The organism is Achromobacter marplatensis (assembly GCF_002209535.1).
GTDB classification, from domain to species: Bacteria; Pseudomonadota; Gammaproteobacteria; order Burkholderiales; family Burkholderiaceae_B; genus Achromobacter; species Achromobacter marplatensis.
The window spans coordinates 1-203,301 of record NZ_NJIG01000009.1 but is presented as its reverse complement, the minus strand read 5'-3'; the positions used below and the strand labels follow the sequence as shown (position 1 = coordinate 203,301).

Here is a 203,301-nt window from a genome sequence, read left to right as displayed (position 1 = left end):
GCTTTTTCCCCTTGGGGCGGCCCGGCGGGGAAAAGGCGCCCCCACGCTGCGCATGCTTCGCACGCTTGCTGCCCCCCGAGGGGGCTTTTTCCCCTTGGGGCGGCCCGGCGGGGAAAAGGGCCGCCGCGCAGCGCGCGCGCTTAGTCTTCGTCGCTGTCGCCCACGATGCGGCGGATGACGTCGTGGGCGAATCCGCGGCTGGCCAGGAAGCGGGCTTGTTTGGCGTAGGCCGCGCGGTCGGCGGGCTTTGCGTCGAAACGCTTCTTCCAGACTTCCAGCGCCCGGTCGTATTCGGTGGCGCGCAACTGGTCGCGCAATTCAGCCACCTGGTTGGCGTCCACGCCATGCTGGCGCAGTTCCTGCACAATGCGGGCCGCGCCCTGGCGCGACGCGCGCCGGTGCACCAGGCTTTGCGCAAAACGCTCGGTGGATAGCCAGCCTTCTTTTTCCAGCGCATCCAGCACCGCTTCGACCTCAGCCGCGTCTTCGGCGTAAGCCAACAGTTTGCGGGCCAATTCTTCGCGCGCATGCTCGCGCCGCGACAAATACCCCACCGCGCGCATCTTCAGCGATGGCCCTTTGCGTTCGGGCTTGCCGTCTTCCGCGCCGGCTTGGTCTTCGGCGCGGGCTGCGCGGTGGCCGCGGGGGGCCGGTCGCTGCTCGGAACTGCGCTGCCATTCACCCGGATCGGCGGCGGGCGCCGCAGATTCCTGTTCACGGCGCGCATCGGAACTCCGCCGCAAGCCCTGGGGCTTGGCGACGGTTTCAAACTCGTCATCCAGCTTGGCGCGAAGACGGTTGGCTGACGCGGGGGTCGATTTCCAGCTCATGCGCTTCCTGCTTGCTATGCAAAAACGGCAGGCCCGTCATGGCGCCTGCCGCATCTCGCCGGGCCCGGGGCAACGGCGCAAACAATGTGCAACGCGCCTGCGGAGATCCGCAGGCGCCCGCAAGATTGCTTATTCGGCAGTGTCTTCCGCCGTGGGGACGAACTCGGCCGCACGGCTGACGATGCCCTGGTTCTCACGAACGCGGTTCTCGATCTCGATGGCGATTTCCTTGTGCTCTTTCAGGTATTCGCGGACATTGTCCTTGCCCTGGCCGATGCGATTGCCGTTGTAGCTGTACCACGCACCGGACTTGTCCACCACGCTGGCGGCCACGCCCAAGTCGATGATTTCGCCTTCGCGCGAAATGCCGGCACCGTACATGATGTCGAATTCGGCCTGCTTGAACGGCGGCGCCACCTTGTTCTTCACCACCTTGACGCGGGTTTCGTTGCCGACGACCTCGTCGCCCTTCTTGATGGAACCGATGCGGCGGATGTCCAGGCGCACGGAGGCGTAGAACTTCAACGCGTTGCCGCCGGTGGTGGTTTCGGGGTTGCCGAACATCACGCCGATCTTCATGCGGATCTGGTTGATGAAGATGACCATGCAGTTGGTGCGCTTGATCGTGGCGGTCAGCTTGCGCAGCGCCTGGCTCATCAGGCGGGCTTGCAGGCCAGGCAGCGAATCGCCCATTTCGCCTTCGATTTCAGCCTTGGGCACCAGGGCGGCCACCGAGTCGATGACGATCAGGTCGACCGAGCCCGAACGCACCAGCGCATCGGTGATTTCCAACGCCTGTTCGCCCGTGTCCGGCTGCGAGATCAGCAGATCGGTCAGGTTCACGCCCAGCTTGTTGGCGTACTGCACGTCCAGCGCGTGTTCCGCGTCGACGAAGGCGCAGGTGCCGCCGATCTTCTGCATTTCAGCGATGACCTGCAGCGTAAGCGTGGTCTTGCCCGACGATTCCGGACCGTAGATTTCGACCACGCGGCCACGCGGCAAGCCACCGACGCCCAGCGCAATGTCCAGCCCCAGGGAACCCGTGGAGACGACCTGGATATCGTGCGAGACCTCGTTGTCGCCGTAGCGCATGATCGAGCCCTTGCCGAACTGCTTTTCGATCTGCGAGAGCGCGGCGGCAAGCGCCTTGGCCTTTTCCGATGCGGCGGCCTTGGTGGTTTTGTCGTCCATGTAGAGTCCTGTCTGTAACGTATCTGGTGTCGAAGGGTGCCGGAGAAGTCGCCGGTCAGGCTGGGGTCTGGCTGTAGATATGGCTAATGCGTCAGCTTATGCGTCAGTTGCGCTCAAGGTTGCTTCGCGCTTTTGATTCATGTGCAGATTATGGCATCGGATTGTACTGTACAAAAAACCAGTGTGCCAGAGTTTTGCACGTATACCCTGAGTGGGCAAGCCCCCCGCCATATGACAGAATCGAAGGAGAACCCGGCGTTTCGTCCCTTTTCCGCCGCCGGGCCGCCCACAAGGCGGATAGCCTCCCATAGAGGGGCAGCAAGCGCGCAAAGCGCTGGCGGCACAGGGACCCCTTCATTAGCAGCCCATGCGTATCCTGATCGCCGAAGACGACAGCATTCTGGCCGACGGCCTGTCCCGGTCCTTGCGCCACAACGGCTATGCCGTGGACGCCGTACGCGACGGGCTGGCCGCCGATTCGGCGCTGGCGGCCCAGGCCTTCGACCTGCTCATCCTTGACCTGGGCCTGCCGCAGTTGGCCGGCCTGGAAGTGCTGCGCCGCCTGCGCGCCCGCAATTCCGCCTTGCCCGTCCTGATCCTGACCGCCGCCGACAGCATCGAGCAGCGCGTCAAGGGCCTGGACCTGGGCGCCGACGACTACATGGCCAAACCCTTTGCGCTGTCCGAACTGGAAGCGCGCGTGCGGGCATTGACCCGCCGCGGCGCCGGCGGCGGCGCCACGATGATCAAGCACGGCCGGCTGTTGTTCGACCAGACCGGCCGCGTCGCCATCGTGGACGACCAGACGCTGGACCTGTCCGCGCGCGAAGTCAGCCTTCTGGAGATCCTGTTGACCCGCAGCGGCCGCATGGTCAGCAAGACGCAACTGGTGGACCACCTGTGCGAATGGGGCGAAGAAGTCAGCACCAACGCCATCGAAGTCTATGTGCACCGGCTGCGCAAGAAGCTCGAGCCCAGCGGCGTGAAGATCGTGACGGTGCGCGGCCTGGGCTACTGTCTGGAGCGGGACCAGGGTGCCGCGTATCTCGCCAGCTGAGCCTGCGCGGCCAGAACCGCTGAATCAGGAAGCGCTGGATATCATGCAAGCCGGGTCCAAGGGCCCGAGCTTCGCACCGCCCCAACGCTCGCTGCTGGGCGAGATCCTGGACTGGATGCTCGCGCCGCTGTTCCTGCTGTGGCCCATGAGCGTGGCGATCACCTACGTCGTCGCGCAGAACATCGCCAACGTGCCGTACGACCGGGCGCTGGCCAATAACCTCCACGTGCTGACGCGCCAGGTCCACGCGCAGGACGGCCGCGCGGTGCTGAAAATGACCGACCCGGCGCGCGACGTGCTGCGCGCCGACGAGACCGACAGTGTGTTCTGGCTGGCGCTGGGCAGCCGCGGCGAATACCTGGGGGGCGACCGCGCCCTGCCGCTGCCGGCCTCCGTGGGCCAGCCGCGTCCCGGCGAGGTCCAGTACGAAGACGACACCATGCGCGGCTTCGGCATCCGGCTTGCGTTCACGTGGGTCGACCTGAACCTGCCCAACACCCAGCCTGCGTTGCTGATCGTGGCCGAAACCGTGGAAAAGCGCACGCAGTTGGCCAACGACATCATCAAGGGCGTGATCATTCCCCAGTTCGTGGTGCTGCCGATCGCCGTGCTGCTGGTCTGGTTCGGGCTGTCGCGTGGCGTGGCGCCGTTGAACGCCTTGCAGCAACGCCTGCGTGCCCGGCGTCCCGACGACCTCTCCCCCATCGATGAACGTGCGGCGCCGTCCGAGATCGCCCCGCTGGTGGCGGCCATGAACGACCTGCTGGACCGCCTGTCCGCCAACGTCCAGGCGCAACGCCGCTTCGTAGCCGATGCCGCCCATCAGCTGAAGACGCCGCTGGCGGGCCTGCGCACGCAGGCCGAGCTGGCGTTGCGCGACGCCAGCCCAGAGGAAATGCAGTCCAGCCTGCGCCAGTTGGTGACCGGGTCGGAGCGCGCCACCCGGCTGGTCAATCAGTTACTGCTGCTGGCGCGCGCCGAAAACCCCAGCGCCATCGGCCTGACGCGCACCGACTTGAACGCCATCGCTTACGAGCAAGCCATGCATTGGGTGCCTCAGGCCCTGTCGCTCAGCACCGACCTGGGCTTCGAGGGGTCGGACGATCCCGTCGAAATCAGCGGCAACCCCTTGCTGCTGGCGGAACTGCTGAACAACCTGGTCGACAACGCGCTGCGCTACACGCCGCGCGGCGGCCACATCACGGTGCGCGTGCAGCGCGTGGGCGACGAAGCGGTGCTGGAAGTCGAGGATTCCGGCCCGGGCATTCCCCCCGAAGAACGCGAGCGCGTGTTCGACCGCTTCTACCGGGTGCTGGGCACGGCGTCGGACGGCAGCGGGCTGGGCCTGGCGATCGTGCGTGAAATCGCCCAGAAGCATCAAGCCACCGTGGTGGTGAGCGACCACCCCAACACGCACTCGGACCTGCCGGGCACGCGCATTCGCGTGGTATTCCCGATGTACGCCGAGCACCCTGACCTGCCTGAGACTTGATGCGCGCGGTCCCCCGGCGCGGCTAAGGACTATCCCTAGCTCCGCACGCAGTGATTACATAATGTTTCAATTTTAAGATTCGGGTAAGGGTTACGTCAGAACCTCGTCAGCCTCGCGCCTCAATGTTGCGTATAGCTCGATGTCGGCTCGCCGGCGGAGGGTCAAGCACGGCGGAAAACCGCCGGCCTAAAACGAGGAGACATCATGAGCACAACAACCATGGCAGGCCGCGGTCCCTCCGCGGAACCGCGCCCGATGACCAAGGATGAACGCCGCGTCATCTTCGCGTCGTCCCTGGGCACGGTTTTCGAGTGGTACGACTTTTATCTTTACGGCTCGCTCGCGGCCATCATCGCGCAGCACTTTTTCTCGGGCGTGAACCCCACTGCGGGGTTCATCTTCGCGCTGCTGGCGTTTGCAGCGGGCTTTGCCGTGCGGCCGTTCGGCGCGCTGGTGTTCGGCCGCCTGGGTGATCTGGTCGGACGCAAATACACCTTCCTGGTCACGATCGTGATCATGGGCCTGTCGACATTCCTCGTGGGCGTGCTGCCCAGCTACGCCAGCATCGGTTTGGCCGCACCGGCCATCCTGATCGTGCTGCGCCTGCTGCAAGGCCTGGCGCTGGGCGGCGAATACGGCGGCGCGGCAACTTACGTCGCCGAACACGCCCCGCATGGCCGCCGCGGCTTCTACACGTCGTGGATCCAGACCACCGCAACGCTGGGCCTGTTCCTGTCGCTGCTGGTCATCCTGGGCATCCGCACGGTCATGGGCGAAGACGACTTCAAAGCCTGGGGCTGGCGCATTCCGTTCCTGATCTCGGTCGTGCTGCTGGGCATCTCGGTGTGGATCCGCCTGCAACTGAGCGAATCGCCCACCTTCAAGCGCATGAAGGAAGAAGGCAAGGGTTCAAAGGCGCCGATCGCTGAATCGTTCGGCCAGTGGAAGAACCTGAAGGTCGTGATCCTGGCGCTGCTGGGCCTGACCGCCGGCCAGGCCGTGGTCTGGTACACGGGCCAGTTCTACGCCTTGTTCTTCCTGACGCAAACGTTGAAGGTCGATGCCAACACCGCCAACATCATGATCGCGATCGCGCTCCTGATCGGCACCCCGTTCTTCGTGGTCTTCGGCGCGCTGTCGGACAAGATCGGCCGCAAGCCCATCATCATGGCAGGCTGCCTGATCGCGGCTGCGACCTACTTCCCGATCTTCCAGGGCATCACCCACTTCGCCAACCCGGCGCTGGAAAAGGCCCAGGCGACAGCCCCGGTCACGGTCATCGCCGACCCGAGCACTTGCTCGTTCCAGTTCAACCCGGTGGGCACGTCCGCGTTCACCAGCTCTTGCGACGTCGTGAAATCCTTCATGGCCCGCAACTCGGTGAACTACAAGAACGAAACCGCGCCGGCTGGCTCGGTCGCCAAGGTCAAGATCGGCAACGACGAGTTCGCCTCGTTCGACGGCAAGGCCATGGCCCCCGCCGACTTCAAGGCCAAGGCCGCCGAACTGGACAAGGCGCTGACCACCGCGATCCGCAGCCACGGCTACCCCGCCAAGGCTGACCCGGCGCAAAGCAACAACGTCATGGTCGTGGTGCTGCTGGCGATCCTGGTGCTTTACGTGACCATGGTCTACGGCCCCATCGCCGCGATGCTGGTGGAAATGTTCCCGACGCGCATCCGCTACACCTCGATGAGCTTGCCGTACCACATCGGCAACGGCTGGTTCGGCGGCTTCCTGCCCCCGGTCGCCTTCGCCGTGGTTGCTGCCACCGGCAACATCTACGACGGCCTGTGGTACCCGATCATCATCGCAGTCATGACCCTGGTCATCGGCACGCTGTTCGTGCGCGAATCCAAGGACAACGACATCAACGCATAAACGACCATCCCCCGCCGGGCGGGACTGCTGCGCCTGCCCGGCCTTTAAAAGCTCCTTATGGAGCTTTTTTTTTATGTGGCCCTACCCCACGCATGCTTCAGCGGGAAAAGGCTATTTTTGCGAAGGTCATAAGGCTAGGGACGGTCATCGTCCTGAAACGGCGACTTTGCGGGTGTCGCCCAAAATCTCTTGCCCACTTTCAGGACGCTGTCAGACCCTCCCGCTTAGACTGGCGCCTCAGATTACGGCCTTGCGCCAGATCGGCTGACGATTGATCCCCCTGTCAGACGATTGCAGGGCTAGTGTTCTGACACCGATACCGCGTTCCCCGCGAGCCTTTTATGACGCGGTATTGTGTGCTCCCGTACCGGCCCGGCCTTTATTGAGCCGGGCCGCTTTTTTTTTGCGCCGAGCAAATAAAAAATGGCGGCCGCTAAGCGGCCGCCATGATCACGCTGGGGACCGGCCGGGCCGGCCACCTGTCAACGGCGCATGCCGACGCCGATCGCCAACACGCCAGCCACGATGGCCGCGATGCCGGCCCAGGTCGGGATGGGGACCGACTTCTCGGTTTCGGCCGTGGCCTTCACCGAACCGATCTGCAAGACGGTTTCTTCGGACTTGTAGTTGAAGCCCTTGTAGGCCAGGGCCGCGATGCCCAGGACGATCAGGATGGCGCCAATGATTTTCATGTATTCCTCTCCGATTCCATGTTCGGTGCGCGGAAGTTAACGCATAGGCCCGCGCGTGTCAGTGACAGAACGTGTCGCCTGTCGCAACCGTATTGCAGCACTTCGGCAAACCGGCCGCGTCGTATAGAATCAACCCTTTTGGCCGACGCTCATGTGGTTCAAAAACCTCAAGATTTACCGCCTCTCCTCGCCGTGGACTCTCGTTGGCGATCAGCTTGAAGAAACGCTTGCGCGCCACGCCTACCAAGCGGGCAACAACCTCGAAATGCAAAGCCTGGGCTGGGTCCCGCCGCGCGAAAACGGCGGGCTCGCCCATGTCGTGAATGGCCAGATCCTGCTGTCGCTGCGCGCCGAGAAGAAGCTTCTGCCCGGCACCGTCGTGAACCAGGTCGCCAAAGCGCGCGCCCAGGAGATCGAAGAGCAGCAAGGCTACAAGCCGGGCCGCAAGCAGATGAAGGAAATCAAGGAACGCGTCACGGACGAGCTCCTGCCGCGCGCCTTCAGCGTGTACCGTGACACCCGCGTCTGGATCGACCCGCAGAACCATTGGCTGGTCATCGACGCCGCCGCGTCCGCGAAGGCCGACGAAGTCATCGGCCTGTTGGCCAAGTGCGTCGACCCGTTCCCGCTGGAAAACCTGTACGTGGCGCAATCGCCCGCCTCCGCGATGACGGGCTGGCTGGCGGAAGACGAGGCCCCCTCCAACTTCACCATCGACCAGGACACCGAACTGCGTTCGTCGGGTGAAAGCGGCGCGGCCATCCGCTACGTGAAGCACTCCATCGACGCCGACGACGTGCGCCGCCACATCCAGTCGGGCAAGCAGTGCACGCGCCTGGCCATGACGTGGGCCGACCGTATTTCCTTCGTCCTGACCGAAGGCCTGGACGTCAAGCGCGTGTCGCCGCTGGACGTGCTGAAGGAAGGCAACGAAGGCGTCGCCGCAAACGACGACGAGAAGTTCGATTCCGACATGATGCTGATGACGGGCGAACTGGCCAAGATGATGGCCGAGCTGGTCGAGGCGTTGGGCGGCGAAAAGAAGATCTAAGCCGTACGCGCGAAAGACCCACGCGTCGCAAAAGGCCGCTCTTGAATAGAGCGGCCTTTTTTATTTTCGGTTCCAGCCCGCTATTTCCCGCACGCCCTGTTCAGGCCGCCACGCTGCGGTCCCGCCCCTCCTGCTTGGCGCGGTACAGGGCCTTGTCAGCGCGGTCGATCAGATACGCATAGTCCGGGTGGCCGTCGAACGTGGCCACGCCGATGCTTGCCGTAATGCCCAAGGCGCCCGCTTCGGGAATCGCGAACTTGTGCCGGCGGATTTCGGCGCCCAGCTTCTCGGCCGCCGCCAACGCGGCCTCTTGCCCCGTATCCACCAGCACCACCAGGAACTCTTCACCGCCGTAACGGAACACGAAGTCGCTGGACCGGCACGCCTGATGCACCACTTCGGCAAACTGCCGCAACACGTGATCGCCGCCGGAATGCCCATGCGCGTCGTTGATCGCCTTGAAGTGGTCGATGTCCAGCAGCAGCACTGAAAAGCGGCTGCCCTGACGCGTGGAAATGGCGATTTCGCGCCCCACCACCGACGGCAGAAAGCGCCGGTTCAGCACGTTGGTAAGCGGGTCGCTGCCGCTCTCGATCTCGGCCACCATGTCGAACAGGCCATTGAGCAGATGCTTGATGCGCGCCACCAGCTCCTGCAGCTCGCGCACCTGGTCGGGCATCGACACCTGCTGCTGCGCGTCCGCCAGCATCAACCGCGGCAGCACCACGTCGTCCAACCGCGTCACGGCTTCGGTGATCTGGCGCAACGCGGGTGCGCTTTCGAACAGCACGCCGCCCTTGTGCTGCAGCCACAACCCGAACTCCGAAGCCGCCAACCGCGGCAACGCCTGCTCCGGCGCGCGGTAATGCAGGCCGATCAGCACGGCCTGGCTCCATTCCAGCAGCGCGGCGCGTTGGCGCTCGCGTTCGGTCGAGATGTTCTGCCCCAGCGCGAACAAGCGATACGCTTCGTCATTGCGCGCACCGCGGTTGATATCGCGCATGAAGGCGCGGCTCATCTGCTCGATCGCCAGGTCGAAAAGATTACAGACGTACTGCGTGGCAATGGAGGCCGCCGTCCCGTCCAGATCGCTTGCGCGCAGGCGTTCGGCGATTTCATTCTTCAGGATGCGGGCGCCGGCCATCACCAGATGGATCGGGATATGAACGCGGGCATGCACTTCGCCCACTTTCTTCTGGGTCGCCATCAACGCGACGATATCGCCCTGGTCGCGCACGCAGAGCAGGCCCTTCAACCAGAGCTTCATGCCGCTGTGCAGGCGGGTCGCGACGATCTCGTGGGACAGGCGGGGCCCCGCCTCGGCATCCGCCAGCAAGGTGGAATAGAAGGCGTCCACCAGTTCTTTGGCGCTATCGCCCACCACCGCCGCGACCTGGCCGCGCGTATAGGCGTCGACCGATTGATAGACCGCTTCCCAGGCTTGCGCGTTGGACGCGCTCAGGTAGCACGCCTGGCCCGCGCCGCCCGTCCACGCCGGAACCGCGCTATTGCTCGAAGACATAGAATCATCCGCCCCAAAATTTTCCACGCGTGTCTCGGAGCGACACGCGACAGAAAGACAGCGCGGATTATCCTTCAAATCTCAATGACTGCCCCGCCGTGGCGCAGCCAGGCGGCGGGGGCTGAAGGCCGCCGCGCTTATTCCAGGCCGTGGAAGACGGAGTCGTCGGGGCCCACGTGCGACGGGTGCTGCCAGGTCACATCGCGCAGCGAGTGCTGCACCAGGCCTTCCACGCCCAGCAGCACCGCGAAGATCGCCATGCGGATGGGGATGCCGTTGTCAGTCTGGCGGAAGATGGCCAGGCGCGGATCGTGGTTCAGATCCACGCTCAGGTCGTTGGCGCCCGGACGGCTGTCGCGCGGCAACGGGTGCATCACGATCGTCTCGGGGCTGCAATACGCGTCGATGATGGCGCGGTTGATCTGGAAGTCCGGCGTGTAGCCTTCATTCTCTTCGTTGGCGAAGCGTTCTTTCTGCACGCGCGTCGCGTAGATCACGTCGGCGCCGGACAGGCCTTCGGCCAGCGACGTCTTCTGTTCGATCACGTTGCCGTTGCGGCTGGCCTGCTCGATGATGTAGCTGGGCATTTCCAGGCCTTTAGGCGACACCAGCGAGAACTTCACGTTCTTGTACAGCGCCATCAGCTTGATCAGCGAATGCACGGTGCGGCCGTACTTCAAGTCGCCGACCATGGCGATGTGGGCGCCGTCCAGCAACTTGCCCAGGCGCGAGAACTCGGTCAGGATCGTGTACAGGTCCAGCAGGGCCTGGCTGGGGTGTTCGCCCGGGCCGTCGCCACCGTTGACCACCGGGATGTTGGTGGCACGCGCGAATTCCGCGACCGAACCCTGGTCCGGATGGCGGATCACCATGGCGTCCACGTAGCCGCTCATGACGCGGCTGGTGTCATAGATGGATTCGCCCTTGGCCATCGACGAAAACGTAAAGCCCGTCGTGTCGCAGACGGAGCCGCCCAGGCGGCAGAACGCCGAACCGAAGCTGACGCGGGTACGCGTGCTGGCTTCGAAGAACAGGTTGCCCAGCACGGCGCCTTCCAGCACGCGCGACACTTTCTGGCGGCGCGCGATGGGCTGCATCATGTCAGCCACGCGGAACAGGTCTTCGACCGATTCGCGCGTGAACTGGTCCACCGACAGCAGCTGATGCTTGCCTTCCACGGCGATACGCTCGCGCAAGGGGCCATCTTGTACGCTTTGCGTATACTTTTCCAGCAACACGCCGTTCTGCACGATTTCGCTGACGAAACGCTGCACCACTTCCGGCATGGCGCGAAATTCCTGCGAACCTTCGGGCAGCAACCAGGTATCCAACGCCCGGCGTTTCACGCCGATCCGGGTCGCGAACACGTCGCGCGTGAGGTTCAAGCGGCGCATGGCGTCGCGCAGGAAGGCTTGCTGGGAGATGGTCATGACGGGCCCCGAGAAAGAGGATTTATATACGCACCGCGCATATTATTCTCAACGCAAGTGCAAGTCCAACACTTTTGCGTACACGGGTTTACCCTTGGATTCTAACGGCTGGCGTAGGACGTCATTTGTTGGGCGTCCGCCGCCCCCTGCCCCAGAGAGAACCAGCACGCCGCGCAGAACGCCAGCGCGCCAAGCAGATAGCAAATCATCGCCAACAACTGGGCCGGCCAATGGCCGCGCGTCAGGTGCCCCGTGTAGCCCTGACGCAACAGGCTGACCTGCGCCAGGTAGGCGAACAGCAGCCCCAGGCACGACACGAGCAGTCCGGCCAGGAACAGGGCCAGCGGCAACTGGAGGTCCGGCGCGGCGATGTCGCCGCCCACGATCCCCAGTGAAAAGGCCACCAGGGCCAGTGCTGCGCCCCCGTTCAACCAGCCTAGAAAGCGGAACGCCCCCGCCAACAGCGAGAACGCGATGCCCGTGGATCGGATCTGCTGCGCGCGGGGATCCATGCGTCAGCCGCCGTTGCCTGAGCGGCAAACGGGCGTCGCGCTCTGGATCGAGGCGCGGGCAGCTGCGATTTCGGCCGCATCCCAACGCCCTTCGCCCAGCACGGTCACCGTCACCCTGGATTTGGCGGGGCCGTCAGCTTCCGCCGAAATCAGTTCCAGCACGGTGGCGGGTTCGCCCACCTTGTACAGCTGGATTTCGTCGGGCGCGCCCTTTTCGCCCAGGGAGTGGCGCCATGCGTAAGCGATGCCATAAGGATGCTGCACGTTCACGTGGCAGGCGCGGACATATTCACCACCACGGCGGAAGGCGGCCTGGTAATTGGTGTCGACGCTGAAGGTTTCTTTCTTCACGGTGTCGGCCTCGTAGACGCCCTTGCTTGCGCAACCGGCCAACAGTGCCGCCAACGTTACACCTACCCATACTGACTTGCGCATGATTCTTCCCGCGTTGAAATTCGGACTCCCGCGATTATGCCAGCGGCCGCAAAAAGGCCACGCGGGAAATGTCTGGGCATTTCTGGCGTGGCCTTGAGCCGGCTATGCGGCAGCGGGAGGGCAACTTACTTCGCTGCACCCTCGATCTTCTCCCCGCCTCGCTGGATGTCCTTGCCAGCGCCCGCAACGGTATTGCAGCCGGCCGTAAGGGCGGCGATCGAAAGCAGCATGACGAGAACGACTCTGTTCTTCATAAACCTCTCCTGTCTGGGCGTGGAAACCGAAGCCAGCATACCCCAAAGGCCCTCATCTGCGCATCATCCGGATACGGCGGCGGGACGGTTGCGATCCGGCCACGCAAGCGATTTCTCGAACACGCCGGCAGCTTGCCCTCTGTCACGTTAGAAAATCTCTTCTCTTAGGCCAGAAACGATCGTTTTACGGGGTTCGACATGGAATACAGAATGGGATCAAGCCTGTAGCCCAGGAAATAGCCAGACTCCTTTCCATGTCCATGACCGTCCCAACCTTGCATCTCTACACGGACAGCTCGCCCAACGGCTTCAAGATCACTATCGCGCTGGAGGAATTGGCGCTGCCCTACACCCTCCACCACGTGCGCATCGACCAGGGCGAGCACCGCCATCCCGCTTTCCTGGCGCTGAATCCCCATGGCCGCATTCCCGTGCTGCATGACGCCGCCACGGGCATCACCGTGTTCGAGTCGGCCGCCATCCTGCTGTACCTGGCCGACAAGACCGGACGCCTGCTCCCCGGCGACACCAAGGGGCGATGGGAAGCCATCACCTGGCTGATGTTCCATAGCGCCAGCATGGGCCCCCTTCTGGGCCAGCGCGTGCATGCCGAGTGCTTTGCGGCCGAGCGCCATGACGCGGCCATCCAGCGCTTTCGCCGCCTGAGTGAAGACACCTTCGCCGTCCTCGACGCGCGCCTGGCGCAGCGCCCGTGGCTGGCCGGCGACGACTTTTCCATCGCCGATATCGCCACCTTCGGCTGGATGCACATCGCGCAGATCGTCGAATTCAACTTCAGCCAGCATGAACACCTGAGCGCATGGCATCAGCGAGCCAGCCAGCGCCCGGCCGTGCAACGCGGCATCACCCTGCCCCAACCGGCCGTCGGCCCCTGACTTCCTGACCTCCTGCCCCCCGATTCCATGACTGACTCTCCGACTGTCCCTTCGACACCTGCCGGCGTCTCGGCGCCCGCCTTCGCCATGCACCCGGGCTACCGGCGCATGTTCGCTCCCAACCAACTGACGATAGGCATTTTCCTGCCCTTACGCTTCTACCAAGGCGACATGGCGGTGCTGCAAGGGCAGGCCGACCTGGTCGCCGACCTGGACCGCCGGGGATTCGCCGCCGTGTGGGTCCGCGACGTGCCCTTGTTCGACCCGAACTTTGGCGACGCGGGCCAGGTCTTCGACCCCTTTTCCTATCTAGCCTATTTGGCGGCCCGCACCGAGCGCATCGGGCTTGCCACCGGCAGCGCCGTCTTTCCCTTGCGGCACCCGATCGACCTGGCCAAGGCGGCCGCCACGCTTGACCGCCTGTCTGGGGGCAGGCTCGTCATGGGCATCGCCTCGGGCGACCGCCCCGTCGAGTTCCCCGCGTATGGACTGGATCCTGCGCAACGCGGCGAGCGTTTCGCGCAAACCGTGTCTTACTTCCGCCAACTGATGCATGCCCCCCACGGTGCCATCGATTCCCCGCTGGGCCGCCTGGCTGGCCCTCAGCTTCTGCCCAAACCGGCGGTGGGGCGCGTCCCGCTGCTGATCACGGGTTCCTGCCAGCAAACGCCGCAATGGGTAGCCGAACACGCGGATGGCTGGCTGACCTACCCCGATAGCACGCACGACGACGCGGGTCCGCAACGGCTGGCGCAGAAGATCCGCGCCTGGCGCGCACGGATTCCCGACGCCGGATTCCGCCCGCACGCCACCAACGAATGGCTGGACCTGAGCGCCGACCCGGACTATCCGCGTACGCCCATGCAAGGCGGCTACGTCCTGCGCACGGGAAGGCGGGGCCTGCTCGATCTGCTGGCGCGCTGGCAGGAGGCGGGCGTCAACCACGCGGCGCTGGGCATCCAATTCTCAGCGCGCCCCGCTGCCGAGGTCATCCAGGAACTGGCCGAGGAAGTCCTGCCCCACTTTCCGACGCATGAGGGGCCACCGCCCGCCCCCGCCCGCTGGTAAGCCCCTCCGACCTACAATGCGGCCCCGGCCGCGGCTGTCGCGTATTTGCCGGCAATGGATTAGGATTCGAAAATGAACAAAAAACCTGTACCGCAGAACGCTGGCGCAGCCCCCCAGGGCTGGGGCTGGGAACAGCCTCAATGCCGTGGACAAGCGGCATTGGCGCTGTTCATCGACGATCTGCACCGAATCCTGCAAGCCCATGCCGCCGGCAAGCTCGCGGACAGCAGCACGCTGGCTGACGCGCAAGAACACGTTGACGAACTGCTTGCCCGCTACAACGAAATCAACGCCGCGCCGGAAATCTTCCTTGGGCAATCGGTCGAACTGAAGGAAGGCGTCGACCGGAACGGCGTTTCTCATACGGTACCGATTTTTTCAGCCCGACTGAAAAAATCGCTGGTGTCGATGCTGGGACAGGGCCCAGGCTGAAACGCCCCTTTTAACCGGTCGGCCGTCGGCCGCCGGCATGAACCAGAGCAGCTACAGGAGACCCCCACAATGAATTCGGACAATGTCGTAGAGTTTCTCCGCCTGCTGTCGCTGGACGTCTCACTGGGCGCCGCCGCCCAACACGCCGCGGGCCAGCCGGATGCGCCGTTGGCCCTGGCCCGTTTGGCCACTGCGCACGGATTGCCGTGCAGCGCGTCTGACTGGTCCTTCTTTGCCCGCAGCTGCCTGGACACCTCGGCGGAAACGCAAGAGGATGCCGATCCTGCCAGCGCCACCATTTGGCAACTGGTGCAGGATCCCGCCCATGGCACCGATATTCCCGCCAGCGCCATCACGCGCGTCATCGGCATCATCACGCAACCTGAAGGCGGCCCGCCCGTCGTCGGCCATGTCGTAGGCGACCTTGCGCCACGCACACCGCTGGGCATGGCGCCCTACCCCACGGGTTCCTGATAGGCGAAGGCCGCAGCCTTAAGGCTTGCCAGCCAGATAGTCCGCCGCGCCCGCCGCCGCAACCCGTCCACTGGCCATGCAGGCCGTCAGCAGATAGCCGCCGGTCGGTGCTTCCCAATCCAGCATTTCTCCGGCCACGAACACGCCCGGCGCCGATCGCAGCATCAGGCTGGCGTCGACGGCATCGAACGTCACCCCGCCCGCGGTGCTGATGGCCTCATCGATGGGGCGTGCACGCACAAGCGCCAACGGCAGCGCCTTGATCCGCAGCGCCAGTTGCTCGGGATCCTTGAAATCGTCGGCCGACGCGCATTCGCGCAGCAACCCCGCCTTCACGCCTGTCAGTCCCATGCGGCTTTGCAGATGGCTGGACATCGAACGCGCCCCCCGCGGGTGGGTGACCGCCGCGGTGACTTTTTCTTGCGTCCAGTCGGGCGCCAGGTCCAGCATGGCGACGGCGTGGCCCTGCTTGTCGATCCGGTCGCGCAATGGGGCCGACAGCGCATAGACGAGGCTGCCCTCGATGCCCGTTTCCGACACCACGAATTCGCCCTGTCGGGCCAGCACGCCGCCCGATGGCAGCGCGCACGACATGGCAACGGATTTGACGGGTTGGCCCGCATACCGCTCGCGGAAGTGCTCCGTCCACGCGACGTCGAACCCGCAATTGGCGGGGCGCAGCGGCGCCACATCGACGCCATGCGCCTGCAGGCCGGCGACCCAGGCGCCATCGGAACCCAGCTTGGCCCAACTGCCTCCGCCTAAGGCCAGAACCACGGCATCGGCCGCCAGCATCCGCGCGCCCTCGGGCGTGTCGAACCGCAACCCATCTGCCGAAGGCGCGTCGCTTGTGGCCCACCCCAGCCAACGATGCCGCATATGGAAGCGCACGCCAGAGGCGCGCAACCGGGCAAGCCAAGCCCGCAGCAACGGTGCGGCTTTCATTTCTTCAGGGAAGACGCGGCCCGACGAACCCACGAAGGTCTGGATGCCCAGTTCATGCGCCCAGTCGCGCAACGCAGTGGCGTCCATGACGGAAAGCCAGGGCGCCACCTGCGCGGCGCGCTCGCCGTAACGTGCGAGGAAGGGGCCCGCCGCTTCACTATGCGTCAAGTTCAATCCGCCCCGCCCCGCCATCAGGAACTTGCGGCCCACCGAAGGCATGGCATCGAACACGTCCACCTGCAGGCCCTGGCCGGCAAGCCCCTCGGCCGCCATCAGGCCGGCCGGACCGCCGCCAATCACGGCGACGCGTTTGGAAGCACTCGGGGTCATGGCGCCGGCGCCGTCAAGACGGGAGCGGACAGGAGCATAGGACTCGGCATGGAGGCAATATCGAAGGGGTCAACACGGGGATACGCGGCGCAGGCCGCGAGGGGGAGGATTGTCGCATGACGCCCCGGCCGCCTTCGGACTTGCCCGCTTTGGGACAGGCCCGACAATAAAAAGGCCCGGCGCCGGCCACTTATTGACCGCAGGCGCCAAGCCCTTGTTATGACTGGACAATTCGGACATGCGCAAAGGCTATCCCAAGGCTTGTCCACAGTCGCTGTGGGTAACTTCCCGCGTCAGGCGTTACCCGCCGCCTGCATCGGACCCGACCACGGTTCCGCGTCCAGCTGGAAACGCAGCTCCTGATACTCGCCATCCACGGCGACGGAGCGCAGCAAGCCGGCGTCCATGGCCTGGCCCAGGGCACGGCGGCACAGGGTTTCGGGATCGTCCGGCAGCGATTGGAAGACGCCATCGGGAATGCGCAGGCGCAAGAGCGCCTGGGGATCACCGCGTTCCGCAGGCCGGCCGATATGGATATGGGCGGGATAACCGTGCGGGCACCAGATGCCCACGTGGTACTTGCCTTCAGCGCCGGTGTCGGCGACGTAACCAGGATGATCGTATTTTGCGGTACCCATGGACCCTCCTCGAGTGCGGCGAACTAGCGCGCGTGACCCATGGTAGCTCAGCGTCGCCGCGCTGTGCGGCTGGCAACACTCGGGAAACTCCGGGCTGGAACAAAGGATTGACCCAGGGCAAGTCCTGGTCGAAAAAAAGACGAAAAAAAGCCGCGATGGGAATCGCGGCTTGTTCTCTTGAAACTGGTTGCGGGGGCAGGATTTGAACCTACGACCTTCGGGTTATGAGCCCGACGAGCTGCCAGACTGCTCCACCCCGCGTCTGATGTGTGAATCATACCTCATTTTGAAATCTTGTGCAGCGCACCCAGGCGATTATTCGTGTTTTTTGCCCCATTCGTGCGAAAAATATTCGCCGCGAGGCGGAAAAACCGGTCCAAGGGCCCAGGAACGTCCAGACAAATCACTTCGGCCGAGCGAATTGCCGTTACCTGCACCACCCCGCCATAGCCCACCCCATGCGCCTCGCCCGCGTTGACCCGGGCGGACACCGGTAAACCCAGGCCACCCGCGGCTTGGGCGCCAGTCGAGGTCTCCTGCACGTGCATGCTGCCGGCCACGCATACCAGGGTGGCCCCGGCTCGCAGCGCCAGTTGCCGGCTCGCGCCGGCGGCGATTTCCAGGCGACGGGCCAGGGGTTGGGCATAAAGTTCGGCATTCATGATGATCTCCAGTCGGACCATCACAGGCTACGCGTGCCCTGCTTTGCGCAACAGCCACACTCCGAACCTTTCTGTACCGATGCAGATGCTCGATTTTGGCGCTGTTATGGTGTACTTTTCATCAATCTGTGCCTACCCTCATTCCAACCTCGGGGAGCATGATCGGCGCATGGACCCACAACCGCTGTACCTACGCCTGGCGAACCATTACCGGCGCGCCATCCAGACGGGCGTGCTGGCTCCGGCCCAGCGCATGCCCTCGGTGCGCACGCTGGTGCGCACCCATCACGTCAGCCTGTCCACCGCGCTGCAAGCCTGCCGCCAGCTGGAAGACGACGGGCTGATCGAAGCCCGGCCCCGTTCGGGCTATTTCGTCCTGCACCCTCGGCGCAACAGCATTCCCCCAGTCAACGAGCCCGACATCCGGCAGACGCTAGGGGCGGCGCAATACGTAGGTATTCATGACCGCGTCTCGGACTTCATCGCCAAATGCGAAGCCCACCCCGTCAGCGCCAATTTCGCGCTGGCCGCGGCGGTGCCCGAGGCCTATCCGATGGAAGAGCTCAAGCAGGCGATGACGCGCGCCCTGCGCATGACGCCGCAGGTGCTGGTCAGCCCCGTTCCGCCACAGGGCCACCCGGAGCTGCGCACGGTACTGGCGCGCCGGGCGCTGGCCAACGGCATCAATGCCACGCCCGACGACGTCATCGTCACGCACGGCTGCATCGAGGCCCTGAACCTGGCGCTGCGCGCGGTCGCCCGGCCCGGCGACACCATCGCCGTCGAATCGCCGACCTACTTTGGCCTGCTGCAGATCCTGGAAAGTCTGGGCATGCGGGCGCTTGAGATTCCCACCAGTCCGCAGAACGGCCTGTCCATCGAGGCGCTGGACCTGGCGTTCCAGACGCACGGAAACATCCGCGCGGTCGTGGTGGTACCCAATTTCCAGAACCCGCTGGGCTGCGTGATGCCCGATGCCGAAAAGGCCCGGCTGGTGGCGCTGTGCGAACGCCAGCAAGTGCCGCTGATCGAAGACGACACCTATGGCGCGCTGACCGACGACGACACGCCGCTGGCCGCGGCCAAATCCTGGGACGCGACCGGCAACGTCATCTATTGCTCTTCCATGCACAAGACCTTGGCACCGGGCATGCGCCTGGGCTGGTTGCTGGGGGGCCGCTGGAAGGCCCGCATCGCCATGCTGAAGTTTGCGCAAAGCCGCCCCAACGAACCCTTGGCGCAGATCGCCGTGGCCGAATTCATGGGGTCGCGCGCCTATGACCGGCATTTGGCGCGGCTGCGCCGGCAATTGAAGGTCCAGCGCGATCAGACGGCCGAAGCCATCGCCGCGCACTTCCCTCGCGGCACCCGCCTGAGCATGCCGCAAGGCGGCATGCTGCTGTGGGTAGAGATGCCCGGCGGCCGCTCGGGCATGGAGGTCTTCGAGGCCGCGTTGCAAGAGGGCATTCGAGTCGCGCCCGGCGCGATGTTCTCTAACGGCACGCGCTACAACCACTTCCTGCGGATCAGCTGCGGCCAGCGCACCACACCCGAAATCTCTCGCGCGTTGCAGACCTTGGCACGCATCGTCGGCGAGCGCGGGGGATGAATCCGGCACTGCACCAGTTCATCGTCGACTACGGCTTATGGGCTGTACTCGGCGGCACGTTCCTCGAAGGCGAAAGCGTGGTGGTGTTCGCCGGTTTCCTGGCGCACCAGCATCTGCTGCATCTGCCCTACGTGATGCTGTGCGCCTTCGCTGGATCCTTCGTAGCCGACCAGTTGCTGTTCTTTCTGGGCCGCCGCTATCGCGACCACCGGCTGGTGCGGCGCATCCGCGAAAAGCCCGCCTTCGAGCGCGCCCTGGCCTTGGTCGACCGCTACCCGCACGGCTTCATCCTGAGCCTGCGCTTCCTGTATGGCCTGCGTACCGTCGGCCCGGTGGCATTGGGCATGTCGCGCGTACCGCCGCTGCGCTTTTTGGTGCTGAACGCAATTGCAGCGGTGATCTGGGCGGTGTGTTTCAGCCTGCTGGGCTACGCCTTCGGGCAAACCATCGAATCCCTGCTGGGACGCCTGCACGGCGTGGAAACCAAGCTGGCGGTGGCCGCCGTGATCGGCGTGGTGATCGGGCTGGCGTATCACCTGATCGCCAGGCGGCGACGCTAAGCCGCCGTCAACAGACGACGCGGCCGCTCGCGTGCAGCACGTGCCGCCGCCGAGCCTTGCGGTACCAGCCGCCGATCAGCGGCAGCAGCGCCAGGCGGCGCAGGATGGGATGGCGCTGGTCAAAGTCGTGCCAGGCCTTGAAGCCATGCCCCATGCGCTCCCAGCTCTGGCGCGCTTCGGGAGTGAGTTTGCCGGGGTCGAACGCCGCCAGCTTTGCCGCTTCCGAGACACGGGCCAACATGGCCGGGCCCCGGGGTTCCAATCGATACTGATTCCGCATGGGGCCGCATATTACCCGGCTTGCGGCGTCCCGCGTAGGACATTGAAACAGGCGCCCGAAAAGCGCAAAAGGAGCCACCTTTGACCGCCCCTTCCAAGCCCTTGTAATTAAAGGAAATTGCGGATCTATGCGCGCACTATCCCAAGGCTTGTCCACAGAAGCTGTGGGTAACTTCCTGCTTGCGACGCCCTACTTCAATGCGGTCGCGATCATATCGCGCACGCTTTCGAAACCCGCCACGTACTGCGGATTCTCGGAGCGGGCCAGCAGGCTGGAATAGTTCTGCTCCAGCTGCGCCTCGATCGCTTCGCGCAGCCCCGGCGAGGCCTTGACCAGATGCAGCATCGACAGCAAGGTCGAATTCAGCGCATCGATGCGGCCGCCCTGATGCGAAATGGTGTGCACGATGACGGCGATTTGTTCCTGGATGTCCATGTGTAGCCTCCTGGCATTGATAATCGGCGCAAATCCTAGCATGGCGCCCGCTCGGCCAGCCGAGCCAGCGCTAGGCAAGCGCCACGCGCCGCGCTAGCATCAAGCGTAGCCGCAAGGGCATCGCGGCGCACGCCCCCGGCCCTATCCACGGCGCCCCGGGCCACCGGAGCGCGCTCATGAAGACGATCCAGCATTACGCCCCCCCGGACCCCCAGTCCCTGCAACGGCTGCAGGACCGCCTGGGCTACAGCGACGCACGCATGGCGGAACTGGCCGGACTGGACGCGGCCACCCCGTGGCCCAGCTATGCCGGCGGCCCCGAGCCCCGCCAACTGGGCCGGCAGCGTCTGTTCTATATGATGGCCCGCCTGACGCTGGACGAGCAGGACTGGCAGAAGGTGCTGGCCGCCATGCGCGAGGCCGGCGCCCATTTCGACTACGAAGACCCGCTGGCCGGCGAGGTGCCGCCCGCGCCGGAGCCGGAGCCCGACGAGGAGCGCAAATTCGGCATGCTGCTCGTCAGCCGCAACGGCGCCTTCCACGAAATGGAACAGCTGCGCGAGTTCGCGCATTTCGCCCACGAGTCCGACGTCAGCCGCTTCGTGCACACCGTGTTCTACGACAGCGACATCGACCTGTGCCGCTTCCGCTTTGCCGATCACGACGGGCTGGACGCCGCCAGCCGCGACCGCATCTTCGACGCCGCGCACAAAACAATCACCCGCTTCGAGTTCGACGGCCGCATCTATCATGGTGGGATACCGCCGGAATCCGACGGCTAGGCCGCACGTCCCGCCCTGGCGCCTGTCCACGCGCATTGACGCGGGCATGCCGGCGCCTGTACCGTCGGCACTCTCCTTCCCGCCCTGTGCCCACCGCATGAACGAACGACTCGACGCCATCGACCGGCAACTGCTCAGCCTGCTTTCCGCCAACGCGCGGGAACCCGCTGCCATCCTGGCGCGCAAGCTGGGGCTGGCCCGCACCACGGTGGTGGCTCGCATCGCCCGGCTGGAACGCGAGCACATCGTCTCGGGCTATGGCGTGCGCCTGGGCCGCCTCTTGGAAGAGGCAGCCGTGCGCGCGTACTGCTTCATCAGCGTGTTGCCCAAGACGCCCGCCGCCGTCATCCGCGAGCTGGAGCGCATGCCGGAAGTGGAGGAAGTGTCTTCCGTCAGCGGCCCGTACGACTATCTGATCTTCCTGCGTTGCGAAACCCATGAACAACTGGACGAACTGCTGGACCGCATCGGCCTGATCGATGGCGTCAAGCAGACGCAGACGTCGATCGTCCTGAGCCGTAAAGTGGACCGACGCAGCGCGGTCGCCGCGCCCTGACGCGCCGGCCTCGTGCCCCCGCCTTTTCTCGCGGCCCGACATGGTGTTGTAATGGCGGATAACGAGATTCCTGGACGACCCATGCTTGCACGCCTTGCCCCCGCCGCCGCCCTGCTGACCTTGCTTGCTGCCTGCTCCAGCATGAGCGAGGTCACGTCCGTCGACAAGAACACGTACAGCGTCACGTACAGTTCGGGCACGCAGCTGCTGACCTGGGTTGAACTGAAGAACCAGACGCTGCAACGTGCCGACCAGTATTGCCAATCCATCGGCCGCAAGCTGCAGAAGCCGAAGGTGACGTCCAACCATGCGACGGGCCTGGGCTCCAAGCGCGCGACGGTCACGTTCGAATGCGGCGTCATCGATCCTCCTAAAGACAAAGCATCGTGAACGCTCTCCTGCCCGTGGGAATCACCATGGGCGATGCCGCCGGCATCGGCCCCGAAATCGTCGTCAAAGCCTATGCGCAAGGCCTGAACGCGCCTTGCGTCGTGTATGGCGACACCGGTGCGTTGCGCCGCGCCGCAGCCCAACTGGGCGCGCGCCTGGACATCGTTGAAGTGCCCGACGTGGGCGAGGCCCGGTTGGATGCCGGCCGCATCAACGTCATCGCCTGTAGCCCGGCGCTGCCTGCCGACCTGCCCGCCGGGCAGATCAGCGCCGCCGCCGGACGGGGCGCCTATGACTACGTGTGCGCCGCCATCGACGATGCGCAGGCCGGCCGTATCCGGGCGATCGTCACGGCGCCGCTGAACAAGAAGTCCATGCACGAAGCGGGCATCGACTACCCAGGCCATACCGAGATCCTGGCCGAGCGTTCGGCCACGCAGGACTTCGCCATGATGTTGGCCAACGACGAACTGCGCGTGCTGCTGGTCACCATCCACGTGGCGCTGGCGGACGTCATCGCCCGCATCACGCCCGACGCTGAACTGACCGCCATGCGGCTGGCCGACCGCGCCTGCCGGCAGATGGGCATCGAAAAGCCCCGGGTGGCGGTGGCAGGCCTGAACCCGCATGCCGGCGAAGGCGGCAAGTTCGGCCGTGAAGACATCGACATCATCGAACCCGCCATCGCCCGCGCGCGCGCCGAAGGCATCGACGCCAGCGGCCCGTGGCCCGGCGACACCATCTTCATGCGCGCCCGCCGGGGCGAATTCGACATCGTCGTGGCGCAATACCACGACCAGGGCCTGATCCCGGTCAAGTACCTGGGGCTGGACCATGGCGTGAACGTCACGGTGGGCCTGCCTTTCGTGCGCACCAGCGTCGACCACGGCACCGCTTTCGACATTGCCGGCCGCGGCGTGGCCGACCAGGCTTCGCTGGTCGCCGCTTTCGATCTGGCGCTGGCCATGACGCCCCAGGACCCGGGCTAGGCACCGCTCAATGGCAACGGCCCCTAGGGCCTGACCGGACACGGGACTACAATACGCCCCGTTTCCAGCGCCCCTTCGCGCGCCGCCGCTTTTCCGACTTGCCCTTTACCCCTCCATGTCACGCCTTGCCCGCCTTCTGCCCGACCGCTTCACCCTCTACCTGATCTGCACCGTCATCATCGCCAGCATCGTGCCCGCGCACGGGCAAGGCGTCGTGATATTCGGCTGGATCACCAACATCGCCGTCGGCCTCCTGTTCTTCCTGCACGGGGCGCGCCTGTCCCGCGAGGCCATCATCGCGGGCCTGACGCACTGGAAGCTGCACCTGACGATCTTCTCGGCCACGTTCCTGATGTTTCCGCTGCTGGGCCTGGCCCTCAAGCCGGTGCTGGAACCGCTGGTGACGCCCGAGCTGTACCTGGGCATCCTGTTCCTGTGCTGCCTGCCGGCCACGGTGCAGTCCGCCATCGCGTTCACGTCCATGGCGCGCGGCAACGTGCCTGCCGCCGTGTGCAGCGCGTCGGCCTCCAGCCTGCTGGGCATCTTCCTGACCCCGCTGCTGGTGGGCACGGTCGTGGCCAACGCCGGCAGCGCACCGATCTCGTTCGACGCGGTCGGCAAGATCATGCTGCAACTGCTGCTGCCCTTCGTGCTGGGCCAGTTCGCCCGCCGCTGGATCGGCGCCTGGGTGCACAAGCGCAAGGCGATGCTGAAGTTCGTCGACCAGGGCTCGATCCTGCTGGTCGTCTACACGGCGTTCTCCGAGGCCATCAATGAAGGCCTGTGGAGCACCACGCCCATCCCCGCGCTCGTCGGCCTGGTGGTGTGCTGCGCCGTGATCCTGGCGCTGGCGCTGGGCCTGTCGGCAGTGGCCGGCAAGCTGCTGGGCTTCAATGTGGAAGACCGCATTACCCTGCTCTTCTGCGGTTCGAAAAAGAGCCTGGCCAGCGGCATCCCGATGGCGCAGGTGCTGTTCGCCGGCCATGCGGTCGGCGCCATCGTGCTGCCCCTGATGCTGTTCCACCAGATCCAGTTGATGGTGTGCGGCGTCCTGGCCGCCCGCTACGGCAAGCGCCCGGAAGCCGACGGCTGAAGCCTTGCCCAGCATAAAAAAACCGCGCCGTAGCGCGGTTTTTTTTGGGGCGCCGTCGGCGCGTCAGTACATGTCGCGCGGTTGCGCGCCCGAGAAGTTCAAGAAGCGCGTGCTGGAGCCCTGGAACGTCAGTCGCACCGTACCGATCGGCCCGTTACGCTGTTTGCCGATGATGATCTCGGCCGTGCCCTTGTCCGGCGAATCGGGGTTGTAGACCTCGTCGCGGTAGATGAACAGGATCACGTCCGCGTCCTGTTCGATAGCGCCGGATTCGCGCAGATCGCTCATCACGGGGCGCTTGTTGGGGCGCTGTTCCAGGCTTCGGTTCAGCTGCGACAACGCGATCAGCGGGCAGTTCAGTTCCTTGGCCAGGCCCTTGAGCGAGCGGCTGATTTCCGACACTTCGGTCGCCCGGTTTTCACCGGAGCCGTTGCCCGACATCAGTTGCAGGTAGTCGATGATGATCAGGCCCAGCTGGCCGCATTGGCGGGCCAGACGGCGCGTGCGCGCGCGCACTTCCATCGGGCTCAACGCAGGCGTCTCGTCGATGTAGACCTGCGCGTCCTGCATAAGCTGCACCGCGTGCGTCACGCGGGGCCAGTCGTCGGCGATGAGCTTGCCGGTACGCATGCGGTGCTGGTCCAGCAGGCCGACCGACCCCAGCATACGCATCGCCAACTGCACCGCGCCCATTTCCATCGAGAACACGGCAACGGGCAGGCCCTGCTCGATGGCCACGTGTTCACCGATGTTCATTGAGAACGAGGTCTTGCCCATGGACGGGCGGCCGGCCACGATGATGAGGTCTCCGCCCTGCATGCCGGACGTCATCTTGTCCAGGTCGGTGAAGCCCGTGGGCACGCCAGTGACGTCCGAACTGCCTTCGCGGTGGTAGAGCTCGTCGATACGCTCGACGACCTGCGTCAGCAGCGGCTGGATCTCCTGGAAGCCCGCAGCGCCGCGCGAGCCTTCCTGGGCGATCTTGAACACCTTGGATTCCGCTTCGTCCAGCAGCTGGCGCGCTTCCTTGCCCTGCGGATTCAACGCTGCCGAAGAGATCTCGTCGGCGATCGACACCAGCTTACGCAACATGGCGCGCTCGCGCACGATTTCCGCGTAGCGGCGGATGTTCGCGGCCGACGGCGTGTTGTGCGCCAGCGCGTTCAGATACGCCAGGCCGCCGGAATCCTCGGCCTTGCCGGCGCTGATCAGCGATTCATTGACCGTGATGACGTCTGCGGGGCGCGCCAGCCCGATGAGCCGCGCAATGTGGTGCCAGATCAGCCGGTGGTCATGGCGGTAGAAGTCTTCTTCGACCAGCACGTCGGCGATGCGGTCCCACGCAGTGTTGTCCAGCAGCAGGCCGCCCAGAACCGACTGCTCCGCCTCAATGGAATGGGGAGGAACGCGCAGGTATTCAAGCTGGGGATCGGCAGGTGTGTTCATAACTTCAATAGTAACGGCTGCAAGATATCGGCAGCGCGGAAAAAGCCTTGGATGTCGCGCGACGGCAAACGGCGCAACAGGGGCCGCAAGGGCGTCGCCACGCCGCACAGGACGCGCGCCAGGCGCGTCAGGCGGGCTTTGACCTCGGGGTCGGGGTTGCTCTCGAGGTAGACGTCAAGCGCCAGTTTACCCAGGGCCAGGGCCACATCGTCGGGCAACTTACGCAAAGACACCAGCGAGGCCAGCATCTGGAACAGATCGTACGCCTGGGCCAGCGGCCGGGACAACGTAGACCCGATGTTCTCTTCGAAATCGATACGCCACAGCTCGCCATCGCGCAGCGTGACGTTGCGGATCTGCGCGCCGCCATGCCACATGCCGCGGGCGTGGAACGCCGCCAGGTCGGTGGCAGCCGCACGGGTGAGCCACAGCTGCGAGGTGGAATCCTCGTTGCGGATCAGGTCGGCCAGGTCTTCGCCCACGTACTCCAGGACCAGCAGGCCCTGCTCTTGCCACCACACTTCGGGCACCCGGCAACCGGCCTGCAACAGCATCGCCAGGCGCTGGGCCTCGTGCGTCAGGCCGTTGCGCAGCAGCACGCCGGGGCGCGGAAATTCGCCCAGGAACAGCTTGCAGCCCACGCCCAGCAGAAAGGCCCGGACGTAGCGCAGCGCATAGGCGACGCCGCGGCCAAAGCTCGGGCGGCGGCGCTTGATGATGCAGCGTACGCCATCGATCGTCACGTCCCGCACGGAGGGTTCACGCGAGGCATCCACGCTGTCGAGCCAGGCGCGCAGGCCGGGCGGCGCGTTGTGATGAACGGGCGGCTGAGTCAAAGGGTCCTCGGTACAAAACAATGACGCGCTTCTTGCGCAATGCCCGAAAGGCTACACGCAATGACGGCGGGGCAAAAAGAAAAAAAGCCGGCGCGCGGGCCGGCTTCTTTGTACTGCGGGTACCGGCTTAGGACAGTTCGCCTTCAACCAGGACCGTGACGTCGACGAGAACGTCAGCGTGCAGGGCGACCTGGATCGGGAACTCGCCGATCGACTTCAGCTGGCCATTGGGCAGACGCACTTGCGCCTTTTCAATGCCTTCGAAACCGGCCTTCTTCAACGCGTCGGCGATGTCGGCATTGGTGACCGAACCGAACAGGCGGCCGTCAACACCAGCCTTCTGAGCGATCTTCAGCTGGAAGCCGGAGACGCGCTCGCCCAGAGCTTGGGCGGCGGCCAGCTTTTCAGCCTGGACCTTTTCCAGCTCGGCGCGGCGAGCTTCGAATTCCTTCAGCGCGGCGTCGGTAGCACGACGAGCCTTGCGCTGGGGAATCAGGAAGTTGCGGGCGTAACCATCACGCACGCGAACGACTTCACCCAGGTTGCCCAGGTTGACGACTTTTTCGAGCAGAATAACTTGCATTTCAGTGCCCCGGATTAGTTGTGGTTGTCGGTGTAAGGCAACAGGGCCAGGAAGCGCGCGCGCTTGATGGCGGTGTCCAGCTGACGCTGGTAGATTGCCTTGGTGCCGGTCAGACGAGCCGGGATGATCTTGCCGTTTTCTTGCACGAAGTCGCGCAGGGTGTCCAGATCCTTGTAGTCGATCTCTTCGACGCCGGCTGCGGTGAAGCGGCAGAACTTACGACGCTTGAAGAGCGGGTTCTGCTGCGTGAATTTGCGTTTTTCTTTGCGTTTTCCGAAGAAAGCCATGATATGTGCCTCTATGTTTGAGGGGGCTTGGGGGTTATCGATAACCGGGCCAAACTTCCCATAACCTATCCGTATTCAGAAGGCGCTCTCGCACCTCTTGCTCATTCCCTTCAAGCCACCTGCGGATCGCGTCCTGCGCTGCCGCTGATCTTGCGTGCCTGCTGCAAATGCAGCTTGATCTTCACCGAGTCCTTGCGGGCGGGAGCCAAAAACCCCTGCACCAGCAATTCGGACCCTAACGCGGTGTTCTTCAACAGCATCGCCAGATCGCCCAGTGCCACGGCGGTAATCGTCAATTCAACGCGGCGCGGAAGGCCGGCTTCAATGACTTCCGATTCGTGTGCCAGCAGCATTTCCAGCGCTGGCAATCCGGCGGGAGTGTGGCGCAAAGGCTCGCATTCAAGAACGCGGGCGCTGAGTTCCAGCTTATTCATCCTGCCAGGCACCGAGGGGACTTCACGAGTGAGCTCTGCGTGAGCCCTGCTTACTCGGCCTGAGCCGGCGCTGCTTCAGCCGAAGCCTTACGGGCTTCTTCGCGCTCAACCGACTTCATCATGATCGAGGGCGTGGACTGAGCCTTCTTGGTCTTGATGACCAGGTGGCGCAGAACGGCGTCGTTGTAGCGGAACGAGTGTTCCAGCTCATCCAGCGTGGCTTGGCCGCACTCGATGTTCAGGCAAACGTAGTGAGCCTTGACGAGCTTCTGGATCGGGTAGGCCAGTTGACGGCGACCCCAGTCTTCCAGGCGGTGAACCGAGCCGCCTTGGCCCGTGACCAGCGCTTGGTAACGTTCGACCATGGCGGGCACTTGCTCGCTTTGGTCGGGGTGAACGATAAACACTACTTCGTAGTGACGCATGAGTAAAACTCCTTGAGGATGTCTCGCTGGCCAACCGTCCCGCACCCGCGCTTTCCATCATGGGTGTCGCGCCGTACCACCGCCACGGATCACGCCGTTTCAGGGTTTCAACACGTTAAGACGTCGGCCCGCAAGGGGCAGCCCGCTACCCAAAAACCATGGGCGGTCGAGCAAGAAAGCTCTCGATTATCACCGATCGGGCAGCCTGACGCAAGCCAGAGGAAGATCAGGAAATAAGGGACGGGCTATTTTCGGCGCCCTTGCCTGCCGGTTGCGGCAGATCGGCAACACCGATTTCCTGCGGCCGGTTGACCATGCTGACCATCACATAGCTGATGATCATCAAGAGGAACCACGAGCCCAGCTTGGCGATCGACACCCATTGCCAGACGTGCGACTGGTTCGGGTAACGCCAGGCGTTGGCGAAGGTGCCGATGTTTTCGGCGAACCAGATGAACAAGGCCACCAGCACGAAACCCAGCAGCAGCGGCATGCGGCGATAGACCCGCCAGATCCGGAAATACACCCAGGTCCGCGCGAACAATATGGCCGTGCCCGCGAACAGCGCCCATCGGAAATCGAAGATGAAGTGGTGCGCGAAGAAATTCACGTAGATCAGTACCGACAGCGCCACGGTGGCCGCCAACGGGGGATGGGCGCGGAAACGGAAATCGAACAGGCGCCACACCCGGGCCAGGTAGCTGCCGACCGCCGCATACATGAAGCCCGTGAATAGCGGCACGCCGCCGATGCGCAGCACGCTGGCCTCGGGGTAGATCCAGGATCCCGCCGCCGTCTTGAAGAGTTCCATGCCGGTGCCCACCACATGGAACATCAGGATCACGCGGGCCTCGCTCCAGGTTTCCATGCGCAGCGCCAGCAACAGGGCCTGGATGCCCAGCGCGGCCAAGGTCAGGAAATCGTAGCGGGCCAGAGCGGCATCCTTGGGATACCACCAGTGCGTGCCCAGCAGCAGCGCGCACATCAAGCCGCCGAACAGGCACGCCCAGGCCTGTTTCACGCCAAAGCGGAAGAACTCGTAGAGCGCGACGCCAAAACGACCGCGGCCGGCCAGATGATTGGCCAGCCGCGATTCCCATTCTTGCAGCCCCGCGATAAGCGGCCAGTCGCTGGCCGCCGGATGGCTCACGGAACGCTCAACCTTCCACGACGGCGTAGGCCGAGTGGTTGTGGATCGATTCGAAGTTCTCGGCTTCGACGCGATAACGCGCGATACCGGGGTGCGCGTTCAAGCGGGCAGCTACGTCGCGCACCAGGTCTTCGACGAACTTCGGGTTGTCGTAGGCGCGTTCGGTCACGTACTTTTCGTCCGGGCGCTTGAGCAGGCCCCAGAGTTCGCACGAACCTTCTTCTTCGATCAAGCGGATGACGCCGTCCATGCTGATGTCGTCGCTCAGGATGGCCGAGACGGTGACATGCGAGCGCTGGTTGTGCGCACCGTATTCCGAGATGGCCTTCGAACACGGACAGAGGCTGGTGACGGGCACCTGCACGACGAGTTCGAATTCCACGCCGTCGCCCTCGGCGCGGGCGATCCACTGGACTTCGTAGTCCAGCAGGCTTTGCACGCCGGAGATCGGGGCCGACTTGTTGATGAAGTACGGGAACGCGGCGGTAATGTCACCGCGTTCGGCATGCAGCAGCGGCAGCATGTCGGCAGCCATGGCGCGAAACAGCGTCGGCGTCATGGGGGTGCTGCGGTACTTTTCCAGCAGCGCCACGAAGCGGGACATGTGCGTCCCCTTTTCTTCGGGCGGCAGCGCCACGGTCAGCGTCCAGTTGGCAACGGTGCCTTGGGCCGAGCCATCACCGCTTTCAATCAGCATGGGGTGGCGCACGCCACGGATGCCCACGCGTTGAATCGGAATGTGCCGGGTATCCGCCGAACTCTGGACGTCGGGCATCACGATGGCGGGGTCGATCGGAGAATTCATTTCAGCTTACCTGTCTAGGCAATCAGTCGCTCGCGCACGGCCTAGGAAACTTTGAGAGAGGGCCATTATCGCCCAAACCCTGGCAACCGCCAGGGAAAACCCTTCTATCCGTAGGTTAGCGGGGCCAGAACAGTGTGTTTCATATTCCGGGCAAAAGCGACGCCTTTGCCCGGCGCCCCGCAACCAATCAAGCAAGCAGGTCGGCGTAGCGGGCACGGATCGACCGCTCGATGCCGGCGGCATCCAGGCCGATGCCGGCCAACAAGGCCGACTGGTCGCCATGGTCGATGAAGGCGTCTGGCAGCCCCAGTTGCAGCACGGGAATCTGCGCCCCGGCGGCGCTCAGCGTTTCCAGCACGGCGCTGCCCGCGCCACCCATGATGGACGCGTCTTCCAACGTGACCAGCGCATCGTGCCGGGCCGCCAGATCCAGGATCAGTTCACGATCGATCGGCTTGACGAAGCGCATGTCAGCCACGGTGGCGTCCAGCTTGTCGGCGGCGGCCAGCGCGGCCGGCACCAGGGTGCCGAACCCCAGGATGGCGATCTTCTTGCCTTCGCGGCGAACCACGCCGCGGCCCACTTCGACGGTATCCAGGCCAGCACCTTCCGCGGCGCCGCAACCCGCGCCGCGCGGATAGCGCACGGATGCCGGGCCCGGGTACTGATAACAGGTGGACAGCAACAGGCGCGTTTCGCTTTCGTCGGACGGCGTGGCCACCACCATGTTCGGCACGCAGCGCAGGAAGGCGGTGTCGTAGTTGCCGGCATGGGTGGCGCCGTCGGCGCCCACGATGCCTGCACGGTCCAGCGCGAAGGTCACGTCCAGATTCTGCAGGGCCACGTCATGAATGAACTGGTCGTAGCCGCGCTGCATGAAGGTCGAATAGATGGCGACGACGGGCTTTTGCCCTTCGCAGGCGATGCCGGCGGCGAACGTCACGGCATGCTGTTCGGCGATGCCCACGTCAAAATACCGCAGCGGGAAGCGCTTTTCGAATTCCACCAGCCCGCTGCCTTCGCGCATGGCGGGGGTGACCGCGACCAGGCGCGAATCCTGCTCGGCCATGTCGCACAGCCAATGACCGAACACCTGGGTGAAGGTGCGCTTGCCCGGCGCCTTGGATTGCTGGATGCCCACGGCGGGGTCGAACTTGCCCGGGCCGTGATAGAGCACCGGATCGGCCTCGGCCAGCTTGTAGCCCTGCCCCTTCTTGGTCACCACGTGCAGGAACTGCAGGCCTTGCAGGGCCTTCAGGTTCTGCAGGGTGGGCACCAGGGCGTCCAGGTCGTGGCCGTCGATGGGGCCGACGTAGTTGAAGCCGAACTCCTCGAACAGCGTGGCCGGCGTGACCATGCCTTTGGCATGCTCTTCGAAACGACGCGCCAGCTCAAGCACCGGCGGCACGTGCTGCAGGACGGCGCGGCCGACGTTCTTGGCCGCAGCGTAGAAGCGGCCCGACATCAGGCGCGCCAGGTAGCGGTTCAACGCCCCCACCGGCGGCGAGATCGACATGTCGTTGTCGTTCAGGATCACCAGCAGGTTGATGTTGGGCGTGACGCCCGCATTGTTCATGGCCTCGAACGCCATGCCGGCCGACATGGCGCCGTCGCCGATGACAGCGATGTGCTGGCGCTGCACGCCGGCGTTGCGCGAGGCCACCGCCATGCCCAGCGCGGCCGAGATTGACGTCGAGGAATGTGCGGTGCCGAAGGCGTCGTATTCGGATTCGCTGCGTTTGGGAAAGCCCGAGATCCCGCCTTCTTGACGCAGCCGCGCCATGCCGGCGCGGCGTCCTGTCAGGATCTTGTGCGGGTAGGACTGGTGGCCCACGTCCCAGACGATCCGGTCATGCGGCGTGTCGAACACCTGATGCAGCGCCAGCGTGAGCTCCACCGTGCCCAGATTGGACGACAAGTGCCCGCCCGTTTTGGATACCGACTCCAGCACGAAGCCGCGCAGTTCGTCCGCAAGCTTCTTCAGCTCGCGACGATCCAGGCGCTTGAGGTCTGCCGGGGATTGAATGCGGTCCAACAAATCAGTCGTCATGCTTTTATGGGGTTCGTTGACCCGGCGTGGATTCAAGCCGGGCTAGTCACGGATCAGCGGTCTCGAAGGACGATGAAGTCGGCCAGTTGCGCCAAGCGTCCGCCGGCATCGCCCAGCGGTGCCAGCGCCGCCAGCGCTGCTTCACGCAATTCGTCGGCGAACGCGCGCGCCTCGGACAGGCCCAGGAGCGACACGTACGTCGGCTTGTTCTCCGCCGCGTCCTTGCCAGGGGTCTTGCCCAGGCTGGCCGTGTCGGCGGTCACGTCAAGGATGTCGTCCACGACCTGGAATGCCAGGCCCATTGCTTGCGCGTAGGCGTCCAGCGCCTGGCGCGACGCCGAACTGGCACCCGCGACGATGCCGCCCAGCGCAACGCTGCAGGCCAGCATGGCGCCGGTCTTCATGCTGTGCATGGTCTGGAGGTCGTCGCGCGACAGCGAACGGCCGACGCTGAGCAGGTCGATGGCCTGGCCGCCCGCCATGCCCTGGCTGCCGGCGGCGCGCGCCAGCGACTGCGTGGCCTGCACGATCAGCGCAGGCGCAATCGGCATCGAGGCCAGCAGATCGAAGGCCAGCGGCTGCAAGGCGTCGCCCGCCAGCATGGCAGTGGCTTCGTCGAACTTCACGTGCGTCGTGGGCTGGCCGCGGCGCAGCGTATCGTCGTCCATGCAAGGCAGGTCGTCATGCACCAGCGAATACGCGTGGATCAATTCCACCGCCGCGGCGGCGCGGTCCAGCGACGCTTCGATGGCCAGCACGCTGCCGCTGACCGGGCACGCTTGCCCGGCGGCGTAGACCATCGCGGCGCGCACGCGCTTGCCACCGCCCAGGACGGCGTAGCGCATGGCTTCGTGGAGACGGACAGGCAGCACATCCGCGGGGGGCATCAGGTCGTCGAGGACGTCTTCGACGTGCCGCACACGGCCCTGCAGCCACTCCGGGAAAGCGAGTTGAGTTTGCTTCATCGGGTTCTTATTCGTCATCCAGCGCCGCCGGATCCAGCGGACGCAGCAAGTCGCCTTCCAGGACCTTGACCTGCTGTTCGGCCTGCGCCAAGCGGTCCTGGCAGACCCGGGTGAGCGCGACGCCGCGCCGGTAGGCGGCCAGCGATTGCTCAAGCGGCAACGAGCCGTCTTCCATGGCCGCAACCAATGACTCCAATTCGGCCAGGGCCGTTTCGAAATCCTGGGGCAAGGGACGGTCGTCGATCTGCGGATCGGCTGGTGTGGGTTTGGCCAAACGGGTCTCCGAGGGCGCTAGGGGTGGATCAATCTCCGAATTGTACGAGATAGCCACGCCGGACCCGCGTGTGCCCGGACGATCAGGCCGACGCCCCGGCAAGACCCGCGATCGCCGCGCGCAGTGCGGGGCCCACGCGCGTACGCAAGTCCGGTTCCGGCAACAGGCTGGCGGGGCCGCCGCAGCTCATCACGAAGACGCCTTCGCCCGTGATGGACGTGAACGGCACGGCGACGGCGTTGATGCCAGATTGCCACTCGCCAATGGCGAAGCAACAGCCCGATTCCTGCAGCTCCAGACGGGCGCGGGCAATGGCGTCGACAGGCGGCGCGGCCGGCCCCAGGCGCGCCAGCACCTCGTCACAGGCGCTGGCAGGCAGGCTGGCCAGATACGCTCGGCCCATCGCGCTGTCCAGGCTGGCGCGATAGCCGACGGGCAGCCGCAAGTACAGCGCGGAGGACCCGTGGATGGCTTCGACATAGGTCATGGCGTCGCCATCGAAGGCGCCGAGCGCAACCGCGCCGCCGGTGTCACGGGCCAATTCGGTCATCGAGGCCTTGGCCAGTTCGCGTACCTCCAGCCCTGCCAGCAGGCCAAAGCCCAGCGCCAGCACGCCATAGCCGGGCGAATACTTGCCGGTGTCGGGGTGATAGCGCAGGTAACCCAGCTCGGTCAGCGTGTAGCTGATGCGGCTGATCGTGGGCTTGGGCAGGCCGGTCAGGCGCGCCAGGTCCAGGTTGCCCAGCGCGGTCACGCCGTGGCGAAAACACCGCAGCACGTCCAGCCCCCGCGCCAGCGCGGTGATGAAGTCGGGCGAATTGGCGCCTTCGCCTACGCCAGCGGTGCGTTTGCGCCGCGCCGGCTGGCTGAGCTCCAGCGTCTCGTCGGGTTTGGTGGCGGCGTGGATGACGCGCTTGGTGTCAGAAAAAGATTGCATTTCTATTCGCTTCGTTTTTATAGTTTATTTCGAATAACAAAACTAAATTCCATATAACGGAATTTAAATGATCCAAGGAGACTTGGCAAGCCCCCGCAATGCTTCCCGCAGCGCGGTTCGGTCAAGCCAAGCCCGGCGATCCACTCACGCACGCGATTCCAAGGGGAAAACATGATTCGCACGAGCATCAAACTGCTGGCCACCGTATTGCTTAGCGCCGCCGCACTGGGCGCGCAGGCCGACACGTATCCGGCCCGGCCGATCAAGGTCGTCTCGCCCTTCCCGGCCGGCGGCGCCACCGATGTGCTGACCCGCATCCTGGCCGAACGCATGGCCAAGACGCTGGGCCAGCCCATGATCGTGGAGAACAAGGCGGGCGCCGGCACGTCCATCGGGGCGGCGTTCGTCTCGCGGGAACAGCCCGACGGCTACACCATCCTGATGGCCACGAACTCCACGCTGGTGACGAACCGCTATCTGTACAAGGAACTGCCTTACGACCCGGACAGTTTCTCGCCAATCGGCATGGTGGGCGTCGGCCCGCTGGTGCTGCTGTCCAGCCCCAAGCGGCCCTTCAACAGCACGCAGGACGTCGTGGCCTACGCCAAGCAGAACCCGGGCAAGCTGACGTTCGCGACCTTCGGGCCCGGCACGTCGTCGCACCTGGCCGGCGAACTGTTCAAGGAACGCGCCGGCATCGACATCCTGCACGTGCCCTTCAAGGGCGCGACCCAGGCCCTGCCCGCCCTGATCAGCGGCGACGTCGACCTGTTCTTCGACATGGTCGCCACCGGCATGCCGCAGGCGGACGCCGGCAAGGTCAAGGTTTTCGCCATCACCAGCCCGTCGCGGCTGGCGACGCTGCCGAAACTGCAGACGCTGGCCGAAGAGGGCTACCCCGCCTTCGACATGACCGCCTGGTTCAGCTTCGTGGCGCCCAAGGGCACCCCGGCTCCGGTCCTGGCGAAGCTGCAGGCCGCGCTGACCGACACCCTGCAGGACGAGGCCGTGAAGAAGCGCATGCTGGACATGGGCATCGACCCGCGTTCGGGCACGGCGGCCGAATTGGACAAGCAGATCAAGACAGAACAGCCGATCGTGTCGCAACTGATCAAGCAGGCCAACATCGTCCTGCAATAAGCGAGCGCGGCTCCGCGCCAACGGTTTAGTGACAAATCGTTCGCGGTCTTGCCGACCCGCGAAACGGCGGCAGGCCACTCGGCCCGTCGCCCTTTCCCCGACAGCGCCCACCTGGGTCCTGTCGGTTTTTTACGCCTTGCCTAACCGCTGGATACAGAAACCGGGCGCTTGCCGCTGCTAAGGTGAAGAAGATTCACCAGCGGGAGCACGGATGCCTGATACCGAAGACCGATACGCCCGCCTGGACGCCGCCCGCTGGCTGGCGGCCGTGGCAGTCGTCCTGCTGCACAGCGCGGCGCTGATCGTCAGCGACCCGGCCGCCTACGGCGGCGGTGCGTGGCTGGCCGCCAACCTGTATGACTCGGCGGCGCGCTGGTGCGTGCCTGTCTTTGTCATGGTCAGCGGCGCATTGCTGCTGGATCCCGGCAAGCCCCAGGACGCCCTCAAGTTCTACAGCCGTCGCATGGCGCGCATCTGCGCGCCGCTGGTGTTCTGGACTCTGTTCTACCTGACGTGGCGCACGGGGCTGGACTGGTGGGACGACGGGCGCGTCGACTTTTCCTTCTGGCCGCGCAAGGTCGTCCAGGGCGAACCGTATTACCACCTCTGGTACCTGTACATGATCGTGGGGCTGTACCTCTTCGCCCCGCTGGCCCGCATGCTGTATGCGCGGAGCACGCCCCGCGGCCGCTCGCTCTGGGTGGTGGGCATCCTGGGCGTGGCGATCCTGGACGCGCTGTATCGCCGTGCGCTGGGCGCGCCGCACGGTTTCTTCCTGACCTGGTTCCTGCCCTATCTGGGCTACTTCGTGGCCGGCCGCCTGATCTTCGACGGCGAAATGCGCATACCCCGGCCGGGCCTGATGCTGGCGGCCAGCGTCGCCGCCACCGCGCTGGGCGTGACGGCCATGTCCAACGGCCACACGCTGGACACCTACTTCTACGACTACTTCAGCCTGACCGTGCCGTTCATGTCGCTGGCCGCATTCCAGTGGATCGTGTCCTCGCCCCGGTTGCCGCGGCTGGCCGCGCTGGCACCGCTGACGTTCGGCGTGTATCTGATCCACCCGGTGTTCCTGGACGTGGCGCGCCGCGCCGGCGCATTCACGGGCGGCGATCGCGATGCCTGGACGGTGCCGCTGCTGACGCTTGCTGTCTTCGGCCTGTCGGCGGCCAGCAGCTGGCCGCTCAGGCGCCATCCGGCGACCCGCCGACTCGTCTGAAAGACCTACGCCGTGAAGGGTTAATCGGGTTTTGCACCCGGCCAAACACCCCCCTCCATAACTTCACCAAGCTTCACGGATCTTCACGGGCGTAGGGGAATCCCTTGGGGTACAATTCACGGCTTATTTGATCGGCCAGACACCGATTTTTCTTCGCGCCAGCACGGATTTAGCCAAGCTCGACAGTTGAGCTCAAGCGTTTGCACGAGCAGTTCGCAAAATCGCTGGGCTTGAAACAAAAGCGCTTGGCAGAGCTCAAACCGTCCTGGCTTTTTTATCCGAGCGGAGGGAATCATGACCGACATCGGTCGGATGGCACATGTCGTGCCAGCTCGCACCCAGCTACCCGTCAGTGCTTATTTTGACGAAGCCCTCTTTGCCCGCGAGCAAGAACTCATTTTCAAGCAATCCTCGCAATACGTCGGCCACCAGAAATTGGTGCCCGAGATCGGGGATTGGCGTACGTTGGTTCAGGAAAACGCAGGACGCGTGCTGGTTCGCAACCAGCAAGGCGTTGAACTCATCTCAAATGTCTGCCGTCACCGCCAGGCGTTGATGCTGGGCGGCGAGGCCGGCAATGTGGCCGGCAACTGCAATTCCCAGGGCAATCTGAAAGCCACTGGCGGCAACATCGTTTGTCCGTTGCACCGCTGGACGTACAACAACCAGGGCGAGTTGTTGGGCGCGCCGCAGTTCGAGACCACGCCCTGCATGAACTTGCAGAAGTTCCGGCTGCGCGATTGCCACGGCCTGCTGTTCGAAGGCCCGCGCGATCCGGCCTCCGACATGGCTCCGCTGTTCTCGCGTCCCGAGTTCAACTTCGGCGACTACGTGCTCGACCATGTCGAAGTGCATCAGTGCAACTACAACTGGAAGACCTTCATCGAGGTCTATCTTGAGGATTACCACGTCGGTCCGTTCCACCCCGGCTTGGGCCGTTTCGTCACCTGCGACGACCTGACCTGGGAATTCAACGACTGGTACAGCCTGCAGAAGGTCGGCGTGCACAACGCGCTGGCGCAACCCGGTTCGGACGTCTACAAGCAGTGGCACGACCGCCTGCTGTCGTTCCGCGACGGCGACGCGCCGGATTTCGGTGCGGTGTGGGTCACGTATTTCCCGACCCACATGATCGAGCTCTATCCGCACGTGCTGGTGCTGTCCACGCTGTATCCGAAGAGCCCGCAGGAAACCGTCAACGTCGTCGAGTTCTACTACCCCGAGGAAATCTCGGCGTTCGAACGCGAATTCGTCGAGGCGCAGCGCGCCGCCTACATGGAAACGGCCATCGAAGACGATGAGATCGCCGAACGCATGGATGCGGGCCGCAAGGCCCTGATGCTGCGCGGCGTGAATGAGGCCGGCCCCTACCAGTCGCCGATGGAAGACGGCATGCAGCACTTCCACGAGTGGTACCGGCGGATCATGCAGGACGTGTAAGCGCAGGTTCTGTCTACGCAGGGCTTGCCGCAGTCGGAACAAGGGCCTCGCACATCGCGAGGCCCTTTTCATTGCGCGCGGCGCGAAGCGCCCCCTACCCGATCGCGCCTGCCACCGTGCGTTCGCCGATCGCCAGCCCCACCGTCATGCCGACGCCGGAGTGCATGACCGCCACGGTCGTGGCCGCGTCCACCGGCATCACCGAGAACGGCGCCGGACCGTGGGCGCCATACACCCCCTGCCAGCGCTCCACCACGCGCAAACGCGCGCCCAGGGCCTGCGACGCCAGGTCCAGCATGGCGTTGTCGACCGCCTCGTCATTGAACGGGAACGCATCCTGGCCATAGCGGTGCGAATCTCCGATGATCAGTTCGCCATAAGGCGTGGGGCTGATCAGCAGGTGGATGCCATTTTCCAGCAGCATCGGCGTGCGCGCCTGGATCACGTCGCGCAGGGCTTGCGCTGACGGCAGATCCGAAAAAGCGCCGTAGTGCACGCAGGACAAGCCCGTCAGCAACGGTCGGTCCAGCGCGATGGGGTTCGTCTCGAACGCCGCGCGCAGCATCTGCAGCCGGGTGATTTCCAGGTTCAGCGGCGCGAAGCGTTCGGGCAACAGGGTCAGGTAGTCGTGGCCGGGACACACGAACACATGCTTGCCCTCGAAGTCGCCGGCGGTCGTGCCGACCAGGCCGTTTTCCACGGCGCGCGCGAGCGTGCCGGTGATGAAGGTCACGCCCAGGGCTTCAGCCAGATAGCGCGTGATCGCCGGCAAGGCCTCGCGGGAGTAAATCTGCAAATCATCGTGGCCGCGCAGCCCCATGCAGTGGTGCGCCAATTGGCCGTCGTACAGGCCGGCCACGTCGCGGGCGGACAGCAGGTCGGCACGATAGCCTTCCTGCTTCAGTCGGGTGTCCGCGAACTCCTCGAGCACGGTGGCCTCATCGGCATTGCGGGCCAGCACCAGGGCGCCGTTGGCGCGCACATGGAAGCCAGCCTTGGAGGCCAGATCCAGCCACAGCTCGCGGGCCTGCTGCGCGTGCGACAGCATCATGCCGGGCGGCTGGCCGGTCACGATGACCTGGCCGAAGTTGCGGATCGTGGCGCCGTGCGCCTGGCGGCTGCGTTCGATCACGGCCACCGACAAGCCGCGCTTGGCGGCAGCCCAGGCGTGCGCGATGCCGAGCATCCCTGCGCCCACCACGATTACGTCGTAAGTTTTCATCTCGGGAACATTGCTGGAGGAATAGCGAGGGAAGCTGCCGCACTGCGGCGCTTCCCGGCGGGCGGCGGCGCGGGGCAAGCCGCGCGGCCGCATTGGCGGATGCTTACTTCTTCTTCGGCTCGGACTTGCCGTCGTAACGCTTGGTCCATTCGGCGATGATGCGTTCGCGGTTCGTGGCGGCCCACACGAAGTCGTTCTTGATCATGCGCTTGGTCAGGTCAGCCGGCAGGTTGGGGTTGACCGTGGCGATGGACGGGATCGCCAGCACCGCGAAGTTGGCCTTGTACAGTTCGTTGGCTTCGCGGCTGGCCGAGAAGTCGGCCAGCTTGCGGGCGGCTTCCAGGTTCTTCGTGCCCTTCATGATGGCGGTGGCTTCGACTTCCCAGCCCAGGCCTTCCGACGGGAACACGGCTTCGACGGGCGCGCCGTCGGCCTTCAGCTTGGCCGCGCGGTAGTCGAACGACACGCCGATCGGGAACTCGCCCGCGGCCGCCATGTTGCAAGGCTTCGAACCGGAGTGCGTGTACGAACCGATATTCTTGTGCAGGGCGTCCATGTAGGCCCAGCCCTTCTCTTCACCGAAGATCTGCAGCCAGGCGCTGACGTCCAGAAAGCCCGTGCCCGAGGAGGCCGGGTTCGGCATGACGATCTTGCCGGCATAGACCGGCTTGGTCAGGTCCTCCCACGACGTGGGCTTGGGCAGCTTCTGCTTTTCGGCTTCGATGGTGTTGAAGCAGATGGCGGCGGCGTAGCCGTCCATGCCGACCCACGACGGCTCGGCCTTGGCGTCGCGCATGTTGGCGGCGATCTGGTCCAGGCCCTTGGGGGCGTAGGGTTGCAGCATGCCTTCCTTGTCCATCAGGCCCAGCGCCGTGCCAGCCAAGCCCCAGATGACGTCGGCCTTGGGGTTGCTCTTTTCGGCCAGCAGCTTGGCGGCGATGATGCCGGTGGAGTCACGGACCCACTGGATCTTGATGTCGGGATTCGCGCGTTCGAACGCGGCCTGGTAGACCTTGATCTGGTCGGCTTCGAGCGCGGTGTAGACCGTCAGCGTGGTCTCGGCGGAGGCGGCGCCCATCACGCCCGTCAGGGCGGCGGCCAGTGCAAGCAGCTTGTAGCGATTCATGAGGAACTCCGTGGATGAGCGGAAAAAGGGTGAGAGTCGCCCCCGCTGCCGGCGGTTGCCGGCTGCGGTACGCGGTGTGAAAGAGAGGAATGTGGCCGGCGGCGCCGGCCGGTCAGGATCTAGCTCAGGGCCGTTCGCCTCGTGCCAGACGGGCTTCGATATCGGTCACGACGGCCGGCAGGTCGGCCACCGTATCGATCAGGTAATGCGGCGCGGCGGTCGAGAGTTCGCGGGTCGCCTCGGCGCGCGCCTTGTCGCGCCCCGCTTCGTCCAGGCTCAGGTATTCGTCCAGCGTCAGGCCGGCGGCATTGCCGGACAACAGCAGCCCCACCGTCCACATGCCGGCGCGGCGGCCTTCTTCGATGCCGGGCGAGGTGTCGTCAACCTTGATGCAGCCGGCAACGTCCGACAGGCCCAGTTCCACGACGTTCTTCAGCGCCATCGCCGGCGCCGGACGTGCGCGCGGCACGTCGTCGCTGGCCACGATGCAATCGGGCTCCAGGCCTTCGGCGGCGGCGCGCTCTACGACGCGGCGCATGACGCTGCCCGGATAGCCCGAGCAGGATCCGATCTTCAGGCCGTGCTGGCGCAGCGCACGCAACAGTTCGGCCGCACCGGGAATGGCCGCCGAATACTGCGCGACCTTTTCCAGCTGCATCGGCAAAAAGCGTTCGTAGATGGCGGTCACGTCGTCATCGGTCGGCAGGCGGCCGAACTGGGCCTGGTACTGGCTGGCGATGGCGGGCTGGTCGCACAGGGCGCGGATGTGGTCCCACTTGCCCATGCCCATCGGGCCGCGGGCCTCTTTCAACGACACGTCCATGCCGAACTGCGAGAACGCATCCACGAACACCTTGGTGGGCGCGAACGATCCGAAGTCGACCAGCGTGCCGGCCCAGTCGAAGATCACGGCTTCCAGTTGGACGGGCAAAGGGGAAACAGCAGTCATGAGGGTCATCCTAGAAATAAGCGTTCAAGAGGCCACGGGGCGGCGCCAGGCCTGGCTGCGCGCCACCAATGCACGGCTGGCCAAGTGGAGCACCAGGGCCGCGACGGCGGAACTGGCCATGATCACGGTGCACATGGCGGCGGCCGGACCGATGAAGCCGGCGTCGTCCATGTTCAGCACGGCGACGGCGGCCAGCACCGTGGACGGGCTGTACAGGAACACCACGGCCGACACGGTCGTCATGGCGGAAACGAACAGGTAGCGGGCAACGTCCAGCGCCGCCGGCAGGCACATCGGCAAGGTCACCCGCAGGAACGTCGTCATGCGCGGCACTTTCAGCGACGCCGACGCGGCTTCGAATTCCGGGTCCAGCGCATTGAGCGCGGTCGCCGCCGTCAGGTGCGCGCTGGTGTAGAAGTGGACGACCGTGCACAGGATCAGCAGCGGCATCGTGCCGTACAACACGTTCAGCGGATTCATCAGGCTGTTGAAGAAGAAGATGTAGCCCAGGCCCAACACCAGTCCCGGCACCGCCATCGGCATCAACGCCAGCATGCTCACCGCGCCGCGCAGGCCGCGCGCCACGCCGCCGCGCGCCGGCACCTTCTCCATCATCCAGGCGCCGACGAACACGACCGCCGTACCGATCACGGCCGTGCAGAACGCCAGCTGCAAGCTGTTGCACCAAGCCAGCCAGCCGCCACCGTCCATATTGTCGAAATCGTAGGAACGCAGCGACATGGACAGGTTGTACGGCCACATCTTCACGAACGACGCCCAGACCGCCACGCCGATGATCGCCAGCAGGAAGGCGGCCATTACGCCGGCAAGCGCCAGGAAGGCGGCATCGCGCCGGACGTTCACGCCCGAGACATAAGGCTGGGCCCGGCCGCTCATCTGGGCGCCTTGGCGGGCGCGCAGCCGGCGGTCCAGCACGAAGGTCAGCAAGGCGGGCAGCAGCAGCAGGATGCCGATGGCCGCGCCCTTGGGGAAGTTCTGCTGGCCGACCACAGCCTTATAGGCTTCCATGGCCAGCACGTTGTAATCCCCGCCCACCACCTTGGGCACGCCGAAATCGGTCACGGTCAGCGTGAACACCACGCAGCAGGCCGAGAACACGGCATAGCGCGTGCCGGGCAGGGTCACGGTCAGGAACGTGCGCCATGCACCGGCGCCCATCGCCCGCGCGGCGTCATACAGGCGGCCATCGGCCAGCGTCAGGCCGGTCAGCAGGATCATCAGCGCATGCGGGAAGGTGTAGAAGGCCTCGCCCACCACGATGCCCCAGAAGCCGTAGATGGTGGCGCCCCCCGTCAGGCTCTTGAGCAGGCCCTGGTTGCCCAGCAGATAGACGAGCGCAATGCCGGGCAGCAGCGACGGGGCCAGCAGCGGCAGCAGCGCAATGGTGCGCAGCAGGCCCTTGCCCGGCAGGCGCGTGCGGGTCAGGCCATAGGCGAATCCATAAGCGCAAGGCACCACCAGCAGCATCGTGACGATGCCGACCATCAGGCTGCGCCCGACCATGGAAAGAAATCCGTCCGCGCCGATGATGCCGGTCACGACCGACAGGCCGGCCCAGGCGCCGTCACTATCGGTGACGGATTTGAGCAGGATCGCGGCCAGCGGCAACGCCAGGAACAGCACCAGAAACAACACCAGCGCGCCCTGCCCCGCCGTCAGCCCCAGCGCGCCGATCCAGGCGGGCAAGGGGCGGCGGCCCAGGACGACCGCGGGTGCGGGTGCGGCCGGGGCCGCAGGCACGGGGGTGGAGGCGGCCGTTTCGGCGGCGGTAGATCCGGTCATGGCGGAATCAAGCGTAGGCGCGAATCGCATGGCGCGGCAGCTCCACCCAGCAGCGGCTGGCAGCGTGAGGGCCCAGCAGGGCGTCTCCGATTTCGGGGGACACGATGGAATGCACGGTGGAACCGGGCACGCCTTCCAGGCGCAGCGCCAGGCGATAGCCGCGGCCCAGGAACACACCGTCCAGCACGTCAGCCAGCATCGAATTGGGTTCTTCCGGGCGCGCCATGCTGACGCGCACCGCTTCGGGGCGTACGAAGAGCTTGCCCGACTGCCCGTCCAGCGCCGCGTCCACAGCCAATTCCTGGCGGCCGACGCGGGCACGGTGGGCATCGATGCGTTCGAACGGCAGCCAGTTCGCCTCGCCCACGAAGTCGGCAATGAAGGCCGATTCCGGCTGGCGGTAGAGTTCGCGCGGCGTCCCGTACTGTTCGATGACCCCGCCGTTCATGACGGCGATGCGGTCGGCCATCACCATGGCCTCTTCCTGGTCATGCGTCACCATCAAAGTCGTGATGGACAGGCGCTTCTGCAAGGCGCGCAGCTCGATGCGCAGGTGCTCGCGCACCCGGGCGTCCAGGGCGGACATGGGTTCGTCCAGCAGCAGCAGCGACGGCGACGGCGCCAGCGCGCGCGCCAAGGCCACGCGCTGCTGCTGGCCGCCGGAGATCTGTCCCGGATATTTTTCCGCAGCACCGGCCAGGCCCACCAAGGTCAACATTTCCTCGACCCGGTTGGCGACGTGCTTGCGGTGGGCGCGCTTGCCGCTCAGGCCGTACGCCACGTTCTGGGCCACGGTCAGGTTGGGAAACAGCGCATAGGACTGGAACAGGATGCCGTAGTCGCGCTCTTGCGGCTCGGCATGGGAAATATCCCGGCCGGACAGCACGATGGTGCCGCTGTCCTGGCGCTCCAGGCCGGCAATGGCCCGCAGCAGGGTCGTCTTGCCGCAACCGGACGGGCCCAGCAGGCACACCAGCTCGCCTGCCCGGATATCCAGCGAAACATCGGCCAGCGCCGTATGGCTGCCGAACCGTTTCACGAGATTTCGGACAGTGAGAAAGCCCCCACGCTTCGCCCCATGCTGGGGCTCTCTGCCCCCCGGGGGGGCTTTTTCCCCTTGGGGCGGCCCGGCGGGGAAAAGGTCGTTATTGGGTTGGGGCATGGTGCCTCCGGTTTGGGAACGAAGGCAGTATGGAAGCCGCGTATTGAGTGTTTATGACACTTCGCGCAAATGCAGTAATAAAAACATCAAATTATTTTGGTGTACTGGCGGTCTTGCGCATTGCGTCCCTTTACCGCCCCCACCATCGTGCTTGTCGCCGAACTCAAATCCTTCTACGCCGTGGCTCGCTGCGGCACCGTCACCAAGGCCGCCGCCCAGCTGGGTGTCAGCCAACCCACGGTGACGGGGCAACTGCGCCAGCTGGAGTCACGTTACGGCGTTGAGCTCTTTCATCGGCAGGGCCGCGGCATGCGCCTGTCGGACGCGGGCCACAACCTGATGCCCATGGTGGAAAAGCTGGTGCAGCAGGAAACCGAGATCGATTTCCGGCTGCGCGACGCCAGCGACCTGCGCGAGGGCAATCTGCGCATCGGCGCGACCGGCCCCTTCTACATCATGGATACGGTGCGCCGGTACAACCAGCGCTACCCCGGCATCGACCTGACCGTCACGATCGGCAATTCGCAGTCGATGCTGCAGGCATTGCACGACTACCGCATCGAGATTGCCACGTCATCTTTTCTGATGGATGACAAGCACCTGTACCGACGGATGATCGCCGCCGACCCGATCCGCGTGGTGACGCACCGCGACCACCCGCTGGCCCGCCTGACCCGCGTCCGGCTGGCCGATCTGGCCGACCATGCGGTGCTGTTGCGCGAACCCGGCTCCATGACGCGCCAACTGACCGAGGACGCCCTGGCGGCAGCCGGCGTCACCGTGCGGCGCACGCTGGAGATCGGCAGCCGGGAGTCGATCCGGCAAGCCATCCTGTGCGATCTGGGCATCAGCCTTATCCCATCGCGTGAAATCCCCTCGCATCCCGATCTGGCGGCGCTGGACATCGAAGGCGCCGACATCGTGATGAACGAATACCTGTACTGCCTGCGCGAGCGCCAACCGGTGCAATTGATCGCGCGCTTTCTGGAGATGGCGCCGGCAGCCGGCTGACCGCGAAGGTCACTGCCCGCCTCTCCCCCTTGCGGCCACTCAGGAGACAACCATGGCCTTGACCTTGCAAGACATCGAGCAGATTTTCCTGGAGCGCGGACACCGCTCCTATCATGGCGAGTCCGTCAGCCATTTGCGGCATGCGCTGCAGACGGCGGCGCTCGCCGAGCGCAATGGCGCCAACGCGCAACTGATCACCGCCTGCCTGCTGCACGACTTGGGCCACCTGATCGCCGACCGGCCCGGCACGCCCACGCTGCGCGGCATCGACGACAAGCACCAGTATTTCGTGCTGCCGTTCCTGCGCGGGCTGTTCAGCTCGGCCGTGCTGGATCCCATCCGGCTCCATGTGGAAGCCAAACGCTACCTCTGCTACGTGGAGCCGCAATATGAAGCGTCGCTCTCGGAAGACTCCAAGCGCAGCCTGGCATTGCAGGGGGGCAGCTTCGATGCGGGCCAGGCGGTGGATTTCGCCAGCATGCCGGGCGCGCCGGATGCGATTCGTCTAAGGCGGTGGGACGACATGGCCAAGGTCCCCGGGCTGGCCACGCCGCCTTTGGACCACTTCCTGGAAATCGCCGAAAGCGTCTCGGGACGGGTCAAGCTGGCCGCGATCTGGTAGCGGCTGCCAGCAAAACACGCGCGCCAAAGCAAAAAGCCAGGGCAATCGCCCTGGCTTACGGATGGGGTTACGGATGGGGGCCGCCTCAGGCGCCCTTGGCCACCGGACGCGACGGGTCGCTGCACCACTCGCTCCACGAGCCCGGATACAGGCGCGATCCCGCCAGGCCCGCGATCTCCATGGACAGCAGGTTGTGGCAGGCAGTGATGCCCGAGCCGCATTGGTGCACGATGGATGCCGGGTCGCGGCCATCCAGCAAGCTTGCGAATTCGGCGCGCAGTTGTTCGGCGCTCTTGAAGCGGCCGTCGGCTTGCAGGTTTTCGCCGTTGGGGCGGTTCAACGCGCCCGGGATGTGCCCGGCCACCGGGTCCATCGGTTCGACCTCGCCGCGGTAGCGATTGGCGGCGCGCGCGTCGATCACGGTGAAGGACGGTTGGGCGATGTTGGCCAGCACGGCGTTGGCGTCCACGGCACCCGCCAGCGACGCGCCCGGCTCCACGGGTTTTCCGGCCTGCACGGGCGCTGCGGCCTCGGTCGACGTGGGCAGTCCGGCGGCCACCCAGGCCTGCCAGCCGCCGTCCAGCACGGCCACACGGTCATGGCCCAGCCAGCGCAGCATCCACCACAGGTGCGCGCCGTACATGCCGCCGCTGGCGTCGTAGGCGACGACCAGCGTCTGCGGCGTCACGCCGTGCGCGGCCATCAGCGCGCCGAATTCCGCGCGCGAAGGCAAGGGATGACGGCCGTTCTTGCCGGTGCGCGGCGCGGCCAGTTCGGTCTCGTGGTCCAGGTGACGGGCGCCGGGGATATGGCCGGCGTCATAGGCCTGGCGGCCCGCCGCGTGGTTGGTCAGGTCATGGCGCACATCGAACACGCGCAGGTCGGGCGTATCGAGGCGCGCGGCCAGATCGGCGGCGGAAATCAGTGTCATCGTCATTCGGTGTGCTCCTGGTCTAAGGGGGGCGCGGGTCAGGCCGGCTTGGGGTCGCGCATCGTGCGCCACACTGACAGCAGCCCCGCGGAAATGATCAAGCCCATGCCGGCCCAGGCCACGCCGTCCAGGTGGTCGCCCCAGAAGCCCATGCCCAGCAAGGCCGCGAAGATGATGGTGCTGTATTGCAGCGCGGCGGTCAGCAGCGCCGACCCCATGCCGAAGGCCCGGGTCATGGCAAGCTGGCCGAACATGCCGGCCACGCCCACGCCGAAGAGCGATGCGTAGCCCTGCCAGTCGGCCTGGCCCCAGCCTTCGAACCACAGGCCGGCCACGCTGGACACGCAGACCGCCACGGAAAAGAACAGCACCGTGCGCCATTCGGGTTCGCCGATCCGGCCCAGTTGGCGGATCTGCATCATGGCGATCGCCGACATGGCCCCGGCGCCCATGCCCATGACCGCGGCCACCCATTGGTCGTCGTTGATGCTGGGTCGCAGGACGGCGATCACGCCCAGAAAGCCCAGCGCCACCGCCACGATGCGCACGGGGTCGCGCTGCGCGCCGCCCCAGCCCAGCATCCAGCAGGCGATGAAAAGCGGCGCGGTGTAGTTCAGGCTGGTGGCGGTGGCCAACGGCAGGTGCGAGATGGCGAAAAAGCCCAGCCACATCGACGTGACGCCGGACAGGTTGCGCCACAGGTGCAGCTTCCAGCTGGTCGGGATGATGGATTGCCGGCCGGCGCGCGCCCACAGCAGCAGCAGGATCACCGAAGGCAGCCCGCGGAACAGCACGATCTGCGGGAGGGAGGCGCCGTGCTCGGTACCGAGCTTCACGAACGACCCCATGATGGCGAACATGGCGGACGCCAGCAACATCCAGAGAGCCTGCATTGGGGGTCTGCGCTAAGGGAAAAGTGGGGAGGAATAGGGGAAAGCGATACTATACTCTCCGTCACCGGGAGCGGTGCCGGAGAGTCGGGGAACTGGCAGGCCGCCGCGATGTCGAACCCGGGTATTTCCCGCTCGCAGAGGAACACAAAAAACATGAAACGCATTGTCTTGTTCGTCATCACCAACCTGGCCGTCATGCTCGTGCTGTCGGCCACGCTGCGCATCCTGGGCGTAGACCGCTACATCACCGCCAACGGCCTGAACCTCAACGCCCTCCTGATCTTCTCGGTCGTCGTGGGCTTCACGGGCGCGATCATCTCGCTGCTGATCAGCAAGCCGATGGCCAAATGGAGCACCGGCGCGCAGGTGTTGGATCCGAACGCCCCGCGCAACCAGCGCGAAGCCTGGCTGGTCGACACCGTGCACCAGCTGGCCGACCGCGCCGGCATCGGCCGCCCGGAAGTCGCCATCTATGACGGCGCCCCCAACGCGTTCGCCACCGGCGCGTTCAAGAACGACTCGCTGGTCGCTGTGTCGACGGGCCTTCTGGAAAGCATGAGCGAAGAGGAAGTCGCGGCCGTGCTGGCGCACGAAGTGGCCCACATCGCCAACGGCGACATGGTCACGCTGACGCTCATCCAGGGCGTGGTAAACACGTTCGTCGTATTCCTGGCCCGCGTGGTCGGCTACTTCATCGACCGCGTCGTGTTCAAGAACGAACGCGGCATCGGCCCGGGCTACTACATCACCGTGCTGGTCTGTGAGATCATTTTCGGCGTGCTGGCCTCGATCATCGTGGCCTGGTTCTCGCGTCAGCGCGAATACCGCGCCGACGCCGGTTCGGCCCACCTGATGGGCGCACGCGAACCCATGATCCGCGCCCTGGCCCGCCTGGGCGGCCTGGAACCGGGCGACCTGCCCAAGTCCTTCGAGGCCTCGGGCATCACCGGCCGTGGCGGCATCTCGGCCATGTTCGCCTCCCACCCGCCGATCCCGGCGCGCATCGCAGCGCTGCAAAACGCGCGGGTCATCTAAGCCGGCCCTGGCCTGCTTCCCCGCCCAAGCAGCAAAAAGCCCCTCTTCGGAGGGGCTTTTTCATGGGCGGCATCCGCCGCGCATCAGCACTCGACGATGTTCACCGCCAGACCGCCGCGCGCCGTTTCCTTGTATTTCGTCTTCATGTCGGCGCCGGTTTCGCGCATCGTCTTGATCACCGAATCCAGCGACACATAGTGCTGCCCGTCGCCGCGCAGCGCCATCCGGGCGGCGTTCACCGCCTTGATGGAGGCCATGGCGTTGCGCTCGATACAGGGAATCTGCACCAGGCCGCCCACCGGGTCGCACGTCAGGCCCAGGTTGTGTTCCATGCCGATCTCGGCGGCGTTCTCAACCTGCTCCACCGTGCCGCCCAGCGCGGCGGCCAAGCCGCCGGCTGCCATCGAACACGCTACGCCCACTTCGCCCTGACAGCCGACTTCGGCGCCCGACAGCGATGCGTTGTACTTGTACAGCAGCCCCACCGCGGCGGCGGTCAGCAGGAATTCCCGCACGCCCTCGCGGTTGGAACCCGGCACGAAACGGTCGTAATAGTGCAGCACGGCCGGGATGATGCCCGCTGCGCCGTTGGTCGGCGCCGTCACGACACGGCCGCCCGCAGCGTTCTCTTCGTTGACCGCCATGGCGTACAAGTTGACCCAGTCCATCACCGACAAGGGGTCGGACAAGGTGCGCTCGGCGCGCTGCGTCAGATTGCGGTAGAGCTCGGGCGCGCGCCGGCGCACCCGCAACGGGCCGGGCAATTCGCCGTCGGCTTCCGGATAGTTGATGCCGCAACCGCGCGACACGCAGTCCTGCATGACTTGCCAGATGCGGTCCAGGCCGCTGCTGGTTTCCGCGGCTTCGCGCCAGGTCAGCTCGTTCTGCATCATCAGCTGGGCCACCGACAGGCCGCTCTCGCGGCACATGGTCAGCAGTTCGCGGCCGGAGCGAAACGGGTAAGGCAATTGGTTGTGGGCCGCGATGACCTGGCTGTTGGAAGCGCCCGCAGTCACCACGAAGCCGCCGCCCACCGACAGGTAGCGCGCCTCGCGCAGCGACTCTCCATTGGCGTCGAGTGCATGGAATTTCATGCCGTTGGGGTGCTCGGCCATCGCCTCGCGGCGGTAGAACACCATGTGCTCTTTTTCCACGAAGGGAACCGGGTAGCGGCCCAGCAGCGGCAATTGGCGGCTGGCGCGCACCGAGGCGACCATGCCGACGATGGCGGCCGGGTCGACGGTATCGGGGGCTTCGCCCATCAGGCCCAGCAGCACGCCCTTGTCGGTGCCGTGGCCCTTGCCCGTGGCGCCCAGCGATCCGTAGAGTTCGGCCCGGACATTGGCCACGCGCGGCATCAGGCCGTCGCGTTCCAGGCCTTGCGCGAACAGCAAGGCGGCCCGCATCGGGCCCACCGTATGGGAGCTAGACGGGCCAATGCCTATCTTGAACAGATCGAATACGGAAACGGCCACGCGAAACTCCAGTACATCAAAGAATAGTCAGGCAATGATACGCGTAGCCACAGCCGCGCGCAGCAAAGCCCCGCCGGGCGTATGCTGTATCACGGCTACGGGTTTCCCCGTCCGGTCAGGCATGCGATCATTACAGAATTATTTCTTGTCATAAAAAGAACGGGAACACCCCTGGATGTCTGGACTTATTACCCTGCTTGACTTCGCCGGATATGTCGCACTGCTTCTATGGGGCGTGCACATGGTCCAAACCGGCGTCCAGCGCGCCTTCGGGGCCGCCTTGGGCGCGGCGCTGGGCAAGGCGCTGGGCACCCGCTTGCGCGCCTTCGCCGCCGGCCTGGGCATCACGGCCGCCCTGCAGAGCAGCACCGCCACCGGCCTGATGATCACCGGTTTTGCCGCCGGCGGGGTCGTCGGCCTGGTGCCGGCCCTGGCCGCCATGCTGGGGGCCAACGTCGGCACCACGCTGATCGTCCAGCTGCTGTCCTTCGACCTGACCTCGCTCGCCCCGATCCTGATCCTGGCGGGCGTGTGGATGTTCCGCCGCTATCCGCCCGGCCGCACCCGCGACCTGGGCCGGGTGTTCATCGGCCTGGGGCTGCTGCTGCTGTCGCTGCATCAGCTGGTTGAACTGTTCGAGCCCTTCCAGACCGCCCCCATGCTGGGCATGATCCTGGACGCCCTGGCCACCCAGCCGGTCGCTGCGGTGCTGCTGTCGGCCGCCTTCACCTGGGCCGCGCACTCCAGCGTGGCCGTAGTCGTGCTGGTGATGTCGCTTGCCAGCCACCACATGGTCGCCCCCCACGTGGCCTTTGCGCTGGTGCTGGGCGCCAACCTGGGCACCGCCATCAATCCGATGATCGAAGGCGTGACGGGCGACGACCCCGCCGCCCGCCGCCTGCCGCTGGGCAACCTGCTGACCCGAGTGCTGGGCGTGCTGGCCGGCCTGCTGCTGCTGCCGGTGCTGCAGCCGCTGATGAGCGAAATGGCCAGCGACCCAGCCCGCGCCGTCGCCAACTTCCACACGCTGTTCAACGCGGTGATCGCCCTGGTGTTCCTGCCGCTCTTGACCCCATACGCTGCGCTGCTGACTCGCTGGCTGCCCAAGCGGGCGGACCCGAACGACCCATCCCGTCCCCAATATCTTGATGAATGGGCGCACGACGTGCCGGCCGTGGCGCTGGGCAATGCGGCCCGCGAGGCCCTGCGCATGGCCGACATGGTGCAGACGCTGCTGCTTTATGCCCGCGCCGGCTTCAAGCGCGACAACCGTCACCGCATGGTGCAGGCGCGCCAGTTGGACGCCGCGCTGGACAAGCTGGAAAACGCCATCACGACGTATCTGGCCACGCTGGACCAGGAAAACATGACCCGCGACGACGTGCAGCGCATGGACGACATCCTGGCCTTCACCAGCAATATCGGCCACGCGGGCGACATCGCCCACCACGGCCTGCTCAGCCACGTGGCCAAGTTGCGCAAGCAGGGCTGGACTTTCTCGCCCGAGCAGCGCGCCAGCCTGGACGACACCCTGGGCCAGCTGATCGCCAATGAACGCCAGGCCGCCGCGCTCTTCGTCAACGACGACCTGCGCCAGGCCCGCGCGCTGGCCGGTGAAAAAGCCCGCTTCCGCACGATCGAAACCCAGGCGTCGGACACGCACCTGCAAAAGATCAAGGCTGGCCAGGTGGATGCCGCCGAAGTCGGCGCGCTGTATCTGGACATCCTGCGCGACATGAAGGGGATCAACTCCCACCTGGTGGGTGCCGCGGCCTATCCCCTGCTGGCCCGCCACGGCGAACTGCTTCCCAGCCGCCTGAGGGAAGCCGGGAACTAATGGCGAGGCAGCGGCACGCCTGACGGAAGGCCGTAGGATGGGTGGAGCGCGGGAGTTCTTAAGCAAGAACCCGAATATCCAGCGCGCGAAACCCATCAAGCGGCGGTGAATTCTTCGCCACGTCGGCGCCAGCGCATCCGCTGCTTGATGGGTTGCGCGCTTGGCGGCTGAGCTTTTGCCGCCGCCGCCCCGCGCTCCACCCATCCTACCGTCGCCCTCCTACAGGTACCGCTGGAACCACTCCACCATCCGCTTCCAGCCGTCTTTCGCGGCGTCGGGCTTGTAGCTGGCGCGGTAGTCGGCCATGAAGGCGTGGTCGGCGTCCGGGTACACCACGAATTCCGACTGCTTGGCGGCGGCGTTGCCGTTGGCCAGCTTGGTCTTCATGGTCTCGATGTCTGCCACCGGGATGCTGGCGTCCTTGGCGCCGTACAGCCCCAGCACCGGGCCATGCAGCTCGTTGACCACGTCATAGGCGAAGCGCTTGATCAGCGGGCCGTGGCCGACGCTGAGCTTGCCGTACCAGGCGACGGCGGCGCGTACGTTGGGGTTGTGCGCCGCGTACATCCACGTCAGGCGCCCGCCCCAGCAAAAGCCCGTCACCGCCACGCGGCGGGCGTCGCCGCCGTGCTGCGCGGCCCAGGCCACGCTGGCGTCCAGGTCGGCGAACACCTGCTCGTCAGGCACCTTGCTGACCAGTTCGGCGATGAGCTTGGGGATGTCGGTATAGACCGAGGCATCGCCCTGACGTTCGTAGAGGTTGGCGGCCACCGCCAGGTAGCCGGCCTTGGCGACCCGGCGGCAAATGTCCTTGATGTGCTCGTGCACGCCGAAGATCTCTTGCACGACCAGCACGATGGGCAGGTCGCGGCGGCCTTCAGGCGCGGCGTAATAGGCGGCGATGGAGCCATCGGCCACGGGTAGTTGGAAATCCCCGTAGACCAGGCCCTGGGTGTCCGTATGGATGACGGTGGGAGCGACGTTGCCGGCGGCGGCGGAAAAACTCATGGAGTACTCCTGTGTAGGGATCAACGACACCGGGCCTCCCGTTTCCGTGCGCGTCCCTAGTGCGGGTGGGAATGCTCCGCATGGGGCGCGCCGCGAGCGGCGTCGGTTCCATGCTCATGCCCGTGCATCAGCGTCGTCACGCTATAGATCAGCGCCACGCCCACGCCCACCAGCAGCAATTGCGGGACGGCGTCCGAAAGGGACACCCGTTCGTGCATCTGCGGCATAAGGTCGGCCACCGAGATGTAAAGGAAGCTGCTGGCGGCGATCACCAGCACATAGGGCACCCAGCCCTGTGCCTGCTGAAGCACGAAGTACCCTATTATGCCGCCCACGGCTGAACACAAGCTGGTGAACAGGATCAGCGAAAAGGCACGGCGGCGCGCCAGCCCCGCATTGAGCAGCACGACGAAGTCGCTCAGCTTATGCGGCACTTCGTGCACGATGATCGAGGCGGCCGTCAGCACGCCCAGCAGCGGATCGGTCAGGAACGCGGCCGCCACCAGCACGCCGTCGCACAGGTTATGCAGCGAACTGCCGATCAGGATCAGCACCCCGCCACGCCCCGCTTCATGGTGGTCGTGGCCCTTGTGGTGATGGTGGCCGTCGCCCTCGTGGTGATGGCTGTGGCGCAGCAAGGCGATCTTCTCCAGCACGAAGAAGCCGATCAACGACGCCAGCATCAAGCCGAACAGCGCATGGGCGTCGCCCACCGCCCCCTCAAAAGCTTCGGGCAGCAAGTGCAACAGCGCCACCGACAGCAGCACGCCCACCGACAGGCTGACCATGTGATGCAGGTATTGGGCAAACACCTTGTAGGCCAGCCAGCTGGCGACAAGGACGGCGATAAGGCCACCGGTGACGGTGGCAAGCAGGACCCAGAGCAGCAACATTTGGGGGACGCAATATAGGCGGGGGAAGCGCAACATTATATTGTTGCAATCCCAAAATCGGAAATGGGCCGCCCGAAGGCGGCCCACCGGTCCTGCGGGCGACCAGACGCGGGCTTAGTGCGCCTGTTCCCAGTTCTTGCCCATGCCCACCTCGGCAACCAGCGGCACGCGCAGTTCGGCCACGCTGCACATCAGGCGCGGCAGCGCTTCCTTGACCAGCTCGATCTCGGCGTCCGGCGCTTCCAGCACCAGTTCATCGTGTACCTGCATGATCATGCGGGTTTGCAGCTTTTCGGCTTCCAGCCAGTCCTGCACGGCCACCATGGCCATCTTGATCAGGTCGGCGGCGGTGCCCTGCATGGGCGCATTGATGGCCGCCCGTTCCGCCCCCTGCCGGCGCGGACCCGAGGCTCCGCGGATTTCCGGCAGTTGCAGGCGGCGCCCGAACACGGTTTCCACGTAGCCTTGCTCGCGCGCCAGCCGGCGGGTATTTTCCATGTACATCGCCACGCCGGGATAGCGGGCGAAATAGCGGTCGATATACGCCTGCGCCGCATCGCGCGTGATGCCCAGGTTGGACGCCAGGCCGAACACGCCCATGCCGTAGATCAGGCCGAAGTTGATGGCCTTGGCTGCGCGGCGCTGCTCGCTTGACACGTCCGCCAGCGGCACGCCAAACACTTCCGACGCCGTGGCGCGGTGAATGTCCTCGCCTGCGGCGAAGGCGCGCTGCAGGTTGGCGTCATCGGAGACGTGCGCCATGATGCGCAGCTCGATCTGCGAATAGTCGGCCGACAGCAGCAGGCCCTGCTCGGCAATGAAGGCTTCGCGCACGCGGCGGCCGGCCTCGGTGCGCACCGGGATGTTCTGCAGGTTGGGATCGGACGACGCCAGGCGGCCCGTGATCACCGCGGCCTGCGCGTAGCGCGTATGCACGCGCCCCGTGTCCGGGTTGATCATGCGGGGCAGCTTGTCGGTATAGGTCGACTTCAGCTTGGACAGGCCGCGGTATTCCAGCAGCACTTGCGGCAGCGGATAGTCCTGCGCCAGCTTGGTCAGCACGTCTTCGTCCGTGGACGGCGCGCCGCCCGCGGTCTTGCGCACCACCGGCAGCTGCATGCGGTCGAACAGGATCTCGCCCAACTGCTTGGGGGAATTCAGGTTGAAAGGCTGGCCGGCCAGTTCATAGGCCTTTTGCTCCAGCCGCAGCATTTCCTGGCCCAGCTTGTGGCTTTGGCGGCCAAGCTCGGCGGCATCCACCTTCACGCCGTTGCGCTCGATCGTGGTCAGCACCGCCGACACCTGGATCTCAAGCTGATAAACGCGGTTCAGCCCTTCGTCGGCCGCCACCATCGGGCGCAGCACCTGATGCAGCTGCAAGGTGAAATCCGCGTCTTCGGCGGCGTAGTGGCCGGCCTTGTCGACGGCCACTTCATCAAAGCCGATCTGCTTGGCGCCCTTGCCGCAGAGGTCCTCGTAAGACACGCCGCTGCGGCCCAGATAGCGCTGGGCCAGGTCGTTCAAGCCCACGCCACGATGGGACTCCAGCACATACGCTTCGAGCATCGTGTCTTCGGCGATGCCTGCCAGCTTGATGCCTTCGTTGGCGAACACATGCGCGTCGTACTTGGCGTGATGCAGCAGCTTGGCGCGCGAGGCGTCTTCAAGCCAAGGCTTCAAGCGCGCCAGCACCTCGGCCTTGGGCAATTGCGTCGCGCCGTCGGGGCCGCGATGCGCCACGGGGATGTAGCAGGCCACGCCCGGCTCCACCGCCAGAGACAAGCCGACAAGCTTGGCCTGCATCTGGTCCAGCGACGTGGTTTCAGTGTCCAGCGCCACCAGGGACGCGTTCTGCAACTTGTCGAACCAGGCGTCGAATTCGGCCCAGTCGGAGATGATGCGGTAGTCCAATTCGGTGGGCGCCGCGGGCACCTCCGCCGCAATGCGCGCATCACCCGTGGGCACGCGCTCGGCGTCGCCCGTCAGGTCGCGCAGCCAGGTGCGAAAACCGTAGCGTTCGTACAGTTCGGTCAGCGTGGCCTCGTCGCGTTCACGCGGCGTCAGGTCGTCCACGCTTTCGACGTGGCCGGTCAGGTCGCAGTCATACTTCACCGTCAGCAACTGGCGCGTCAACGGGAAATTCGGAATGGCTTCGCGCAGGTTGCTGCCGGCCACGCCCTTGATCCCGTCGGCGCCTTCGACCAGTTTGTCGATGGAACCGAACTCCGTCAGCCACTTGACCGCGGTCTTGGGGCCGACTTTGGTCACGCCCGGCACGTTGTCCACCGTGTCGCCCACCAGCATCAGGTAGTCGACGATGCGGTCGGGCGGCACGCCGAACTTGTTGACCACGCCGGGCTCGTCCAGCACTTCGCCGGTCATGGTGTTGACGAGCGTGACGTGGCTGTTGACCAGTTGCGCCAGGTCCTTGTCGCCGGTGGAGACGATGGTGTGCACGTCGTGCTCGGCCGCGCGCTTGGCCAGCGTGCCGATCACGTCGTCCGCTTCCACGCCCTCGATGGCCAGCACCGGCCAACCCAGCGCACGCACCGCGCGGTGGATGGGTTCGATCTGCGCGGCCAGGTCCTCCGGCATGGGAGGACGGTGCGACTTGTACTCGGGATACAAATCGTCCCGGAAGGTCTTGCCGCGTGCATCGAAAATACATGCGGCATACTCTGCCTTGTGGTCAGATACAAGCTTGCGCAACATGTTCACCACGCCGTAGAGCGCACCCGTAGGTTCGCCTTGCGCATTGCGCAAATCAGGCATAGCGTGGAAAGCGCGGTACAAGTAACTTGAACCGTCGACCAGTAATAAGGTTTTTTTCATGGTTACAAAGGCAGATATGGCAATAACTGCGGAAACACCCGCCAACAAACAAATTCCGCTGATTATGTCAGAGATACGGACGGCGGCAGACAAGCTCGCAAACATCGGGCCCGCAGTCAGCGTCTTCGGCAGTGCACGAGTCAGTCGCAATTCCCCCCACTATGAAACCACCGTCGCCATCTCGGCCGCCCTCGCCGGCGCCGGGTTCGCGGTCATCGCCGGGGGCGGACCCGGCATCATGGAGGCAGCCAACAAAGGTGCATTCGAGGCGGGCGGCACCAGCATCGGGCTGAACATCAGCCTGCCGCACGAAGCGCACAACAACGAATACCAGACCATCAGCCTGTCGTTCGAATATTTCTTTTCGCGCAAGGCCACGTTCTTCATGCACAGCTTCGCCTACGTGGCGATGCCTGGCGGCTTCGGCACCCTGGATGAGCTCTTCGAAGCGTTGACGCTGATCCAGACGGGCAAGGTCCCGCCCGCGCCCATCGTCCTGGTGGGCAGCGAATATTGGTCAGGCCTGGTCGAATGGCTGGGCGGCCAGGTGCTGGCCAATGGCATGATCGGCGCACACGACCTGGACCTCTTCATCATCGAAGACGATCCCGTCAAGGTGGTGCGCCGGGTGGTCGAGTTCCACGAAAAGGTCAACTCGGACGCGCAATACGCACCGTCCCTGCCGGCCTGAACGTTCTTCGCCACCCCCATGAAAGATGCCCCGAGGGGGCATCTTTCACTTCCGCATGAACGCCGGCACGACCTCGGCCGGGATGGGACACACGTATGGCTGGCCACGGCGCGCGTCCAGCAGTTCTTCCTTGGCCCGGGCCAGCGCCTCGGGCTGCGTGTACAGATCGGCGGCGGTAGCCGCAATGATCTTGGCCGCGTGCACCATGCCTTTGTGCGCCATGGACAGCTTGCCCTGCGCCACCATCTGCCAGGAATGGAAAGGCGTGCCATAGGCGTAGCAGGCGCCCCAGCACTGCGCCGTGGGCGCCACCCAGCTGACATCGCCGACGTCCGTGGAACCGTAGGTGATCTCGGTCTTGGCGGGATCAAACGGCGCCACGCCGGAGAACAGCGGTGTGGGATTGCGCAGCACCGCACCCAGATTCTTGCCCGCGTTGTCGATGTCGTCTTCCGTGATGGAATCCCACATGCGGCGTGCAGTCTGCTCTTCGCCCGGCGTGTAGGCCGGCCCTTGCAGCGCCTGCATGTTGGCGTACATCACCTCGTTGAGCACGCGGTTCGGCATGTAGTTCGAACACGCCTTGTCGAACACGATGTCCAGCTCGCAACCCGTCATCAAGGCCGCGCCGCGCGCCACGTTCTTCACGCGTTCATACAGCTCGGACGCTTGCGAATTGACCGGCGCGCGCACCAGGTACAGGACTTCGGCGCGGGCCTGCACCACGTTCGGCGAAATGCCGCCGCTATTGGTCACGGCGTAATGCACGCGCGCATCCGGCACCATGTGTTCGCGCAGATAGTTCACGCCCACATTCATCAGTTCCACCGCGTCCAGCGCGCTGCGGCCCAGATGCGGCGAATTCGCGGCATGCGCGGCAATCCCGCGGAAGCGGAAATAGGCCTGGATATTGGCCAGCGACGACTGGTGGAATATCCCCGTATGCGAGGCCGGGTGCCAGGTCAGGGCTGCATCGACGTCGTCGAACAGGCCCGCGCGCGCCATGAAGGTCTTGCCCGATCCGCCCTCTTCGGCCGGACAGCCGTAGAAGCGGATCGTGCCCGGCAACTGGTTGGCTTCCAGGAATTCCTTGACCGCCACCGCGGCAAAATGCGCGGCCGTGCCCAGCAGGTGATGGCCGCAACCGTGGCCGTTGCCGTTGGGCGTCTCGGGCGACGGCTGGCAGGCGAATGCGCCGCTTTCCTGGCTCAGGCCGGACAGCGCGTCGTACTCGCCCAGAATGCCGATGACGGGGCCGCCCTGGCCCGCTTCGGCCACGAACGCGGTTGGGATGTCGGCGGCGTCCCGCGTAATGCGAAAGCCCGCCTCCTCCAGCATCGCGATGTGCAGCTCGGCCGATTTGTGCTCGGCGTAACGCAGTTCGGCCAGGCTCCAGATGCGGTCGCTCAGGTCGGCGTAACGGTCGCTGCGCGCGTCGATGAACGGCGCAAGTTTGTCGATGGCACCCATTGCTTCTCCAGTGAAAGGGCTGATCCTGTCTCTTTGAAAAAAGCCTGTCATTCGTCGAGCTTGATCCCGGCAGTTTCAATGATTTTCCGGTTCGCGGCCAGCGTCTGCGAAATGCGCTGCGCGAACGCTTGCGGCGTGCCGCTGTCCGGCTGCGCGCCCAGCGACGCCAGCCGTTGCACCAGCGCGGGATCGGCCAGCGCACGGCTCACGGCCTGGTTCAACGTCTGCACCACGGCGTCCGGCGTACCGGTGGGCGCGACCAGGCCGAACCAGGTCTGGCCCAGCGCATTCAACTGCGGGTAGCCCAATTCCGCCAGCGTCGGCAATTCCGGCATGCCCGCCAACCGGCCAGGCGCCGACACCGCGATGGCGCGCAACTTGCCCGCCTTGATCAGCGATTGCGCCGACGCATACTGGTCCTGCTGCACCTGCACCTCGCCCCCGACGGCGGCGGTCAGCGCCGGCCCCATGCCGCGGTACGGCACATGCAGCACGTCGACCTTCAGGTCTGCGTTCATCGCGGCCAGATTCAGATGGCCCAGCGAACCGACGCCGGGCGACCCGAAGGAATACTTGCCGGGGTGCGCACGCAGCTCAGCCAGGAACTGCGGAAAATCCTGGGCGGGAAAAGCCGGGTTGACCATCCACACCACCGGCACCGTCGCCACCGAGGCCACGGGCGCCAGTTGCCGGGCGGGGTCCACCCGCTGCGTGCCATACAGCAAGGGGTTGACGGCCATGGTGCTGACCGTCGCCATGCCCAGGGTGTAGCCGTCCGGTTCGGCGCGCGCCACGGCCTCGGTGCCGATCAGCCCGCCCGCCCCGGCGCGGTTCTCCACGACCACGCTCTGGCCCAATTCCTTGCGCAGGCCGTCGGCCACGGCACGCGCCAGCACGTCCGTGGATCCGCCGGGCGCGAAGGGCACGATCAGCCGCACCGGCTGTGAGGGATACGCGCCCTGGGCGGTGGCCAAGACAGGCGCGCTGAGGGCAACAGCGCAAACTACGGCATGCAGCAGACGGGACTTCATGAACCAGCCACTCCTAGGGACGCAAGCGAAGAACGGAATCGCTGCATTGTGGCCAGGGCATATCCTTATTTCAAATACATTAATGCGTTGATATATTCGTATTTTGAATATCTGAACGAGTCATGGACGTCGCGCCCGCCACCCTGCTTTCCCGCCTGCTTGCCAAGGGCCGGCTGCGCCATCTGCAATTGCTGGCCAGCATCGCTGACCTGGGCAGCATCCAGCAGGCCGCCAGCCACATCGGCTTGAGCCAGCCTGCCGCCACCCATGCCCTGGCCGACATCGAAGACCTGCTGGGCGTGCGCCTGTTCGAACGCCACGCCCGCGGCATGCGCACCACCCGCAGCGGTCAGTTGATGGCGGAGTGTGCGCGAGGCATGCTGACGACCCTGCGCGCCTCCACCGACTCGGTAGCCGCGTTGCGCGAGGGGGCCGCTGGCAGTCTGCGCCTGGGGGCGATTCCGGCTGCCAGCGGCGGCCTGCTGGCCGAGCGCCTGCCCGCCTTCATGACGGCACATCCTGACCTGCATGTGGAAGTGGTGGAAGGCAGCCGGGAACAACTGCTGCCGCTTGCCGCCGGCGGCAGCCTCGACATGCTGTTGTGCCGGCGGCCGGATGCCGTGCCGGCCGGACTGGATTTCGTGCCCCTGCAGCAGGATGCCGCGGTGATCGTCGCCACGGCCGGGCACCCTTTGCTGTCGCCCGGATCCGTTCCCACGTTGGAACAGGTCGCGGCGCAGCTATGGATCGAGCCCCGCCCCGAACTGGCCATCCATGCCGTGTTCACGGCGTTCTTCGAGCGTGCCGGAGTCGTCCCCCGCCGTTGCCGGCTGGCCAGCGCCGCGCCGCCCATGCCCTTGCTGATCGCCGTCATGCACGCGCAGCAGGCGCTGGCGATGGTGCCGCTGACGCTGGCCAACTGGTATGTGCAGCACGGCCATTTTCAGCGCGTGGCGATCGAATCGCCGGGCTCGTTCGCGCCCATCGGCGCCATCGTCCGCGCGCTAGGCCCGGGCCGCGATTTCCTGGAATGGCTGCGCCGCTGACGCGGGCATCAGCTCATCGTCTTGATGATGGCCTCGCGCGCCAGTCCCATAAATTCGCTTTCGCCGGCCCGAGCGGGCAACAGCCTGAATTCCACGGCCGGTAGCGCCGGCAGTCCGGGAGCGTGCAGGCGCGCAATGCCCGGCGCCAGCGCGGATTCGTTCAGGCAGGCGACCCCCAGGCCGGCCGAAATCGCCAGCTGCAAACCCGCCACGCCAGAGGCCACGTGCGCCACCGCATAGGGCACGCCCCGGCGCGACAACAGCCGTTCGACGTACTGGCGCAAGGCGCACGTCTCCGGCAACACCAGCAGCGGCAAGGGCTCGCCCGCTTGTGGGCCCGCCCCTTCCGCAGCCATCCATAGCAACGGTTCGCGGCGCAGCAAGGCGCCCTGCGCCCGCGCCCGCGGCGCGCCGCGCTCCTGGATCGACATCGATATGCCGACGTCGATCTCGCCCCGCTCATAGGCGGCCTCGATGGCGCCGCTTTTCATGATCGTGACGTGCAGGCGCACCTGCGGATACTGCTCGTTCAGGCGTCGCAGCATCCGCGCCACGTCGCCGGGACGGAAATAGTCCGTGATGCACAGGCGCAATTCGCCCCGCAACGCCACGCCTCGCAAATCGCGATAGGCCTCGTCGCTCAGCGCCAGGATGGCGCGCGCATGCGCCAACAGGCGTTCGCCGGCGGGCGTCGCCGCCACGCCCGCCTTGCCTCGCACCAGCAAAGGCTGCCCCGCGCGGTCTTCCAGCTTGCGCATCTGCTCACTGACGGACGATTGGGACAGGAACACCTTCGGCGCCGCCGCCGTCAGGCTGCCGGAATCCAGCACGGCGACCAGCGTGCGCAACTGGTCCAGATCAAATCCCGACATGGCTCATCCAACGGAATACACGATGGATAAAATCGTAAATTCCCGCTTTTCCGATGGCAACAGGGTTCCTACACTGGCTTCACACTTCCCAAATCAGGAGCCTCTCATGCCTCACATCGTCGTCCATCTCTCTGGCCAATCCGATCTCGCCGTGAACCGTCGCGTCGTGGATTCCGTGGCCGGCCTGACCCAGTCCGTACTGGGCAAGAAGCTGTCCGTGATCGCCATTACGCTGCAGCACATCCCGCATGACCTGTGGTTCATCGGCGGCCGCCCGTTGTCCGAGCTGGGCAAGAACGCCTTCCACCTGGACATCAGCGTCACCGACGAGACCAATACCAAGGCCGAGAAGGCGCGCTTCATCAAAGAGATCTATGCGTCGTTCCAGGAGATCCTGGGCGAACTGCACGAATGCTCTTATGTGCACGTGATCGATGCGCGGGCGGCGGCCTACGGCTACGGCGGCGCAACACAGGAATACCGGCATCAGCAAAACGGCGTCTAGGCGGCCGGCAATGAAAAAGCCGCACACCCCAAGGTGTGCGGCTTTTTCGCGTACTACCGAAACGCGAAGGGGGCTTGCCCCCCCGCTCCGCTTAGACGGCTGCGTCGCGCGCAGCGCGCTTGCGTTCGTTTTCCAGCAGGTAGCGCTTGCGCAGACGGATCGACTTCGGCGTGATTTCCACGAGTTCGTCGTCATCGATGAATTCCACGGCGTATTCCAGCGACATCTGGATCGGCGGAACCAGGCGCACGGCTTCGTCGGTGCCCGACGCGCGCACGTTGGTCAGCTGCTTGCCCTTGATCGGGTTCACGACCAGGTCGTTGTCGCGGCTGTGGATGCCGATGATCATGCCTTCGTACAGCGCATCGCCCGGGCTCACGAACATGCGGCCGCGATCCTGCAGCTTCCACAGGGCGTAGGCCACGGCGTCGCCGTTGTCCTGGCTGATCAGCACGCCGTTGCGGCGCTCACCGATCGATCCTTCCTTGACCGGAGCGTATTCATGGAAGATGTGGCTCATCAAGCCCGTGCCGCGCGTCAGCGTCAGGAACTCGTTCTGGAAGCCGATCAGGCCACGGGCCGGGATCAGGTATTCCAGGCGGGTACGGCCACGGCCGTCCGGCTGCATGTCCTGCAGGTCGCCCTTGCGGCGGCCCAGTTCTTCCATCACGCCGCCCTGGTGGGCGTCTTCGACGTCAACCGTCAGCGATTCGAACGGCTCGCACTTCACGCCGTCGATGTCCTTGAACACCACGCGCGGGCGCGACACGGCCAGCTCGTAGCCTTCGCGGCGCATCGTTTCCAGCAGAATCGTCAGGTGCAGTTCACCGCGGCCCGACACTTCGAACACCGTATCGTCGCCCGTGTCGCGCACACGCAGCGCCACGTTGGACTTCAGTTCGCGGTCCAGGCGGTCGCGCACTTGGCGGCTGGTCACGAACTTGCCTTCGCGGCCGGCCAGCGGCGACGTGTTCACCATGAAGTTCATGGTCAGCGTCGGTTCGTCGATGCGCAGCATCGGCAGAGCTTCCTGCGTGGCCGCGTCGGTGACGGTGCAGCCGATACCCAGTTCTTCGATACCGTTGATCAGCACGATGTCGCCGGCTTCGGCTTCATCCACCACGATGCGTTCCAGGCCATGGAACTTCAGCACCTGGTTGATGCGGCCGCGGCCGCCCTGGCCTTCCGGACCGAACTTGTAAGCCACTTCCATGCCGGGGCGCATACGGCCACGGTTGATGCGGCCCACGCCGATCTTGCCGACGTAGCTGTTGTAGTCCAGCGAGATGATCTGCATCTGCAGCGGACCGTTGGGGTCGTCGTCGCGCTGCGGCACGTGCTGCAGGATGGCTTCGAACAGGGGACGCATGTTGCCTTCGCGCACGTCCGGCGTCAGGCCGGCGTAGCCTGACAGACCCGAGGCGTACACCACCGGGAAGTCCAGCTGCTCTTCGGTCGCGCCCAGCTTGTCGAACAGGTCGAACGTGGCGTTGATGACGAAGTCGGTACGGGCGCCCGGACGGTCGACCTTGTTGACCACGACGATCGGCTTCAGGCCCAGGGCCAGCGCCTTGCGGGTCACGAAAATGGTCTGCGGCATCGGGCCTTCAACGGCGTCCACCAGCAGCAGCACGCCGTCAACCATGGACAGCACGCGTTCGACTTCGCCACCGAAGTCCGCGTGTCCCGGGGTGTCGACGATGTTGATGTGCGTGCCTTCGTATTCAACGGCACAGTTCTTGGCCAGAATCGTGATGCCGCGTTCTTTTTCCAGATCGTTCGAGTCCATGACCCGTTCGGTCAGCGCCTGGTTTTCGCGGAAGGTGCCGGATTGGCGCAGCAGCTGGTCGACCAGGGTTGTTTTACCGTGGTCCACGTGGGCGATGATGGCGACGTTGCGCAAGGCGCGAGTCATAGCGAGTCCTTTAAGGTCAGGGTGGAGGGCAGCAAGCCCTCCGGCAATTCGTTCAGTGCAAGCAATGCCTGCTTGGGGTCTGGCATGGCCTGCAAGGCTTCCAGCTCAACGGCGCGTTCCAGAGAAAATGGCCCGACATGCGTGCGCCGCAGCGCCGTCAGGTGGGCGTAACAGCCCAGCACGCGCCCGATGTCCTGGGCCAGTGTCCGGATGTATGTGCCTTTACTGCAAGCCACATCGATCTCTGCCTGCGTCCCCGACAAGGACAGCAGCTCGATGCGGTGAATCGTGATCTGGCGCGGCGCGCGTTCCAGCTCGATGCCAGCGCGCGCGTACTCGTACAACGGCTTGCCGTCGCGCTTGAGCGCGGAGTACATCGGCGGAATCTGCTCGATCGTGCCCGAGAAACGTGACAGCGCGTCGCGCAGTGCCTGTTCCTCTACGACAAACCCCGGTTCGGCGGTCGACACGACATTGCCGGTCAGGTCGCCAGAATCGGTTTCACTGCCAAATTGCAGCGTAGCGCGATATGCCTTGTCGGCGTTAAGCATCGCGCCGGAAATCTTGGTCGCGCGTCCCATGCAGCACACCAGCAAGCCGGTGGCAAAGGGGTCCAGCGTGCCCGTATGGCCGGCTTTCGCCGCGTCCATGGCACGCTTGGCGCGTTGTAAAGCGTGGTTGCTCGACAACCCTACGGGTTTGTCGAGCAACAGCACACCGTCGAGCGCAAGCCCGCGTCGTTTAGCCATCGTCGGAATCCGTGTTTAGAGCAGTGACGACAGCCCGATCAGGACTGGTCTTCAGGTTCGTCGGGCACGCCCGAGTGCGGGCCGGGCCGGTTTGCGCGGTCGATCAGGATCGACATTTCGATACCACGGGCAATCTGCTCGTCGTGGAAGAAACGCAAAGTGGGGACAGTGTGAATGTGCAGCAGCTTGTAGAGCTGCGAGTGCAGCCAACCGGCTTTCTCGTTCAGCAAGGCGGTGGCGGCTTCGGGCTCGGCGCCCAAAACCGTGAACCACACCTTGGCATGCGCGTAGTCGGTCGACAGTTCCACACCAGAGAGCGTGATCAGTCCCGCGCGAGTCATGTCGATCTCGCGCTGGATGATCCCGGCCAGATCCTTCTGGATCTGGTCGGCCAACCGCAAATTGCGGCCGGGGATGGCTTTGGACTTGTGACGGCTCATTAGCAATAATGCCTCGCGGACGCTTTACAGCGTACGCGCGATTTCCTTGATTTCAAAGACTTCCAGCTGGTCGCCCACCTGGATGTCGTTGTTGCCGCGCAGCGTAAGACCGCAATCGAAGCCCGACTTGACTTCCTTGACGTCGTCCTTGAAGCGGCGCAGCGATTCCAGATGCCCCGTCCAGTGAACCACGTTGTTGCGCAGCAGGCGTACCTGGGAGTCGCGACGCACGATGCCGTCAAGCACCATACAACCCGCGATGTTGCCGAGACGCGAGATGCTGTAGACCTCGCGGATCTCGACCAGGCCGATGATTTCTTCTTTCTTCTCGGGCGCCAGCATGCCCGACATGGCTGCCTTCACTTCATCCACGGCGTCATAGATGATGTTGTAGTAGCGCACGTCGATGCCGTTGTTCTCGGCCAGCTTCTTGGCGCTTGCTTCCGCACGCACGTTGAAGCCGATAACGACCGCGTTCGAGGCGATGGCCAGGTTGATGTCGGTTTCCGAGATGCCGCCCACGGCCGCGTGCACCACTTGCACACGGACTTCGTCGGTCGACAGCTTGACCAGCGACTGCACCAGCGCTTCCTGCGAACCCTGCACGTCGGTCTTGACGATAAGCGTGAGCGTTTGCGTGCCCTCGCCCAGGTTGTCGAACATCGATTCCAGCTTGGCGGCCTGTTGGCGGGCCAGCTTGACGTCGCGGAACTTGCCTTGGCGGAACAGCGCGATTTCGCGCGCCTTGCGCTCGTCGGACAGCGCCATCAGCTCGTCGCCGGCGGCGGGCACTTCGGTCAGGCCCTGAATTTCCACCGGGATCGACGGGCCGGCCGATTGGATCGGCTTGCCGTTCTCGTCCAGCATGGCGCGGACGCGGCCGAAGCTTGCGCCGGCCAGCACCACGTCGCCGCGCTTGAGCGTACCGCTCTGCACCAGGATCGTCGCGACCGGGCCACGGCCCTTGTCCAGACGGGCTTCGATGACCAGGCCCTTTGCGGCGGCTTCGACCGGTGCCTTCAATTCCAGCACTTCGGCTTGCAGCAGCACGTTTTCGAGCAGATCGTCGATGCCTTCGCCGGTCTTGGCGGACACGCCCACGAACGGCACGTCGCCACCGTATTCTTCCGGCACGACCTGTTCGGCAACCAGTTCCTGCTTGACGCGTTCCGGGTTGGCCGACGGCTTGTCGATCTTGGTCACGGCCACGACCATGGGCACGCCCGCAGCCTTGGCATGGTGGATGGCTTCACGCGTTTGCGGCATCACGCCGTCGTCGGAAGCGACCACCAGGATCACGATGTCGGTCGCCTTGGCGCCGCGGGCACGCATGGCGGTGAACGCCTCGTGGCCCGGGGTGTCAAGGAAGGTCACCATGCCGCGCTCGGTCTGAACGTGGTAGGCGCCGATGTGCTGCGTAATGCCGCCGGCTTCGCCCGCGGCAACCTTGGCGCGGCGGATGTAGTCCAGCAGCGAGGTCTTGCCGTGGTCGACGTGGCCCATGACGGTCACGACCGGTGCGCGCGGCAGTTGCTCGGCTTCGGAAACCGTGGCGGTTTCGTCCAGGAACGCTTCCGGGTCATCCAGCTTGGCGGCGATCGCCACGTGGCCCAGTTCCTCGACCACAATCATGGCCGTTTCCTGGTCCAGCACCTGGTTGATGGTGACCATCTGGCCCAGCTTCATCAATTGCTTGATGACCTCAGCGGCCTTGACGGACATCTTGTGGGCCAGGTCGGCCACGCTGATGGTTTCCGGCACGTGGACTTCACGTGCGATGAATTCTGCGGGTGCCGGCTCGTTGCGGCGGTCGTTCTGCTGGTTGCGGCCACCACGGCCGCCGCCCTTGCCACCACCCTTGCCGCCTGCGCGCCAGCCATCACGGCTGGCCGGGGCTGCCGGCTTGTCAGCGGGCTTCTTGCGCGATGCGTCATCCGACCAGGTCGAAGCGACTTCGGCGGTCTTGATGGTCTTCTTCGCGCCGGGAGCGGCGGGCTTGGCGTCCTTCTTGGCGCCAGGCGTGGCGCCCGGCTTGCCGGCCGGCTTGTGCAGCGTGCCCGAAATCGGCGCAGCCGCGGGAGCGGCAGGCGCTTCCGGTTCGGGAGCGCGCAACACCTTGCGGGGACGGTTCAGCATTTCACGCAGCGCGGCGGCTTCGGCCTCGGCGGCACGGCGGGCCTCATCGCGGCCTGCCGACGTGGCGGAGGCAGCAAGCGGCGGGCCGGCGCGGCGGTTGTCGGCACGGTTGCCTACCCGGGCAGCAGGAGCTGCGGGCGTAGGCGCGGCCGGCGCGGGCGCGGCGGATTTGACGGGTTCGGACTTCGCAGCAGGCTGAGCCTGGGCGACAGGCGCGTTGGCCTGGGAGGAAGATGTTTCTGACTTATTAGCTAGCACAACGGGTTCCGGCTTGGCTTCTTCAGCCAGGGGCTCGGTGGATTCAGTCTTAACTTCGGGCTTGGCCTCTTCGGCCACGGGCTCGGCAGGAGCAGGCGCCGGCGTCGGTTCGGGTTCAGGCTGGGCCTGGACTTCGGGGGCTTGCGCCTCGACGGGGGCGGGCACTTCGGCCGCGACGGATTCAACAGGCGCGGGCGCTTCAACCGGCGCGGGCGCTTCTACAGCAACGGGCTCTTCCGCCTGGACGGGGGCCGGGGCCTCCGCCTGGACGGGAGTGGCCTCGCGGGGCTCGACCACGGCAGGAGCCTCGGGTGCAGCCGGCGCGGACACCTGCTGCTCGTCTTCGACGGAGGCTTCATCTTCGGCACGCGCGGACGCGGCCTGTTCCAGGGCGATTTCGGAGGGATCACGCTTGACGAACACGCGCTTCTTGCGCACTTCGACCTGAATCGTGCGCGAACGGCCGGTGGCGTCAGCCTGCCGGATTTCGGACGTTTGGCGGCGCGTCAGGGTGATCTTCTTGCCTTCGGTCGCGCCATGGGCGCGACGCAGCGATTCGAGCAATTTCGCCTTGTCGCTGTCGGTGACGGAATCGTCAACCGATTTGAGGTCAACGCCAGCCGAGCGCAGCTGATCCAGCAGCACATTGGCAGGCATTTTCAGCTCGGTAGCGAACTGGGCGACGGTGTTACTCGACATTAGGCTCTCTCTTCCCTATATGCAGCTATTACAAACAACGTGAACTTGCGGTGGATGAAACCAGCACTACCCACCGCAGACCCGTGTCCTTTTGGTTATTCTTCGTCGAACCAATGGGCGCGGGCACGCATGATGAGGTCGCTGGCTTCCTGCTCGGTCAAGCCGGCGATTTCCGCCAGTTCGTCCGTTGCCAGTTCGGCCAGATCATCACGCGTATGCACTTGACGCTCGGCCAGCTTGCCAGCCAGTTCTTGCGTCATGCCTTCAAGTTCAAGCAAATCCTGTGCGGTCTCAAGGCGCTCTTCCTGGGCAATTGCCTCAGTCAGCAGCGCATTGCGGGCACGGGCGCGCAATTCATTGATGGTGTCTTCGTCAAACGCTTCGATTTCCAGCAGTTCCTGCATGGGCACGTAAGCGATTTCCTCGATACCGGTGAAACCTTCGTCGATCAGGATGTCGGCAACTTCTTCGTCGACGTCCAGCTTGCTCATGAACGTGGCGCGCAGACCCGACCGCTCGACTTCCTGGCGGTTCAGGCTTTCTTCCGGCGTCATGATGTTGATCTGCCAGCCAGTCAGTTCGGACGCCAGGCGCACGTTCTGACCCTTGGCGCCGATGGCCTTGGGCAGGTTTTCTTCGTCGACGACAACGTCCATCGCATGCTTGTCTTCATCAACGACGATCGATTCGACGTTGGCCGGCGCCAGGGCGCCAATGACAAACTGCGCGGGGTCTTCCGACCACAGCACGATATCGACCTGCTCGCCGCCCAGCTCGTTGCGAACCGCGGTCACACGCGAACCGCGCATGCCCACACACGTGCCGATGGGGTCGATACGCTTATCGTAAGCCACCACGGCGATCTTCGCACGCACGCCGGCATCGCGGGCAGCTGCCTTGATCTCCAGCAGGCCCTGTTCGATTTCCGGAACTTCGTTCTCGAACAGCTGGCGGATGAACTCGGGCGAGGTGCGCGACAGTATCACTTGCTGACCACGCGCGGCGTGGTCAACACGCAACACGAAAGCGCGGACGCGGTCGGCAACCCGGAGGTTTTCCTTCGGGATCATTTCGGAACGCGGCAGGCGTGCTTCGATCTTGCCCGTTTCGACAATGGCGTCGCCCTTGTCCATGCGCTTGATCGTACCGGACACGATGGTTTCGCCACGGTCCAGGAAGTCGTTCAGCACCTGTTCGCGTTCGGCGTCACGGATCTTTTGCAGAATGGCCTGCTTGGCCGCCTGCGCGCCGATACGGCCGAATTCGATGGGCTCGAGCGGCTCTTCGATGTATTCGCCTTCCTGGATGCCAGGGACGATTTCCACTGCATCCGACAGCATTTCCTGCTTGTCGGGTTCTTGCAGCCCGGCTTCGTCCGGCACCACCAGCCAGCGGCGGAAGCCTTCGTGATCGCCGGTTTCCCTATCGATGGCGACACGAATGTCCGCATCATCCTTGAAGCGCTTTTTCATGGCCGAGGCCAGCGCACTTTCCAGTGCACCGAACACGACGTCGCGCGTGACGTTCTTTTCACGCGCCAAGGCATCGACCAACAGAAGAATTTCGCGACTCATCGCTTTTTGCCCTTGAAATCCAGAACGGGATCCAGTTTTGCACGTTCGATGTCATCGACCGTGAAATTCAAAACCTGGACTTCGTTCTTTTTTGCCTCAAATTCGAGACCGAACACGGTCTTGTGCATGCCAGCAGCGGCGTCGGAGGCGGCGGCGTCGTCTTCGGGCACGGTCAACGTGCCGGAGAAGACCTTACGTCCGTCTAATGCCTCGCGCAGCTTGATTTCGATGCGCTCGCCAGCGAAACGGCGGAACTCGTTCTCGTTGCGCAACGGGCGGTCAATGCCCGGCGAGCCGACTTCCAGCCGCTTGTAGTCGATGTTCTCGACTTCAAACACCCGCGACAATTGGCGAGACACCTGCTCACAGTCTTCGATGCGCACACCGCCGACCCGATCGATCGTCACGCGCAAAAGGCCCAGGGCGGCACGCTCGACGTCCACGAGTTCGACGTCCATGCCGGCCAAAGCCTCTTCGGTCAATGCGAATAAATCAGCCATATACTCAAAAAAAATGGGCTGCACGCCCAGCCCACCGATATTGCGCAGAGCCCAGCCGCTTCCCTACTGCACGTAAGGAGCAATGCTGGGCAGCGCCCTATATTGCGACCTAATTTGTGGATTGCGCCACGGGTTTCCCCCACACAGTCCCGCCCCCACCCGTCATTCCGGGCCTGACGGCACTTGGCGCAACGCCGATGCCAACTGCTCTTGCCTACCGCCTACTGCGCCCAGCCCACCGGCCCGATATCGGACCCTAACTTACAGCGCACACTCATTGCGGCACAACACTGGCTGCTGCCTGACTACATCGCTGGCTCTATCGCCTGCTTGCAGCCACGCCAAACGCCATTGCCACACAAAAAGCAATGACGCGAAGCCATGAAAACCATTGATTTTACCAGATAAACCGGAAAAACGCCTGATTCGTCACGGGCTTACGTTTATATGGGACACATCGGACCCGGCGGCGCGCCCAGCGCGCCGCCTGACAGCGCTTAGCGGCCCTGACGGCCACGTCCGCCCATCACACCAAGGCGCGATTCGTGGGCCGACGCACCACGCGGCTGCCAGTCGTCGCCACGAGGCGAGGACGAGGCCGAAGCGTTGCGCGGTGCGCGCGGCTTGCCGCCGGCACCGGGACCCTTGTTGCTGCCGGCGCCGCTTCCCGCTGCGCGGGGCGATCCATCGGCCTTGTTGCCGCCACGGCCGGCGCCTGCCGGCTTGCCGCCACGGCTGTTGCCGCCCGCGCCCGCCGGTTTATTGCCGCCAGGCTTACGGCCCGAAGGCTTGCGGCCGCCACCGCCCAGCGGCGCTTCGGCCACATTGCCCACCGGGACGTCAGCCGACGCCACGCCGCCCGACGGGCCATTGGCCGCTGCCGAACGCGGACCACGAGGCTTGCCGCCCGGTTTGCCACCTTGGTTGCCACCCGGCCTGCCGCCCTGCTTTCCACCCGGCCGGCCACCGCCCGCAGGCGCCGCCGAACGGCCGCCGCCAGGCTTGCCGCCCTTGCGATTGCCGCCCGCGCCTTCGGCTGCCAGCGGATGGCCGTTGGCATAGCCGCCCGCGATCATCAGGCCGGTGCCGAACGGATCCGACGGACACGCGGCCGTTTGGCCCGCGCTGCCCAGACGGCCGCCCTGCAGCTTGCCGCGGCGACCGATGCGGGCGCCGTTCATGCCGTTGCGATCCATGGTGCCAAAGCCCGGAGGCAGCGCGCTGTCATGCGATTGCGGCTGCTTCGAGCGGCGACGATTGCCGCCCGATTCGTCGTCTTCACGCAACAGTCCCAGTTGAACCATCAGCGCGGTGACCAGCGAACCATCCAATTCTTCCCAGCGGCCGCGACGCAGCGTACGCGGCAGCACCACGTCGCCGAAACGGGTGCGGATCAGACGGCTGACCGTCACGCCGACCGCTTCAAACATGCGGCGAACTTCCCGGTTGCGGCCTTCTTGCAGGGTCACGCGATACCAACGGTTGCTGCCGTCGCCGCCCAGGTAGTCCAGCGCGCCGAAGGCGGCCAAGCCGTCTTCGAGCTCGATGCCGTCAACCAGCGACTGACGCTGCGCCTCGTCCATTTCACCCAGCACGCGGACCGCATATTCGCGCTCGGTGCCATAACGGGGATGCATGATCCGGTTGGCCATATCGCCCGAGGTCGTGAAAATCAGCAGACCTTCGGTATTCAAGTCCAGGCGGCCCACCGACAGCCACTTGCCCGTACGCAGCTTGGGCAAGCGCGCAAAAACGCTGGCGCGGCCGCCCGGATCGTCGTGGCTGACGATTTCGCCGGCCGGCTTGTGATACAGGATCACGCGCGGCGGCTTCTTCGTATTCACGCGCATGATGGGCTTGCCGTTAACGCGAACCTGGTCGTTCGGCGCCACGCGCTGGCCGATATGGGCCGGCTCGCCGTTGACCGACACACGGCCCGCGACGATCAATTCTTCCATTTCGCGGCGCGAACCGATGCCGGCGTCCGCCAGCACCTTGTGCAGCTTGGGCATGACCGAATCACTGTTCAGGTACTTGCCCAGGCGCTGCTCCATGCGGTCCGCGGAATCGAGGTACGCCAGGGCCTGCTCGGCTTCCTGCTCGCCACTGCGGGAGTCAGGCGACTCGACCGGAGCGGCGGCCGCGGACTGCTGACCCTCGGCAGCCGGCGCTTGCTCGGCCGCGGCGTCGCCGCGACGGCGGCGGAACGGCGTCCTCAGCTTGCGCCCGCGCCCACGGGCGCCGGCCTCACCTTCGGCTGCCGGCTCGCGCGCGGCGGAAGATTCCGGCTGACCGTTGGAAACGGTGTCATCCGAACGGGGATTGTCGTCCTGCATTGCTGTATTCGTTGTCACTGGGACAGCTCCGAATTTCAAACTTGGGTAGGCTTGCCGGGGGCAAGCTCGTCATCATCAGGGGACGCCGACTCGCGGTCGGCGCCAGGCCGCTCCGGATCTGCCTCGTCCGACGCCGCAAAGGCGGCATCGGGGTCGGGCCGAACACGTTCGTCAAGGCCGATGGCGGGCTCGTGCCCGGCGGCGCCAGGCGCTGCGTGATCGGTCTCGTCAATCGGTTCGGTCGGTTCCGCGTGTTTTGCGTTCTCGACACTTTCCTTTGCAGCACCGGCCTCTGTGACGTCGGCGGCTATATCGGAAATGTCGCTGCCGGCCCCTTCGTCGGGAAAACCGGACGGGGTCGGCGTATTGGACAAGCCTTCGGCTTGCTCCCGGACGGTGGGTTCGTCTGCGGGATCCGCGCCTTCTTCTGTGCGCGAAACGACGGATTCTACGCTATCGCCCGGGGCTATGGGTGCATCGTGTTCCGAAACAGACAATTCCGCAACCGGGATATTGTCATTTTCGTCCACTTCGGACGGCACGTCGACGGGGATTTCACCTTGCGCGGGCTCGGTTTCGCCTTCGACAGCCACCGCGGTTTCGTCCTGCGCCGTCTCTTCGGCGGGCGCGGCGCCCTCGCCTGTGAGCTGTTGCACTTCGCCCAGATCCAGCCCGGCCAGCGCCGCGGCGGCTTGCGCCGATTCCAGCGGCGGAAGCTCATCCAGCGCCCGCAAGCCCAGATCATCCAGAAACTGGCGCGTGGTGCCGAACAGGGCCGGACGCCCCGGCGCATCGCGGTGCCCGATGACCTCGATCCACCCGCGGTCCTCCAGCGCCTTCACGATTTGCGATGACACGGTGACGCCACGGATATCCTCGATGTCGCCGCGAGTGACCGGCTGGCGCCAGGCCACGATCGCCAGCGTTTCCATGACGGCGCGCGAATATTTGGGCGGCTTTTCAGGACTCAGCCGCTCCAGGTAGCGCTGCATGTGCGGACGGCTCTGGAAACGCCACCCGCTTGCCAGCTGCACCAGCTCCAGGCCGCCATCGGCCCAATTGCTTTGCAGCGTCTCCAACAGCGCGCGCAGCTTGCTGTTGTCGAATTGTTCATCGTCCCCGAATAGCTTGCGCATATCGGACAGTTGCATCGGCTGCACCGCGCATAGCAGCGCGGTTTCCAGCACGAGTATTGCCTCGCTATCGTTCATCGACATTCAAATTCAAAAAGGGCTAACTTGCGCTAGGTTGAAAATAAGGTTAATATTCTTTTCTCAGACGCGGGGTGGAGCAGTCTGGCAGCTCGTCGGGCTCATAACCCGAAGGTCGTAGGTTCAAATCCTGCCCCCGCAACCAAATTGACGAAGGCCTGGCGAATGCGCCGGGCCTTTTTCATTTGTGCCTGCAAATTCATTTGTGCCTGCGAAATCAGAGTTTGCGAAGATTGCGCTGCAACAAATGCTGCGCGCACTGCTTTGGCGCCTTGCAAACCGAAAGCGCCAGCCAAAGCAGTGGCCGCAAAAGCAGTGGCCGCAAAACCGAAAATGGACATCACGCCCGCACCCGCCGGCAGGGCCACCATGAAAGTGGACCCGCTACAGACGGCATTGGTTTGCGTAATGTTCACAAAATTCCTGTGATGATTGCCATGCATGACGGACTGCGCGGCGGACATGCGCCAAAACAGCCGTACCGATCAAGATAGGGCGATATGCCTGCCGGACTTTCATCGCGGCAGACGCCTTGAGCAATTCTGGAAAAGCTGGCCTCACTCGCCAACAAGCCTGCGGGACCCGCCGGTAACCCAGCGCCATTTTCCCGCAGCGATCAGTATCAAGAACCCGGATCGTCAGGCATCGGATTCGGTATTGCGGCCAGTTGCCGCTCCCTGAACCCCATGCTCCCCCTCGTGCATACGAAGACCGGCTTCGCAATGCGTTGGCCAACCCCAGGCCGGACTTACGATTCTTAGATGTTTTCGACGACTACATGCTAGCGGACAACCGCCCGCCGCAAAATGGTTTGCTGGCAGAAACGCGAGATCAAAGCGACCCGCCCGCCAAAGCAATGTCCAAATTATACCGCCATAACTCCGGGCCTCAAGCCCGAGCGCCCGCAGCCGGGCGCCTCAAGACGACAAGATGGGCGGCACCGCAGACGCTGCGGCGGGCTTGTCCCAGGGTGCAGAACCCAGCCGTTCCACCAGAAAATCCAGCATCGAACGCAGGATCAGCGGCATCTGGCGGCGCGAGGCATAAACGCCGTAAATCCCCAGTTCCTGCGGTTTGCATTGCGGCAGGATGGCCTTCAGGCGCCCTGCCGCCACATATTCTGCCGCGTAGTAAGTCGGCAGCATCGCGATGCCCGCCCCCTCCAGCGCGGCGCTCAGCAGCACGGAGACCTCGTTCGCACTGATATTGCCGCTGACCGGCACATCCACTGGCTGGCCGTCGCGTTCGAAGCGCCACAGGCTTTTGCCGAAATAGGAATGCGTCAGGCAGTTGCGCAAGGACAGGTCTTCGATGCGGGCAGGCACGCCTTCGCGTGCCAGGTATTCCGGGGATGCGCACACCACCGAACGGCAGACGGCCAATTTTCGCGCGATCAGGTTGGGATCGAGGTCGTTGGTGATCCGTACGGCCAGGTCCACCCGCTCTTCCACCAGATTGACGGCGCGTTCGACCAGCATCAGATCCACCGACGTGCCGGGATGCAGCTTGACGTAGTCCGTGACCGCACTGGCCAGATGTTTCGAACCGAAGGACATACTGGTCGTGACGCGCAGCAAGCCGCGCGGCGTGTCTTCAGGCGTGGAGACCGCGCTACGCAGGTCACCCACCATATCGAGCATCTGCCGGCATCGCGGCAAGGTCTCCGCCCCGGCGGGCGTGAGGCTGAGCCGGCGGGTCGTGCGGTGCAGCAAACGCACCCCCACCCACTGCTCCATTTCGGCCAGATACCGCGACACCATCGCTCGCGACATGTCCAGATGGACCGCCGCCGCCGACAGGCTTCCCCGGTCAGCGACTTCCACGAACACCTGCATGGCTTTCAGACGATCCATGATTGTCTCGGTTCTTGCATCAGACCGTACCGGTTATACCGTATTTCCGTGCAACATCCGTGCCCAAATAGCGACAAAGCGTCAGACAGCCCGACAGCGAAATCGGGGCGGCAGCGCTCAGGCAGGCAACTGCCCTAGCGCCTCGCAAACCTCGGCGCGCACCATGCCGGCATCCAGGCCGCGCAGGATATAGACCAGATGCGACGCGCGCTCATCACCTGGCCATTGCGACAGCGTGCGCAGGGGATAAAGCTCACCATGGACGCCGTGGACCTCGCACGGTAACGCCTCGCCTTCGAAGCAAACCAGCCCCTTCATCCGCAGCAGCCCCTGACCGAAGCGCTCCTGGATACGCGACACGCCCGCCAGGAAGGCTGCGCGCCCCAGCGGCGAGGACAAGGTCAGCGAAAAACTGGAGACCTGCGCGTGGCGGTCGGCGACCGGCCGCGCAAACGCCTGAAGCCAGTTCGCCAGCGCCACGCCATCGCGCCGCACCATCACATCGGGACCGTCCCGCAAGATGCCCGCCAGCGGCGCGTCCTGACGCTGGACGCAACGTTGCGCCCCGGGATTGATGGCAATGACCGCCTGCTCCACCCGCCGCAATTGCGCCGCGTCCGCCAGGTCCGATTTGCTGAGCACGACGGTATCGGCCAGCGCCAATTGCCGCGACGCCTCGGCCTGCGTCGCCAGTTGCGCTTCTCCGTAGCGCACGTCCACCACCACGATCGCGCCCCGGTACGCGTAACGCTCGGACAGGAACCGGTCGTGCTTGAGCATGAACAGCGTCGACGCAGGGTCCGCCAGCCCGCTGGTTTCGATCAGCACACGCCGAAAGGGCTTGATCCGGCGGCTTAGCGCCAGCATGAAAAGATCGCGCAGGGCGTCCACCACGGCACCGCTGACGACACAGCACAGGCAGCCGCCCTCGATCAGCACGACATTGGCCGGCGCCAGGCGCACCAGATGATGGTCAACGCCGACGTCGCCGTATTCGTTGACGATGACCAACGCATCGGCGTAGGCCGGTTCGTGCAGCAGACGGTTAAGCAACGTGGTCTTGCCGCTGCCCAGAAATCCCGAAATCACCGTCACGCCGATGCGCTTGTCCTCGTCCATGTCCCCTCACCCAATGGGCGCTACCCCGAATTCTGCGGCCGCTCCCACACCGGAAACGGATCTGTTATCGCCGCCAGCTCGCTCGCGGGCCGCGTCATTTCTTCCTGCGTCATCAAGCAGGCCTGCAGGCGCGCCCGCAGCGCCGCCTCGTCCATGCCGATGCCGATCAACACCAGTTCCTGGCACCGGTCGCCGTAGATCGGATCCCATTCCGACACGATCGCCGCCCGCGCCTCTCCATCCTCGGGCCACTGCTCGCGCGGTAAGGCCGCCCACCAGTATCCCACCGCGCCATGGCGCATGATGGGCCCTGCCTGCGACCACGATGCCGCGTACCCCGGGCGTGTCACCAGCCAGAAGTAACCTTTCGACCGCACCACACCAGGCCATTCCTGATGAATGCAATCCCAGAACCGCTGCGGATGGAACGGGCGCCGGGCGCGAAACACGAAACTGCCGATGCCATATTCCTGGCTCTCCGGGATGTGCTCGCCCCGCAATTCCTTCAACCAGCCCGGCGCCTGCGAGGCAGCTTCAAAATTGAACCGGCCCGTATCCAGCACGCTAGCCATCGGCACCCGGCCGAACTCGCTCTTCACGATTTCCGCGCGGGGATTCAGGCCGTGCAACATCGCTTGCAGGCGCGCCAGTTCGGCAGCCTCCACCAGGTCAGTCTTATTCAAGACGATGACATCACAGAATTCCACCTGCTCGATCAACAGATCGACAACCGTGCGCACGTCCTCGTCGCCCAACGCCTCGCCCCGCTCGGCCAGGCGATCCCTGCTGGAGTAGTCACGCAGGAAGTTGAAAGCATCCACCACCGTGACCATCGTGTCCAGCCGGGCGATATCGTCCAGGCTCGCCCCATCCTCAGCGCGGAAGGTGAAGGTCTCGGCCACCGGCAAAGGCTCGGAGACCCCCGTCGATTCGATCAGCAGATAATCGAAACGCCCCTCGGCCGCCAAGCGGCGGATCTCGATGAGCAGGTCTTCGCGGAGCGTACAGCAGATGCAGCCATTGCTCATCTCGACCAACTTTTCGTCGGCGCGCGACAGCGCCGCCCCACCTTCGCGCACCAGGCGGGCGTCGATGTTGACCTCCGACATGTCATTGACGATGACCGCGACCCGACGGCCCTCGCGGTTGTTCAACACGTGGTTGAGCAGCGTCGTCTTTCCCGCACCCAGAAACCCCGACAACACCGTCACCGGCAGGCGCCCGTCGCGCAACGGGTTCGTTTCATCAATCGGCATCATCGCTTCGCTCCAAAATTAGAATGTTATTACATAACAATTTAGGTGCGAACGGCAAGCAATGAATACGCGACCCGCCAGCAGCGCGGGCAGGACATCAGGCAAGCAAGCTTGGGGAGGATCGAGCAGGTACCCAGCGTGCAGGGCAGGCGCTGCGCGGGGTTGCGTGACGCGCGAATGAGGATCGCGCGGAAAACAAAAAGGGCCACCCACTTTCGTGAAAGACCCTGGCTGTTGTTCGGCGCTTCGGCATTGGCTTGTGCGCTGAACGGTGTCGGTACTGAATTCTTTTGGCTCCCCGAGCTGGGCTCGAACCAGCGACCTGCGGATTAACAGTCCGTCGCTCTACCGACTGAGCTATCGGGGATCTGCCAAGAACATAATTATGACCTAAATTTTTGGCGCGTGCAAATCGCAGTTTTTTTAATTCTTTTTGGTCCGTTTGTTTCCTATCGCGAAAAAACTCTGATATGATTTCGGTCTTTCCAGATCAGGCCCCATAAACAGGGCAGCGAACTGGGAAGAACAAAGATGTTTTGCTTGTCGTTCCAGCATTGCCGAATTCAACACCGGCACGCAAGAATCGAAGCAAATGGTCTTGCCGGCATAGCTCAGTTGGTAGAGCAGCGCATTCGTAATGCGAAGGTCGTAGGTTCGACTCCTATTGCCGGCACCAAATTCAAAAAGCAGCCCTCTCGGGCTGCTTTTTTCATTTCCGCTCCCCTCTCTTCTCTTGCAGGCTACCCGGTTACGGGAACTCCATTCGCCTGGCGCGCGTCCAACTTGCTGGATTCCTTCTACACCAAGCGAAGACCGCCATGCGCATCCTACTCGTCGAAGACGACATCATGATCGGTGAAAGCGTATTGGACTGCCTGCGCGCGGAGCACTACGCCGTCGACTGGGTCAAGGACGGCAACGCCGCGGAACTGGCCTTGCGCACCGACACCTACGACCTGATCCTGCTGGACCTGGGCCTGCCCAAACGCGATGGCCTGACCTTGCTGCGCGACTTGCGCACGCGCAAGGACCGCACGCCGGTGCTCATCGCCACCGCGCGGGACGCCGTCAGCGACCGCATCGCCGGATTGGACGCGGGCGCAGACGATTACGTCGTCAAACCCTACGACGTGGACGAACTGCTGGCCCGCATGCGCGCGTTGATCCGCCGCAGCGCCGGCCGCGCCGAACCGGTGTTTGAACACGATGGCATTACCATCGACCCACAATCGCACGCAGCCATGGTGGACGGCACACCGGTTGCCCTGACCGCCCGCGAATGGGCGGTACTGGAGCCCCTGATCGCCCGCCCCGGCATGATCTTTTCGCGCGCGCAATTGGAAGAAAAGCTCTACAGCTGGAAGGACAGCGTCAGCAGCAATGCCGTTGAGGTTTATATTCATGGCCTGCGCAAGAAACTGGGTCCGGACCTGATCCAGAACGTCAGAGGCGTCGGCTATGTCATTCCCAAAACATGAGCATCCGGCTTAGCTACTCACTGAGAGCCCGCCTGCTTTTCTTCCTGCTGGCCGCCATCGCGGTCGGCGCACTCGTGCAAGGCGCAATCGCCTATCGCAGCACGCTGGCGCAGGCCGACGACATCTTCGATTCGCTGCTGCAACGCACCGCCCTGTCGCTGGGCACCGGCGACGGGCTGCTCAGTACCGGCCCGACCCACACCCGCGGCGCAGGTTCGCCCGTTGCCGACGACCTGATCATCCAGATCTGGACCCCGGACGGCCTGCGGGTCTTCAATTCGCGCTCGCGCCGCCCGCTGCCCGACCAGATTGTGCTGGGGTTCTCCGACGCCCGGATGGAAGGCATCACGTACCGCGTGTATTCGCTGGCCACGCCGTTCCAGGTGATCCAGGTAGCGCAGGACATGGACGTGCGCAAGCACATGGCGCGCGCGCTGGCCCTGCGCACCATCGCCCCCATCGCCGCGGCCGCTCCCCTGCTGATGCTGATCATCTGGTGCGTGGTCAGCTGGTCGCTGCGCCCCGTCAAGCGCGCCCGCGCCCAGGTGGCGGCGCGGCAGCCCGAGGACCTGTCTCCCGTCAACGTGCAGGGCCTGCCCGATGAGATCCAACCGCTGATCCAGGAACTCAACCTGCTGCTGGAACGCATGCGGGGCGCCTTCGCCCAGCAGAAGCAGTTCGTGGGTGATGCGGCACACGAGCTGCGCTCGCCATTGACCGCGCTGCGCCTGCAACTACAGGCCTTGCAACGCGCCGGCTCCCCTGAAGGCCGCCAGCTGGCCGAACAACGCCTGGCAGCGGGCATTGACCGCGCCACCCGGCTGGTCGAGCAATTGCTGTCCATGGCCCGCCACGAAAGCGCCGCCGAGCCCTCGCCTGCCGCCCCCGTGGACCTGGCCGACGTGCTGCGCCAGGCGTTGTCGGAAACCTTGCCTCAAGCCAACGCCAAATCGATCGGCATCGACATGGACGGCGCGGCCGAAGCCTGGGTAACGGGGCATCGCGACGCGCTGGTGCTGCTGGCGCGCAACCTGCTGGACAACGCCGTCAAGCATACGCCCGAGGGCAAGCGCATCCGCCTGCATCTGGAGCAGACGGCGGACAAGGCGTCGTTCATCATCGATGACGAGGGCCCGGGCATTCCGCCCGCTGAACGCGAGCGCGTGTTCGACCGTTTCTACCGCGCCGAAGGCAACACGCAGCACGGCAGCGGCCTGGGACTGTCGATCGCCCGCGCCATCGCCGACCGCCACGGCGCGGAGATCCTCCTGGAAGACGCGCCGGGCGGACAGGGGTTGCGTGCCCGAGTGACGCTCACCCGCCCGCATTGAGTCCGGCAATTTAAGATTCACCTAAGTGTCAGGCCCGAACATAGCGCCATGTCCTCAAACATGAACGCAGGAGCCGACATGAAGACCTCGCAACTGACCCCCTCGCGCCTGGTGCTGGCGCTGCTGGCCGCTGGCGCCATTGGCGGCGCCGGCGCAACCGCCGTGACCGGCGGCGTGTCGATGGCGGCCAACGCGCCGTCCGTCGCCACCGCCCCGCAGACGATCAATACTTCCAGCCCGCCCAATTTCGCGCAGATCACGCGCGACTTCGGGCCCGCCGTCGTGAACATCAGCGTCAGCGGCACCCGCAAGGTGTCCGCCGACGACGATGACCCCTTTGCCCAGTTCTTTGGCCAGATCCCCGGATCCCGCGGCCGCATGCCCTCGCGCGAAGTGCCGATGCGCGGCGAAGGCTCGGGTTTCATCATCAGCAACGACGGCATCATCCTGACCAATGCGCACGTCGTGCAAGACGCCCGCGAAGTCACCGTCAAGCTGACCGACCGCCGCGAGTACAAGGCCAAGGTGCTGGGCGCGGATCCGCAGACCGACGTGGCCGTGCTCAAGATCGACGCCAAGAACCTGCCCGTCGTGAAAGTCGGCGACGTGAACCAGCTGCAAGTGGGCGAATGGGTGCTGGCCATCGGCTCGCCGTACGGCCTGGAAAACACCGCCACCGCGGGCATCGTCAGCGCCAAGGGGCGCTCGCTGCCCGACGACACATCGGTCCCCTTCATCCAGACGGACGTGGCCGTCAATCCCGGCAACTCGGGCGGCCCGCTGTTCAACGACCGCGGCGAAGTGGTGGGCATCAATTCCCAGATCTACAGCCGCACCGGCGGATTCCAGGGCCTGTCGTTTTCGATCCCCATCGACGTGGCCTACAAGATCAAGGACCAGATCCTGGAGCACGGCAAGGTGCAGCACGCGCGGTTGGGCGTGACGGTGCAGGAAGTGAACCAGGACCTGGCCAACTCCTTCAAGCTGGACTCGCCGTCAGGCGCACTGGTCTCCAGTGTCGAGAAAGGCAGCGCCGCCGACAAGGCCGGCCTGCAGCCGGGCGACGTGGTCCGGAAGATCGACGACAAGATCATCGTGTCCTCGGGCGATCTGGCGTCCCTGATCACGCTGGCCTCGCCGGGTGAAAAGATCAAGATGGATGTCTGGCGCGCCGGTGCCCCCAAGGAACTGGTGGCCACGCTGGGCGGCATCCCCAAGGACAAGACGCAGGCGTCGGCGGGCGACCAGGACGTACAGCGCGGCCAATTGGGCCTGGCGCTGCGCCCGCTGAGCCCGCAGGAACAGCAGGCTTCGGGCACCGAAGGCTTGCTGATCGAACGCGCCGCCGGCCCGGCCGCCAAGGCGGGCATCGAACCGGGCGACGTGCTGCTGTCCTTGAATGGCGTGCCCGTGCACAACATCGGGCAAGTGAAGGATGCGCTGTCCAAGGCGGGCAAGACCGTTGCCCTGTTGGTTCAGCGCGGCGAAGACAAGATCTTCGTGCCGGTGCAGATCGGCTGAACCTGACCGCCGGCGTTACTCCGCGTCGGGCTGCTTGCCCGGCGCGGCGTCCGCGAAAGCCGGCAGTTCGCGGCAGGCCGCATCAATGCGCACCACGTTGGGCATCGCAGAGAGATCGCACTCGAAGCGCTGCGCATTGGCCACTTGCGGCACCAGGCACAGGTCGGCGATGGTCGGCGTGTCGCCGTGACAGAAACGGCCCGTGGCGCTGGACCGCGCCAGTTGCGCCTCCAGCGCTTCCAACCCCTGATGCACCCAATGCTTGTACCAGGCGTTCTTGGCGGCTTCGTCCACGCCCAGCGTGTGCTTGAGGTACTTCAACACGCGCAGGTTGTTCAGCGGGTGCGTGTCGCAAGCAATGCCCAAGGCCAGATCGCGTACCCGGGCGCGGCCAATGGCGTCGGCCGGCAGCAGCGGCGCCTGGGGATGGGTTTCTTCCAGGTATTCGATGATGGCGAGCGACTGCCCGATGACGGCGTCGCCATCGATCAGCGTGGGCACCAGCGCCGTCGGGTTCATCTTGCGATACCCCTCCGACAGCTGCTGCCCGCCGTCCTTCAGCAGATGCACCGGCAGGTATTCGTACGACAGGCCCTTCAGGTTCAGGGCGATGCGTACGCGGTACGCGGCCGAGCTGCGGAAATAGCTGTACAACTGCATGAAGTCTCCTCGATGTGCTGATGGCGCCGCGCGTGCGGCGCCTTTTTTTTTCAGCGCCGCATTCCGTCCGGCGCTATTCCAGCGATTCCGTCTGCGCGGCCTTGCGCGACAAGCCCTTGGGAAGCGGAAACGCCACATTCTCTTCCAGGCCAGGCATCGTGCGCACTGACACCGCGCCCAGCTCCTTGACGCGGTCGATGACCTGCTGCACCAGGATTTCGGGCGCGGACGCGCCCGCCGTCACGCCGATGCGCTTGCGGTCCACCAGCCAGGCCGGATCAATGGAGTCTGCGCCGTCGATCAGGTAGGAGGCCACGCCCTTGCGCTCGGCCACTTCGCGCAGCCGGTTGGAATTCGAGCTGTTGGGGCTGCCCACGACCAGCACCAGATCGCAATCGGGCGCCATCACCTTGACTGCGTCCTGACGGTTCTGGGTGGCATAGCAGATATCGCTTTTCTTGGGCTCGACGATGCTGGGAAAGCGCGCCTTCAGCGCCTTCGAGACGGCCGCGGCGTCGTCCACAGACAGCGTCGTCTGCGTGACGTAAGCCAGGTTTTCCGGGTCGTTGACTTCCAGCCCCGCGACGTCTTCCACGGTCTCGACCAGATACATGCCGCCCTGCGCCTGGCCCAGCGTTCCCTCGACCTCGGGGTGGCCCTTGTGGCCGATCATGATGATCTCGCGGCCGGCCGCACGCATGCGGGCCACTTCGATATGGACCTTGGTGACCAGCGGGCAGGTAGCGTCGAATACCTGCAAGCCGCGGGATTCCGCTTCGGCACGCACCGCCTTGGACACGCCATGCGCCGAGAACACGACGATGGAACCCGAGGGCGCGTCGTCCAGCTCATCGATGAAGATCGCGCCCTTGGCGCGCAGGTCTTCCACTACATAGCGGTTGTGGACGATCTCGTGGCGCACGTAGATCGGCGCGCCATGCAGTTCGATCGCGCGCTCGACGATGTCGATGGCGCGGTCCACGCCGGCACAGAAGCCGCGCGGCTGCGCCAGCAGGACTTCGGCGTCGGAGGCGGTAACGGCCTTGCTCATCAGAGGACTCCCAGCAGCGCCACGTCCACGCGCAAGCTGATGCCCGCGAGCGGGTGATTGAAGTCGAACAGCGCCGACTCGTCGTTGATCTCTTTCAGGACGCCCGAATAGCGGCCGCCGTTGGGCGCGGTGAATTCCACCAGGTCGCCCGGCTCGAAACCGGCGTCGGGGCCGGCGTGCTCGGCAAGCATGGCGCGCGTGACGCGCTGGATCAGTTCGGGATTGCGTTCCCCGTAGGCGTCGGCCGGCTCCAGCGTGACGCTGAACCGCTCACCTTCGGCATGGCCGATCAGCGCAGCCTCCAGGCCGGGCGCCCACTGGCCGCCGCCCATCTGCAACGTACCAGGACGGCCGTCGAAGGTGTCGGCGAACACGGAATCCTTGCCGGGCCCGGAAGCCAGGGTGATCCGGTAGTGCAGCGTTAGGTAGGAATCCTGACGGACAAAAACGTTCACTTCGTTAGAGGCGATGCTCAAGATCTGCCACCGTATAGATATTGGATAAACCTTGATTTTAGAGCCTCTTATGAAATTGTCTGTGCGGCTGTCAAAACACGAGCGCCCGCGGGAGCGGCTGCTGCGTCACGGGGCCGGCGCGCTCCAGGACGCCGAACTGCTTGCCGTCGCCCTGCGCACGGGCATTCCCGGGATGAACGTGGTGGACTTGTCCAGCCGCCTGCTGGAGCGTTTTTCCGGCCTGCGAGGCCTGCTGGGCGCCACCCCCGAGGAATTGATGACCGTTTCCGGCCTGGGCGTGGCCAAATCGTGCACGCTTGCCGCCCTGCTGGAACTGGCCCGCCGGGCCATCGAGGAAGACCTGACCCGCAGCGACACCCTGCGCCACCCCGCCCAAGTGAAACAATATTGCATGACCGCACTGGGGCATCGCCGGGTCGAGCACTGCATCGCCCTGTATCTGGATAACCAGTTGCGCGTGATCGCCACCGGCGAACTGGCGCGCGGCACGCTATCCCAGGCGTCGGTCTACCCCCGCGAAGTGGTCCGCGAAGCCCTGCGCCACCATGCCGCGGCGCTGATCGTGGCCCATAACCACCCATCGGGGCTGGCCGAAGCCAGCGCGGCCGACCGGGGCTTCACCCAGCAACTGAAACAAGCCCTGGCGCTGGTCGACATCAAACTGCTGGACCACCTGATCGTCGCTGGCGCCACGGTCGTCTCCATGGCGGAACTAGGTGGCTTGTAGGCACAGCGCATCGCGCCGGAATTCGTTAGACTACCGCCCTGAATTGCTTTAGGCTTTAACCTATTCCAGCATTATCCGACCGCTTCCCGCCATATGAAACGCCTGTGGGATATTTCCCCGCCCGTCTCCACGGCTTCGCCTGTCTTTCCCGGCGACACGCCGTATCGCCAGCAATGGAAGTGGTCGCTTATGCCCGGCTGTCCGGTCAATGTCAGTGAAATCACGCTGTCGCCACACATCGGTGCGCATGCGGATGCGCCGCTGCATTACCAGAACGGCGCCGCCGCCATCGGCGCGGTGTCCCTGGAACCGTTCCTGGGCCCCTGTCGCGTCATCCACGCCATGGATTGCGGCCCGCTGATCACGACCGACCACCTGGCCCATGCGGCCCTGAATCTGCCTCCCCGCGTGCTGGTGCGCACCGCCAAGCATGCGGCGCAGCACTGGTGGACCGACGATTTCTCTGCCTACGCCCCCCAGACCATCGAATGGCTGGCTGAACGCGGCGTCATGCTGATCGGACTGGATACCGCCAGCATCGACCCCGCGTCCAGCAAGACCCTGGACAGCCACCACACGATATTGCGGCATGACATGCGGGTACTGGAAAACCTGGTGCTCGATGATGTGCCCGAAGGCGATTACGAATTGATCGCCCTGCCGTTGGCGCTGGTCCAGGCCGATGCCAGCCCAGTTCGCGCCGTCTTGCGCGAACTGTAGGCTGGTCCGCTGGCCACTGGGCGGCCGGCCTGCCCTGGCTGCCCGTTTTCGACTAGGCTCGACCATGAGAATCGTTCCCCCCTACGCGCCCAGCTGGCGCGCGTTACCCGCATCCGCCCGCCGTGCTGCCCCGCCCTGCCACGGAGGCCAAGCATGAGCTGCCCGCACCGCCCCGAAGACATCGTCCACGAGGAAAAGGCGCAGCTGGATTTCGCGCGCGACATGACCTATGGCGACTACCTGCATCTGGACGAATTGCTGGGCGCGCAGCATCCGCTGTCGCCCGAGCACAACGAGATGCTGTTCATCATCCAGCACCAGACCAGCGAACTCTGGATGAAGCTGATGCTGCACGAGTTGCGTGCCGCCATCGCCAATGTGGCCGCCGACCGGCTGCAGCCCGCCTTCAAGATGCTGGCGCGCGTCAGCAAGATCATGGAGCAGCTGGTGCACGCCTGGGACGTGCTGGCTACCATGACGCCGCCCGAGTATTCCGCGCTGCGTCCGTATCTGGCCCGTTCCAGCGGCTTTCAGAGCTACCAGTACCGCCAGGTGGAATTCCTGCTGGGCAACAAGAACGCGGCCATGCTCAAGCCGCACGCGCACCGCGAAGACCTGCTGGCGCAGGTACGCACCGCCTACGAGGCCCCTTCGCTGTATGACGAGGCGCTGCGCCTGCTGGCCCGCCACGGCGTGGCCGTGCCGGCCGACCGCCTGGAGCGAGACTGGACGCAGCCCTACGAGTCCTCGGAAGGCGTCGAAGCCGCCTGGCTGACCGTCTACCGTGACACCGACCGCTACTGGGACCTGTATCAGTTGGGTGAAAAGCTGACCGACCTGGAAGACGCGTTCCGCCTGTGGCGATTCCGCCACGTCACGACGGTCGAACGGGTCATCGGCTTCAAGCGCGGCACCGGCGGCACCTCCGGCGTCGATTACCTGCGAAGGATGCTGGACGTGGTGCTGTTTCCCGAAATATGGAAGCTGCGCACCGAACTCTGAGGAATCTGTCCCCTTATGGAGTGACGAAGGCGGGCCACGCCCGGCCGCCTTCGGGCGCTGGCGCATCTGGAATTTCCCATGCTAGAATTTGGGGTTACTTTTTGGATACGTGGCTAGAGTCCTCGCGTAGACGTTCTGTGTGAACGGTTTTCGTGGTCTGGCTGGCGACCCTACAACTTTGAGAAAGACTCCTCGCGAGTCCTAGGAAAGCACCATGAAAGAAGGCATTCACCCCGAATACCGCGATGTCGTTTTCGCCGATCTGCAAACGGGCAACAAGTTCATCACCCGTTCGACCGTGCACACGCGCGAAACCGTCGAAATCGACGGCAAGACGTACCCGCTCTTCAAGTGCGACGTGACCTCCGAATCGCACCCGTTCTACACGGGCGCCCAAACGCGTATCGTCGAAACCGGCCGTGTGGAAAAGTTCCGCGCCCGCTTCGCCCGTACGGCTGGCACGGTCAAGTCCGCTTCCTGATCCTGTCGCTCCCGCGGGAGTCACAGCAAAAAGGCAGCCTCCGGGCTGCTTTTTTTTCCCCCCTAGCCGGCTTGTTACGCGCTGGGGGCTGGCGCAACCAGACCACTCGGTTACATTAACGCCCGTGTCCCCACTTTCTCTTTCCACTCCGGCCCGGCTCACGTCCGTGGCCACCGCAAAGCTCCCCAGATTGATTCTACTGGGCTTGTCGCTGGCCTATATCGTGGCCGGCCTGTTCATGCGCGACCCGTGGAAAACGGACGATGCGGTCGGATTGGCGACCATGATCACGGCGATCCGCGAAGGCGGCATCACCTGGTTGCTGCCGCAAGTGGGACTGCTGGCGCACGCCGAAGAAGGCCCGCTGATCACCTGGGTGGGCGCGGCCAGCATCTGGCTGTTTGGCCCCTTCGTGGGCGACATCACCGCCGGACGCCTGCCTAACCTGTTGTGGTTCGGCATCACCGCGATGAGCGTCTGGTACGGCACTTACCTGCTGGGCCGCCGCTCGGAAGCCCAACCGCTTGCCCTGCCCTTCGGCGGCGAACCCGCCCCGCGCGACTACGGCCGCATGCTGGCGGACGCGGCCCTGCTGCTGCTGCTGGCCACCGTAGGCATCCTGCAACGCACCCACGAGACCACTGTCGTGCCCGCCATCATGGCGTGCCAGGCGCTGGCCTTCTATTCGCTGGCGCGCAGCGTCGACCGCCCGGTGTCCGGCACCACCACGTTGGGAATCGCCCTGGCGGCCAGCTTCCTGACCCGTGGCTGGGTGGGTGCGACGCCCATCATGATCGGCGCCCTGCTGGCTTTCTACCCCCGCAGCCAATTGTGGAAGCGCAAACGCTGGCTGCCTTGGGCCACGCTGGTGACGGTGGCGCTGATCCTGGCCTGGTGGATTCCGGCCAGCGAAAGCAGCCAGTACTGGATCCGCAACTGGAAGACTTGGAACCTGGCGTCCTTTGCCTGGCCGTCCTGGCACGATATGGGCCGCACGCTGCGCGACCTGCCCTGGTATCTGTGGCCGACCTGGCCGCTGGCGCTGCTAGCCGTCTGGCGCTGGCGCGCATGGATCTATGCCCCCCATATCTGGCTGCCGCTGATGCTGTTGGCGTGCTCGGCCCTGGTGCTGTTCGGCCTGGAAGAGGCCACCGATTCCGAATACGTCCTGCTGGCGGTGCCGTGCGCCGTGCTGGGCGCGTTCTCGCTGCCGACCCTGCGCCGTGGCGTCGTCAACACGCTGGACTGGTTCGCCGTCATGTGCTTTTCGCTGACGGCCGCCACCGCCTGGCTGGGCTGGGTGGCGCTGCATTTCAACTGGCCGGCCCAGATTTCCCGCAACATCGCCCGCCAGACGACCGGCTATGAACCCGTGATTTCGTGGACCGCCTTTACGCTGGCAGTCATCTTCACGGTGGCCTGGATCGCGCTGGTGGTCTGGCGCCTGCGCGTTCGTCCGCAAGCCATGTGGCGCGGCACCGTGCTGTCGGCCGGCGGACTGACCGTGACGTGGATCCTGCTGGTGCTGCTGTGGCAACCCGCCGTGGACTACGCCCGCAGCTACCGCACCGTCTCAGGCCAACTAGCCCAGGCGCTGGCGCAGCACATGCGCCCAGGCGAATGCGTCCGCGGCTTGAGCCTGGGCAGCGGCCAGCGCGCCTCGTTCCTGATCTTCAATAACCTGACCTTCACGTTCGACGCGAAGTGCACGTTGATTCTGCAGCAGACCAGCAACCAGAGCCTGCGCGACAACACCGCCGCGTACAGCGACGGCGCCGACGTGCTGTGGCAGGGCGGCCGCCGCGCCGATCGGCAGGAAGTATTCCGCCTGCTTCGGGTCGGCGCCAACCGATGAGTTCGGTGAACGCGGCGCCGATGTCCTTCGGCGCCACCCTGCGCGGCATCGCCAGGCAAGCTTGGCCCGTGCTGATCAGCCAATGGGCGGGTATCTCGTTCGGCGTGCTGGACACCGCCATGACGGGCCACTCCAGCGCCAGCGACCTGGCCGCAATGGCCTTGTCCGCCTCGATCTACATCACCGTTTTCGTGGGCTTGATGGGTGTGGTCCACGCCCTGATCCCCATCCTGGCCCAGCACTATGGCGCCGGCAACAACCTGGAAGTCGGCCGCAGCTGGGGCCAGGGCGTGTGGCTGGCACTGGGCCTGTCCGTGGTGGGCGCGATCCTGATGCTGTTCCCGGACGTCTGGCTATCCATGTCCGGCGAGGTGGCGCCCGCCGTGCGGGAGCGGATCGGCTCCTACCTGCAGGCGCTGGCGCTTGCCCTGCCTGCCGCGCTGGTGTTCCGCACCATCTATGCGCTGGGCACTTCGGTGTCACGCCCCAAGCTGGTCATGGCCATCAACCTGTCGGCCATCGGCTTCAAGGCCTTCTTCAACTGGCTGTTCATCTACGGCAAGCTGGGCCTGCCCGCCATGGGCGCCACCGGCGCCGGCCTGGCGACCGCGCTGGTGTCGTGGATGAGCCTGGGACTTGGCCTGTGGGTGATCACCCATGACCGCTTCTACCGCCGCTTCCAGCTGCGGATCGGCAAGCCCGACTGGAAGACGCTGAAGGAACTGCTGCGCCTGGGCATCCCGATGGGCGGCTCGTATCTGGTGGAAGTGTCTGCCTTCACGTTCATGGCCTTGCTGGTCGCCCGCGAAGGCACGTTCGTGACCGGTGGGCACCAGATCATGTCGAACCTGGCCGCGCTGTGCTACATGATGCCGATGGCGCTAGGCGTGGCCACGGCCGCCCTGACCGCGCAGGCGATCGGCGCTGGCAACCTGGCCCATGCACACCGCACGGGCATGGCCGGGCTGGCGCTGGGCTTGATCGGCGCGCTGTTGACCGCGGCCGTGCTGCTGGTCGGCCGGCCGCTCATCCTGGCGGCCTACACCGATGACGCCGGCGTGGCGGCCGTCGCCACGACCCTACTGGCCGTGCTGCCGCTGTTCCACCTGTTCGACTCCATGCAATGCATCAACTCCTACCTCCTGCGCGCCTACAAGGTCGCCGTCGTGCCGTTGCTGCTGCAGGTGGTGGCGCTGGCCGGCGTGGGCCTGGTGGGCGGCTGGTGGTTCGGTTTCGGCCCCGGCAAGGGCGGCCTGGATGGCATCCGCAACGTCCTCGTACCGGGTTCCCCCGTCGGTGCGGGCAGCATGTGGTTGATGGCGATGGTCGGCCTGACCCTGTCCGCCGCTCTGCTGCACATCTGGTATCGGCGGATCGTACGGACCCTGGCGCAGCAGTGACGCCCTGAACGCGAACAAAAAAAGGCAGCCCGAGGGCTGCCTTTCTTGTCTTCGATCGTGGGATCAGACCACTTTCGGCCGCTTGTCGATCACGCGGCGTGCCTTGCCGGTAAGCGTGCGTTCCACATGCCCGGAGTCCGACACCTGGATGCGCGCGCTGACGCCGATGTGCGTCTTCACGGCATGCTGCAACTGGCGGCCCAGATCGTTGCGCTCGGCGTCCGACAGGCCCGAGAACTCGGCGCGCACTTCGGTCAGGATCTCCAACTCGTCCATATTGCCCGTGCGCGACAGCACCAGCTGATAGTGCGGCGCCAACTGGGCAATCTTCAGCACCAGTTCTTCGACCTGCGTCGGGAACATGTTTACGCCGCGCACGATCAGCATGTCGTCGCTGCGGCCCGTGATCTTGCCGATGCGGCGCATGCTGCGTGCCGTCGGCGGCAACAGGCGGGTCAGGTCGCGCGTGCGGTAGCGGATGATGGGCATCGCTTCCTTGGTCAGCGACGTGAACACCAGTTCGCCAGGTTCACCATCGGCCACGGGCTCGCCCGTATCCGGGTTGATGATTTCGGCGTAGAAATGGTCTTCCCAGACCACCGGTCCATCCTTGGTTTCGACGCATTCGCTGGCCACGCCCGGCCCCATCACTTCGGACAGGCCGTAGATATCCACCGCGTCGATGCCGGCTTCGGTCTCGATATCGGCACGCATCTGCCCGGTCCACGGCTCGGCGCCGAAGATGCCGATGCGCAGCGAACTTTGACGCGGATCAATGCCCTGGCGACGCTGTTCTTCCAGAATATTGCAGAAATAGGAGGGCGTGACCATGATGATGTCCGGACGGAAATCGCTGATCAGCTGCACCTGCTTTTCGGTCTGCCCGCCCGACATCGGGATGACGGTGCAACCCAGGCGCTCGGCGCCGTAATGCGCACCCAGGCCGCCCGTGAACAAGCCGTAGCCGTAGGCCACGTGCACCGTGTCGCCGGGTTTGCCGCCGGCCGCACGGATCGAACGCGCGACCAGATTGGCCCAGTTGTCCAGGTCGCCCTTGGTGTAGCCCACCACCGTCGGCTTGCCCGTGGTGCCGCTGGAAGCATGGATACGCGAGATCCGTTCACGCGGAACGGCGAACATGCCGAAGGGATAGTTATCGCGCAGTTCCTTCTTCGTCGTGAAGGGGAATTTCGAAATATCGGACAGCTGCTTCAGATCGTCCGGATGCACGCCCGCGTCATCGAACGCCTTCTTGTAGTGCGCGACGTTCTCGTAGGCATGCTTGAGCGTCCACTTCAGACGCTGCAGCTGCAACGCGCGAAGCTCATCCTCGCTGGCATGCTCGATGGGGTCCAGCCCCGGCTTGCTCATGGTGTTGGACATGGTTATCTCTCTCCTGAAATTCTCTCTACGCCGGTCGGGGCGGCGACGCGGGCCTGAACCCCGGGCGCCCGCCGCCCTGCCAGCGGCCTTGTCTTTGGTAGGTTGCCTTACGCGTCGGCGGGAACGCCGACGATCTGACCTTTGATGCGATAAGAGCGCCCGCGGAACAGCGCGACATTGCGGCCATCCTGGTTGGTGACCGTCACGTCGTACACGCCCGTGCGGCCAGCCAGGGAACGCTCCTGGGCCACCGCAGTCAGCAGATCGCCTTCGAAACCCGGCGCCAGGTAATCGATGGTGCAGCCGGAGGCCACCGTGCTGACATTGCGCGAATTGCACGAAAACGCGAAGGCGCTGTCGGCCAGGGCGAAAATGAAGCCGCCGTGACAGGTCTTGTGCCCGTTCAGCATGTCGGCGCGCACGCGCATCGTCAGACGCGCGTAGCCCGGCGCCATTTCCTCGACCTTCATGTCCAGGCCTTGCGAGGCCGCATCACCTGCGTACATCACGGTGCCGACGGCCTGAGCCAGTTCCTGGGGATCAGCGGGCACTTCAACAGCGGGAACATGCGCGTTCATCATTGCCCCTTGAATTGCGGTTCGCGCTTGCCAAGGAAGGCGGCCACGCCTTCGGCGTAATCCGCGCTGCGACCCAGTTCGCGCATCATGTCGCGTTCCAGGTCCAGCTGCGTGGACAGGTCGTTGCCCAGGCTGGCCTGCATGGCCCGCTTGGTAAATGCCAGGCCCTTGGTGGGCGCCGTGGAGAAGTGCTTGGCCAGGCGGTCCAGGGTGGCGTCGAATTCCTCGTCCGCCACGCATTGCCAGATCAGGCCCCACTCTTCGGCCTGCTTGGCGCTGAGCTTGTCGCCCAGCATCGCCAGGCCCATGGCGCGCGCGCGGCCGACCAGGCGCGGCAGTGCGAAAGTGCCGCCCGTGTCCGGAATCAGCCCCAGGCGGCAGAACGACTGGATGAAGTTGGCTGAAGCCTTGGCAATGACGATATCGCCGGCGAACGCGAGGTTGGCGCCCGCGCCGGCCGCCACGCCGTTCACGCCCACCACGACAGGCATGGGCAAGGCGTTCAGGCGGCGCACCAGCGGACCGTAGAACTTGTCGACGGTTTCACCCAGGTCAGGCGGCGTGCCGTCTTCGGCGGGCTTGCGCTCGCTCAGGTCCTGCCCCGCGCAAAAGCCGCGGCCCGCGCCGGTCAGGACCAGCACGCGCGCGCCTTCGGTTTCAACGCGCGTCAACGCGTCGGCCACTTCGCCATGCATGTTGGCGGTGAAACTGTTCAGCTTGTCCGGGCGGTTCAGCGTCAGACGCGCAATGCCGTTGGACAGGTCGAATTGGATATCCTGATAGCTCATGAGGGTCGCCCTGCTCAGACGTGACGGCGGGTTTGCACCACGCGGAAGCGGTTCGACACGAATGCCGCGTCGGACAGCGCTGCATTGGCGGCCGGGTTGGCGCCGGTGCCATGGAAGTCGCTGAAGGCCGCGGTCTGATTGACGAACACTGCGCCCGTCAGGTTGAGCGACAGCGACACGCCGGACACTTCGGCCGCGTCCTGCACCTGCTCGGCCACCTGCGCATCCGTCGTGTAGGCGGACAGGGACAGCGCGCCGTGCTGGATGACGCTGTCGCGCGCCAGCTGGATGCTGTGTGCGGTGGAGTCGGTGGCCACCACGAACGCGATGGGACCGAACCATTCCTGGCCGATGGCGGCGTTGCCGGCTTCCGTGCGCAGCAGCAGCGGCGTGCGGACACGGGCGTTTTCGAACTGCGGGTGGACGAGCGTCTTGCTGTCGGCCACGACCGGCAGGCCGAGCGCGCGGGCGCGCTCGATACGCTCGACGATGCCTTCGTTCTGGATCGCGCCGGTCAGTTCAACGGCGCGCGCGGCGTCGGCGCTGACCTTCTCAAGCGCCACGCCCAGGGCGGCGGCGACGTCATCGAAGCTGACGCGGCCTTCCGGGGTGTTGATGCCATCGCGCGGCACGTAGATGTTTTGCGGCGCCGTGCACATCTGGCCGGAATACAGGGCCAGCGAGAACGCCAGATTGCGCGCCACGCCCTTCAGGTCGTCCGTGGAATCGATGATGACCTGGTTGACGCCGGCCTTCTCGGTGTAGACCAGCGCTTGGCGGGCGTTGTTCTCCAGCCAGTCGCCGTTGACGGTGCTGCCGGTGAAGTCGACGATCTTGACGGCCGGGTCCAGCGCCAGCTTCTGGGCGGTGTCATCGCCGGCCTCGTGCGCGGCCAGCAGCACGACATCGGGGTCAAAGCCCGCTTCCTGCAGCACTTCGCGCGCCACCTTGACGGTGATGGCCAGCGGCAGGATGGCGCCCGGGTGCGGCTTCACGATGACCGTGTTGCCGGTGGCCAGGCTGGCGAACATGCCGGGGTAGCCGTTCCAGGTCGGGAAGGTCGAGCAGCCGATCACCAGCGCGACGCCGCGCGGCACGACGGTGAACTGCTTTTCCATGCGGATCGGGTCATTCTTGCCCTGCGGCTTTTCCCAGATGGCCACGCCAGGAATGCGCGACATTTCCTGCCAGGCGTAGGTCACGGCCTCGAAGCCGCGGTCCTGCGCGTGCGGGCCACCGGCCTGGAAGGCCATCATGAAGCCCTGGCCGGTGGTGTGCTGGACCGCGTACGCGATCTCGAAGCTGAGCTTGTTCAGGCGCGCCAGGATCTCCAGCGACACACCCACCCACGCCTGCGGACCCGCGCGGCGCCAGTCTTCCAGGGCGCGCTTGGAGGCGGCGATCAGCTTGTCGACGGGCACGTGCGGATACGTGATGCCGAGGTCGAAGCCGTAGGGGGATTTCTCGCCGCCCACGGTGCCGTCGGCGTCATGCAGATTCAGCGGGAACGGCTTGCCCTTGAGCGCTTCGAAGGCGGCACGGCCGTCGTCGTTGGCGGTCTCGCCATAGTTGCGGGGGCTGGGCGATTCGGCAAACGGGCTCCAGTAGCCGCGCAGCGCGGCGGCCGCCAGGGATTGTTCCAGCAGGGGCTGATGGCGTTCGAAGAATTTCTGGGACACTGTGTCTCTCCAATGAATTAGGTAGGTCTGCCTGGCGCGCGCCGGGTCAGGTTTCCTGGTCGAAGTCGATGACCAGGCGGTCGCTGACCGGGAAGCTCTGGCAGCTCAGGACGAAGCCGCGCGCCACTTCGTAGTCTTCCAGGGCGAAGTTGGCGTCCATGTCCACCTCGCCCTCGACCACTTTGCAACGGCAGGTGGAACACACCCCGCCCTTGCACGAATACGGCAACTCGATCCCTTGCGCCAGCGCCGAGTCCAGCACGCTGTCTTTATTCTTTTCAATGACGAACTTGCGGCTATGGCCGTCCCGCACCACGGTGACTTCGCACTGGCCCTTGCCGGGCGCCTGGCGGGCCTCGTGGCCGGTGCGCAGCGCACGCGGCCCCTTGGGCGCGCCGAACAGCTCGAACTTGATGTTCGACTTCGGAATACCGCGGGCCTGCAGACGCTCGACCACGCTTTCCGTCATGGTCTGCGGGCCACAGACAAAAGCGTAATCGATATCTTCGGGGCTCATCCAGGCCGACATCAGCTGGTCGACCTTGTCCCCGTCCAGGCGGCCGTTGAACAGTTCGATGTCCTGGGATTCGCGGCTCATCACGTAGACCAGCGAGAAGCGGTCCATGTACAGGTTCTTCAGGTCTTCGATCTCTTCGCGAAAGAGCACCGCCGAGGAAGCGCGGTTGCCAAAGAACAGGGTGAACTTGCTGCCCGGTTCGATGGACAGCGCGGTCTTGACCAGCGAGAACACCGGCGTGATGCCGCTGCCCACTGCAAAGGCCACGTAGTGGCGCTTGTTCTCGGGCGAGAAATCGACCGTGAAATTGCCCGCTGGCGCCATGACTTCCAGCGTCTGGCCAGGCTGCAGTTCCTGGTTGGCCCAGCTGGAGAACGTGCCTTCGTCCACTTTCTTGATCGCCACGCGCAGCAGCTTGTCGTGCGGCGCCGAACAGATCGAATACGAGCGGCGCAGCTCTTCGCCGTTCAGCTGGGTGCGCAGGGTCAGGTACTGGCCGGGCAGGAAAGCGAATTCCTCGGTCAGCGTGTCGGGCAGATCGAAGGTCACGACGACGGCATCGCGCGTATTGCGCGCCACCGAGGCCACCTTCAACGAATGAAATTGGTTCTGGCTCATCTCGAAACCGCTCTCAGTGAGTCTTGAAATAATCGAAGGGTTCGCGGCAAGCGACGCAGCGATACAGCGCCTTGCATGACGTGGACCCGAAGTTGCTGACCATCCGCGTATCGCGCGAACCGCAGCGCGGGCAGGCGATGGCGGGCGCGGCGGCGCGGCGGCTGATGCCCGAGATGTCGATGGCGCGTTCGGCGGGCGCGGCGATGCCGTAGCCCTTGAGCGCTTCGCGCCCCTTCTCACTCATCCAGTCGGTCGTCCAGGCGGGCGCCAGGCGGGTTTCGACACGGACCTCGTCGATGCCGTGGCGCGCCAGCGTCTGCTGGATGTCCTGCGTGATTTCGCGCATGGCCGGGCAGCCGGAGTACGTGGGCGTGATGACCACGACACAGGCCTCGCCATCCCAGGACACGTCCCGCACCACGCCCAGATCCACCACGGACAGCACGGGGATCTCCGGATCGGGAACCTCTTGCAGCCAGGCATAGACCTGGTCGGCGGAAATGGGCGCCAGCGCGTTCACCACGTGGCTCCTGGATAGGCGCGCGGCAGGTACTGCATTTCTGCCAGCACGTAGCCAAGTTCTTCGGTGTGCTTGCCCTGGCGTCCACCGCGGTAGGCCAGATGGTTGGCGGCGGTTTCGTCCGGCACGGCCAGCGTGGCTTCTTCCAGCACTTCGCGCACGTGGGCGAGCCAAGGCTGGCGCAAGGCGGACAGCTCACAGCCGATGCCGCGGGCAGCCACGTCCTGATCCACGGCGTCGTCGGCGAATAGTTCACCGGTGAAGCGCCAGGCGTCGTCGATGGCGGCCTGCATCTTGGCATGGCTTTCTGCCGTGCCGTCGCCCAGGCGAACCACCATGTCCGACGAACGGCGCACGTGATAGGTCACTTCCTTGATCGACTTGGCGGCGATGCCGGCCACGCGTTCGTCAGAGGATTGCTCCAGGCGCTGCAAGAGGAAGTAGTGCCACACGTCGAACAGGAACTGGCGCGCCATCGTGTCGGCATAGTTGCCGTTGGGGCGTTCGACCAGCAGCACGTTGTGAAACTGGTGCGCGTCGCGGTGGTAGGCCAGCGCGTCTTCGTCGCGACCTGCGCCTTCGACTTCGCCGGCCAGCGTCAGCCACATGCGAGCCTGGCCCAGCAGGTCCAGCGCGGTGTTGGTCAGCGCGAGGTCTTCTTCCAGGATGGGGCCGTGGCCCGTCCAGGCGCCCAGGCGCTGCGACAGGATCAGCGACGAATCGCCGAGGCGCAGCAGGTATTCAAACAGAGTCTTGTCCATGTCTCCCCCGCCGCCTTACATGTGCTTGATTTCTTCGGGCATCGGGAAAAACGTGGGATGCCGGTATACCTTGCTGTTGGCCGGTTCGAACAGAGGTTCCTTGTCACCGGGGCTGCTGGCCGAGATATCGGAGGCGCGCACGACCCAGATGCTCAGGCCTTCATTGCGGCGGGTATAGACGTCACGGGCGTGGTTGATCGCCATTTCGGCGTCCGATGCATGCAGGCTGCCGACGTGCTTGTGCGCCAGGCCGTGCTGGCTGCGGATGAACACTTCCCACAAAGGCCAGTCTTTGCTCATGATGGATATCCTTGGAATGCGGGGCGCGCACCGCGCGCCCTGATCTGCAATGGTTGGAAGAATGAACCTGGAAACTCGGCTATCGAAGCGCCCGCGCGGCCGCGCGGAGCCGGCTTGGCCGGTTCGCAGCGGCGCCCCTTCGAAGGGGCATCGCGCAGCGCTTCGGGGTCGAGTTCATCAGGCAGCCTTGCGCTGCGCCTGCTTGTCCGCGTAGGCAACGAGTGCGTCGCGCACCCAGGCACCGTCCTCGTGCGCCTTGACGCGCGCGGCCAGGCGTTCCCGGTTGCACGGGCCGTTGCCCTTGAGCACCGCGTAGAACTCGCTCCAGTCGATCTCGCCGAAGTCATAGTGGCCGCGCTCGGCGTTCCACTTCAAATCGGGATCCGGCACGGTCAGGCCCAGGTATTCGGCCTGGGGCACGGTCTGGTCGACCATCTTCTGGCGCAGCTCGTCATTAGAGAAGAGCTTGATCTTCCAGGCCATGGACTGGGCGCTGTTGGGCGAGTCGGCGTCCGACGGGCCGAACATCATCAGCGCGGGCCACCACCAGCGGTTCAGCGAGTCCTGCACCATCGCCTTCTGTTCGGGCGTGCCGTGCAGGCACATCTGCATCAGCAGGTCGTAGCCCTGGCGCTGGTGGAAGGACTCTTCCTTACAGACGCGCACCATGGCCCGCGCGTACGGGCCGTAGGAACAGCGGCACAGGGGGATCTGGTTGATGATGGCCGAGCCGTCGACCAGCCAGCCGATCATGCCGATGTCGGCCCAGCTGAGCGTGGGGTAATTGAAGATGCTGGAGTACTTGGCGCGGCCGGCATGCAGGTCATCGATCAGGTCGTCGCGCGACACGCCCAGCGTTTCCGCAGCGCTGTACAGGTACAGCCCATGGCCCGCTTCGTCCTGCACCTTGGCCAGCAGGATGGCCTTGCGCTTGAGCGACGGGGCGCGAGTGATCCAGTTGCCTTCCGGCAGCATCCCGACGATTTCCGAATGCGCGTGCTGCGAGATCTGGCGCACCAGCGTCTTGCGGTAGGCGTCCGGCATCCAGTCCTTGGCCTCGATGCGCACGCCGTCGTCAATGCGGCGCTGGAACGTCTGTTCGCGGCCTTCGAGCTGGTCCGCGGTCTTGACCTGCTTGACGCCGGTTTCGACGAGTTGAGCGTACATGTTTGTCTCCTAGAGACGGTTTGCGAAAACGCAAAGCAAACGTTGCGCAGTGCCGTCATGTCATAGGCGGATTATTTAATACAAAAAAACCATTGTCAAACTCAAATCTGTATCACATTGGATTTATGTATCATATTGCGGATCCCGATATCGGCCGCTTGCGGCCCCCCTTATGGCAAACCCTCAGTCGCCCCTGGACCGCTTCCTGTCCCGCTTATTGAAAAGCGATCCGCCCCGCGCCAAATCCCTGTGCGTCAGCTTGCTGGGGGACGCGCTCGCCCCCCATGGCGGCGCCATCTGGCTGGGCGACCTGATCGCGCTGTTGGCGCCGCTGGGCATCAACGAGCGGCTGCTGCGCACCAGCGTCTTCCGGCTGGTCGCCCAGAACTGGCTGCAGTCCGAACGCCATGGGCGCCGCAGCCTCTACCTGATTTCCGAACAAGGGCTGCGCCATACCGCGCACGCCTCGCAGCGCATCTACGAGGGCGCGGCGCAAGACTGGAACGGGGAATGGACGCTGGTCGCGCTGCCGCGTACCGGCAACGGCCTGGCCGAGCGGGCGGAATTGCGCCGCGAGCTGGTCTGGGAAGGCTTCGGCATGATCGCCCCCGGGCTGTTCGCCCATCCGCACACCGAGGCGCGGGCGGCGCACGACATCCTTGAAAAGCTCGGCATCCCGGACCGGGCGCTGGTGCTGTCCGCGCGCGACCTGGCCGGCGCAGGTGGCCTGCCGATCGCCAGTCTGGCTTCGCAATGCTGGAACCTGGACGACGTGGCTGAGCAGTACCGGCAGTTCTCGCGCAACTTCGGCCCGCTGGAAAAACTGCTGGAAGAACCGCCCTCGCCTTCCGAGGCATTCGTCGTGCGCGTCATGCTGCTGCACAATTGGCGCCGGATCGTCCTGCACGATCCGCAACTGCCCGGCCCGATGCTGCCCGACAACTGGCCCGGCCATGCCGCGCGTGAACTCTGCGGGCGGATCTACTGGAAGGTGTTCGACGCGTCGGAAACGCATCTGGAGGCGTTGGCCGGGCAGGACAACGAGCGGTATGCCCCACTGGCGGGCGACATCGCGGCGCGCTTCGGCGGACGGCCGGCATAAACAGCCGTCAGGCGTCCGGCGACAGGGTCACTCCCAACGTGTCGACATGACGTTCGCCGGCCGCGATCTGGCCGGGGCCGGGGCGCGTAAGCCCGGCTGTAGCGGCGATGAAGGACAGCGTCCAGTGCGCCTGGATCGGCCGCCCCAGCGCCGCACCGGTGTCGGCGTCGATGCCGCTGGGCACATCCAGCGCCAGCACCGGCACATTCCAGCTGTTGACGGTATCAACCAGCGCTTGCCAGTCCGCGTCCAGCGGCCGGTTCAGGCCGATACCGAACAGGCCGTCAATGACGATGTCGGGAATGTCGCCAGGCGTCAGCGCGGTCTGCGTCTGTCCGCCGGCAGAAAGCCAGCCCGCCCAAGCGCGGGCGGCATCAGGGGGCAAGCGGCCCGGGTCCGTCGGCAACAGCACTTTCACTGCATACCCTAAGGCAAGCAGACGTGTGGCCGCCTCCAGGGCATCGCCCCCGTTATTGCCGGGACCGGCCAGGGCCAGGACGGTACGGTCAGGAGGAAAGCGGGCAGCGATGAATTCGGCGGCAGCCCTGCCCGCCAGGGGCATCAGCGCCCGACCGGAAGCCAGGGCAAGCTGTTCGGCGCGGCGAATCTGGGCGACAGGATAAGACGGCATGGCGAAGGCGCGGCGGATGGGGCTTACCCAGTTTACGCCGCGGCCCTGCCTGCCGCTTACACCTTCAGGAAGTGCTCGCGGTAGTACTTGAGTTCGTCGATGGATTCGTAAATGTCCGCCAGCGCTTCGTGGCGGCTCTTCTTCTCGAAACCCTTGTACACGGCCGGCGCCCAGCGGCGCGCCAGTTCCTTCAGCGTGCTGACATCCAGGTTGCGGTAATGGAAGAACTGTTCCAGGCGCGGCATGTAAGCAAACATGAAGCGGCGGTCCTGGCTGATGGTGTTGCCGCACAACGGCGATTTACCGGCCGGCACATGCTGCGCGAGAAACGCCAACAGCGTATCCTCTGCCTGCGCCTCGGACACCGTCGATGCCTTGACCTTGTCGATCAGGCCGCTCTTGCCGTGGGTGGATTTGTTCCAGTTGTCCATGGCGTCAAGCAGGCTGTCGGGCTGATGGATCACCAGCACGGGGCCTTCGGCCACGACCGTCAGATCAGGCTCCGTCACCACGACGGCCACCTCGATGATGCGTTCTTTCTCAGGTTCCAGGCCCGTCATTTCCATGTCGAGCCAAACCAGGCGATTTTCGTTCACAGCCATATAATTTGCCTATAAAACGCGCGATTTTCGCACATCCCTTCTTGAGCCGACCGCTTCGCCCATGTTCACATTGCTGTTCGTTGCTTTCCTGCTGACCGATATTGCCGTACGCCTGTGGCTGGCCACACGCCAGATCCGCCACGTCGTTCGCAACCGCGACCAGGTGCCTGCGGAATTCTCCCACCGGATCGGGCTGTCCAGCCACCAGCGCGCGGCGGATTACACGGTGGCGCGGGTCAAGCTGGGGATGCTGGAACGCACCTACGACGCGATCCTGCTGGTGTGCCTGACGCTGATGGGCGGACTGCAGTTCATCGACCTGATGATAGGCCAGCTTACCAGCAACGACTTCCTGCGCCAGATGTTGCTGCTGGTCGCCGTGGCGTTGCTGCTGGGCGTGCTGGGGTTGCCGTTCACGTTATGGCGGCAATTCAAGCTTGAGGCGCGCTTCGGGTTCAACCGCATGACGCCCGAGCTCTTCATTGCCGATGCCGCCAAGGGCCTGCTGGTAGCCGCCGTGCTGGGCTTGCCGCTGGCCGCTGCGGTGCTGTGGCTGATGGGCAGCGCAGGCGCTTACTGGTGGATCTGGGCGTGGGCGCTTTGGACCGTGTTCAATCTGGCGCTCCTGATCGTCTACCCGATGTTCATCGCGCCGCTGTTCAACAAGTTCACCCCGCTGTCCGACCCGGACCTGGCAGGACGCATCCAGCGCCTGGCGCAACGTTGCGGCTTTTCGCTCAATGGCTTGTTCGTGATGGACGGCTCGCGCCGCTCTGCCCACGGTAACGCCTATTTCACGGGCTTTGGCCGGTCGCGCCGCATCGTGTTCTTTGACACCTTGCTGGCCCGCTTGAACGGCGATGAGATCGAAGCGGTGCTGGCGCATGAACTGGGCCACTTCGCCAAGCGCCACATCATCAAGCGCATCATTTTCAGTTTCGCCATGGCATTGGGCTTTTTTGCGATCCTGGGTTGGATCGCCCAACAGCCCTGGTTCTATGTGGACCTGGGCGTCATGCCGCAACTGGGCGGACGCAACGATGCCATGGCGTTGCTGCTGTTCTTCCTGGTCATTCCCGTTTTCACTTTCATGTTTACGCCGCTGGCCAGCTGGTACTCGCGCCGTGACGAATTCGAAGCCGACCGCTATGCGGCCGAGCAGAGTTCGCCGGAACGCCTGGTCTCCGCGCTGGTCAAACTCTACGACGACAACGCCGCTACGCTGACTCCCGACCCCGTGCACTCCGCCTTCTACGACAGCCATCCCCCCGCCGCCGAGCGCATCCGCCACCTGATGGCGGGCGCCGCATGAACGCCCGCAACAACAGCAGCAAGAAGCCTCCCAACCAGGCGCCGGCGGGCGCCCCGGCCGCCGCGGTCGGGCTCGAGGGCCGCATCATCGCGGCGCACGGGCGTCACTACACCGTGGAACTGGCCGATGGCTCGACCCGCAAGTGCTTCCCTCGCGGCAAGAAAGCCGGCGCCGCCGTGGGCGACCGCGTGCAGATCACGCCGCAGGGCAACGACGAAGGCGCCATCGACACCATCCTGCCGCGCAGCAACCTGCTGTACCGCTCGGATGACATGCGCTCCAAGCAATTCGCGTCCAACGTGGACCAGCTGCTGATCGTGATCGCCGTGCGCCCTACCTTCTCGGACGACCTCACCGGCCGGGCGCTTGCGGGCGCCTGGAGCGCAGGCATCTCGCCGCTCATCATCCTGAACAAGACCGACCTTGTTGATGAATTGCCCGCCGCGCGTGCACGCCTCGCGCCCATTGCAGCGCTCGGCGTGCCCGTCATCGAACTGAGCGCACTGGAACCCGAAAAGGTCCATACCCTGCTGGCACCGCACCTGGCCGGCCGCACCAACCTGCTGCTGGGCCAAAGCGGCATGGGCAAATCCACGCTGCTCAATGCGTTGATCCCCACCGCCGGCGCCGCCACGCGAGAACACTCCACCGCGCTCGACATGGGCAAGCACACCACGACCAGCACGCGGCTGTATCACCTGCCGGCGCCGGGTGGCGACCTGATCGACTCCCCGGGATTCCAGGCATTCGGCTTGCAGCATCTGACCCGCGAGGACATCATCCGCGGCTTCCCGGAGTTCACGCAGCCCATCGAAGCCTGCCGCTTCTACAACTGCACGCACCGGCAGGAGCCGGGCTGCGGCGTGCTGGCAGCATTACAGGCAGGCCTGATCAATCCGCTGCGCTATGCGCTGTACGAACGTATCCTGGAAGAGAACCTGGCCGGGCAACAGCGTTACTGACCGCTGACGCAAGATCCGCCTACATGAACAGCGGCCCCGATGAGGGGCCGTCCTTATTGGGCGTGCGGTGGGCGCATGGGGATTGGCTCGGTCAGCGCGGCTGCAATCCGTTGCGCACCAGGTGATAGAGGTTGCGCAGCATGCCGGCAGTCGCGCCCCAGATGAAATGGTCGCCGTACGGCATGCCGTAGTAATTGCGCACCCGTCCGTCGTCCAGCCGCGCTTCGTACAGGCGGTGATTGGCGGGGTCCATCAGGAAGGACAGCGGCACCTCGAACACTTCCGCCACTTCGAACGCGTCGGGCGCCAGGTCGAAACCCGGGCGCACAAGCGACACCACGGGAATGATTGAAAAACCCGTCGCCGTCAGGTACGGCGGCATGCTACCCAGCACTTCCACATGGTTGGCGGGCAGGCCCGTTTCCTCCTGCGCCTCGCGCAGGGCGGCGGCCACCGGGGTCGAATCACTGGTTTCGATGCGTCCGCCGGGAAAGCTGATCTGGCCGGCATGGTCATGCAGATGCGCGGCGCGCTGGGTCAGCATGATGTGCACGCCGTTGTCGCGGGTGACCAGCGGAATCAACACGGCGGCGGGCACGGGCGTGCCTTCGCGGCCTGGATAGCGCAGGTCGTTGTCACGCGAAAGCTCCAGCGTCCAGGTGGACGGCTGGCTGAGCGTGCCCCGCAGGGAATCCGGGGTCAGCAGGCTGGCGGGCACGGCCGGCAAGGACTCGTTGGCCACCACCCACGGTTGCGTCGCGGGGTCGAAACCGGGACGTGCGAGCGGCCTTCTGGGCCGCGCGGAATACGAGGAATCAGACATTCGGCTTTGCAAAAAGAAAAAGGCACCCTCGCAGGTGCCTTTTTAACCCGGAAACCTGTGCCGGACGGAAACGCTGAATGGCGCGGACGTCCGACACTGGTAGGGCCGTGTGCCGATAAGCGATCAAGCCGCCGAGGCTTGCTTGCTGACCAGCTTTTCCTTGATACGCGCCGACTTGCCCGAGCGGTTGCGCAGGTAGTACAGCTTGGCGCGGCGCACGTCGCCGCGGCGCTTGACTTCGATGCCGGCGATTTGCGGCGAGTACAGCTGGAACGTACGTTCCACGGCTTCACCCGACGAAATCTTGCGCACGGTGAACGCGGAGTTCAGGCCGCGGTTGCGCTTGGCGATAACAACGCCTTCGAAAGCCTGCACGCGCTTGCGGGTGCCTTCAACGACGTTCACGCTCACGATGACGGTGTCACCAGGAGCAAATTCAGGCTTGGCTTGGCCGCCGGTCAGACGGGCAATTTCTTCCTGTTCCAGGATAGCGATAAGGTTCATTAGAACTCCTAGATCATCATGTCTTTGCGGACTAAAAATTTTGCCGTTCGATGTTGTTCACGTGAAGCTGGCCATCGGGGCGCGCCACTGGGGCAAACCGCGGGGCTGACTACGCGTGTGTATTGCCGGCAACCCGAAGGGTCAACGCACAATACTCGTACCGCAAGCAGAGGATGAGATTTGGCAAACCAATGATTCTACACCAAAAATTCGCCTGAGCGTCTAGTAGAATGGCGACCTTCCGGTGGCTTTGCTGTACCCTTGCCACTTCTGTAACAAACACGTCATCTGACGCTGTTCCCACATGTCGTATACGTCCCTGTTATTGGTCATCCTGGCGGCGATGGCCCACGCAACGTGGAATCTGCTTGCCAAGCGCGCGGCCATGGTGGGTGCCCCGTTCGTCTTCGCGTACGGGCTGTGCGCCTCGGTGCTGTATGCGCCCTGGGTGATCTGGGTGTTGATGCACGACGGCATGACCTGGACCTGGCCCGTGGTGGCCGCCATCCTGACGTCCAGCTTGTTGCATCTTGGCTACAGCCTGTGCCTGCAACGCGGTTATCAGGTGGCCGACCTGTCTGTGGTGTACCCCATTGCCCGCGGCACCGGGCCCTTGCTTTCCACCACCGGCGCCTTCCTGCTGCTGGGCGAACCTGCCACCAGCACCGGCATCATCGGCATGCTGTGCGTGGTGATCGGCGTGCTGCTGATCGCGACCCAGGGGCGGCTGGCCATCTTCAAGCAGGCGCAAGCCTGGGTGGGGGTGCGCTGGGGCGTAGTGATCGGCCTGTTCATCGCGGCCTATACCGTGGTGGATGCCTACGGCGTCAAGGTATTGCTGATCAGCCCAGTGCTGTTCGACTGGTTTACCTGTGTAACCCGCACGGTCATGATGACCCCCCACATGGCGGCCCGGCGCGCTCAGGCCTGGCAATCCATGCGTGGGCACTGGCATCTGGCGCTGGCCGTGGGCCTGCTGTCGCCACTGGGATACATCCTGGTGCTCTATGCCTTGCGCAACGGCGCGCCGCTAAGCCTGGTGGCTCCTGCACGCGAGATGTCCATGATGCTGGGCACTTTGGCCGGCATGTTCCTGCTGCGCGAAAAGGTGGGTCCCGGCCGTCTTGCCGGTTGCCTGTCCATCTTGGCGGGCGTCATTCTGCTGGGTTCCAGCTAGACCGTCCCGGCCATTCGGCACGGGTTCTAGCCGCTCAGAACCCTGCGGCCGCCCCCAGCCACATCAGGCCGGGGATGATTGCGCCCCAAGCCAACACCATCACCACATCAACCACCATGGCCTTCATGGTGACTTGGGACGTCACGGGTTCGACCGTGGCGTTGCCCAGGCTACGTTCGCGCACAGCGGGCGCAGCAGGCACGCTGGTTACCACCGGTGCCATCGGAGCCGCGGGGCGAACCGTCGGCGCCGACACCGGCAGCACCGCCGCCTGGCCCGCGGCGCCTTCGTCCACCGGCGTCGGCGGGAACGGCCACCGGGCCGGCATGGAGCCCGGGCGCACTCGGTGACGCGGTTCGGCATCCGCCGACGACGTGGTCCAGGGCATGGCCAGGCCCGCCAACTTGGCGCAAACCGCGCGGGCGCGATGCGCGCTGCGACGCAGCGGGTTCAGCGAGACGGTGAGCTCGTCCGACAAGACGGAAATATCAGCGGTGTTCATAGGAACTCCTTGGAGAAACGATTCCATGCCGCGGCGAGCACCGCGGTATCGACCGGCAATCAATCGAACAATGACAACTGGCCCGCGGCTATGGCGCGCAGTTGGCGCGCACCGCGGCCCACTGCGCCACTGACTGCCGGCAACCCATCAGAAAAAGGGACCCCTGAAGACGCTTGCGCGCCAACCGGGGATTGGAAATCGGAAGAAGACGCTACGGACGTACCCGACGCGGCCGCCGTGAACAGCGACGGCGTCGCATTCGGGGCCAGAGGCGGCTGGAAACGGTCGCAATCCAGGGCAAGGCGGTGACGGTTCAACCCGAGCTTTCGGGTAGCCACGGCGAACCGTTGGCGCAGCAGATCGGCCCAGATACCGGTGCCACGCATGCGGGAGCCGAAATTCGGGTCGTTGCGGCGACCATTGCGCAGGTCTTCAATGCGGTGCAGCACGCGCTGAGCGCGGTCGGGGAAATGGATGTTGAGCCAGTCCTCGAACAGGGTCTTGACCTCCCACGGCAGGCGCAAGACGGTATAGCTGGCGTAATGCGCGCCGGCCGCCTTGGACTCCTGGAGGATGTGCTCCATGGATTCATCGTTGATGAACGGGATGACCGGCGCCACCAGCACGCCCACCGGCACGCCGGCCTCGGTCAGCGTGCGCACGGTTTCCAACCGGCGCCAGGGCGCGGCGGCACGGGGTTCCAGCGTGCGGGCCATGCCCGCATCCAGCGAGGTGATGCTCATGTAGACCACCACGAGCTTCTGTTCGGCCAGGGCGGCCAGCAAGTCCACATCGCGGGCGACCAGCGCGTTCTTCGTGACGATGGTGAGGGGATGCCGGGTTTCCAGCATCAGTTCAAGCAAGCCGCGGGTCAGCCGCCATTCGCGTTCGATGGGCTGGTAGGCATCCGTGGCGGAACCGATGTTGATGGGCGAGGGCTTGTAGCCAGGACGGCTGAGCTCGGCCCGCAGCGCCTGGACGGCATTGGCCTTCGCTACAAGCCGGGTTTCGAAGTCCAGCCCGGGGGACATCCCCAGGTAGGAATGCGTAGGCCGGGCGTAGCAGTACACGCAGCCATGTTCGCAGCCCCGGTACGGATTGACGGCTACATCAAAGGGAATGTCGGGCGAATCGTTGCGCGACAGCATCTTGCGCGCTTCTTCGGCCGTAACCGTGGTTTTGGGCGCGGCAGGCGCAAGGCGGGAATCCGGCAGGATCGGAATGACCCGTGCGGCGGACGATGCATCGGAAGAAAATTCGGGGACGGACTCTACGAAATCCGCCGGCAGACCGGACGCGGACCAGCCGTCATCGACCTGCACGCGGTCATCGCGCTGAAAGCGATGCCGAACATTAGTAACCGCACCCCGACCGCGCAAGGCGGCGGGGGCGGCAGCCGGGGACCCAGAACCGGCGGGAAAAGAATGATCGGTGCGTGCCATAAAAACTACTGTACAAAAACACAGTGGTTTTGACAAGCACCAAAAGCCTTTTCGTAAGACAGCCCCACTTTACCGCAAGATGCGGGCCTCGTCTGAACAAATCGATTTCATCAGGCGATATGGCCCGGAGAGCCGCACCAGCATTGGATTTGGAAGAAAAACAACAGCAAAATCCGAGCTGGAAATCCGTTGTTTTCCAGCCCGCTCAAGCTTCAGCGCAACATGCCCGCCGCCGCGGTCTGATGCGTGGCCTCATCGATCAGGATGAAGGCTCCCGTGGCCGGCACATCGGCATAGCGATCGACCGCCAACGCCTCGCGCGTGGTGAATGTCACGCGTCCAATGTCATTCATGCGCAAGGTGCCTTCGGTGTTCGCGACCTCCTGCAATTCGTGGATGTCGCGATGCGAGAGCACCGCGCGGATCTTCGCCGACGTCAATCGCGTACCGGACTTCAGCAGATACTTGCGCGCTGGATTCAACGCCTGCGCATCCAGCCAGCACAGCTCGGCTTCGAACTCGCGCGCCACTTGCGCGGGCGCAGCCGTGTGCACGATCACATCGCCACGCGACACGTCCACGTCGCGGTCCAGCACCAGCGTCACCGAGTCTCCGGCCACCGCTTCCTCCTGCGCGCGATCGAAGACGCGCACTTCGCGCACCACCGCCGTCACGCCCGACGGTTGCACGGTGACCGCATCGCCCGGGCGCACCACGCCGCTGGCCACGCGACCCGCATAGCCGCGGAAATCATCCTTGCGGTCGCCATCGTGGCGCGCCACCCACTGCACGGGAAAGCGCAACGGCAGCGCGCGACCATCACTGGCCAAGTCCAGCGATTCCAGCAGCGCCAAGAGGGGCCGGCCTTCGTACCACGGCGTCTTCGACGACAGCGTGACGACGTTGTCGCCGTTCAACGCCGACAGCGGCAGCGCATCGAAATGCGCGAAGCCCAGCTTGCCGGCCAGATCGGCATAGGCATCGCGGATGCGCTCGAACACGGTGCGGTCCCAGTCCACCAGATCCATCTTGTTGACCGCCACCACGATGTGCCGGATGCCCAGCAGGCGCGCGATGGTGCTGTGGCGCTTGGTCTGGGCCAGCAACTTGCCGTCGGCCGCGCGCGTGGCGTCGATCAGGATGACCGCGACGTCGGCCGTCGAGGCCCCCGTGACCATGTTGCGCGTGTACTGCTCGTGCCCTGGCGCGTCGGCAATGATGAATTTTCGCGTCGGCGTGGAGAAGTAGCGATAGGCCACGTCGATGGTGATGCCCTGCTCCCGCTCGGCTTCCAGCCCGTCGGTCAGCAACGAGAAATCGATACCGTCGCCCGCCACGCGCTTATGCTTGGCGCGCGAGATCGCGTCCAGCTGGTCGGCGAACACGCCCTTGCTGTCATACAGCAGGCGGCCGATCAGCGTGGACTTGCCGTCGTCGACGGAGCCCGCCGTGATCAGGCGCAGCACGCCGTTGCCGGCGCCGGAAAGAAAAGAGTCATTCAGTGCGTTCATGTGCGTTCCCCTGCCGCCGGCCGAAGCCGGCGGTTACTGCATTCAGAAATAACCTTCCTTCTTGCGGCGCTCCATCGAGGCCTCGGAAGTCTGGTCGTCCATGCGCGTGGCGCCGCGCTCGGTGATGTCGGTCACCGCCGTCTCGGCAATGATGGCGATGGTGTCGGCGGCGTCGGAGGCCACCGGGCACGTGCACGAGATGTCGCCCACGGTGCGGAAACGCACGGGCAGGCGCTCGACCTGCTCGCCTTCCTGCGGCGGCGTCAGGCGCGTGACCGGCACCAACAGGCCCTTGCGCCGCACCACGTCGCGTTCATGGCTGAAGTAAATGGACGGCAACGCCAGCTGTTCGCGCTGGATGTATTGCCAGACGTCCAGCTCGGTCCAGTTCGAGATCGGAAAGACGCGCATGTTCTCGCCGCGGTGCACGCGGGTGTTGAACAGGTTCCACAGTTCCGGCCGCTGGGCCTTGGGGTCCCATTGGCCGAATTCGTCGCGGAATGAAAAGATGCGTTCCTTGGCGCGCGCCTTTTCCTCGTCGCGTCGCGCGCCGCCGATGCAGGCATCGAAGCCGAATTCCTCGATGGCCTCCAGCAGCGTCACCGCCTGGGCCGCATTGCGCGAATCGGTCTCCCGGCGCAGCACCACGCTGCCGCGCTTGATGGAGTCTTCCACGCTGCGCACGATCAGCTTCTCGCCCAGTTCGGCGGCGCGCTGGTCGCGAAAGGCGATCACTTCGTCGAAGTTATGCCCCGTATCGATGTGCATGAGCGGGAACGGAAAGCGCCCGGGGCGGAAGGCTTTTTCGGCCAGGCGCAGCAGCACCACCGAATCCTTGCCGCCCGAAAACAGCAGCACGGGGTTTTCGCTTTCGGCGGCGACCTCGCGCAAGATGAATATCGCTTCCGATTCCAGCCAATCCAGGTGGCTGCGTTGGATCACAGCAGACATAGGTATTCCCCTAAAACAGATTTCGAATTCATGGCCGGCCTCAGTCGCCGCGCGCCACGACACTGATGACTCGGTTGCCCGCATGCAGGCCGCATTCCTTGGAATCCGACGACTCCCACCACCAGCGCCCCGCCCGCAGGTCTTCGCCCGGACGGATCGCGCGCGTACAGGGTTCGCACCCGATCGACGGATAGCCCTGGTCGTGCAAGGGGTTGTACGGGATGTCCAGCGCGCGGATGACGGCCCACACCTCTTCCTCGCTCCACTCGGCCAGCGGGTTGAACTTGTAGAGGCCGAAGGTGGCGTCCTGCTCTTCCAGCGGCAGCTCGCCGCGCGTCGTGGATTGCTGGCGGCGCTGGCCGGTAATCCACGCGCCACGCCCGGCCAGCGCGCGCTTGAGCGGCTCGACCTTGCGGATCTGGCAACAGGCTTTACGCAGTTCGACGCTTTCGTAGAAGGCATACGCACCGTGCGCCGCCACGTGCGCATCCACCGCGGCCGCAACGGGCCGGTACACGGTGACGCTGCGTCCGTAGCGCGCCTGCACCGCATCCAGCACGCCGAGCGTTTCAGCATGCAGCCGGCCCGTATCCAGCGTGAACACTTCCAGGTCCAGGCCCGAGGCGTAGATGGCGTGCGTCAGCACCATGTCTTCGGCCGCCAGCGAGGACGCGAGCGCCGCATCGGGATAGCGGCGCTGGACTTGTGCCAGGCACTCGGTCAGCTCGCGCCAGCGCGGGGCCAGCCCGGCATCCAGGTCAGCAGCAATGTCGGAAGATCGGTTGGAAATCACGGTCATGGCTGCACCGCGAAGATGCGCGCGCGACGCGGGCGGGCCAACAAGGCCTCGCCGTCGCGCAGGTCCAGTTCCCGGTACAGATACTCGGGCACCTCGGCCTCGATGATGGCATCGGAATCTTCGCGGGCCAGTTCCAGATAGGCGCTGGGTCCCGCCAGATATGCGTGCGACAGGCGCACCGCGATGCCCTCCCCCCCCGCCCGGTAGCGCTCGATATCGAACTCGTGCGGGCGCACATAAGCGGTAGCACGCTGGGCGTCCGCCTGCGCCAGCTCGGGCGCCGGCAACGACAGGCCGGCGCCTTCCCAGACTCCACGCGTGGCCACGCCCTGCAATTGGTTCACATCGCCCAGGAAGCCGTAGACGAACGGTGTGGCCGGCCCCTCCCAGACCTCGCGCGGCGTGCCAACCTGCTCGATGCGGCCGGCGTTCATCAGCACCACGCGGTCGGCCACTTCCAGCGCCTCTTCCTGGTCGTGCGTCACGAACACGCTGGCCACGTTCAGTTCGTCGTGCAGCCGGCGCAGCCAGCGCCGCAGTTCCTTGCGCACCTTGGCGTCCAGCGCACCGAAAGGCTCGTCCAGCAGCAGCACGCGCGGCTCTACGGCCAGCGCGCGCGCCAGCGCGATGCGTTGGCGCTGCCCGCCCGACAGTTGCGCCGGATAGCGGTCCGCCAGCCAGTCCAGCTGCACCAGCGTCAGCAGTTCGTGCACCTTGCGGCGGATCTGGTCTTCGGGAGGACGCTGCGAGCGATGCTTCACGCGCAGGCCGAAGGCGACGTTCTCGAACACCGTCATGTGCTTGAACAGCGCATAGTGCTGGAATACGAAGCCGACTTGACGCTGGCGCACATCGACCGAGGTGGCGTCTTCGCCGGCGAACAGCACACTGCCGGAATCGGGCGCCTCCAGCCCCGCGATGATGCGCAGCAGCGTGGTCTTGCCGCAGCCGGACGGCCCCAGCAGCGCCACGAGCTCGCCCGTTTCGATGTGCAGCGACACGTCATTCAGCGCGCGGAACTGGCCGAACTGCTTGGATAGATTGCGAACTTCGATACTCATGCTTGTCTCCGTCTGAACCGGCCGCGTCAGGCGACAGCCGGCTTGAGGGTTGCCGTCGCCGCGCCGGGATACTCGACCGGCAGGTCGGCGGCGCGCAGGAAGCGCGCGTTGCGCCACTCGACCACGTTCTTGGCCACGAGCGTCACCAGCGCCAGCAACGCCAGCAGCGAGGCCACCGCGAACGCCGCGGAATACTGGTATTCGTTGTAGAGGATCTCTACGTGCAGGGTCATCGTGTTGGTCAGCCCCCGGACTTGCCCGGACACGACCGACACCGCGCCGAACTCGCCCATGGCACGCGCGTTGCACAGAATGGCGCCGTACAGCAGGCCCCACTTGATGTTTGGCAGCGTCACGCGCCAGAAGATCTGCCAGCCGCTGGCGCCGAGTGTCAGCGCCGCCTGCTCTTCTTCGCTGCCCTGCGCCTGCATCAGCGGAATCAACTCACGCGCCACAAACGGAAAGGTGACAAAGAGCGTAGCCAGGATGATTCCCGGCACGGCGTAGACGATCTTAATGTCGTGGGCCTGCAACCAGCCGCCCAACCAGCCTTGCGTGCCGAACAGCAAAATGAACACCAGCCCGGCCACCACGGGCGACACCGAGAACGGCAGATCAATCAACGTGATCAGGAACTGCTTGCCGCGAAACTGGAACTTGGTAATGGCCCAGGCGGCCGCCACGCCAAACACCAGGTTCACGGGCAGCGCAATCGCCGCCACCAGCAAGGTCAGCTTGATGGCGGACCACGCATCCGGCTCGACGATGGCGTCCAGATACAGCTGCCAGCCTTTCTTGAACGCCTCGGCAAACACGGCGGCCAGCGGCACCAGCAGAAACAGCGTCAGAAAAGCCAGCGCGATAAACAGCAGAATGCCGCGCACCCAGCGCGGCTCGGTCAGATGTGCGGGACGATCCGATGCGCTCATGCGAGCCTCCCCAGGTTGCGGCGCGCCTGCCAGCCTTGCAGCAGGTTGATGACAAACAGCAGCACGAACGACAACACCAGCATCACGGTGGCGATGGCCGCTGCGCCCGCATAGTCGAATTGCTCAAGCTTGGAAATGATCAACAGCGGCGTGATCTCGGACACCATCGGCATGTTGCCGGCGATGAACACCACCGAGCCGTACTCGCCCACCGCGCGCGCAAACGCCAGCGCAAAACCCGTCATCAACGCCGGCGTGATCGTGGGCAGCAAGACGCGGCGTATGGTCTGCCAGCGGCTGGCGCCCAGGCTGGCCGCGGCCTCTTCGATTTCACGTTCAACGTCTTCCAGCACGGGCTGCACGGTGCGCACCACGAACGGCACGCCGATGAAGATCAGCGCAATCACAATGCCCAGCGGCGTGAACGCGACCTTCAGGCCGAACCATTCGGCCAGCGGTCCGCCCAGCCAGCCCTTTTCGGAATACAGCGCGGTCAGCGCAATGCCGGCCACCGCTGTGGGCAGCGCGAACGGCAAGTCCACCAGTGCGTCCAGAATCTTCTTGCCGGGAAAGCGATAGCGCACCAGCACCCAGGCGACAACCGTGCCGAACACCAGATTCACCAGCGCCGCAATCAGCGATGCGCCAAACGTCAGCTGATAGGACGCCATCACCCGAGGCGCCGTCACGGCATCCCAAAAACCTTGCCAGCCCAGTTCAGCGCTCTTGAGGGGCAAGGCCGCCAGGGGGATCAACACGAGCACGCTCAGATACAGCACCGCGTAACCCATGGAAATGCCGAATCCGGGCAGCACGCCCGGGCTGTTGCGCCGAACGGCAAAAGGCGCTTGCGCGCCGTTTGCCGTCGGGTTCGAGGCTGTCGTCATGGCCGTCGTCCGATCGTCGTCTGATTATTTCTTTTGCGGCAGATAGATCTGGTCGAAGGTGCCACCATCACTGAAGTGATCTTTCTGCGCCTTGCGCCAGCCGCCGAAGATCTTGTCGTCGATGGTGACGAGCTTGACCTTGGGGAACTTGTTTTCGTACTTGGCGGCGACCGTCTTGTCGATGGGACGGTAGTAGTTCTTCGCGATGATCTCCTGCGCGGCAGGCGTATACAGGAACTCCAGGTAGGCCTGCGCGGCGGCACGCGTCCCCTTCTTGTCCACGACCTTGTCCACGATGGCCACCGGCGGTTCGGCCAGGATGGACAGCGACGGCACCACGATGTCGAACTTGTCCGGACCCAGCTCTTCAAGCGCCAGGAAGGCTTCGTTCTCCCACGCCAGCAGCACGTCGCCCACGCCGCGTTCGACGAACGTGGTGGTGGCGCCGCGGGCGCCGGTATCCAGCACCGGCACGTGCTTGAGCAGGTCGCCGACGAAGGCGCGGGCCTTGTCTTCGCTGCCGCCGTTCTTCTCCAGCGCATAGGCCCAGGCGGCCAGGTAGTTCCAGCGCGCGCCGCCCGAGGTCTTCGGGTTCGGAGTGATAACCTGCACGCCGTCCTTCACCAGGTCATCCCAGTCCTTGATGGCTTTGGGATTGCCCTTGCGCACCAGGAATACGATGGTGGAGGTATAGGGCGAGCTGTTCTGCGGCAGGCGGGTCTGCCAGTTTTCGGGCACCAGGCCGCGGTCGGCGATGGCGTCGATGTCATAGGCCAGTGCCAACGTCACCACGTCGGCTTCCAGGCCGTCGATGACCGAACGCGCCTGGCGGCCGGAGCCGCCGTGCGACTGGCGGATCGTCAGGTCGACGTTGGCCTTTTCCTTGTATTGCTTGATGAAGGCGTCATCGATGGCGCGATACAGCTCGCGCGTCGGGTCGTACGAGACGTTCAGCAGCGTCTGCTTTTGCTGGGCCTGAGCCGGCACGATCGCCGCCAGCGAAACTGTCACCGCCGCCAGCGCGGCCAACCAACCAGCTTTCCTGAAAGACATCCCTTGCTCCCTGTATTTGGCAATGTGCAAGCAAGTGTGCGGGTTCGACAATCTGAACGGAACGAATCATTTTTTGATTGCTCATCGCTCCCAGACATATAGGATCCGAGTCCCAACAATGAAAAACCGCCGCGTTCCCCTATGGGAAGGCGGCGGTTCTGGCGGCCGGAAACCGCTCGCGGACACCCGGGGCTACCCCCGGAATCCGAATTTACTTATTCGGTTGAGGCGTAATGCGCAGGTACGGACGCACGGCCTTGTAGCCCTTGGGGAATTTCTGCTTGATCACGGCCTCGTCCTGCAGGGACGGAACAATGATCACGTCATCGCCATCTTCCCAGTTGACCGGGGTGGCGACGCTGTGGCTGTCGGTCAGCTGCAGCGAATCGATGACACGCAGGATCTCGTTGAAGTTGCGGCCGGTGCTGGCCGGGTACGTGATGATCAGGCGCACCTTCTTGTTCGGGTCGACGATGAACACCGAGCGCACCGTGAGCGTGGCATTGGCATTCGGGTGGATCATGTCGTACAGCTCGGAGACCTTGCGGTCCTTGTCGGCCAGGATCGGGAAATTGACCTTGGTCGACTGCGTGTCGTTGATGTCCTCGATCCACTTGGAGTGGGAATCGGTGCCATCCACCGACAGCGCCAGCACCTTCACGTTGCGCTTGGCGAATTCGTCCGCCAGTTTGGCCGTGTAGCCGAGTTCGGTCGTGCAAACGGGGGTGAAATCGGCCGGATGCGAGAAAAGCACCCCCCAGCTGTTGCCCAGATACTCGTGGAAGCGGATAGGGCCAGCCGAGGATTCCTGTTCGAAATCGGGGGCGGTATCGCCCAGACGTAGATGACTCATGGTGTCTCCTGTATGCGGATTCAGAGGGAAGGGGCTGGCGGCTCGCGACAACTGCCAGCCGGGAAGTCGTTTTTCATTGCGGAAAGTGCCGCCTGTAAAACGATTCTTCCATCAAACCTTTGGCGGAGGAAATACGCAAGCCATATAACCTTATGCAATATCTGAAGCTGCGCCACAGGCGTCCGCGACCACCCCGGCGCGCACGGCGGCGGACAGCGCCAGCGCGCGCGGCAGGATATGCGCGGCGTAGAACAATCCTGTCGCGATTTTCGATTTATGGAACGGGTCCGTGGATCCCGCGGCAATGTGCTTGCGGCATGCCAGCACCGCACGCGCCATCTGCCAGCCGCCGTGCACCACGCCGGCCAGCATCAGGTACGGGACGCTGCTGGAGTAGACCGCCCGGATATTGGCGGCCGACTGCTCCAGGATGAACCCCACGCCGGCCTCATACGCCTGAATGGCGCCATCCAGGTTGTCGCGCAGCAGCCGCAGGGCGTCGCGTTCCGGCGCTGCCGCGCGGGTGGACTCCGCTTCGACGGCGCGCAACGTTTCGCGCATCGCGGCGATGGCGGCATACGCGGTGGCGCCGCCGTCTCGCTGCGTCTTGCGGCTGACCAGGTCGTTGGCCTGGATCGCGGTGGTGCCTTCATAGATGGGCAGGATGCGGGCGTCGCGGTAGTACTGCGCCGCCCCGGTCTCCTCGATGAAACCCATGCCGCCGTGCACCTGGATCCCCAGGGACGCGACTTCTACGGCGATCTCGGTCGAATAGCCCTTCACGATGGGCACCATGTATTCGTAGAATGCCCGATTGCGCGAACGCTGCTCGGGATCGGGGTGGTGCGTGCCCTTGTCATGCGCCGCCGCCGTCACATATGACACCGCCCGGGCGGCTTCCGTCAGCGCTTTCATGGTGAGCAGCATGCGCTGCACGTCGGGATGCCGCACGATGGCCACCGGCCCCGCAGACCCTTCCACCGCACGACCCTGGACCCGTTCGCGCGCATACGCCAGCGCGTGCTGGTAGGCGCGTTCGGACACGCCGATGCCCTGCTGCCCCACGGAATAGCGGGCCGCGTTCATCATGATGAACATGTATTCCAGGCCGCGGTTCAATTCGCCGACCTGGTAGCCCACGGCCCCCTCGCCGACGTCGCCCTTGCCTGCGCCGTACAACAACACCGCCGTGGGGCTGCCGTGGATGCCCAGCTTGTGCTCCAGCGAGGCGCACCAGACGTCGTTGCGCTTGCCCAGGCTGCCGTCGGCCTCGACCAGGAACTTGGGCACGATGAACAGCGATATGCCCTTCACGCCCGCCGGGGCATCCGGCGTACGGGCCAGCACCAGGTGGATGATGTTTTCGGCCAGATCGTGTTCGCCGTAGGTGATGAAGATCTTCTGGCCCGACAGGCGGAAGCTGCCGTCGTCCTGGCGGACCGCGCGCGTGGCGACCTGGGCCAGGTCCGAACCCGCCTGGGGCTCGGTCAGGTTCATGGTGCCGGTCCATTTGCCGCTGATCAGGTTGGGCACATACTGCTTGCGCTGCGCCTCCGACCCCACGGTCAACACCGCCTCGATCACGCCATCGGTCAGCATCGGACACAAGGAAAACGCCAGGCTGGCCGCCTGGATGTTCTCGCCCGGCGCGGCGGCGACCAACTTGGGCAGGCCCTGCCCGCCCCAGGCTTGCGGGTGCTGCAAGCCCTGCCAACCGCCTGCCGCATAGTCCTTGAAACCCTGGGCGTACCCGGGCGTCGTCGTCACCTGCCCGTCCTTCCAGACGGGGGGCTGCGTGTCGCCGGGCACGTTCAAGGGGGCTACCGCCTGCTCTACGAAGCGTCCGTTCTCTTCCAGGATGGCATCCACCAGGTCGGGCGTGACGTCGCCGAATCCCGGCAGCTTCAGGATATCGTCCAGTCCGGCCAGTTCCTTCAAGGCGAAGCGAAAGTCCTGCAGCGGGGTTACGTAAGGCATGGTGTCTCCGTGTGCAAGGGGCAGCAGGGCGCAAAGCCCCGGGCTGCCGGATGCGTTTCTTGGTACGCGCGTCTGATTGCGCGCGTCGGGGTGTGACAGGCGCCGCGTCGTCCGGCGGGTGGCCGGATGGGCGCTAACTCAGATGGTACGCCAATGACACGATGATCGGCCCCAGCACCGGCAGCAGCACATTGGCGATGGCGTAGGTCACGGTGTAACCCAGCAGCGGCACCGAACTGCCGCTAGACCCCAGGATGGCGCTGATAGCGGGCGTGCTGACGTGCTGCCCCGCAATGGCCCCCACCAGCAACGGCCCCTCGATCTTCAGGATCTTGTGCCCCACCCACAGCGACAGGCAGGCAGGCCCCAGCGACACCAGCAGGCCGATCAGGGGCAGCACGGCGCCATGCTCGCGGATCAGCGATATCGCTTCGGGGCCGGCCGACAGGCCCACGCACGCCACAAAAACCGCCAGGCCCAGGTCCTTCAGCAACTGCACGGCATGGTCGGGCATATGGCCGATGGCGGGCCGCTTGGCGTTGATCCAGCCGCAGACCAGGCCGCTGACCAGCGCACCGCCCCCACTGCCCAGCGACACCGGGATCCCCCACAGGCGCGCGCTCAGCGCGCCGATCATCAAGCCGGCGAGAATGCCGAAAGCCAGGAACACCAGATCGGTCACGCCGCTGCGGCGCAACTCATTGCCCAGGGCGGCGCCGGCTTCCGACAGCTCGGGTTCCGTGCCTACCAAGGTCACCAGGTCGCCGTATTGCACCACCGTGGCCGGCGTCAATGGCAGCACATGCCCCGAACGCATGATGGATTGGACGAAGACCCCACGTGCCCGGCGGGCGCCCGGCCGCTTGGCCAGTTCGCCCATCGTGCGTCCGTTGATCGCCTTCTTGTTGACGATGACGGCCAGCTCGCTCAGTTGCAGATCATCCGCATGGGCCTCGGGCAACTGGATTTCAGGCCCGACCACCGACCCCGCCCGCAGCGCGAAGCGGCGCAGCCCCAGCACGACCACGATGTCGCCGGTGACCAGGGTATCTTCCGGTGTCGCGTCCACCGCCTCGCCATTTCGCAGGATGCGGCTGATCACCGTCCGCCCGCCCAGTTGCGCCTCGACGTCGGCCACGCTCATGCCGTCGGCGTCTTTCACCACATGGGCGCGCCCCACCAGCCGCGGCAGGGTGGGCAGGTTGATTTCATCATCGTCGCCGGAAGCCACGCCCAGCTTCGCTTCCAGGGCCTTGGACGCTTCGCGCAAGTTGATGCGCAACAGGGCCGGCGCGACCTGGCTCGTGAAGAACACGATGCTGATCAGGCCCACCAGATAGGTCAGCGTGTAGGCCGTGGCGATATTGGCCTCCATGCGCTGCACCTCGGCATCCGGCAGCCCCAGATGCTTGAGCGCCTCGGCCGCCGTGCCCACCACGGCCGACTCCGTGGCGGCCCCGGCCGCCAAGCCCGCCGCCGTGCCGGCGTCCAGGCCGAACAGCGGCACGGCCGCCAACACGATAGTCAGCACCAGCAGGGCCTCAATGATCGGCAGCACGATGTAGCGCAGGCTGGACCGGTTCAGGTTGGCGAAGAACTGCGGGCCGCCGGAGTAGCCCATGGCAAAGATGAATAGGGCGAACGCGACCTCTTTCAGGTCGCCGCGCATCTGGCAGCCCGTCTGGCCGATCAGCAGGGCGACGATGAGTGTCCCACACACCCCGCCCAACTGGATCGGCCCGACCTTCAGTTTGCCGATCAGGTATCCCAAACCCACCGTAACGAACAACACCGCGATGGGGACGCTATTGAAAAACCCGACTGAGCACGTCATAAGGTCATGTCGCCCTGTGTTTTCCTACTTCCGAGCCGTGGCTTTCTTGGCCGAGCGGGCGGCGGTGTCCGCCTTCTTCACCGCCTTCTTCACCGCCGTCTTGGCTACCTTCTTAACGGCCTTCTTGGCCACGCGCTTGGCCGCTCCTGCCTTCACCGTCTGGCCCTTGCCTGCCGTCGGGCCCGAACGCACCAGCTCGGATGCCTTCCATGCCTCGACGTACTCGGTCGCGCATTCGACCATGTACTTGCCGATCTTGGCGTAGTCGGCGTCGTCCAGGTTGGCCAGTGAAATGCGGATCGACCAGGGCGGACCGCCAAAACCGCCGCCATCCATCAGCACCACGCCCGACTTCTCGGCCAGACGGAACAGGAAGTCCACCGGTTCGTAGTTGCTGGTCATGTACTTGCAGAAGGCATCGCCATACATGATCTTGGCCCAGACCATGAAGTCCAGTTCCACGTAATACCAGCCGCGCATCGGATCTTCCGGCGGCAGCGGAATGCCCAGCCCGCTCCAGAGCGAATCGCGGCGGGCGCGCACGATCTGCATGGTCAGATGCTTGTAGGAATCCTTCAGGTCGAGCAAGTGAGATAGCGCAAAAAAGCCCATCTGCACCTGTTGCGGCAAGGACAGGCCCGCCGTATGGTTAAGCGCCACGTTGCGGCTGTCGGCCACCATGCGGTCAATGAACTTGAGCTTTTCGGGCTCCATCGTCATGGCGCCGTAGCGCTTGTTCAGGCGCTGTTTCCACGACGCGGGCAGTTCGGCGATACGGCGGTCCATCGTGTTCTTCTCGTGGATGGCGATCACGCCCAGGCGCCAGCCCGTGCAGCCGAAGTTCTTCGAGAAGGAATACACGCAGATGGTGTTGTGCGGCACCTCGGCCATCAGCGAACGGAAATTCGGCACGAAGGTGCCGTAGACGTCGTCGGTCACCAGCACCAGATCCGGATTCTTGCGGATCAGCCGCACGATCTGCTTCATCTCGACAGGACTGAACGCGACCGAGGGCGGATTGCTCGGGTTCACCGTGACCGCCAGCTTGATCTTGGGATTTTCCAGCTTGGCGATTTCGGAGGCCGGATAGTGCCAATCGTGCGTGCCGTCGGCGCGCAAGCTGCTGGCGTTGATGGCCACGATCTTGAACTGGAAGCGCTCCAGATGCGCGATCTCGATATAGGGCGTGAAGGTCGGCAGGAACAGCGCGATGGTGTCGCCCTGTTTGAGCAGGCCGTTCTGCATCAGCGAGTCGAAGATGTAGCACATGGCGGCCGTGCCGCCTTCGACCGGGAACAGGTCGAACTTGCCCTTGGGCGGGCGGCCGTCGCACATTTCCTTGATCAGGTAGTCGTGCACGATCTGTTCGATATGCACCAGCGCGCGCGGCGGCACGGGATAGTTGTCGCCGATGATGCTATCGGTCAGTTCATGGATCCACTCGTCGGGATCGAAACTCTTGATCTTCACGCCGTACTCGAGCACGCCGACCAGGAAGTCGTAGCCGTCCTCGCCTTTATGCTTGGACAGGAACTTGCGCAGGCGGTCGGCGCAGCCCTTCTTGGCCGGCATGCCCGCCAGGATGGCATCGTCACGCACGCGGCGCGCTTCCTTCATGGCGAATTGGCCAAGCAGGAAGAAGGCGTCGCGCGGCTCGGTAGCGATCCAATTGGGATTGCCACGGCCGGCGTTCAACATGGTCAACGCAGCGGTCTGCTGGTTTTCCTTGGCCAACGTGATCAGATAATCCTTCAGTTCGAAGGGCGACAACTGCTCAAGATCGCGCTGGCGCGACCGCGTCGTTTTCAGGGCCGAGGCCAGGCTGACGGTGAGAGGCGTGGTGGAAGCCATTATTCAGTACTCCTGGTTTGCGTTTTGACAAGCGCTTGCCGGGGCGGTGCGGGCGGGCACGCCCGCCGCCCCGATGTGCTGCCCGCAAGCCATGCGGCTTGGCGGGCGTCCCACTAGGTCATGAGCAACACAATGACAATCCCCCAGATGATGAGCAGGGTATTGCCGATGGCGTAAGGCACCGTGTAGCCCAGGGCGGGCACCTGGCTTTTCGCCGTTTCGGTGATCTGGCCGATCGCGGCCGTCGTGGTGCGGGCGCCGGCGCAGACGCCCAGCACGATGGCCGGATGGAATTTGAAGACATACCGGGCGATATACACCCCCAGGATCATCGGCACGCTGGTTGCGATGATGCCGGCCACGAACAGCTTGGCCCCGAGCTGCTGGAAGCCCTGTACGAAGCCTGGCCCCGACGTGATGCCGACCACCGCCACGAAGGCGGTCAAGCCGACGGATGTCAGGAACCAATGCACGGGCTCCGGCACGCGGCCGAAGGTGGGATGCACCGACCGCAGGTAGCCGAAGATCAGCCCGGAGATCAGCGCGCCGCCGGAGGTCGACAACGTGATGGGGATGCCGCCTACCGTCAGCACCAGCGTGCCGAACAGGCCGCCCAGCAAAATGCCGAAACCCACGAATACCATGTCGGTCTGATTGGTGGCCCGGTCCACGTACCCCAGCTTGTCCACGACCCGTTCCACGTCGCGCTTGGCGCCCAGTACGAACAGGCGGTCGCCCCGATCCAGCTTCAAGCCCCAGTTGACCGGCATCTCGTGGCCGCCGCGCACGACCTTGCGCAAGAACACGCCGCGGCCCAGTTGGCGCACGGTCTCGTTTTCGGCCAGTTCCTTGAGCGTCTTGCCGGCCACGTTCTTGTTGGTCAGCACCACCTCGACGACCTCTGCGGGCAGGCTCAGCAAGTCGCGGTCTTCAACCTCGGTGCCGATGATGCCCGCAGCCTGCAAGACCAGCGCGTCGTGGCGCCCCGTCACGCCCAACACGTCGCCGGCTTGCAGGACGGTGGTCGAGTCGTTGTCCAGGATCTGATCGCCGCGCCGGATGCGTTCGACGAAGACGCGCGCTTCGACGAATCGCGACTCCAGTTCACCGACCGTCTTACCCACGTGCTCGGTGTGATCCAGGCGATACGCCCGGGCCGTGAACTTGCGGTAGCCGGAGAGTTCCATGGAATCAGAGCCGCCTGACATCTTGGCTTCGTATTCCTTGCACTCCTTCACGATGTCCACGCCCATCAGCTTCGGGCCCAGCGAGGCCAGCAGCCAGGCGCTGCCCACGGTGCCGAAGATGTAGCAGACGGCATAGGCAACCGGAATGCTGTCGATCCATTGCTTCTTGGTCGCCGCATCCACGCTCAGGCCGTTGATCGTGTCGGTAGCCACGCCCATCACCGCCGAAATGGTCTGCGCCCCTGACAGCAGGCCAGCGCCGGTGCCGGCATCAAAGCCGAAGCCCACGGCGGTGGCCCAAGTGACCAGCAAGCAAATCACACAAATGATGACCGCGAAGATGACCTGGGGAAGGCCATCGCTTTTCATACCGCGGAAGAATTGTGGTCCGACGCCGTAGCCAAGACCGAAGAGGAAGAGCAGGAAGAACACCTGCTTCAGAATTGGGGCGATGGTGATGTCGAGTTGCCCGACCAGCACGCCCACCAGCAAAGTACCCGTTACCGCGCCTAGATTAAAACCGAAGATTTTCTTGGCCCCGATCCAATAACCCAATCCCAGGGTCAGGAAGATCGCTAGTTCAGGGTACTTCCGCAATGTGTCAAAGAACCATTCCATCCCGAATCTCCTTCGTTCTGTACAGGTCGAGCACGTGCGCGAACAATCCTGCTGCGCGCGGAACACATTATCAGAATCTTTCAGAAATTCAAAAGAAATACTACAGCCCTGACAAAGGGACGCAGATTATCGGGAACCAAAAAAAACCGCAGGCTCACCGCCTGCGGTTTTTTATACGACGTGACCGGGTGGCCTACAACGCGCCGGTCAATTCAGGCACGACCTGGAACAAATCGCCCACCAGGCCATAATCCGCCACACCGAAAATCGGCGCTTCGGGATCTTTATTAATGGCGACGATGACCTTGGAATCCTTCATGCCGGCCAAATGCTGGATGGCACCCGAGATACCAACCGCCACGTACAGTTGCGGCGCAACAATCTTGCCGGTCTGGCCAACCTGCCAATCGTTCGGCGCGTAGCCGGCGTCGACCGCGGCACGCGAAGCGCCCAGTGCGGCACCCAGCTTGTCGGCCAGCGGATCCAGGATCTTGAAGTTCTCGGCGCTGCCCAGACCGCGGCCGCCCGACACCACCACGCGCGCGCCGGCCAGTTCAGGACGGTCGCTCTTGGCGACTTCGCGGCCCACGAACGTGGACTTGCCCGAATCGGCAACCGCGGTGATTGCTTCCACCGCAGCCGAACCGCCTTGCGCGGCGACGGCGTCAAAGCCCGTCGTGCGCACGGTGATGACTTTCACGGCATCGGCCGACTGCACGGTGGCGATGGCGTTACCCGCGTAGATCGGGCGCTGGAACGTATCGGCGGATTCCACGCCGATGATGTCCGAGATCTGCGCCACATCGAGCTTGGCCGCAACGCGCGGCGCCACGTTCTTGCCCGATGCAGTGGCCGGGAACAGGATGTGGCTGTAGTTCGAAGCCACGGCCAGCACCTGGGCGGCGACGTTTTCCGCCAGGCCGTCGGCCAGTTGCGGCGCGTCTGCCAGCAGGACCTTGGCAACACCAGCGGCAGCAGCGGCCTGGTCGGCCACCGCGCGCGCGTTGGCGCCGGCGACCAGCACGTGCACGTCACCTCCGATCTTGGCGGCGGCGGCGACGGCGTTCAGGGTTGCGCCCTTCAACTGGGCGTTATCGTGTTCGGCAATAACCAGCGTCGTCATGTTCAAACCACCTTCGCTTCGTTCTTGAGTTTGTCCACCAGGGCTGCAACGTCGGCCACCTTGATGCCGGCCTTGCGGGCGGGCGGCTCGCTGACCTTCAGCGTCTTCAGGCGCGGCGCCGGATCAACGCCCAGGTCTTGCGGCGTGACGGTGTCCAACTGCTTCTTCTTGGCCTTCATGATGTTCGGCAGCGTGACGTAACGCGGCTCGTTCAGGCGCAAGTCGGTGGTGACGATAGCCGGCAGCGTGAGCGTCAGCGTTTCAAGGCCGCCGTCCACTTCGCGCGTGACCGTGACGCGGCCGTCGGCGAGTTCAACCTTGCTGGCGAACGTGGCTTGCGGCCAGTCCAGCAGCGCGGCCAGCATCTGGCCGGTCTGGTTGGCGTCGTCGTCGATGGCTTGCTTGCCCAGGATCACCAGTTGCGGCTGTTCCTTGTCGACCAGTGCCTTCAACAGCTTGGCGACGGCCAGCGGCTGCAGCTCAGCATCGGTCTGGACCAGCACGCCGCGATCGGCGCCAATGGCCATGGCGGTGCGCAGCGTCTCCTGGCATTGCGCAACGCCGCAAGAAACCGCCACGACTTCAGCGACGGCACCCTTTTCCTTCAGGCGGGTCGCTTCTTCGACGGCGATTTCGTCAAAGGGGTTCATGGACATCTTCACATTGGCGATATCCACGCCAGTCTGATCCGACTTGACGCGCACCTTGACGTTGTAGTCAACGACGCGCTTGACAGGTACCAACACCTTCATCCCGCTGCCTCCAAATGGAAATAATGACCCGGCATGCGCCGGGATCGCATTGCACAATTTTTTCCTGATTCTACAGCTTCGCCAGCGCTCGTATATGCGCAACCACACTGCGGCCCAAGGCGGACAAGTTGTAACCGCCCTCCAGCGTGCTGACGATCCGCCCCTGGCAGTGGCGTTCCGCCACGTCCACGAGCTGCTCGGTGATCCAGGCGTAGTCGGCCTCGACCAGGCCCATCTGGCCCATGTCGTCCTCGCGGTGGGCGTCGAACCCCGCCGATACCAGGATCAGTTCCGGACGATGGGCCTCAAGCCTGGGCAGCCAGGTGTCGGTGACGATCGTCTTGACCGCGGCGCCCGTGGTATAGGCGGCCACAGGCACATTCAGCATGTTGGCGGCCGGATGTTCCGTGCCGCTGTTAGGGAAGAACGGGTGCTGGAAAAAGCTGCACATCAGCACGCGGTCGTCCCCGGCGAAGACGTCTTCGGTGCCGTTGCCGTGGTGGACGTCGAAGTCCACGATGGCCACGCGCGACAGGCCGTGGAAGTCCAGCGCATGGCGCGCCGCGATGGCCACGTTGTTCAAGAAGCAGAATCCCATCGCCTGCGACCGGCAGGCATGGTGGCCGGGCGGACGCACGGCGCAGAAGGCCGTGCGGGCCTCGCCGCCCATCACCGCATCCACGGCCGCCACCCCTGCGCCGGCCGCATGCAGGGCGGCCTCGTAGGTGTGGGGATTCATCAGCGTGTCGGGATCTATCGGGTAATACCCTTGGTCGGGCGTGTGTTCGCGCAAACTGTCCAGATAATGGACAGTGTGCACGCGCAGCAGGTCATGGCGCGATGCTTGAGGCGCCTGCCGGTCGTCCAGATAAGGCATCAATCCGCTTGCCAACAATTGGTCGGAAATGGCATCCAGCCTCTGCGGGCTTTCGGGATGCCAACTGCCCATTTCATGCAAGCGGCATGCCGGGTGAGTAAGATACATGGTCTCCATAAGGAAGATTATGTTCATCTGTCGGCGATTACTGCAACTCGGAACGCTCTCCGCCCTGCTGGCGGGCTGCTCCACCACCGCTCCCACCGCTCCAAACTCACTCGCCGCGCAACCCGCGGCCGCCACTGCCAACACCGCCATCCGCATCGGGCCTAGTACGCCGACACCAGGCTCCGAACTCCCGGACGACGCCCCGGCCACGTTGACCGCCACCGGCGCCCTGCGTCCGGAAGTGCGCAGCTTCGTGGAAGAACTGGCCGCGGAACGCCAACTGCCGCTGAACCCCATGGTCAAGGCGCTGGAGAGCTCGCGCTACAACGCCACGGTGTCGCGCCTGATCGCGCCGGCCCCGCCGGGCAAGAAGATCTGGCGCAGTTGGCTGACGTACCGTTCGCGCTTCGTCGAACCCAAGCGCATCGGCTGGGGCGTGGACTTCTACAACGAGAACCGCGACCTGCTCAACCAGGCCTCGCAGCGCTTCGGCGTGCCGGCGCCCATCATCGCGTCGATCATCGGCGTCGAAACACTGTATGGCCGCAATATGGGTAATTTCCGGGTGCTGGACGCGCTGGCCACGCTGGCCTTCGACTATCCCGACCCTAACAAGCCCGAGCGCGCCACGATGTTCCGGGGCCAACTGGCAGACTTCCTGACGCTGGTCATGAAAGACAAGCTGGACCTGGAAACGCAAGGCTCGTACGCCGGCGCCATCGGCATGCCGCAATTCATGCCCACCAGCATCATGCATTACGCGGTGGACGGCGACGACAACGGCCATATCGACCTGACGAACAATACCCAGGACGCCATCATGTCGGTGGGCAGCTTCCTGGCGCAACACGGCTGGCAACGCGGCCTGCCCGTGTTCGCCCCGGTGGCCCTGCCCGCGGATCCCACCGCGCTGGTCGATGGCGGGCTGGAGCCCAAGCAGAGCTGGGCCACGCTCAGCGCCGCCGGCGCGCGCCTGCAACCGGGCGCGTCGACGACGGGCTGGGGCAGCCAGCCCCTGGGCGTCGTCGACCTGGTCGAAGAAGCCCGGGGCACCGCCCAGTACCGGGTCGGCACGCCCAACTTCTTTGCGCTGACGAAATACAACCGTAGTTATTTCTACGCGACTTCGGTGGCAGATCTGGCCAGCGAGATCGAAGCCCGCGTCGCGCGCTAGTCGGGCGTCCGCAGACAGAAAAACGCCCCGTTGAACGGGGCGTTTCTCATCGTGGGGAGGCTGTGCCCCCGCATGTTCGGGAAATCAGTTGAAAACGCCGGTGGACAGATAACGGTCGCCGCGATCGCACACGATGAAGACGATGGTCGCGTCATTGACGCGCTCGGCCACGCGCAAGGCGGCAACCAGGGCGCCGGCGGACGAAATACCGCCGAAGATGCCCTCTTCCGCAGCCAGTCGGCGCGCCATGACTTCGGCTTCCGATTGCTCGATGGATTCGTAGGCGTCCACGCGACTGCGGTCGAAAATCTTCGGCAGATAGGCCTCGGGCCATTTCCGGATGCCCGGAATCTGCGAGCCTTCGGCCGGCTGCGCACCCACCACCTGCACCGCCGGATTGCGCGATTTCAGATAGGTCGACACGCCCATGATGGTGCCCGTCGTGCCCATGGCGCTGACGAAGTGCGTAATGCGGCCCTCGGTCTGGTCCCAGAGTTCGGGGCCTGTGGTTTCAACGTGCGCGCGCGGGTTGTCGGGATTGGCAAACTGGTCCAGCACCACGCCCCTGCCGTCCGCCTGCATCTCGGTGGCCAAGTCGCGGGCGTATTCCATGCCGCCCTTGTCGGCCGGCGTTAGGATCAGCTCGGCCCCATAGGCTGCCATGGCTGCCCGGCGCTCCACCGACAGGTTGTCCGGCATGATCAGGATCATGCGGTAGCCCTTCATCGCCGCCGCCATGGCCAGCGCGATGCCGGTGTTGCCGCTGGTGGCTTCGATGAGGGTATCGCCCGGCTTGATGTCGCCGCGCGCTTCCGCGTGCTTGATCATGGACAAGGCCGGGCGGTCCTTCACGGAGCCGGCGGGGTTGTTGCCTTCCAGCTTGGCCAGGATGACGTTGCCACGCGCGTCACCCGCGGCACCGGGAATGCGCTGCAATCGCACCAGCGGCGTGTTGCCGACGGTCTGCTCGATAGTGGGGTAGGAGGTAGTCATGCGGACGATCATAACTCCGCCCGGCGGCGGACGCGGCCAAAAGCCGCGCTCCCGCCAGGGGCTCCCGCCCAGGGGGCCCGCCGGGGTTCCCATCAAGCGGGCGCCCGATCAGGGTCTGGACGACGCCTGCGCCTTCGAGGCGGCCGGCTTGGCGCCCGGAGTGGCAGGTTTGGCCGGTTTGGCGGCCGCCGTCTTCGCGGCAGGTTTGGCAATATCAGGCTTGGCGTCGGCAGGCTTGGCGTTGTTGGCCCCCGAGGAAGCACGGGCGACCGCCCCTGCACCTGCGGAGGCTGCCCCGCCCGGCCCCACCTGCAAGCCGGCGGATTCCAGCGCCTGCGCCTTTTTCAGCCCGATGCCGCGCACGCGCTCGGCCAGATCTTCGAACGAGTCGAACCTGCCTCCGCGCTCGCGCTCGCCCACGATGATCTCGGCGGTGCGTGGGCCAATGCCCCGAATGCCTTCCAGTTGCTGCGCGCTGGCCTGATTGACGTCCAGCGCATTAGCCGGCGGCGCCGCCACGCCCAGCCCCGCCGTGACCACCAGCGCGCCCAGCACCTGTCGCAGCCTGCGCGGGCCGCCCCGCGCGGCGCTCGGCCGAAGCGTTGCCCCCCGCGCCGGGCAAGCGCCCAATTGGGCAGCATTGGATTCGAACAATGGTTTCATGAGGGTCTCCAGAACGGACGGGACGCGACGGCTGTCGCGCCACCCTTGAATCATGACGATCACGCCTGGCTGCGGGCGGCACGGTGAACGAAAACATCCACCTCGGCAAATGCAGGGGCGAAAAAAAACCACCGGACCGGTGGTTTCTCTTCAAGGCCTGGCAAGGCAGCGCAATGCCAGGCAATGTCCGCGCTTAACGGCGCGCGCGCCAATAGCGCACGTACTCGGCCACACCGGTCTGCACGTCGCGCATGGGCGCGTAGAACCCGGCGGTGCGCAGTTGCGTGACATCCGCCTGCGTATAGCTCTGATAGCGCCCCTTCAAGTCATCCGGGAACGGAATGTAGCGGATGAGATCCAGCTCCACCAGCTGAGCCAGCGTCAATTCGGCCTCGCCACGCTCAGCGCGCAGGGTATTGACCACCGCCGCCGCCACGTCGTTGAAAGGCTGCGCTCGGCCCGTGCCGCAATTGAAGATGCCCGACTGTTGCGGATGGTCCAGGAAGTGCAGGTTCACGGCCACCACGTCTTCGACCGAAATGAAGTCGCGGCTCTGCCCGCCATCCACATAACCGTCCCAGCCCGCGAACAGGCGCACATGGCCATGCTCCAGGAACTGGTTCATGTTGTGAAACGCCACCGAGGCCATGCGGCCCTTGTGCTGTTCGTGCGGTCCGTAGACGTTGAAGTAGCGCAGCCCCACGACCTGTGCCGTCAGGCTGTCCATGCGCTTACGCAGGACCTGGTCGAACAGCAGCTTGGAATAGCCGTAGACGTTGAGCGGGCCTTCGTTATCGGGATGCTCGACGTAGATCGACGACCCACCATACACCGCGGCCGACGAGGCATACAGGAACGGAATGCGCCGCGCCTGGCAGAATTCGAACAGCTCCAGCGTGACGCGGTAGTTGTTGTCCATCATGTAGCGGCCATTGCGCTCGGTCGTGTCCGAGCACGCGCCCTGATGCAGCACGGCGCGCACCGCGGGCAGGCTGCCGTCGGCGACCCGGCGGCGGAAATCGTCCTTGTCCATGTACTCTGCGATCTGGCAATCGACCAGGTTGACGAACTTGTCGCCTTCGGTCAGATCGTCCACCGCGATGATGTCCTGGATGCCGCGGCGGTTCAGCCCGCGCACCAGATTGCTGCCAATGAAGCCTGCGGCTCCGGTTACGACGATCATGAGGATTCTCCTGCCAATTCGGCTGCGGTGACGACGGAGGTGCCCAGCTTGCCCACGGCGATGCCGCCGGCCTTGTTGGCCCAGCCCATGGCCTCGGCCCACGGCAAGCCGATAGCGCGCGACACCGCCAGCGTGGCCAGCACGGTATCGCCTGCGCCGGACACATCGAACACTTCGTGCGCCTGCGCATCGATGTGGTCGCGCCCCGTATCGGTAAACAACGTCATGCCCTGCTCGGAACGCGTCACAAGCAAGGCTTCCAGGTCCAGGTCGGCGCGCAAGCGTTGCGCCCGATCGGTCAATTCGGCCTCGGAATTCCAGCGGCCCACGGCCTGCTGCATTTCCGAGCGGTTCGGCGTGACCAGCGTGGCGCCGCGATAACGCGCGTAGTCGTCGCCCTTGGGGTCCACCAGCACCGGGATGCCCGCATGGCGCGCCATGGCCAGCAGCGATTCGACGCGGGTCAGCACGCCCTTGGCATAGTCGGACAACACCACGATGTCGTGGTTGGCCAGATGGCGGGCCAACGCGGCGTCCACGCTGTCCAGCGCGGCCTGCTCGGGGTGCTGTTCGAAATCCACGCGCAGCAGTTGCTGCTGGCGGCCCAGCACGCGCATTTTCAGCGTGGTGTGCAGGGAGGGGTCGGCGATCAGGTCGGCATGGATGCCGGCTTCGGCCGACAGACGCCGGATGCTGTCGCCAGCCTCGTCCGCACCCAGCACGCCCACCAGCGTCACCTGACCGCCAAGTGCCGCCACGTTGCGGGCCACGTTGGCGGCGCCGCCCAGACGGTCTTCGCGGCGTGCGACGCGCACCACGGGCACCGGCGCTTCCGGTGAAATACGTTCGACTTCGCCGAACCAGTAACGGTCCAGCATCACGTCGCCCACCACTAGGACGCGGCTACGCGAAATGGCTTCGGCGGGGAAAGGCTTCATTCAAGTTCTTCCAGGCGGCGCGGCGCATAGGTTTCCCAGGCGTTGCAGCCGGGACATTGCCAGTAAAAACGACGCGCTTGAAAACCGCAACTGCGGCACGCATAGCGGTCCAGCCGTTGCGTATGCTTGTGGATCAGGCTGCGCAGCAGCGTCAGGTCGGCGCCGGGCACCGGCCCCTGCTCCGTGACGCCGGATTCCGGGCTGGCGAGTTCGGCTTCCAGCAGACGGTCCAGGCCCAGCAGGGACGGATGGCTGCGCAGCGCGCCGCGCGCGAACGTCCAGGCCACGGCCGAGCCTTGCTGCACGCGCAATTCGCGGAACACCACATTGAACAGGTCCAGCGACGCATGGCGCTGATACTGCTTTTGCAGGAATTCCAGCCCAGCTTCGACCTGACCGGCCGCGCGATAGTTGGCCAGCAGTTGCTCGGCCACCAGGCCCGCGTATTCCGGCGCGTCGGTCATCACCGACTCCAGGTACAGGCGTTCACGCTTGGGGTCTTGCTCCATCAGAGCCAGGCGCGCGCGCAGCATGGCCGTGCGAACCATCGCGCCTTTGCTCAGTGACACGTCAGTCGTGGACAGGGCGTGATCGGCGGCATCCAGCGCCTTGTGCGCGGCATCCACGTCCGCGGGCTTGGCGGTCAGCGCGGTCTGCGCCTGCTCGCAGTAGTAATGCACGATCTGCGGCACGGGCTCGTCGACCAGCCCTTGCAGCGTCTTGACGGCCTCGATGGCGCGCGGCCAATCGTGTTCCGATTCGAAAATGCGGATCAGCGAGCGCAGGGCCGGCAGTGCGTAGCGCGTGTCCTTCAGCTGTTCAAAACCGCTTTCGGCTCGATCCAGCATGCCGGCCTTCAGGAAGTCCTGCGCTAGTTCATGTTGCGCATGTTCGCGCTCGGCGGCCGGCAGGTCAGAGCGGCTCAGCAGGCTTTGATGGACGCGGATAGCGCGTTCCATCTCGCCGCGACGGCGGAAAAGGCTGCCCAACGCAAAGTGCAGTTCGGTGGTTTCCGGATCCAGCTTGGCGACTTCGACGAACGCGTCAATCGCACGGTCCGGCTGCTCGTTCAGCAGGAAGTTAAGCCCCCGGAAATACGAGTCGGGCAGGCTGCGGGTTTCCCGAAGCATCTGCCGGATATCGAAGCGCGCGGCCAACCAGCCAAGCGCAAACAACACGGGCACGAAAATCAACCACCAAGGTTCAAAATCCACTATTCGGGCTCTTGCGGTAATTCAGTGCGAAAAGGAGGTGTGCGGCAGACGGCGTGCCGTCACAGCGGCGACATCGGCGCAACGGCTTCCGGCGGCACGACAGGCGTGGTGCCATTGACGGCGGCCTGCACGCGGTCCAGCTCGCGGCGCAAGCGCATGGCTTCGCGGCGGCGGCGCATGGCGGCGGGCACGGTCAGCAACAAGCCAAACAGGGCGCCGGCCACGAATACGACCAGCATCACAACGATCAACGGCACGTCTTGCACGACGTAATCCGCGTAGAACTTCACGGCAACCGGATCGGTGTTCTTCAGGGCGAACATCAATACCGCAATAAACACGAGCAATCGCAGGGCCCAGACGAGATAGCGCATGACGCATGCTCCAGAGAATTCAAGACTGTCAATTGTAAGCGACGCCGCAAAGCCACAAGGAAAAAAAATCCCCGCGGGGCGCCAGGCCACCAGGCGCGCGGCCGGAAAAAACAAAGCCCCTTGATTTCTCAAGGGGCCTGTTCTCGGTCCGATCTGCCCGTAGGCAGCCTTTACGCCGAGCCGTCAATGCATGGCGTGCAAACTTGCCATGGACGGCATCGGCTCACTCGATCCAGAGGATTGAGCGTCCTCGTCATTGCCGCCGACCAGGTCTACCCGTTCGCGCAATTCCTTGCCCGCCTTGAAGTGCGGCACCTGTTTGCCAGGCACCAGCACTTGTTCGCCGGATTTCGGATTGCGACCGACTCGGGGAGACCGCTGCGACAACGAGAAGCTGCCAAAACCGCGGATCTCGATGCGCTGACCCGAGGCCAGGGCCTGGGTCATTGCATCCAGCACGGTCTTGACCGCGTAATCGGTGTCGCGGGCGGCCAGCTGAGGATAGCGGGCCGCCAAGGCGGCGATCAGCTCCGACTTGGTCACGAATTAACCGTCGTTGCGCTGTTGGTCCAGCTTGGCCTTCAGCAGCGCGCCGAGGTTGGTGGTGCCGGACGAAGCGCTGGCGTCGGACATGCGCTGGATCGTGTCGGCGGTTTCGGCGTTGTCACGGGCCTTGATCGACAGTTGGATCGAACGCGTCTTGCGGTCGATGTTGACGATCATGGCTTCGATGTTTTCGCCAGCGTTCAGAACGGTGGTGGCATCTTCAACGCGGCCCGAGGAGATCTCGGAAGCGCGCAGGTAGCCTTCAACGTCCACGGACAGCGTAACAACAGCGCCCTTGGCTTCGACGGACTTGATGGTGCCCGGAACAACGGCGCCCTTGTCAAACGTGGCGACGAAGTTGTTGAAGGGGTCGCCTTCCAGCTGCTTGATGCCCAGCGAGATGCGTTCCTTGTCGGTATCGATGCCCAGAACCACGGCTTCGATCTCGTCGCCCTTCTTGAAGTTGCGCACGGCTTCTTCGCCCGTTTCCGTCCACGACAGGTCGGACAGGTGAACCAGGCCGTCGATGCCGCCAGGCAGACCGACGAACACGCCGAAGTCGGTGATCGACTTGATGGCGCCGCGGACCTTGTCGCCGCGCTTGAAGTTCGTGGCGAACTCTTCCCACGGGTTCTGACGGCACTGCTTCATGCCCAGCGAGATACGACGACGGTCTTCGTCGATTTCCAGGACCATGACTTCGACTTCTTCGCCCAGGGTAACAACCTTGCGCGGGTCGACGTTCTTGTTGGTCCAGTCCATTTCGGAGACGTGAACCAGGCCTTCGATGCCGGCTTCGACTTCAACGAACGCGCCGTAGTCGGTCAGGTTCGTGACCTTGCCGAACAGGCGGGTGCCTTGCGGGTAGCGGCGAGCCAGGCCCACCCACGGATCTTCGCCCAGCTGCTTGACGCCCAGCGAGACGCGGCTCTTTTCCTGGTCGAACTTGAGGACCTTGGCTTCGACTTCCTGACCCACTTGCAGGACTTCGGACGGGTGACGCACGCGGCGCCATGCCATGTCGGTGATGTGCAGCAGGCCGTCGATACCGCCCAGGTCAACGAACGCGCCGTAGTCGGTGATGTTCTTGACCACGCCCTTGACCACCGCACCTTCGTGCAGGGTTTCGAGCAGCTTTTGACGCTCTTCGCCCATGCTGGCTTCCAGCACTTGGCGACGCGACAGCACAACGTTGTTGCGCTTGCGGTCGAGCTTGATGACCTTGAATTCGAGGGTCTTGCCTTCGTACGGGGTGGTGTCCTTGACCGGACGCAGATCCACCAGCGAACCCGGCAGGAACGCGCGGATGCCGTTGGTCATGACGGTCAGGCCGCCCTTCACCTTGCCGGTGATGGTGCCGGTAACCAGCTCGCCGTTTTCCAGGGCCTTTTCCAGTTGCAGCCAGGCCGACAGGCGCTTGGCGCGGTCACGCGACAGGATGGTGTCGCCGTAGCCGTTTTCCAGGGAATCGATGGCCACCGAGACGAAATCGCCGGGTTGCACTTCGAGCTCGCCCTGGTCGTTCAGGAACTCTTCCAGGGGGATCAGCGCTTCGGACTTCAGGCCGGCGTTGACGACGACGAAGTTATGGTCGACGCGCACGACTTCGGCGCTGATGACCTCGCCGGACTTCATGTCCTGGCTCTTGAGGCTTTGTGCGAAAAGGTCGGCGAAGCTTTCGCCGCCGGTGGCGGTAGTGGAAACGGAAGACATGGGGTTGAAATCCATTGGGCCGAAATGGCCGTTAAGAACACACCGCAGCGGATTGCCCGCCACAGTGGAGTCAAAATACCTGCCTGCCGGTTTGCCCTGCGGGGTGTCCCGTGGGGGTTGCGCCTGGCTAGAACAGGGCCTAATCAAAAAATAAAGGTGGACTGGCTAACTTGGGCTTTCAGCCAAGCTTTCAGGCTGATGCCTTTAAGCTTTTGCCTGCGCTTGTTGCCAGAAATCCAGTATTGCCTGCACCGTCTCTGCAATCGTCAAATCAGACGAATCCAGCACGTGTGCATCTGCTGCGGGGGCCAGCGGCGCGGTAGCGCGTTCGGTATCGCGGGCGTCTCGCTCGCGCATGTCTCGCAGAAGGTCATCTAGATTAGCAGAAATTCCCTTTTCGATCAACTGCTTACGGCGCCTCTCCGCCCGGGCGACCACATCGGCGACCAGGAACACCTTCAGGGACGCATCCGGGAACACCACCGTGCCCATGTCGCGGCCGTCCGCCACCAGGCCCGGCGGCAGGCGGAAGGCGCGCTGGCGCTCGAGCAGGGCCCGGCGCACACCGGGAAAAGCGGCCACGCGGGAGGCGAAATTGCCCACTTCCTCGCGGCGGATATCGTGGCCGACGTCGGCGCCTTCCAGGTACACATGGGGGCCATCAAAGCGCACGTCCAGCGTTTCGGCCACGCGGGCCACGCCGGGTTCGTCGTCGGCGGCAACGCCCTGCTTGATGGCGGCCAGGGCGGTCAGGCGGTACAGCGCGCCGCTGTCCAGCACGTCCCAGCCCAGCGCCTTGGCGACGCGATGCGCCACGGTGCCCTTGCCCGAAGCAGTGGGGCCGTCGATCGTGATGACGGCGGCCGGAGAGGAATCAATCGAAGAAGTCAAAGTCATAGGGGGGGGCCGCGCTAGGCCGATACCAGGCTCGCGTAGACATCAAAGTAACCCGGGAACGTCTTGCTGACGCAACCCGGATCCAGGATACGGACCGCTGCCGGGCCAAAGGCCGCCAGCGAAAAACACATGGCCATGCGGTGGTCGTCCCAGGTGCCGATGTGCGCGTCGCGCCAAGCGTTCTGCGCCGGCGGGATGATACGCAGCCAATCCGGCCCCGATTCCACCTGCGCGCCCAGCTTTTCCAGTTCCGTCTGCATGGCGTGAATGCGGTCGGTTTCTTTCACCCGCCAACTGCCGATGTTGCGCAGGCGGCACGGGCCGTCGGCATACAGGGCCAGCGCCGCGGCGGTCATGGCGGCGTCCGGGATCAGGTTGAAATCGGTATCGAACGCCTTCAGGCGCGCACCGTCGGCCACCCGTACGCCGGTCACTTCGATCCAATCCGGACCGTAGGCCACGTTGGCGCCCATGTGCGCCAGCGTATCGGCAAAGGCGACGTCGCCCTGAATGCTGTCAGCGCCCACGCCCGTCACGCGCAACGGACCACCGCCGATCGCACCCAGCGCCAGGAAATAGGACGCCGTGGAGGCATCGCCTTCCACCGCGATCTGGCCGGGACTGCGGTAGCCGGCGCCGCCCTCGATCACGAAGCGGCTCCAGCCGTCACGCCGCACCTGCACGCCGAAGCGCGCCATCAGGTTCAACGTGATTTCGATGTAGGGCTTGGAGATCAGTTCGCCCACCACTTCGATCGTGACGGGCTTGCCGCTGCGGCCCGCCTGCAGCGGTGCGGCCAGCAGCAAGGCGGTCAGGAACTGGCTGGACACCGAACCCTGCACGCGCGTCACGGCATCCGCGGCGATCTCGCCACGGCCGATATGCAGCGGCGGATAGCCCGGTTGGCCCAGATAGTCGATCCGGGCGCCCAGCGCATTCAAAGCGTCTGCGAGGTCGCCGATGGGCCGCTCGTGCATGCGCGGCACGCCCGACAAGCGGTAATCACCGCCCATCAGGGCCAGCGCAGCGGTCAGGGGACGGATCGCCGTACCGGCGTTGCCCATGAAGAGATCGGCGCTTTCCACGGGGAAACGGCGCACGCCCTCGACGGTGACGCGGCCGGCATCCAGGTCCGACACCTGCACGCCCAGCTGGCGCAGCGCACCCAGCATGACGCGCGTATCGTCGGAATCCAGCAAGCCGGTGATGACGGTGGTGCCCTCGGCAATCGCCGACAGCAACAGCACGCGGTTTGAAATGCTCTTGGAACCCGGCAAGGCGATCACGCCCTGCGCTTGCCGCACGCGCGGCAGGTCCAGATAAGGCAAAGCGCCCATGTCAGTTACTCCTTGCGCCAGTTGCGGCGCGCCTGGGCCGCGGTTTCCAGCAGCGACAGCAACACCGCGTCGTCGCCATCGGCGATGGCGCGTTCGGCACGATCCAGGACGGCGCGCACATCGGCAAGCTCGGCCAGCATCGCATCGCGGTTGGATAGAAAGATATCGCGCCACATCTCGGGCGAACCCGCCGCGATACGCGTGAAATCACGAAAACCGCTGCCGGCCAGGTCCAGGCGCGTGCGCGCGTCGGCGGCCGTGGCCACCTGCTCCATGTAGACCGCGGACAACAGATGCGGCAGATGGCTGACCGACGCCAGCAAGCGGTCATGGGCGCCGGCATTCATGTCGATCACGCTGGCGCCGCAGGCCTGCCAGGCGCGGCGCACCAGGTCCGTCGCCTGCGCGCTGTTTTCGGCAAGCGGCGTCAGGATCACGGTGCGCCCCTGATACAAGCCCGGATCAGCCGCGTCAGGCCCCGTGCGTTCCGCGCCCGCGATCGGATGGCCCGGCACAAAACGTCCGATGCTGCCGGCCAGCGCCTCGCGCGCCGCGTCGACGACTTCGGCCTTGGTGCTGCCCGCGTCGGTCAATACCGTCGTGGCGCCCAGATGCGGCAGCATCCGTGCCAGCACGTTCTTCAAGCCACCCACAGGCGTGGACAGCAAGATCAGGTCGGCGCGGGCCGCCGCGTCTTCGGCGCTAACGGCCTCGTCGATCAGTCCCAGCTCGACGGCGCGCGCCAGCGAAGACGCATTGCGCCCCACTCCCAGCACGCGGCCCACTCCACCCGCCTGGCGCAACGCCGCGGCGAAGGAGCCGCCGATCAGGCCCACGCCCACGACGGCCAATACAGGAATCAGGGGGCCAGCGGCCCCCTGATTCGTAGAAGGTAACGCGTCGTTCATGCGGACAGGATGGCGGTCAGGGCATCGATGAAGCGGGCATTCTCTTGCGGCAGGCCGATAGACACACGCAGCCATTCAGGCAGGCCGTCGCCGGCCACCGGGCGCACGATCACGCCGCGCTTGAGCAATTCCAGATTGATGCGCGGCGCATCGCCCACATGCACCAGCACGAAGTTGCCGTAGCTGGGCACATAGCGCAGCTTCAGGCGGTCGAACGCTTCGCACAATTGCGCCTTGCCGGACTTGTTCGAGGCGTACGCCTCTTCCAGGTAGGCGGCATCGCCCAGCGCGGCGATCGCCGCGGCCTGGGCCAGCGTATTCACGTTGAACGGCTGGCGCACGCGGTTCAGCAGGTCAGTCAGCGGCGGCTGGGCCACCGAGAAACCCACGCGCAAGCCCGCCAGGCCGTAGGCCTTGGAGAACGTGCGCGAAATGATCAGGTTGGGGAACCGGCGGGCCAGCGCGGTGCTGTCGAAGCGGTGCTCCGGATCCAGGTATTCGTTGTAGGCCTCGTCCAGCACCACGGTGACGCGATCGCCATGAGCGGCTTGCACGCGCTCGAGGAACGACGCGACCTTGTCGCCCGGCACGAAGGTGCCGGTCGGATTGTTGGGGTTGGCGATGAACAGCAGGCGCGTGTCGTCGGCGATAGCGTCGAACATGGCATCCAGGTCGTGGCCGTAGTCTTGCGCCGGCACGACGATGTGGCGCGCGCCGCGCGCTTGCGTGGCCAGGCGATACACCGCGAACGAGTGCTGTGCATATACCGCCGACGAGCCCGGCTCCAGCAGCGCCAGCGCGGCGATCTCGAGGATGTCGTTCGAACCGTTGCCCAGCGTGATCCAGTTCATCGGCACGCCGTAGCGTTCCGCCAGCGCCGCCTTCAGGTCGAAACCGTTGGGGTCGGGATAGCGGGCCAGCGACTCGGCTGCGGCCAGCATGGCCGCGCGCGCCGACTTGGGCATGCCCAGCGGGTTTTCATTGGACGCCAGCTTGACGATGCCGGCCGGATCCAGCCCGAACTCGCGGGCCAGTTCTTCAATGGGCTTGCCCGCCTGGTAGGGCGCGATGGCGCTGACGTGCGCGGGAGCAACGAGGGGCTTGGATGCGGTGGTCATGGTGTGGAGGCTCACGGCGCCGGGTAGGAACCCAGCACTTTCAGATAGGCGACCTGCGCCTGCAAGGTGGCGAGGGCGCGCTCGACGTTCGGATCGTTGCGGTGGCCCAGGACATCAACGTAGAAATAATATTCCCACTGGCCGGTGCGCGCGGGGCGCGACTCGAAGCGGGTCATCGATACGCCGTTGGCCGCCAGCGGGGCCAGCATTTCATACACGGCGCCCGCACGGTTCGGCACAGCCAGGATCAGGCTGGTCTTGTCCTTGCCGCTGACCAGCGGCTGGATGTTGCCGATGGCCAGGAAACGGGTCCGGTTGTGCGGATCGTCCTGGATGCCGGCGGCAACGACCTGCAAGTTCCAGGCGGGCGCGGCCACTTCGCCGGCGATCGCCGCAACGGTCGGGTCGCCCGCCGCTGCACGCGCAGCCTCGGAATTGCTGGAGGCAGCCACGCGTTCCAGGTCGGGATAGTTGCGCGTCAGCCAGCCCTGGCACTGAGCCAGCGCCTGCGGATGCGCGGAAATAGTCTTGATGCCGTCCATGCCGCCCGATTGCGACATCAGGCAATGGCGGATGACGAGCGAGCGTTCGCCCAGGATCGTCAGCGGCGTGTTCAGCAACAGGTCCAGGCTGCGGTTGACGGCGCCTTCGGTGGAGTTCTCCACAGGCACCATGCCCACATCCGCTTGGCCGGCCTCGACCGCGCGGAAGACCTCGTCGAATGACGCGCAAGGCAGCTTCTGCACAGCGTGGCCGAAATGCTCCAGCGCCGCCTGTTCGGAAAACGAGCCTTGCGGCCCCAGGTACGCGACGGTCATGCCGCGCTCCAGGCCGCGACAGGCCGAGATGATCTCGGTCCACACCGACGCCACACCCGCATTCGGGAACGGGCCGGGGTTGAGCTGCTGCAAGCGGCGGATGACTTCGGCTTCGCGCTCGGGGCGCAACACCGGGCCGTCCGCTTGCGCGGCATGCTTGGCCTCGCCCACTTCCAGCGCGGCGCGGGCGCGCTGCGACAGCAAGTCGAGGATCTGCGCGTCCAACGCATCGATGCGGGCGCGCAAGGGAAGCAGCTTGCGCTGCAGATCTTCATCCATAGCGGCGCTCGAATTCCTTCAGGTACTCGACCAGCGCCGACACCCCGGCAAGGGGGACGGCGTTGTAGATGGAGGCGCGCATGCCGCCCACGCTCTTGTGGCCCTTCAGTTGTGTCAGACCCGCCGCATCAGCGCCTTGCAGGAAGGCGTCATTCAGCGACTCATCGCGCAACACAAACGGCACGTTCATGCGCGAACGCACGGGAGCGTGAATGGGATTGCGATAGAAATTGGTGCTGTCCAGATAGCCGTACAGCAGGTCGGCCTTGGCCTTGTTGGCGGCTTCCATGCCGGCCACGCCGCCATTGGCCTTGACCCACTTGAACACCAGGCCCGCGACGTAGATCGCGAAGGTCGGCGGCGTGTTGTAGCGCGAATGATCCGCGGCCACATTGGCGTAATCGAAGGCGGACGGGCAGATCGGCAAGGCGTGGCCGATCAGGTCGCGGCGGGCGATGACCATGGTCACGCCAGCCGGGCCCGCGTTCTTCTGCGCGCCGGCATACATCATGCCGCAACGCGTCACGTCCATCGGACGCGACAGGAAATGCGAAGACGCATCGACGACCAACGGCACGTCGGGTGCGCCCAGCGCGGCGGTGTCGGGCCAGTCCATGAACTCGACGCCGCCGATGGTTTCATTGCTGCACAGGTGCAGGTAAGCCGATTCCTTGCGCACATTCCAGGTATCGACCGGCGGCACCCAGGTCAGCGGCGCCTGCTCGCGGCCATCCAGCTGGATGGCTTGCTCGCTGCTTGCCGCCACATGGGTGCTGCCATAGCGCCCGGCTTCCTTGTACGACCGCTTGGACCAATGGCCCGTCACGACGAAGTCGGCAGCCGGCGTGCTGCGTCGTCCCATGAGATTCATGGGAACGATGGCGTTCTCCCCGGAACCTCCGCCTTGCATGAACATGACCGCGTAGTCAGCGGGCAAGCCCAGCAGCTCACGCAAATCGGATTCGGCTTCGTCGCAGATCTGCACGAAGTGCTTGCCGCGATGAGACATTTCCATCACCGACATGCCACTGCCATGCCAATCCAGCATCTCAGCTGCTGCTTGCTGCAATACCACCTCGGGCAAGGCCGAGGGGCCTGCCGAGAAGTTCCAGGGGCGGGCCATTATTGCTCCGTAGGTTCCGTCGAATCCGTCGAGTCTGCTGCACCGTTGCTGTCGTCGCCGCCGTCAGCCTGGACGTCTTCGTCCAGTTCGCCGTCGTCGTCCGCATCGCTTTCCACGACACGGCGCACACCGGACAGCGTGCTGCCGTCATCGACGTTGATCAGCGTGACGCCTTGCGTGGCGCGGCCCATTTCGCGGATTTCCGCGACGCGAGTACGCACCAGCACGCCGCCGGTGGTGATCAGCATGATTTCGTCGGTCGGATTGACCAGCACCGCACCCACGACCTTGCCGTTGCGCGAGCTGGTCTGGATGGCGATCATGCCCTTCGTGCCACGGCCATGGCGCGTGTATTCGCCGATCGGCGTGCGCTTGCCGTAACCGTTTTCAGTGGCGGTCAGCACGGTCTGCGTTTCGTCGCCGGCAACCAGCAGCGCGATGACGGTCTGCGTTTCCTCGAGCATCATGCCGCGCACGCCACGGGCGTTGCGGCCCATCGGACGCACGTCGTTTTCGTCGAAGCGCACGGCCTTGCCCGAATCCGAGAACAGCATGACGTCATGCTGGCCGTCGGTCAGGTCGGCGCCGATCAGGTAGTCGCCCTCGTCAAGGTCGACGGCGATGATGCCGGCCTTGCGCGGGTTGGAGAAGTCGGACAGCGGGGTCTTCTTGACCGTGCCGCGCGAGGTCGCCATGAAGACGTAGTGGTCTTCGCTGAATTCCTTGACCGGCAGCACCACCGTGATCTTCTCGCCGTCAGCCAGCGGGAACATATTGACGATGGGCTTGCCGCGCGAATTGCGCGTGCCTTGGGGCACTTCCCAGACCTTCAGCCAGTACACGCGGCCGCGGTTCGAGAAGCACAGCAGGAAGTCGTGCGTGTTGGCGATGAACAACTGGTCGATCCAGTCGTTTTCCTTCATCGCCGTCGCCTGCTTGCCGCGTCCGCCGCGCTTTTGCGAGCGGTACTCGGACAAGGGCTGGCTCTTGATGTAGCCGCCGTGCGACAGGGTCACGACCATGTCGGTGGGCGTGATCAGGTCTTCGGTATCGAGCTCGGTCGCGTTCATCTCGATTTCCGAGCGGCGCGTGTCCTTCACGCCGGTCGAGAACTCGGCCTTGATGGCCTGCAGTTCGTCGGAGATGATCGTCGTGATGCGCTCGGGGCGGGCCAGGATGTCGAGCAGGTCGGCGATGGTGGACATGATGTCCTTGTATTCGCCGACGATCTTGTCCTGCTCCAGCCCGGTCAGGCGTTGCAGGCGCATGTTCAGGATTTCCTGAGCCTGCGTATCGCTCAGGCGGTACATGCCGTCGCCCTGCAGGCCGAACTCGGCGTCCAGGTCGTCCGGACGGAAGGCCGAGCGGCCTCCCGGCGTATCGCCATCGGCGCGCGACAGCATTTCGCGCACCAGCGACGAATCCCACGACTTCGCCATCAATTCCTGGCGGGCGACGGGAGGCGTCGGCGCGGCCTTGATGATGGTGATGAAATCATCGATGTTGGCCAGCGCGACGGCCAGGCCTTCCAGCACGTGGCCGCGTTCGCGGGCCTTGCGCAGCTGGAACACCGTGCGGCGCGTGACCACTTCGCGGCGATGCTGCAGGAAGTAGTCGATCATCTGCTTCAAGTTGAGCAGGCGGGGCTGGCCGTCGACCAGCGCCACCAGGTTCATCCCGAAGGTGTCTTGCAGCTGCGTGTTCTTGTACAGGTTGTTCAGGACAACCTCGGGCACCTCGCCGCGCTTGAGCTCGATGACCAGACGCATGCCGTCCTTGTCGGACTCGTCGCGAATATCGGAGATGCCTTCGATCTTCTTGTCGTTGACGAGTTCGGCGATGCGTTCCTGCAAGGTCTTCTTGTTGACCTGGTAGGGAATCGCGTCGATCACGATCGCCTGGCGATTGCCCTTCTCCATGTCTTCGAAGTGGGTCTTGGCGCGCATGATGACGCGGCCGCGACCGGTGCGATAGCCTTCGCGCACTCCGGACATGCCGTAGATGATGCCGCCCGTGGGGAAATCGGGCGCCGGGATGAGCTCGATGAGCTCATCGACCGTGCAGGCCGGATTGCGCAGGCAGTACAGGCAGCCGTCGACCACTTCCTGCAGGTTGTGCGGCGGAATGTTGGTGGCCATGCCCACCGCGATGCCCGAGCTGCCGTTGACCAGCAGGTTGGGCAAGCGCGACGGCAACAGCAGCGGTTCTTGCTCGCTGCCGTCGTAGTTGGGGCCGAAGTCCACGGTTTCCTGGTCGATGTCGGCCAGCAGTTCGTGGGCGATCTTGGCCAGGCGGATTTCGGTGTAACGCATCGCCGCGGCGTTATCGCCGTCGATCGAGCCGAAGTTGCCCTGGCCGTCGACCAGCATGTAGCGCATGGAGAAATCCTGCGCCATGCGGACGATGGTGTCGTAGACGGATTGGTCGCCGTGGGGGTGGTATTTACCGATGACGTCCCCGACGATACGCGCCGACTTCTTATAGGCGCGGTTCCAATCGTTGTTCAGTTCGTGCATCGCGTAGAGCACGCGCCGGTGGACGGGCTTCAAGCCGTCCCGCACATCCGGTAGCGCCCGCCCAACGATCACGCTCATCGCGTAATCGAGGTAACTGCGGCGCATCTCTTCTTCCAGCGAAACCGGAAGCGTCTCCTTGGCAAAGGAATCCATATATATAACGACAGAATCGTGTAAGGAGGAACCCGGGCCGGGTAAACAGGAAATTCTATCATTCGATTCCCATCCCGTTGGGCAGGGCCACGGGAAGTGGCCGATGAGCGACCTCTGCGGGCCGCCATCGGCAAGCCGCGGCCGGCCGTCGGGCCGCGCCCAATGGCCCTGTTGTCAAAAACCAACATGGAAAACCGATGGAGCGCCGAAAACGCCGTATCCAGCGTCAATGCGCCTCTCCAGGGAAGCCAAAGCCCCCCAAATGCCTTAAGATTGTTTCCAGCACGCAGGAAACCCAGTAGCTATTCCTTTGAACCAGCTCTTGGCGTTGCTATACTGGCCCCGTTTTCCTGATATGCGGCGGGGGTTCGCTGCGAGTCACTTATCCAGCTTCAAGCTCAACGAGGAGAAACATGAACAAACCCTCCAAATTCGCTCTGGCGCTCGCCTTCGCCGCCGTCACGGCCTCTGGTGTAGCTTCCGCGCAAACCGTGGACAACTGGCGCAACCCGTTCGGTAACGTTTGGAAAAACGGTACGAACGAACTGTGCTGGCGCGATGCTTTCTGGACCCCTGCCACCGGTATCCCCGGTTGCGACGGTGTCCCGGTTGCACAACAGAAGGCGAAGCCGGCCCCGATGGCGGCAAAGGTCGTGTTCAATGCTGACACGTTCTTCGACTTCGACAAGTCGACCCTGAAGCCCGAAGGTCGTCAGCTGCTGGATCAAGTCGCCCAGCAAGCTCGCGGTATCGAGCTGGAAACCATCATTGCTGTTGGCCACACCGACTCCATCGGTACTGACGCCTACAACCAGAAGCTGTCCGAGCGCCGCGCCGCTTCGGTCAAGACCTACCTGGTCAGCAAGGGTATCGACCCCAACCGTATCTACACGGAAGGTAAGGGCGAGTCGAACCCGATCGCTTCCAACAAGACGAAAGAGGGCCGTGCCCAAAACCGTCGCGTTGAAATCGAAATCGTGGGTAGCCGCAAGTAATTGCCGGACTAGCTACAATAAAGGGCCTCGCATAGCGAGGCCCTTTTTTTCGTCCGTCTTGCACCAATGTGGTGCGAAGGCGTGTTTCCTCCCCGCCTTCGCGCGACGGACTCCTCTATATAGATAGCGTCGCTTTTCGCTGGACCGCCCATGACCACGCAAATTCACGACTCCGAACGCCCCGCCGTCAACGCCGATCAGGCCGAACTGGACAAGTTCAGCGCCCTGGCCAGCCGCTGGTGGGACCCCGAAAGCGAGTTCAAGCCCCTGCACGCCATCAACCCGCTGCGGCTGGAATGGATTCAGGAGTGCGCGGGCAGCCTCGCCGGCAAGAAAGTGCTGGATGTGGGTTGCGGCGGCGGCATCCTGTCGGAATCCATGGCCCGCGGCGGCGCGGACGTCACAGGCATCGACCTGGCCGACAAGTCGCTGAAGGTCGCCCGCCTGCACGGCCTGGAATCGGGCGTGAAAGTGGAATACCGCAAGGTGCCCGTGGAAGAACTGGCCGCCGAACAGCCCGGCCAGTATGACGTGGTCACCTGCATGGAAATGCTGGAACACGTGCCGGACCCGGCGTCCATCGTGCGCGCCTGCTCGACGCTCGTCAAACCCGGCGGCTGGGTGTTCTTTTCGACCCTGAACCGCAACGCCAAGGCGTTTGTTTTCGCGATCGTCGGCGCCGAGTACGTCCTGCGCCTGTTGCCGCGCGGCACCCACAGCTACGACCAGTTCATCAAGCCCAGCGAATTGTCCGCAGCGGCGCGCGCCGCCAACCTGGAGCCGATCAGCATGCGTGGCATGGAATACAACCCGATCACCCAGATCTACTCGCTGTCGTCCGACACCTCGGTCAACTACCTGATGGCTACCCGTAAATGAGCGCCCTGATTCTGTTCGATTTCGACGGCACCCTGGCCGACACCGCCCCCGACCTGGCCGCTGCCGCCAACCAGCAGCGCACCCGCCGCGGCCTGGAGCCCATGCCCTACGAGGCATTGCGCCCCGTGGCGTCGCAAGGCGCCCGCGGCCTGCTGCGCGTGGCGCTGGATTTGAAGCCCGGCGACCCGGACTACGAGCCCACCCGCCTGCAGTTCCTGGAAGACTACGCCGCCAACTCGACCGTGCACAGCAAGCTCTTCCCCGGCATCGACACTCTGCTGGCCGATATCCGCCGCCGCGGCCTGTCCTGGGGCATCGTCACCAACAAAGTCACCTACCTGACCCTGCCGATCGTCGAATTCCTGGACCTGACGCGCGACAGCGCCGTGCTGGTCTGCGGCGACACGACAGCCCACGCCAAGCCGCACCCCTTGCCGCTGCAGCACGCCGCGCGCGAAGCCGGCTTCGCCGTGGACCGCTGCGTCTACGTAGGCGACGACCTGCGCGACATCCAGGCGGCGCATGCGGCGGGCATGCCCGCCGTGGCGGCCGCTTACGGCTATGTCGGCGAAGAAGACAACATCAGCTCCTGGGAAGCGGAAACCTGCGCAAATACCCCTGCTGAGCTCTGGTCCGCCATCCAGCCGCTGCTGCCCAGCGACCTGCGCTGACGCGCGATGCGCGGCGGGCACGCTGGGTCCGCCGTGTTGCCTGACGATTGTTCGTTCCGAATTAGTTGACGCATCCGAACAATCTATCCGACACCAGAACCTTTATCCGGATTCCAAAGTCCCTTAAAGTGTCACTCATGCAAGGCATTCGGGTGCCTCCCGATTGCCATTCCGGCCCAGGCCGGTGTTGCGGCAGTTCCCATCCGCAACTTTCGCGCTGACGGCATTCTGCCCCGGCGCAGCGCCCGGCCCCCGTGCCGCCGCGCCCCTCAGACCTTTTCAGTACGCCTACATCGCCCTGCCCCGCGCGCCGCCTGACGGCATCGCGCCAGAGGAATGCCTATGCTTTTGCCTATCCTGCTACTTTCCGCCGCCGGTTTCACGATCCTGACGACAGAATTCCTGATCGTCGGCCTGCTTCCCGGGCTGGCCCGCGACCTGAACGTCACCGTGTCGCAAGCTGGCCTGCTGGTCACGCTGTTCGCCTTCACGGTGGCCGCGACCGGCCCGCTGCTGACCGCGCTGATGGCCAACGTCGAGCGCAAGCGCCTGTTCATCGGCGTGCTGGTGCTGTTCGGTGTGTCCAACGCCGTGGCGGCGATGGCCCCGAACATCTGGATCATGGCTGTGGCCCGCTTCGTGCCCGCCCTGGCCTTGCCCGTGTTCTGGTCACTGGCCAGCGCCACCGCCGTGGAGCTGGTCGGTCCGGCGCGCGCCGGCCGCGCCATCTCGATGGTGGCCTTCGGCATCGTGGCGGCCACCGTCTTCGGCATCCCGATCGGCGTGCTGATCTCGGATGCGTTCGGATGGCGCGCGGCATTCTGGGTGTTGTCGGGCGTTGCCTTCGCCAAGGCGCTGCTCCTGTTGCTGGCGTTCCCCAGCACCCGGATTCGCGCCGACAGCGTCAAGCTGGTGACGCAGCTGCGCATCCTGCGCAACCCGATCGTGCTGGGCCACGTGGTGCTGTCGCTGCTGGTGTTCACCGGCATGTTCACGGCCTACACCTACCTGGCGGACATGCTGGAGCGGCTGGCCGGCTTCAACGGGCAGATCGTCGGCTGGACCATGATGGCCTTCGGCGGCGTGGGCCTGATCGGCAACACCTTGGGCGGCCGCTTGGTGGACCGCAGCCCGCTTGGCGCAACCGCGCTGTTCTCGTCGATGATGGCAGCGGGCCTGGCGTTCGTGGCGCCCGTGATGCAATCCCATGGCCTGCTCGCCGTGGCGTTGGGGATCTGGGGCATTGCGCAGGCCGCGCTCTTCATCGTGTGCCACGTGCGCCTGATGAAAGCCGCGCCCGAAGCGCCGGCCTTCGCCGCGTCCTTGAACATCTCGGGCGCCAACATCGGCATCGGACTGGGCGCGGTGGTGGGCGGCAACGTGATCGACCACTACGGCCTGGCGTCGCTGGGTTGGGCGGCTTCTGTCATCGTGGCGATTTCCGTCGCCCTGGCCTTCGCGCTGATGGCAGCCTCCCGTCCGCGCCAGGCGAAAACCGCCTGCGCCAACGCCGCCTGACCCGCACTTGTATCCCCCGCGCCACGCCTGCACCGGCGGGCGCGGACAACGCAGCAGGCTATTGCGTTTACCAGTACAATAGAAGTTCTTGGGGCCGATCCGGATTCGACGTGGGTCGCGAAACAACTCAGGGCATGCCGAGCACCAGTTCGCTCGTTAAACCACTGGAAACACTACAAACGCCAACGACGAGCGTTTCGCTCTCGCCGCTTAAGCGGTGAGCCGCTGCACTGATCTGTCCTTGGGTCAGGTGGAGGAAGGCAACTTCCTAGGGGGGTAACCCTCGAACCACAGCAGCGACATTCACAAGGAATCGGTCTGCGCTGGGGTCACACGGCTCAGATTTAAATTACGTGAATCGCTTTGGTCCGGCCTGTCGGTTGGCTAAGTCCAAAGTTAAAACTAAATAAATCGACTACGCATGTAGAACTGATTGCAGAGGGCTTGCGGACGGGGGTTCAATTCCCCCCGGCTCCACCAAAATTCCGCTTTATTGCGCAGTGCTTAGCAAAATGGCCAACTCCCCGGAATTGGCCATTTTTTTTGACGCCGCACCGCAGGCCATGGCATGGCAGCACCGGTATTGTTGCCAGTCGACGACACATTCCCGACACAGAACGTAACAATACGGCCGGCATCACAGTCGAACGAAGTCATGATCATGTCAAATGCGGCCCCATTTTCCCTCTGGCGCGCTCCCGACGCGCTTTCGAACGACTGCCAAGACATTGACCGAATGTGTCCCCAAAAGGCTTCATATTCGAAATAATCCGTCACATATTACGAATACTTTCAAGACATAATAAACGCAAGGAAATGCCACCGGCGTCTGTGAGGTGACTCTTGCGATGAAAGTCCTTTCCATATTCGGCACGCGCCCCGAAGCCATCAAGATGGCTCCCCTCGTCACGGCGCTTGAACGGGAGCCAGAGATCCAGAGCGTGGTGTGTGTCACCGGCCAGCACCGGGAAATGCTGGACCAGGTCTTGGCGCTGTTCGACCTGCGCGCCCAGCACGACCTGGACATCATGGTTCCCAACCAGACATTGAACGGGCTTTATGCCCGGCTGATCAGCCGGGTGGACGGCGTATTGGAAGCCGAACAACCCGACTGCGTCCTGGTGCATGGCGATACCAGCACCGCGTCGGCGTGCGCGCTGGCCTCGTTCCATCGCCGTGTACGCATCGGCCACGTCGAGGCCGGATTGCGCACCGGCAACCTGGCCACGCCGTTCCCGGAAGAAATGAACCGCCGCGTCGTCGACGCGGTGGGCGACTGGCTGTTCGCTCCGACGCCGGAATCGCGCGGCAACCTGCTGCGCGAAAACCTGGCGGGCCACATTACCGTCACCGGCAACACCGTGATCGACGCGCTGGCAATGACCTGCGCCAAACTGGACCCGCAGGGCCCGCTGGCCCGCCAGCTGGAAGCCCGCTACGACTGACTGGATCCGTCGCGCCGGCTGCTGCTGGTGACCGGCCACCGGCGTGAGAGCTTCGGTGAAGGCTTCAAGAACATCTGCGCGGCACTCGCCGAACTGGCCCATCGTGAAGACTTGCAGATCGTCTATCCCGTGCACCTGAATCCGCAGGTACGCAATGTGGTGATGGCCGCGCTGGGGGGGCTGTCGCATGTGCATCTGATCGATCCCCTGGATTACCTGGACTTCGTCTGGTTCATGCAACGGTCGCACCTGATCCTGACCGATTCCGGCGGGGTTCAGGAAGAGGCCCCTTACCTGGGCAAGCCGGTACTGGTGATGCGGGACGTGACCGAGCGTCCTGAAGCCGTGCGGGCGGGAACTGTGGCGTTGGTCGGCACCGACCCGCAGCACATCGTGGCCGAAGTCGCCCGCCTGCTCGACAACCCGGACCTCCACGCGTCTTTCTCGCGACGCATCAATCCTTATGGCGACGGCCTCGCCAGCCAGCGCATCGTGGACGCCTTGTGCGGCCGCGCCGTAACGGAATTCGATCCTTACGGAACCGTGGCCGCCCCTTCCGCCTGACTCCCCCGCGACGCATTCCTGCCCGGAGCCTCCATGCCCCACCCTGCCCTGACCACCCCCGTGACCCGTACGCTTTGCCGTGCCCTGATGGCCGCCGGCCTGCTGCTGCCGCTGGCCGCGATGGCCAGCCCGGCCGGCGACGCCTTGCGCCGCCTGCAAAGCGATGACTGGGTGACGCGCAACACCACGCTGCAGGACCTGGGCATCACGGAGCCGGTCGTCCTGAGCAATAGCGACGCGCGTCAAGACTTCTACCTGCCCGTGCCGCGCGGCGTACCCATCTCGGATGCGACGCTGAACTTCGACGCGAAATACACCAAGGGCGAGCCGGGGCGCACAAGCATGGTGCTGTGGGTGGACGGCGTGCCCCAGGCCGCGCAGCGGATCGCCGACGGCGACGGGTCCGTGGACCGCAACCTGCAGGTGGAGCCGCGCCGCCGCGAAACGGGCTTCCTGCGGCTGGGCGTGGACTGGCAATCGGAAATCGCGCTGCGTCATTGCGAAAGCAACCGGGCCACGGCCAATGCGCTGACGATCTCGCCTCAGACGCGCTTGAGCTATCGCTACGACGCGTCGGCCATCGGCAATCTTGACGACGCCTGGGGCACCCTGCCCGGCAAACCAATATTGATGGTGCCGGGCACCAAGCTGGACCAGCAGGCCTTCGACAGCGCCTGGCGCATTGGCGTGGCGATGGAGCGCACGGGCAAGCGCGTGTCGGTCAAGGCGTTTCCTTCGGTGGGCGACGAGATCGACACGCGAGGCCTGCAAGCCCCTGCCGGCCTCGGACAAATTCCGGCGTTCGCTGCTCTGGCGGACAACGCGAAGCACAAGCTGGCCAGCCCCGCGGAAATCGGCGCGCTGCTGGTGCTGGGCGCCCCGGCCGTGAGCGGCGACGTGGTCATCGTGGATGCGGCGCTTAGGGCGCGCTAGAACGAGGCGCTGGACGCCTTGCAGGCGCAGTTGGCCTCTGACGCCGACGCGGCTGATGCGTTCAAGGCCTGGCGCCAGCAGCGCATGCCGCTGGCCGGCGCGGACCTGCCCGCCAAGGAAATCCGGCTGTTGTCGTTGGGGCGCCAAGCCGTTATCGCGGTGGCCGCTGACGCCGGCGCCCAGGGCGCGGGCGCGTTTGACGCGGCCTGGCGCCGCATCCTGGTCACCCGCCAGGTCAATGTGAAGACGGCCACGCCGCCGCAGACCTTCAAGGACGGCGGCTTGCGCCTGACGACGCTGGGCGGCACGCCGGACAGCTTCGACGTGGTCGCGCGCGGGGACTGGAACACGACCTTCCCCTTGGCGGCCGTGTCCTCGGACGGCCTGATGCCCGACGAGTTGGTCATGGACCTGGCCGCAGCACCCGGCGCGTCGTCGACCCGCCCCGTGGCCTCGGTCTTCTGGAACGGCATCCTGCTGGCCGCCAAGCAGCTGGATGCCGACGGCAAGCCTGAACGCCTGACAGCGCGGGTGCCGGGTTATGCGCTTGGCGTCACCAACGCGGTGCGGGTCACGTTCCAGCGCCAGCCGGTATCGGTGGATTGCAACGAGATTCCCCAGGGCTACCCCGTGAACGTCCTGCCCACCAGCTACGTCAAGCCGGGCAAGGCGCAGCCCGACGGCACGTTCGTGGGCCTTCTGCCGCTGTTGGCCGGCAACCCGCAACTGATCATTCCGGACAGCTACCTGGCCGATGCACCCGACAACATCAAGCGCGTGATCGGCATCGCGTCTGCCAGCGGCGTGTCCGCAACGCGGGCGGAACTGACGGTGGCGCCCGCAGGCCAGGCGGTCAAGCCCGGCCGGCCATTCGTGGCGATGGAGGTGACGGTGGACGGGGCCAAGCCGATGGTCCAGGTGACCGACCGCAAGCAACTGAAGGTGGATGGGAAGAACGCGACCTGGCTGGACATCTCGGGCCTGGATCACTTGAGCACCGCGGAAGTCGTCAGCGGCGGCGGCCAGGACGGCTTGTTGTGGCACACGCTGGGCCAGCATCCCGGCATGCTCGACGCCCCCTTCGTGCTGAACCGCGGCAACGTCGCCATCATCGGCGCGACGGGGCCGGTGGCCTGGATCGACAGCGCAAACCCCGATGCCAGCCACCCGCCGGGCGCGGGCGAAAGTGCTTTCTTCGAATGGCGCCGCTATATCTCGTGGAGCGTGCCCGTCATCAGCATCAGCATGCTCGTCCTGATCCTGATCCTGATCGTGGCCCTGCGCGTGAACCGCAGGAAAAACAAGGACCACGCGTAATCCGGAAGCGCCATGTCTTCGCTCTACTGGCCCTACTTCATCGCGGACTACTACCGCGGGCTGGAAGTCGTGACCGCCGTCGTGGGCGTGATCATCCTGCTCTCGAGCCTGGATGACCTGTTCATCGACGCCTGGTTCTGGCTGCGCGAACTGAAGCGGTCGCTGACGGTCAAGCGCCGCTACGCCCCGCTGTCGGCCGAGCAGTTGCGCGCCAAGGAGGAACAGCCGCTGGCGATCATGGTGCCCGCATGGCTGGAGTACGACGTAATCTCGTCGATGCTGGAAACGATGGTGTCGACGCTGGAATACAAGAACTACATGATCTTTGCCGGCACGTACCAGAACGACCAGCGGACGATCGACGAAGTGGAACGGATGCGCCGGCGCTATCGGCAGCTGGTCCGCGTGGAGGTGCCCCATGACGGGCCCACCTGCAAGGCGGACTGCCTGAACTGGATCGTGCAGGCCATCTTCGCACAAGACGAGAAGCAGCCGGTGCCGTTTGCAGGCGTCATCCTGCACGACAGCGAAGACGTGCTGCACCCGCTGGAGCTCAAGTACTACAACTATCTGCTGCCGCGTATCGACTTCATCCAACTGCCGGTGACCTCGCTGGAACGCCATTGGTACGAACTGGTGGCAGGCACCTACATGGACGAATTCGCGGAATGGCACACCAAGGATCTGGTGGTGCGCGAAAGCCTGTCCAAGATGGTGCCGTCCGCCGGCGTGGGCACCTGCTTCTCGCGCCATGCGCTGGTGGAGCTGGCCGCGGAAACCAATAACCAGCCGTTCAACACCGACACGCTGACCGAAGACTATGACATCGGCGCGCGGCTGGCCCAACGCGGCATGAAGCAGATCTTCGGCAAATTCCGCGTGGAATACGTTACGCGGCGCCGGTCGTGGTTCGGGCTGGGGCCTGAAAAGATATCGACGATCAGGATGCCGCTGGGCGTACGCGAATACTTCCCCAACACGTTCCGCACCGCCTACCGCCAGAAGGCGCGCTGGACCTTGGGGATCGGCCTGCAGGGCTGGCAACAGGTGGGCTGGACGGGATCGCTGGCCACCAAATACCTGCTGTTCCGCGATCGCAAGGGCCTGGTCACGTCGTTCATCGCCATCCTGGCGTACGTGCTGCTGGCCAACTTTTTCCTGTTTTTCCTGGCGGACAAGTTCGGCTGGTGGACGGTGTATTACCCGTCGTACTTCCGGCCCGGCGGGTGGCTGGTGACACTGATGTGGATCAACGCGGTGGCGCTGCTGCTGCGGGTGGTGCAGCGGGCGTATTTCGTGGGCCACATGTACGGGTGGGAACACGCCCTGCTGTCGATCCCGCGGATGATCGTGGGCAACTTCATCAATGCGATGGCGGCGGCACGCGCCTGGCGCCTGTTCATCATGCATCTGATCACCGGCAAGCGCCTGGCATGGGACAAGACCATGCACGACTTTCCCACCACCGACCAGCTGTCGCAGCAGCGCAAGCGGCTGGGCGAGTTGCTGCTGTCCTGGCAGGCCATCGACAAGGAAACGCTGTCGCGCGCGCTGGAGATCCAGGCGCGCGAAAAGAAGCCATTGGGCAAGATCCTGATGGAGCAAGGCTGGCTGGATGAAGGCACGCTCAACGAAGCCATCGATTTTCAACAAGCGGGACAGGAGGCGCCGCCGCCCCCGCATGCAGAAGACAAACCCGCGACGACATGACTCCGCTGACCCGTTCGCTCATCCTGTCCGCCGCGCTGGCATGCGTGTGGGCGGCAGCGCCCGCCGCGGCCCCAACTCCGGCCAAGGCAGAAGCGCCGCTGGAAGGCGCCGCCTGGCAGTTTGCCGATGAAGGCTACAAGAACTACGACGCCGGCAAGTACGCGCTGGCCCAGCAGCAAGCGGAATCCGCGATCGCCCTGCGTCCGGACGTGGAGCGGCTGCGCCTGTTGCTGATCTATGCGCTGCAAAAGCAAGGCAAGCTGAAGGAAGCCGATCAGGCCGCCGCCGACGCTATCAAGAACGGCCTGGATACGCCGGCTTTGCGACAGGCACGCGCCAACTTGCGCCCGCAAACTGCGGCGCGGCCTGCGGGCGCTGGCGCCACCACCGGCGGCCCGGCCACCACGTCCGCCTACCGCCGCGGCTTTCCCATCGCCACGCGCGCCTATGCCGACTACAACCGCGCCGACTACCCGGCGGCTGCGCGCGGCGCCGAACAGGCGTTCCGCATCGATCCGAAGCAAGGCGCCTGGGCCATGCTGTGGCTGGACGCGCTGGAAGCGCAGGGCAAGTATGAAGAGGCCGATGCCGCGGCCGCCAAGGCGATTGCGCTCGGTGCGCCCAACAGAAACGACCTGACCGCGCGGCAACAGACGATGAAGCGGCGCATGGCGATCAAGCCAGCCGAAGCGGGTTACCAGGCCCTGATCGCCAACCGGCCGGGAGATGCGGTGCCGCTGGCGCGCCAGGCCGTCGCGCTGGCGCCGGATACCGCCAGCCATCGGCTGCTGCTCATCAGCGCGCTGATGCTGGACAACCAGCTGCAAGCCGCCGAAGACGCCGCGACCGACGCGATGAAGCAGGACGACGAGAACACCGTGGCGCTGGTCATGCGCGCCTATCTGCGCCAGCGCCAGGGAAAAACCGATCTGGCGAACGCGGACTTCGACGCGGCCCTCAAGCAGGACTGGCTGGACGACGACCAGCGGCGCAACATCCGCCTGATTGCCGCCGACGCCTCGCTAGCGGCCGGGGAAAACGCGCGCGCACTGGCCCTGGTGCAACCGCTGGGCGCCAAGGACGACGCGGCCGATGCCCGCATCAAGCGCGCGCGCGGCCGGCCGTGCCCGCCACGCTGACCTTGGCCAACTACCCCGCCCCGGTGCAGGATTGCCGCGACACGCCTTATGGCACGTCGTGCGAGCTGCTGCCTTCGGACGCCGCCGGCAGCGGCGGCCCGGCCTCGCTGGCCTACGCCGCCTATGCCCGCGAGGACTATCAGGAAGCCATCGCCCAGGCCCGCAAAGCGGTCGAACAGGACCCCACCAACAAAGAACTCCAACGCCTGCTGACGACCACGCTGGCCGCGGGCAACCGCCAACAGTTGGCGGAAGCGAACCAACGCATGGGCGAAGCGCTGGCCGCCCAGCCGGACGACCCCACGCTGCTGATGCAGCGCGGCTATCTGCACCAGCGCATGAAAGAGCCCAAGCTGGCCCTGCAGGATTTCCAGGCGGCGCGCGCGACAGGCAAGGCGCCCCCCACCGTCATCCTGGACGAAGGCTACGCGCTGTCGAGCGTTGGCGATAAGCGCGGCGCGGTCAGCAAGCTGAAGGAAGCCATCGACGAGGCCGACGCCGGCCGGCTGGAACTGACGCCGCAACAGCGCTTCGACACCCGTAGCGGCATTGCGGGGCTGGACCGCGAATGGGGCGGCTATTTTTCCGCCGGCTATCGGGGCGCGCGGCCTGCGTCGGCGGGACTCGGCGGCGCGGCGGTCACCGTGCCGGGCGACTCCGTGTTCAGTACCACCGAGATCTTCTGGCGACCGTCCGACTTTCTCAATTCCTCGACCCAGGTCTTCGAGCTGTACGGCCGCTTGTCCAACACCCTGTACGACAAGGGCGGCAAGACATCCAGCCAGACGGTATCCGACCCTTGCGGCGGCAGCGTCGACGTTAACGAGACCCGCAACCAGGGGCTGGCCGGCATTCCGACCACCATCGGCTCGTTGGGGATGCGCTTCACGCCGTCCACCGAGGTGGGCCTGACGTTCGGCCTGGAACGCCAGTTCAACCTGGGCACAGCGACCCGGCGCGGCACCTTCAGCCCGGATCCGTCGCGGCTGCGCTGCGCGCTCAACCAGGACAACCAGACCGCCCATTACGAAACCAATGCCGGCAGCGGCGGCTGGCTGGCATATGTGACCTACGGGCTGTACGAGGGCACGACGCTGCGCATCGACCGACCGGATTGGTTCACGATGGAAGGCTATGTGCAGGCGGGGTACTCCTGGCAGGACATGCCTGCGAAGTTCTGGTTGCGCGACAATGCGACCGGCGTGGACGGCGAGAAATCATCGGGCCGGCTCAAGCGCGACCAGGCCTTCGGCGCGGGCGAACTGCGCGTGGGCCGCAGCTACCGCATGGACGCCATCAGCGACCGCCTCGTGTTTTTCCCGTATGCCGTGGTCGGCGCCGATTGGCTGTCGAACCGGAACCGCGCCTCAGGCCTGGACATCGCCGGCTCGGATTCCTACAACCTGCTGGGCAATGGCTCGTCGTGGTCCATGGGCGCCGGTCCGGGCTTCAACGTGCGCTACTGGTTCCGCGAAGACCACTACAACGCGCCGCGGTCCTACCTGGACTGGACGACGCAATACCGTTTCAACATCGGCGGCGGGGCGGCTGACCGGGCCCGGGGCCTGTTCATCAACCTGACCCTGTCTTACTGACGACACGCCGACCCCGTACCGAACAAGGAGCCCTGTCTCATGAAAACCGCACCTCCCTACTCCGCCCGCCTGGTGCTTGGCCTGTCCGCCGCGCTTCTGGCCGTTGCCGCGCATGCGCAAGAGGGCTCGTCCATCGTGATCCAGGGCAAGGACAACTGGCTGTTCCCCGGCTGGGGCAGCCTCACACAGGTCGACACGCGCGGCATCGATGCCTCGACCCAGTTGGTGCGCGAAACTCGCGATGCGCTGGCAGCAAAGGGCATACAGCTGGAAGTGCTGGTGCTGCCGGACAAGACCCTGTTCTATCAGGACAAGCTGCCCGACGGAAAATCCCTCAGCGCCGATGTGAAAAAGCGCTATCAAACCATCCAGGACAAGCTCAAGCAGGCCGGCGTGGCGACCTTCGACGACGAGGCCGTGCTCAAGCGCGTGAAGGACGGCGGCCAGGACGTCTTCTACCGCACCGATCAGCACTGGACGCAGGCCGCCGCCGACGCCACCGCCGAAGCCCTGGCGCAACGCATCAAGCAGGACGTGAAGACGCTGGCCGGCAAGCCCGGCACCGGCATGCCGCTGGGCAGCGTGGTCAATGAACGCCGCTATGGCGATCTGGCCGAATTGTTCCTGACGCCGGACCAGCGCAAGCAGGCCGGCCGCGAGACCTTCACCGTGCGCCGCCAGGCCGAGAACCAGAGCCTGCTGGACGATGCGCCCGCCCCCGTGCATGTCACCGGCCACAGCATGGTGCAGCCGTATTTCGGCTTTCCGCAAAAGCTGTCCAACGTGCTGGACCGCCCGGTTTCCGTGAACTGGAAGCCCGGCAATGTCGGGCACTGGGTCATGCTGCTGGAGTACCTGGAGTCGCCCGCCTTCAAGCAGAACAAGCCGCAGGTGCTGGTCTGGCAGATGTTCGAGCCGACCTACGCGCAGGGGCCGGAGGCCAAGGGCTTGTGGGACAACGCGTCCATCATGGGCGCCGACACCTGGCGCAGCCGCATGAAGGCCGCCGTTGGCCAGTAACGCCATGTCGCCTTCCGATCCACCCGCCTCGCCCAGCCATCGGGCAAGCGCCTGCGTGGTCGCCCTGCTGCTGGCGATCGGGCTGGGCTGGGGCGCCTGGTGCCTGGTCGAGGCCAAGATCAGCCCGGCGCAGGTATCGCCGTCCGCCTGGGTCGACGGATCGGCGGGCAGCGTGCTGAACAAGGCCCTGCATATGCCCTGGCAGGCGGATGTCGACACCTGGAACGCTTCGGTGCGCTACCGCATGCTGGGCGACCTGGGGGACCAGGTGGCGATGGGTTGCCCGCAGTGGCTGTTCTATCGCGACGGCTTGCGTCCGCCGCCGGGCGTCCATGTGTTCAACGACCGCCTGCGCCTGATGCGGCACTGGGTGGAGGAACTGCGCCAGAAGCAGGTACAGGTGCTGGTCGTGGCCGTGCCCGACAAATCCCGCGTCGAGGCCGACCGGCTTTGCGGCCTGCCGGTATCGCTTCCGATGCGCCAGACGCTGGATGCCTGGCAGGACGCCCTGCGAGCGCAAGGGGTGCCTTTCGTGGACCTGCGCGACGCCCTGCAGGCCGCGCCCGCCCCCCGTTTCTTCCGCACGGACGTGCACATGAACGCGCAGGGCGCGCAAGCGGCCGCCCAGCGCGTGGCCGAGGCAGCCTTGCCGCTGCTGCAAGACCGGGGCACGCAAGTCTTCAAGACGGATGCGCCGGCGGCGCCCGCGCCGCGGATGGGCGACCTGATCGTGCTGTCGGGACTGGAGCACGCGCGGCCGGGCTGGCGGCCCGAACTGGAAGTCGTGTCGGAACAGAAGATCGAACCCGTGCGCACCGGCGGGCTGCTGGACGAAGCGCCACCGGTGGAAGTCCTGCTGGCGGGCACCTCGAACGGGCGCCGCAGCCAGTTCGCGGAGCGGCTGGGCATGGGCCTGGGCCGCGAAGTCTGGAACCTGAGCCTGGACGGCGGGCAGTTCTCGGGCGCCTTGCAGATCGCGATGAAGCAGCGCGGCCAATGGCCCAAGAGCCTGAAGGTGCTGATCTGGGAATTCTCGGAAAACGCCTTGTCCCTCCCGTTGACCCCGGAAGAAAAGGCCGTGCTGGCCGGCCTGCCGTAGCGAACCAAGATGCTATTTAACTCCTACCTGTTCCTGCTGATCTTCCTGCCGGTCACACTCGCCGTCTATTACGCGCTGGGGCCGCTGAACGTGCGCCTGGCGGCGTTGTGGCTGTGCCTGACCTCGCTGGTCTTCTACGGCTGGTGGAACCCGCAGTTCGTGGCGCTTCTGGCGGGGTCCATCGCGTTCAACTACATAATCAGCCAACTGATCCTGCACTACGCCGGACGCCCCCGGCTGCAAGGGCTGATCGTCGGCCTGGGCGTGGGCGCCGACCTGGTACTGCTGTTCCATTACAAGTACTTCGCGACGCTGCTGAACTTCCTGACCGACCTGGGCATGACCAGCACGACGATCGACGACATCATCCTGCCGCTGGGGATTTCGTTCTTCACGTTCACGCAGATCGGCTACCTGCTGGATTGCAAGGCCGGCGTGGTGAAGGAACGCAGCCTGCTCAGCTATGTGCTGTTCGTCACGTTCTTTCCGCACCTGATCGCTGGCCCCATCCTGCATCACAAGGAAATGATGCCGCAGTTCGCGCAACCCGAGAACTACCGCTTCAAGGCCGAAAACCTGTCGGTCGGCGCGATGTTGTTCGTGATCGGGCTGGCCAAGAAGGTGCTGCTGGCCGACGGCATCGCGCCCTATGCGGACGCCGGCTTCGCGGCGCCGGGCGAGCTGATGTTCTGGGGCTCCTGGGGCGCCAGCATCTGCTACGCGCTGCAGCTGTACTTCGACTTTTCAGGCTACTCGGACATGGCGCTGGGCCTGGCCAAGATGTTCGGCATCCGCTTCCCGCTGAACTTCAACTCGCCTTACAAGGCCAGCAGCATCATCGATTTCTGGGCACGCTGGCACATGACGCTGACCCGCTACATCACCGCCTACCTGTACTACCCCGTGGCGATGGCGGTATCGAAGTGGCGCACGGACCGCAACCTGCCGGTGGGCTCCGCCGGCATCAGCACGCCGGGCGGATTCGTCAGCAGCATCGTGTTCCCCACGCTCTTCACGATGACGCTGGCGGGCGTGTGGCACGGCGCGGGCCTGCAGTTCATCGTCTTCGGGCTACTGCACGCCATGTACCTGTCGGTGAACCATGCCTGGCGGATTTTCGTCGTCGGCCGCAAGCCGGCCGCCGCGCGCAAGGTGGGCGGAATCAAGCGCGCCCTCTGCATTCTGCTGACCTTCGTGGCGGTGCTGGTGGCTCAGGCGTTCTTCCGCGCCCATGGCGTGGGCGACGCGATGCTGCTGATGCAGGGCATGGTCGGCTTGCGTGGCATGGAAGCACTGGACCTGTCCGCGCATGTGGCCGGCCTGGCCTGGGGCGACGCCTGGCGCGTCGTGGTGGGCCATCACCTGCAGCTGGTCTACGCGGTCGTGTTGCTGGGCATCGCCTGGTTCACGCCCAATGCGCACCAGATCCTGGGCCGCTATTCACCCGCGCTCTTCAAGACACAGGAAGCGCCCAGCGCCTTCATGCGGTGGCGTCCCAACGCGGCCTGGCTGGTCGCGATGCTGGCGCTGCTGTTCCTTTGCCTGGTAAACCTGCACAAGGTAACCCGGTTCCTCTATTTCCAATTCTGACCGCGACGCGGTCCAGGAGCATCATATGGACATCAAGACGATCGAGACCAAGGTCTCGGACATCATCGAAAGCATCATCCTGACCAAGGTCGATCCCGACACGCTGCTGATCGACTCCGGCCTGGTGGATTCGTTGGCCGCCGTCGACCTGGCGCTGGCCGTGGAACGCGAGTTCGGCTGCAAGATTCCGCCGACCGAGATCGACGTGCATCTGGAGTCGGTGCACACGCTTGCCGCATTCATCGCGGAGAACGCCCGCGCTTGACCCACAGGCGAGCAGCCCGGAGGACTGGACCATGCGTTTCGATTTCAACGCTTACGACTTTGCCGACACCGAGTCAGGCGCCGACGCCGTCGCAGTGGTCGACGCGCAAGGCGCGACGACCTGGGGCGAGCTGAAGGCCGCCACGCAAGCCTGGGAAGCGAACGCTCGCCGGGCCGGCGCCACTGCGGGCGTGCCGCTCACGATTTCGGGCCACAAGGAAACCGCCTTCCTCGTGGCCATCCTGGGCTGCCTGCGGCTGGGCGTGCCCTTCGTGCCGGTAGACGTCATCAACCCGCCGGAACGCATCGCGCGCATCGGCGAACTGGTGCGCGCCGGCCTGCGCTACGACGCCCAGGCCAAGGTCTTCCTGCCCGGCTGCGACGCCCCCGCGCCGTTGGCCGAGGCGGGGCTGGCCTACATCATGTTCACTTCGGGCAGCACGGGCGATCCCAAGGGCGTGCAGATCGGACGCGAAAGCGTCACGCTCTTTGCCGGCTGGATCCGCGACTGCCTGAACCTGGGGGCGGCGCCCGCCTTCATGGACCAGATGCTGTTCAGCTTCGACTTTTCGCTGTTCAACTGGGTGGGCGCGCTGGAACTGGGTGGCACCTGCGTGCTCTGCCCACGCGAGACCATCGCCGAGCGTGACGCCTTCATCCGGTACCTGGCCGACACCCGTATCAATGTCTGGGCCTCGACGCCGTCGTTCGTGCGTCAACAACTGTTCAATCCGGACTTCAACCACGCCCATCTGCCCGACCTGCGCGTCTTCGTATTCGGCGCGGAATCGCTGACGCCGCCGATGGCCGAAGAACTCTGGCAGCGCTTTCCCCAGGTCCGCATCATCAATTCGTACGGCCCGACGGAAGCCACTTGCTCCACGACCTGGGTCGAGATCGATCCGGCCTTGCGCGCCGCAGCGCCCAACCCGTTTCCCATCGGCCGCGCCAAGCCCTACGCGGACGTCTTCATCGAAAACGGCGAAATCAGCATCTCGGGCGACCATGTCATGCGCGGCTATCTGAACCGCCCTGACCTGAACGCCTCGCGCATGTTCACGCGCAACGGCAAGCGCGGCTACCGCAGCGGCGACCTGGGCGAGATCCACGCGCAAGGGCTGGTCACCTTCCGCGGCCGGGCCGACGACCAGATCAAACTGCACGGCTACCGCATCGAGCTCGCCGAGATCGATGCCGCCCTGGCCACCCTGCCCGGCGCGCGCGCCGGCGCCACCGTCGCCCTGCGCCGCCCGGACGGCGCGATCGTGCGCCTGATCGGTTTTGTCGAGCCGGCGGTGGCGGGCCCCGACGGCCTGCAACCGCTGCCGCCGGAACTACGGGATTGGAAGGCGCTGCTGGCGCGCCGCCTGCCGCCCTACATGATCCCGTCCGAGCTGGTCGCCTGCCACCGCTTCCCCACGACCAGCACGGACAAGGCGGACCGCAAGCAGCTCCAGCGCCTGTACCTGGACGCCCGCCTCAGCAAAAAACCGGAGTCCTGAACCATGCCCCTCCTTTACCGAAATGCGGCGCTTGCCCTTGCGCTGGCCATGCTGTCCGGCAACGCGGCGGCCGAAGGCGCCTTCGCGCAGCTCTACGCCGCCCGTCCGCCCGCGGGATCCTCATTCGTGCGCATCGTGAATCCGGATGCCGTCCCGTTGCGCGTGCAGATCGCCAACGGACCGGCGCAGGAATCCGGCGCGGCCAAGCCCGCCACGACCTACGCCATCGTCCGCGGAAACCAGTCCTTCAACGTGCTGGTGGACGGCAAGCCCGCAGCCAGCCTGCAAGTGCCCCCCGACACCTTCAGCACGCTGATCCCCCAGCGCAGCGACGGCAAGCTGACATTTGCCGTCATCGACGACAGCAACGGCACGCAGGATGCGCTGAAGGCGGAACTGCGCTTCTACAACCTGGCGGCCGATTGCACTGCCGGCCAACTGGGCGTGAGCCCGTCCGGGCCAGCACTGTTCCAGGACGTGAAGCCGGGCGCGTCCGCCGCGCGTGCCATCAACCCGGTCAGCGCCACGTTGGCCGCGGGCTGCGGCGCTGCCGCGTCGCCCGCGCTGCCGCTGCCGGCCCTGCAACCAGGCGACCACTACAGCCTGTTCCTGACCGGGACCGCGGCCGCGCCGGTATTGCACGGCCAGGTCAGCGCCACGGACCCCTACAGCCGCTAAGGAGACGTCATGCGCCGCGTTTTCAGGGATGACCATGAACTGTTCCGCGATCAGGTCAGGCGCTTTGTCGCCAACGAGATCGCGCCCCACTATGCCGAATGGGAAAAGGCCGGCGTCACGCCGCGCTCGCTGTGGCGGCGCGCGGGCGAAGAAGGCCTGCTCAACTGCGCCCTGCCCGAGCCATACGGCCTGGGGGGCGACTTCGGCCACGCCACCGTCGTCATCGAAGAACTTGCCCATGCGAACTTCCTGGGCATCGGCTTTTCGATCCATTCGGACATGGTGTCGCCCTATCTGCTGAACTTCGGCACCGACGCGCAAAAGGAACGCTGGCTGCCCCCGATGACGCGCGGCGAAGTGATCGGCGCCATCGCGTTGACGGAGCCCGGCGCCGGCAGCGACCTGAAAGCCATCCGCACGCGGGCGCGCCGCGACGGCGACGCCTATGTGCTCAGCGGCCAGAAGACCTTCATCACCAATGGTGTGAACGCAGGCCTGGCCATCGTGCTGGCCACCACCGATCCGGACCAGGGCGCACGCGGCCTGTCGCTGTTCTGCGTTGAAGAGAACCTGCCCGGCTACACCAAGGGCGCGGCGCTAAACAAGATCGGCCAGCACAGCCAGGACACCTGCGAGCTGTATTTCGACGAGGTGCGCGTCCCGGCGGATTGCCTGCTGGGGCAGGAGAACGCCGCCTTCGAATACATGACGCGCGAACTGGCGCGCGAACGGCTGGCGATCGCCTTGCGCGCCGCCGCCTCGGTCGAAGGCATGCTGGACGAAGCCGCGCAGTACACCCGCGATCGCAAGGTATTCAGCCGCCGCGTGATCGACTATCAGAACACGCGCTTCAAGCTGGCCAACGCCCGCGCGCAAACCACCATGCTCCGCGTGTTCCTGGACGACTGCCTGGCGCGCCAGATGGAAGGCGAACTGGACCCCACGACGGCCGCCATCGCCAAGTTGAACGCCACCGAAATCCAGGGCCGCGTGCTGGACGACCTGCTGCAGATGTATGGCGGCTACGGCTACATGGCGGAATACGGCATCGGCCGCGCCTGGGTCGACGCGCGCGCGCTGCGCATTTTCGGCGGCACCAGCGAAGTGATGCTGGAGATCATCGGGCGCAGCTTCAACTGACGCGCGCTCAGACGCGCGCGTCCAGCCAGGCGCGCATCAGCGCACGCGCCTCGGGCGTGTCATCGATGACCCAGGGGTCGATCGCAAACGCCACGACGCGCTTGGCGCCATAGCCGCGGGCCACGTCCCATTGTTGTTTCACGCGGCTGAACTCCGCCGAGCGCGCTTTGAAGGTGGACCCGTCGGTACTGCCTGACGGCAGTTCCTCGAACAGTTCCAGGATCAGATCGAACGAGGCCCGGCGCGCCAGCAGCATGTCGTGCAGCGGTTCCAGCGCCTGGTAGTTCGCCAGGCCGGCCACGCCCACGCCATCCTGGATCATCGGATGGATCCGCACCTGGTCCAGGATGCCTTGCCACAGCTTCATCAGCGAACCGTCGCCGGGCAGGCGGCTGTGATACGTCGATATGCAGGGCACGCCCCGGCTCGTGGCCTGCGCCGTGCGCGAGAGCGCGTCCAGCCAGGGAATCAACTGCCCCTGGCGCTCGGCAGACGCCCAGTTGTATTGCTCGAGTTCATACGGCAGGTACCAGCCTCGGAACGCGCGGCGCTTGGGCCACGGCGCCGACTCCATATAGGCCACGCCGCGCGAGCGCGTCTGATCCAGGTAGCCGGTGAAGGCGGCCTTGTCCTGGCTGGCCAGCACGTCCCACCAGCGCTGATCGTAGGGCAGGCCCACGTGCACGCCCAGGCCCTGACGCTCGGCTTCGTCGAAGATAAGGCGCAGCACCGCATCGGGCACCATCCAGTCGTCCGGCCGCCCCCCTTCCAGCCCCACCCATTGCAGAAAGACCTCGCGGCAGCCCAGCCGCCGGTAGGCGGACAGGCGCACGCGCCAATCGTCGGGGCTCAGGTCCAGATGACTGCGCCACAGTTGCAGGAACGTGGCGTTCAACGACAACGGCGGCGCGCAGGCTGCCAGCGGCGCCAACGCACCAAGCGCCAACGCCTGCAGGAGGCGCCGGCGGGAGGGGGATGCAACCAGACGGCGTGTCAGGCGAAAATCCCGTGCCGCCTTCAGCCGCGGTTGCCGAACAGGCCGGACAGCGACGCCAGCAGATCGGTCGGGTTGAATTGCTGCCCCGGTTGCACCGCGCCTTCCGGCGTGGCCTTGTCCACCAGCTGCGGCAGCAGCGAAGACAGGGAACCCAGCACGGAATCGGTGTCCTGGCCGGTCTTGGCCGCCAGGTCATTGACGACGCCGGGGTCCAGCACGGAACCGAGCTGATCGGCGCTGACGGGCAGGTTCTGCCCCGTGCCTACCCATGACGCGACGATCTCGCTCAAGCCGCCCTGCTGGAAGCTGGCGATCAGGCCGCTCAGGCCACCCGGATATTTGTTCAGTTGCTCGATCAGCGCGGGCAGCAGCGATGCCGAGCCCCCTTGCTGACCGCCGCCGGCCATCGAGGCCAAGGTATCCAACAGACTCATCGCAATGCTCCAGAAAAGTCGGAAAACCAGTATAGGGCCGCTGCTGGCGCAACGCATGTCAGCCCCGTTACCTGGGGCCGGATCTTTGCAAAACTTGTAAATCGCGGCCGGTCAGCCCGAGGTCTTGGCCGCCGCCGACGCCTTCAGGGCCTTCAGCGCCTTCTGCCCCGCGCGGCCGTCAGCCGACAGGCCCAGTTCCCGCTGCGCCGCTTGCAAGGCCTGGCGCGTGCGAGCGCCGATCATGCCATCGGGTTCGCCCACGTCATAGCCTTTGGCAATCAACAGCCGTTGAAGCTCGCGCCGTTCCGCCCGCGACAGCCCGGGGTCATCCGTCGGCCAGGGCTGCACGAGCGGGCCGCCGCCGCGCAGCCGGTCGGACAAATGGGCAATGGCCAGCGCATAGCTTTCCGCTGCGTTGTAGGAATACAGGGCGTCGAAGTTGCGCGTGACCAGGAAGGCCGGGCCGTTGCGCCCCGCCGGAAGCAGCAGGCCGGCAGGCAGGTCGCCGGCCGGCAGGGTCTGCCCGTCCACCCGTGTCACGCCTTGGCGCGCCCAGGACGACATCGGACGCTTGTTCTTGCGGCCTGCTCCCGCCGTGTCGATGCCGGCGGGAAGCTTGACCTCGTAGCCCCACGCCAGTGCGGGATTCCAGCCGGCGCGCTTGAGGAAGTTGGCGGTGGACGCCAGCGCGTCGGGCACGCTGTCGACCAGGTCGCGGCGGCCGTCGCCATCGAAATCCACGGCCAGCCGCAAGTAGGTGGACGGCATGAACTGGGTCTGGCCGAATGCCCCTGCCCACGAGCCGACCAGGCGGTCGGGGGCGATGTGCTCGTCCTGGATGATCTTCAGGGTGGCGAAGAATTCGCCGCGGAAATAGGCCTGCCGGCGGCCAAAGCAGGACAGCGTGGACAACGACGTCAGCAACGGCCGGCCGCCCAGCGTGCGGCCGAAATTGCTTTCCACGCCCCACACGGCGGCGATGGTGGCCGGGTCTACGCCATAGCGCGACGCCGCGCGGTCCAGCTCGGACTGCCAGCGCGCCATGCCGGCCTGCCCGTCCGCCACGCGCTCGTCATCGACCAGGCCCGCCATGTAGTCCCAGATCGGCGTTTTGAACTCCGGTTGCGAATCCAGCAGATCGATCACAGCCATGTCGGGCGCGAGCCCGGCCGTATGCGTGTCGAAGGTGGCGCCCGACACACCCGCCTTGAGCCCGGGGCCGCGTAGTTGCGACAGGCAGGCGGCAAAGGGTTCCGCGGCCTGCGCCGTCGGGGCGGTGCCCGCCAGCAGGGTCAAGGCGGCGCCGGAGAGCGCGGTGGCCAATAGGGACTTCATGCTTGGGGTGCCTTGGGATAAGCGGCGCGAGTCAGGCAAGACGGGACCGATCCCGTCAGCCCGCCTGCAGCGCGGCAAGTTCGTCGTCGTCGAAGCCTGCGGCGCGGCGCGCCTCCAGGTTGAAGGGGCCGCGCAGCCGGGGCGCATCGTAACGCTGCGCCAATTCGGCATAGCAGGCCACCGGTTCCCGGCCCGCTTGCACGCACAGCAGCTTGAACCAGTGGTTGCCGATGGCGACGTGGCCGATCTCGTCGCGCAGGATGATGTCGACGATGGCCGCGCTTTGCGCATCCCCCGCGCCGGCCAGCTTGTTGCGGATCATGGGCGAGGCATCCAGGCCGCGTGCTTCCAGCGTGCGGGGCACCAGCGCCAAGCGCGCCAGCAGGTCGCCACGCGTCCGCTCGGCCATGTCCCACAGGCCGTTGTGCGCCGGAAAATCGCCGTATGAGAAACCCAGCACCGCCAGCCGCTGGCGCAGCAGGTCGAAGTGATAGGCCTCTTCGCGGGCGACGCGCAGCCAATCCCGGTAGAAGGCTTCGGGCATGCCGGCAAAGCGCCAGATAATGTCCAGCGCCAGGTTGACCGCGTTGAATTCGATGTGGGCCAGCGCGTGCAAGAGCGCCGCGCGTCCTTCCTGGGTCGCCATGGAACGGTGCTTGACCAGGGCGGGCGCCACCAGTTCCGGGCGCGGCGGACGCCCGGGCAAACCGGCAGGCGCGGCGGACGCCCGGGCAAACCGGCAGGCGCTGCGAACTCCCGCGCGCGGTCTAGCGTCGCGCCATCGGTGATGGCGCGCACCGCCGCCATTTTCTCGGGCCACGCTGCAGCGGCCAGGGCCGCCAGCGCCTGCCCGCGCAGGCAGTCCGTACATGCCCCAACCTGGGCGGAAGGGATCGTGTTGCTGTCCATGATGATTGCAAACCCCAAGCGCCGAAGCGCCGCGTCAAACCCTGAAAAAAACAACGGTTTCAATACCGTGCGTTGGCGATGACTTTATCATTCACGGATGGATTCCCTGCGCCTGACCATTGAAACCGACCTGTCCCGCATCGACGCCCAGCAATGGGACGCGCTGGCCGGCGACCAGCCCTTTCTGCGGCACGCCTTCCTGTGCGCGCTGCACGAGACCGGCTGCGCGTCCCCCGCCACGGGTTGGGCACCCCATTACCTGGCGTTCTGGCGCGACGACGCGCTGGCGGCAGCCACGCCGCTCTACCTGAAATCGCATTCGCGCGGCGAGTACGTGTTCGACTATGCCTGGGCCGACGCCTTCCAGCGCCACGGCATGCGCTACTACCCCAAGCTGCTGTCGGCCATCCCTTACACCCCGGTGACGGGGCCGCGACTGCTGGCGGCCAACGACGAAGACCGCGCCACGCTGGTGCGCGGCCTGGTCGCCTTCGCCGAAGAGATCAAGGTGTCGTCGCTGCATCTGCTGTTTCCGTCGGATGCCGACATGCGGGTGCTGCGCGAGGCGGGCTTCATGATCCGCGAAAGCGTGCAGTTCCATTGGACCAATCCCGGCTATGCAGACTTCGACGCATTCCTGGGGATGATGAGCCACGACAAGCGCAAGAAGATCCGGCAAGACCGGAAAAAGGTCGCGGCGGCCGGCTTGTCGTACCGCTGGCTGCGCGGCAGCGAGATCGGTGATGCGGAACTCGGCTTCTTCTATGACTGCTATTGCCGCACCTATTTCCAACACGGCAACCCGCCCTATCTGAATCGCGATTTCTTCGTGCGCGCGCACCGCGAACAACCCGACTCCTTCGTGCTGATCCTGGCCGAACGCCACGGCGAACCGGTCGCCGCGGCGCTGAACCTGGCGGGCGGCGATGCGCTCTACGGCCGCTATTGGGGCGCGACGGAATACGTGCCGGGACTGCATTTCGAGACCTGCTACATGCAGTCCATCGCGTACTGCATTGCGCATGGCATCGCCCGCTTCGAAGGCGGCGCGCAGGGAGAACACAAGATGGCGCGCGGGCTGCTGCCCACGCCGACGTGGTCGGCGCATTGGGTCGCCCACCCCGGATTTGCCGAGGCGATCCAGAACTTCCTGGACGAAGAGACCTCGGCCGTGACCGACTACCTGGGCGAACTGGAAGGCCACACGCCGTTCAAGCGCAGCCCCTAGCCTGGCGGCTTACAGGAAGCGGTCGAGCAGCTTGCGGCTGTGCTTGTCCAGCGACAGGATGTCGCGCACCAGATAGAAGATGCCGTGGCTGTCGGCGATCAGCAGCGTCTGCGGACTGAGCCGGCGGATGTCTTCTTCGCCGCGCAGGACGAAGGACGTGGGGCCGCGATCCGTCTCCACCTTCCACGTGCTGGGCGTGGCGTAGGTCGACACGCTGGCCAGTTTGCGGATCTCGGGCATGAATTCACGGCCCGCCAGTTCTTCTTCGATCAGCGCGCGCGGTCCCTCGGGCACGTCGGTCAGGTGTTCGATCCACACCAGTTCGTGGCCGTCGCTGGTCACCAGCGACAGGCCACGACCGGCTTCGCTGATCGGGAAGGCGCGCACGGGGATGACCCCTTCGTGCGTCTCGCCGTCGGCGGATTGATATTCAAGGCGCCCGAAGGCGTTGCGGCGCAGCTGAAAAGACGGCAACGTCATGACGATAATCCCGGTTCCGTGTCAGGCCACGGCGGCCATGTCTTCGCTGCCCGACGCCTGCGCGTCGGCTTCCGCCTGGCGCGCCTGCGCCTGGTAGAGGCGATAGTAGGCGCCCTCGCGGGCCATCAATTCTTCGTGCGGCCCCTGCTCGACGATCTGGCCGCGGTCCAGCACGACCAGGCGGTCGGCCTTGCGCAGCGTGCTCAAGCGGTGGGCGATGGCAATAGTGGTGCGGCCGCGCACCAGATTGTCCAACGCCTTCTGGATTTCCTTTTCGGTCGTGGTGTCCACCGATGACGTGGCTTCGTCCAGAATCAGGATGCGCGGATCGATCAGCAGCGCACGGGCAATCGAAATGCGCTGGCGTTCACCGCCCGACAGGGCCTGGCCGCGTTCGCCCACCAGCGAGTCATAGCCGTGCGGCAGGCGCAGGATGAACTCGTGCGCATGGGCGGCGCGAGCCGCCGCCACGATCTCATCGCGCGTCGCGTCGGGCTTGCCGTAGGCGATGTTCTCGGCGATGGTGCCGAAGAACAGGAACGGCTCTTGCAGCACCAGCCCGATGTTGCGGCGGTAATCCGCCACGCGCACCGAACGGATATCGGCGCCGTCCACCAGCACCGCCCCTTCGGACACGTCGTAGAAGCGGCAGATCAGGTTGATCAGCGTGCTCTTGCCTGAACCGCTATGCCCCACCAGGCCGATCATTTCGCCCGGGGCGATGGTCAGATCCAGCCCGCGGATGACTTGGCGGTTGCCGTAGCGGAACCCCACGTCGCGCAATTCGATGCGGCCGTTGATCTGCGGCAGCTTGGCCGGATTCTGCGGTTCCGGCACGCTGGATACGTGGTCCAGGATGTCGAAGATGCGCTTGGCGCCGGCCGCCGCTTTCTGCGTGACCGAGACGATGCGGCTCATCGAATCCAGCCGCATGTAGAAGCGCCCGATATACGCCAGGAACGCGGCCAGCACGCCCACCGTGATCTGCTTTTGCGACACCTGCCAGATACCGAAGATCCACACCACCAGCAGGCCCACTTCGGTCAGCAGCGTGACGGTGGGCGAAAACAGCGACCAGGTCGTGTTCACACGGTCGTTGACTTCCAGGTTGCGGTTGTTGGCTTCGCGGAAACGCGCCACTTCACGCTTTTCCTGGGCGAATGCCTTCACCACGCGGATGCCCGGGATGGTGTCGGCCAGCACGTTGGTGATCTCGGACCAAATGCGGTCGACCTTTTCAAAGCCGTGGCGCAGGCGGTCACGCACCGCGTGGATCATCCAGATGATGAACGGCAGCGGCACCAGCGTGACCAGTGCCAGCCACGGGTTGATGGATACCAGGATCACCGCCGTCATGACGATCATCAGGATGTCGTTGGCGAAATCCAGCAGGTGCAGCGACAGGAACACGCATATGCGGTCGGTTTCGCTGCCGATGCGCGAAATCAGGTCGCCCGTGCGCTTGCCGCCGAAATACTCCAGCGACAGCTGCTGTAAATGCTCATAGGTGGTCGTGCGCAAGTCGGCGCCGATGCGTTCGCTGACCCAGGCCAGGATATAGGTGCGGGCCCATCCCAGGCCCCAGGCCAGGAAAGCGGACGCCAGCAGGCCGCCCAGGTACAGGCGGACCTTGCTGTAGTCGATGGGCGAACCGTTCTGGAACGGGATCAGCACGTCGTCCATCAGCGGCATGGTCAGGTACGGCGGCACCAGGGTCGCGGCCGTGCCCAGCAGCGTCAGGATGAAGCCGGCCAGCAACGGACCGCGGTACGGGCGGGCGAAGCGCCACAGGCGCAGGAGCGCCCAGGTGGTCGACGGCGCCGCCTGCTCCTGGTGGCAGGCGGGGCATTCTTCCTCGTCCGCGGGAATAACGTTATTACAGTTGGTGCAGGTGCGTTCGGCGCGCGGCTCTTCCTGATGGCCGGACAGGCGGATCGCCTGCTGCCCTTCGAACTGGGCCAGGAGGCGCAAGGCGGCCGGATTGCGGGCCAGCGTGAAACGCCAGATCGCCAGGCGGGCCGTATCATCGTGCAGTTCCAGCACGGCGGCGCCGGCGTGGTCGCTCAGGTTCAGCGTTAATTGGGGGCCATAGACCCAGGATTCCCAGCCGGTATCGTCGGCATTGCGAGCCAACAGCCGGCGGTCGGTCGCGGCGACCAACCCTGGGTGGAACTTCAGCCGTTGATCCAGGTCTATTTCAACCCAGGCCAGCAGGCTTTCGTCTTCCGCTAATTCAGCGCGGATTTCGTCCCGCCAGCGGGCAGGAAAGGCATCGGCAAGGCCGGAAAGCAGGTGTGGTTTTTTCATTGGAACGCATACCGGGCCAGGACTCTGCCCTACTAGGCGGCAACCGGTTTACCACCCACGGCGGCAAACGTGTCCCTTCCTTACAACACAACGAGTTCACGCCTTGAAGGCGTCGTATAGTATCAGCCGATTTTTCTAATTAGGAATATCTGGGATCCCCCACTCGTTGGCATTATTCTTAAGGCGCATCCCCATAAATTCGCCAATAAATTCGCGGTCTTGCATAGGGGCGTCCGCGCGTGCCAACCTGCTTCTCAAGTAAATTAAAACATGAAAAAGAAAGACATTGAATTTCTCGATGTCGTGGCTTTGCGCGGCCCGAACATTTGGACGTATCGCCCGGTCCTTGAAGCATGGGTGGATATTGGTGAATTGGAGGATTTTCCGTCCAACACCATTCCCGGGTTCTACGAGCGCCTTTCCGAATGGCTCCCGACCCTGATCGAGCACCGTTGCAGCCCCGGCGTACGCGGCGGCTTCCTGGCCCGCTTGAAAGAAGGCACCTGGCCCGGCCACATTCTTGAACATGTCACCCTGGAATTGCAGAATCTGGCCGGATTGCGCGGCGGTTTCGGCAAAGCCCGGGAAACCTCGACCCGCGGCGTCTACAAGGTCGTCGTGCGGGCGTGGCAGGAGCAGGTCACTCGCACCGCCCTGAACGAAGCGCGCGACCTGGTCATGGCCGCCATCGAAGACCGCCCGTTCGACGTGCCCGCCACCATCGCGCGCCTGCGCAGCCTGGTGGACAAGCATTGCCTGGGGCCCAGCACGGCCTGCATCGTGGATGCCGCCGACGACCGCGACATCCCCTACATTCGCCTGTTCGAGGGCAACCTCGTGCAGTTCGGCTACGGTTCGGCCCAGCGCCGGATCTGGACGGCCGAAACCGACCGCACCAGCGCCATCGCCGAAGGGATCTCGCGCGACAAGGACCTGACCAAGGAGCTGTTGTCGACCTGCGGCGTGCCGGTGCCGGAAGGCCGCCTGGTGCGCAGCGAAGACGACGCCTGGGAAGCGGCCGAAGACATCGGCCTGCCCGTCGTGGTCAAGCCCTATGACGGCAACCATGGCCGCGGTGTGTTCACCAACCTGACGACCCGCGACGAAGTCATTTCCGCCTACCGCGTTGCGGTGGACGAAGGCAGCGGCGTGATCGTCGAACGCTTCGTGCTGGGCAACGAGCACCGCTTGCTGGTGGTCGGCAATCGCATGGTGGCGGCAGCCGCCGGCGAACTGGCCTGGGTGACGGGCGACGGCAAGTCGACCATCACCGAACTGATCGACAGCCAGATCAACACCGACCCGCGCCGCGGCCGCACCGAAAACCATCCGCTGAACCCGGTGCGCCTGGATTCCGCCGCCCGGCTGGAAATCGCGCGCCAGGGGTTGTCCGAAGACAGCGTGCCGGACGACGGCCAACGCGTGCTGGTGCAACGCAGCGGCAACGTCGCCTTCGACGTGACCGACCGCGTCCACCCCAGCATTGCCGCCACCGTCACGCTGGCCGCCCGCGTGGTGGGCCTGGACATCGCCGGCGTGGACCTGGTGGCCGAAGACATCTCGCGCCCCCTGGACGAGCAGCGCGGCGCCATCGTGGAAGTCAACGCGGGCCCGGGCCTGCTGATGCACCTGAAGCCGGCCGACGGCACGCCGCGCCCGGTGGGCCGCGCCATCGTTGACCACCTTTTCCCCGAAGGCGACGCGGGCCGCATCCCCATCGTGGGTGTCACCGGCACCAACGGCAAGACCGTGGTCGCGCGCCTGGTGGCCCGCCTGCTGCACCTGTCGGGCAAGCGCACCGGCCTGGCCTGCAGCGAAGGGCTCTACCTGGACCGCCGCCTGGTGCAAAAGGGCGACCGCGCCGACTTCGCCTCGGGCACCCGCCTCCTGATGAACCGCAACGTGGATGCCGCCGTCATCGAAAACGACAGCGGCGTCATCCTGGGCCAGGGCCTGGCTTATGACCGCTGCCAGGTGGGCGTGGTCACGAACATCGACGACGCCGACCACCTGGGCGACTTCGACATCAACGAAACGGAGCGCATGTTCAATGTGTTCCGCACGCAGGTCGACGTGGTCCTGCCCACCGGCGCCGCTGTGCTCAATGCACGCGACCCGCGCGTGGTGGAAATGGCCGAGCTCTGCGACGGCGCCGTGATCTTCTTCGGCATCGACCCCGCCCTGCCCGCCATCGCCGCCCATCTGCAACAGGACGGCCGCGCCGTGTACGTGCGCGACGGCAGCATCATCCTGGCGCAAGGCGCCCGCGAAGAACGGCTGGCCGACGTGGCAGCGATCCCGTTGACGCATGGCGGCCGCGTGGCCTTCCAGGTTGAGAACGTGCTGGCCGCCGTGGGCACCGCCTGGGCGCTGGACATTCCCGTGGAACTGATCCGCGCCGGCATCGAGACCTTCGACATCGACCAGGCCGATGCGCCGTGGCAATTCACGCTGTTCGAACGCAACGGCAGCACGGTGGTCGTGGACGACGTGCACAACGCGTCGGCGCTGCGCCCGCTGATCGCCGCCATCGACCAGTTCCCGTCGGCGACCCGCGCCGCGGTCTATTCCGCCGGCGCCGACCGCCGCGACGCGGACCTGATCGAGCAAGGCCGCCTGCTGGGCGACGCCTTCGACCGCGTTGTGCTTTACGACGACAAGACGGTCAACAGCAAGCGCCCCGAGGGCCAGGCGCGCGCGCTGTTGCGCCAGGGCCTGTCGCAAGGCAGCCGCGTGAAAGACATCCAGGACGAGCCCGACCATGGCAAGGCCATCGAGAGCGTGCTGAACGGCATTGCGGCCGGCGACTTCGCCCTGCTGCAATCCGACGAAGCATTCTCCGGCCCCACCATCGATCTGGTCCGCCGCTGGATTCAACAATACTGACAGGAATACCTGCCATGGAAGTTTCCCGTATCCGAGCCCTGCGCGGCCCCAATCTGTGGAGCAAGAACACCGCGATCGAGGCCATCGTGTCCTGCGCCGACGCCGAGTGCTCCATCGACAATCTGCCCGAGTTCGAAGCCCGCCTGCGCGCGCGGCTGCCGCAGATCGGCCTGATGCGCCCGGAAGGCCATCAAGGCGCCGTGTCGATCGCCCACGTCCTGCAGATCGTGGCGCTGACGATGCAGGCGCATGCCGGCTGCCCCGTGACCTTTGGCCGCACCTCGTCGACCATCGAGCCCGGCGTGTTCCAGGTGGCGGTCGAATACAGCGAAGAGGAAGTCGGCAAGCTGGCGATGGAGCTGGCGCAAGCGCTGGTGCGCGCCGCGCTGGACGACACCCCGTTCGACTTTGCCGATGCGCTCAAGCGCCTGCGCGAACTGGACGAAGACGTGCGCCTGGGGCCCAGCACGGGCGCCATCGTGAATGCCGCCGTCGCCCGCAACATCCCCTTTCGCCGCCTGACCCAGGGCAGCATGGTGCAGTTCGGCTGGGGCAGCAAGCAACGCCGCATCCAGGCCGCTGAAACCGACCTGACCAGCGCTATCTCGGAATCGATCGCGCAGGACAAGGACCTGACCAAGATGCTGCTGGACGCCGCCGGCGTGCCGGTGCCCATGGGCCGTTCCGTGACCACGGCGGAAGCCGCCTGGGAAGCCGCGCAAGAGCTGGGCGGCCCCGTCGTCGTCAAGCCGCGCGACGGCAGCCAGGGACGCGGCGTGGCCGTGAACATCGAAACGCGCGAGCGCGTCATCCAGGCCTTTGAAGTGGCCGAGGAAGTCAGCTCGGAAGTCATCGTCGAACGCTACATCCCGGGCCACGATTTCCGCCTGCTGGTGGTGGGCGGCGCGCTCGTGGCCGCATCGCGCCGCGATCCGCCCCAAGTCACCGGAGACGGGCAGCAGACCATCCGCCAACTGGTGGACCAGGTCAACTCGGACCCTTTGCGCGGCGACGGGCACGCCACCTCGCTGACCAAGATCCGCTTTGACGACATCGCGCTGGCCACCTTGAAAAAGCAGGGCTTCGACGCCGATTCCGTGCCGCCGCTGGGCACGCTGATCTTCCTGCGCAACAACGCCAACCTCAGCACCGGCGGCTCGGCCACCGACGTGACCGACGAAGTGCACCCCGAAATGGCGGCGCGCGCCGTGTCGGCGGCCCGCATGATCGGCCTGGACATCTGCGGCGTGGACGTCGTTGCGGAAAGCGTGCATTACCCTTTGGAAGACCAGCATGGCGGCGTGGTGGAAGTGAACGCCGCGCCCGGCCTGCGCATGCACTTGAACCCGTCGTTCGGCAAGGGCCGCGCGGTGGGCGAGGCCATCATCGCCAACATGTACGCCGACGGCGACGACGGCCGCATCCCGGTCGTGGCGGTTGCCGGCACCAACGGCAAGACCACCACGGTGCGCCTCACCGCCCACCTGCTGGGCACGGCCGGCAACCGCGTCGGCATGACGAATTCCGACGGCGTCTACGTGGACAACCTGCGCATCGACACCGGCGACTGCAGCGGCCCGCGCAGCGCGCGCAGCGTGCTCATGCATCCCGACGTGGACGCCGCGGTGTTCGAGACGGCGCGCGGCGGCATCCTGCGCGAAGGCCTGGCCTTCGACCGCTGCAACGTGGCCATCGTCACCAACATCGGCATGGGCGACCATTTGGGGCTGGGCTACATCAGCACCGTGGAAGACCTGGCCGTGGTCAAGCGCGTCATCGTGCAGCACGTGCATCCCACGGGCACTGCCGTGTTGAACGCCGCCGACCCCATCGTGGCCGAAATGGCCGCGAGCTGCCCGGGTTCGATCACCTACTTCGCCGAAGACCGCAACCATCCCGTGCTGGCCACGCATCGTGCGCAAGGCCTGCGCTCGGTGTACCGCGACGGCGATGCGATCGTTGCCGCGCAGGGCACGGAAGAGGTCCGCTTCCCGCTGGCCGACATCCCGCTCACGCGCAACGGCACGATCACGTTCCAGGTGGAAAACGCCATGGCCTCGATCGCCGCCGCCTGGGCGCTGAGCCTGGACTGGGACATCATCCGCCGCGGCCTGGCCACGTTCGTGAACGACGCCCAGACGGCTCCGGGACGCTTCAATGTGTTCGAGCATCGCGGCGCCACGGTGATCGCGGACTACGGCCACAATCCCGATGCGATCCTGGCTCTGGTGCGCGCCGTGGACGCCATGCCCGCCAAGCGGCGCTCGGTCGTCATCAGCGGGGCGGGCGACCGTCGCGATGAAGACATCCGCATGCAGACCGAGATCCTGGGCGCCGCGTTCGACGACGTGCTGCTGTATCAGGACCAATGCCAACGCGGGCGCGCCGACGGCGAAGTGCTGGCGCTGTTGCAGGAGGGCCTGGTCGGCGCGCCGCGCACGACCCACATCGAAGAGATCCACGGCGAGTTCCTGGCCATCGACACGGCCCTCTCGCGTCTGACGGCCGGTGACCTGTGCCTGATCCTGGTCGACCAGGTGGAAGAAGCGCTGGACCACATCGCCCGCCGCATCGCCGAGGGCTGATCCGACCGCTGTCCGCCGCTCTTGCGGCAATGCAAACGGGGCGCTCTGGCGCCCCGTTTGCTTTACCGTCATGCCCTGCCCCGCATCAGCCGCGCGAGGCCTCCACAGGCGCCGACGCCTGGTAGCGGTCCGTCACGTGGGTGCATCCCACGGCCGCCATGGCGGCCAGCGTCAACAAGATAGCGCTGCAAAGTCGTTGCGTCATGCCTGCCCCTCTCCCTTCCCTGTTGGTGAACCGCACGGCGGGTTCCGCCACGACTATACCGGGGCGCGTGCGCGACAGCCAGCGCAGGCAAGCGCCAAATTCTCAGCAACTCCCGTTACCAGCCCCGATCAAAAGGGGACAAAACATTGCGGAAATGTAACTCCTACCTCTGGTGCGCCCCCCAGTCCGGCCCGTCGAAGAACCCCGCAAAACTCGCGCTTTGCGCTGTTACATTTACCCACAGCCAGGTTTGACAGGCCTGCCACCCGACTCGTACGGTAGGGGCTAGCTGATCAGTGTCCAACTCAACCGCGATTGCAGGACTTATAGGCCATAAGCCTTGTGTCGCAAGCAGACAGAGAGAGGTCACCATGAATAACGACATCATCGCCGGCAAGTGGAAGCAACTGACCGGCAAGGCCAAAGCGGCCTGGGGTGAACTCACCGACGACGAGTTGACCCGTACCGAAGGCAACGCCGAACGCCTGGCTGGTTTGATCCAGGAGCGTTATGGCAAGACGAAGGATGAAGCCCAGAAGGAAGTCCGGGATTTCTTCGACCGCAATCCCTGATTCCCCCTCCCGCCTTGATCGGTCGAAACCACTGGAGAAGCTGACATGTTGCACTACGCCGTTGTTTTCTTCGTTATCGCGATCATCGCGGCGGTTCTCGGCTTCGGCGGCATTGCCGCCGGGGCTGCGGGTATCGCCAAGGTCCTGTTCTTCGTCTTCCTGGTGCTGGCGCTCTTGTCCATCCTGAGCGGCGCCCTTCGGAAAAAATAGGACACGTTGATAAAACGCGTACCCCCCAAGAGTTTGCAAGTCCGCGTCGTCTGGGACGACGCGCCGAACACTAGATATTTAAAGGAGCACAACTATGGAACTTCGTAAGCTGATCGCCGCTGCTGCACTGGGAACTGGCGCCGTCTTCACTTCCATGGCTTTTGCGGCCGATGACGGCAAGCCCAAGCAATCCGTGGGCGAATACGCATCGGATGCGACCGTGACCACCAAGGTCAAGGCCGCCATCGTCGCCGACAAGCAACTGAGCGCCCTGGATATCGCCGTGGAAACCAACAACGGCGTGGCCACGCTGACGGGCTCGGTGGGCACTTCCGCCGAAGCCGATCACGCGGCCACCGTGGCTCGCGGCGTCGAAGGCGTCAAGCAGGTCATGAACAACATCAAGGTCGACCCGGCCAAGAACAAGAAGTAACGCCGATACCGTTTCCGACTGAGGCCTAGAGAGCCCGCGGCGCCTGTGATGAACAGGCGCCGCTTTCGTTTGGGCAGCGCCCGCGCAATCGTTCAGAGACTGATCGAACCCCGGCCGATCTCAAGCGCGCGGCCGCCCACCTGGATGCGGCCATCAGCCAGCACGTCCAGCATCAATCGGCAGGGCCGCCCCATCTGATCGCCCTGCTCGACCAGGATGCTGGCGGGCAACGCATGCTTGTTGTGGATCAGCCAGCCGCCCAGGTTGGCGCACGCCGACCCGGTGCCCGCATCCTCGTCCACGCCGCCGCCTGCCTTGGCGAAGAAGTAGCGGGCCACCACCACCTGGCGCGCGTCCTGCACATTGCCTTCGTCGAAGGCAAACACGTAGAGCGTCTTGCGGCCCAGGCTGCTGGCCTGCCAGCGATGGAGCTTGGAGGCGTCCGGCGCCGCGCGACGCACGGCCTCGACGCTGGCTAGCGGCACCAGCAATTGGTCCGCCCCGGTATCCACCCAGATCGGATCGCCCAACAGATCATCGGCATCCAGCCCGACCAGGCCCGCGATCTCGGCGCGGTCCAGTTCCGGCGGCGCCGTACGCACGCCATCGGGGCACGGCGCGGTGAAGGTCCAGGCGTCGCCACGGGCCTCGACCGGCACCACGCCGGCCTTGAACTCGAGCGTCAGCGCGTCGCCGGTCTGGCGCAGGTCGCGCACCACTTGCGAGGTGCCGATGGTGGGATGGCCGGCGAACTTCATTTCGTAGCCGGGCGTGAAGATGCGCACGTGCGCGTCCGCACGGTCGGACGGCAGGATGAAGGTGGTTTCGGAAAGATTGAATTGCGCCGCCAGGTTCAGCATGGTGGCGTCGTCCATGCCGCGCGCGTCTTCAAACACGCAAAGCTGGTTGCCGCTGAAGGTGGTGGACGCAAAAACGTTGAGCAGGCGAAACGCGTAGGAAGTCATCGAAAGGCGTGTAGAGGAAGACCGCCGGCCAGTCCGGCTAAGCCTTCCAATGTATCGCAGCGCCCCACTTCAGACCATCAAGCAGTACTTACCAGATTGCAAAGAAAAGCACCCAGGCCATGCAGAACGGCACCAAGCCTGCCACCAGCACGAGCCAGGCGGCGCCCTTGCGCCAGCCGCTGACCTGGCGCTGCGCCAGCAGGCGCGCGAAGAGGCGCAAGGTCCACAACACGGCAAGCGTCAGCAGCGTAAAACGCACGGGACCGGCCCAGGCGGCTTGCACGCCTTCATGCTTGAGCAGGTTGACCGTGGTGGCGGACAAGCCCAGGAACACGCCGATGCCCGCCGACGGAATCAGCGCCTGCGCCAGCTTGTGCACGCCGGGACGGATCCACCGCGTGGCGGGCGCATCCAGCTGACGTGCGGCGGGCGCCAGAAGGTCGGCGATCCACAGCGACAGGAAGCTTGCGCCCCCCACAATGACCGTCGCGCCGACGACGAACAGCAGGATGCCCGCGCCGTCCAGCCACGAGAAGCTGTCGTTCACATCCGGATAGTGGGTCAGGATGAACCAGGGCGCGTTGTCCATCAACGGCCACAGGATGTCGTGTTCCACCAGCCACGTCGCGGCCCATTGCTTGGCCGTCACATACCAGGGGCTGGCGCTCCACAGGAAGGCGCCGATCGCGATGCCCATCAGTCCGAAGCACAGCAGCGCGGTTTGCCACGCGTCGCCGTCGGCGACGTGCACGATCTCTTCTTCCGGGGAACGCGGCGTCAATTGGATCGCGCCGCGATAACCGCTGCAGCGGCCGCACATGTGGCAATCGCCGGCGCCCTTCATGTGGCGAAGGGGCACCAGCGGCGCACAGTTGATGGGTTCGATCCGGATGACCGGGTGGCGCCACTTCTCTTCATCGACCTTGAAGTGCCACGGCGCCAGCTTGGCCAGCAGGTTGAACACGCCGTTGACCGGGCACAGGTATTTGCACCACACGCGCTTGCTGCGGCCATAGCGCCAGCCGACGATCATGGCCGCCACCGTGGATCCGCCCAGCACGGCCAGCACCGCCAGCGGATACTGGTACACGCTGACCAACTGGCCGTAGACCGTCGTCAACGCAAAGGCCACGAAGGGCCAGCCGCCCCAGCGCATCCATTTCGGAATGGCATGCCCCTGCCCCCGTTCGCTGGCCCACTCGGTCAGCATCCCTTCGGGACAGAACCAGCCGCACCAGGCGCGGCCCAGGATCGGCATGGAAATCAGCACGAACGGCCACCAGACACCCCAAAAGGCAAACTGCGCCACGATCGTCAGGTTATTGAAGACCGACGCCGTGTTGTCCGGCAAAGGAAGGATCGCGGGCACGATCAAAAGGAACGCGTACAACGCGACAATGCCCCACTGCAGCTTGCGCAACAGCGGGGCATGGTCACGGAGGAAATCGGCGATCCGGGAAGTCACCCTCCCGAGTACAGCTGCCATGGTCAAACCTTCATTGTTCAGTCCGGCATCACGTCGGAATCAGGATGCGCTCCGGGCGGCGGCCGGCGCATGGGCGGGCTTGTTGCCCACCCAGCGCAGCAGCGCCCAGACCACGATCCAGTAAGCCACCCACAACAAAACCGAGATCAGGGCCGGCAGGGCGCGGTAGCCGGCGAAGTCCGCCAGGATCTTGCCGATGCCGGTGCTGTCGCTCAGGAGCCACGAGCTATCCCACACGGGGTCGATGATCGTCGGCAGCACGTCGAGCGAAATCAGGTGGTCCAGGCCGCCGACCAGCAGCGAACCGGCCAATAGCAGGAGCAGAATTTCGGTCACGCGGAAGAAGCGGCGCCAGGTAATCAATTTGCCGCCCAGTTGCAGCAGCCAGAACGTCAGCAAGGCCACGGCAAAACCCGCGACGCCGGCCAGCGCCAGCATCAGCATGTTGCTTCCGCCTTCGCCCGCCGACACGGTGCCGTACAGGAACACCACGGTCTCGCTGCCTTCACGCGCCACGGCGATGGCCACCAGCACGAACAGGCCCCACCAGTTGTCGTTGGCCACCGAACTGCGCGCCCCGCTTTCCAGTTCGCCTTTCAGCGTGCGGCCGTGCTTCTTCATCCACACGACCATCTGCACGACGAGCGCGCACGCCGCCAGCGACATGATGGCCTGGAACCATTCCTGGCCTTCGTCGCTGAGCCAGGACGACACGCCCAGCAGCACCAGCGCCAGCGCCACGGCCAGGGCCAGCCCGGCGGCCACGCCGCCCCACAGGTAGTTCAGCCCGCGCTTGCCTTCGGGCGTGGAGCGCAGCCAGGTGTACAAGATGCCCACCACCAGCATGGCTTCGACGCTTTCACGCCAGACGATAAAGAGGACCTGTTCCATGTATTGCTACCGCTTATTCCTTGGGCTTGACGACCAGGGTGCCTTTCACGCTCTGGTGAAAGTCATCAAAGAAGGGATACTCGCCGGGACGGGAAATGGTGATCACCACGAAGGACTTCACCCCCGGGCCCAGCACTTTTTCCTTGCGCAGCGGAATGCTCTCGAATTCCACCGGCTCGTTGCTCTCGTTGATGAGCTCGATCTTGAATCGGCCGGCGGGCACTTCAAGGGTCGCCGGCTCGAACGTGCCGTCCGGCTTGAACCTCAAGGTGAACGTCGGCAGTTCGTCCGCCTGCGCGGGCGCCATGCCGGCAAATGCGGCCAGGCCGATCAGCACGGCGGCAACAACGCGATGCAGGCGGCGCACGATCAGTATCCGCCCTTCTTGCCGGTGCCGGCGTAGACGAATTCATATTCCAGTTCGAACGGCTCGAACCACGGGCCCACGCCGGTTTCCTTGTCGACGTGGCGGCCGAAGTGGGCCATCTTGTTTTCGGACGGCGGCAGGATCGTGTACTTCAACTTGTACTTGCCCGGGCCTTCCAGCTTGATGTTGTCGCCGTAGTGCGGGCCATCGTTGGCGACCATGGGCATGAAGGTGCCCTTCTGCACGTTCTGGCTGCCGACCTTCTGGATCTCGAAATTCACGACCAGGTAAGGCACCCACTCGCCTTCGGGGAAGCCCGTCTTGTTGCCGGCGGTGGCGTGGATATCGGCCTCAAGGTGCACGTCGGAATCCTTGGCAGGACGCATCATCCCCGGCGGATCCATTTCGATCGGCTGCAGATAGACCGCGCCAATTTCCATGCCGCCCTTCTCAACCGGCTTGCCGATGGGGTATTCGGCCGCTTGCGCGGCAGACACGCTCAGAGCGACGATGGCCAGCGCCAAGGCTTTCTTGATCATGTGCATAATCCTTGAGACACAAATGAATGGCGGTTCCGATAAGCTAAACAAGAACCGTTTTCATTAATGTAACCAAAAAAACTGACATATCCCTGAACCCGGAGGCCAAAAAAGGGGCGGATTATTGCGTTCAGTCAACGGAGCGCCCCCGTCGCGTCGCGCCGGCGGCGGCCACAAAAAAGCCGGTCAGGCGATGGCCCTGCCGGCTTCTGGATCAACGGGAGGGCCTGGCCCGCCCCGCTCTGCGGCGATTACTTGCGGCCCGACCCCGGCGGCGTGCTGCCGGGCGTGAACGGGAACGTCGAGAACATCGCGCGCGTCTGGTCCTGCATCTGGTCCTGCATCTGCACGAACAGGTTCTTGCTCTGGTCGATGTAGTTGTTCATCATGTTCTGCAGCATGGGCGTCTGCACGTTCATGAACTGGGTCCAGGCTTCGGGCCCGAACTGGCTGCCATACAGTCCCTTGGACTGTTCGGCCATGCGCGTCTGGATTTCCATGAAGGCCTGGATGTTCTTCTCAAGGTAAGAACCCATGATGCCCTGCATGGCGTGGCCGTAGAAACGGATGATCTGCGACAGCATGTTCGACGAGAACATGGGCATGCCGCCGCTTTCCTCTTCCAGGATGATCTGCAAAAGGATGCTGCGCGTCAGGTCTTCGGCGCTCTTGGCGTCGACCACCTGGAACTCTTCGTTGGCCAGGACCAGTTGCTTGACATCTGCCAGAGTGATGTAGGTGCTGGTCCGGGTGTCGTATAGGCGACGGTTGGGGTATTTTTTAATCAGGCGCAGGCTGGCGCCGGTTTGTGCTTGCGTCATGTGTGTCCCCGGATCGGGCGATCTCTAAGACTTCGGATAAGGTGGAGTGTAATGCCGGAAGGCCCTCTCCCCGAGGCCTTCCAGCGCCTGGAGCCGCCCGATGGCGGCCCGCTGACCAACATTAGCCCATGTGCAGGCCGCCGTTGAGCGAGAAATCCGCGCCAGTCGAAAAGCCGGATTCATCCGAAGCCAGCCACGAGGTCATGGAGGCGATTTCCTCGGGCGTGCCCAGACGGCGCACCGGGATGGTGGCCACGATTTTCTCGAGCACTTCGGGACGAATGGCGCGAACCATGTCCGTGCCGATGTAGCCCGGCGAAATCGTGTTGACCGTGACGCCCTTGCTGGCGACTTCCTGGGCCAGCGCCATGGTGAAGCCGTGGATGCCCGCCTTCGCCGTGGAATAGTTCGTCTGGCCGAATTGGCCCTTCTGCCCGTTCACCGAGCTGATGTTGATGATGCGGCCCCACTGACGCTCGACCATGCCCTCGATGACCTGCTTGGTCACATTGAAGAGACTGTTCAGGTTGGTGTCGATGACCGCGCGCCAATCGTCCGCGCTCATTTTGCGGAACAGGCCATCGCGCGTGATGCCCGCGTTGTTGACCAGCACATCGACCGGGCCCAGGTCGGCGGTGACCCGTTCAAAGGCCGCTACCGTCGAATCCCAGTCCGACACGTTGCCTACCGATGCATAGAACGTGTAGCCCTGCGCTGCCTGCTCATCCAGCCATTGCTGGTAATTGCGGCTTGGGCCGCAACCTGCCACCACGCGAAAGCCATCCTTGGCCAAGCGCTGGCAAATAGAGGTGCCGATACCGCCCATCCCGCCTGTTACGTAAGCCAGTTTTCCGCTCATTGGACTTCCTCCTGTGTGCGACGGACGCCTCGTTGATTAACTTTCTTATTGGCCTGGGCCAACCGCGCATGGCGGCGTCAGGCAGCCCGGACCTTCACGTACCTGCCAGGCGCCGGCTCGATCGGCCGGTACTTGGCATTGCCTAATTTCGTGCGCGCCTTGACCTGCTTGCCCGAATGCCGGGACAGCCATTGCGTCCAGTCGGGCCACCAGCTGCCCGCATTTTCAGTCGCCTGCGCAAACCAGGCCTTGGGGTCGCCGGGCATGTCATGGCCCGTGTTCCCCAGCTTGTCCGCCACCCAATAGCTGCGGCGCTTCTTGGCCGGCGGATTCACCACGCCGGCGATGTGGCCCGAGGCCCCCAGCACGAAGCGTTGCGGTCCGCGCAGCAGTTGCGTGGAGGCATAGGCCGACACCCAAGGCACGATGTGATCTTCGCGGGACCCGAATATGTACGCCGGCATCGTCAGGCGCGTCAGGTCCAGCGGCAGGCCGGCGGCTTGCGCGCGGCCAGGCACTTTCAGGTTGTTCTCAAGGTAGGTATTGCGGAAGTACCACGAGAAGAACGGCCCCGGCAGATTGGTGCTGTCGCCATTCCAGAACAGCAGGTCGAACGGGGGCGGCTTCTGGCCCTTCAGGTAATTGCCCACCACATAGTTCCAGACCAGCTCGTTGGGCCGCAGGAACGAGAACGTGGTGGCCAGGTCGCGGCCGGGCATCAGCCCGCCGTTGCCCAGTTGATGGTCGCGCAGCAGCGCATGCGCTTCGTCGACAAAGACGTTCAGAATGCCGGTGTCGTGGAAGTCCAGCAGCGAGGTCAACAGCGTCAGCGACGCGACGGGCTGTTCGCCGCGGGCCTCGGCCAGCGCCAGCGCCGACGCCAGCATCGTGCCGCCCACGCAGAACCCCAGGGCGTTGACCTTGGGCTGCTTGGTGATGTCGCTGGCCACGCGCAGCGCCTGCAGGACGGCGTCATCCAGATAATCGGACCAGGTGGCGCGGTCCACGCCATCGGTGTCGCTAGCCACCGGATTGCGCCAGGAGACGAGGAACACGGTGTAGCCCTGCTCCACCGCATGGCGCACGAAGGAATTCTCGGGCTGCAGGTCCAGGATGTAGAACTTGTTGATGTTCGGCGGCACGATCACCAGCGGCAGCTCGTGCACCGTGGCGGTGGACGGCGCGTACTGGATCAGCTGGAACAGCGTGTTCTCGAACACCACTTCGCCCGGCGTCACCGCCACGTTGCGGCCGATCTCGAACTGCGATTCGTCGGTCTGGGTGATGCGGCCTTTCTTGACGTCGCCCAACAGGTTGGCCAGCCCTTCGTTCAAGGCGCGACCCGCGCTTTCCACGATGGATTGCTGGGCATCCGGATTCAGCGCCAGGAAGTTCGACGGAGACAGCGCGTCGACCCACTGCATGATGGAAAAACGCAGGCGCTCGCGCATGGGTTCGCTGACCTGGGCCGCATCGACCATGCGTTGCATGGCGCGGGCCGACAGCAGATAGGTATGCGCCAGCAGCAGATGGGAACCGTTGGCGGCCCAGGCGTCGCCGGCGAAGCGGCGGTCGGCCAGAGGCGCAAGCGCACCGCGGCGGGCGTCGTCACAAAGGCGCTGCCACTCGCGCGAGAACTCGGCCTGAATATCGGCCAGGATTTCCGGTGCCACGCTCACCGGTATGGGCCCTGCGGCGGAGAGATTGGCGTTCACTTCGACACCTTGTTATCGAGACTGCTCGATTGATGTTGCATTCCGGGTCCAGGACTGTCAATGCGGGTATACAAGGAGACCGCCAGGGTAGATCTCAAGCCCGGCGGCCGGCCTTGCGCAAGATCAAACCGGGTCGAGCCAGGCCAGCAGCGCCATGCGTCCGGTTTCGCCGTCGCGTCGGTACGAGAAGAAGCGTTCCGATTCGGATACGGTGCACATCCCGGACAAGGCCACCTCTTGTACCCCGGCGCGGCGCAGGCGGAAATCCGCCAATCCGGCGAGGTCCGCCAACCACTTTCCCGATAGACCGGCGCGCGGCGTGAAGTAGCGCGCGGTGGCGGGATCGTCTTGCGTGAAGGCGTCAAGCACGTCCTGCCCCACCTCGAACACCTGCGAGCCGATGCCGGGGCCGACCCAGGCGCGCCAGCCGGTAGCCGCGGGAGCCTTGGCGCGCATGGCCGCCAGCGTATGTTCCAGCACGCCGCCCGACAGGCCGCGCCAGCCGGCATGTGCCGCGCCCAGCACCTGCCCGTCGGCATCGGCAATGACCACCGGCAGGCAGTCCGCCACCATGACGGCCAGCACGCGGCCCGGTTGCGCCGTGACGCTGGCGTCCACTGCAGGTTCGTCCGGCACGTCCTGCGCATCGGCGTCCACGACCTCGCTGCCGTGCACCTGGCGCAACCATAGCGGGTCGGCCGGCACGGCGGCGCGCACGCGGCGCCGGTTCTCGGCCACCGTGTCTGGATCGTCGCCCGCGCGGCGCCCCAAGTTCAGGGTGTCGTGCGGCGCCACGCCCACGCCGCCTGCGCGGGTCGTGCAGAAATAATTCACGCCGGCCCATTCCGGGCCGGTCACGACAGGCAGGCTGGCGATCACGCGTTCCATGCAATGCTTTCCTGGACCAGGGTCATGTCCTCGGGCACGGCGGCGGCGAATTGGACTTCGCCGCGGCCACCCGGGTCGTCAAAATGCAGGGCGCGGGCGTGCAGCATCTGGCGCTGCGCGCCCGCGATGTTCTTGCCGCCGTAGATCGTATCGGCCAGCAGCGGATGACCCAGGCTGGCCATGTGCACGCGGATCTGGTGGGTGCGGCCGGTTTCCAGGCGGCACACCACTTCGGTGACGCGGCCGCCAGGGTCCACCTGGCCGCGGCGCGCCGGCGCGTAATTGGTAATGGCGGGTTTGGGCGCCACGGGGCGCTCGACGCTCATGCGGATCGGCACGCGGGAATCGCGGCCGATGGCGCGTTCGACACGGCCGCCGTTCGCGATCCAGCCATGCGCCAGCGCCACGTATTCGCGTCCCATGCTGCGCGCCTGCAACTGGCGCACCAGATGCGTCTGGGCGCGCTCATTGCGGGCCACCACCATCAGTCCGGAGGTGTCCTTGTCCAGCCTGTGAACAATGCCGGCACGCGCCACGGACGCCAATTCGGGGTAGCGATACAGCAGGCCATTGAGCAGCGTGCCGCTCCAGTTGCCCGCGCCGGGATGGGTGACGAGCCCCGCGGGCTTGTTCACCACGATCCACTCGGGGCTTTCGTCCACAACGACGAATTCAACGGGCTCGGGCGTGAAGGCACGCGCATCGGGCGCCGGTTGAGCCCACACTTGCAGCTCGTCGCCTGGGCCGACCGTCTGACGGACCTTGCCGGGCGCGCCGTTGACGTGCACATTGCCGGCTTCGATCCAGCCTTGCAGGCGGCTGCGGGAATGGTCGGGCAACAACCCGGCCAGCACCTTGTCCAGCCGGTCGGCCTTCGTCGTGGAAGGCACCGTTACAAGTTGCGGTTCACCCCGGTTTTCATTGGGGTTTTCGTCGGCGTTTTCGTCGGAAAGGCCCAGAAGTTCATCGTCGGAAACGAGATCTGTGCCGGCGGCTGTATCAGACATGGAGACAAATCATATAATCAGCCTGCCATGCTAACACCAAGGATACGATTCTCGTGATTCACCACCCCGCAGCTCCCTCGAACCCCGCATCCCGAAGCGGGCCGGTTTTGCGCGTGGTTATCGCGCTATTGGCCGTCATTGTCATCGCCGGTTGCGGCTCGACAAACAGCAAGTACGACAAGACCACCAACTGGAGCGCCGAACAGCTCTACGCCGACGCCAAGGCCGAAATGTCCTCCGGAGGCTGGAAGGAAGCACGCGAACGTCTGACCGCCATCGAAAGCCGCTACCCCTTCGGCGTCTACGCCCAGCAAGCCCTGCTTGAGCTGGCCTACGTCAACTGGAAGGACGGCGAGAACGAACAGGCCCTGGCTGCCATCGACCGCTTCCAGCAGCTGTATCCCAACCACCCCGGCACCGACTACGCCCTGTACCTGAAGGGCCTGATCAACTTCACGCCGGCCAGCGCCTTCATGAGCAACATCACCGGCCAGGATCCCGCCGAGCGCGATCCCAAGGGCCTGCGCGCGTCCTACGACGCGTTCAATGAACTCATCAAGCGCTACCCGGACAGCAAGTACACGGTGGATGCCGAAAAGCGCGTCGCATGGCTGGTCAACACCATCGCCATGAACGAAGTCCACGTCGCCCGCTACTACTACGAGCGCGGCGCCTACGTGGCCGCCGCCAACCGCGCGCAAACCGTCATCACCGACTTCGAAGGCGCCCCCGCCACCGAAGAGGCGCTCTACCTGATGGTCGAGTCCTACGACAAGCTGGGCATGACGGAACTGAAGAACGACGCCAAACGCGTCTACGACAAGAACTTCCCCAACAGCGATTTCAAGACCAAGGGCCTGAAGGCCGATCGCAGCTGGTGGAACCCGTTTGACTGATTGATCTGCGGATTCTCTCCGCATGGGAAAAGCGAAGCCCCTCGAAAGAGGGGCTTTCTTTTTGGCTGCCGCAAGCGGCAGGGCCGGCGTGCGCGCCTGGCGCTAGGCGTCGCCGCCCTCGCCTTCCTGCTTGCGGCGATAGAACGCCAGCACCTCTTCCAGTTCGCGCGTGCGTGCGAAGGGCGGCAGGCCGCGCCACAGGCGCTTGCCGTAGGGCTTTTCGACCAGACGCGCATCGCCCACCATCAGCACGCCCCAGTCGGACTCCGTACGGATCAGGCGGCCCGCGCCCTGCTTGAGCGAGATCGCGGCTTCGGGCAACTGGTATTCCGAGAAGGGATTGCCGCCCTGGGCCCGACAGGCCCGCAAGCGCGCTTCGATGACGGGGTCGTCGGGCGGCGCGAACGGCAGCTTGTCGATGGCGACCAAGGTCAACACGTCGCCGGGCAGGTCGATGCCTTCCCAGAAGCTCGCGCTGCCCACCAGCACCGGATGCTTGAGCTTGCAGAAGCGGTCCAGCAAATCGCGGCGCGTGCCCTCGCCCTGTTTCAGCAACGGCCAGTCGTGCCCGGCGTCGTCAAAGGCGTCGGCCAGCAGGGTCGCGACCTTATCGACCGCGCGCAGCGTCGTGCACAACACCAGCGTGCCGCCGGGGCTGGCCTCGAGCAAGGGCATCAGCGTTTCGACGAAACGGTCCAGGAACTGCGGCGATTGCGGTTCGGGCATGCCGCGCGGCACGAAGAGCAACGCCTGTTCGGGATAGTTGAACGGAGATTCCCACTTGCCCGTACGGGCGCTCGATAGCCCTAGCTGGCTGGTGAAGTGCGTGAACTCGCCGTTCACCGACAGCGTGGCCGACGTCATGATCCAGGCTTGGCCCGGCTTGCGGTACTTGGAGAACGCCTGCGCCACCGACAGCGGCGCCGAATGCAGGCGCACGTGATGCTGGCCGTGCTCGACCCAGCGCACGGCAGGGCCCGTCCATTGCTCGGCGGCCGCAGCCACGCCTTCCAGGATGGCGGCGGGCGTGGACGGGCCGTCGCCCAGGTCGGCGGCGGCGGGTTCGGGCGACTGGTCGTCGCGGCCCCAGCCTTCGTCGGCCAAGCCGGCATCGGCGCGCCCCGGCGTGGCCCAGCGCTTGAGCCGCACCGAAATTTCGGCGCCGCTGCGTGCAGCGGCCATCAGGTCGGGATGCTTTTCAGCCACGACGCCCAAGGCCTTGGTGGCCGTGTCCACGGCCTCGCGCAAGGCGGCCAGCGCCTCGTCGAATTCCTCGGGGTTGGGGATCGCGTCGAACGTGGCCTTGCGGCCCGGCATTCGGTCCAGCGGCGCACAGGTCAACCGCAATTCGCGCGCCGCGGTTTCAAGATGGCGGCTGACGTCGCTCCATTTGGCGGCCTCGCGCGCATACGCCAGGCCGGCCACTTCCAGCGCGCGGCCGAAATCCATCAGCTGGTGCGTGGACACGCTGCTGCCCAGGAACCGGGTGGCGGTGTCGGGCAGCTGATGCGCTTCGTCGAAGATGACGGTGTCGGCTTCGGGCAGCAGGTCGGTCACGCCCTCTTCGCGCAGCACCAGGTCGGCCATGAACAGCGCGTGGTTGACCACCACCACGTCGGCCTCCTGGGCCTGGCGGCGCGCCTTCACCACGAAACAGTCGCGGATGCGTGGGCACTCCTGGCCCAGGCAGTTCTCGCGCGTGGAGGTCACGCGCTGCCAGATGTCGGCGTCTTCGGGCACCTGCGCAAGATCGCTACGGTCGCCCGTCTTGGTAATGCCCGCGAAGACCTGGATCTGGCGCAGTTGCTGGATCTCGGTACGCGACTTCAGCGCGCGCTCGTCGCCCTGCAGACGTTCCAGGTGATAGTGGCAGACATAGTTGCCGCGGCCCTTGAGCAGCGCGGCCGTCACCGGCGCGGCCAGCGCGGCGCGCACGCGCGGCAGGTCACGCGCAAACAGCTGGTCTTGCAGCGTGCGGGTGCCGGTGGAAATCAGCACCTTGCCGCCCTGGATGAAGGCGGGTACAAGATAGGCCCAGGTCTTGCCGATGCCGGTGCCCGCCTCGGCCACGAGCGTGGCGCGGTCCTGGATGGCGTCGCCGATGGCCTGCGACAGCTCCACCTGCGAAGGGCGTGGCTTGTAGCCGGGCATGGCCGTGGCCAGGGGCCCGTCCTCATCAAAAAATTCGGAAATATCCAGGTCCAGCATTACGGCAGCCTAGTGTCGGTCGGAGTCTATGGTGAACCGGTACCGGTTACGGTTCGGGCGCCAGACACTGATGTGGGAAAGGACTAAATGATACCCGTTGCAGGGCCCGCCTTCGGCTTGCCCAGGGACGGATCGGTCCACTCTGGCACGTTCTGTAACAGTGGCTTATGGCACAATCCGCCCCTTGTTTTTCCTTTTTGTCGTCGTATAGAGATGTCTGAAACTTCCGCTATCACGAACGTCGCCGCCGGCGTCGACAACGCCCGCATCGTCGCGCAGCTCGCTACCGAGCTCGGCGCGCGCGCCTCCCAGATCGCTTCGGCGGTGGAACTGCTGGATGACGGCGCCACCGTGCCCTTCATCTCGCGCTATCGCAAGGAAGCCACTGGCGGCCTGGACGATACCGTGCTGCGCAACCTGGAAGTTCGCCTGGGTTATCTGCGCGAACTCGAAGAACGCCGCGGCTCCATCCTTGAATCCATCTCGCAGCAGGGCAAGCTCACGCCCGAGCTGCAGCAGGAAATCGCAACGGCCGATACCAAGCAGCGCCTGGAAGACTTGTACGCGCCGTACAAGCCCAAGCGTCGCACCCGCGCCCAGATCGCCCGCGAAGCGGGCCTGGAGCCGCTGGCGGATGCCATCCTGGCCGATCCGTCCTGCGATCCCGCCGCGCTGGCCGCGCAGTACCTGAACCCCGAGGCGTCCATCAACGACGCCAAGGCCGCGCTGGACGGCGCGCGCGACATCCTGGCCGAACGCTACGCTGAAAACGCGGATCTGCTGGCCGACATGCGCGAGCACCTGTGGTCCACCGGCCTGATCTATTCCAAGATGGTCGACGGCAAGGAAACCGAAGGCGCGAACTTCCGCGACTGGTTCGATTTCAACGAGCCGCTGCGCACGCTGCCTTCCCACCGCATCCTGGCCCTGCTGCGCGGACGCCAGCAAGGCGTGCTGGAACTGCGCCTGGGGCTGGAAGCCGAACTGGAAGCGCAATTGCCGCACCCGTGCGTGGCGCGCATCGCCAGCTTCCTGAAGCTGGGCAACGGCCTGTTCGCACTGGACGCCACGCCGCGCGCCCGCTGGTTGGGCGAAGTGTGCCGTTGGACCTGGCGCGTGAAGCTGCTGACGGCGTTTGAAAGCGAGCTGATCGGCCGCCTGCGCGAAAGCGGCGAAGCCGAGGCCATCCGCGTGTTCGCCGCCAACCTGAAGGACCTGCTGCTGGCAGCGCCTGCCGGCCCCAAGGCCGTGTTGGGCCTGGACCCGGGCATCCGCACGGGCTGCAAGATCGCCGTGATCGACCAGACCGGCAAGGTCGTCGACACCACCACCGTCTACCCGTTCGAACCGCGCCGCGACCGCGAGGGTACGATCAACACGCTGGCCGCGCTGGTTGCGCGCCACAAGGTGGACCTGATCGCCATCGGCAACGGCACCGCTTCGCGCGAAAGCGAAAAGCTGGTGGGCGACATGATGGAACGCTTCCCCGACCTGAAAGTCACCCGCGTGGTGGTCTCCGAGGCCGGTGCATCCGTGTATTCCGCCTCGGAAACCGCGGCGCTGGAATTCCCCGATCTGGACGTGACCCTGCGCGGCGCCGTATCCATCGCGCGCCGCCTGCAGGATCCGTTGGCCGAACTGGTCAAGATCGATCCCAAGGCGATCGGCGTGGGCCAGTACCAGCACGACGTCAACCAGCGTGAGCTGGCGCGTTCGCTGGACGCCGTGGTCGAGGATTGCGTGAACGCCGTCGGCGTGGACGTGAATACGGCCTCGGCCGCCCTGCTGGCCCGCGTGTCGGGCCTGAACTCGCTGCTGGCCAAGAACATCGTGGCCTGGCGCGACGAGAACGGCGCATTCCCCACCCGCGACCTCCTGCGCAAGGTGCCGCGCTTTGGCGACAAGGCGTTCGAGCAGGCTGCGGGCTTCCTGCGCATTCCCAATGGCGACAATCCGCTGGACGCCTCGTCGGTCCACCCCGAAGCCTATCCCGTCGTCGAGCGCATCGTGGCCAAGATCAAGGCCGAGGTGAAACAGATCATCGGTCAGCGCGACGCCTTGAAGGGCGTGTCGCCGTCGGACTTCACCGACGAGCGCTTCGGCCTGCCGACCGTGCGCGACATCTTCGCCGAACTGGAAAAGCCCGGCCGCGATCCGCGCCCGGAATTCAAGACCGCGCAGTTCAAGGAAGGCGTGGAAACGCTGAACGACCTGTACCCGGGCATGGTGCTGGAAGGCGTCGTGACCAACGTGGCCAACTTCGGCGCATTTGTCGACATCGGCGTGCACCAGGATGGCCTGGTCCACATCTCGGCACTGGCCGAAAAGTTCGTGAAGGATCCTCGCGACGTGGTGCGCGTGGGCCAGACGGTCAGCGTGAAGGTGCTGGAAGTGGACGCGGCGCGCAAGCGCGTGGCCCTGACCATGCGCCTGAACGACACCGCAGCGCCCGCGCGCCGCAGCGGCGATGCGCCCAAGGGCGGCGACCGCCCCCGTCGCCCCCAGGGTGACGGCGGACGCGGCAACGCGGGCGGCGGCGGTGCGACGAACAGCGCCATGGCGGACGCGTTCGCCAAGCTCAAGCGCTGATCCTTCCGGATCGCCCATGAAAAAGCCCGGCGCACACTGCGCCGGGCTTTTTTCTTTGGCTTAGGACTTTCCCTTAAACAGGTCGTTTCCTTGCGCTCCCTCAATCCTCAACGCAGAAAAATAAGGGAAAATATCGAATTGTGTCCAAATAATAAAAGCCGGTGGCGTAGGGGAACTCGGCAGACACAGATTCCATGATCAGGCGAACCGCGGCGCGAACCGTCTATCAGGCACGCAGCACAACAATAACAGCGCCCTACCCCGAGAGCCCCGGAGAGCCATCCGTCATGCGCAATACCATTACGCTTGCCGCCAATGAAGCGGCAACCATTACCGAAAAAGAAGCCGGCCACAGCGGCGCTTACAACGAAGTCACGCTGGGCCAATACGCGCATCTGATCGTCGACGGCGCGGAAGTGACCTTCAAGCACATCACGCTGGAACGTCTGGGCACCCGCATCATCGAACTGCGCAACGGCGCGCAACTGCACGTGGGCGCGCTGGGATTCGCCAGCATGGGCGCCAGCATCGTCTATCGCATCGGCACGGGCTGCGCGCTGGTCTTCGACGCCAGCCAATGGGATCCTGAAGTGGTCGCCAACACCACCTTCGACTTCGCCAGCCAAGGCAGCGGCACGCTGAAGTACTTTCCGTTCATCAACCCGGAATGGCTAGACTGCCCGAACGTCACGGGCTATTCGGAAGGCGACATGCTGGAAATCGCCGGTCAGGGCAGCGCGCAGCGCTTCCAGGTGCGCGATGGCCGCATCGTGGCAAGCGCCCGGCTGGCCTGACGCCCCCCGGTTACCGCCCCCCCACGACAACGTCATGATCGCCGACGGCGCGACGCGCCGCCGGCTTGCCCTTTATTCCTGCGACAGCGACGCCAAGGCGTCGCGCGCACGCGCCAGTTGCGCGCCGGACTCGGCCTGCGCGCTCGCCGGCGCCGTGGCGACCGCCACCCCGTCGACGATCGCCGCGTAGCCCTCGGCGCTGGCCTGCAACACGCTGTCCGCAGGTTCCGATTGCAGGCGGCGCATCAAGGCCCCGGCCTCCTTCGGATCGGCAAAACGCTGCGACAACAGCAACTCTTCGCCGTCCGCCCCTAGCAGGCGGAAACGGAAACCGCCGTCTTCGTCGCGGAAGCTGACGAAGCGCGCGCCCTTGCCTTTTTCCTTCTTGCCCTGCGCCTTGCCGGCTGCGGCGCCGGCGTTCAGGTTGCGCAAGCCGACGGCTTCGCGCAGTTCCTGCATCATGGGCACGGCCAGCTTGCGGGCACGGGCAGCGCCGGCTTGCAGGATGTCTTCGATGCGGCCCGGGTTGGCGATCAGGTCGAAATACTTCTCGCGCATGGGCGCCAGCAGCGCTTCCAGGTGTTCGTACAGGGCTTGCTTGGCGTCGCCCCAACCCATCCCCTCTTCCAGCTGCTTGCGGAACGCCGCCGATTCAGCCTGCGTCGCGAATGCACGGTACAGCGTGTACAGGTGCGAGCTTTCGGCGTCCTTGGCTTCGCCCGGCGCCCGCGAATCGGTCACGATGCGCATCACGGATGCGCGCAGCGCGCTGGCGCCGCCTTCGAAAAGCGGGATCGTGTTGTTGTAGCTCTTGGACATCTTGCGGCCATCCAGGCCCGGCAAGGTCGCCACGTCTTCCTCGATCGTCACTTCAGGCAGCGCGAAGTAGTCGCGGCCGTACAGATGATTGAAGCGCTGGGCGATATCGCGCGCCATCTCCAGATGCTGAATCTGGTCGCGGCCCACCGGCACCTTGTTCGCGTTGAACATCAGGATGTCGGCCGCCATCAGGACCGGGTACGAGAACAGCCCCATCGTGATGCCGTCGTCGGGCTCCACCCCCTTGGCCACGTTCTGGTCCACCGACGCCTTGTAGGCGTGCGCGCGGTTCATCAGGCCCTTGGCCGTGACGCAGGTCAGCAACCAGCTGAGTTCGGGGATTTCGGGGATATCGGACTGGCGATAGAACGTCACGCGTTCGTGGTCCAGCCCCACGGCCAGCCAGGTTGCCGCGATTTCCAGGCGGGAACGGGCGACGCGGGCCGGATCGTCGCACTTAATCAGCGCGTGGTAATCCGCCAGGAAGAAGAATGCGTCCACGCCGGGCTGCGTACTGGCCTGGACCGCGGGACGGATCGCGCCCGCGTAGTTGCCGAGGTGGGGAGTTCCAGTGGTGGTAATGCCGGTAAGGACGCGGGTATTCATAGAGGCGAAGAGGCGTTTGCTAGGGGAAACAAGCAGTGTAACGTGCCGGCGCACGCCGCCGCCGGGGCTGCCGCCCCGCCCACGCGAAATCGCCGGGCTACAGGACGGCCAGCAGCGGCGCCGCCAGCGCGCAGAGCCCGCCCGCGGTCAGCGCGGCGCGCGGACGGAACGTCAGGAACCAGATCAGCAGCAGGCCGGCGATGCTGAGGATGCCGATCCATTCGACCGTGCCGTAGCTCCATCCCCAGACCGCCGCCGAGGCGCACAAGGACAGTGCCAGCGCGATCCAGCCGAATGCCCGTAACGGCACCCGGTGGCGCCGCGGCATGGCGCGGTCGAACAGGTCTTCGTAATGGCGGTCCATGCCCAGACACAGGGCGGAAAACCCTGCGTAGGCCAGGCAGAAAGCGGCAAGCGTCATGGAGTGTCACCTCGCGGTTCATAGACGACGGGGTTCGAGGCGCGCGGCGCCTCGGGATCTGCGACTTGAGGGGAAACCGTCTTGGCCGCGGGCTGGCTGGCACGGGGCTTGGCCGCCGCCTTCGCGGAAACCTTCGCCGGCGCCTTGCGGGCCCGCGCAGCCTTCATCGCCATCCAGCCGAACAGCAACGCGCTGGCCAGGCAGGTCAGGTCGAACCCGGCCATGACCCAATCACCTTGCGGCAGGGACACGCCCAGATGGCGCGACGTGGTGAACGCATTGACGACCGGCACCAAGGCCAGCGACGCGGCGGCCACCGCCAGCAGATCCTGCCATTTGCGGCGCTGGAACAGGAACGCGTAGACCAGCGACACCGCCCAGGTGCAGAAGAAGGCGCGCACCTCCCAATCCTGGCGACCAGGCAGGTCGGCCGGCAGCAAGCGATTGGCCAGGAAAAAGGCCCCCACGCCGAACACGACGCCCGCGATGGTGCCGGCGTTCAGGCCGTCCACCAGGCGCAAGGAGAAGGCTTCGCGGGCATCACCGGGCCGCGCCTTCTGGCGGCGCTTGGCAATCCACAGGACAAGACCCGTGCCCACCATGCCGGTGCCCGCCAGGCTCACGAGGAAATAGAACCAGCGCAGCAGGGGTTCGGCGAACAGCCCCAGATGCAGGCCCGTGATAACGCCGGCGGTCTTCACCGTGGCGCTCAGTTCGTCCTCGCCTTCCTGGAATTCGCCCGTCACGCCGTTAAAGCGCATATAGGGCGCCAGCCGGCCGTACGACACGCCATCAGCGGCATCCCGCGTCAGCGTGACGGTCGCCCCGGCGTCGCCCGGGTTGTTGACGGTGACGCGGCCGACGCGGCCTTGCCAATGCTGCTGGGCCTGTTCCACCAACGGCGCGATCGCGATCAGCGTCCCCGGCCGGTTCAGCGGCGGCGTGACCTTGAAGGATTTGAAGACGTCGTCCGAATACTGGCGGGGGTTTTCGTACACGGCATGGATACCCGCGGGTATCAACATGAACATGAACAGCACCAGCCCGCTGAATGTGATCATCAGGTGGAACGGCAGCCCCAGCACCGACAACACGTTGTGCCCGTCCATCCAGGCGCGCTGACCGCCCTTCTTGGGACGGAAGGTAAAGAAATCCGTGAATATCTTCTTGTGCGTGATGATGCCGCTGATGATCGCCACCAGCATGAACATGCCGGCGATACTCGCCAGCCAGCGCCCCCACGGGAATGCGGTTTCCAGTTCGAAGTGGAAGCGGTAGAAGAATTCGCCGCCGCGCGTCTCGCGGCCCGTCACGGCCTGCCCCGTCGCGGGGTCCAGCTTCACGCGCACGAACCCGCGTTCGCCCGGCTTGGGCTTGGGCACCTGATACAGCATCAGGATCAGCGGCTCGCGGTTCGACGGCGGCGTGATGAACCAGCGTTTGGCATCGGGCGCATGTTCGCTCAGGTAGCGCTGCCCCATCTCCACGGCCTGCACGGCAGGCACCGGCCTGACGTCGATCTCGGGCTGCATCCAACGCGTGATCTCGGGGCGGAAGAACGCCAGCGACCCTGTCAGGAACATCGCGAACAGCACCCAGCCGAAGATCAGGCCGGCCCAGGTGTGCAGCCACGACATGGACTGGCGCAGGCCTTCTTCACCCTGCGCGCGGGCTTTACCTGCCTTCATGCCGCCCCCATCATGCGCCCCGCCAGGAACAGGCCGCCCAGCACGGCGGCCGGCAGCAAGATCCCCATCCAGGCGCGCCAGGCGTTGCGCGTGGCAAATACCCAGATCACGCCACAGGCGTAGAACACGAAGGACAACATCTGCGCCGCGGTGACGGCGTCCGCCCGCCCCATGGGCAGCCAGACGGCCAGGCACGCCGCAGCCGCCGAGGCAAGGACATAGCCGCCCAGGATGGCCGCAGCCATCCTGGAAAATACGGCCATTCGGTAGCGCATCATGCCTGCGCCGGCTGCGGGAGCTTTCACTTGGACACGTTGAAGGTCAGGGTGGATACGTAGCGGATCTTGGCGTAGGACTTGCCATCAGCCTCGCCCGCCTTCTCTTCGACGTGCGCGGCTTCCAGCACATACTGGCCGGGCCACGGCGTCGTGATTTCAATGCGGCCGTTCTCGTCGCTGTGGAAACGCTTTTCCCACTTGGGCGGACCGAACACGGTAACTTCGGTCTTGGGGAGCGGCTTGCCCTGGAATTGCAGGACGAACGTGTTGGCGTCCGCAGCCGTCGGCACCAGTTCCAGGTCCAGCTTGCCTTGCGTGTCCGCACGGCCCGCCTTGGCGTTGTACTTGACCAGCGTTTCCTTGAACTGGATGGGTGCCGCCAGGCGGACGTCGCCCTTGCCCGTCGCGCCGAACTCCACGAAATCGGCGCCTTCGGCCGACGCTTTCAGCGCCTTGCCATCCGCGCCCGTCACAACCGGCGCCACCAGGACCTTGCCCAGCAGGCCATCGCGCTTTTCACGCAGATCGTCGGCCCATTCACCAAAGTACGCCTTGGCCGGACCCTCGGCGCTGCGTTCTAGCCAAACAAAGTGCGCCTGCGCGGCGCCCGCGCTGCCCAACAGGGCAATCGCGGCCAAAGTCCTAGCGAATTTCATTTTGGTTTTTTCCTTTAGTCCGAAGACTGGTCCGATGACCCAAGCAGGCAAGCCCCGCGGCCTATGCCTGTCAGGTGGGTCTGAATTATAACCATTCTCACTACCGCACACGCCAAATAATTGGGGATCGATGCCTTGGGCCTCGACCGCAAGGGAAAACGGACCTTGCGGACCGCTTCCCTTGCCCCGGTTACCAGCGATACCGCAAGCTGGCCTTGATGGAACGTTGATAGCCGTACCAGCACCAGGAGTCCCCCGAGCACGAGGCGATGTATTCCTTGTCGAACAGGTTCTGCACGTTCAGCGCCACCTGCATGCCCTTGAACGTCGGCGAGACGCGGCCCAGGTCGTAGTCCAGCATCAGGTCGAACAACGTGACGGATGGCACTTTCATGGTGTTGGTGTCGTTCACGTAAGAAGACCCGATGTAGCGCACGCCGCCGCCCACGCCCATGCCTGCAAGCGGACCGTCCTGCAACTGGTAGCGCGCCCATGCGGACGCCTGTTGCGACGGCACGCCCACCGGCGTTTTGCCCTTCAGGTTCAATCCGGTCAGGCTGGGGTTGGCCTTGGAGTATTCGTTGTCCATCAACGAATACGCCGCCACCAGCGTCAGGCCGCGCAACGGCTCGGTCTTGGCCTCCAGCTCGATCCCTTGCGTGCGCAGCTCGCCCGCCTGGATTGAGCATCGGCCGCCCGCCGTGCCGCAGATGTGCGTCGGATCCGGATCGGTCGTCGTCATGTTCTCGCGGCGGATATCGAACGCCGCAAACGACAGCATCGTGGCGCTGCCCGGCGGCTGGTACTTGATGCCCACCTCGTACTGGTTGCCTTCGATCGGCTTGAAGGGCACGTTCTGCCAGCCCGTTCCCGATTGCGGCTCGAACGACTCCGAATAGCTGAAGTAAGGCGCCACGCCATTGTCGAAGTTGTAGATCACGCCCAGACGGCCCGTGAACGCCTCGGCGTTCAGCGCGGACGGCGCGACCCGGCCGGTCGCGATGGTGGTGGTCTCGCCCACCGTGCGCGACCAGTCGTAGCGTCCGCCCAGCAGCACGGAGAGGCGGTCGATCTTGATCTGGTCCTGGAAATACAGGCCCGTCTGATACTGGCGGGACGTCGCGTCGGTCGAGAAAGCCGGCACCGGAATGTTCTGGTGGTTATCCGGGTTCAGCACGTACAGCGGCGGCGCGCTGCCGAAGCCGGACAGCGTGTCGGTCTTGACGTGCTGGTAATCGAAGCCCAGCAGCACCGTGTGGCCGAAGGCGCCGGTGTTGAAGCGCGCCTGCAGGTTGTTGTCGATGGTCAACGCGCCCACATCCACGTCGGTCGCGATCGAGGCGCGTTGCTGATAGAGGTAGTCCGGGTCCAGATAGCCGAAGTTCGGATTGGACGCACCGTAGATGCTGCGGTACTTCGCTTCCGAACGCGTCCAGCGCAGGCTTTGCGTCGCCTTGAACGTGTCATTGAAGCGGTGGTCCAGCACGTAGCCCAGCGAGTAGCTCTTGCGGTCGCTCTTTTCGAAGTTGGCGTCGCCGTCGTAATAGTCCGACGGCAGGCGGATGCCGTCGGGCGCGGACAGCAGCGTGCGCATCGACGAGACGCTGCCGTACGAGCCCATGTCGGGATCGCGCTGGAAATTCGTCAGCACGGTCAACGAGGTATCGCCGTTGGGCTTCCACGTAAAGGCCGGTGCCACGAAGTAGCGGCGTTCCTTGGTGTCCTTCACCTGGCCGTCAGACATGTAGCCGGAGCCCACCAGGCGATAGAGGTATTTCCCTTCTTCGTCCACGGGGCCGCCGAAATCGAAATTGGCGCGGCGGTAGTCATAGTTACCGACCTGCACTTCCACTTCGCGCAGCGTCTCCTCCAGCGGGCGCTTGCTGACCTGGTTCACCACGCCGCCCGGGCCGCCCTGGCCATACATGACCGATGCCGGCCCCTTCAGCACGTCCACGCGCTCCAGGCGATAGGCGTCCACTTGCGGCAAGGCGTCGCGTCCGCCGAATACCCGCAAGCCGTCGAGGTAGGTCGAGGCCGAAAAGCCACGCACGGTGAACTGGTCCAGGCGCGTGGCAGTCGCACCGCGCGATTCGGTCGCCACGCCCGCCGTGTAGCGCAGCACCTGGTTCAAGGTCTGCGCGCCCTGCTCCGTGATCTGATCGCGCGTCACAACGGACACCGACTGCGGGGTCTCGATCAGCGGCGTATCCGTCTTGGTCGCGCTGACGCTGGCGCGGGCGACATAGCCCACCGTGGGCGCCAGCGCGCTGTCCGACATGCCGGACACCGTCACCGGCGCCAGCACGTGCGTGTCGCCCGACGACGAGACCGGCGCCGGCACCAGCGTCCAGGTGTTGCCCGATTGCGCGCGCGCCTGCAGGCCGCTGCCCGACAGGAGCCGGGCAAAGCCGGCGCCCACCGAATACGCGCCATTCAGCCCGTCCGAGCGCTGGCCGCGCACCAGCCCGGGGTCGAACGACAGGATCACGCCGGCGCTGCGCGCGAACTGCGTGAGCGCATCGGCCAACTGGCCGGCGGGAATTTGATACGTGCGCGACGCACTGGCGGCGGCAGCCGGTGCGGATTGCGCCCAGGCGGCGGGCATGCCGGCGGCAAGCGCGCCCGCGCAAGTAGCGGCCAACACGGCCATGCGGCCGGTGGTCAGCGTGGCGCGCAGGCGCGCATGAGTTGAAGCAGACACAAAACTCTCCCTGTACGGTGGTCTATCTCTGCCTTTCCGTATGGGGATCAAAAACCTGCAAAAAAAAGATGCCCCCACGCTGCGCACGCTTCGCGTGCTTGCTGCCCCCCGAGGGGGCTTCCCCGCCTTGGGGCGG

Annotated in this window: 182 protein-coding genes, 4 tRNA genes, 1 other RNA gene and 3 pseudogenes; 67 read left to right on the top strand and 123 right to left on the bottom strand. The window is 65.1% G+C overall.

Going from position 1 to position 203,301, the window contains the following annotated elements:
- Positions 1–140 precede the first annotated feature (140 nt).
- Both recX and recA read right to left on the bottom strand, forming a co-directional pair.
- On the bottom strand, positions 141–830 hold the full coding sequence (recX, locus tag CEY09_RS21795; protein ID WP_088590244.1) for a recombination regulator RecX: 690 nt from the start codon (positions 828–830) through the stop codon (positions 141–143).
- Between the two features lie 129 nt (positions 831–959).
- Positions 960–2,021 (bottom strand): recombinase RecA, encoded by a 1,062-nt coding sequence (recA, locus tag CEY09_RS21790; RefSeq protein WP_006225020.1) that lies wholly within the window; start codon positions 2,019–2,021, stop codon positions 960–962.
- 367 nt (positions 2,022–2,388) lie between these two features.
- Between recA and CEY09_RS21785 the strand changes: the two genes are divergently transcribed.
- The 3 genes from CEY09_RS21785 (at position 2,389) to CEY09_RS21775 (ending at position 6,451) form a co-directional block, all read left to right on the top strand.
- Positions 2,389–3,078, top strand: a complete 690-nt coding sequence (locus CEY09_RS21785; RefSeq protein ID WP_006225021.1) for a response regulator transcription factor — start codon at positions 2,389–2,391, stop codon at positions 3,076–3,078.
- A 115-nt stretch (positions 3,079–3,193) separates the two neighbouring features.
- Entirely contained in the window at positions 3,194–4,570 is a 1,377-nt protein-coding gene (locus CEY09_RS21780) for a sensor histidine kinase (protein WP_088590250.1), read from the top strand.
- Positions 4,571–4,789: 219 nt separating this feature from the next.
- Complete coding sequence (locus CEY09_RS21775; protein ID WP_006225023.1) at positions 4,790–6,451, top strand: MFS transporter; 1,662 nt, start codon at positions 4,790–4,792, stop codon at positions 6,449–6,451.
- A gap of 482 nt (positions 6,452–6,933) precedes the next feature.
- Here the strand turns inward: CEY09_RS21775 and CEY09_RS21770 are convergent, their stop codons facing one another.
- A complete protein-coding gene (locus CEY09_RS21770) occupies positions 6,934–7,143 on the bottom strand; it encodes a hypothetical protein (RefSeq protein ID WP_006225024.1) in 210 nt (69 codons plus the stop codon).
- A gap of 151 nt (positions 7,144–7,294) precedes the next feature.
- Here CEY09_RS21770 and CEY09_RS21765 point away from each other — a divergent pair, with 151 nt between their 5' ends.
- Entirely contained in the window at positions 7,295–8,194 is a 900-nt protein-coding gene (locus tag CEY09_RS21765) for a recombination-associated protein RdgC (RefSeq protein WP_088590243.1), read from the top strand.
- 100 nt (positions 8,195–8,294) lie between these two features.
- On the opposite strand, the gene CEY09_RS21760 is transcribed toward CEY09_RS21765, so the two are convergent.
- From CEY09_RS21760 to CEY09_RS21740, 5 genes are all read right to left on the bottom strand, one after another.
- The gene (locus CEY09_RS21760; RefSeq protein ID WP_088590242.1) at positions 8,295–9,716 is read right to left on the bottom strand and encodes a diguanylate cyclase; all 1,422 of its coding nucleotides are present in this window, start codon (positions 9,714–9,716) and stop codon (positions 8,295–8,297) included.
- A 137-nt stretch (positions 9,717–9,853) separates the two neighbouring features.
- Positions 9,854–11,146, bottom strand: a complete 1,293-nt coding sequence (locus CEY09_RS21755) for an aspartate carbamoyltransferase (RefSeq protein ID WP_006225027.1) — start codon at positions 11,144–11,146, stop codon at positions 9,854–9,856.
- A 101-nt stretch (positions 11,147–11,247) separates the two neighbouring features.
- On the bottom strand, positions 11,248–11,658 hold the full coding sequence (locus CEY09_RS21750; protein ID WP_088590241.1) for a hypothetical protein: 411 nt from the start codon (positions 11,656–11,658) through the stop codon (positions 11,248–11,250).
- 3 nt (positions 11,659–11,661) lie between these two features.
- The gene (locus tag CEY09_RS21745; protein WP_088590240.1) at positions 11,662–12,093 is read right to left on the bottom strand and encodes a BPTD_2524 family lipoprotein; all 432 of its coding nucleotides are present in this window, start codon (positions 12,091–12,093) and stop codon (positions 11,662–11,664) included.
- Positions 12,094–12,218: 125 nt separating this feature from the next.
- The gene (locus CEY09_RS21740; RefSeq protein WP_006225030.1) at positions 12,219–12,347 is read right to left on the bottom strand and encodes an entericidin A/B family lipoprotein; all 129 of its coding nucleotides are present in this window, start codon (positions 12,345–12,347) and stop codon (positions 12,219–12,221) included.
- Positions 12,348–12,601: 254 nt separating this feature from the next.
- On the opposite strand from CEY09_RS21740, the gene CEY09_RS21735 reads away from it, so the two are divergent.
- The 4 genes from CEY09_RS21735 (at position 12,602) to CEY09_RS21720 (ending at position 15,217) form a co-directional block, all read left to right on the top strand.
- Positions 12,602–13,243, top strand: coding sequence for a glutathione S-transferase family protein (locus tag CEY09_RS21735; protein ID WP_088590239.1), 642 nt, complete (start codon positions 12,602–12,604; stop codon positions 13,241–13,243).
- A 27-nt stretch (positions 13,244–13,270) separates the two neighbouring features.
- The gene (locus CEY09_RS21730; protein WP_088590238.1) at positions 13,271–14,311 is read left to right on the top strand and encodes an LLM class oxidoreductase; all 1,041 of its coding nucleotides are present in this window, start codon (positions 13,271–13,273) and stop codon (positions 14,309–14,311) included.
- A gap of 159 nt (positions 14,312–14,470) precedes the next feature.
- Positions 14,471–14,743 (top strand): hypothetical protein, encoded by a 273-nt coding sequence (locus CEY09_RS21725; RefSeq protein WP_234818371.1) that lies wholly within the window; start codon positions 14,471–14,473, stop codon positions 14,741–14,743.
- A gap of 69 nt (positions 14,744–14,812) precedes the next feature.
- Positions 14,813–15,217, top strand: a complete 405-nt coding sequence (locus CEY09_RS21720) for a hypothetical protein (protein ID WP_006225034.1) — start codon at positions 14,813–14,815, stop codon at positions 15,215–15,217.
- Between the two features lie 18 nt (positions 15,218–15,235).
- On the opposite strand, the gene CEY09_RS21715 is transcribed toward CEY09_RS21720, so the two are convergent.
- The 4 genes from CEY09_RS21715 to CEY09_RS21700 all read right to left on the bottom strand — a co-directional run bounded on the left by CEY09_RS21715 (position 15,236) and on the right by CEY09_RS21700 (position 17,792).
- On the bottom strand, positions 15,236–16,492 hold the full coding sequence (locus tag CEY09_RS21715; RefSeq protein ID WP_088590236.1) for a TIGR03862 family flavoprotein: 1,257 nt from the start codon (positions 16,490–16,492) through the stop codon (positions 15,236–15,238).
- 293 nt (positions 16,493–16,785) lie between these two features.
- Entirely contained in the window at positions 16,786–17,130 is a 345-nt protein-coding gene (locus CEY09_RS21710) for a hypothetical protein (protein WP_006225036.1), read from the bottom strand.
- A 184-nt stretch (positions 17,131–17,314) separates the two neighbouring features.
- Positions 17,315–17,391 (bottom strand) — tRNA-Met (locus tag CEY09_RS21705).
- Positions 17,392–17,411: 20 nt separating this feature from the next.
- The gene (locus tag CEY09_RS21700) at positions 17,412–17,792 is read right to left on the bottom strand and encodes a hypothetical protein (protein ID WP_234818370.1); all 381 of its coding nucleotides are present in this window, start codon (positions 17,790–17,792) and stop codon (positions 17,412–17,414) included.
- A 169-nt stretch (positions 17,793–17,961) separates the two neighbouring features.
- On the opposite strand from CEY09_RS21700, the gene CEY09_RS21695 reads away from it, so the two are divergent.
- Both CEY09_RS21695 and CEY09_RS21690 read left to right on the top strand, forming a co-directional pair.
- Complete coding sequence (locus tag CEY09_RS21695) at positions 17,962–19,401, top strand: aminotransferase-like domain-containing protein (protein ID WP_088590234.1); 1,440 nt, start codon at positions 17,962–17,964, stop codon at positions 19,399–19,401.
- Complete coding sequence (locus tag CEY09_RS21690; protein ID WP_088590233.1) at positions 19,398–19,961, top strand: DedA family protein; 564 nt, start codon at positions 19,398–19,400, stop codon at positions 19,959–19,961. Before CEY09_RS21695 ends, CEY09_RS21690 begins: the two co-directional genes overlap by 4 nt.
- A gap of 7 nt (positions 19,962–19,968) precedes the next feature.
- Here CEY09_RS21690 and CEY09_RS21685 read toward each other — a convergent pair whose 3' ends face one another.
- Together CEY09_RS21685 and CEY09_RS21680 are read right to left on the bottom strand one after the other, a co-directional pair.
- Positions 19,969–20,202 carry a hypothetical protein gene (locus CEY09_RS21685; RefSeq protein WP_006225040.1) on the bottom strand — a complete coding sequence of 78 codons (234 nt, stop codon included), beginning with the start codon at positions 20,200–20,202 and terminating at the stop codon, positions 19,969–19,971.
- 228 nt (positions 20,203–20,430) lie between these two features.
- The gene (locus CEY09_RS21680; protein ID WP_006225041.1) at positions 20,431–20,676 is read right to left on the bottom strand and encodes a hypothetical protein; all 246 of its coding nucleotides are present in this window, start codon (positions 20,674–20,676) and stop codon (positions 20,431–20,433) included.
- Positions 20,677–20,852: 176 nt separating this feature from the next.
- Between CEY09_RS21680 and CEY09_RS21675 the strand changes: the two genes are divergently transcribed.
- The 5 genes from CEY09_RS21675 to CEY09_RS21655 all read left to right on the top strand — a co-directional run bounded on the left by CEY09_RS21675 (position 20,853) and on the right by CEY09_RS21655 (position 24,486).
- A complete protein-coding gene (locus CEY09_RS21675; protein WP_088590232.1) occupies positions 20,853–21,458 on the top strand; it encodes a hypothetical protein in 606 nt (201 codons plus the stop codon).
- Between the two features lie 97 nt (positions 21,459–21,555).
- Entirely contained in the window at positions 21,556–22,014 is a 459-nt protein-coding gene (locus CEY09_RS21670) for an Lrp/AsnC family transcriptional regulator (RefSeq protein WP_006225043.1), read from the top strand.
- 81 nt (positions 22,015–22,095) lie between these two features.
- Complete coding sequence (locus CEY09_RS21665; protein WP_006225044.1) at positions 22,096–22,404, top strand: hypothetical protein; 309 nt, start codon at positions 22,096–22,098, stop codon at positions 22,402–22,404.
- Positions 22,401–23,393, top strand: a complete 993-nt coding sequence (gene pdxA, locus CEY09_RS21660; protein ID WP_088590231.1) for a 4-hydroxythreonine-4-phosphate dehydrogenase PdxA — start codon at positions 22,401–22,403, stop codon at positions 23,391–23,393. Before CEY09_RS21665 ends, pdxA begins: the two co-directional genes overlap by 4 nt.
- Before the next feature lie 115 nt (positions 23,394–23,508).
- Positions 23,509–24,486: a bile acid:sodium symporter family protein gene (locus tag CEY09_RS21655; protein ID WP_006225046.1), complete on the top strand. Its 978-nt coding sequence runs from the start codon at positions 23,509–23,511 to the stop codon at positions 24,484–24,486.
- 63 nt (positions 24,487–24,549) lie between these two features.
- Here CEY09_RS21655 and CEY09_RS21650 read toward each other — a convergent pair whose 3' ends face one another.
- The 12 genes from CEY09_RS21650 to CEY09_RS21595 form a co-directional block, all read right to left on the bottom strand.
- Positions 24,550–25,932 (bottom strand): replicative DNA helicase, encoded by a 1,383-nt coding sequence (locus tag CEY09_RS21650; RefSeq protein ID WP_006218311.1) that lies wholly within the window; start codon positions 25,930–25,932, stop codon positions 24,550–24,552.
- Complete coding sequence (locus CEY09_RS21645) at positions 25,929–26,768, bottom strand: BUD32 family EKC/KEOPS complex subunit (RefSeq protein ID WP_006225047.1); 840 nt, start codon at positions 26,766–26,768, stop codon at positions 25,929–25,931. Before CEY09_RS21645 ends, CEY09_RS21650 begins: the two co-directional genes overlap by 4 nt.
- A 127-nt stretch (positions 26,769–26,895) precedes the next feature.
- Positions 26,896–27,351, bottom strand: coding sequence for a 50S ribosomal protein L9 (gene rplI / locus CEY09_RS21640; protein WP_006225048.1), 456 nt, complete (start codon positions 27,349–27,351; stop codon positions 26,896–26,898).
- Positions 27,352–27,365: 14 nt separating this feature from the next.
- Complete coding sequence (rpsR, locus tag CEY09_RS21635; RefSeq protein ID WP_006218308.1) at positions 27,366–27,638, bottom strand: 30S ribosomal protein S18; 273 nt, start codon at positions 27,636–27,638, stop codon at positions 27,366–27,368.
- A 110-nt stretch (positions 27,639–27,748) separates the two neighbouring features.
- Positions 27,749–28,072: a primosomal replication protein N gene (gene priB / locus CEY09_RS21630; protein WP_088590230.1), complete on the bottom strand. Its 324-nt coding sequence runs from the start codon at positions 28,070–28,072 to the stop codon at positions 27,749–27,751.
- Positions 28,073–28,122: 50 nt separating this feature from the next.
- Entirely contained in the window at positions 28,123–28,497 is a 375-nt protein-coding gene (gene rpsF / locus CEY09_RS21625; protein ID WP_006225050.1) for a 30S ribosomal protein S6, read from the bottom strand.
- Between the two features lie 226 nt (positions 28,498–28,723).
- The gene (locus CEY09_RS21620; RefSeq protein ID WP_088590229.1) at positions 28,724–29,647 is read right to left on the bottom strand and encodes a DUF817 domain-containing protein; all 924 of its coding nucleotides are present in this window, start codon (positions 29,645–29,647) and stop codon (positions 28,724–28,726) included.
- Positions 29,648–29,654: 7 nt separating this feature from the next.
- Positions 29,655–30,452: a GTP cyclohydrolase FolE2 gene (gene folE2 / locus CEY09_RS21615; protein WP_088590228.1), complete on the bottom strand. Its 798-nt coding sequence runs from the start codon at positions 30,450–30,452 to the stop codon at positions 29,655–29,657.
- A gap of 187 nt (positions 30,453–30,639) precedes the next feature.
- Positions 30,640–32,502, bottom strand: a complete 1,863-nt coding sequence (gene dxs / locus CEY09_RS21610) for a 1-deoxy-D-xylulose-5-phosphate synthase (protein ID WP_088590227.1) — start codon at positions 32,500–32,502, stop codon at positions 30,640–30,642.
- Between the two features lie 53 nt (positions 32,503–32,555).
- Positions 32,556–33,467 (bottom strand): polyprenyl synthetase family protein, encoded by a 912-nt coding sequence (locus CEY09_RS21605; RefSeq protein WP_006225054.1) that lies wholly within the window; start codon positions 33,465–33,467, stop codon positions 32,556–32,558.
- A gap of 7 nt (positions 33,468–33,474) precedes the next feature.
- Complete coding sequence (locus tag CEY09_RS21600; protein WP_006225055.1) at positions 33,475–33,741, bottom strand: exodeoxyribonuclease VII small subunit; 267 nt, start codon at positions 33,739–33,741, stop codon at positions 33,475–33,477.
- 82 nt (positions 33,742–33,823) lie between these two features.
- Positions 33,824–34,678 carry an IclR family transcriptional regulator gene (locus tag CEY09_RS21595; protein WP_088590226.1) on the bottom strand — a complete coding sequence of 285 codons (855 nt, stop codon included), beginning with the start codon at positions 34,676–34,678 and terminating at the stop codon, positions 33,824–33,826.
- 171 nt (positions 34,679–34,849) lie between these two features.
- On the opposite strand from CEY09_RS21595, the gene CEY09_RS21590 reads away from it, so the two are divergent.
- From CEY09_RS21590 to CEY09_RS21580, 3 genes are all read left to right on the top strand, one after another.
- Positions 34,850–35,818: a Bug family tripartite tricarboxylate transporter substrate binding protein gene (locus CEY09_RS21590; RefSeq protein WP_088590225.1), complete on the top strand. Its 969-nt coding sequence runs from the start codon at positions 34,850–34,852 to the stop codon at positions 35,816–35,818.
- A gap of 211 nt (positions 35,819–36,029) precedes the next feature.
- Positions 36,030–37,040, top strand: coding sequence for an acyltransferase (locus CEY09_RS21585; RefSeq protein ID WP_088590224.1), 1,011 nt, complete (start codon positions 36,030–36,032; stop codon positions 37,038–37,040).
- Between the two features lie 294 nt (positions 37,041–37,334).
- Positions 37,335–38,480: an aromatic ring-hydroxylating oxygenase subunit alpha gene (locus tag CEY09_RS21580; RefSeq protein WP_006225059.1), complete on the top strand. Its 1,146-nt coding sequence runs from the start codon at positions 37,335–37,337 to the stop codon at positions 38,478–38,480.
- Positions 38,481–38,574: 94 nt separating this feature from the next.
- On the opposite strand, the gene CEY09_RS21575 is transcribed toward CEY09_RS21580, so the two are convergent.
- From CEY09_RS21575 to CEY09_RS21555, 5 genes are all read right to left on the bottom strand, one after another.
- Positions 38,575–39,702 (bottom strand): TIGR03364 family FAD-dependent oxidoreductase, encoded by a 1,128-nt coding sequence (locus tag CEY09_RS21575; protein WP_088590249.1) that lies wholly within the window; start codon positions 39,700–39,702, stop codon positions 38,575–38,577.
- Between the two features lie 103 nt (positions 39,703–39,805).
- Complete coding sequence (locus tag CEY09_RS21570) at positions 39,806–40,828, bottom strand: putative 2-aminoethylphosphonate ABC transporter substrate-binding protein (protein WP_088590223.1); 1,023 nt, start codon at positions 40,826–40,828, stop codon at positions 39,806–39,808.
- A 124-nt stretch (positions 40,829–40,952) separates the two neighbouring features.
- Positions 40,953–41,786 (bottom strand): phosphonoacetaldehyde hydrolase, encoded by an 834-nt coding sequence (phnX, locus tag CEY09_RS21565; RefSeq protein ID WP_167390132.1) that lies wholly within the window; start codon positions 41,784–41,786, stop codon positions 40,953–40,955.
- Positions 41,787–41,801: 15 nt separating this feature from the next.
- Positions 41,802–43,580: a putative 2-aminoethylphosphonate ABC transporter permease subunit gene (locus CEY09_RS21560; RefSeq protein ID WP_234818369.1), complete on the bottom strand. Its 1,779-nt coding sequence runs from the start codon at positions 43,578–43,580 to the stop codon at positions 41,802–41,804.
- 7 nt (positions 43,581–43,587) lie between these two features.
- Positions 43,588–44,619, bottom strand: a complete 1,032-nt coding sequence (locus CEY09_RS21555) for a putative 2-aminoethylphosphonate ABC transporter ATP-binding protein (RefSeq protein WP_088590221.1) — start codon at positions 44,617–44,619, stop codon at positions 43,588–43,590.
- A 270-nt stretch (positions 44,620–44,889) separates the two neighbouring features.
- Between CEY09_RS21555 and CEY09_RS21550 the strand changes: the two genes are divergently transcribed.
- Entirely contained in the window at positions 44,890–45,753 is an 864-nt protein-coding gene (locus tag CEY09_RS21550; protein ID WP_088590247.1) for a LysR family transcriptional regulator, read from the top strand.
- A gap of 52 nt (positions 45,754–45,805) precedes the next feature.
- On the top strand, positions 45,806–46,375 hold the full coding sequence (locus tag CEY09_RS21545; protein ID WP_006225066.1) for a phosphonate degradation HD-domain oxygenase: 570 nt from the start codon (positions 45,806–45,808) through the stop codon (positions 46,373–46,375).
- A gap of 85 nt (positions 46,376–46,460) precedes the next feature.
- Here CEY09_RS21545 and CEY09_RS21540 read toward each other — a convergent pair whose 3' ends face one another.
- Positions 46,461–47,312 (bottom strand): sulfurtransferase, encoded by an 852-nt coding sequence (locus CEY09_RS21540; RefSeq protein WP_088590220.1) that lies wholly within the window; start codon positions 47,310–47,312, stop codon positions 46,461–46,463.
- Positions 47,313–47,344: 32 nt separating this feature from the next.
- Positions 47,345–48,199 carry a DMT family transporter gene (locus CEY09_RS21535; RefSeq protein WP_035213204.1) on the bottom strand — a complete coding sequence of 285 codons (855 nt, stop codon included), beginning with the start codon at positions 48,197–48,199 and terminating at the stop codon, positions 47,345–47,347.
- 153 nt (positions 48,200–48,352) lie between these two features.
- Here CEY09_RS21535 and htpX point away from each other — a divergent pair, with 153 nt between their 5' ends.
- Positions 48,353–49,234, top strand: coding sequence for a protease HtpX (gene htpX / locus CEY09_RS21530; RefSeq protein WP_006225069.1), 882 nt, complete (start codon positions 48,353–48,355; stop codon positions 49,232–49,234).
- 83 nt (positions 49,235–49,317) lie between these two features.
- Here the strand turns inward: htpX and CEY09_RS21525 are convergent, their stop codons facing one another.
- A complete protein-coding gene (locus CEY09_RS21525; RefSeq protein ID WP_088590219.1) occupies positions 49,318–50,709 on the bottom strand; it encodes an L-serine ammonia-lyase in 1,392 nt (463 codons plus the stop codon).
- 175 nt (positions 50,710–50,884) lie between these two features.
- On the opposite strand from CEY09_RS21525, the gene CEY09_RS21520 reads away from it, so the two are divergent.
- Positions 50,885–52,546: a Na/Pi cotransporter family protein gene (locus CEY09_RS21520; protein ID WP_006225071.1), complete on the top strand. Its 1,662-nt coding sequence runs from the start codon at positions 50,885–50,887 to the stop codon at positions 52,544–52,546.
- Positions 52,547–52,765: 219 nt separating this feature from the next.
- On the opposite strand, the gene CEY09_RS21515 is transcribed toward CEY09_RS21520, so the two are convergent.
- The 3 genes from CEY09_RS21515 to polA form a co-directional block, all read right to left on the bottom strand.
- Positions 52,766–53,554 (bottom strand): dienelactone hydrolase family protein, encoded by a 789-nt coding sequence (locus tag CEY09_RS21515; RefSeq protein WP_088590218.1) that lies wholly within the window; start codon positions 53,552–53,554, stop codon positions 52,766–52,768.
- 56 nt (positions 53,555–53,610) lie between these two features.
- The gene (locus CEY09_RS21510; RefSeq protein ID WP_088590217.1) at positions 53,611–54,447 is read right to left on the bottom strand and encodes a ZIP family metal transporter; all 837 of its coding nucleotides are present in this window, start codon (positions 54,445–54,447) and stop codon (positions 53,611–53,613) included.
- A 114-nt stretch (positions 54,448–54,561) separates the two neighbouring features.
- Positions 54,562–57,279: a DNA polymerase I gene (polA, locus tag CEY09_RS21505; protein WP_088590216.1), complete on the bottom strand. Its 2,718-nt coding sequence runs from the start codon at positions 57,277–57,279 to the stop codon at positions 54,562–54,564.
- Here polA and CEY09_RS21500 point away from each other — a divergent pair.
- Entirely contained in the window at positions 57,278–57,970 is a 693-nt protein-coding gene (locus tag CEY09_RS21500) for an LOG family protein (protein ID WP_446678354.1), read from the top strand. The genes polA and CEY09_RS21500 overlap by 2 nt on opposite strands.
- A 45-nt stretch (positions 57,971–58,015) precedes the next feature.
- Here CEY09_RS21500 and CEY09_RS21495 read toward each other — a convergent pair whose 3' ends face one another.
- Together CEY09_RS21495 and CEY09_RS21490 are read right to left on the bottom strand one after the other, a co-directional pair.
- Positions 58,016–59,440, bottom strand: coding sequence for a M20 family metallopeptidase (locus CEY09_RS21495; protein ID WP_088590215.1), 1,425 nt, complete (start codon positions 59,438–59,440; stop codon positions 58,016–58,018).
- A gap of 47 nt (positions 59,441–59,487) precedes the next feature.
- A complete protein-coding gene (locus CEY09_RS21490; RefSeq protein WP_088590214.1) occupies positions 59,488–60,471 on the bottom strand; it encodes a Bug family tripartite tricarboxylate transporter substrate binding protein in 984 nt (327 codons plus the stop codon).
- A gap of 122 nt (positions 60,472–60,593) precedes the next feature.
- On the opposite strand from CEY09_RS21490, the gene CEY09_RS21485 reads away from it, so the two are divergent.
- On the top strand, positions 60,594–61,517 hold the full coding sequence (locus CEY09_RS21485; RefSeq protein ID WP_088590213.1) for a LysR family transcriptional regulator: 924 nt from the start codon (positions 60,594–60,596) through the stop codon (positions 61,515–61,517).
- 8 nt (positions 61,518–61,525) lie between these two features.
- Here CEY09_RS21485 and CEY09_RS21480 read toward each other — a convergent pair whose 3' ends face one another.
- A complete protein-coding gene (locus CEY09_RS21480; RefSeq protein WP_088590212.1) occupies positions 61,526–62,389 on the bottom strand; it encodes a LysR substrate-binding domain-containing protein in 864 nt (287 codons plus the stop codon).
- A gap of 106 nt (positions 62,390–62,495) precedes the next feature.
- Between CEY09_RS21480 and CEY09_RS21475 the strand changes: the two genes are divergently transcribed.
- Positions 62,496–62,894 (top strand): tautomerase family protein, encoded by a 399-nt coding sequence (locus tag CEY09_RS21475; protein ID WP_088590211.1) that lies wholly within the window; start codon positions 62,496–62,498, stop codon positions 62,892–62,894.
- 91 nt (positions 62,895–62,985) lie between these two features.
- Here CEY09_RS21475 and typA read toward each other — a convergent pair whose 3' ends face one another.
- The 8 genes from typA to scpB all read right to left on the bottom strand — a co-directional run bounded on the left by typA (position 62,986) and on the right by scpB (position 74,718).
- Positions 62,986–64,809 carry a translational GTPase TypA gene (gene typA, locus CEY09_RS21470; RefSeq protein ID WP_006225081.1) on the bottom strand — a complete coding sequence of 608 codons (1,824 nt, stop codon included), beginning with the start codon at positions 64,807–64,809 and terminating at the stop codon, positions 62,986–62,988.
- Positions 64,806–65,558 carry a tRNA pseudouridine(55) synthase TruB gene (gene truB / locus CEY09_RS21465; RefSeq protein ID WP_035213208.1) on the bottom strand — a complete coding sequence of 251 codons (753 nt, stop codon included), beginning with the start codon at positions 65,556–65,558 and terminating at the stop codon, positions 64,806–64,808. Before truB ends, typA begins: the two co-directional genes overlap by 4 nt.
- A 38-nt stretch (positions 65,559–65,596) precedes the next feature.
- Positions 65,597–65,998, bottom strand: coding sequence for a 30S ribosome-binding factor RbfA (rbfA, locus tag CEY09_RS21460; protein ID WP_006225083.1), 402 nt, complete (start codon positions 65,996–65,998; stop codon positions 65,597–65,599).
- Positions 65,999–66,022: 24 nt separating this feature from the next.
- The gene (infB, locus tag CEY09_RS21455; RefSeq protein WP_006225084.1) at positions 66,023–69,091 is read right to left on the bottom strand and encodes a translation initiation factor IF-2; all 3,069 of its coding nucleotides are present in this window, start codon (positions 69,089–69,091) and stop codon (positions 66,023–66,025) included.
- A gap of 95 nt (positions 69,092–69,186) precedes the next feature.
- The gene (gene nusA, locus CEY09_RS21450; RefSeq protein WP_006225085.1) at positions 69,187–70,665 is read right to left on the bottom strand and encodes a transcription termination factor NusA; all 1,479 of its coding nucleotides are present in this window, start codon (positions 70,663–70,665) and stop codon (positions 69,187–69,189) included.
- Positions 70,662–71,165, bottom strand: coding sequence for a ribosome maturation factor RimP (rimP, locus tag CEY09_RS21445; protein ID WP_006225086.1), 504 nt, complete (start codon positions 71,163–71,165; stop codon positions 70,662–70,664). Before rimP ends, nusA begins: the two co-directional genes overlap by 4 nt.
- 497 nt (positions 71,166–71,662) lie before the next feature.
- Positions 71,663–73,501, bottom strand: coding sequence for a pseudouridine synthase (locus CEY09_RS21440; RefSeq protein ID WP_167390131.1), 1,839 nt, complete (start codon positions 73,499–73,501; stop codon positions 71,663–71,665).
- A gap of 35 nt (positions 73,502–73,536) precedes the next feature.
- Positions 73,537–74,718, bottom strand: coding sequence for an SMC-Scp complex subunit ScpB (gene scpB, locus CEY09_RS21435; RefSeq protein ID WP_088590209.1), 1,182 nt, complete (start codon positions 74,716–74,718; stop codon positions 73,537–73,539).
- 62 nt (positions 74,719–74,780) lie between these two features.
- On the opposite strand from scpB, the gene CEY09_RS21430 reads away from it, so the two are divergent.
- Positions 74,781–74,857 (top strand) — tRNA-Met (locus tag CEY09_RS21430).
- Between the two features lie 772 nt (positions 74,858–75,629).
- Here the strand turns inward: CEY09_RS21430 and CEY09_RS21425 are convergent.
- The 4 genes from CEY09_RS21425 to CEY09_RS21410 all read right to left on the bottom strand — a co-directional run bounded on the left by CEY09_RS21425 (position 75,630) and on the right by CEY09_RS21410 (position 79,307).
- Positions 75,630–76,565, bottom strand: a complete 936-nt coding sequence (locus CEY09_RS21425; RefSeq protein WP_088590208.1) for a LysR family transcriptional regulator — start codon at positions 76,563–76,565, stop codon at positions 75,630–75,632.
- Between the two features lie 117 nt (positions 76,566–76,682).
- A complete protein-coding gene (locus CEY09_RS21420; RefSeq protein WP_088590207.1) occupies positions 76,683–77,684 on the bottom strand; it encodes a CobW family GTP-binding protein in 1,002 nt (333 codons plus the stop codon).
- A gap of 20 nt (positions 77,685–77,704) precedes the next feature.
- Positions 77,705–78,943, bottom strand: coding sequence for a zinc metallochaperone GTPase ZigA (zigA, locus tag CEY09_RS21415; protein WP_088590206.1), 1,239 nt, complete (start codon positions 78,941–78,943; stop codon positions 77,705–77,707).
- Positions 78,944–79,231: 288 nt separating this feature from the next.
- A tRNA-Asn gene (locus CEY09_RS21410) sits at positions 79,232–79,307 on the bottom strand.
- Positions 79,308–79,540: 233 nt separating this feature from the next.
- Between CEY09_RS21410 and CEY09_RS21405 the strand changes: the two genes are divergently transcribed.
- From CEY09_RS21405 to CEY09_RS21390, 4 genes are all read left to right on the top strand, one after another.
- Positions 79,541–79,616: transfer RNA gene (locus CEY09_RS21405), tRNA-Thr, on the top strand.
- A 142-nt stretch (positions 79,617–79,758) separates the two neighbouring features.
- Positions 79,759–80,418, top strand: coding sequence for a response regulator (locus CEY09_RS21400; RefSeq protein WP_088590205.1), 660 nt, complete (start codon positions 79,759–79,761; stop codon positions 80,416–80,418).
- On the top strand, positions 80,415–81,749 hold the full coding sequence (locus CEY09_RS21395) for an ATP-binding protein (protein WP_088590204.1): 1,335 nt from the start codon (positions 80,415–80,417) through the stop codon (positions 81,747–81,749). Before CEY09_RS21400 ends, CEY09_RS21395 begins: the two co-directional genes overlap by 4 nt.
- 78 nt (positions 81,750–81,827) lie before the next feature.
- Positions 81,828–83,270, top strand: coding sequence for a DegQ family serine endoprotease (locus CEY09_RS21390; RefSeq protein WP_088590203.1), 1,443 nt, complete (start codon positions 81,828–81,830; stop codon positions 83,268–83,270).
- Between the two features lie 15 nt (positions 83,271–83,285).
- Here the strand turns inward: CEY09_RS21390 and maiA are convergent, their stop codons facing one another.
- The 3 genes from maiA to CEY09_RS21375 form a co-directional block, all read right to left on the bottom strand.
- On the bottom strand, positions 83,286–83,930 hold the full coding sequence (maiA, locus tag CEY09_RS21385) for a maleylacetoacetate isomerase (protein ID WP_088590202.1): 645 nt from the start codon (positions 83,928–83,930) through the stop codon (positions 83,286–83,288).
- A gap of 73 nt (positions 83,931–84,003) precedes the next feature.
- On the bottom strand, positions 84,004–84,981 hold the full coding sequence (ispH, locus tag CEY09_RS21380; RefSeq protein ID WP_006225096.1) for a 4-hydroxy-3-methylbut-2-enyl diphosphate reductase: 978 nt from the start codon (positions 84,979–84,981) through the stop codon (positions 84,004–84,006).
- On the bottom strand, positions 84,981–85,457 hold the full coding sequence (locus CEY09_RS21375) for an FKBP-type peptidyl-prolyl cis-trans isomerase (protein WP_088590201.1): 477 nt from the start codon (positions 85,455–85,457) through the stop codon (positions 84,981–84,983). The genes ispH and CEY09_RS21375 overlap by 1 nt, the downstream gene beginning before the upstream one ends.
- 49 nt (positions 85,458–85,506) lie before the next feature.
- On the opposite strand from CEY09_RS21375, the gene radC reads away from it, so the two are divergent.
- The 6 genes from radC to CEY09_RS21345 all read left to right on the top strand — a co-directional run bounded on the left by radC (position 85,507) and on the right by CEY09_RS21345 (position 91,642).
- A complete protein-coding gene (gene radC / locus CEY09_RS21370; protein ID WP_088590200.1) occupies positions 85,507–86,184 on the top strand; it encodes a RadC family protein in 678 nt (225 codons plus the stop codon).
- A 93-nt stretch (positions 86,185–86,277) separates the two neighbouring features.
- Positions 86,278–86,904: an arylformamidase gene (gene kynB, locus CEY09_RS21365; RefSeq protein WP_088590199.1), complete on the top strand. Its 627-nt coding sequence runs from the start codon at positions 86,278–86,280 to the stop codon at positions 86,902–86,904.
- A gap of 153 nt (positions 86,905–87,057) precedes the next feature.
- Positions 87,058–87,906: a tryptophan 2,3-dioxygenase gene (gene kynA / locus CEY09_RS21360; RefSeq protein ID WP_006225100.1), complete on the top strand. Its 849-nt coding sequence runs from the start codon at positions 87,058–87,060 to the stop codon at positions 87,904–87,906.
- Between the two features lie 214 nt (positions 87,907–88,120).
- On the top strand, positions 88,121–88,387 hold the full coding sequence (locus tag CEY09_RS21355; RefSeq protein WP_006225101.1) for a type B 50S ribosomal protein L31: 267 nt from the start codon (positions 88,121–88,123) through the stop codon (positions 88,385–88,387).
- 124 nt (positions 88,388–88,511) lie between these two features.
- Positions 88,512–90,242 (top strand): ArnT family glycosyltransferase, encoded by a 1,731-nt coding sequence (locus CEY09_RS21350; protein ID WP_088590198.1) that lies wholly within the window; start codon positions 88,512–88,514, stop codon positions 90,240–90,242.
- Positions 90,239–91,642 carry an MATE family efflux transporter gene (locus CEY09_RS21345; RefSeq protein ID WP_088590197.1) on the top strand — a complete coding sequence of 468 codons (1,404 nt, stop codon included), beginning with the start codon at positions 90,239–90,241 and terminating at the stop codon, positions 91,640–91,642. Before CEY09_RS21350 ends, CEY09_RS21345 begins: the two co-directional genes overlap by 4 nt.
- 63 nt (positions 91,643–91,705) lie before the next feature.
- Here the strand turns inward: CEY09_RS21345 and paaK are convergent, their stop codons facing one another.
- The 9 genes from paaK to paaA form a co-directional block, all read right to left on the bottom strand.
- Complete coding sequence (gene paaK, locus CEY09_RS21340) at positions 91,706–93,025, bottom strand: phenylacetate--CoA ligase PaaK (protein ID WP_088590196.1); 1,320 nt, start codon at positions 93,023–93,025, stop codon at positions 91,706–91,708.
- Between the two features lie 107 nt (positions 93,026–93,132).
- Positions 93,133–93,603, bottom strand: a complete 471-nt coding sequence (gene paaI / locus CEY09_RS21335; RefSeq protein ID WP_006225105.1) for a hydroxyphenylacetyl-CoA thioesterase PaaI — start codon at positions 93,601–93,603, stop codon at positions 93,133–93,135.
- Positions 93,603–94,391, bottom strand: coding sequence for a 2-(1,2-epoxy-1,2-dihydrophenyl)acetyl-CoA isomerase PaaG (paaG, locus tag CEY09_RS21330; RefSeq protein WP_088590195.1), 789 nt, complete (start codon positions 94,389–94,391; stop codon positions 93,603–93,605). Before paaG ends, paaI begins: the two co-directional genes overlap by 1 nt.
- A 14-nt stretch (positions 94,392–94,405) precedes the next feature.
- A complete protein-coding gene (gene paaN, locus CEY09_RS21325; RefSeq protein WP_088590194.1) occupies positions 94,406–96,070 on the bottom strand; it encodes a phenylacetic acid degradation protein PaaN in 1,665 nt (554 codons plus the stop codon).
- A gap of 46 nt (positions 96,071–96,116) precedes the next feature.
- Positions 96,117–97,205: a 1,2-phenylacetyl-CoA epoxidase subunit PaaE gene (paaE, locus tag CEY09_RS21320; protein WP_088590193.1), complete on the bottom strand. Its 1,089-nt coding sequence runs from the start codon at positions 97,203–97,205 to the stop codon at positions 96,117–96,119.
- Positions 97,206–97,218: 13 nt separating this feature from the next.
- Entirely contained in the window at positions 97,219–97,725 is a 507-nt protein-coding gene (paaD, locus tag CEY09_RS21315; protein ID WP_006225109.1) for a 1,2-phenylacetyl-CoA epoxidase subunit PaaD, read from the bottom strand.
- A complete protein-coding gene (paaC, locus tag CEY09_RS21310) occupies positions 97,722–98,486 on the bottom strand; it encodes a 1,2-phenylacetyl-CoA epoxidase subunit PaaC (RefSeq protein ID WP_088590192.1) in 765 nt (254 codons plus the stop codon). The genes paaD and paaC overlap by 4 nt, the downstream gene beginning before the upstream one ends.
- Positions 98,487–98,501: 15 nt before the next feature.
- Entirely contained in the window at positions 98,502–98,786 is a 285-nt protein-coding gene (gene paaB / locus CEY09_RS21305) for a 1,2-phenylacetyl-CoA epoxidase subunit PaaB (RefSeq protein WP_006225111.1), read from the bottom strand.
- A 177-nt stretch (positions 98,787–98,963) separates the two neighbouring features.
- Positions 98,964–99,953: a 1,2-phenylacetyl-CoA epoxidase subunit PaaA gene (gene paaA, locus CEY09_RS21300; protein ID WP_006225112.1), complete on the bottom strand. Its 990-nt coding sequence runs from the start codon at positions 99,951–99,953 to the stop codon at positions 98,964–98,966.
- 172 nt (positions 99,954–100,125) lie between these two features.
- Between paaA and paaX the strand changes: the two genes are divergently transcribed.
- Positions 100,126–101,055 carry a phenylacetic acid degradation operon negative regulatory protein PaaX gene (gene paaX, locus CEY09_RS21295; protein ID WP_088590191.1) on the top strand — a complete coding sequence of 310 codons (930 nt, stop codon included), beginning with the start codon at positions 100,126–100,128 and terminating at the stop codon, positions 101,053–101,055.
- 7 nt (positions 101,056–101,062) lie between these two features.
- Here paaX and CEY09_RS21290 read toward each other — a convergent pair whose 3' ends face one another.
- Together CEY09_RS21290 and orn are read right to left on the bottom strand one after the other, a co-directional pair.
- Entirely contained in the window at positions 101,063–101,686 is a 624-nt protein-coding gene (locus CEY09_RS21290; protein WP_088590190.1) for an NAD(P)H-hydrate epimerase, read from the bottom strand.
- A gap of 56 nt (positions 101,687–101,742) precedes the next feature.
- On the bottom strand, positions 101,743–102,288 hold the full coding sequence (orn, locus tag CEY09_RS21285) for an oligoribonuclease (RefSeq protein ID WP_006225115.1): 546 nt from the start codon (positions 102,286–102,288) through the stop codon (positions 101,743–101,745).
- Between the two features lie 61 nt (positions 102,289–102,349).
- Between orn and CEY09_RS21280 the strand changes: the two genes are divergently transcribed.
- Both CEY09_RS21280 and rsgA read left to right on the top strand, forming a co-directional pair.
- Entirely contained in the window at positions 102,350–103,600 is a 1,251-nt protein-coding gene (locus tag CEY09_RS21280) for a M48 family metallopeptidase (RefSeq protein WP_088590189.1), read from the top strand.
- Positions 103,597–104,562 carry a ribosome small subunit-dependent GTPase A gene (gene rsgA, locus CEY09_RS21275; protein WP_234818368.1) on the top strand — a complete coding sequence of 322 codons (966 nt, stop codon included), beginning with the start codon at positions 103,597–103,599 and terminating at the stop codon, positions 104,560–104,562. Before CEY09_RS21280 ends, rsgA begins: the two co-directional genes overlap by 4 nt.
- Positions 104,563–104,653: 91 nt before the next feature.
- Here the strand turns inward: rsgA and CEY09_RS21270 are convergent, their stop codons facing one another.
- Both CEY09_RS21270 and rplS read right to left on the bottom strand, forming a co-directional pair.
- Positions 104,654–105,385, bottom strand: a complete 732-nt coding sequence (locus CEY09_RS21270; protein ID WP_035213221.1) for a CoA pyrophosphatase — start codon at positions 105,383–105,385, stop codon at positions 104,654–104,656.
- 123 nt (positions 105,386–105,508) lie between these two features.
- A complete protein-coding gene (rplS, locus tag CEY09_RS21265; RefSeq protein ID WP_006218237.1) occupies positions 105,509–105,889 on the bottom strand; it encodes a 50S ribosomal protein L19 in 381 nt (126 codons plus the stop codon).
- Between the two features lie 304 nt (positions 105,890–106,193).
- Here rplS and CEY09_RS21260 point away from each other — a divergent pair, with 304 nt between their 5' ends.
- A complete protein-coding gene (locus CEY09_RS21260) occupies positions 106,194–107,066 on the top strand; it encodes a DMT family transporter (RefSeq protein WP_088590188.1) in 873 nt (290 codons plus the stop codon).
- 34 nt (positions 107,067–107,100) lie between these two features.
- Here CEY09_RS21260 and CEY09_RS21255 read toward each other — a convergent pair whose 3' ends face one another.
- The 17 genes from CEY09_RS21255 to CEY09_RS21175 form a co-directional block, all read right to left on the bottom strand.
- Positions 107,101–107,568: a hypothetical protein gene (locus CEY09_RS21255; RefSeq protein WP_088590187.1), complete on the bottom strand. Its 468-nt coding sequence runs from the start codon at positions 107,566–107,568 to the stop codon at positions 107,101–107,103.
- Between the two features lie 59 nt (positions 107,569–107,627).
- Positions 107,628–109,010 (bottom strand): PA0069 family radical SAM protein, encoded by a 1,383-nt coding sequence (locus CEY09_RS21250; protein ID WP_088590186.1) that lies wholly within the window; start codon positions 109,008–109,010, stop codon positions 107,628–107,630.
- 212 nt (positions 109,011–109,222) lie between these two features.
- Positions 109,223–110,521 (bottom strand): sulfate adenylyltransferase subunit 1, encoded by a 1,299-nt coding sequence (locus CEY09_RS21245; protein ID WP_088590185.1) that lies wholly within the window; start codon positions 110,519–110,521, stop codon positions 109,223–109,225.
- Positions 110,522–110,563: 42 nt separating this feature from the next.
- The gene (gene cysD / locus CEY09_RS21240; RefSeq protein ID WP_088590184.1) at positions 110,564–111,472 is read right to left on the bottom strand and encodes a sulfate adenylyltransferase subunit CysD; all 909 of its coding nucleotides are present in this window, start codon (positions 111,470–111,472) and stop codon (positions 110,564–110,566) included.
- A 40-nt stretch (positions 111,473–111,512) separates the two neighbouring features.
- Positions 111,513–112,271, bottom strand: a complete 759-nt coding sequence (locus tag CEY09_RS21235; RefSeq protein ID WP_088590183.1) for a phosphoadenylyl-sulfate reductase — start codon at positions 112,269–112,271, stop codon at positions 111,513–111,515.
- On the bottom strand, positions 112,268–113,332 hold the full coding sequence (locus CEY09_RS21230; RefSeq protein ID WP_088590182.1) for a sulfate/molybdate ABC transporter ATP-binding protein: 1,065 nt from the start codon (positions 113,330–113,332) through the stop codon (positions 112,268–112,270). Before CEY09_RS21230 ends, CEY09_RS21235 begins: the two co-directional genes overlap by 4 nt.
- Before the next feature lie 26 nt (positions 113,333–113,358).
- The gene (gene cysW, locus CEY09_RS21225; RefSeq protein ID WP_088590181.1) at positions 113,359–114,261 is read right to left on the bottom strand and encodes a sulfate ABC transporter permease subunit CysW; all 903 of its coding nucleotides are present in this window, start codon (positions 114,259–114,261) and stop codon (positions 113,359–113,361) included.
- Positions 114,258–115,148: a sulfate ABC transporter permease subunit CysT gene (gene cysT / locus CEY09_RS21220; protein WP_088590180.1), complete on the bottom strand. Its 891-nt coding sequence runs from the start codon at positions 115,146–115,148 to the stop codon at positions 114,258–114,260. Before cysT ends, cysW begins: the two co-directional genes overlap by 4 nt.
- A 24-nt stretch (positions 115,149–115,172) precedes the next feature.
- Entirely contained in the window at positions 115,173–116,201 is a 1,029-nt protein-coding gene (locus tag CEY09_RS21215) for a sulfate ABC transporter substrate-binding protein (RefSeq protein ID WP_088590179.1), read from the bottom strand.
- A 211-nt stretch (positions 116,202–116,412) separates the two neighbouring features.
- Positions 116,413–117,054, bottom strand: a complete 642-nt coding sequence (locus CEY09_RS21210) for a peroxiredoxin (RefSeq protein ID WP_006225129.1) — start codon at positions 117,052–117,054, stop codon at positions 116,413–116,415.
- A 150-nt stretch (positions 117,055–117,204) separates the two neighbouring features.
- The gene (locus CEY09_RS21205; RefSeq protein ID WP_088590178.1) at positions 117,205–119,031 is read right to left on the bottom strand and encodes an acyl-CoA dehydrogenase family protein; all 1,827 of its coding nucleotides are present in this window, start codon (positions 119,029–119,031) and stop codon (positions 117,205–117,207) included.
- Between the two features lie 133 nt (positions 119,032–119,164).
- Entirely contained in the window at positions 119,165–120,865 is a 1,701-nt protein-coding gene (gene aspT, locus CEY09_RS21200) for an aspartate-alanine antiporter (RefSeq protein ID WP_088590177.1), read from the bottom strand.
- A gap of 24 nt (positions 120,866–120,889) precedes the next feature.
- Positions 120,890–122,716, bottom strand: a complete 1,827-nt coding sequence (locus CEY09_RS21195) for a bifunctional aspartate transaminase/aspartate 4-decarboxylase (RefSeq protein ID WP_088590176.1) — start codon at positions 122,714–122,716, stop codon at positions 120,890–120,892.
- Positions 122,717–122,829: 113 nt separating this feature from the next.
- Entirely contained in the window at positions 122,830–124,521 is a 1,692-nt protein-coding gene (gene aspT / locus CEY09_RS21190; protein ID WP_088590175.1) for an aspartate-alanine antiporter, read from the bottom strand.
- A gap of 193 nt (positions 124,522–124,714) precedes the next feature.
- On the bottom strand, positions 124,715–125,644 hold the full coding sequence (locus tag CEY09_RS21185) for an electron transfer flavoprotein subunit alpha/FixB family protein (protein ID WP_088590174.1): 930 nt from the start codon (positions 125,642–125,644) through the stop codon (positions 124,715–124,717).
- Positions 125,645–125,646: 2 nt separating this feature from the next.
- Positions 125,647–126,396 carry an electron transfer flavoprotein subunit beta/FixA family protein gene (locus tag CEY09_RS21180; protein WP_088590173.1) on the bottom strand — a complete coding sequence of 250 codons (750 nt, stop codon included), beginning with the start codon at positions 126,394–126,396 and terminating at the stop codon, positions 125,647–125,649.
- 70 nt (positions 126,397–126,466) lie between these two features.
- Positions 126,467–127,390, bottom strand: coding sequence for a histone deacetylase family protein (locus CEY09_RS21175; protein ID WP_175216762.1), 924 nt, complete (start codon positions 127,388–127,390; stop codon positions 126,467–126,469).
- A 10-nt stretch (positions 127,391–127,400) separates the two neighbouring features.
- Here CEY09_RS21175 and mltB point away from each other — a divergent pair, with 10 nt between their 5' ends.
- Positions 127,401–128,555: a lytic murein transglycosylase B gene (mltB, locus tag CEY09_RS21170; RefSeq protein ID WP_088590172.1), complete on the top strand. Its 1,155-nt coding sequence runs from the start codon at positions 127,401–127,403 to the stop codon at positions 128,553–128,555.
- 84 nt (positions 128,556–128,639) lie between these two features.
- Here mltB and cysM read toward each other — a convergent pair whose 3' ends face one another.
- The 15 genes from cysM to gyrA form a co-directional block, all read right to left on the bottom strand.
- On the bottom strand, positions 128,640–129,548 hold the full coding sequence (gene cysM / locus CEY09_RS21165; RefSeq protein WP_006225138.1) for a cysteine synthase CysM: 909 nt from the start codon (positions 129,546–129,548) through the stop codon (positions 128,640–128,642).
- A gap of 108 nt (positions 129,549–129,656) precedes the next feature.
- Positions 129,657–130,211 carry a ComEA family DNA-binding protein gene (locus CEY09_RS32710; RefSeq protein ID WP_088590171.1) on the bottom strand — a complete coding sequence of 185 codons (555 nt, stop codon included), beginning with the start codon at positions 130,209–130,211 and terminating at the stop codon, positions 129,657–129,659.
- 193 nt (positions 130,212–130,404) lie between these two features.
- A complete protein-coding gene (gene rfaD / locus CEY09_RS21155; protein WP_006225140.1) occupies positions 130,405–131,394 on the bottom strand; it encodes an ADP-glyceromanno-heptose 6-epimerase in 990 nt (329 codons plus the stop codon).
- Positions 131,391–132,332, bottom strand: coding sequence for a D-glycero-beta-D-manno-heptose-7-phosphate kinase (rfaE1, locus tag CEY09_RS21150; protein WP_006225141.1), 942 nt, complete (start codon positions 132,330–132,332; stop codon positions 131,391–131,393). Before rfaE1 ends, rfaD begins: the two co-directional genes overlap by 4 nt.
- Positions 132,329–133,546: a lipopolysaccharide assembly protein LapB gene (gene lapB, locus CEY09_RS21145; RefSeq protein ID WP_006225142.1), complete on the bottom strand. Its 1,218-nt coding sequence runs from the start codon at positions 133,544–133,546 to the stop codon at positions 132,329–132,331. Before lapB ends, rfaE1 begins: the two co-directional genes overlap by 4 nt.
- A 59-nt stretch (positions 133,547–133,605) precedes the next feature.
- Positions 133,606–133,920 (bottom strand): LapA family protein, encoded by a 315-nt coding sequence (locus tag CEY09_RS21140; RefSeq protein WP_006225143.1) that lies wholly within the window; start codon positions 133,918–133,920, stop codon positions 133,606–133,608.
- Between the two features lie 183 nt (positions 133,921–134,103).
- Positions 134,104–134,463, bottom strand: a complete 360-nt coding sequence (locus CEY09_RS21135; protein WP_006225144.1) for an integration host factor subunit beta — start codon at positions 134,461–134,463, stop codon at positions 134,104–134,106.
- 3 nt (positions 134,464–134,466) lie between these two features.
- Complete coding sequence (rpsA, locus tag CEY09_RS21130; protein ID WP_006225145.1) at positions 134,467–136,179, bottom strand: 30S ribosomal protein S1; 1,713 nt, start codon at positions 136,177–136,179, stop codon at positions 134,467–134,469.
- 204 nt (positions 136,180–136,383) lie between these two features.
- A complete protein-coding gene (gene cmk / locus CEY09_RS21125; protein ID WP_088590170.1) occupies positions 136,384–137,076 on the bottom strand; it encodes a (d)CMP kinase in 693 nt (230 codons plus the stop codon).
- A gap of 14 nt (positions 137,077–137,090) precedes the next feature.
- Positions 137,091–138,413: a 3-phosphoshikimate 1-carboxyvinyltransferase gene (aroA, locus tag CEY09_RS21120; RefSeq protein WP_088590169.1), complete on the bottom strand. Its 1,323-nt coding sequence runs from the start codon at positions 138,411–138,413 to the stop codon at positions 137,091–137,093.
- Between the two features lie 5 nt (positions 138,414–138,418).
- Positions 138,419–139,321, bottom strand: a complete 903-nt coding sequence (locus CEY09_RS21115; RefSeq protein ID WP_088590168.1) for a prephenate dehydrogenase — start codon at positions 139,319–139,321, stop codon at positions 138,419–138,421.
- A complete protein-coding gene (gene hisC / locus CEY09_RS21110) occupies positions 139,318–140,439 on the bottom strand; it encodes a histidinol-phosphate transaminase (RefSeq protein WP_006225149.1) in 1,122 nt (373 codons plus the stop codon). Before hisC ends, CEY09_RS21115 begins: the two co-directional genes overlap by 4 nt.
- 11 nt (positions 140,440–140,450) lie before the next feature.
- Complete coding sequence (pheA, locus tag CEY09_RS21105; RefSeq protein ID WP_088590167.1) at positions 140,451–141,536, bottom strand: prephenate dehydratase; 1,086 nt, start codon at positions 141,534–141,536, stop codon at positions 140,451–140,453.
- Positions 141,529–142,659 (bottom strand): 3-phosphoserine/phosphohydroxythreonine transaminase, encoded by a 1,131-nt coding sequence (serC, locus tag CEY09_RS21100; protein WP_167390130.1) that lies wholly within the window; start codon positions 142,657–142,659, stop codon positions 141,529–141,531. Before serC ends, pheA begins: the two co-directional genes overlap by 8 nt.
- Positions 142,659–145,328 carry a DNA gyrase subunit A gene (gene gyrA / locus CEY09_RS21095; RefSeq protein WP_088590165.1) on the bottom strand — a complete coding sequence of 890 codons (2,670 nt, stop codon included), beginning with the start codon at positions 145,326–145,328 and terminating at the stop codon, positions 142,659–142,661. Before gyrA ends, serC begins: the two co-directional genes overlap by 1 nt.
- A gap of 413 nt (positions 145,329–145,741) precedes the next feature.
- Between gyrA and ompA the strand changes: the two genes are divergently transcribed.
- The 17 genes and pseudogenes from ompA to CEY09_RS21015 all read left to right on the top strand — a co-directional run bounded on the left by ompA (position 145,742) and on the right by CEY09_RS21015 (position 165,387).
- Positions 145,742–146,323, top strand: a complete 582-nt coding sequence (gene ompA, locus CEY09_RS21090; RefSeq protein WP_006225153.1) for an outer membrane protein OmpA — start codon at positions 145,742–145,744, stop codon at positions 146,321–146,323.
- Between the two features lie 150 nt (positions 146,324–146,473).
- Positions 146,474–147,202 carry a bifunctional 2-polyprenyl-6-hydroxyphenol methylase/3-demethylubiquinol 3-O-methyltransferase UbiG gene (gene ubiG / locus CEY09_RS21085; protein WP_006225154.1) on the top strand — a complete coding sequence of 243 codons (729 nt, stop codon included), beginning with the start codon at positions 146,474–146,476 and terminating at the stop codon, positions 147,200–147,202.
- Positions 147,199–147,873 (top strand): HAD-IA family hydrolase, encoded by a 675-nt coding sequence (locus CEY09_RS21080; RefSeq protein WP_088590164.1) that lies wholly within the window; start codon positions 147,199–147,201, stop codon positions 147,871–147,873. Before ubiG ends, CEY09_RS21080 begins: the two co-directional genes overlap by 4 nt.
- Positions 147,874–148,215: 342 nt before the next feature.
- Complete coding sequence (locus CEY09_RS21075) at positions 148,216–149,391, top strand: MFS transporter (protein WP_088590163.1); 1,176 nt, start codon at positions 148,216–148,218, stop codon at positions 149,389–149,391.
- A 90-nt stretch (positions 149,392–149,481) separates the two neighbouring features.
- Positions 149,482–149,871: a transfer-messenger RNA gene (ssrA, locus tag CEY09_RS21070) on the top strand.
- Between the two features lie 368 nt (positions 149,872–150,239).
- Positions 150,240–151,400 (top strand): annotated as a pseudogene (gene wecB / locus CEY09_RS21065) (non-hydrolyzing UDP-N-acetylglucosamine 2-epimerase).
- Positions 151,401–151,487: 87 nt separating this feature from the next.
- Positions 151,488–153,650 (top strand): annotated as a pseudogene (locus tag CEY09_RS32795) (cellulose biosynthesis cyclic di-GMP-binding regulatory protein BcsB).
- A 12-nt stretch (positions 153,651–153,662) separates the two neighbouring features.
- Positions 153,663–155,360, top strand: coding sequence for a glycosyl transferase family protein (locus CEY09_RS21055; RefSeq protein WP_088590162.1), 1,698 nt, complete (start codon positions 153,663–153,665; stop codon positions 155,358–155,360).
- Positions 155,357–156,499, top strand: a complete 1,143-nt coding sequence (locus tag CEY09_RS32585) for a tetratricopeptide repeat protein (RefSeq protein WP_234818365.1) — start codon at positions 155,357–155,359, stop codon at positions 156,497–156,499. Before CEY09_RS21055 ends, CEY09_RS32585 begins: the two co-directional genes overlap by 4 nt.
- On the top strand, positions 156,484–158,094 hold the full coding sequence (locus CEY09_RS32580; RefSeq protein WP_234818364.1) for an NfrA family protein: 1,611 nt from the start codon (positions 156,484–156,486) through the stop codon (positions 158,092–158,094). Before CEY09_RS32585 ends, CEY09_RS32580 begins: the two co-directional genes overlap by 16 nt.
- Before the next feature lie 39 nt (positions 158,095–158,133).
- Positions 158,134–159,114, top strand: a complete 981-nt coding sequence (locus CEY09_RS21045; RefSeq protein ID WP_088590161.1) for an alginate O-acetyltransferase AlgX-related protein — start codon at positions 158,134–158,136, stop codon at positions 159,112–159,114.
- A 4-nt stretch (positions 159,115–159,118) separates the two neighbouring features.
- Positions 159,119–160,213 carry an alginate O-acetyltransferase AlgX-related protein gene (locus CEY09_RS21040; protein WP_088590160.1) on the top strand — a complete coding sequence of 365 codons (1,095 nt, stop codon included), beginning with the start codon at positions 159,119–159,121 and terminating at the stop codon, positions 160,211–160,213.
- Positions 160,214–160,222: 9 nt separating this feature from the next.
- Positions 160,223–161,803: an MBOAT family O-acyltransferase gene (locus CEY09_RS21035; RefSeq protein ID WP_088590159.1), complete on the top strand. Its 1,581-nt coding sequence runs from the start codon at positions 160,223–160,225 to the stop codon at positions 161,801–161,803.
- A gap of 25 nt (positions 161,804–161,828) precedes the next feature.
- On the top strand, positions 161,829–162,068 hold the full coding sequence (locus tag CEY09_RS21030) for an acyl carrier protein (RefSeq protein ID WP_088590158.1): 240 nt from the start codon (positions 161,829–161,831) through the stop codon (positions 162,066–162,068).
- Positions 162,069–162,099: 31 nt separating this feature from the next.
- Complete coding sequence (locus CEY09_RS21025; protein ID WP_088590157.1) at positions 162,100–163,569, top strand: AMP-binding protein; 1,470 nt, start codon at positions 162,100–162,102, stop codon at positions 163,567–163,569.
- Between the two features lie 3 nt (positions 163,570–163,572).
- Complete coding sequence (locus tag CEY09_RS21020; RefSeq protein WP_088590156.1) at positions 163,573–164,247, top strand: alginate O-acetyltransferase AlgF; 675 nt, start codon at positions 163,573–163,575, stop codon at positions 164,245–164,247.
- Between the two features lie 9 nt (positions 164,248–164,256).
- Positions 164,257–165,387 carry an acyl-CoA dehydrogenase family protein gene (locus CEY09_RS21015; protein ID WP_088590155.1) on the top strand — a complete coding sequence of 377 codons (1,131 nt, stop codon included), beginning with the start codon at positions 164,257–164,259 and terminating at the stop codon, positions 165,385–165,387.
- Positions 165,388–165,394: 7 nt separating this feature from the next.
- On the opposite strand, the gene CEY09_RS21010 is transcribed toward CEY09_RS21015, so the two are convergent.
- From CEY09_RS21010 to CEY09_RS20995, 4 genes and pseudogenes are all read right to left on the bottom strand, one after another.
- Complete coding sequence (locus CEY09_RS21010) at positions 165,395–166,342, bottom strand: DUF4434 domain-containing protein (protein ID WP_088590154.1); 948 nt, start codon at positions 166,340–166,342, stop codon at positions 165,395–165,397.
- Positions 166,343–166,404: 62 nt separating this feature from the next.
- Positions 166,405–166,818: a YidB family protein gene (locus CEY09_RS21005; protein ID WP_006225169.1), complete on the bottom strand. Its 414-nt coding sequence runs from the start codon at positions 166,816–166,818 to the stop codon at positions 166,405–166,407.
- A gap of 111 nt (positions 166,819–166,929) precedes the next feature.
- Positions 166,930–168,153 carry a lytic murein transglycosylase gene (locus CEY09_RS21000; RefSeq protein ID WP_088590153.1) on the bottom strand — a complete coding sequence of 408 codons (1,224 nt, stop codon included), beginning with the start codon at positions 168,151–168,153 and terminating at the stop codon, positions 166,930–166,932.
- 55 nt (positions 168,154–168,208) lie between these two features.
- Positions 168,209–169,062: pseudogene (locus CEY09_RS20995) on the bottom strand (ferritin-like domain-containing protein).
- 97 nt (positions 169,063–169,159) lie between these two features.
- Between CEY09_RS20995 and CEY09_RS20990 the strand changes: the two are divergent.
- Positions 169,160–170,290, top strand: coding sequence for a GNAT family N-acetyltransferase (locus CEY09_RS20990; RefSeq protein ID WP_088590152.1), 1,131 nt, complete (start codon positions 169,160–169,162; stop codon positions 170,288–170,290).
- Between the two features lie 9 nt (positions 170,291–170,299).
- Here CEY09_RS20990 and CEY09_RS20985 read toward each other — a convergent pair whose 3' ends face one another.
- Together CEY09_RS20985 and CEY09_RS20980 are read right to left on the bottom strand one after the other, a co-directional pair.
- Positions 170,300–170,770 carry a cyanophycin metabolism-associated DUF1854 family protein gene (locus CEY09_RS20985; protein ID WP_006225173.1) on the bottom strand — a complete coding sequence of 157 codons (471 nt, stop codon included), beginning with the start codon at positions 170,768–170,770 and terminating at the stop codon, positions 170,300–170,302.
- A gap of 21 nt (positions 170,771–170,791) precedes the next feature.
- Complete coding sequence (locus CEY09_RS20980) at positions 170,792–173,077, bottom strand: cyanophycin metabolism-associated ABC transporter (RefSeq protein WP_088590151.1); 2,286 nt, start codon at positions 173,075–173,077, stop codon at positions 170,792–170,794.
- 270 nt (positions 173,078–173,347) lie between these two features.
- Between CEY09_RS20980 and cphA (CEY09_RS20975) the strand changes: the two genes are divergently transcribed.
- From cphA (CEY09_RS20975) to CEY09_RS20955, 5 genes are all read left to right on the top strand, one after another.
- Positions 173,348–175,963, top strand: coding sequence for a cyanophycin synthetase (gene cphA / locus CEY09_RS20975; protein WP_088590150.1), 2,616 nt, complete (start codon positions 173,348–173,350; stop codon positions 175,961–175,963).
- A 14-nt stretch (positions 175,964–175,977) separates the two neighbouring features.
- Positions 175,978–178,548 (top strand): cyanophycin synthetase, encoded by a 2,571-nt coding sequence (cphA, locus tag CEY09_RS20970; RefSeq protein ID WP_088590149.1) that lies wholly within the window; start codon positions 175,978–175,980, stop codon positions 178,546–178,548.
- A gap of 576 nt (positions 178,549–179,124) precedes the next feature.
- Positions 179,125–179,325, top strand: a complete 201-nt coding sequence (locus tag CEY09_RS20965) for a CsbD family protein (RefSeq protein WP_006218180.1) — start codon at positions 179,125–179,127, stop codon at positions 179,323–179,325.
- A 45-nt stretch (positions 179,326–179,370) separates the two neighbouring features.
- Positions 179,371–179,535, top strand: coding sequence for a DUF1328 domain-containing protein (locus CEY09_RS20960; RefSeq protein WP_006222909.1), 165 nt, complete (start codon positions 179,371–179,373; stop codon positions 179,533–179,535).
- A 94-nt stretch (positions 179,536–179,629) separates the two neighbouring features.
- A complete protein-coding gene (locus tag CEY09_RS20955) occupies positions 179,630–179,968 on the top strand; it encodes a BON domain-containing protein (RefSeq protein WP_088590148.1) in 339 nt (112 codons plus the stop codon).
- Positions 179,969–180,060: 92 nt separating this feature from the next.
- Here CEY09_RS20955 and CEY09_RS20950 read toward each other — a convergent pair whose 3' ends face one another.
- The 10 genes from CEY09_RS20950 to CEY09_RS20905 form a co-directional block, all read right to left on the bottom strand.
- Positions 180,061–180,933 carry a PhzF family phenazine biosynthesis protein gene (locus tag CEY09_RS20950; RefSeq protein ID WP_088590147.1) on the bottom strand — a complete coding sequence of 291 codons (873 nt, stop codon included), beginning with the start codon at positions 180,931–180,933 and terminating at the stop codon, positions 180,061–180,063.
- An 88-nt stretch (positions 180,934–181,021) separates the two neighbouring features.
- The gene (locus tag CEY09_RS20945) at positions 181,022–182,419 is read right to left on the bottom strand and encodes a 4Fe-4S binding protein (protein WP_088590146.1); all 1,398 of its coding nucleotides are present in this window, start codon (positions 182,417–182,419) and stop codon (positions 181,022–181,024) included.
- Between the two features lie 39 nt (positions 182,420–182,458).
- Positions 182,459–183,310: an FTR1 family iron permease gene (locus CEY09_RS20940; RefSeq protein ID WP_088590145.1), complete on the bottom strand. Its 852-nt coding sequence runs from the start codon at positions 183,308–183,310 to the stop codon at positions 182,459–182,461.
- A 13-nt stretch (positions 183,311–183,323) separates the two neighbouring features.
- A complete protein-coding gene (locus CEY09_RS20935) occupies positions 183,324–183,677 on the bottom strand; it encodes a cupredoxin domain-containing protein (RefSeq protein WP_006222904.1) in 354 nt (117 codons plus the stop codon).
- A gap of 2 nt (positions 183,678–183,679) precedes the next feature.
- A complete protein-coding gene (locus CEY09_RS20930) occupies positions 183,680–184,216 on the bottom strand; it encodes an iron transporter (RefSeq protein ID WP_006222903.1) in 537 nt (178 codons plus the stop codon).
- A 251-nt stretch (positions 184,217–184,467) separates the two neighbouring features.
- Entirely contained in the window at positions 184,468–185,037 is a 570-nt protein-coding gene (gene phaR, locus CEY09_RS20925) for a polyhydroxyalkanoate synthesis repressor PhaR (protein WP_088590144.1), read from the bottom strand.
- A gap of 121 nt (positions 185,038–185,158) precedes the next feature.
- Positions 185,159–185,896 carry an acetoacetyl-CoA reductase gene (gene phbB, locus CEY09_RS20920; RefSeq protein ID WP_006222901.1) on the bottom strand — a complete coding sequence of 246 codons (738 nt, stop codon included), beginning with the start codon at positions 185,894–185,896 and terminating at the stop codon, positions 185,159–185,161.
- Positions 185,897–185,973: 77 nt separating this feature from the next.
- The gene (phaC, locus tag CEY09_RS20915) at positions 185,974–187,611 is read right to left on the bottom strand and encodes a class I poly(R)-hydroxyalkanoic acid synthase (protein ID WP_088590143.1); all 1,638 of its coding nucleotides are present in this window, start codon (positions 187,609–187,611) and stop codon (positions 185,974–185,976) included.
- Positions 187,612–187,734: 123 nt separating this feature from the next.
- On the bottom strand, positions 187,735–188,499 hold the full coding sequence (gene pgeF / locus CEY09_RS20910) for a peptidoglycan editing factor PgeF (protein WP_088590142.1): 765 nt from the start codon (positions 188,497–188,499) through the stop codon (positions 187,735–187,737).
- The gene (locus tag CEY09_RS20905; protein WP_088590141.1) at positions 188,487–189,506 is read right to left on the bottom strand and encodes an RluA family pseudouridine synthase; all 1,020 of its coding nucleotides are present in this window, start codon (positions 189,504–189,506) and stop codon (positions 188,487–188,489) included. Before CEY09_RS20905 ends, pgeF begins: the two co-directional genes overlap by 13 nt.
- 107 nt (positions 189,507–189,613) lie before the next feature.
- On the opposite strand from CEY09_RS20905, the gene CEY09_RS20900 reads away from it, so the two are divergent.
- Positions 189,614–190,402: an outer membrane protein assembly factor BamD gene (locus CEY09_RS20900; protein WP_088590140.1), complete on the top strand. Its 789-nt coding sequence runs from the start codon at positions 189,614–189,616 to the stop codon at positions 190,400–190,402.
- A gap of 102 nt (positions 190,403–190,504) precedes the next feature.
- On the opposite strand, the gene CEY09_RS20895 is transcribed toward CEY09_RS20900, so the two are convergent.
- The gene (locus CEY09_RS20895; protein ID WP_088590139.1) at positions 190,505–192,610 is read right to left on the bottom strand and encodes a DNA repair helicase YoaA; all 2,106 of its coding nucleotides are present in this window, start codon (positions 192,608–192,610) and stop codon (positions 190,505–190,507) included.
- Between the two features lie 213 nt (positions 192,611–192,823).
- Between CEY09_RS20895 and tex the strand changes: the two genes are divergently transcribed.
- Positions 192,824–195,199: an RNA-binding transcriptional accessory protein Tex gene (tex, locus tag CEY09_RS20890; RefSeq protein WP_088590138.1), complete on the top strand. Its 2,376-nt coding sequence runs from the start codon at positions 192,824–192,826 to the stop codon at positions 195,197–195,199.
- A gap of 287 nt (positions 195,200–195,486) precedes the next feature.
- Positions 195,487–195,993: a hypothetical protein gene (locus CEY09_RS20885; protein ID WP_088590137.1), complete on the top strand. Its 507-nt coding sequence runs from the start codon at positions 195,487–195,489 to the stop codon at positions 195,991–195,993.
- 72 nt (positions 195,994–196,065) lie between these two features.
- Here the strand turns inward: CEY09_RS20885 and CEY09_RS20880 are convergent, their stop codons facing one another.
- The 6 genes from CEY09_RS20880 to CEY09_RS20855 form a co-directional block, all read right to left on the bottom strand.
- The gene (locus tag CEY09_RS20880; RefSeq protein WP_088590136.1) at positions 196,066–197,418 is read right to left on the bottom strand and encodes a tryptophan--tRNA ligase; all 1,353 of its coding nucleotides are present in this window, start codon (positions 197,416–197,418) and stop codon (positions 196,066–196,068) included.
- Positions 197,419–197,515: 97 nt separating this feature from the next.
- A complete protein-coding gene (locus CEY09_RS20875; protein ID WP_006223929.1) occupies positions 197,516–197,839 on the bottom strand; it encodes a DUF3325 domain-containing protein in 324 nt (107 codons plus the stop codon).
- Positions 197,836–199,527, bottom strand: coding sequence for a PepSY-associated TM helix domain-containing protein (locus CEY09_RS20870; protein WP_088590135.1), 1,692 nt, complete (start codon positions 199,525–199,527; stop codon positions 197,836–197,838). Before CEY09_RS20870 ends, CEY09_RS20875 begins: the two co-directional genes overlap by 4 nt.
- On the bottom strand, positions 199,524–199,805 hold the full coding sequence (locus CEY09_RS20865; protein ID WP_006223927.1) for a DUF3649 domain-containing protein: 282 nt from the start codon (positions 199,803–199,805) through the stop codon (positions 199,524–199,526). The genes CEY09_RS20870 and CEY09_RS20865 overlap by 4 nt, the downstream gene beginning before the upstream one ends.
- Positions 199,806–199,828: 23 nt before the next feature.
- Positions 199,829–200,461 (bottom strand): DUF4198 domain-containing protein, encoded by a 633-nt coding sequence (locus CEY09_RS20860; RefSeq protein ID WP_088590134.1) that lies wholly within the window; start codon positions 200,459–200,461, stop codon positions 199,829–199,831.
- Positions 200,462–200,651: 190 nt separating this feature from the next.
- A complete protein-coding gene (locus CEY09_RS20855; protein WP_234818372.1) occupies positions 200,652–203,114 on the bottom strand; it encodes a TonB-dependent siderophore receptor in 2,463 nt (820 codons plus the stop codon).
- Positions 203,115–203,301: the final 187 nt, after the last annotated feature.

Coding starts and splice junctions, on each gene's coding strand:
- recX (WP_088590244.1), bottom strand. CDS start 830: ATGAGCTGGAAATCGACCCCCGCGTCAGCCAACCGTCTTCGCGCCAAG.
- recA (WP_006225020.1), bottom strand. CDS start 2,021: ATGGACGACAAAACCACCAAGGCCGCCGCATCGGAAAAGGCCAAGGCG.
- CEY09_RS21785 (WP_006225021.1), top strand. CDS start 2,389: ATGCGTATCCTGATCGCCGAAGACGACAGCATTCTGGCCGACGGCCTG.
- CEY09_RS21780 (WP_088590250.1), top strand. CDS start 3,194: ATGCTCGCGCCGCTGTTCCTGCTGTGGCCCATGAGCGTGGCGATCACC.
- CEY09_RS21775 (WP_006225023.1), top strand. CDS start 4,790: ATGGCAGGCCGCGGTCCCTCCGCGGAACCGCGCCCGATGACCAAGGAT.
- CEY09_RS21770 (WP_006225024.1), bottom strand. CDS start 7,143: ATGAAAATCATTGGCGCCATCCTGATCGTCCTGGGCATCGCGGCCCTG.
- CEY09_RS21765 (WP_088590243.1), top strand. CDS start 7,295: ATGTGGTTCAAAAACCTCAAGATTTACCGCCTCTCCTCGCCGTGGACT.
- CEY09_RS21760 (WP_088590242.1), bottom strand. CDS start 9,716: ATGTCTTCGAGCAATAGCGCGGTTCCGGCGTGGACGGGCGGCGCGGGC.
- CEY09_RS21755 (WP_006225027.1), bottom strand. CDS start 11,146: ATGACCATCTCCCAGCAAGCCTTCCTGCGCGACGCCATGCGCCGCTTG.
- CEY09_RS21750 (WP_088590241.1), bottom strand. CDS start 11,658: ATGGATCCCCGCGCGCAGCAGATCCGATCCACGGGCATCGCGTTCTCG.
- CEY09_RS21745 (WP_088590240.1), bottom strand. CDS start 12,093: ATGCGCAAGTCAGTATGGGTAGGTGTAACGTTGGCGGCACTGTTGGCC.
- CEY09_RS21740 (WP_006225030.1), bottom strand. CDS start 12,347: ATGAAGAACAGAGTCGTTCTCGTCATGCTGCTTTCGATCGCCGCCCTT.
- CEY09_RS21735 (WP_088590239.1), top strand. CDS start 12,602: ATGTCCATGACCGTCCCAACCTTGCATCTCTACACGGACAGCTCGCCC.
- CEY09_RS21730 (WP_088590238.1), top strand. CDS start 13,271: ATGACTGACTCTCCGACTGTCCCTTCGACACCTGCCGGCGTCTCGGCG.
- CEY09_RS21720 (WP_006225034.1), top strand. CDS start 14,813: ATGAATTCGGACAATGTCGTAGAGTTTCTCCGCCTGCTGTCGCTGGAC.
- CEY09_RS21715 (WP_088590236.1), bottom strand. CDS start 16,492: ATGACCCCGAGTGCTTCCAAACGCGTCGCCGTGATTGGCGGCGGTCCG.
- CEY09_RS21710 (WP_006225036.1), bottom strand. CDS start 17,130: ATGGGTACCGCAAAATACGATCATCCTGGTTACGTCGCCGACACCGGC.
- CEY09_RS21700 (WP_234818370.1), bottom strand. CDS start 17,792: ATGAATGCCGAACTTTATGCCCAACCCCTGGCCCGTCGCCTGGAAATC.
- CEY09_RS21695 (WP_088590234.1), top strand. CDS start 17,962: ATGGACCCACAACCGCTGTACCTACGCCTGGCGAACCATTACCGGCGC.
- CEY09_RS21690 (WP_088590233.1), top strand. CDS start 19,398: ATGAATCCGGCACTGCACCAGTTCATCGTCGACTACGGCTTATGGGCT.
- CEY09_RS21685 (WP_006225040.1), bottom strand. CDS start 20,202: ATGTTGGCCCGTGTCTCGGAAGCGGCAAAGCTGGCGGCGTTCGACCCC.
- CEY09_RS21680 (WP_006225041.1), bottom strand. CDS start 20,676: ATGGACATCCAGGAACAAATCGCCGTCATCGTGCACACCATTTCGCAT.
- CEY09_RS21675 (WP_088590232.1), top strand. CDS start 20,853: ATGAAGACGATCCAGCATTACGCCCCCCCGGACCCCCAGTCCCTGCAA.
- CEY09_RS21670 (WP_006225043.1), top strand. CDS start 21,556: ATGAACGAACGACTCGACGCCATCGACCGGCAACTGCTCAGCCTGCTT.
- CEY09_RS21665 (WP_006225044.1), top strand. CDS start 22,096: ATGCTTGCACGCCTTGCCCCCGCCGCCGCCCTGCTGACCTTGCTTGCT.
- CEY09_RS21655 (WP_006225046.1), top strand. CDS start 23,509: ATGTCACGCCTTGCCCGCCTTCTGCCCGACCGCTTCACCCTCTACCTG.
- CEY09_RS21650 (WP_006218311.1), bottom strand. CDS start 25,932: ATGAACACACCTGCCGATCCCCAGCTTGAATACCTGCGCGTTCCTCCC.
- rplI (WP_006225048.1), bottom strand. CDS start 27,351: ATGCAAGTTATTCTGCTCGAAAAAGTCGTCAACCTGGGCAACCTGGGT.
- rpsR (WP_006218308.1), bottom strand. CDS start 27,638: ATGGCTTTCTTCGGAAAACGCAAAGAAAAACGCAAATTCACGCAGCAG.
- priB (WP_088590230.1), bottom strand. CDS start 28,072: ATGAATAAGCTGGAACTCAGCGCCCGCGTTCTTGAATGCGAGCCTTTG.
- rpsF (WP_006225050.1), bottom strand. CDS start 28,497: ATGCGTCACTACGAAGTAGTGTTTATCGTTCACCCCGACCAAAGCGAG.
- folE2 (WP_088590228.1), bottom strand. CDS start 30,452: ATGAATTCTCCGATCGACCCCGCCATCGTGATGCCCGACGTCCAGAGT.
- dxs (WP_088590227.1), bottom strand. CDS start 32,502: ATGACGACTGATTTGTTGGACCGCATTCAATCCCCGGCAGACCTCAAG.
- CEY09_RS21605 (WP_006225054.1), bottom strand. CDS start 33,467: ATGAAGCAAACTCAACTCGCTTTCCCGGAGTGGCTGCAGGGCCGTGTG.
- CEY09_RS21595 (WP_088590226.1), bottom strand. CDS start 34,678: ATGCAATCTTTTTCTGACACCAAGCGCGTCATCCACGCCGCCACCAAA.
- CEY09_RS21590 (WP_088590225.1), top strand. CDS start 34,850: ATGATTCGCACGAGCATCAAACTGCTGGCCACCGTATTGCTTAGCGCC.
- CEY09_RS21585 (WP_088590224.1), top strand. CDS start 36,030: ATGCCTGATACCGAAGACCGATACGCCCGCCTGGACGCCGCCCGCTGG.
- CEY09_RS21580 (WP_006225059.1), top strand. CDS start 37,335: ATGACCGACATCGGTCGGATGGCACATGTCGTGCCAGCTCGCACCCAG.
- CEY09_RS21575 (WP_088590249.1), bottom strand. CDS start 39,702: ATGAAAACTTACGACGTAATCGTGGTGGGCGCAGGGATGCTCGGCATC.
- CEY09_RS21570 (WP_088590223.1), bottom strand. CDS start 40,828: ATGAATCGCTACAAGCTGCTTGCACTGGCCGCCGCCCTGACGGGCGTG.
- phnX (WP_167390132.1), bottom strand. CDS start 41,786: ATGACCCTCATGACTGCTGTTTCCCCTTTGCCCGTCCAACTGGAAGCC.
- CEY09_RS21560 (WP_234818369.1), bottom strand. CDS start 43,580: ATGACCGGATCTACCGCCGCCGAAACGGCCGCCTCCACCCCCGTGCCT.
- CEY09_RS21545 (WP_006225066.1), top strand. CDS start 45,806: ATGGCCTTGACCTTGCAAGACATCGAGCAGATTTTCCTGGAGCGCGGA.
- CEY09_RS21540 (WP_088590220.1), bottom strand. CDS start 47,312: ATGACGATGACACTGATTTCCGCCGCCGATCTGGCCGCGCGCCTCGAT.
- CEY09_RS21535 (WP_035213204.1), bottom strand. CDS start 48,199: ATGCAGGCTCTCTGGATGTTGCTGGCGTCCGCCATGTTCGCCATCATG.
- htpX (WP_006225069.1), top strand. CDS start 48,353: ATGAAACGCATTGTCTTGTTCGTCATCACCAACCTGGCCGTCATGCTC.
- CEY09_RS21520 (WP_006225071.1), top strand. CDS start 50,885: ATGTCTGGACTTATTACCCTGCTTGACTTCGCCGGATATGTCGCACTG.
- CEY09_RS21515 (WP_088590218.1), bottom strand. CDS start 53,554: ATGAGTTTTTCCGCCGCCGCCGGCAACGTCGCTCCCACCGTCATCCAT.
- CEY09_RS21510 (WP_088590217.1), bottom strand. CDS start 54,447: ATGTTGCTGCTCTGGGTCCTGCTTGCCACCGTCACCGGTGGCCTTATC.
- CEY09_RS21500 (WP_446678354.1), top strand. CDS start 57,278: ATGGTTACAAAGGCAGATATGGCAATAACTGCGGAAACACCCGCCAAC.
- polA (WP_088590216.1), bottom strand. CDS start 57,279: ATGAAAAAAACCTTATTACTGGTCGACGGTTCAAGTTACTTGTACCGC.
- CEY09_RS21495 (WP_088590215.1), bottom strand. CDS start 59,440: ATGGGTGCCATCGACAAACTTGCGCCGTTCATCGACGCGCGCAGCGAC.
- CEY09_RS21490 (WP_088590214.1), bottom strand. CDS start 60,471: ATGAAGTCCCGTCTGCTGCATGCCGTAGTTTGCGCTGTTGCCCTCAGC.
- CEY09_RS21485 (WP_088590213.1), top strand. CDS start 60,594: ATGGACGTCGCGCCCGCCACCCTGCTTTCCCGCCTGCTTGCCAAGGGC.
- CEY09_RS21480 (WP_088590212.1), bottom strand. CDS start 62,389: ATGTCGGGATTTGATCTGGACCAGTTGCGCACGCTGGTCGCCGTGCTG.
- CEY09_RS21475 (WP_088590211.1), top strand. CDS start 62,496: ATGCCTCACATCGTCGTCCATCTCTCTGGCCAATCCGATCTCGCCGTG.
- typA (WP_006225081.1), bottom strand. CDS start 64,809: ATGACTCGCGCCTTGCGCAACGTCGCCATCATCGCCCACGTGGACCAC.
- truB (WP_035213208.1), bottom strand. CDS start 65,558: ATGGCTAAACGACGCGGGCTTGCGCTCGACGGTGTGCTGTTGCTCGAC.
- rbfA (WP_006225083.1), bottom strand. CDS start 65,998: ATGAGCCGTCACAAGTCCAAAGCCATCCCCGGCCGCAATTTGCGGTTG.
- infB (WP_006225084.1), bottom strand. CDS start 69,091: ATGTCGAGTAACACCGTCGCCCAGTTCGCTACCGAGCTGAAAATGCCT.
- nusA (WP_006225085.1), bottom strand. CDS start 70,665: ATGAGTCGCGAAATTCTTCTGTTGGTCGATGCCTTGGCGCGTGAAAAG.
- rimP (WP_006225086.1), bottom strand. CDS start 71,165: ATGGCTGATTTATTCGCATTGACCGAAGAGGCTTTGGCCGGCATGGAC.
- CEY09_RS21440 (WP_167390131.1), bottom strand. CDS start 73,501: ATGCAGGACGACAATCCCCGTTCGGATGACACCGTTTCCAACGGTCAG.
- scpB (WP_088590209.1), bottom strand. CDS start 74,718: ATGTCGATGAACGATAGCGAGGCAATACTCGTGCTGGAAACCGCGCTG.
- CEY09_RS21425 (WP_088590208.1), bottom strand. CDS start 76,565: ATGGATCGTCTGAAAGCCATGCAGGTGTTCGTGGAAGTCGCTGACCGG.
- CEY09_RS21420 (WP_088590207.1), bottom strand. CDS start 77,684: ATGGACGAGGACAAGCGCATCGGCGTGACGGTGATTTCGGGATTTCTG.
- zigA (WP_088590206.1), bottom strand. CDS start 78,943: ATGATGCCGATTGATGAAACGAACCCGTTGCGCGACGGGCGCCTGCCG.
- CEY09_RS21400 (WP_088590205.1), top strand. CDS start 79,759: ATGCGCATCCTACTCGTCGAAGACGACATCATGATCGGTGAAAGCGTA.
- CEY09_RS21395 (WP_088590204.1), top strand. CDS start 80,415: ATGAGCATCCGGCTTAGCTACTCACTGAGAGCCCGCCTGCTTTTCTTC.
- CEY09_RS21390 (WP_088590203.1), top strand. CDS start 81,828: ATGAAGACCTCGCAACTGACCCCCTCGCGCCTGGTGCTGGCGCTGCTG.
- maiA (WP_088590202.1), bottom strand. CDS start 83,930: ATGCAGTTGTACAGCTATTTCCGCAGCTCGGCCGCGTACCGCGTACGC.
- ispH (WP_006225096.1), bottom strand. CDS start 84,981: ATGAGCAAGGCCGTTACCGCCTCCGACGCCGAAGTCCTGCTGGCGCAG.
- radC (WP_088590200.1), top strand. CDS start 85,507: ATGAAATTGTCTGTGCGGCTGTCAAAACACGAGCGCCCGCGGGAGCGG.
- kynB (WP_088590199.1), top strand. CDS start 86,278: ATGAAACGCCTGTGGGATATTTCCCCGCCCGTCTCCACGGCTTCGCCT.
- kynA (WP_006225100.1), top strand. CDS start 87,058: ATGAGCTGCCCGCACCGCCCCGAAGACATCGTCCACGAGGAAAAGGCG.
- CEY09_RS21355 (WP_006225101.1), top strand. CDS start 88,121: ATGAAAGAAGGCATTCACCCCGAATACCGCGATGTCGTTTTCGCCGAT.
- CEY09_RS21345 (WP_088590197.1), top strand. CDS start 90,239: ATGAGTTCGGTGAACGCGGCGCCGATGTCCTTCGGCGCCACCCTGCGC.
- paaK (WP_088590196.1), bottom strand. CDS start 93,025: ATGTCCAACACCATGAGCAAGCCGGGGCTGGACCCCATCGAGCATGCC.
- paaI (WP_006225105.1), bottom strand. CDS start 93,603: ATGAACGCGCATGTTCCCGCTGTTGAAGTGCCCGCTGATCCCCAGGAA.
- paaG (WP_088590195.1), bottom strand. CDS start 94,391: ATGAGCTATCAGGATATCCAATTCGACCTGTCCAACGGCATTGCGCGT.
- paaE (WP_088590193.1), bottom strand. CDS start 97,205: ATGAGCCAGAACCAATTTCATTCGTTGAAGGTGGCCTCGGTGGCGCGC.
- paaC (WP_088590192.1), bottom strand. CDS start 98,486: ATGGACAAGACTCTGTTTGAATACCTGCTGCGCCTCGGCGATTCGTCG.
- paaB (WP_006225111.1), bottom strand. CDS start 98,786: ATGAGCAAAGACTGGCCTTTGTGGGAAGTGTTCATCCGCAGCCAGCAC.
- paaA (WP_006225112.1), bottom strand. CDS start 99,953: ATGTACGCTCAACTCGTCGAAACCGGCGTCAAGCAGGTCAAGACCGCG.
- paaX (WP_088590191.1), top strand. CDS start 100,126: ATGGCAAACCCTCAGTCGCCCCTGGACCGCTTCCTGTCCCGCTTATTG.
- CEY09_RS21290 (WP_088590190.1), bottom strand. CDS start 101,686: ATGCCGTCTTATCCTGTCGCCCAGATTCGCCGCGCCGAACAGCTTGCC.
- orn (WP_006225115.1), bottom strand. CDS start 102,288: ATGGCTGTGAACGAAAATCGCCTGGTTTGGCTCGACATGGAAATGACG.
- CEY09_RS21280 (WP_088590189.1), top strand. CDS start 102,350: ATGTTCACATTGCTGTTCGTTGCTTTCCTGCTGACCGATATTGCCGTA.
- rsgA (WP_234818368.1), top strand. CDS start 103,597: ATGAACGCCCGCAACAACAGCAGCAAGAAGCCTCCCAACCAGGCGCCG.
- CEY09_RS21270 (WP_035213221.1), bottom strand. CDS start 105,385: ATGTCTGATTCCTCGTATTCCGCGCGGCCCAGAAGGCCGCTCGCACGT.
- rplS (WP_006218237.1), bottom strand. CDS start 105,889: ATGAACCTTATCGCTATCCTGGAACAGGAAGAAATTGCCCGTCTGACC.
- CEY09_RS21260 (WP_088590188.1), top strand. CDS start 106,194: ATGTCGTATACGTCCCTGTTATTGGTCATCCTGGCGGCGATGGCCCAC.
- CEY09_RS21255 (WP_088590187.1), bottom strand. CDS start 107,568: ATGAACACCGCTGATATTTCCGTCTTGTCGGACGAGCTCACCGTCTCG.
- CEY09_RS21250 (WP_088590186.1), bottom strand. CDS start 109,010: ATGGCACGCACCGATCATTCTTTTCCCGCCGGTTCTGGGTCCCCGGCT.
- CEY09_RS21245 (WP_088590185.1), bottom strand. CDS start 110,521: ATGAACGCACTGAATGACTCTTTTCTTTCCGGCGCCGGCAACGGCGTG.
- cysD (WP_088590184.1), bottom strand. CDS start 111,472: ATGTCTGCTGTGATCCAACGCAGCCACCTGGATTGGCTGGAATCGGAA.
- CEY09_RS21235 (WP_088590183.1), bottom strand. CDS start 112,271: ATGACCGTGATTTCCAACCGATCTTCCGACATTGCTGCTGACCTGGAT.
- CEY09_RS21230 (WP_088590182.1), bottom strand. CDS start 113,332: ATGAGTATCGAAGTTCGCAATCTATCCAAGCAGTTCGGCCAGTTCCGC.
- cysW (WP_088590181.1), bottom strand. CDS start 114,261: ATGAGCGCATCGGATCGTCCCGCACATCTGACCGAGCCGCGCTGGGTG.
- cysT (WP_088590180.1), bottom strand. CDS start 115,148: ATGACGACAGCCTCGAACCCGACGGCAAACGGCGCGCAAGCGCCTTTT.
- CEY09_RS21215 (WP_088590179.1), bottom strand. CDS start 116,201: ATGTCTTTCAGGAAAGCTGGTTGGTTGGCCGCGCTGGCGGCGGTGACA.
- CEY09_RS21210 (WP_006225129.1), bottom strand. CDS start 117,054: ATGAGTCATCTACGTCTGGGCGATACCGCCCCCGATTTCGAACAGGAA.
- CEY09_RS21205 (WP_088590178.1), bottom strand. CDS start 119,031: ATGCCTTACGTAACCCCGCTGCAGGACTTTCGCTTCGCCTTGAAGGAA.
- aspT (WP_088590177.1), bottom strand. CDS start 120,865: ATGACGTGCTCAGTCGGGTTTTTCAATAGCGTCCCCATCGCGGTGTTG.
- CEY09_RS21195 (WP_088590176.1), bottom strand. CDS start 122,716: ATGGCTTCCACCACGCCTCTCACCGTCAGCCTGGCCTCGGCCCTGAAA.
- aspT (WP_088590175.1), bottom strand. CDS start 124,521: ATGGAATGGTTCTTTGACACATTGCGGAAGTACCCTGAACTAGCGATC.
- CEY09_RS21185 (WP_088590174.1), bottom strand. CDS start 125,644: ATGACGACGCTGGTTATTGCCGAACACGATAACGCCCAGTTGAAGGGC.
- CEY09_RS21180 (WP_088590173.1), bottom strand. CDS start 126,396: ATGAAGGTGTTGGTACCTGTCAAGCGCGTCGTTGACTACAACGTCAAG.
- CEY09_RS21175 (WP_175216762.1), bottom strand. CDS start 127,390: ATGGAGACCATGTATCTTACTCACCCGGCATGCCGCTTGCATGAAATG.
- mltB (WP_088590172.1), top strand. CDS start 127,401: ATGTTCATCTGTCGGCGATTACTGCAACTCGGAACGCTCTCCGCCCTG.
- cysM (WP_006225138.1), bottom strand. CDS start 129,548: ATGACTACCTCCTACCCCACTATCGAGCAGACCGTCGGCAACACGCCG.
- CEY09_RS32710 (WP_088590171.1), bottom strand. CDS start 130,211: ATGAAACCATTGTTCGAATCCAATGCTGCCCAATTGGGCGCTTGCCCG.
- rfaD (WP_006225140.1), bottom strand. CDS start 131,394: ATGATCGTCGTAACCGGAGCCGCAGGCTTCATTGGCAGCAATCTGGTG.
- rfaE1 (WP_006225141.1), bottom strand. CDS start 132,332: ATGAAGCCTTTCCCCGCCGAAGCCATTTCGCGTAGCCGCGTCCTAGTG.
- CEY09_RS21140 (WP_006225143.1), bottom strand. CDS start 133,920: ATGCGCTATCTCGTCTGGGCCCTGCGATTGCTCGTGTTTATTGCGGTA.
- rpsA (WP_006225145.1), bottom strand. CDS start 136,179: ATGTCTTCCGTTTCCACTACCGCCACCGGCGGCGAAAGCTTCGCCGAC.
- cmk (WP_088590170.1), bottom strand. CDS start 137,076: ATGACTTTGACTTCTTCGATTGATTCCTCTCCGGCCGCCGTCATCACG.
- aroA (WP_088590169.1), bottom strand. CDS start 138,413: ATGGGCGCTTTGCCTTATCTGGACCTGCCGCGCGTGCGGCAAGCGCAG.
- CEY09_RS21115 (WP_088590168.1), bottom strand. CDS start 139,321: ATGAACGACGCGTTACCTTCTACGAATCAGGGGGCCGCTGGCCCCCTG.
- hisC (WP_006225149.1), bottom strand. CDS start 140,439: ATGACCACCGCATCCAAGCCCCTCGTTGCTCCCGCGCACGTCAGCGCC.
- pheA (WP_088590167.1), bottom strand. CDS start 141,536: ATGGATGAAGATCTGCAGCGCAAGCTGCTTCCCTTGCGCGCCCGCATC.
- serC (WP_167390130.1), bottom strand. CDS start 142,659: ATGGCCCGCCCCTGGAACTTCTCGGCAGGCCCCTCGGCCTTGCCCGAG.
- gyrA (WP_088590165.1), bottom strand. CDS start 145,328: ATGGATTCCTTTGCCAAGGAGACGCTTCCGGTTTCGCTGGAAGAAGAG.
- ompA (WP_006225153.1), top strand. CDS start 145,742: ATGAACAAACCCTCCAAATTCGCTCTGGCGCTCGCCTTCGCCGCCGTC.
- ubiG (WP_006225154.1), top strand. CDS start 146,474: ATGACCACGCAAATTCACGACTCCGAACGCCCCGCCGTCAACGCCGAT.
- CEY09_RS21080 (WP_088590164.1), top strand. CDS start 147,199: ATGAGCGCCCTGATTCTGTTCGATTTCGACGGCACCCTGGCCGACACC.
- CEY09_RS21075 (WP_088590163.1), top strand. CDS start 148,216: ATGCTTTTGCCTATCCTGCTACTTTCCGCCGCCGGTTTCACGATCCTG.
- CEY09_RS21055 (WP_088590162.1), top strand. CDS start 153,663: ATGTCTTCGCTCTACTGGCCCTACTTCATCGCGGACTACTACCGCGGG.
- CEY09_RS32585 (WP_234818365.1), top strand. CDS start 155,357: ATGACTCCGCTGACCCGTTCGCTCATCCTGTCCGCCGCGCTGGCATGC.
- CEY09_RS21045 (WP_088590161.1), top strand. CDS start 158,134: ATGAAAACCGCACCTCCCTACTCCGCCCGCCTGGTGCTTGGCCTGTCC.
- CEY09_RS21040 (WP_088590160.1), top strand. CDS start 159,119: ATGTCGCCTTCCGATCCACCCGCCTCGCCCAGCCATCGGGCAAGCGCC.
- CEY09_RS21035 (WP_088590159.1), top strand. CDS start 160,223: ATGCTATTTAACTCCTACCTGTTCCTGCTGATCTTCCTGCCGGTCACA.
- CEY09_RS21030 (WP_088590158.1), top strand. CDS start 161,829: ATGGACATCAAGACGATCGAGACCAAGGTCTCGGACATCATCGAAAGC.
- CEY09_RS21025 (WP_088590157.1), top strand. CDS start 162,100: ATGCGTTTCGATTTCAACGCTTACGACTTTGCCGACACCGAGTCAGGC.
- CEY09_RS21020 (WP_088590156.1), top strand. CDS start 163,573: ATGCCCCTCCTTTACCGAAATGCGGCGCTTGCCCTTGCGCTGGCCATG.
- CEY09_RS21015 (WP_088590155.1), top strand. CDS start 164,257: ATGCGCCGCGTTTTCAGGGATGACCATGAACTGTTCCGCGATCAGGTC.
- CEY09_RS21005 (WP_006225169.1), bottom strand. CDS start 166,818: ATGAGTCTGTTGGATACCTTGGCCTCGATGGCCGGCGGCGGTCAGCAA.
- CEY09_RS21000 (WP_088590153.1), bottom strand. CDS start 168,153: ATGAAGTCCCTATTGGCCACCGCGCTCTCCGGCGCCGCCTTGACCCTG.
- CEY09_RS20990 (WP_088590152.1), top strand. CDS start 169,160: ATGGATTCCCTGCGCCTGACCATTGAAACCGACCTGTCCCGCATCGAC.
- CEY09_RS20985 (WP_006225173.1), bottom strand. CDS start 170,770: ATGACGTTGCCGTCTTTTCAGCTGCGCCGCAACGCCTTCGGGCGCCTT.
- CEY09_RS20980 (WP_088590151.1), bottom strand. CDS start 173,077: ATGAAAAAACCACACCTGCTTTCCGGCCTTGCCGATGCCTTTCCTGCC.
- cphA (WP_088590150.1), top strand. CDS start 173,348: ATGAAAAAGAAAGACATTGAATTTCTCGATGTCGTGGCTTTGCGCGGC.
- cphA (WP_088590149.1), top strand. CDS start 175,978: ATGGAAGTTTCCCGTATCCGAGCCCTGCGCGGCCCCAATCTGTGGAGC.
- CEY09_RS20965 (WP_006218180.1), top strand. CDS start 179,125: ATGAATAACGACATCATCGCCGGCAAGTGGAAGCAACTGACCGGCAAG.
- CEY09_RS20960 (WP_006222909.1), top strand. CDS start 179,371: ATGTTGCACTACGCCGTTGTTTTCTTCGTTATCGCGATCATCGCGGCG.
- CEY09_RS20955 (WP_088590148.1), top strand. CDS start 179,630: ATGGAACTTCGTAAGCTGATCGCCGCTGCTGCACTGGGAACTGGCGCC.
- CEY09_RS20950 (WP_088590147.1), bottom strand. CDS start 180,933: ATGACTTCCTACGCGTTTCGCCTGCTCAACGTTTTTGCGTCCACCACC.
- CEY09_RS20945 (WP_088590146.1), bottom strand. CDS start 182,419: ATGGCAGCTGTACTCGGGAGGGTGACTTCCCGGATCGCCGATTTCCTC.
- CEY09_RS20940 (WP_088590145.1), bottom strand. CDS start 183,310: ATGGAACAGGTCCTCTTTATCGTCTGGCGTGAAAGCGTCGAAGCCATG.
- CEY09_RS20930 (WP_006222903.1), bottom strand. CDS start 184,216: ATGATCAAGAAAGCCTTGGCGCTGGCCATCGTCGCTCTGAGCGTGTCT.
- phaR (WP_088590144.1), bottom strand. CDS start 185,037: ATGACGCAAGCACAAACCGGCGCCAGCCTGCGCCTGATTAAAAAATAC.
- phbB (WP_006222901.1), bottom strand. CDS start 185,896: ATGAGCGGAAAACTGGCTTACGTAACAGGCGGGATGGGCGGTATCGGC.
- pgeF (WP_088590142.1), bottom strand. CDS start 188,499: ATGGAACGCGTGATCGCCAGCCTGCCTGTCGTGACCGGCCCGGAATGG.
- CEY09_RS20905 (WP_088590141.1), bottom strand. CDS start 189,506: ATGTCTGATACAGCCGCCGGCACAGATCTCGTTTCCGACGATGAACTT.
- CEY09_RS20895 (WP_088590139.1), bottom strand. CDS start 192,610: ATGCTGGACCTGGATATTTCCGAATTTTTTGATGAGGACGGGCCCCTG.
- tex (WP_088590138.1), top strand. CDS start 192,824: ATGTCTGAAACTTCCGCTATCACGAACGTCGCCGCCGGCGTCGACAAC.
- CEY09_RS20885 (WP_088590137.1), top strand. CDS start 195,487: ATGCGCAATACCATTACGCTTGCCGCCAATGAAGCGGCAACCATTACC.
- CEY09_RS20880 (WP_088590136.1), bottom strand. CDS start 197,418: ATGAATACCCGCGTCCTTACCGGCATTACCACCACTGGAACTCCCCAC.
- CEY09_RS20875 (WP_006223929.1), bottom strand. CDS start 197,839: ATGACGCTTGCCGCTTTCTGCCTGGCCTACGCAGGGTTTTCCGCCCTG.
- CEY09_RS20870 (WP_088590135.1), bottom strand. CDS start 199,527: ATGAAGGCAGGTAAAGCCCGCGCGCAGGGTGAAGAAGGCCTGCGCCAG.
- CEY09_RS20865 (WP_006223927.1), bottom strand. CDS start 199,805: ATGATGCGCTACCGAATGGCCGTATTTTCCAGGATGGCTGCGGCCATC.
- CEY09_RS20860 (WP_088590134.1), bottom strand. CDS start 200,461: ATGAAATTCGCTAGGACTTTGGCCGCGATTGCCCTGTTGGGCAGCGCG.
- CEY09_RS20855 (WP_234818372.1), bottom strand. CDS start 203,114: ATGGCCGTGTTGGCCGCTACTTGCGCGGGCGCGCTTGCCGCCGGCATG.